The organism is Pseudoalteromonas rubra (genome assembly GCF_000967655.1).
In the GTDB taxonomy this organism is placed as follows: Bacteria; Pseudomonadota; Gammaproteobacteria; order Enterobacterales; family Alteromonadaceae; genus Pseudoalteromonas; species Pseudoalteromonas rubra_A.
Genome location: NZ_JXYA01000010.1, coordinates 1 through 173,844, shown reverse-complemented (window position 1 = coordinate 173,844; position 173,844 = coordinate 1). Strand labels below are relative to the sequence as shown.

139 protein-coding genes, 1 tRNA gene and 2 pseudogenes are annotated in these 173,844 nt (G+C 47.5%); 94 read left to right on the top strand and 48 right to left on the bottom strand.

Translation table 11 applies throughout. The annotated features are described in order from the left end of the window. Positions 1–922 precede the first annotated feature (922 nt). The 6 genes from TW77_RS06190 (at position 923) to TW77_RS06170 (ending at position 6,594) form a co-directional block, all read left to right on the top strand. Positions 923–1,141 (top strand): M13-type metalloendopeptidase, encoded by a 219-nt coding sequence (locus tag TW77_RS06190; protein ID WP_046004082.1) that lies wholly within the window; start codon positions 923–925, stop codon positions 1,139–1,141. Between the two features lie 12 nt (positions 1,142–1,153). Next, positions 1,154–1,276: a hypothetical protein gene (locus TW77_RS25925; protein WP_275041927.1), complete on the top strand. Its 123-nt coding sequence runs from the start codon at positions 1,154–1,156 to the stop codon at positions 1,274–1,276. Positions 1,277–1,660: 384 nt separating this feature from the next. After that, entirely contained in the window at positions 1,661–2,074 is a 414-nt protein-coding gene (locus TW77_RS06185; RefSeq protein ID WP_046004081.1) for a VOC family protein, read from the top strand. Positions 2,075–2,158: 84 nt separating this feature from the next. Continuing rightward, the gene (locus tag TW77_RS24155; protein WP_052713065.1) at positions 2,159–3,532 is read left to right on the top strand and encodes a winged helix-turn-helix domain-containing protein; all 1,374 of its coding nucleotides are present in this window, start codon (positions 2,159–2,161) and stop codon (positions 3,530–3,532) included. A gap of 158 nt (positions 3,533–3,690) precedes the next feature. After that, positions 3,691–5,121 (top strand): S41 family peptidase, encoded by a 1,431-nt coding sequence (locus TW77_RS06175; protein ID WP_046004080.1) that lies wholly within the window; start codon positions 3,691–3,693, stop codon positions 5,119–5,121. Between the two features lie 243 nt (positions 5,122–5,364). Next, a complete protein-coding gene (locus tag TW77_RS06170) occupies positions 5,365–6,594 on the top strand; it encodes an MDR family MFS transporter (RefSeq protein WP_046004079.1) in 1,230 nt (409 codons plus the stop codon). 222 nt (positions 6,595–6,816) lie between these two features. On the opposite strand, the gene TW77_RS06165 is transcribed toward TW77_RS06170, so the two are convergent. The 4 genes from TW77_RS06165 to TW77_RS06150 form a co-directional block, all read right to left on the bottom strand. Further along, on the bottom strand, positions 6,817–6,999 hold the full coding sequence (locus TW77_RS06165) for a hypothetical protein (protein ID WP_046004078.1): 183 nt from the start codon (positions 6,997–6,999) through the stop codon (positions 6,817–6,819). Positions 7,000–7,421: 422 nt separating this feature from the next. After that, positions 7,422–7,970, bottom strand: coding sequence for a hypothetical protein (locus TW77_RS06160; protein ID WP_156158611.1), 549 nt, complete (start codon positions 7,968–7,970; stop codon positions 7,422–7,424). A gap of 8 nt (positions 7,971–7,978) precedes the next feature. Beyond that, positions 7,979–9,481, bottom strand: a complete 1,503-nt coding sequence (locus TW77_RS06155) for a condensation domain-containing protein (protein WP_156158610.1) — start codon at positions 9,479–9,481, stop codon at positions 7,979–7,981. A gap of 41 nt (positions 9,482–9,522) precedes the next feature. Then, positions 9,523–11,442, bottom strand: a complete 1,920-nt coding sequence (locus tag TW77_RS06150; RefSeq protein WP_046004075.1) for an AMP-binding protein — start codon at positions 11,440–11,442, stop codon at positions 9,523–9,525. Between the two features lie 321 nt (positions 11,443–11,763). Here TW77_RS06150 and TW77_RS06145 point away from each other — a divergent pair, with 321 nt between their 5' ends. The 4 genes from TW77_RS06145 to TW77_RS06130 all read left to right on the top strand — a co-directional run bounded on the left by TW77_RS06145 (position 11,764) and on the right by TW77_RS06130 (position 18,606). Beyond that, positions 11,764–12,789 (top strand): fibrinogen-like YCDxxxxGGGW domain-containing protein, encoded by a 1,026-nt coding sequence (locus TW77_RS06145; RefSeq protein WP_046004074.1) that lies wholly within the window; start codon positions 11,764–11,766, stop codon positions 12,787–12,789. Between the two features lie 245 nt (positions 12,790–13,034). Then, positions 13,035–14,204 carry a PQQ-binding-like beta-propeller repeat protein gene (locus tag TW77_RS06140; RefSeq protein WP_052713064.1) on the top strand — a complete coding sequence of 390 codons (1,170 nt, stop codon included), beginning with the start codon at positions 13,035–13,037 and terminating at the stop codon, positions 14,202–14,204. A gap of 163 nt (positions 14,205–14,367) precedes the next feature. Then, a complete protein-coding gene (locus tag TW77_RS06135) occupies positions 14,368–18,129 on the top strand; it encodes an ATP-binding protein (protein ID WP_046004073.1) in 3,762 nt (1,253 codons plus the stop codon). A 96-nt stretch (positions 18,130–18,225) separates the two neighbouring features. Further along, positions 18,226–18,606, top strand: a complete 381-nt coding sequence (locus TW77_RS06130; protein WP_046004072.1) for a DUF4440 domain-containing protein — start codon at positions 18,226–18,228, stop codon at positions 18,604–18,606. A 39-nt stretch (positions 18,607–18,645) separates the two neighbouring features. On the opposite strand, the gene TW77_RS06125 is transcribed toward TW77_RS06130, so the two are convergent. Further along, positions 18,646–19,830: a cellulase family glycosylhydrolase gene (locus tag TW77_RS06125; protein WP_046004071.1), complete on the bottom strand. Its 1,185-nt coding sequence runs from the start codon at positions 19,828–19,830 to the stop codon at positions 18,646–18,648. A gap of 310 nt (positions 19,831–20,140) precedes the next feature. On the opposite strand from TW77_RS06125, the gene TW77_RS06120 reads away from it, so the two are divergent. The 3 genes from TW77_RS06120 (at position 20,141) to TW77_RS06110 (ending at position 23,310) form a co-directional block, all read left to right on the top strand. Continuing rightward, positions 20,141–20,782, top strand: coding sequence for a glutathione S-transferase family protein (locus tag TW77_RS06120; protein WP_046004070.1), 642 nt, complete (start codon positions 20,141–20,143; stop codon positions 20,780–20,782). 382 nt (positions 20,783–21,164) lie between these two features. Continuing rightward, a complete protein-coding gene (gene glf, locus TW77_RS06115; RefSeq protein ID WP_046004069.1) occupies positions 21,165–22,283 on the top strand; it encodes a UDP-galactopyranose mutase in 1,119 nt (372 codons plus the stop codon). Positions 22,284–22,287: 4 nt separating this feature from the next. Next, positions 22,288–23,310 (top strand): hypothetical protein, encoded by a 1,023-nt coding sequence (locus TW77_RS06110; protein WP_046004068.1) that lies wholly within the window; start codon positions 22,288–22,290, stop codon positions 23,308–23,310. Positions 23,311–23,559: 249 nt separating this feature from the next. On the opposite strand, the gene TW77_RS06105 is transcribed toward TW77_RS06110, so the two are convergent. Further along, positions 23,560–23,967: a hypothetical protein gene (locus tag TW77_RS06105; RefSeq protein ID WP_046004067.1), complete on the bottom strand. Its 408-nt coding sequence runs from the start codon at positions 23,965–23,967 to the stop codon at positions 23,560–23,562. Positions 23,968–24,446: 479 nt separating this feature from the next. On the opposite strand from TW77_RS06105, the gene TW77_RS06100 reads away from it, so the two are divergent. The 21 genes from TW77_RS06100 (at position 24,447) to TW77_RS06000 (ending at position 50,414) form a co-directional block, all read left to right on the top strand. Further along, positions 24,447–25,196: a substrate-binding periplasmic protein gene (locus tag TW77_RS06100; protein WP_082078850.1), complete on the top strand. Its 750-nt coding sequence runs from the start codon at positions 24,447–24,449 to the stop codon at positions 25,194–25,196. A gap of 469 nt (positions 25,197–25,665) precedes the next feature. Beyond that, the gene (locus TW77_RS06095; protein ID WP_046004066.1) at positions 25,666–27,306 is read left to right on the top strand and encodes a trypsin-like serine protease; all 1,641 of its coding nucleotides are present in this window, start codon (positions 25,666–25,668) and stop codon (positions 27,304–27,306) included. Between the two features lie 58 nt (positions 27,307–27,364). Beyond that, positions 27,365–28,579, top strand: coding sequence for a hypothetical protein (locus TW77_RS06090; RefSeq protein WP_046004065.1), 1,215 nt, complete (start codon positions 27,365–27,367; stop codon positions 28,577–28,579). 65 nt (positions 28,580–28,644) lie between these two features. After that, the gene (locus tag TW77_RS06085) at positions 28,645–29,655 is read left to right on the top strand and encodes a tetratricopeptide repeat protein (protein ID WP_052713063.1); all 1,011 of its coding nucleotides are present in this window, start codon (positions 28,645–28,647) and stop codon (positions 29,653–29,655) included. A 1,522-nt stretch (positions 29,656–31,177) separates the two neighbouring features. Continuing rightward, positions 31,178–32,125: an ABC transporter ATP-binding protein gene (locus TW77_RS06075; protein ID WP_162197948.1), complete on the top strand. Its 948-nt coding sequence runs from the start codon at positions 31,178–31,180 to the stop codon at positions 32,123–32,125. Then, a complete protein-coding gene (locus tag TW77_RS06070) occupies positions 32,122–33,213 on the top strand; it encodes an ABC transporter permease (protein WP_046004062.1) in 1,092 nt (363 codons plus the stop codon). The genes TW77_RS06075 and TW77_RS06070 overlap by 4 nt, the downstream gene beginning before the upstream one ends. 23 nt (positions 33,214–33,236) lie before the next feature. Next, positions 33,237–34,160, top strand: coding sequence for a thiopeptide-type bacteriocin biosynthesis protein (locus tag TW77_RS06065; RefSeq protein ID WP_046004061.1), 924 nt, complete (start codon positions 33,237–33,239; stop codon positions 34,158–34,160). Between the two features lies 1 nt (position 34,161). Next, positions 34,162–35,502, top strand: coding sequence for a YcaO-like family protein (locus TW77_RS06060; RefSeq protein WP_052713062.1), 1,341 nt, complete (start codon positions 34,162–34,164; stop codon positions 35,500–35,502). Positions 35,503–35,508: 6 nt separating this feature from the next. Beyond that, complete coding sequence (locus tag TW77_RS06055; protein WP_046004060.1) at positions 35,509–36,135, top strand: TOMM precursor leader peptide-binding protein; 627 nt, start codon at positions 35,509–35,511, stop codon at positions 36,133–36,135. After that, positions 36,132–38,525, top strand: coding sequence for a nitroreductase family protein (locus TW77_RS06050; RefSeq protein WP_046004059.1), 2,394 nt, complete (start codon positions 36,132–36,134; stop codon positions 38,523–38,525). Before TW77_RS06055 ends, TW77_RS06050 begins: the two co-directional genes overlap by 4 nt. Beyond that, a complete protein-coding gene (locus tag TW77_RS06045) occupies positions 38,518–39,552 on the top strand; it encodes a hypothetical protein (RefSeq protein WP_156158609.1) in 1,035 nt (344 codons plus the stop codon). The genes TW77_RS06050 and TW77_RS06045 overlap by 8 nt, the downstream gene beginning before the upstream one ends. A gap of 7 nt (positions 39,553–39,559) precedes the next feature. After that, positions 39,560–42,124 (top strand): lantibiotic dehydratase, encoded by a 2,565-nt coding sequence (locus TW77_RS06040; RefSeq protein WP_046004057.1) that lies wholly within the window; start codon positions 39,560–39,562, stop codon positions 42,122–42,124. Then, a complete protein-coding gene (locus tag TW77_RS06035) occupies positions 42,117–42,857 on the top strand; it encodes an ABC transporter ATP-binding protein (protein WP_240479460.1) in 741 nt (246 codons plus the stop codon). The genes TW77_RS06040 and TW77_RS06035 overlap by 8 nt, the downstream gene beginning before the upstream one ends. Next, on the top strand, positions 42,766–44,016 hold the full coding sequence (locus TW77_RS06030; RefSeq protein WP_082078849.1) for an ABC transporter permease: 1,251 nt from the start codon (positions 42,766–42,768) through the stop codon (positions 44,014–44,016). Before TW77_RS06035 ends, TW77_RS06030 begins: the two co-directional genes overlap by 92 nt. A gap of 5 nt (positions 44,017–44,021) precedes the next feature. Beyond that, the gene (locus tag TW77_RS06025) at positions 44,022–45,215 is read left to right on the top strand and encodes an ABC transporter permease (protein WP_046004055.1); all 1,194 of its coding nucleotides are present in this window, start codon (positions 44,022–44,024) and stop codon (positions 45,213–45,215) included. Between the two features lie 2 nt (positions 45,216–45,217). Continuing rightward, positions 45,218–46,480: a YcaO-like family protein gene (locus TW77_RS06020; RefSeq protein WP_046004054.1), complete on the top strand. Its 1,263-nt coding sequence runs from the start codon at positions 45,218–45,220 to the stop codon at positions 46,478–46,480. Positions 46,481–46,521: 41 nt separating this feature from the next. Next, on the top strand, positions 46,522–47,814 hold the full coding sequence (locus TW77_RS24150) for a TfuA-like protein (RefSeq protein ID WP_162197947.1): 1,293 nt from the start codon (positions 46,522–46,524) through the stop codon (positions 47,812–47,814). After that, positions 47,811–48,881 (top strand): efflux RND transporter periplasmic adaptor subunit, encoded by a 1,071-nt coding sequence (locus TW77_RS06010; RefSeq protein WP_046004053.1) that lies wholly within the window; start codon positions 47,811–47,813, stop codon positions 48,879–48,881. Before TW77_RS24150 ends, TW77_RS06010 begins: the two co-directional genes overlap by 4 nt. 16 nt (positions 48,882–48,897) lie before the next feature. Next, positions 48,898–49,056 carry a hypothetical protein gene (locus TW77_RS25575; protein WP_164488159.1) on the top strand — a complete coding sequence of 53 codons (159 nt, stop codon included), beginning with the start codon at positions 48,898–48,900 and terminating at the stop codon, positions 49,054–49,056. Positions 49,057–49,072: 16 nt separating this feature from the next. Next, complete coding sequence (locus tag TW77_RS06005; RefSeq protein WP_052713060.1) at positions 49,073–49,456, top strand: transposase; 384 nt, start codon at positions 49,073–49,075, stop codon at positions 49,454–49,456. A gap of 34 nt (positions 49,457–49,490) precedes the next feature. Then, entirely contained in the window at positions 49,491–50,414 is a 924-nt protein-coding gene (locus TW77_RS06000) for a glycosyltransferase (protein ID WP_052713059.1), read from the top strand. 5 nt (positions 50,415–50,419) lie between these two features. On the opposite strand, the gene TW77_RS05995 is transcribed toward TW77_RS06000, so the two are convergent. From TW77_RS05995 to TW77_RS05965, 8 genes and pseudogenes are all read right to left on the bottom strand, one after another. Then, positions 50,420–50,821, bottom strand: a complete 402-nt coding sequence (locus TW77_RS05995) for a hypothetical protein (protein WP_046004052.1) — start codon at positions 50,819–50,821, stop codon at positions 50,420–50,422. Next, complete coding sequence (locus TW77_RS05990; protein WP_156158608.1) at positions 50,818–52,470, bottom strand: hypothetical protein; 1,653 nt, start codon at positions 52,468–52,470, stop codon at positions 50,818–50,820. Before TW77_RS05990 ends, TW77_RS05995 begins: the two co-directional genes overlap by 4 nt. Positions 52,471–52,477: 7 nt before the next feature. Beyond that, the gene (locus TW77_RS05985; RefSeq protein WP_046004050.1) at positions 52,478–53,416 is read right to left on the bottom strand and encodes a cupin-like domain-containing protein; all 939 of its coding nucleotides are present in this window, start codon (positions 53,414–53,416) and stop codon (positions 52,478–52,480) included. Next, positions 53,413–54,552 carry a HesA/MoeB/ThiF family protein gene (locus tag TW77_RS05980; protein WP_046004049.1) on the bottom strand — a complete coding sequence of 380 codons (1,140 nt, stop codon included), beginning with the start codon at positions 54,550–54,552 and terminating at the stop codon, positions 53,413–53,415. Before TW77_RS05980 ends, TW77_RS05985 begins: the two co-directional genes overlap by 4 nt. 21 nt (positions 54,553–54,573) lie before the next feature. Beyond that, positions 54,574–54,864 carry a MoaD/ThiS family protein gene (locus TW77_RS05975; RefSeq protein ID WP_046004048.1) on the bottom strand — a complete coding sequence of 97 codons (291 nt, stop codon included), beginning with the start codon at positions 54,862–54,864 and terminating at the stop codon, positions 54,574–54,576. Positions 54,865–54,933: 69 nt separating this feature from the next. Further along, entirely contained in the window at positions 54,934–55,113 is a 180-nt protein-coding gene (locus tag TW77_RS25085) for a hypothetical protein (RefSeq protein ID WP_156158607.1), read from the bottom strand. A gap of 429 nt (positions 55,114–55,542) precedes the next feature. Then, a pseudogene (locus tag TW77_RS25730) lies at positions 55,543–55,811 on the bottom strand (IS4 family transposase); the annotation flags it as partial. A gap of 1,004 nt (positions 55,812–56,815) precedes the next feature. After that, positions 56,816–57,736 carry a LysR family transcriptional regulator gene (locus TW77_RS05965; protein WP_046004046.1) on the bottom strand — a complete coding sequence of 307 codons (921 nt, stop codon included), beginning with the start codon at positions 57,734–57,736 and terminating at the stop codon, positions 56,816–56,818. Positions 57,737–57,879: 143 nt separating this feature from the next. Here TW77_RS05965 and TW77_RS05960 point away from each other — a divergent pair, with 143 nt between their 5' ends. The 3 genes from TW77_RS05960 to TW77_RS05950 all read left to right on the top strand — a co-directional run bounded on the left by TW77_RS05960 (position 57,880) and on the right by TW77_RS05950 (position 59,035). After that, positions 57,880–58,404, top strand: a complete 525-nt coding sequence (locus tag TW77_RS05960; protein WP_046004045.1) for an NADPH-dependent FMN reductase — start codon at positions 57,880–57,882, stop codon at positions 58,402–58,404. Positions 58,405–58,565: 161 nt separating this feature from the next. Beyond that, positions 58,566–58,641: transfer RNA gene (locus tag TW77_RS05955), tRNA-Ala, on the top strand. Between the two features lie 79 nt (positions 58,642–58,720). Beyond that, positions 58,721–59,035, top strand: coding sequence for a cupin domain-containing protein (locus tag TW77_RS05950; RefSeq protein ID WP_046004044.1), 315 nt, complete (start codon positions 58,721–58,723; stop codon positions 59,033–59,035). Here TW77_RS05950 and TW77_RS24145 read toward each other — a convergent pair. Continuing rightward, positions 59,015–61,408, bottom strand: a complete 2,394-nt coding sequence (locus tag TW77_RS24145; protein ID WP_052713058.1) for an ATP-binding protein — start codon at positions 61,406–61,408, stop codon at positions 59,015–59,017. The genes TW77_RS05950 and TW77_RS24145 overlap by 21 nt on opposite strands. A 269-nt stretch (positions 61,409–61,677) precedes the next feature. Between TW77_RS24145 and TW77_RS05940 the strand changes: the two genes are divergently transcribed. Both TW77_RS05940 and TW77_RS05935 read left to right on the top strand, forming a co-directional pair. Then, positions 61,678–62,571 (top strand): cytochrome-c peroxidase, encoded by an 894-nt coding sequence (locus TW77_RS05940; RefSeq protein ID WP_240479459.1) that lies wholly within the window; start codon positions 61,678–61,680, stop codon positions 62,569–62,571. Continuing rightward, on the top strand, positions 62,568–65,381 hold the full coding sequence (locus TW77_RS05935; protein WP_052713057.1) for an EAL domain-containing protein: 2,814 nt from the start codon (positions 62,568–62,570) through the stop codon (positions 65,379–65,381). Before TW77_RS05940 ends, TW77_RS05935 begins: the two co-directional genes overlap by 4 nt. An 11-nt stretch (positions 65,382–65,392) precedes the next feature. Here TW77_RS05935 and TW77_RS05930 read toward each other — a convergent pair whose 3' ends face one another. Beyond that, on the bottom strand, positions 65,393–65,842 hold the full coding sequence (locus tag TW77_RS05930) for a DUF3293 domain-containing protein (protein ID WP_046004042.1): 450 nt from the start codon (positions 65,840–65,842) through the stop codon (positions 65,393–65,395). Positions 65,843–65,922: 80 nt separating this feature from the next. Between TW77_RS05930 and TW77_RS05925 the strand changes: the two genes are divergently transcribed. The 7 genes from TW77_RS05925 to TW77_RS05895 all read left to right on the top strand — a co-directional run bounded on the left by TW77_RS05925 (position 65,923) and on the right by TW77_RS05895 (position 72,298). Beyond that, the gene (locus tag TW77_RS05925) at positions 65,923–67,044 is read left to right on the top strand and encodes a type 1 glutamine amidotransferase domain-containing protein (RefSeq protein ID WP_240479458.1); all 1,122 of its coding nucleotides are present in this window, start codon (positions 65,923–65,925) and stop codon (positions 67,042–67,044) included. A gap of 447 nt (positions 67,045–67,491) precedes the next feature. Continuing rightward, positions 67,492–67,824 (top strand): winged helix-turn-helix domain-containing protein, encoded by a 333-nt coding sequence (locus TW77_RS05920; protein ID WP_162197945.1) that lies wholly within the window; start codon positions 67,492–67,494, stop codon positions 67,822–67,824. Between the two features lie 520 nt (positions 67,825–68,344). Then, positions 68,345–68,764 (top strand): hypothetical protein, encoded by a 420-nt coding sequence (locus tag TW77_RS05915; RefSeq protein WP_046004040.1) that lies wholly within the window; start codon positions 68,345–68,347, stop codon positions 68,762–68,764. 72 nt (positions 68,765–68,836) lie between these two features. After that, positions 68,837–69,532, top strand: coding sequence for a response regulator transcription factor (locus TW77_RS05910; RefSeq protein WP_082078847.1), 696 nt, complete (start codon positions 68,837–68,839; stop codon positions 69,530–69,532). A gap of 7 nt (positions 69,533–69,539) precedes the next feature. After that, positions 69,540–70,808 carry a sensor histidine kinase gene (locus tag TW77_RS05905; RefSeq protein ID WP_046004038.1) on the top strand — a complete coding sequence of 423 codons (1,269 nt, stop codon included), beginning with the start codon at positions 69,540–69,542 and terminating at the stop codon, positions 70,806–70,808. Between the two features lie 749 nt (positions 70,809–71,557). Then, a complete protein-coding gene (locus tag TW77_RS05900) occupies positions 71,558–71,872 on the top strand; it encodes a DUF6693 family protein (protein WP_046004037.1) in 315 nt (104 codons plus the stop codon). Positions 71,873–71,977: 105 nt separating this feature from the next. Further along, positions 71,978–72,298: a DUF2834 domain-containing protein gene (locus tag TW77_RS05895; RefSeq protein WP_046004036.1), complete on the top strand. Its 321-nt coding sequence runs from the start codon at positions 71,978–71,980 to the stop codon at positions 72,296–72,298. Positions 72,299–72,422: 124 nt separating this feature from the next. Here the strand turns inward: TW77_RS05895 and TW77_RS05890 are convergent, their stop codons facing one another. Both TW77_RS05890 and TW77_RS05885 read right to left on the bottom strand, forming a co-directional pair. Further along, positions 72,423–73,778 (bottom strand): hypothetical protein, encoded by a 1,356-nt coding sequence (locus tag TW77_RS05890; protein ID WP_046004035.1) that lies wholly within the window; start codon positions 73,776–73,778, stop codon positions 72,423–72,425. A gap of 55 nt (positions 73,779–73,833) precedes the next feature. Then, on the bottom strand, positions 73,834–74,307 hold the full coding sequence (locus TW77_RS05885; protein WP_046004034.1) for a hypothetical protein: 474 nt from the start codon (positions 74,305–74,307) through the stop codon (positions 73,834–73,836). Between the two features lie 429 nt (positions 74,308–74,736). Between TW77_RS05885 and TW77_RS05880 the strand changes: the two genes are divergently transcribed. Beyond that, positions 74,737–75,003, top strand: coding sequence for a hypothetical protein (locus TW77_RS05880; protein WP_156158605.1), 267 nt, complete (start codon positions 74,737–74,739; stop codon positions 75,001–75,003). Between the two features lie 139 nt (positions 75,004–75,142). On the opposite strand, the gene TW77_RS05875 is transcribed toward TW77_RS05880, so the two are convergent. Continuing rightward, positions 75,143–76,615 (bottom strand): serine hydrolase domain-containing protein, encoded by a 1,473-nt coding sequence (locus TW77_RS05875; protein WP_052713056.1) that lies wholly within the window; start codon positions 76,613–76,615, stop codon positions 75,143–75,145. Positions 76,616–76,775: 160 nt separating this feature from the next. Here TW77_RS05875 and TW77_RS05870 point away from each other — a divergent pair, with 160 nt between their 5' ends. From TW77_RS05870 to TW77_RS05850, 5 genes are all read left to right on the top strand, one after another. Next, complete coding sequence (locus tag TW77_RS05870) at positions 76,776–78,881, top strand: winged helix-turn-helix domain-containing protein (protein WP_046004032.1); 2,106 nt, start codon at positions 76,776–76,778, stop codon at positions 78,879–78,881. Positions 78,882–79,269: 388 nt separating this feature from the next. Beyond that, positions 79,270–79,629 (top strand): hypothetical protein, encoded by a 360-nt coding sequence (locus tag TW77_RS05865; protein WP_046004031.1) that lies wholly within the window; start codon positions 79,270–79,272, stop codon positions 79,627–79,629. 22 nt (positions 79,630–79,651) lie between these two features. Continuing rightward, positions 79,652–80,026 (top strand): hypothetical protein, encoded by a 375-nt coding sequence (locus tag TW77_RS05860; protein WP_046004030.1) that lies wholly within the window; start codon positions 79,652–79,654, stop codon positions 80,024–80,026. A 469-nt stretch (positions 80,027–80,495) separates the two neighbouring features. Then, positions 80,496–81,080, top strand: a complete 585-nt coding sequence (locus tag TW77_RS05855; RefSeq protein WP_046004029.1) for a hypothetical protein — start codon at positions 80,496–80,498, stop codon at positions 81,078–81,080. A 231-nt stretch (positions 81,081–81,311) separates the two neighbouring features. Then, positions 81,312–81,599, top strand: a complete 288-nt coding sequence (locus tag TW77_RS05850) for a hypothetical protein (protein ID WP_156158604.1) — start codon at positions 81,312–81,314, stop codon at positions 81,597–81,599. A 28-nt stretch (positions 81,600–81,627) separates the two neighbouring features. Here TW77_RS05850 and TW77_RS05845 read toward each other — a convergent pair. Further along, positions 81,628–82,584: pseudogene (locus tag TW77_RS05845) on the bottom strand (IS110 family transposase). A gap of 358 nt (positions 82,585–82,942) precedes the next feature. On the opposite strand from TW77_RS05845, the gene TW77_RS05840 reads away from it, so the two are divergent. Next, positions 82,943–83,302 (top strand): hypothetical protein, encoded by a 360-nt coding sequence (locus tag TW77_RS05840; RefSeq protein ID WP_046004027.1) that lies wholly within the window; start codon positions 82,943–82,945, stop codon positions 83,300–83,302. 290 nt (positions 83,303–83,592) lie between these two features. On the opposite strand, the gene TW77_RS05835 is transcribed toward TW77_RS05840, so the two are convergent. Together TW77_RS05835 and TW77_RS05830 are read right to left on the bottom strand one after the other, a co-directional pair. Beyond that, positions 83,593–84,327 (bottom strand): zinc-dependent metalloprotease family protein, encoded by a 735-nt coding sequence (locus TW77_RS05835; protein ID WP_046004026.1) that lies wholly within the window; start codon positions 84,325–84,327, stop codon positions 83,593–83,595. 11 nt (positions 84,328–84,338) lie between these two features. After that, on the bottom strand, positions 84,339–84,842 hold the full coding sequence (locus tag TW77_RS05830) for a hypothetical protein (protein ID WP_052713055.1): 504 nt from the start codon (positions 84,840–84,842) through the stop codon (positions 84,339–84,341). A 778-nt stretch (positions 84,843–85,620) separates the two neighbouring features. On the opposite strand from TW77_RS05830, the gene TW77_RS05825 reads away from it, so the two are divergent. Beyond that, entirely contained in the window at positions 85,621–86,151 is a 531-nt protein-coding gene (locus TW77_RS05825) for a hypothetical protein (RefSeq protein ID WP_156158603.1), read from the top strand. Between the two features lie 85 nt (positions 86,152–86,236). Here TW77_RS05825 and TW77_RS05820 read toward each other — a convergent pair whose 3' ends face one another. The 9 genes from TW77_RS05820 to TW77_RS05780 form a co-directional block, all read right to left on the bottom strand. Then, the gene (locus tag TW77_RS05820; protein WP_046004024.1) at positions 86,237–88,765 is read right to left on the bottom strand and encodes a TonB-dependent receptor plug domain-containing protein; all 2,529 of its coding nucleotides are present in this window, start codon (positions 88,763–88,765) and stop codon (positions 86,237–86,239) included. Between the two features lie 188 nt (positions 88,766–88,953). Then, positions 88,954–90,021 (bottom strand): hypothetical protein, encoded by a 1,068-nt coding sequence (locus TW77_RS05815; protein WP_046004023.1) that lies wholly within the window; start codon positions 90,019–90,021, stop codon positions 88,954–88,956. 60 nt (positions 90,022–90,081) lie between these two features. After that, a complete protein-coding gene (locus TW77_RS05810) occupies positions 90,082–91,560 on the bottom strand; it encodes a hypothetical protein (protein ID WP_046004022.1) in 1,479 nt (492 codons plus the stop codon). Positions 91,561–91,571: 11 nt separating this feature from the next. Further along, a complete protein-coding gene (locus TW77_RS05805) occupies positions 91,572–92,444 on the bottom strand; it encodes a GEVED domain-containing protein (protein WP_052713054.1) in 873 nt (290 codons plus the stop codon). Positions 92,445–92,454: 10 nt separating this feature from the next. Beyond that, the gene (locus TW77_RS05800) at positions 92,455–93,702 is read right to left on the bottom strand and encodes a hypothetical protein (RefSeq protein WP_046004021.1); all 1,248 of its coding nucleotides are present in this window, start codon (positions 93,700–93,702) and stop codon (positions 92,455–92,457) included. A gap of 55 nt (positions 93,703–93,757) precedes the next feature. Continuing rightward, positions 93,758–95,785, bottom strand: coding sequence for a Hint domain-containing protein (locus tag TW77_RS05795; RefSeq protein ID WP_046004020.1), 2,028 nt, complete (start codon positions 95,783–95,785; stop codon positions 93,758–93,760). A gap of 80 nt (positions 95,786–95,865) precedes the next feature. Next, positions 95,866–99,231, bottom strand: coding sequence for a M4 family metallopeptidase (locus tag TW77_RS05790; RefSeq protein ID WP_046004019.1), 3,366 nt, complete (start codon positions 99,229–99,231; stop codon positions 95,866–95,868). A 379-nt stretch (positions 99,232–99,610) separates the two neighbouring features. Continuing rightward, the gene (locus TW77_RS05785) at positions 99,611–102,238 is read right to left on the bottom strand and encodes a M4 family metallopeptidase (protein WP_046004018.1); all 2,628 of its coding nucleotides are present in this window, start codon (positions 102,236–102,238) and stop codon (positions 99,611–99,613) included. A gap of 365 nt (positions 102,239–102,603) precedes the next feature. Continuing rightward, a complete protein-coding gene (locus TW77_RS05780) occupies positions 102,604–103,236 on the bottom strand; it encodes an arylesterase (protein WP_046004017.1) in 633 nt (210 codons plus the stop codon). On the opposite strand from TW77_RS05780, the gene TW77_RS05775 reads away from it, so the two are divergent. After that, positions 103,235–103,954, top strand: a complete 720-nt coding sequence (locus TW77_RS05775; protein WP_046004016.1) for an ABC transporter ATP-binding protein — start codon at positions 103,235–103,237, stop codon at positions 103,952–103,954. The two genes, TW77_RS05780 and TW77_RS05775, sit on opposite strands and share 2 nt — an antisense overlap. Further along, positions 103,944–106,445, top strand: coding sequence for an ABC transporter permease (locus TW77_RS05770; RefSeq protein ID WP_046004015.1), 2,502 nt, complete (start codon positions 103,944–103,946; stop codon positions 106,443–106,445). Before TW77_RS05775 ends, TW77_RS05770 begins: the two co-directional genes overlap by 11 nt. Before the next feature lie 64 nt (positions 106,446–106,509). Here the strand turns inward: TW77_RS05770 and TW77_RS05765 are convergent, their stop codons facing one another. Together TW77_RS05765 and TW77_RS05760 are read right to left on the bottom strand one after the other, a co-directional pair. Next, the gene (locus TW77_RS05765; RefSeq protein ID WP_046004014.1) at positions 106,510–107,298 is read right to left on the bottom strand and encodes a penicillin-binding transpeptidase domain-containing protein; all 789 of its coding nucleotides are present in this window, start codon (positions 107,296–107,298) and stop codon (positions 106,510–106,512) included. Positions 107,299–107,374: 76 nt separating this feature from the next. Further along, positions 107,375–108,241: an AraC family transcriptional regulator gene (locus tag TW77_RS05760; RefSeq protein ID WP_046004013.1), complete on the bottom strand. Its 867-nt coding sequence runs from the start codon at positions 108,239–108,241 to the stop codon at positions 107,375–107,377. Between the two features lie 375 nt (positions 108,242–108,616). Here TW77_RS05760 and TW77_RS05755 point away from each other — a divergent pair, with 375 nt between their 5' ends. The 4 genes from TW77_RS05755 to TW77_RS05740 all read left to right on the top strand — a co-directional run bounded on the left by TW77_RS05755 (position 108,617) and on the right by TW77_RS05740 (position 116,855). Then, positions 108,617–111,589: a TonB-dependent receptor gene (locus tag TW77_RS05755; RefSeq protein WP_046004012.1), complete on the top strand. Its 2,973-nt coding sequence runs from the start codon at positions 108,617–108,619 to the stop codon at positions 111,587–111,589. A 567-nt stretch (positions 111,590–112,156) separates the two neighbouring features. Beyond that, positions 112,157–113,419, top strand: coding sequence for an MFS transporter (locus TW77_RS05750; RefSeq protein ID WP_046004011.1), 1,263 nt, complete (start codon positions 112,157–112,159; stop codon positions 113,417–113,419). After that, complete coding sequence (locus tag TW77_RS05745; RefSeq protein ID WP_046004010.1) at positions 113,416–114,291, top strand: ROK family protein; 876 nt, start codon at positions 113,416–113,418, stop codon at positions 114,289–114,291. Before TW77_RS05750 ends, TW77_RS05745 begins: the two co-directional genes overlap by 4 nt. Next, complete coding sequence (locus TW77_RS05740) at positions 114,288–116,855, top strand: family 20 glycosylhydrolase (RefSeq protein WP_046004009.1); 2,568 nt, start codon at positions 114,288–114,290, stop codon at positions 116,853–116,855. Before TW77_RS05745 ends, TW77_RS05740 begins: the two co-directional genes overlap by 4 nt. Before the next feature lie 42 nt (positions 116,856–116,897). Here the strand turns inward: TW77_RS05740 and TW77_RS05735 are convergent, their stop codons facing one another. After that, positions 116,898–118,637: an amidohydrolase gene (locus TW77_RS05735; RefSeq protein ID WP_046004008.1), complete on the bottom strand. Its 1,740-nt coding sequence runs from the start codon at positions 118,635–118,637 to the stop codon at positions 116,898–116,900. Between the two features lie 71 nt (positions 118,638–118,708). Between TW77_RS05735 and TW77_RS05730 the strand changes: the two genes are divergently transcribed. The 5 genes from TW77_RS05730 to TW77_RS05710 all read left to right on the top strand — a co-directional run bounded on the left by TW77_RS05730 (position 118,709) and on the right by TW77_RS05710 (position 128,093). Beyond that, positions 118,709–119,386: a response regulator transcription factor gene (locus TW77_RS05730; protein ID WP_046004007.1), complete on the top strand. Its 678-nt coding sequence runs from the start codon at positions 118,709–118,711 to the stop codon at positions 119,384–119,386. Next, complete coding sequence (locus TW77_RS05725; protein ID WP_046004006.1) at positions 119,386–120,570, top strand: sensor histidine kinase; 1,185 nt, start codon at positions 119,386–119,388, stop codon at positions 120,568–120,570. Before TW77_RS05730 ends, TW77_RS05725 begins: the two co-directional genes overlap by 1 nt. A 266-nt stretch (positions 120,571–120,836) precedes the next feature. Then, positions 120,837–124,997: a response regulator gene (locus TW77_RS05720; RefSeq protein WP_052713053.1), complete on the top strand. Its 4,161-nt coding sequence runs from the start codon at positions 120,837–120,839 to the stop codon at positions 124,995–124,997. After that, on the top strand, positions 124,975–125,859 hold the full coding sequence (locus tag TW77_RS05715; protein WP_052713052.1) for a CheR family methyltransferase: 885 nt from the start codon (positions 124,975–124,977) through the stop codon (positions 125,857–125,859). Before TW77_RS05720 ends, TW77_RS05715 begins: the two co-directional genes overlap by 23 nt. A gap of 101 nt (positions 125,860–125,960) precedes the next feature. After that, positions 125,961–128,093, top strand: coding sequence for an EAL domain-containing protein (locus TW77_RS05710; RefSeq protein WP_046004005.1), 2,133 nt, complete (start codon positions 125,961–125,963; stop codon positions 128,091–128,093). On the opposite strand, the gene TW77_RS05705 is transcribed toward TW77_RS05710, so the two are convergent. Next, complete coding sequence (locus TW77_RS05705) at positions 128,045–128,878, bottom strand: hypothetical protein (RefSeq protein ID WP_052713051.1); 834 nt, start codon at positions 128,876–128,878, stop codon at positions 128,045–128,047. The two genes, TW77_RS05710 and TW77_RS05705, sit on opposite strands and share 49 nt — an antisense overlap. Positions 128,879–128,983: 105 nt before the next feature. Here TW77_RS05705 and TW77_RS05700 point away from each other — a divergent pair, with 105 nt between their 5' ends. Both TW77_RS05700 and TW77_RS05695 read left to right on the top strand, forming a co-directional pair. Further along, the gene (locus tag TW77_RS05700; RefSeq protein WP_046004004.1) at positions 128,984–129,907 is read left to right on the top strand and encodes a hypothetical protein; all 924 of its coding nucleotides are present in this window, start codon (positions 128,984–128,986) and stop codon (positions 129,905–129,907) included. Positions 129,908–130,069: 162 nt separating this feature from the next. Beyond that, on the top strand, positions 130,070–132,097 hold the full coding sequence (locus TW77_RS05695; protein ID WP_046004003.1) for a methyl-accepting chemotaxis protein: 2,028 nt from the start codon (positions 130,070–130,072) through the stop codon (positions 132,095–132,097). 11 nt (positions 132,098–132,108) lie between these two features. Here TW77_RS05695 and TW77_RS05690 read toward each other — a convergent pair whose 3' ends face one another. Next, positions 132,109–132,390 carry a SelT/SelW/SelH family protein gene (locus TW77_RS05690; protein ID WP_046004002.1) on the bottom strand — a complete coding sequence of 94 codons (282 nt, stop codon included), beginning with the start codon at positions 132,388–132,390 and terminating at the stop codon, positions 132,109–132,111. Next, positions 132,383–133,303 carry a transcriptional activator NhaR gene (nhaR, locus tag TW77_RS05685; protein ID WP_046004001.1) on the bottom strand — a complete coding sequence of 307 codons (921 nt, stop codon included), beginning with the start codon at positions 133,301–133,303 and terminating at the stop codon, positions 132,383–132,385. Before nhaR ends, TW77_RS05690 begins: the two co-directional genes overlap by 8 nt. Positions 133,304–133,441: 138 nt before the next feature. On the opposite strand from nhaR, the gene TW77_RS05680 reads away from it, so the two are divergent. The 5 genes from TW77_RS05680 to arfB all read left to right on the top strand — a co-directional run bounded on the left by TW77_RS05680 (position 133,442) and on the right by arfB (position 138,492). Then, the gene (locus TW77_RS05680; RefSeq protein ID WP_046004000.1) at positions 133,442–133,744 is read left to right on the top strand and encodes a hypothetical protein; all 303 of its coding nucleotides are present in this window, start codon (positions 133,442–133,444) and stop codon (positions 133,742–133,744) included. Positions 133,745–134,115: 371 nt separating this feature from the next. Continuing rightward, on the top strand, positions 134,116–135,384 hold the full coding sequence (locus tag TW77_RS05675) for an efflux RND transporter periplasmic adaptor subunit (protein ID WP_046003999.1): 1,269 nt from the start codon (positions 134,116–134,118) through the stop codon (positions 135,382–135,384). A gap of 88 nt (positions 135,385–135,472) precedes the next feature. Continuing rightward, positions 135,473–136,801, top strand: a complete 1,329-nt coding sequence (locus TW77_RS05670) for an ABC transporter permease (RefSeq protein WP_046003998.1) — start codon at positions 135,473–135,475, stop codon at positions 136,799–136,801. Positions 136,802–136,810: 9 nt separating this feature from the next. After that, the gene (locus TW77_RS05665) at positions 136,811–138,022 is read left to right on the top strand and encodes an FtsX-like permease family protein (protein ID WP_046003997.1); all 1,212 of its coding nucleotides are present in this window, start codon (positions 136,811–136,813) and stop codon (positions 138,020–138,022) included. Between the two features lie 56 nt (positions 138,023–138,078). Continuing rightward, on the top strand, positions 138,079–138,492 hold the full coding sequence (gene arfB, locus TW77_RS05660) for an alternative ribosome rescue aminoacyl-tRNA hydrolase ArfB (RefSeq protein WP_046003996.1): 414 nt from the start codon (positions 138,079–138,081) through the stop codon (positions 138,490–138,492). Here the strand turns inward: arfB and TW77_RS05655 are convergent. The 4 genes from TW77_RS05655 to TW77_RS24140 are packed head-to-tail and all read right to left on the bottom strand — an operon-like array spanning position 138,489 to position 141,812. Next, entirely contained in the window at positions 138,489–139,754 is a 1,266-nt protein-coding gene (locus TW77_RS05655) for an ATP-binding protein (protein WP_046003995.1), read from the bottom strand. The genes arfB and TW77_RS05655 overlap by 4 nt on opposite strands. Positions 139,755–139,760: 6 nt before the next feature. Next, complete coding sequence (locus TW77_RS05650) at positions 139,761–140,450, bottom strand: response regulator (RefSeq protein WP_046003994.1); 690 nt, start codon at positions 140,448–140,450, stop codon at positions 139,761–139,763. Beyond that, positions 140,450–140,848 (bottom strand): DUF3019 domain-containing protein, encoded by a 399-nt coding sequence (locus TW77_RS05645; protein ID WP_046003993.1) that lies wholly within the window; start codon positions 140,846–140,848, stop codon positions 140,450–140,452. The genes TW77_RS05650 and TW77_RS05645 overlap by 1 nt, the downstream gene beginning before the upstream one ends. Continuing rightward, on the bottom strand, positions 140,838–141,812 hold the full coding sequence (locus TW77_RS24140; RefSeq protein WP_052713050.1) for a MipA/OmpV family protein: 975 nt from the start codon (positions 141,810–141,812) through the stop codon (positions 140,838–140,840). The genes TW77_RS05645 and TW77_RS24140 overlap by 11 nt, the downstream gene beginning before the upstream one ends. A 158-nt stretch (positions 141,813–141,970) precedes the next feature. On the opposite strand from TW77_RS24140, the gene TW77_RS05635 reads away from it, so the two are divergent. Continuing rightward, the gene (locus tag TW77_RS05635) at positions 141,971–144,055 is read left to right on the top strand and encodes a beta-propeller domain-containing protein (protein ID WP_052713049.1); all 2,085 of its coding nucleotides are present in this window, start codon (positions 141,971–141,973) and stop codon (positions 144,053–144,055) included. A gap of 56 nt (positions 144,056–144,111) precedes the next feature. Here the strand turns inward: TW77_RS05635 and TW77_RS05630 are convergent, their stop codons facing one another. From TW77_RS05630 to TW77_RS05615, 4 genes are all read right to left on the bottom strand, one after another. Then, entirely contained in the window at positions 144,112–144,633 is a 522-nt protein-coding gene (locus TW77_RS05630) for a GNAT family N-acetyltransferase (protein ID WP_046003992.1), read from the bottom strand. A 25-nt stretch (positions 144,634–144,658) separates the two neighbouring features. Continuing rightward, positions 144,659–145,390 carry a 5-oxoprolinase subunit PxpA gene (locus TW77_RS05625; protein ID WP_046003991.1) on the bottom strand — a complete coding sequence of 244 codons (732 nt, stop codon included), beginning with the start codon at positions 145,388–145,390 and terminating at the stop codon, positions 144,659–144,661. Between the two features lie 85 nt (positions 145,391–145,475). Then, entirely contained in the window at positions 145,476–146,273 is a 798-nt protein-coding gene (locus tag TW77_RS05620; protein WP_046003990.1) for a D-glutamate cyclase family protein, read from the bottom strand. A 65-nt stretch (positions 146,274–146,338) separates the two neighbouring features. After that, on the bottom strand, positions 146,339–148,123 hold the full coding sequence (locus TW77_RS05615) for a glycoside hydrolase family 3 protein (protein WP_046003989.1): 1,785 nt from the start codon (positions 148,121–148,123) through the stop codon (positions 146,339–146,341). A 172-nt stretch (positions 148,124–148,295) separates the two neighbouring features. On the opposite strand from TW77_RS05615, the gene TW77_RS05610 reads away from it, so the two are divergent. Further along, positions 148,296–148,646, top strand: a complete 351-nt coding sequence (locus TW77_RS05610) for a VOC family protein (RefSeq protein WP_046003988.1) — start codon at positions 148,296–148,298, stop codon at positions 148,644–148,646. A 3-nt stretch (positions 148,647–148,649) separates the two neighbouring features. Here the strand turns inward: TW77_RS05610 and TW77_RS05605 are convergent, their stop codons facing one another. Then, on the bottom strand, positions 148,650–149,381 hold the full coding sequence (locus tag TW77_RS05605; protein ID WP_046003987.1) for an MBL fold metallo-hydrolase: 732 nt from the start codon (positions 149,379–149,381) through the stop codon (positions 148,650–148,652). Next, positions 149,378–149,983 (bottom strand): hypothetical protein, encoded by a 606-nt coding sequence (locus tag TW77_RS05600; protein ID WP_046003986.1) that lies wholly within the window; start codon positions 149,981–149,983, stop codon positions 149,378–149,380. Before TW77_RS05600 ends, TW77_RS05605 begins: the two co-directional genes overlap by 4 nt. Positions 149,984–150,201: 218 nt before the next feature. Here TW77_RS05600 and TW77_RS05595 point away from each other — a divergent pair, with 218 nt between their 5' ends. The 12 genes from TW77_RS05595 (at position 150,202) to TW77_RS05540 (ending at position 161,856) form a co-directional block, all read left to right on the top strand. Continuing rightward, on the top strand, positions 150,202–152,442 hold the full coding sequence (locus TW77_RS05595) for a putative bifunctional diguanylate cyclase/phosphodiesterase (protein WP_052713048.1): 2,241 nt from the start codon (positions 150,202–150,204) through the stop codon (positions 152,440–152,442). 84 nt (positions 152,443–152,526) lie between these two features. Further along, on the top strand, positions 152,527–153,201 hold the full coding sequence (locus tag TW77_RS05590) for a thermostable hemolysin (RefSeq protein WP_052713047.1): 675 nt from the start codon (positions 152,527–152,529) through the stop codon (positions 153,199–153,201). Further along, positions 153,194–154,684, top strand: coding sequence for an AMP-binding protein (locus tag TW77_RS05585; RefSeq protein WP_046003985.1), 1,491 nt, complete (start codon positions 153,194–153,196; stop codon positions 154,682–154,684). The genes TW77_RS05590 and TW77_RS05585 overlap by 8 nt, the downstream gene beginning before the upstream one ends. Beyond that, on the top strand, positions 154,681–155,361 hold the full coding sequence (locus TW77_RS05580; RefSeq protein WP_046003984.1) for a TenA family transcriptional regulator: 681 nt from the start codon (positions 154,681–154,683) through the stop codon (positions 155,359–155,361). The genes TW77_RS05585 and TW77_RS05580 overlap by 4 nt, the downstream gene beginning before the upstream one ends. Beyond that, complete coding sequence (locus TW77_RS05575; protein WP_046003983.1) at positions 155,361–156,164, top strand: SDR family oxidoreductase; 804 nt, start codon at positions 155,361–155,363, stop codon at positions 156,162–156,164. The genes TW77_RS05580 and TW77_RS05575 overlap by 1 nt, the downstream gene beginning before the upstream one ends. Before the next feature lie 8 nt (positions 156,165–156,172). Continuing rightward, entirely contained in the window at positions 156,173–156,826 is a 654-nt protein-coding gene (locus tag TW77_RS05570; RefSeq protein ID WP_046003982.1) for a tetratricopeptide repeat protein, read from the top strand. After that, positions 156,823–157,479, top strand: coding sequence for a response regulator (locus TW77_RS05565; RefSeq protein WP_046003981.1), 657 nt, complete (start codon positions 156,823–156,825; stop codon positions 157,477–157,479). Before TW77_RS05570 ends, TW77_RS05565 begins: the two co-directional genes overlap by 4 nt. A gap of 6 nt (positions 157,480–157,485) precedes the next feature. Beyond that, entirely contained in the window at positions 157,486–158,796 is a 1,311-nt protein-coding gene (locus TW77_RS05560; RefSeq protein ID WP_046003980.1) for an ATP-binding protein, read from the top strand. Beyond that, positions 158,786–159,124: a cupredoxin domain-containing protein gene (locus tag TW77_RS05555; RefSeq protein ID WP_046003979.1), complete on the top strand. Its 339-nt coding sequence runs from the start codon at positions 158,786–158,788 to the stop codon at positions 159,122–159,124. The genes TW77_RS05560 and TW77_RS05555 overlap by 11 nt, the downstream gene beginning before the upstream one ends. Next, a complete protein-coding gene (locus TW77_RS05550; RefSeq protein WP_046003978.1) occupies positions 159,114–159,842 on the top strand; it encodes a hypothetical protein in 729 nt (242 codons plus the stop codon). Before TW77_RS05555 ends, TW77_RS05550 begins: the two co-directional genes overlap by 11 nt. Before the next feature lie 46 nt (positions 159,843–159,888). After that, positions 159,889–160,551, top strand: a complete 663-nt coding sequence (locus TW77_RS05545; protein WP_046003977.1) for a hypothetical protein — start codon at positions 159,889–159,891, stop codon at positions 160,549–160,551. Between the two features lie 78 nt (positions 160,552–160,629). Next, the gene (locus TW77_RS05540; RefSeq protein WP_046003976.1) at positions 160,630–161,856 is read left to right on the top strand and encodes a GAF domain-containing sensor histidine kinase; all 1,227 of its coding nucleotides are present in this window, start codon (positions 160,630–160,632) and stop codon (positions 161,854–161,856) included. Positions 161,857–161,877: 21 nt separating this feature from the next. On the opposite strand, the gene TW77_RS05535 is transcribed toward TW77_RS05540, so the two are convergent. Then, positions 161,878–162,552, bottom strand: a complete 675-nt coding sequence (locus TW77_RS05535; protein ID WP_046003975.1) for a hypothetical protein — start codon at positions 162,550–162,552, stop codon at positions 161,878–161,880. 468 nt (positions 162,553–163,020) lie between these two features. Between TW77_RS05535 and TW77_RS05530 the strand changes: the two genes are divergently transcribed. The 8 genes from TW77_RS05530 to TW77_RS05495 form a co-directional block, all read left to right on the top strand. Beyond that, the gene (locus TW77_RS05530; protein ID WP_010380108.1) at positions 163,021–163,230 is read left to right on the top strand and encodes a cold-shock protein; all 210 of its coding nucleotides are present in this window, start codon (positions 163,021–163,023) and stop codon (positions 163,228–163,230) included. 132 nt (positions 163,231–163,362) lie between these two features. Then, positions 163,363–163,866, top strand: a complete 504-nt coding sequence (locus tag TW77_RS05525) for a DUF4240 domain-containing protein (RefSeq protein WP_046003974.1) — start codon at positions 163,363–163,365, stop codon at positions 163,864–163,866. Between the two features lie 578 nt (positions 163,867–164,444). Continuing rightward, on the top strand, positions 164,445–167,276 hold the full coding sequence (locus tag TW77_RS05520) for a M4 family metallopeptidase (protein ID WP_046003973.1): 2,832 nt from the start codon (positions 164,445–164,447) through the stop codon (positions 167,274–167,276). 90 nt (positions 167,277–167,366) lie between these two features. Further along, positions 167,367–169,319 carry a Hint domain-containing protein gene (locus TW77_RS05515; RefSeq protein WP_046003972.1) on the top strand — a complete coding sequence of 651 codons (1,953 nt, stop codon included), beginning with the start codon at positions 167,367–167,369 and terminating at the stop codon, positions 169,317–169,319. A 51-nt stretch (positions 169,320–169,370) separates the two neighbouring features. Then, positions 169,371–170,615, top strand: a complete 1,245-nt coding sequence (locus tag TW77_RS05510) for a hypothetical protein (RefSeq protein ID WP_046003971.1) — start codon at positions 169,371–169,373, stop codon at positions 170,613–170,615. A 9-nt stretch (positions 170,616–170,624) separates the two neighbouring features. Continuing rightward, entirely contained in the window at positions 170,625–171,494 is an 870-nt protein-coding gene (locus tag TW77_RS05505; protein ID WP_046003970.1) for a GEVED domain-containing protein, read from the top strand. A 10-nt stretch (positions 171,495–171,504) separates the two neighbouring features. After that, complete coding sequence (locus TW77_RS05500; RefSeq protein ID WP_046003969.1) at positions 171,505–172,983, top strand: hypothetical protein; 1,479 nt, start codon at positions 171,505–171,507, stop codon at positions 172,981–172,983. 242 nt (positions 172,984–173,225) lie between these two features. Beyond that, positions 173,226–173,844 (top strand): PKD domain-containing protein (locus TW77_RS05495; protein WP_046003968.1); only part of this gene is annotated, 619 nt, incomplete at its 3' end.

The following is a 173,844-nucleotide window of genomic DNA, read 5'->3' as shown; positions in this document are numbered from 1 at the left end:
CGGGCGCGTGGATTGAAACGAGTCGTCTCTACATGGATTGCGTGCGGTTGGTCGTCGCGTCCTGCACGGGCGCGTGGATTGAAACTGGTGGCTGGCACTGGACGACATTGAGGCCGGGGTCGCGTTCTGCACGGGCGCGTGGATTGAAACCCTGGAGTGGATCTGTTTGTGCAATGCTTCGGGTCGTCGCGTCCTGCACGGGCGCTTGGATTGAAACCGTTTCTTTAGAGTTGTTTTTAAGAGTGTCTTTTGTCGCGTCCTTCACGGGCACATGGATTGAAATATGTTTGTCGCTTTGTGTTACCGCGCATTTGATACGGATAAAAAGTGAGGTTTGTGGGTTAAACCATGAGAGTTCGGGTTAGGTATCTGATGAAGGGAGAGACTTTGTGCACACGTCATACCTGTATCATCGAGCAAAATGCGTAGGCAGTCACAGACGTCTTTGGTGAATAGGTTTATAGTGCAAAGCAGGGGTCGTAACACATTAAGATCTCACGGCCAGGGCACTTAAAAAGCAGGGAAGGGGAACCGAGTTCAGATTAGACAGAGCATCAGGCTGCGCATCGCGGCACAGCCTAGTATTCATATCAGGATCATTCAGACAGGTCTTTTTTGAGTGTGTATAAGGTGTAAGAAAAGACCCCCATTCCAATAGCAACAAGAATCAAACCAATAATTTGAACTGTACTCATAATTACCTCCTTAACAGGTCAAGCGATACCGACAAGCGTCGATAACCTTGTACTCATAATTGCAAAAAGGAACCAAAAAGGCAAGCTGGCTCCTTATTTGGAGGGACTGTGCGGGCGCGTGGATTGAAATACATCAGCTGAAATGATGCCGGGCATTTCATCCATGAAGCATCGCTCCTTCGGTCATCTCGATAATTGCTCCTGCATTGTTCTACTTCCCCGAATCCATGTGGGCCCATGACCTCACCTCAGCAAGCTGCGAAACGGTGTTTCGGTCTTGCTTCGCCCTTCACGGGCGCCTGAGCAACGCTTTTTTTATTGGCTTTGCGCAAAACTGGCGGACTAAAAAGCACGAAGCGGCGTTACGTCAGCGCTTGGTGACGGATGTGCATGCTCCGGAAGCGTTCCGTGCCAATGGCCCGCTGTCTAACTTTACGCCTTTCTAAGAGGCGTTTGTTGTGAAAGAAGGCGATAAGCTTTACCGGCCGCCGAGTGAGCGAGTAAAGATCTGGCAGTCTATTGATTCAAAGCATCAACCTGAAGCAACAGCCGCTGGTAAGGGTCTGGGGTTGTTGTTTTAACGAGTTTTAGCAAGCCCCAAAAAGCTGGCCATATTGGCTTAGCCTGCCTGCAAGCCCCCGTCATAGTGTTCACTAAATAACGCCCCGCACAAAATCACTTTCTGCAACTTTATCTGTTTATTTTCGCTGTTTGGCAGCGCCGTTTTCTTTGCGCTGAGCAAGACTGCACCCTGAGTAATATGTGCCAGCAGAAAATCATGGCAATCCGATCTGCAAAAACTTTAAAAAAACGCTTTACCTCAACTTAACTTAAGGTTTTATCTTGGCTGCACATTAAAAAAGGAGTCAGATTATGCAAACGTTTATGCTCACCAAAGCGTCTTTTACCGCGCAGTTACTGCGTACATTTAACACCACAATGCAGAATAAATAAGGAGCCGTATTATGTATCTGGAACATGTAAATTTAGTCGTTGACGACATCGAACAGGCACTCAATTTTTACCGGGCAGCTTTTCCACACTGGCATGTACGCAGCGAGGGCAGCGGCAGCTGGCACGGTAAGGCCAGAAACTGGCTGCATTTTGGCGATGATTACCACTATATTGCCTTTAGCGATCATGGTGAGGGCAGCAACCGTGAACTCACGGGTCATTCGGTGGGGCTGGCGCATTTTGCTTATGTGGTGCACTCGGTGGATGCGGTTATAGCGCGGCTCAACCAGGCCGGGTATCCGGTGGATAAAGACGGGGCGGAGCATCCGCACCGTAAAAATGTTTACTTTATCGATCCGGCCGGATTTGAGGTGGAATTCGTTGAATATCTGAGTGATATACCCGCTGAGCGCAACAGCGATTAGTCGAACGATAAATCGGTACGAGACTTTACAAAAAATTTACCTTATCATCGGTAGTCAGAAAGGGTTCTATCAGAGGCTGCCGGGATGGCGACGGTCAATATCATTCCCAAACCAGATTGGGTGCTTAATCATCAGCATCAGCAGTTGCATAGCAGTCAGCGGGTGATCTCGCTGGATGACAAGCAGTATGCACTGCTGACTTTGCTCATGACACATGCCAGCCAGGATGTGACAAAAGAGCAGATCTTCAATGCTTTATGGCCGGGCCGCGTGGTCAGTGAAGACGCCATTTATGTCACGGTGAATGGCTTACGCAAGTTATTGGGCGACAGCGTTAAGCAACCCAGGTACATTAAAACGGTGTCGGGTGTGGGTTATCGCTGGGTGGGTCCGCAAATCGGTGAGGATAAGCCACTGCTGCCGCGTTATCTGATACTCTCGGCGGCGCTGTGCTTACTTGGCGTGGTGTTGCTGGGTAGCCAGTTTAGTGCCTCCTCAGCGCCCAAGCCTATGTCGCCCGAACAGGCCGAAAACTTCAAAAAAGCCCGCTACCTGCTCAATAACGACCCCACTGCCATTGCGCAAAGTATTGCCCTGTTACAACCGCTGACGTTAACCCGCTCAGATCTGACAGAGCCACAAGTGTGGCTGGCGGATGCCTATTTGCGCCAGCTACTCGCCGATCCACAGCGTAATGCACGTAATCGCAACCGTGCTCATGCGTTGCTGACATCGGTTCTGGCCAAAATCCCGGAGCATGTACAGGCAAATCTGCTGATGGCACAGCTGATCATGCTCATCGACTTCGACCTTCACTCTGCCGGGCAGTATTTCAAAGCGGCGTTGCCCAGCGCGCAAGGGCATCACTGGTATGGTCAGTATTTGCTGGCACGGGGCGATTTTCAGGGGGCGCTTGAGCACATTGAGCAGTACCGTTTGTTAGAGCCCAATGGCTATTCCAGCGAGAGTGTGGCCTGGGTATACACTATGAGCCAGCGCCATGAAGCGGCGTTGAATGCATTGCTTAAATTGCAGCCCTACAGCGACAGCAACCGCTTTTATCATACCTGTTTGCGCACGGTCTACGAGCAGCTGGGTGAATACGATAAGGCATTTGCCGAGATGATATGGGTGATGCGGGATGCCGGTTACAGCCCGCAATTAATCGCGCAGGCTGAGTCGGCATTTAATCGCGCTGGCTTACCCGGCGTTTACCGCTGGCTGTTGCACGAAGATCCATTACGCGCAGAGATTGGTCATTACACCCCGCCCATGTCACTGGCGCGTTATGCCGTGATGGCCGGTGAGCGCGAGCTTGCTGTCACCTATCTGAACCAGGCGTTTGAGGCGCGTCAGCAGGCTATGCTATGGGCCGCGGTTGACCCGGTTTTTACCCCTTTGCATGACTATTCGCCCTATCAGAGTCTGATGCGGCAGCTACATTTGTCCGACAAATAGTGTCCTGGCTTGTGGCTGTCCGCGGACTGTCCGCTGTCCGTCCGTCAGGCAAGACTTAATCTACTATTCTTTTGATTTTTATGGGTTTATTTTCTGGCATGTAACGTGCAAATGTCAGTAAGTACAAAAACGATAACCATAAAATAAAGGAGTCAGGCATGTTTAACCAGTCCGCGAGCAAGTCAGTTCAGGAACCCAAACAAGCAACTAAAAGTATCACTGCGTTGGCCAGACGCAAATTAAACAGCGTACTGACCGGGGCTGTGCTCCTGATGACAGGGGCTCAGACTGCTGTGGCCGAGCAGACGTTGGGCCATTTCTCTGAGCGATACAGTGCTGAGCAAATTCAGGCGGATTTCGAACAATGGACGCACTGGGTGCACACCACGCACCCGGACCTTACGCACAGCATTGATGATATTGATGCATTCTATGCGCGCATCGACACCTTACGTGACACACTCAATAACCCTATGACGGGTGAGCAAGTCTGGCGTGAGTTTGCCAGCCTGAACGCTATGATGGCCGACGGCCACCTGAGCATAGATGATGGTTCGAACGCGCAGTGGCGACAATGGGTGGCGCAGGGCGCTAGGTTATTTCCGTTTGAAGTGGCTCTGGATGAGCAAGGGCTGCGCGTGGTCAGTGAACTAGGCGGCGTGCCGTCTGTTCACGACGGTAAGTACATTACACAGATCAACGAGGTGCCGGCCGCAGAGGTCGTTGCAACTTTACTCAAGCGGATAGAGGGCGATAATTATGCCTTTCGCAGCGCTTTACTGGCCCGCCGTTTCGCCATGACTTACCGGCTAATGTTCGGTGCAACTGACACATTTACGCTTACACTTGGCAGCGGCCAGACAGCGCAGGTAAAGGCGCTCAACACGGCGCCTAAAAGTATCAAACAACGCACGTTTGAAGACAACTTTAACCTGAAACTGCTCGATAATCAGCAGGCACTGCTCACTATTAAACAGTTTGGCTGGAATGAGCCTGAGGCCTATTTTCAGTTTATGGCCGAAGTATTCGAACGACTGAATAAAGCAAAGGTTCAGCACCTGCTGATCGACATTTCTGATAATACCGGCGGCGATGACGTGTACTGGAAACAGGGTATTTTGAAATACATTGCTACTGCGCCTTATCGCCATGGCTCGACTTATCAGGTGCGAATTTTGGGAAAATACCGTGACCCGGGCGAGGTGGTGGGCTCCGTCTTATCGGGAGAGCTGACTAAAATGACGCAGCCCGAAACAGACTCTGCCAAACTGTACAAAGGCAAGGTGAGTGTATTAACCGGGCCGCTGACTTACTCATCATCTGTGCTGTTTGCCAACACTGTTCAGGACTATGGCTTTGCAACTCTGGTGGGCACACCAACAGGCGGGCGCAGCTCGCAAAGCGGTGGGATCCAGTTTCTGACCCTCAAGCATACCGGCATACGTGCCATTGCTCCGCGTTTTATTCTGCACCGTCCGTCTGGTAAGCAGCAAATGACCCCGGTGCAGCCCGACCTGGTTGTCACTCAGCAGGGTCTGAGTAAAACGGAATTTGTGACCAAAGCACTGAGCGTAACCTACTCTCTGTAAGGGCAGGTTCTTTAAGGGCACGCTCTTTAAGGCTATTCCCTATGAAGGTAACAGCCGGTCTCGATTGACTCCCAACCTGTGCGGCTTCAACGGCCGCATTTTTCACCTTAAGCGCCAAGCCTTTTTTATTATTTGCACAATCTTGCGCAATAATATGAACAAACAGCGTGCGTTAAGCTTGACCTAAACTTAACTTGAGGAATTAGTCTGGCCACCACAAAAACAACGATAATAGGGATAAGTATGGATATAAGTAGTTTACCAGTGCAGCTTTCGCGCTTTACGCCGCTGGTCTGGGTGATGTTGATCGGCAATTTCTTTGTGCGCGCCAGTTACTATATGGTTTGGCCCTTTCTGGCTGTGATGTTGTACGAAAGTTATGGGCTCAGTGCCACTGAGGTCGGGCTGCTGTTAACCGGCTCGGCTACGCTGGCGGTGTTTTTGGGGTTTTATACCGGCAATCTGGCAGACAGGTTTGGTCGCACCCGAATGCTTTATGTCGCGGTGCTGGTGGGGGTGGTGTCTTTTGCCATGCTGGCGCTGGCCAATGCGTTATGGCTGTTTGCGGTTGCGGTATTTTTGGCCTGTATGCCACGTACCCTGTGGGAAGCACCCAGCAAAGCTTTGCTCACCGAAGAGCTGGCCAATCCCAAAGATCGCGAGCTGGCGCTGCACCTGTTGTACTTTCTGGTCAATGTGGGGGCGGCTCTGGGGCCACTTTATGGTTTATGGGCCGGGCTCAATGGTGAGCAGTTTAGCTTTATTTACACCGCCGTGTCTTACCTTGGCTTACTGGTGGCCCTGCTTTACTTCAGGCCCAGACGCGACGGCGCAACACCTGCTACACAGTCGGCGCCAAAATTTTCGCAGTGGCTGAAGATCCTCAATAAAGACCGGACTTTTCTGGTGGTGCTGGTGGCAACGACGCTGGTGTATTTTGTCTATGCCCAGTGCGATACCAGTCTGGTGCAGTACCTTACCCGCGCTGACGTTCCTGAGCTTGCCTGGTTGATTTCAGCGGTGATCATTACCAATTCCACGGTAATTATTGTCTGCCAGTTTCCGCTGCTGCATTTGATGCGTAACTGGTCTATTGAGCACAGGCTGTATCTGGGTGGCGCTATTCTGGCGGTGTCGCAAGTGATGATGGCTTTAAATGATGTTCACAATACCTGGGGCTGGATAGTAGCCATGATTGTACTGAGCCTGAGCGAAGCGATTATGTTCAGCAATATCAATGTGTATATCGACCGGCTGGCGCCCGACAACCTGAAGGCCAGCTATTTTGGCGCTGCGGGATTATGTTCTCTGGGCTATGCGTTTGCGCCCATTTTAGGCGGCCTGGTGCTGGATTTATCAACCGGTGTGATCTTGTTTGTACTGACAACCCTCACCTCTTTTGTGGCCCTGGTGTTTTATAAGATTGCCCAGCTACAGTTAAAAGGCGCGCCCCGTGCGGTGTCTGAAGTGTGAATAGACTGAGTGGTTACAGTGTGTGGCCACTTTGCTAAGTTTTTAGGAGACTTGGTTTAATAAATGAGGGCTTGGTGGCAACACAGGCTCAATGGATCCTGAATTAGGGAAAGATACAAAACGTGGCGATTAGATGAAGAAAAGCGGCGTCGAACTGATTAAACTGTAAACTCGATGACCGCTTTTTGTGTACTTTTTAAATGCAATTGCTGTGCAAAGTGATTAGGCGTCTACGCAACCAGTACCCGTACAGCCAAAGTTGTCAGTGTGACCATTACAGTATTTTTGCCAATCAGTGACTTCAATTTCAAAGCCACCAGCCACATTTGGCGTCTGTAATACAGGCAAGCGGTTAGAGTTTTTAGATAAGGTTTTGATATGGTTTTTATTCAGTTTTAGTTTCATTGTGATAAATCCTTTAGACTTTCATGATTTTGTGATTTCAGGTAGCAATTAATGCCAGCCATCATAAACAGGAGGCTTGTTACTTGTGTAAAACAAACAACACATCAACAATTTTAGTACATTGAGATAAAGGCATTGCCTTATTCGTCAGATTTGGTTCCATAATCTCACTCTGTATGAGTAATAATGCACACAAGAACTGTTAACAGCTGTCTCAAATCAAGGTATTACTTGTTGTAATATTTTGTCAATGTTAATTTAACATGCGCCGGCGTTGATTTTGTTAACTTTCATTTAATTATTCCCGGAGCGGGTTGTCAAATTGGGCGCAGATACGCTTGCCGGTAATCGAGCTTTAAATCAGTCTGACAGACAAGTGTCCGCCTAAATTGGCTTACTTATCTGGCAGACCTCGTCAACAATTACGCCTCGTAACACCTCAGTTCGCCGCCAGGTTTTGTGATGCTTAGCAGCTCTGAAAAGCGGGTTACCATGGCCGCTATCATCGCATCAGACAACGCGCCTGCCACGTAATGCCAGTGCATCACCAGGTCCTCACCGGATTGCACCGCCACAATATTGAGCGGCACCCGGCGTGAGACCCCCATATTTTTTATCACATCTTCCTGATCGCCGTGGTCTTCGGGTTGCAACTCAAAACCATCAAAGTCGAGCGCCAGTAGCTGATTACTGTTGGTGATGTAATTGAGCTTGAAGTAAGGCAGATACTCACTCAGTGCGGGGTCGGCAATAACCTGAGTGAACTCAGGCACGCATTCATTGTAGATTTTGGCCACTCCTGAGGCGACCGAGGCACTGAAATCGAGGGCGTCGTCGGGCTTAACCAGCAGCGGCGCGACTTTATACAGTGGTCCTATCATGTCGCGGGTTTCGCGAGAAGTACGGCCGGTAAAGGTGACTGCCATCAGGATCTCAGGGGTCATCAGGTGCGGCGAGAAAACCTCACACAAAGCGCCTATCAGTGACTGGATCTGGCTGACGCCGTTTTGGCTGGCAGCGTGTGCGAAAAAGCCAGGTAATGTGCAGTTTTGAGTGTGATATAGCGAGGGTGTCCAGAGTGCACCGTTGAGGTGTTTAAACTTAGGGTAAGGGGAATGGTGTTTAAACTCGGCCTGATAGTCGCTGACAATTTGCTGACCCTCAGCGCAGGAGAAGAAGCGTTGCTCTTCCAGGCATAGTCAAAAAAGTCCACCGACTCGGTATCGGGTTGGTTGTCAGCTTGCTGATCATAATAACGCTTTAGCTCGCCGATGATATTAATGTTGGAAACTGCATCGGTGATGATGTGATGAATATTCAACAGCAGATACTGTTGTTTGTTCCCTAAGGTAAGTAGTTGCGCATGAATAAGCTCGCCCTGCTCGAGGGCAAAGCGATGACTTTTTTGCTGACTACACAGCAGTTCCAGCGCTTCATGTGCGGCTTCGTGCGCCAGGTGGCTGAGATCAAGGTGCTCAAATGGGTTAACCACGTCGGCGTCATTGCTGCAACACCACAGTGTGTCGTCGCGCATTTCAAAGCGGCTGTTAAACAGGCCTGTATTGGACACCAGCCGGGCAAAGGCCTGACGCATTCGCTCGGGGCACACCGAGCCATGTACTGCAAAGCACTGAAACATATTGTACAAATTGCCCTGCTGCCACTGACGAAAAATATTACTTTGCGTGAATGTGGCAGGCGCATGCTTTTTACCCAGTTTTTTGACTTTCTGACTCGCTATAACGGTCGCAGGCGCGCTGGTCTGAGCCGTTCTAATATGGGCAGAAATGGCCGCGACGCTGGGGTGGGCAATAAAGTCGTCGGTATTCAGTTGCAGGCCAAAGGTTTCAGACAAGTGAGTCATATAAATAATGATACTCAGTGAGTCCATGCCACAGGTGCGCAAGTCCTCATCCAGAGTGTGCGGATGAACTCCGCATTTTTGCGCCAGTACCGCCAGCACCTGTTGTTCTATTTCGCTTGCAGGGTTGGCATGCTCTGCCTGCGTTGGGGCGCAAGTTTGCTGCATGTGCTCAAACTTGACCAGCAGCGCTTTGGTGTCGACTTTGCCGTTGGCGGTTCTGGGAAAGCACTCAAGGGGTACCAGGGTATCCGGAACCAGCCAGTTTGGTGCGTTGTCGAGCAGTGTTTGTCGAATGCTCAGGGCGGCCGCATCGTTGCGCTGACCAGATAAGGTGACAAACGCCAGCAAGCGCATCACGCCATGGCTGCGATAGGTTGTTGCACAGGCCTCTGCCACATCGTCGATGGCCATCAACAGTTTCTCAACGGTATTCAGATTCACAAACCGGCCGCGTACTTTAACCGAGTCATCCTCGCGGCCGCTGAACAACAGTCTGCCTCCGGGTAAGGTGATAACCCGGTCGCGGCTGTTGAAAAACAGGGCTGAGTTGGCTGGTACTGGCAAGTGAACAAAACGCTCGGCGCTGAGTTGCGGCGCCTGGATATACTCCAGTGCCACACTGGGCCCGCCGATATACAAGACTCCCTGGCTGTCACTATTCAGCTCCGCATTTTGTTGTATCGCCAGCCTGACATTGCAAATGGGTCGGCCAAATCATGGAGGCTGTGCTGGGTGACCACGTGTGTTTCGGCAGGCCCGTACTGATTGATTAACGTAGCACCTGAGCGGTTTAAAAAGGCACGCACCTGCTCGCTCATCACCATTTGCTCGCCGGATACAATGACCTGCTCCAGTGTGTCAAATGTGTGGGTACTAAAGCTGGCCTGCGCCGCCAGAATATGCAGCAGGCTGGGGGTAACTATCAGCCTGGAAATGTGATTGCTGGCAACATTGTCGAGAATATTAGCCGCTTCTTTGCGTACATTTGACGTGGTGAGGTGCAAAGTGCCCCCACAACATAGTGTGGTGAGTAAGGTCTGGATAGCCACATCAAACCCAAGCGCTGTGGTGTTCAGTACCTGAGTCGGTGCAGATAAATTAGGGTCCAGACGATGGTGCAAACACAGGTTCGCCAGGGTGCGTTGTGCCAGCATAATGCCTTTGGGCACGCCCGTTGTGCCGGAGCTGAACACCAGGTAGGCCAGTGAATCGAGGCATACCCCGTGGCTTTGTTCCTGCTCTGGCGCGCTGACGGGTGCATCAACGACAGACTCAATGGTCGCAACGTTAAACTGCCACTGTGGTGTGGTGGGTGTCTCTTCAACTGCGCCGTTTTTAGTTGCGTTAAACTGCAAGGTCTGCTGCGCGCCCAGATGCAATGCGTTTTCCAGCAATGTGGCAAGTTGTTGTAAATGCGTTGGGGCAATAAAGGTTGGGTTAGCACTGAGCATGACTTCCATGTTGCTATGCTCATTGTGCACCAGGTTCACAGAAATCGGGTGACTGTGATCCGATTGCACCAGCATTTCACTGCCAAGGTCGACGCCGTCAATATCCATCAAAGCGCCAGGGTTGAGGTAGTTGATCATCACATCGTATACCAAGGTGCGGGCGCTGGCCGACACCGCCGCGCATTGATTTATCTCACCAATGGGCACCTGACTTTTACGGAACAGTTGATTGAAGTCCCACTGCAGCGTCTTGATAGACTCGATAAAGGTTTGCCCGGCAGGTTTCACTATCTGTGGCAGCACTTTGGATGACATACCATAGTTGTGCTGATTGCGGCGCTGATTATTCAGCGCATATCCCACCACTACGGATTGGTTAAAATGATGCTGGTAAAACTTACCCAGCAGGTGAGCAATGTAAACATGAAAACCCACATTGTGCTGCTGACATAAACTGTGCAGTGCCTGTATCTGTGTGCTGGGCACCGAAAAGTGGGCGCTGAGGGTTTGCGTGCCGGCTTGAGCGGGCGGGATATAGTCAAACATAAAGTCGGGTAAGTCTTGCAGGTATGTTTGCCAAAATGCCAGGTGTCGGGCTGTGTGTTTGTGCGTATTGTGATAGCGCATTTGTGCCAGCTCGGTGGTTATCTCTTTGACCGACAAAGGTAACATGGCCAGTGCCTTACAAAACAGCCGGTACAGGCTGAGTCCGTCGAGCAAAATATGATGCGCAATGAGTACCACAAAGTAACCACCCTGTAAGGCAGGCCGCAGTGCAATGCGCACCAGGGCACCGTGCTCTAATTCAAATGGGCGCTGCTTAAACTGCTCGGCAAATGTCCGGGCCTGTGCCTTATCCGCAAGCGCCTGGGTCATATCCAAGTCCAGCTCGCTTTCACCGCACAGGTGGTTAAATACTAAGGTGATCTGCTTGATCAAGTCTTGTGGGCAGAAATCACCTTGCAGGTGAAACAAGCCTCCAATGTGGTATTTCAGCGTGTCGGGGTTCAGTACGCTGTCGGTGGCAATTTGTAGTTGCTCGTGAACCAGCTCATCGCAGCCCAGCTGCGAAATAACGCGAGATTTAAACGCGCTCAGGGCGCGTTGTTTGGTTGTTAAGTCATTCATTTCAATATTCCTTCTGTGGCGGTGCCCGTTTAGTGACTGCCTTCAGATCTTAGTCTTCTGGTCTGATGTGTCGTGAAACGGTGCCAAAATGTAGCCAAAGCGACTGTTCGCCTTGCTTGTTTTAAAGCTAGAAAGAAAATGCGCAAAGAATGTGAAGCGGTATAAATAAATTCATATTAATTTATTTTACCGACATAAAGCAGCTTTGGTGGCACTGTTGATTGAGTATGCTGAAGCAAGTTGATTGTTTAAGTCGAATAAGCTGGGTATGATTATTTCAAGCATAATGCTTTGTAATATAAAATAAAAAAGGAATAAAATATGGAAATACTAAGTACCAAGCTAGTTGCCACTGCGGCACTTGCATCGGTGTTCACAGCTCAAGCGGGTAGCATTATTGGTGATAATTCGAAACTTGAATTTGACCGTGTGCTAGATGGCCAGCTCATTGAGCTCGAAACTGAAGACTATGTTTTTGCGGGTAAGCTGAGTCACTTCATAGCTGAAAAATCTTCGTATGTTGTATCCGGCAATGTTTCGACCCAGGAAAAACTGATCCACTGGACTGCTACAGATAAAGTAACGAGTGAGATCCGCTACTTCACCGGGGCTTTAGTCAGTGACAAACAATACGCGGGAGTATGGTTCTCGAATACAGGCGAAAAAGGCGATTGGCAGCTTAAATCGAGCACACCGGGTTTGTATGCGTCCTGTAATGAAATCCTTAAAGCCGGAGTCAGCAATGGCGATGGTGTTTATGACATACTCAGCGGTGGCGAAACGATTTCTGTTTATTGTGATATGACGAACGATGGGGGTGGTTGGACCTTACTAGGTGCCTATGCCAAAAACACGCCGGGAGGCAAAGCACATATTTCTGAATATGCTCCCGGGCCGGGCACAGAAGCGGTAGATCCACAGTCTACCTGGTTGTTCCAGGGCGATCTGGGGCCATTTTTTGATGTAAGAGAACAAGTTGCCTGTAGCAGTGCTGGCTGTGCCGAAGGTAAAAGCGCTTATGGTACAAGCATGACAACTTTGGAGCTTGAAAATATCCGCTATTCATGGGGCTATGAAGACAGAGCGAGCTACATGCCAACTTATAGTGATGTGCCGGCTTGCAGACGCAGCTACGTCTCCGATGAGGTAGTCGAAGGATGTATGGGGCTCGACAAGCTAACCAGTGCAACCACGAAAACGGTTGTGGGCTGGCAAACTGATATTCATGGCACGATAGACTGTTGGGTAGCCCGTGGTAACTATGCCTCGAGCGCGCTCGGTTCGGCACGTTGCTTCCATCGCGGTGGTCCAGATGGTAGTCGCTGGGCGCTGCTCTGGATGAGATAAACCACTAAACATCGATATTTACCTCAGCAGGCACATCCTGGCAGGTTTGCTGAGGTTTCAACCTTACAAATTGCATCAGTTGTGCGCGCTCAATTCTATTTAAATCTCTTTTGCATGTCGTCAATTATTAAAAATAAGTAGTTTAATGAGTACTTTAAGGATCTTTAAGAAGGTTTCAGAGTGCTTTCAGGACTTTTTTAGGTGTTGTGCGCCAGGGTGATGGCAAATCACATAAGGAGAACACCATGAACGCAATAAATACACTGCAACAACTTGGACTGGCCAGTTTGCTGGTTGCCGGGCTTAGCCATGATGTCGCCCAGACGGCAATGGCTGCCAGTGGCGATTATCTGTTTAGTTATCAGGTTAAAGGAGAAAACTGGGGAGGCATTACGCTGCGCGACCACACCGCGTATTTTGGCAGTGACGATGGCCACCTGTACGCACTGAATGTTGAACAGCCCAAGCTGGCCTGGTCGTATAAAACCGCCGGCCTGGTGCGCTCCAGACCGACGATAAAACAGCATCAGATCTTTTTTAGCAGCGATGATGGCTATCTGTATGCGCTAAACCGCTGGCAGGGCAAGTTGCTATGGCGCACCAGTTTAAACGATGCCGATGTACAACGCATTCTGCCCGCCAATCACGCGCCGTGGGAGTTTGATTACACTAAATCCAGTGCTCTGGTTCAGGGTAATAAAGTATTTATTGGCAGCGGCGACGGTCATCTTTATGCCCTTGCCAGAACCTCCGGTGAAGTGCTGTGGCGCTTTAAAACCGAGGGGAAAATTCGCGCCACTCCCGCGCACCATCAGGGGCTTGTCTTTATCAGCAGCTGGGACGGCTCTGTCTATGCACTCAACAAACACACCGGCGCCTTAGTGTGGCAATACGAGACACAAGGCGCGCTGACGTCCAGCCCATTGATAGTAGACGATGTGCTAGTGATTGGCTCTCGTGACACCCACTTGTATGGTCTTGATCCGCAAAGTGGTGCGCTACTCTGGAAGCAGGCTTATCCGGGCGGCTCCTGGGTGGAGTCGTCGGCAACAGCGGCCGCAGATGGTGAGCATTTTTACATCGGCAGTTCAGATTCCAATTTACTCAATAAATTTCATGCCCGCAGCGGTGAGCTTACCTGGCAATTCGAAACCGGCGGCTGGAGCTGGGGTCAGCCAGTTGTTAAAAATGGCACTGTGTACATTGGCGCAACGGGCCATGATGAACCAGGCTGGTTTGAAACGCAGCGAGGCTTTTTTGCTGTAGATGGTCAGACTGGTCAGCAGCAGTGGCAGTATCAACCAAAAATGATCGATGGCTTTGTACACGGTGGTGTATATGGTGCACCGGCGGTGGGGTATGGCAAAGTGATTGTGCCAGACCTGGATGGTTATATTCATGTTTTTGAAGAGTAAAGAACGATAATAACAAGTGATCTAGAGCCCTGAATACTGATCTCAGGGCTTTTTCATACACACAAAATTGGCGTCAGATTTAGCCAGGCCGGGCGGGCGATGTTTTGCGCTAGGGCATATAGCAGACTACGCTTTGTGGGTTATCGACTGAAGAGTTCAGCTAATGAAAAGGCTTTTTTTCATTGGTGTGGTGATGTTATTTCTGACAGGGGGCGTCGGGTTTGCAGGTGCCTCGCCAGATCACGAGTACACCGCTTTGTTTGAAAAAGGGCAACGCCACTTCAAAAAGCTAGACACCAAAAAATGGCCTCTGTGGGGGGTCTACCAGATAGCACAGGATGAACGCGGCTTGATCTGGTTTGCCACAGACATGGGCATATACCGGTACGACGGACACACCTTTAAACCATTCAATCTGGATGTTGATGATCAGACGAGTATTGCCAGTAATCTGGTCAATGACTTCTGGATGGACAGCCAGTCGCGATTGTGGTTATCACACACCTCAGAAGGGATCAGCGTCTTCAATACGTTAACTGAATCTGCTGTTCGTATTAATGCCGAGAGTGCGCCGCCGAACGGTCTTACTGGCAATGGTGTGGTTGCTATTGAGGGGAATAATCAGGGCATCGTTGCGGTGTCTAGTACATCCGGACTGGACCTGATCTTTGAAGATAGTCAGGGGTTTAGTGTACACGCCGTTACCCTACAAAGTGAGTGCGGAGCAGAGTTTAGTGCTCAATACATACACACGCTGCACTGGCAAAATGCACAAACGCTGTGGGTTGGGGGTGATTTTGGTTTGTGTGAACTAACCACCGCAGGCAAGGCAAAGGCATATCAAGTACGGCAAATTGCAGCGCTTGCTGATCTGCCCGTCAGATCACTGACTTCAGATGAAGGAATGCTCTGGGTTGGCACGGCATCCGCGGGGATGTACCGTCTGAATACAGCAGAGGATACAGTAACTCAAATTTCAGATAGTGTATCTGAGGCCCCAGTGGAGGTTGAAGATTGGTTGCAGGTGTCTGACCAGGAAATATGGGCTGTTGCACTGCGCGTGGGCATTTTGGTGATAGACGCACAATCATTGCAGGTCAAAAGCATTATTCACGCAGAAGCGGGATTTGCTCATTCCCTGGCGTCCACTAATCCAAAGTCATTGTTTCGTGATGCCGCTGGCGTAACCTGGATATCGACTTGGGGAGATGGTGTGTTTACGCTTGATCCTGTACATACTGCGATCAGAAGGTTGGTTGCGGGTTCATCTCTTAGTAAAACGTTTAATACCAATAATATTCGTGCCATTGCGGCATTGAATGATGATTATCTGGCATTTGGCACAGTGGGCACAGGTATCACCCTGTATTCCTGGCAGGATAATGACTTTGTCTCCCTTAAAACCGCTACTGAGCTTGATACGGCCACCGTTTATACAATTCGCACTGGGCCTGGCGGACAGCTGTGGGCTGCCACAAATGTCGGGGTGTTTGTGATTGACTCGACGACACACAATGCAACTAAAATGCCCTGGCAATTTTCTGGCAGCGCCGTCAGACGCATTGCGTTTTCGACAGATGAGGCCTTTTTGAGTACCTCAGACCATTTGTTTCGCGTCAATCTGGGCGATTTTTCACTAGAAAAAATTGAGGCAATTAGCAATGAGGCCGCCTCATACAAAACATTTTCAAATGTGTTACTTACAGACTCGGAGGGTAATTTGTGGATTGCGTCGCGCGCGGGTTTGTACTTGCTGCGTAAAGGAGAGCAGGCCTTGCTAGCGGTTAATGAGGAAGCACAGACGGCGAGTGGGATTGGTAAAGCCGCGACCTTTGGGGTGGCCATTCACCCAAATGGTAAGTTAATCGTAACCAACGAGTTATTACAGGGTTTTTATTATTTGGACACCCAAACCTGGCCTGTTCAGGCCGAGCAGCTGCCGTCTGAGCGTGCAGATGTGCGAGCGGGCGCCAATATCTGGGTTGACCAGCAGCAGCGTATCTGGAACGACAGCAGCATTTATTATCCTGAGCTGTCTCGCTGGGACAATATCAATTCTGCCTTGGGATTTTATGCGCTGTGCTATGGCGAAGGCGGGCATCTGGTCTACCAAACCCTGTTGCTGATAGGCTGCCCGGATGGGGTGATCATGTTTGATACACAGCGGTGGACTCCGTGGATATTTCGCCCCAACATTGCCATTACTAGTGCTGAAGTGGATGGAGAGGCACGCATTATCAGTGAAACACAGTTAGACCTGCCGCCTGCTTCTAAAAACTTCACGATACAGTTCAGCGCATTGGATTATAAACAAACCGAAGAATTGAAGTACCAGCATCAACTGCGGGGGTTTGATGAGCAGTGGCAGGATACCAAAGAGCGTCGCGCGACCTACACCAATTTACCGCCCGGGGAGTATCAATTACTGGTCAAAAGTACCAATGCACTTGGGAACTGGGGAGAGGTAAAAAAACTTCTTCAAGTCAGACAGTTACCCGCCTGGTATCAGACTCATGCATTCTACCTTGGGTGCGTGTTGCTGTTGATGTCAGGGATCTGGGGTATCGTCAGATTCAGAGTGCGTCGTTTACAACAGCAGACACACCTGCTGAACAGACTAGTGAAAGACAAAACCCGCAGACTGGAACAATTGGCGGAGATAGGCAAAGAGCTCACCACATCTCTGGACCTAGACGAGGTAATGAACATGATGCATGAAAAAGTGACCAGTTTGCTGCATTGTGATGTTTTTTTAATAGCCGTGGTTGATCATGAACTGGACGAGCTGCGAGTTGCTGGCTGCTTTGAAGATGGTGTGCGTCAGGCAAGCTTTTCCTATCCGTTAGACGACTTGTCGCGTCCGGCCTGTTGGTGTGTGACACATAAAAAAGAGATATGTGTGCCCAGTCAGGACGCGCTTCAAGCGTTGTTGGGTCAGTCTCTCAAGCCCCCGGTGTTTGGCAGCCCGACCGAATCTATTATTTATATGCCACTTTGGCTGCAAGATGAGGTGATAGGCTGTCTCAGTGTACAAAGTCATCGTACAAAAGCGTTTCGTAGTGTTGATCTGCAAACGCTTGCGACCATTGCAAGCTATGCAGCTGTAGCGCTCGAAAATGCACAGGCACATGCCGATTTGATCAATGCGCAGGAGCGGCTGATAGAGTCAGAAAAGCTCGCCTCATTAACTCATGTGGTTACTGGTGTGGCGCACGAGATTAACACGCCGCTGGGGATTGCTTTAACCGCGATAACCGGACTGGGCGCGGGCGCGAACAGTATTTTGCAGAAACTGGAAGAAAATAAGATCAGAAAGTGTGACATCAGTGACTTTGCGCAGCTAAGTCTTGAGACAGAGTCACTGACACAAAGCTCACTGGAGCGCTGTTCGCGCCTGGTCCAGGACTTTAAAAAGTTGTCGGCAGAGCAAAGCGTATCGGAACCCAGAGAGATCCAGCTTAAGACATATCTACAAGAGCTGATGCAGGCATTTGAGTTCACTCTGGCGCAAAACAGTATTGCTGTTGAAGTCTTTGGAGATGACCCAAAACTGATGACTGACCCTGGGGTCATCAGCCAGATTATCGGCTGCTTAATCAATAATGTGGTTGCCCATGCCTTTGAGTATCAGTCGGACATACCCGAAGCACTGGACAAGCGTGTTGACATCCAGGTGAGCGCACAAAAAAGCCTAGCGACCATTATGTTTAAAGATAATGGCGTGGGTATCGACGAAGACATTAAAAAACAGATCTTTATTCCCTTTTACACCACTAAACGCGGCAGCGGAAACACTGGTCTGGGACTCAATGTCGTATACAACCTGACTAAATCCGCTTTAGGGGGAGAGCTTACGGTTGAATCAGAAGACAACATGGGCACGGCTTTTTTGATCACCATTCCGATGCGCGAGGCATCGGATTAATACGTTGTCCGATTTTTTGTTTGTTCAACCTTAACACGCAGCTTCAATGTCGGCCGGACGTTTGTGTATGACTGAATGAGGTTTATAGTGATAAAAATGGATATTTTGATAGCACAAGAAACTGAGCTACATCAGTATGAGACCCGGCAAAATCGTGATGCCATTAAGCGCCTGTTACATGCCGACTTTTCGGAAGTTGGTATGTCGGGCACCAGTTATACCTTTGAGTCCATTGTCACCATGATGAGCGAGGAATTGACTACGCACCTGCGTGTGCACGCGCAGAATTACAGCTGTGACAAGCTGGCACCGGATGTATACCTGTTGCGCTATCAATGCGCGTTGGTTGGCCAACAGGGAGAAGCCTGCGAGTTTGCAAAGCGCTGCTCCATTTGGGTGTTGGCGCAGGGCCGGTGGCAGCTTAAATATCATCAGGGCACGGCCTGCGCGCCCTTTGAATTGATAGTTGGATCTTGATAAAACGCTGCCTGTTAACTCACGGGCAGCACTATGCGACTATCTGCCTTCGCTGATCCAGCCTTTGACCCAGACTCCGGCTTCTTTAAGCTGACTGTCGACAAAATTCTGTGTGTTGCAGGTGCCACGTTGCCACACTGCACCGCTGCGAAAATCGTCGGAATAGTTCCAGTTGGTCCAGCTGATCTTTTTGCGTTTCATCAGGTCAATGTATTTTTGTGAACTGATGCGATCGTTCGGACCGTCGCCATCGTAATTTTGCGTGCCCCACTCACTGACAAACACGGGCAGTACATCAGAGGCCTGATCGAGTACCGAGCGGTGATAGTCTGTGTGTGATGCTGCATAAAAGTGGAAGGTATACATGATGTTGTCGAACGGGACAGGGTCGTTTAGCACTTCCTGGACGCTGCCGCCGGTCGATGCGCCGAAGGTGGACCAGCCATGGGTGCCTATCAGAATTAACGCGTCGGGCTGAATGGTGCGGATCACCGGGATGATTTGCTCGCTGTAGTGGCGCACTTCAGGCCAGCTGACATTATTGGGCTCATTGGCAATGTCATAAATCACGTTATTGCGGTTTTTGTTGGCAGTGACTATGTCGGTAAAGAACTGCCTGGCAAGCTCCAGGTTATAGTTCGGGTCACCCGGGTTGAGCTGATGCCAGTCTACCAGCACATATAAACCACGCTGACTGGCCATGTCGATCAGGGTGTTCATCTGTTGGGTAAAGCCCGCCGGATCGGTCTCAAAGCCACCTTCTTGCACGTACATGCTAAGACGAATAATATCGGCCTGCCAATCCTGGGCCAGCACATCCAGCGAGGCATCGGTTAAACATTTGTTTAGTCCATACCATTGCAGGCCATGGCTGCTCATGCCGCGCAGCTGGATTTTTTCTTGCTGCTCACTGCACAGCCCGGTGCCGCAGACGCTGAGTTTGCCATAGCGTTCAACCGGAGTAGGCTGGTTACCAGTGTCGCAGCGGCCAAGGTATTGCCAGGCTGAGCTGCTGCCAGGCTCCGAGCGGGTCCACCAGTTGGCGCGATAAAGCTTGCCCTGATGCTGCATTTTGTCATTGGTATTGGCATGGCTGGGATTGCCCTGCCAGTCTGTTTGTGTCCAGTCCGGGTAGGTGTTAACGCCCTGGCAGCTTGCCGCATAGGCCTGGCTGAATCCCAATCCGGCGGTCAGTGCAATGGCAACTAAGTGCTTGTTATTCATATTCGGTCTCCTTTACATGTGTTGGGTCCTGTGACGCGCCAAGCTCAATGAGTGCGCTCAAAACGTCACCGGACCCTATCCAACATAATGGAAAAACCGCACGCCAGGCTTAGACTTTAGTCTAATTCTGATCGTTAAGTATTGTTATTGGATGGAATTGTGTCATCGGCTGCTTTTCGCAAGGGTCCGTTGTGATGACAAGCGCTGCAGTTTTTGTCAGCCAAGCGGTTTTCTGATATTAGTATATGGACCGTGGTAGGAGCAATCGAGGTTTCTACTCTCTGATTAATAACAAAAACAAGGAACTGTCGTGAAACTGTATGGTCGCACTACGTCATTTAATGTCCAGAAAGCACTCTGGTTACTCGAAGAACTAAAGGTAAATTACACACATGTTGAGCTGGGCGGACGTTTTGGCGGCCTGGGTGATCCTGCTTTTACTCAGTTTAACCCAATGAAAAAGGTGCCGGTACTTGTTGATCAAGACAAGGCTGTGTGGGAATCCCATGCCATTTTGCGCTATCTCGCGGCCAGTTATGGCGATGAGCAGTGGTATCCTGCGTGTCCTTACCAACGCTCACTCTATGAGCGCTGGATGGACTGGTCGCAATGTGTGTTTCAGCCTGCTTTTATGGCCTCGTTTTGGGGTTACTACAGGATGCCTGCGGAAAAACGCGATATGGTTGCCGTGCAGCAGGCGCTCGATACCTGTACTGGTTGTATCAATAGCCTTGAGGCGCAGCTAAAAGGTACCGAGTATCTGGCTGGCAATACGCTGAGTCTGGCTGATATTACCGTGGGCGCTGTGCTTTACAGACTCACCTCACAAGGGTTAACCGTTGAGTTACCCCAGCGGGTCGGCCTTTGGTACGAAAAATTGAAGCAACGCCCCGGTTATCAGCGGTGGATCATGAGTGATTTTAGCGAATTAAAAGCGCGCGAATCTTACTAATAAAGGCAGCGACCTGGTATGTTATACCTTGGGCATCCTGATGGCTGCGGGTTTGGATAAGCTGATAGCAGGTTGCCAAAAACAGCGCCCACAACCGGCAAATTAGGTTAATTCTGTATTCTTATAACCTTTTACACAGGCTTGCTCTGTATTGAGGCAGCGCGTTTTTGATCTGGTTTCGTCTGTTTATTCATCAATTCAATAACAAAATTTTACGTGTTTTGTCTTGCTAATTCGAGGTTGTTTTGGCGGTGGAAAAATTCCTGCTAATTTAGGGACTATTTTGTCTTTTCCTCGGCGATGAATAATCATTTCTTCACTTTTTCTGATATAGTTTTGCCCTTACGATAGAGCCATGAACGATTCAAAAAGGCAAAATTTAATGAATGAAGCTCAATACGATTATCTGATTGTGGGTGCAGGCCTGTTTGGTGCTGTATTTGCCAGAGAAGCAACCGATCAGGGCAAGAAAGTCCTGGTGATAGATAAGCGCGACCACACTGGTGGTAATATCTACTGTGAACAGGTAGAAGGGATCAACGTACATAAGTACGGTGCGCATATTTTTCATACCAGCAACCAGCAGGTGTGGGATTACGTAAATCGTTACGTGTCATTCAATCACTATGTCAACTCGCCAGTTGCCAGACACGAAGACAAGCTTTATAACCTGCCTTTTAACATGAATACTTTTTATCAGCTGTGGGGCGTGACTACGCCAAAAGAGGCAAAAGAGAAAATTGCTGAAGCCCGCGCGCCGTATGCTGACTTAACACCACAAAACCTCGAAGAGCAGGCATTGTATCTGGGTGGTCGCGACCTGTACGAAAAGCTCATCAAAGGCTATACCGAAAAGCAATGGGGCCGTCCGGCCACTGAGATCCCGGCATTTATCATCAAGCGACTGCCGTTCAGGTTCACCTTTGATAACAACTACTTTAACGACCGTTATCAGGGGATCCCAATTGGTGGTTACAATGCCCTGACAGATGCCCTGTTTGAAGGCGTCGAAGTCAGAACCGGCGTGAACTACTTTGAAGATGCTGAAAACCTCAACAAGCTTGCCGACAAAGTACTTTATACCGGTAAAATTGATGAGTTCTTTGACTGTCAGTTTGGCAAGCTTGAATATCGTAGCCTGCATTTTGAAACGCAAGTGCTGGATGAGGAAAACTATCAGGGCAATGCAGTGGTGAATTACACCGAGCGGGGTGTGCCTTATACGCGTATTCTGGAGCACAAGCATTTTGAATTTGGTACCCAGGAAAAAACCGTGGTAACCAAAGAATATCCCCATGAGTTCAGTAAAGACAACGAGCCGTATTACCCCATTAACGACGAAACCAATAATGCGTTGTTAGCGCGTTATCAGGAGCTGGCAAAAACAGCCCCGTATGCCGATAAGTTCATTTTTGGCGGTCGTCTTGCCGACTATAAATACTATGATATGGACGACACCATTGAAGCGGCACTGGCATTAACCAGCAAGGAATTGGCATAACATCATGAGTCGTAAAGTTTATATCGCAAGAAACTACCGCTCTAAGTTTGATGCAGCCGGTAAGGCAAAGATGGACTGCGAGACCATTTTGCAAAACAACGGCTGGAAAAACATTGGCTTTAAGCAAACCTGGATAGCAAACTCAATTTTGGGTACGTTGATTAGTGCATTGGGTGTGAGCTGGGCGTTGCTGAGGTTGAAATCGGGCAGCACCGTGTGTTTGCAGTATCCGTTCAATAAGTTTTATGGCTACTGCCTGTGGGGCGCAAAGCTCAAAAACAGCAAAGTACTGACGTTAGTGCACGATGTGCGCAGTCTGAAAGGCAAATACGGCCATTCGGAAAAAGAGATCACCATGCTCAATAAATCGGATCAGCTGATTGTGCACAATGACAAGATGCGTGCCTGGTTTGAAGAGCAGAACATTCAGGCTGAAATCACTAATATTGAAGTGTTCGATTACCTGCACACAGATAACCCCAATGCCAAGCGCACACCGACTGATTACGATCAAATCCGTATTGTGTTTGCCGGTAACATGGGTCCATTTGTATATGAGCTGGATGCACTGGAGCGCGGCAACTTTAAGTTTGACCTGTATGGTGTTGGTTATGATGAGAAGAAAGTTAAAAACATCAACAATACCATGCTGGACTACAAAGGCTGTTTCCCGTCGGATCAAGTGATCGACCACATTGACGGTGACTTTGGCCTGGTCTGGTATGGCAACACTCTGGATACCTGTGATGGTGTAACCGGTCAGTATCTTAAGTACAACAACCCCCATAAACTGTCTTTGTATTTGTTGTGTGACATGCCGATCATCATCTGGGACAAAGCGGCAATGGCCGACTTTGTTGAAGAGCAGGGAATTGGTTTTAAGGTCAGCTCATTGCGTGATATTAAAACCCGTCTGGCAGAGCTCACGCCTGAGCAAATCGATCAGATGAAGCAGAATGTTCAGAGAGTAAAAACCGATGTGCAGTCGGGACAGTACCTGAGCCGTGCTCTGGAGCGATTGGTATAAAAGTTTACTGCGTGGGCCGGCCTGCGCAGTAACTCCCCGCATATTAAAAGTCGGCTTAAGCGACTTTCTTTGCGTTCATCATATCTCTTCTACGTACTTCTACTGGTGAGCGGAGTTTATCAACTGGATTGGTCAGTTGGTTTGCCAACAAAAAAAGGCCGCACGTCGGCGGCCAGAGGTCAGTATTGCACCCTCGCTGTCCTTGCGAGCATGCAGACTGAAAGCGTAACGCTGTTGATTTGGTTTATATTAATACACGGTCACATACTTAACGTTGACTGCCCCTTCGTGAAATAACTGATTGAACTGGTGATAATCAATGTCGATTTTGACCAGGGCATAGTCGGTTTCCAGTGAGTAATCGCCTCCCACTGAACGTGAATACGTGCATTCTGCCTGCGCGTAAAGGTACACAGGCGACGCGGGTTGTACAAAGTAGTTGATCACATGCTGGTTGCATGACTGGAACTGATATCCAGCTTCCAGCAATTGACCTTTTATCTCCTGATATTGACGGCCATATTCAATGACCTCATTGACGCTGCTGTACCCGGCGCGCTCAGGTACCTGCTCGGCTGAAGCCGCCGCCGGTGTGGCATTGGCAAGTGCTGATGTGCTGGCGAGTGAGAGTAAAGAAACAAGTAACGCATTTTTCATAATTAAACTTCCTTTTTGCTATAAAACGCTGTGACCGGGCGCAAAAAATCAAGGGAAACCCTTCGCCTTCAGCCACAGCAGACGACAATGGCACAGTGTTTGATGCCGTGCCCTTTAACTCATGGTGGTACATTATCATGAAACTTATGTTTCGATAAATAGACGAAATAAAGAAAGTTTTATTTATTTAAATTTATTTTTGTGCAAAATCCATTCAATTTAACATGGTTTATTGACTTTTATAGATTGTAAGTGAGTGCTTGCTATTAACGCCTGACTTTAATATGAATATTTTCATTGGCTGGTTCTTTTTTCTTATTCGGATAACTTGAATATCCGATGTTCGGGTAACAATTTATTTATAATCCTTTGCCTAAGCGCGTTGCTTAACTAAGCTTAAGATCTGTCCCGCTGCAAAGTGCAAACCATGAGTCAAGATACCTGGCAAACTAAACAGGCGTTAAACCGGAATAGCGGTAATGCGTAGCCTGAAACGATGCTTTTTGTTGCTGTGTGTTTTTCTGACCGCAGGCGCTGAGGCTGCGCGTTATTCCGTGCTGGTGTATCACGGGGCAAACCCACCTTATAACTATCTGGAGGGCTCAGAGCAGGCTGGCATTTTTAAGGACATTTTTATTCGCCTTGGTGAATTGACGGGGCATGAATTTGAGTTTGTACCACTATCTGTTGCTCGTGGCCACAAATCGTTTGAATCTGGTGAGGTTGATATTGAACCGGGCGTGAACTCCAGCTGGCGGCAAAGCTCCAGAGTGCCGGGTATTTACAGCATTGATTATGCCTTTTCTCGCGAGGTTGTTCTGGGTCGCAAAGACGCGCGGGCCTATCAGCAACCCGAAGCCTTTTATGGCAAAGTGATGGGGCGTGTACGTGGCTACCGTTATGGGCCGTTTGAGCGCCACTTTGGCACCGGGAAAATAGCCGTCTACGATAACATTTCGGAGCGGGAGCTACTGGTGCAATTGGCACACACCCGTCTGGATTACATCATGATTGGTGATGTCACCGCTGCATACTATATTGCGACAAACCCTGCTTACCGCGGCTTTAAGGAAGTATACGAGATCAGCAAGTTGCCGGTGTCTATGCGTATTCAGCCCAGCAATACTCAGCTTAAGCAGGAAATTGACCTGGCGCTCAAGCATATGCTGGAGCAAGGTGAAATCGCCCGGATTTACCTTAAATATGGCATTGAAATGCTGCCCTTTTGAGTTTCACCTGCTTGCTAATCAAAAGATCTGCCAATCCGGGCGATAAAAGTCAGTATGGGTATCTGAGATCGCTGCCCACTTTACGATGTGGTTAGCCAAGCGCACGCCAAATCAACTCCTCACCTTAAAAGCAGGCGCATTTTCAGCAAGCTTGTGGTGCAGGTTTGGTGATTTGTTTATGTCAGTATTATGTCTTTTATCTCGATTTGATTGATTTAAGTCTTTGTTATTTAAACCGTTCCAATCTAGAGTTGGCTCTTTTTCAGAAATTCTTGTGAAATAAATTTCATCAATTGCTGTAAAAAAATTGTTACGGTTAAGTGTTTAAAATACCAACTAATGATGGCGTTCTGACTAAGTTTTTCACTGGTCGTGCCAGTTGTTTTTTTCATCATGCCCATTGATCTTTGTGTGTATCTCAGATTATTTCTAGATTGCTTTTTGAGCAATAACCATACAAGGATACAACATGAAAATTACACTTTTGGCTGCGGCTGTCCTGTCACTGTCAGCAACTGCCGTCTCTGCGAATACATTGCAACCGGGCTCAACCGATATCACTCCAAGTGTTGTGGGTGGGATTGAAACTCCAGCTTATTCAAGACCATACCAGGTCGCTTTGCTAATGAACGGGCGTCAGGGTTGTGGCGGTACTTTATTGAGTGAAAACTGGGTGCTGACGGCTGCTCACTGTCTTGATAATGCCTCTACGGCCAGCCTGACGGTGCGCGTCGGCGCTCACTCTATTAGCCGTGGCGACGGTGATACGTTGCGCGTATCTCAGATTATCATGCACGAAAATTGGCGTGGTGCGAACGGGATCCGCTCGGGCTATGATATCGCCGTGCTGCGTCTAGCAACACCGGCTGCGAGCAAGTATACCCCGGCAAAACTCCCGACTCAGTCGATTGCGGACCAATACGCGGGCATTGGCGACTATCCAACCGTGTCTGGCTGGGGCCTGACCTCTAACCGTGGCCGCCCGAGTGATGTGCTGCGCGAAGCCCAGTTACCGGTGATCTCTAATGCCAGTTGTAGCAGCCAGCTGAATTTCAATATTCCGGGCTCTGTGATCTGTGGCGGTGGCGAAGGTGGTCGTTCAGCCTGTAACGGCGACAGCGGCGGACCTTATGCGGTGCGTGTTGGTAACGATTTCTACAGTATCGGTACCGTGAGTTGGGGGATTGCCTGTTCAGGTGCGACCGCATTTACCCGCACGACTAGTTATCTGGACTGGATCGAGCGTAAAACGGGCCTGAAACCGGGTGATCCGGATAACCCGACAGATGAAAAACCAGTTGCGGATTTCAGCTCATCGGTATCGGGTTTGACCGTAAGCTTTGCCAATCGGGCAACGGATGACAATGGCATTACCGCGTACGACTGGAACTTTGGTGATGGTAATCGCTCCAGTGCCGCAGACCCACGCCATACCTATGCAGCGGATGGCAGCTACAATGTGACGCTCACAGTAACCGATACCGCACAACAAACGGCAACCGTATCAAAAGTGGTCTCAATTGGCGAGCCGCCAGTGTGCGATGTAGAAGCCTGGAACAGCACAACGTCATACGCATTAGGCGACAAAGTATCTTATCAGGGCAGCATTTACGAAGCCATCTGGTGGTCTTCAGGTGCACAGCCGGATGTCTATCCCAGTGTCTGGAAGAAACTGGATAACTGCGATGGTTCAGGCGACCCAGCCCCCGTTGCGAATTTTACTGTGGCTCAGTCAGGTCTGACCGTCACCCTGAATAACACCAGCACAGACAATGGTCAGATTGTATCCAGCCAGTGGCAGTTTGGTGATGGCCAGAGCGCCTCAGGGTCCTCTGTAACGCATACTTACCGTGCAGCAGGCAGCTATACTATTCGCCTGACGGTAGCAGACGACCAGGGGCAAAGTAGCACAGTATCTAAAACGGTGACTGTGGGCGGTGATGACAACTGTCAGGGTATTCCAGGCTGGGATGCAAGTGCCGTTTACAATACCGGCGACCGTGTGGCCAAAGGTGGTGTGGTGTACGAAGCACAGTGGTGGGTGCAGGGTGAAGACCCGGCTCAATCTGGTCCTTGGGGTCCGTGGAAAACTGTAGGCGCCTGTAACTAGTCGCTTTTTTGCTCAGTCCCGGGTAATCTATCAGAAATTGAACGGTAAACAGAAGATCATGGGACTGAGTCATCAGGCACACAGTGAACTACGCAGACTGGGTGAGCGGGTTAAAAAAGTGCTCACGGCAATTATGCGGGCAATGCCCGCCCAGGCACAGACCATAGGCGGATTTGCCCGCCATATTGGTTGTCATCGCTCAACCAGTCAGCGTTTATTTAATGCATACAAAGCTAAATCTGGCGAGCAGGTGCTTTATCATTTACCCGGGCAACAGGCACTCAATGCCTTGGGTGAGCAACTGAGAGGGCATGTGCCGCACGACCTGGTCGCGCAATGGGGTCAGGTGAGTGAGCGTTTCGAATCTACCATGCCTCAGTACGCCAGAAGCCATGCGCAGCTAAAACGGCTGTTGACGTCTCGTGAAGAGGATAAGGTGACTACCCAGGACCAAAACCTGCCAGGGCAGGATAAACGGGCACAGCTGTATTACGCGGCAAAGTCTTTGCTTGGTACGAGCATGGATGAGATCTTCTGTGCTTATGTGTTAACCCGTGAAAGGGGCCGTGAGGGGTTTTTGCAGGAAGTAGCGATGATCAGCAAGTCGCAGATCAAGCGTGAAACCGGTGCCGCGCCTTTCGTGCAGTTTTACACCCATCCCCATAATGATGATTTCATCGCACCTTTGCACATTAACGCCAACAGTCGGGTAGAGGCACAGCGCTTTAGTATTGGTATTGCTGAGGAGCTATCAACGCCCGGTCTGTACCAGGCGTTTGCTAGTTATTCCCCCGGCAACAGCGGGTTGGTGTTTGATCCCATAGCGGGCAATGAGTACTTTGACGCGACCTTTATTTTTAACAACCCGGATGAGCTGGTAGACCCGCTCAGTCACGCCAGCAAGTGCAGCTCCACCAGTATTTCAATCAAAAATCCGGCCAAGAAATTGCGCCTGCTGGTATTGATAGAGCAACAGCTGGACCGCCACAGTTGCGTTAATGTTGGCTGTTACCATGGCAACCAGAAAGTCGAGGAAGGCAAGCTCAGCGTAGAGGACATGTGGACCGAGCGTTTGCCTGAGTTTCCTGAACTACGCTTGATTGACTTAAAAGCCGGTGCCCAGGCATTGCAATGGGATAAAGTACAGCAGCAAAAGCTCGATTACCTGTTTCGTTACGCCGAGCTGGACCCGGCTAACTACCGCTGCTATCTGATGGAAGTAGACTATCCCATCTGGTCGAGCACCTACCGCATTTACTTCGAGCATCAGTGAGCCACTTTGAACATTTGCAGCGTGCATTCTATAGTTTCAGGAGGTAGGTAAAAGCGAGTCGGGTGATGTTACGAGCGATTGTTGGGTTGTGGATGTTGCTGATACCCGTAATTACCTGGGCGCAAACGCCAGGCGCGGTGGTCGACACCCTGCAGGAAGCCGAAGATTACTTAACGGTGGACCCTGCAACCACGCTGAGGCTACTGGAGCAAGTTGAACAACTAGACAGACTGCCCACACCCTTATTCCTGCGCTGGCACTTTATTCGCTTGCGTGCCGCAGTGCCAACCCACCAAATGGAAACAATGGAGCACTCACTGGAAGCGATATATTCGCACCATACTCATCCCTATTTTATCGAAAAAATTCCCACCGCCATGAGTGCTCTGGGGATTTGGTTACGCCGCCACGATTTCCTGAATGATGCCAGGCTCAGCCTAGAGTGCGCTTATAAGTATGCGCAGTCTGATCAGCAAAGACTGACCCTGACCAACAGCCAGGCGCTGGTTTCGCGCCAGCTTGGTGATTATGAACAAGCCAGAACTTTGTATGACAGAGCGATTAACATCGCCGATAAGGCCGGGATCACCTCTAAAAATGGCATTATTGCTAATAATTTGGGGATCATTGAACTGGAACTTGGCAAAGTGGCTGAGGCAGAAGCGCAGTTTCGTAAAGCGCTGGCGAACTATCAGGAAATAGACAAACGCTCCGGACAGATCTCCGCTGGCGTGAATTTACTGTTTGCTTTTATTATTCAAAAGCAGCTGCTGAACTATCAGCGGTTATACGGACCGACCGCCAGGCTAACTGAGTCATTTCCCAACGAGACCAAGCAGGCTATGTTGTTATGGGTCAATGCCCGTTTTATGCAGCTGGAAGGGCATCCGGTGAGTCAGCAAAGTAAAAGTGCTCTGAAACTGGCCTACGCACAACTTCAGGATGACAATGTGCGCCGCCTGGTATTTCAGCACCTGGCAACGCCCCTGGGCGTAGACGTTCAGTTACCTAAGCCGGTGGTAGTCAGGCCTTTCGAGCGTAACTGGTATCAGGTGGTCAAAGCCTGTGACTGGTAAGTATATCGCTGCCATTACTCGGTAAATTTGTCCCCGGGACCATAGGCAGATGTGGTGGGAGTCTGATCATGGGGGAATGGTGCTGGCTTTTTCCTCCTATTTTTGACATGGTATCTATATTGTGCACGACAATATCACCACTATTGGGAGAATGCAGTTCAATAAGTTGGGAAAACAATCGATTCTATCGTTTTTTCCGGTGATTATTTGGGTCAATTATACTTAAAAAATTCAGCAGATTTGATCTGCTGAATTTTGATATTAATAAGTGGTAACTTAGCCGCCAGGGCTTGTAATAGAACCCATTGTAAATAAGCAGCTTGCAGTTGCCAGACAACCACCAGCTGTGGATGCGATACTGAGACTACTGCCGGTTGAGGCACAGTCAGAAGCATGCAGAACTAAAGCTTCCTACGCAGATCGTCCCGGTGGCTTTTCGTTTTAGTATAAACTTTTAGGTTATCAAACGGCTTACTCTGCACTTGTCAAAGTTGATTACGAAAAATGTAAAACTAATACCAATTTCACTTAATACCTGGTCTATTTGAAGGAGCAAATAGGACGCTAACAGCGTTAAAAATTTCTCATTTAGAACTTTATACCTTAGACATAGGTTCACAAATTTTTGCCTCGCCTAACTGAGCTTATTTTCGGTTAATGGTCGTTAACGAAGTATGTTCTCACCCTGCCCTTGATACATAGTGTCGCCCCCGATTATGTAGATTGCGGCTGATAAGGTTCATTTTTTGTATGCGTGCAGCGAATCATCCCTAGAGGCCAACATGCCAGGACAGTAAACTGTCGATATCGCACTGTGGCTGAGCTTATTCGTTTAAGCTATGCATCACATAGTCGAATGAGGTGTGGCCGTTTGCTCTGGCTGTCTCTATCACGCTCGTTTCTCTCAGCACCACTTGTGGCGAAGCTAAAGAGCCTGTTCTTTCGGCCTATGACGAACGGTTTGATGGCTTGTATGGGTGGCTCCAATACTTGTACATGCTTTTAGGTATTTGAAAAATAAGTTATGAAGACCATGAGCAGAATCTGGCGAGCTCACAGCTAATCTTCCGGCAGTCATGGTGGCAACTTTTTGAACAGCACTGTGAGCTTAACACCACTCTTTTCAATTCAATCGAGCACCAGCCAAATCCAGAAAACAAGGAAGTCGGGTCCATTTTGAGCTCAAACAGTAGTAAGACAAAGTTATCGGTTAGATGCACTATTAATATTATTAAAGTTCAGCTGCTTTGTGCATTTAAGATAAATAGAGTTTAAGCACTAAAATTTACTTTCAGAGTGATGGAACTAGCTGCTAGCCGATGTTATTAAAGCTTTTATTTAATTTTCCAAAATCGACATTCACAAAATGTGAATGTATGGTTTCTTGTTTTTGCAATTGTTTGCATTGTGTATCTTGAATATATTTAGTGTGAATTCGGCTTTATTTTATGGTTAAGTTCGTACTCATGGCTAATGGACCTTCTTTGGTCACAATCAAAATGAGCACACAAAAAGAATGATCTTGCACGATAATAACTATGTTATTCACGCGAAGAATGTAAGGAAGCAATATGGTCATGGGGCGAGCTCCATAGATGCATTGCTTGGTGTAGATTTGTCTGTTGAATACGGTCAAGTGGTTTCAATACTTGGGCCAAACGGTGCAGGAAAAACCACGCTCATTGAAATCATTGAAGGCTTGCGAAAGTCTGACTCAGGTTCAATAAGCATTCTCGGGCAAGATATTGCTGATCTGAAAGCGGTCAAGCATTTGCGTGAACGTATTGGCATATCTCCTCAACATTCAGTACTTCCTCCACTACTAACCATTGAAGAGTTGCTAACCCAACAAGCTACATTTTATGACAAACCACAAAATATAGATTACCTCATCACTCGGCTTGGCTTGGATGACAAACGTCACTTTCGGATCGGTAATTTATCTGGAGGGCAGCAACAACGAGTTACTGTGGCGCTCGCACTAATAGGTGATCCAGATTTAATTTTTCTTGATGAGCCGACTTCACAGCTCGACCCTCAAGCCAAAAGGGCTGTATGGGAGTTGCTTGATGAACAAAGAAAACACAAATGTATTTCAATATTAATGACCACACACCAAATGGAAGAAGCTCAACAATGTAGTGACAGGGTTGTTATTCTCGATGGCGGCAGGGTGCTCGCCGATGATAAGCCTTCAGGTCTAATAGCAAAATATACACCGTCGAGTGTATTGGAGTTTGTGACAAATATGGATGCAGATTTACACTTCTTGCCAGGGGAAACTCAAAAAGTAAATCACATCGACAATACACAAAAAGTGCGACTAATTACGGATGATCCAAATGACTACATATTGAAGCTGGTTGAAATGAGCAAGAAAGACTTTTTTTTAATCAGGGATTTGAGGGTTCAAAACCAGTCACTTGAAGATGTGTTTATTCAAATTACCGGGAGGGAAATGCGCTCATGATTAAATTAAACCGTGTTTTTGCGCTTTTTAAAACCCAGTCTGTCGAGTTTAAAAGGGACTTTGGGTCAATATTCTTTAGCTTTATATTTCCTCTTTTTTTTGTTGTTATATTAATTTTTTCAAACTTATTGGAGCCGAACTTTAGCTTTAAAGTTGGGGTGATAAATAATACTACAGGTGTTGATGCTAGAGTACTTCATGATGCTTTGTCAAAACGGTTTATCGATGTGGTTCAGGTGAAGCAAGAGGATGTGGAATCGGCTCTGGAAAATGCCAAGTTAAATGTTGTTTTTGTATTTTCGGGTGAGGCTGGGCACATTCAATCCGAAGTCATTGTTAAAGAAGCCTATCAAACCTATGCGGAAATGCTGATAAGAATAGTTCTTCAAGAGCTAAACAATCCTCAAGGTGCCAACGCTATTGGAAACAACTATTCGATGCAGCCGTATGAGAGCAAGGTTGATGGTGAGTTTAATTTTATGTTTCCTGGCATGTTAGCGATGGCTCTGCTCCAGTTGGGGCTATTTGCAACTGCTACTCCGGTATTGAAAGCGCGCGAGAAAGGGGTATTTAGATATATGCTAACAAGTCCACTACGAGTGGCAGAGCTGTTGACGAGCCAAATTTTATTCAGGCTGTTAATTGCTGTACTACAGATCACTGTCATTGTGTCATGCGGTTATTATTTTTTAAATATTACAGCATCATCGCTGTTCTATGTGATCCTAGTATCTCTATTGGGCGCGCTTATGCTCATTAGCATGGGGTACTTTTTGGCTGGGTTAATGCGCAGTCAAGAGTCAGGTATGGCACTAATTATGATAGCCAACTTTTCTATGTTATTTGCTGGCAACATTTTTATGGACGCAAGTAGCGATGATTTTCTGTATTACGTTTCTCACATATTCCCCGTGAGTTATTTGGCCGATACTTATCGCCAAATTATCGTTGGTAGTGAAGGTGTTTGGCCAATTTATATCAATATATCCATGATGGTAATCTTTCTGTTTTCTTTTGTATTTCTGGGGGTTAGGTACTTCAAATTTGATATGGACAGTGAAATGTCTGGCATGCTAAAGGGAAAGTAGAGTTTAAAGAAGGGTAATAATTCATGAATGAAATTATAAATAAAAATAAAGTAAATTGGGTTTATGTAAAACTGTATGTTGGTAAGAATATTGACAGGCTTGATCAGCTAATCGTTAAAGTGTCGCGGTGTGTTGAGCAATTTGAAGATGTCGATCAATGGTTTTTTATTCGATATGTTGATGATCAAGGCGTGCACCTGCGATTACGTCTTCGCTCAAAAATTCGAGATCTGGAGCAGTTTAAAAACGAGATACAACAAGTGTGCGCGCCACTTGTAAACGCGCTTCATGAACTTCTTCCGAGCACTTACTACCCAATGGTTAAACCTGAGGGTTTTGAGGACAGCGCTGTCATGGGGCAGGAGTTATTTGGTCACAAAGATGTGCAAATAATCTTTGATGAATATGAGCCCGAATATGACAAATATGGTGGCTCTGCTGGTATTAAAGCTGCTGAGGTATTATTCCAGCTATCATCAGAACTGGCGAAGGATATATTAGCCGATGAAATTCAGGGCTTCTATTCTAGAAAAGACTTAGTACCTTTGTTGATGCATGAATGCTGTGAAGTGTTCATTCCACAAGAGAAAAGGCAAGAGTTCTGGAAAGAGTATGCGTTTTATTGGCTTGGCGGAAACACCCCTGCTGCCGAAGACTGGCGAGAAAAATTTATCGAGAAATGGCAGCAACTTCGTGAAGCCAATGTAGAGTTGCTGACGAGCCAACTCGACCCTCGCAAGCAGAGCTACATTGACAGGTGGCGTGCTGGATTGCGAGAGGCTGCCAAGCGCTATCACGATATTGGAGATATCGCTGATTTTAGTGAAGAAGTGCTGTGCTTTAATTTTGCACATTTGATGAACAATCGGTTGGGTATTGCTTCTTTAGAGGAGTCATATATGGCGACATTGCTTGAGTGTAAAGTAGATCAAGCAGAGGTAGCTTAGTATGAACATAGGTCATAATCTCGATGAAAAATACTTAAGAAAAAAGTACTCGGTCGCTAAGTTGCTTGCACCAACAGGGGGAATTCTTTCTGGAATAACACGCTTGTGTGGGGAGCATACGGCACCTGATTTTGAAATTGCTGTGTCGAATATAGACAATATGACGCACACGTTTTCTCATATAACTCAACCTGACGGTATGGATGCACTCAATGAACCTATGGGTGGTGCAGGCGCTGATGTTGACGTAGAGTTAGCATGGATACGTGCAGCAATGGAAGGCGCCGAGCGTTATGCAAATATGGCATATCACGAGTCAGATTTTATTATCGCGGCTGCCAATGACCTACCCAACGCAATGGATCTAGACACTGTTCCGAGGTGTTCTGAGACTGAATATGCGAATCCATATTGCCCTTACCGTCCTGCAGACAAAAGTTTGCCAATTCGATGGAGCCGTGCTTTTTCTTTGACTGAGAAAAGAGAAATGTTCGTACCATCTGTGATGGCTCATTTATATCTAAAGCCAGGTGTATCTGAAGCGTTTTGGCAAGAAATCTCAACTGGATGTGCTGCGCACTATTCACTAGAAAAAGCTTTGGTTTCTGCTATTTGTGAAGTGATTGAGCGCGATGCCATTGCCATGACATGGCTTGCGAAGTTGCCGTTGCCACAAATTGAAATCACTCAGCCATGTCCACCCGAACTCGACAAAAACCTTCAAATATTGGCCAAGGGTCGAGTCAGGCAGACATTCTATGATGCAACAACGGACCTTGGGATCCCGATAGTATATTCGATTCAAACGCTTGAAGAACATCCTACCGTTGCACAGTATGTGAACTGTGCTGTGAGTTTTAATGCCGCCGAATGCTGTGCCAAAACTATTCGTGAAGCCGCGCCAGCCAGAGCTGTTTTGTGTCACGTAGACGATACCCCCGCTGATACGGAAGATTTCCGCTCGCTCTACGATGGTGCGGCCCACTTGGGGAATCCAAATTATCGTGATGAGTTTGAATTTTTACTCAATACACCCAACCGCACTACGCTTGACGCGATGAAAATCGAAGCGCCTGAAGACGACAAAGGGCAGCTCAACTTTTTGCTAGACAGAATCAAGTCACACGATATGGACGTGTTTGCAGTCGATCTGACAACTCAAGAGCAAAGAGCGCTGGGCATCTGGGTTGTGCGCGTCATTATTCCACAGTTGATGCCCATGAGTACGGTTCAGCGAGGGCGCTTTTTAGGTCATAAACGACTCTATGAGTACCCAGAAAAAGCGGGCTTTGGCTCTTTGAGTGAAGCTGATATTAATCCAACTCCACAACCGTTTGCGTAAAAAATCATGAAATTATTTATAGCTGGAAGTTTCGGCCGGGACGTCGCTACTCGTTTGAGCAAGTTCGTTGATATTAAAGTGTTCTCTATAACGGAAGCAACCGACAAAGCGGTGCTATCAGACATACTCATGGATGAAACTTTTGTGGGTTCTGTGACCCATCGTCCATACACACCTGAACTTCTCAATATCAACACTTTGGCATTTGAGCGCGGGTTTAATTGGTTGCCAATTGAAAACCACGGACAACGGATGACCTTTGGACCTCTCGTAAAACCTCATGAAGGCCCATGTTACGCATGTTATCAAAAGCGTTTGTGGACACATCACAAAGCGCCACAAAGAGAGCAAGTGGTCTCTGCTTATTATCAAGCCAATGCTGAATATGGGGTGCCCGGACATTTGCCATCCATGACAGAGCTTGCCGTTCAAGCTATGTTGGCTGGTTTGCAGTGTTCTACAGAAAACGCAGGGGAGTTCAAGGTGTTTGATGTGGTAAGTGGTTCGATACTGGAGTCTCAAGTGATAGGAGTACATGGTTGTCCTATCTGTGGTGAAGATACTAATGAGCAGGGGGCAGGATCTCGTTTTACTTCTCACTTAGTTCCTGCTTTAGGAGAGATATTGGAATGAACGTACCACTTACATTAACAGCAAAAGAGATTGGCACTACCTTTGAAGTCGACTCAGAATTGGCGTTACCACGTTATCCAAAATTTATAAATGAGATTCAAGTCATTCCTTATGGCGCGACGAGTTTATTGTTTGAAGGTGGGCATGGCACACAGGTTTTGGGAGGAAGAGCTGCGCGTAGCTTGATACCAAGAATTATTCCTTTGTTGGATGGTCGCACCACTATTGCTGAGCTTGAGCAAAAGCTGACAGGTTTACCAAGGGGGGCAATTCCAAATATTGTCGCTTTACTGTACAGCCGAGGTTTGTTGGAAGATGGTGTAGGCTGGGACAACGAGGTCGCAGAAATCCCTGGAACGAGCGCATTTTTTGGGCGGTACACAGATGTAACACGAGTAAACAAGAACCGGTGTGATGCGTTAAAAAGGCTACAAAGCAGCACTGTTTTAGTGTGTTGTCCAACATCGTTGCAGAGTACCTTTGAAGCCGCTTTTGAAGGCTCAGGCCTGGGTTCGGTTAATTTTGTTGATCTGCAAGAGCCCATATACGCGCCTGCAAACTTATTGCTTGCTTGTTTTGATGAAACTGTTGGAGCAGAGAATATAGCTGATTTTATGCAGCAGGCGTGGGACCACAAAATGCCTACACTACACGCACGCTTTGCAGCAGGTAACGTGGAAATGGGACCATTTTTTATTCCTAATAAATCGGCGAGTTATGAAGACTTTCGCGCTATACACCCCATGTCACAAGGTGGGGCTGGATATAGCTCTGGTTTTTGGGCTGCAAGTATTGCACATCAAGCGCTACTAATCTTGTCCAGAGTTGGGCGGACTAATTTTTATAACCGCTGCCATTATTATGAATATGACAATAATGAGCGGTATTACAAAGAAATTGCGATTGCGCGTATGCCCGGTGTTGGCAGTGGAGAGTTGGCCAAGGTATGCGCTACGCAGATGACAAAACAAATTTGGCGTCAGCACAGCTCAGCAAATGATATGCCAACCAGCGATCTGTTGAGTCCAAGAGACTATCAGATGCACTACGCCCCTGCCAATATCAATATCGCAAAATCTCAGCCTGAACCGTATTGGGGGGCTACACCTTATGCCTTACCTGAGCCTAGCTTGGCTGCCATTGAACCGAGTTGGCAAAACTATGGTGTGGATAAGAGCAGCTTAGATAAGCAAGCTGTTGCGACTTTGCTTGGGTATACATTCGGGTATCAACATTTTGACAATGGTGAAGCTCGGCGCATCGTTCCCTCAGCAGGTGGCTTAGGATCTAATGAAGCTTTTATACTTGTCAATCAGGTAGATGGATTGGACACTGGGGTGTATCACTACTTTGCGTCAGAGCACCGTCTGGACCGAATCGGAGCGGTCAATCGAGAAGTTGTTGCTGGCGCATTGGGAGTGGACATATACGATTTGCCACCACTGGTTTTGGTTACGGTTGGACACCTGAATAAAGTAAGACAAAAGTATGGTGATTTTGGTTTCAGATTTATTAATCTGGATACTGGCTTTACTCAAGTCACCCTATTTGAACTATTGTCGCAATTAAACCTACCGTTTGCCTTGCTAGAAGATACCCGTGACATTGCATTGGCAAATGCATTGTCTTTGCCTGTTATAGCGGCGAGAAATGCGATTACTTCTGTGGTTGCTATTGGGGTGGCTGAGAAGCATAAGTATATGCACCCGTGTCATGTTAATCGAGCTATGGATAGCCTACTTGAAGGTGCTGCAAACTCAGGGTTAGATAGCTATGAGTTAGAAGCGCGTTATCGTGCCCAACGGGATAAAGCGTTAATTGTCAAACAAGCAACACCAACTTACCTTCACGACTTATTGTTAACCAGGCGTTCTGTTAGGGTTTTTGCTAATCGAACGGTCCCGCTCGAGTTGGTTGCTGATGTAGCACACCAGGTTGATAAGGAGCTGCAATTTTATCAGCAAAAGGGGGCACTAGAAGCGCAAGTTGATATTTATGCAGCACTTAAAACCGAGAGTGGCTCAGGAGAGTACACCCTATACCGCTACAACTCAAAGAATAGCCACATTGAATTGCTTGAGGAGCACATTGCTCAACCAAAGCTCAAAGCTGGGATCTTGCAAAACAATTTGGCTAGTGCACCAGTTGTGTATTTCTTTACTGGTCGCTTCCATGATGCTGTTCAGGCGTATAAGCACAGAGGTTACCGTACCTTGATCCAACATGCTGCTGCTGCGAGTGCAAAAACACTGCTATATTCGCAAAGTTTCGGCTTAGTTGGCTGCCCTTGGGGTGGGTTGTGTGAAGATGGTGTAGGTCATCTGTTGGGGATAGACAGATATACCGAAATGCCCTTGTTTGGCACGTCAATGGGTTATGCTCATGACTGAAGCATCAGCAATACTAAAGGACGAACGGGCACAGAATCATTACCGATTCAAACCTTCGGTGGCATGTGTTGAACGGGAAAAAGTGATGGTGTTGGTGTCAACCGATAAAGGGGCATCGGTACGGGTAAGTGCGGTAGCGAAACAGTTGTTACCCATTTTGTATCGAGGTGCCAACTTTTCGGAGCTGTCGGAGCACTTGCGTAAGTTACATCCTACAGCCAGAGACATTGATGCAAAGCTGCATGTGTTTTTAACTCAATTGAGCAATGCCGGGCTTTTAGAAAATAGTGAAAAGAAAAGTCGGGTCAATATCAACTCACCAAAAATACGTTTATTGGACCTAGACCCTGGAGCAAAATTGATAGCCGAGGGGATAAAATCAGTACCTCGCGTATTTTCGTGGTTTATGTTGGCCGCTTTGCTTGGTCTATCTTGTTTGGTTTTGTTGTGGATGATTGTGACAGGACAGCTCCCAGCAATGACTTCATTGGTGGATAGGTTTCATATCGCGGGGGTAGCCATTTTTGTACTGCTCGTTGTGCCGCTTCATGAATTTAGCCACGCCATTGCTACACGTCTGGCTGGTATCAAAGCCGGCTATCTCGGTGTTGTGGTACACAATGGTTTTGTACCCGGTCCCTACATAGAAACACCTGAAATTTACCAGCTAAAAAGTAAGATCTCGCGATTTTGGATCCCAGCCGCAGGCCCCATTATTGACTTTTTGGCTGTCGGCTTTAGCGGCGCCATGATTTTGTGGGGCCCTCAGGATCCAGTCGTCCAAGACATTTTCGTGACCTTGTTTTTTATCTCTTTGATGTTTGTTTACTTTGATACAAACCCGATAACCCCGAGTGATGGGTCACATATGCTCGAGGCGCTCTTTGATGATGAGTTGGCGCGTGTATCAGCATTGTCATTTAAACGCGCAACCTTGTCAGCACATAAAACGGTGGCAGCTTATCGTGTAATCGCCTCTATGCATTTACAGCTTGCAGTCTTCCTCTTGTATCTTTGGTGGAGCTAACGACGCTATGAATCAAAATATAAATATTGAGAAACTACATACTTCCCATCAGGACTTGGCGGGGATTGATGTGGCTGAGTTTGCTTTGCTAAGAATGGCAACCATTCCTTTTTGTGCGCTTAAAAAGCTACAGATATCTGGTCTAGAGACTCAGTTAGACCGTGTACTCAGTGCACAGAAGACAATGGAAGTAGAAGCGAAGATACTGTCGGATAAATTGCATGAACTAGTTTCTACTATTCCAGAAGATGAAAAGGTAATGCGCAGAACCGTCATTAATTTGCGCCGGGATATACACAACCAACGCACTACAAAAGTGAAACGCGAGCAGGTCGAATCACTGAGTACGTTGTTAGGTGCAAATATTTGGGCCAAGCTGCAGGGGTGGTTCGATGCACAAATGGAAGTTAAGCTCATTCCAGAATATGAGCGGCAGTTGCAATCACAACTCCAAACAAGTGTACGGCCGGCTCTTCGCGAGGCCTTAAAATATAAAGAGTTTAATCGTGCTCTAGCTTTCGCAAGTAGTGGTGTGGCGAGAGAAGCGCTTAGTGAGAAGAAACTCCCCAAAACGTCCCGGCCAAATAATTTAGAGCGTTCTTTGCTGGGATATTTAAACCGTTCAGCTGCAAAAACAAGCCCTTTCTCTAGCTTTATGGCGTTGGCGACACTTCCCATAGATTTAACTGTAGAGGGGACACCAATTTACGGAGAAAAGCGCAAATTTGACAGCCACATCACGTATAACCGAGGTGCTGTAGCACGTTATTTTCGCACCGATATTGTTAATAACTTGGCCAATCACTACCTAACCTTGAGGGTAAATCCCACTTTGCAAGACAGCATAGGTGGGCGTATGCAATCACTGTGTGACAGAGAAGTTGTGTTGTTGGGTCGGCCGTGGTTAGAGCAAAGGCTTGCTCAGTTTAGGTTAAATGGGCAAGTTGTATCTGTGTTGAAAGAGCATGCTCAAGAAGACACATTCGATGGCTGGCTCCAGGCATTTGTGCAGGTTGGTATTGAAGAAAAGGCAGCTAAAGACTTGCTTCAAAAACTATTTGAACGAGACATATTGCAAGTGCAGCACATCATTGATGCCTATACTTTAGAGCCGCTTAAACATCTTTTAAGTCATTGGTCTTCATCAACACAGGCGAATTACGGAAAAGCTGTGCCGGCTCTAGAGGCGCTGATAGAGCAGTTGTCGCGATTGAAAGTTGCTAGTGCAAAAGAGCGCCTAACAATATTTGAAACAATTTCCGAGCTTGATCAGGCGTTGCTGGTTGAGATCAGTCCAAATCACGAACTAGACCGTTTACAAAACTTAGTACTGGAAGATTGTTGGTTCGATGGAGTGAAAGGTACGTTAGGCAGTAACTTGCTAAGCGGATTAGCCGATCTAAACCAGTTTCTAAAAGAACAGATAATAGTGTCGCCATACTATGACCGAATGTGTAAGCATTTTATCGAGCGCTTTGGCGTTGATGGGGTGTGTCATGATGTAGTCGGGTTTTTGTTAGCTGTTGGTGATAAATTAATAGATATTCCTGAGTTTGGGAATAAGTTTGAGGTGCCGGAAGCTCGCAAGCCTTTGCCTCATGCCAGGCTGCCCGTGACAGCGCAAATACAAGTCGCTAAATGTAAGCAAACTAACCAGGCAAAACTTATTGTAAATAGAGTCTTTGAGGGCGCAGGCTGGTTGGCAGCGCGGTTCACTGCAGGCAACCATGCCGGTCAAGTTGAACTCACTTCGAAGCTTCGCGATTGGCTCGATACGCTCAACCCAGATGGCGAGCCTGTAGATTGCGTACTTAGTGGTCATTGCAATGATCTACAGGCGCACGCCCGTTTAACTGAACGGGTACTGCAATGGCCAGGTGAGTCATTACAGTTACCAGCTGAACAAATCATAGATGTGGCTGATATTAGCATGTCGTATGATGAACAAACGCAAGCTTTACAGTTATTTGATAATACCAAAAAACGCATAAATTTAGTGTACTTGGGCGCAACATACCCATCACCGATTTGGGGGATCCGTTATGCCCTTTCTATTTTGACTCAGCCCTATTTGTTACATAGACCGGACTTTAGACCACCAACGCTGGATAAAGAGCAAGCGACTCACTATGAACCAAGAATGGAACAAGGAGACTTGGTTTTGAGAAGAGCGACTTGGTGGATATCAGCTGATTATATTAAGGAGCATTGGTTTGCTCAGGATAGCCTGTTTGAACGCATCTTAAATGTCAAAAAAGACAGAGAGAGATTGCGTTTGCCTCGTTACGTTTTTGCGCAGCGGTATGTGCCACCAGAGCGCACAGGCTTGGTGCCATCTGACGCATTGGACCCGTCTCGGAAACCGATTTGGATCGACTTGGGATGCCCTTTTTGGCTGAACATGTTGACTCGTTTAGTAGAAAAATCAGATTGGTTGTCATTTACGGAGCCGTTTCCAAATGATGAGGAGTTATGGCTGGAAGTCGATGGTGAACAACACGTGTCAGAGCTTCAATTGGAAATGATTTTGAATACCACTGACTTTGAGCAGAAGGAAAAGGGAAATGTATAAAGGTCAAGCAATAGCGAACGATATTGACGTGCCAACAGAGCTCGGAGCTGAGTCACCTTTAAGCCAAGAAATGGTTAACCTTGTAGCTGTTAGTAAGGACTACAAAAAAGGTAAATTGACAGTGCCTGTGCTGAGAAATTTGGACCTTACAATTTATCAGGGAGAGTTTTTAGCACTGATGGGAGCATCCGGCTCAGGAAAAAGTACCTTACTTAACTTGATTGGCAGTATTGACAGGCCCTCGGCTGGGTCAATAGTCGTTGACGGACAAAATATTACTAAAAAGTCGCAAAGCGAGTTGGCGTATTGGCGCAACCATACAGTGTCATTTATTTTTCAGTTTTACAATTTAATCCCTGTTTTGTCTGCTTGGGATAATATTGCACTCCCTTTACGTTTGCAAAAGCTCTCCAGTTCGCAAATCAAAAGGCGTGTAGACAATGCTTTGGCACTTGTGGATCTTGCGCAGCGGGCGAATCACAAGCCAAATGAATTATCTGGTGGGCAACAGCAAAGAGTTGCGATAGCACGTGCAATAGTAACGGACCCACAGTTGTTGCTATGTGATGAACCGACCGGTGATCTTGATAGAGAAAATGCAAATAAAGTGATGGCGATACTTTCTATGTTGAACAAGGAATATGGAAAAACCATCGTTATGGCTACCCACGATGCAAGTTGTGCTGAAATTGCACATCGTACGATCACCTTCAATAAACCAGATTTTAATTGATATGGCCTACTTCAATATATTGTTAAATAGTCTTTGGGGAAACAAAGTCCGATTGCTATACACCTCAGGCTCAATCGTTGTGGCATTCGTATTATTTGGCTTACTGTTGCCACTTGATCGGGTGTTTAGTTCACGAGTGATATTTGCTGATGCAGATAGGCTTGTGGTGACTAATAAAACCTCAATTATGCGTCCTTTACCTGTAGCATATCAAAGCGAGATAGAAGAAATTTCCGGTACTTTGCTTGTTGGTCATTTCACTTTATTTGGGGCTTTTTATCAAACACCCGAACAGGGGATAGCTGCATTGGCCACAGATCCAGAACGATTTAATGAGATGGTTGATGAAGTCGAGTTTGTTGACAAACAGGCTTATCAGAACTGGCTCAACAACCCGACTGGTGTAGCAGTCGGTCGCCAACTCGCTGAGCGATTTAATTGGTCGCAGGGAGATATTATTCCGTTATTTTCTAATTTTTACCAACGAAATGATGGTAGTAGAGTTTGGACTTTTACAATATCGGCAATATATGACGGAGTTGGAAAAGACGCAAATACAAACTCGTTGATAATCAACTACGAATACTTTGACAGGGCAAGAAATTCACGCCAAGGCACAGTGGGTTGGTATGCGGTAAGAATTGCGGATGCCAAAGAAGCGGAACAATATGCAACCAGGCTAGATGAGCACTTTAAAAATCGTCCGGCTCCAACTAAAACAACGACAGAAAAAATGTTCGCGCAGAGTTTCTTACAGCAAGTGGGGAATTTTGGACAGATGATAAGTATTGCACTTATCTTGGTTTTTTGGACTGTTATTTTAGTGACTGCAAATGCCATGGCCCAGTCGGTAAGGCAGCAGTATTACTCATACGGGGTACTCAAAGCGATTGGTTTTAGTAACGCGGCGGTATTTAAGTTAGTCGTGTTGGAAGGTGCGTGTTTGGTCCTGGCATCTGGGGGAGTGGGTCTTGGGCTTGCTTTTATGATAATTCACGTCGTTTCAGGTAGTACAAACCAAATGCTGTCTTATATGTCAATGAATGCAATGGACGTCACGTGGGGAGCTTTACTCATGCTTGTCATTGCAATCATCACAAGTGTGCTCCCTGCGTCGTCTGCATCTCGTTGTGCTATCGGTCAAGCCATGAAGGAATAGTGAATATGGGCTTAAAAATACATCATGTCGTTCAACTATTGCTTTTTTCTGTCAAGAGTTTACGTAATCGCTGGTGGCCGACATTGAATGCTGTCATTGGCATCGCGGCTGTCGTTGGAACGATGGCGACGATCTTGGCGATAGCAACAGGGTATCGAGCCTCAATGAATATGAATGGGTCATCTGAGAACATTTTGATAATGTCATCAGGTGCACAATCAGAATTGGAAAGTAATCTCAGTATAGAAACGCAACTGCAAGTTAAGACACACGACTTTGCCGAAAAAAGTGCCGAGGGGCTACCTTTAAGTGCCTCGGAATCCTATTCAATAGTGACATTCGAGCAACAAGGTCAGAGTAACAATATCGCACTGCGTGGCGTTGAATCAGCTTCGTATTTGCTCAGACCTGAATGGCACTTATTGAAAGGGCGGTTGCCAACACAGGGGCGTCGTGAAGTGATCGTTGGGCAAAATTTGTCGCAGCGGTTTCCTGATCTGCAAATTGGTTATGCTATCAGCATTGATTCGAGGGATTGGCTGATTGTCGGTATCTTTGGATCTGAAGGGAGTGTGTCAGAATCAGAGATTTGGGCTGATAGAGTTTATTTGCAAGGGGTACAAGGAAATAGTCAAGCTGTGCAGATCATCTACGCCAGACCTAAAGCAGACATCCAGTTGAAAACACTTGAAACGAACTTAAATGAGAGTGCTTTAGTGGATGTTAAAGTGCTTCTAGAAGCTGACTACTACGCGAGGCAAGCTAAGCAGATGAGTACTTTTGTTGAAGTGCTGGCATTTGGGATTGGCTTATTGATGGCGGTTGCAGCTATGTTTGCTGCGATGAATTCAAGTCATGCCGCAATTGCTAGTAGACGTAAGGAGTTTGCGACTTTTATCGTACTGGGAGTGTCACAATCTGCGGTGTTACATGCGCTTTTGATTGAAGCCATAGTCATTGGCGTGCTCGGTGCGCTGCTTGGATTTTCTGTCGCGTATGTTATTTACGATGGACACACCGCATCAACATTATTCTATTCTCAAAATTTTACTCAGGTGGTGTTTAACTTTGAGTTAGATGAAGGTGTCTTTTTATTCGCTTTGCTAGTGGCCGTATGTACGAGCTTCTTAGGGGGTCTTGCTCCTGCGCTCAATAACGCAAGGTCCACAGTATCAAGTGCATTATCAGATCGGGTCTAACTATGCTATCTATATTCGGACAATCGTTAGAAGTGGGTAAGGGTTATGTAGATGGTACTCATCGAACATGTAGCCCTGAAGAAACCTATGAAAAAATCGCCCCTGTACTTCAACAGGTAGGTATTACTAGGCTTGCAAATGTCACCGGGTTAGACCGCTTAGGTTTGCCAACGTATGTCGCGATTCGACCCAACTCAAAATCACTGAGCACAGCGCAAGGTAAGGGAGATACACCGATAGCAGCAAAGGTATCGGCAGCGATGGAGGCAATTGAATCATGGCATGGAGAAGCGGTTGACGGCCCATTAAAGTATGCGTCATATGAAGATCTTCGACTAACGGAGCGTTGTGTTAATCCAAACCATTTGCCCATAAGAGCGGATGCAATATTTGAAGTGGACAAGCCTATTTTATGGTACCAATCTGAAGATCTAATTATGCAAGAACCTGTATGGGCTCCATTTGAGCTAATTCACAATAACTTTGTGGAACCCGAACAGTATCAGAGCTGCTTTTTAAAGGGAACCAACGGGTTGGCTTCTGGTAACCATATCGCAGAAGCGATATTGCATGGCATGTATGAGGTCATAGAACGTGATGCCTTGACGATGTGGGAACTTGCGGGTGAGCAGCGGCAAGCGCTTGATATGATTGAACTCTCCCAAGTGCCTTATCCCGATGTTCAAAGCTTGTTGGAACGTTTGCAGGCCAATGGTGTTATTGCTGCGCTATGGCATGTTACCAGTGATATCGGGATCCCTACGTTTACATGTCAGCTCATCGATGACCCCGGTTCAGCTTTAAATCGAGCGGTCCCTTCGGCATCGGGTCATGGCTGTCACTTAGACATTGAAATAGCTATGAAAAGGGCTATCAACGAGGCAATTCAGTCAAGAGTAACACTTATTTCCGGTAGTCGAGATGATATGTTTCCCGTCGACTATGAGGCACATAGTGATATTCAACAGCAACAAAGAACAGTGAAACGATGGCGTGAAAACGCGCATAAGCTGAGTTTCGAAAAAATTCAGGTCATATTTAAAGACACTTCGGTTTCGGATAACTTTGCCACTGATATTAAACGTGTTTGTGAGTTGCTGCAGGCACGAGGTATCGATCAGGTTGTTGTCGCCAATCTCAGCAAAGCGCAGTTTGACTTAGCGGTTGTGAAGGTATTGATTCCAAAACTTGAGCCGATTCGGACGGGCTTGTATCGAGCTAATACTCGAGCAAAGCTGAAATTTGGACTCGGAGGTGATGCATGAGAACAACGGTTTTTGTGGGCCCAAGCTTAGGAATTGAACATGTGTCCACAATCACGTCTGCGCCCAACTGGCGTGTAGATGTTCGACCACCATGCAAAATAGGGGATGTGTTTAATAGCGTTGAAGCGGGTGCAGAGGTGATCATAATGATCGATGGTTACTTTGAACATACGCCGGCCGTTTGGCACAAGGAAGTACTATATGCACTAGAAAGGGGTGTAACTGTTTTCGGTGCCAGCAGTATGGGGGCGCTCAGAGCATGTGAACTGGCGGCATTTGGGATGATAGGGGTTGGCGCCATTTATCAACAGTATGCCACTGGGGTGCTTGAAGATGACGATGAAGTGGCTGTATCGCACTTGGATGCCAGCTCAGGTTATCAATGTGTGTCAGATGCAATGGTCAGTATCAGATATGGTATAGATTTGGCGATTGATGCGCAGGTCCTAGAGGCGCAGTTTGGTAAACAGCTTATTGCTCGGTGTAAATCTCAGTATTATCCATTGCGAAATTGGGAATCTGTCTTTGCAGACGCGATAGAGCTGGGCTTGGAGAATGAGCAACTTTATGCTTTTAAAGATTTTATACATAACAACGATACAGATTTGAAAGCAATTGATGCCCGCGAGGTGCTGCATAAAGCGTATGACTATATCACCTCAAGTGAAAAACTCCCGGTGAATAATGTGCGGCTCAATCGGACCGTTTTTTGGCATCACTTAGAAAGTGTCGCGAAAAAAGCTCAGCCTTTGTGTGGTCATGAGGTAACAGAAAAGCGACTCTTAGACCACATCAAAATTACCAACAATGATGTGCGCCAAGTTGCATTGATATGGGCGCTGGTCAATGTCGTGTTTGAAAAACTGCCATTGCAGAAAATGTCGGACCAACAAGCTTTTGAACAGTTCAGATACCGGCATGGGTTAACAACCGCGCAGGCAGTCAAGCAGTTCCTGTCAGACAAAAGTCTCTCTCAACAAGAGTGCTTAGCCTTAGCACATCGTGAGGCTAAAGTACGGCAAGTAGCGCGATTCTATAGAACGGAAATGGATGCCAGCCTTATTGAAGCAACTAAGTATTGTGGCCAATTTAATGAGCTTATGACGCTATGTAGCAGCAAATGGGAATCTCTAAAATCTAAAGGTTTGAGTGAGCCAGAGGTCAGCGATGTTGATGATATTGATGCCGTATTTAGCTGGCTTCGAGCGCATTTGGGTATGAGTGAATTTGTGAGCGCGCCACAGCTTATTGAGGAACTGGGTTTTGAGTCTCAAGCCGGTTTTGTAAGAGAGATGCTAGCGCATTACCTCAGTTGTCAGGAGTTCTCCGTATGATAGGTGATTCATTTAGCAACCAGGATAAACGGCTTTTAGATGACATTTTATCGAATACGGACATTGAGACAAAGCCAAAAAGTGCAAATCGATTTGTTTGGGGAGCATGTATAGCGCTGACAGTTGGGGCCGGAAGCTACTTATTACTTAGTGGTGAAGAGTACGAGACGGGCAAAGAAAACACACAACTGAACAGTGTTCAAACACCAGCAGGTGAAAAAACTTTGGTCAATCAAGCGCAGAGTTTAAATTCAACAACTTCCGGTGTGTATACGGATTCTGTGCTTCAGGCGTCGGGTTTTGTAGAAGCCAAATATATTGCTACCTTGTCTTCCGATATTACTGGACGCTTAACTCAACTTTATGTGTCCGAGGGAGATCTAGTTGAAAAGGGAGACCTAATAGCGCAACTCGATGCTCGAATTATGCATGCTCAATATGGTGTTTCTGAGCAGAACATAGCCTTGGCAAAGTCCAGATTAAAAACTATTTCAGTGCAAAGAGAGGAAGCGAAATACAAACTGGATAGGTTGGAAGCATTGTTGATTAATAAAAACGCGAGTCAAGGAGATGTTGCGCTTGCTCGTTATAACTTCGCGACGATTGATGCTCAGTATCACAATCTTTCAGAAGAAATAGAGGTTGCAAGGTTATCTCTTGAAGTCGAGCGACAGAGATTGAACAGCACTAAAATCTACGCTCCCTTCACGGGCACTGTATCTCAAATTAATGCAAACATTGGAGAAGTCGTTTCACCTATTTCCGGAGGTGGTGGATTTACAAGAACAGGGATCTGCACCTTAGTTGACCTCAAATCTATAGAAGGGGTGGTGAATATAAATGAACGAGATTTGCACAAAGTGCATGCCGGGCAGTCCATTCGATTTAAAATACAGGCTCATGAAGGTCGTGAGTACCGCGGTGAAGTACTCAATATTAATCCTATTGTGGACCGGAATATTGGTGCTATTGCAGTAAGACTAAAGTTGTATTCAGATCAGGAAATGTTGTTTATGCCTGGAATGCGTATTGACGTAGAGTTTTTGAAAGAAAGTGAAAAGAGGTAACTAAGGAGCTATAGATATGTCTACAAATGATAAGAAAAAATCAGGTTTTTCTACTGCAGGTTTTGCAATTGGGATTGCCATTGGTGCTTCCCTGTATGCTGCAACGGGTCAATTTGGAGTGGCAACAGGCGTTGGTGTTGGCGTTGGGGTCGCTTTAGGTATTGCAATGCGATAATAAAAGTAGGTTTTCTATGAATAAAGTGAACGTGAAACTATCTGAACAAGAATGGCTGTCAATCCGTGATTTATTGCCAGGTAAAGAGTCAGATCCTGGGCGCACTGCAAAAAGCAATAGAGGCTTCGTAGAAGCCGTTTTGTGGGTAAAAAAAAATAATGCGAAATGGAGTAAGCTCCCCCCTGAAGTTGGTAACTACAAGTCAATCCACAAAAGGTATAAGCGTTGGCAGGAAAAAGGAGTATGGCAACTTATTTTCAAAAAGCTTGGTCAGGATATTGATACTGGCTTGCCTGTTTATAGCAGCTTCGAACCAAATTTACATGCGCAGCCGTGTAAGTTTGATATCACGGTAAAGTGCAGTGAGAGTATTTCCAAAGTTTTTGAAGGTGCACATTGAGCCTAGACCAACTTTTTGATTTAGGGAGATATTAATGTATAGAAACCGCCGGTTAGTGAAGCGACAAGTGATGCCTAGCATCTCTGTTGTGATCCCAACATACAATTGTTGGCCTCTACTCGAGCAGACTTTGCAATCGTTAACTCAGCAGAGCCTGGAAAAGTATGACTTTGAAGTGATCGTCGTTGATGATGGTTCCAAAGATAGCACCGAACAATGTATTTCTTCATTCAGCGAACGCCTGAACTTGTCATATTTTTATCAAGATGATTTGGGATACAGAGTTGCTAAAGCCAGAAATATGGGTATTACACATGCTACAGGCTCTGTGGTGTTGTGTTTGGATGCAGGTATGTGGGCGCATGATGACTTACTTAAGCAGCATATAGAGCTTCACAAAGGTGGTGGGGATGAATTGGTTGTACTGGGTCTATCCTATGGTGTAAATGAGTTTTGCGATGCTAATTTTGCGCTGTTACAACAAGTGTTCGATACACACAAAGACACAACCAGTCTGTTTGATGCTTTGTTTCATATTAAAGCGCTTTATGATTGTCGTTATACGGTGGTTAGTGAGTTTACAGAATCTGGGGTGGATATCGTCGATCCATGGGTACTGTGTTGGTCTGGTCACATCTCATGTAAAAAGACGAGGTTACAAAAAATTAATGGGTTTGATCCGTGGTTTAATTCCTGGGGAGGAGAGGATGTAGAGCTCGGTATTCGATTGGCGAAAGCGGGTTGCAAATTTCACTATTTGACGAAACAACTTGCCATCCACCTTCCTCACCCTAAGGAACCAGCACAAAAAAGAGCAACGGCTATCAAGAACATTGAGTATATTTGTAGTAAACATCCTCAAGATAGATATCAAATGCTTCAACACGCTGGTTGGCGTGACATAATTGCATTGCAAACCAAGCGGTTTGAGTCACGAAGTGTGTCGGAACTAGTTTAGGTCAGTTAACGTTTCTTAGTTTTCTTGAGCACTACTGAACCGACCCCTTTCTTGACGTAAGCATACTTGTTTACGCCTTTAAGCAGTTGACGTAATCCTGGCCAGCAACTTTTCCTCCATTGGGGTAATATGCATACATCGACTATCCAAGTTATGTATCCTTCACGCCATTCATACGGCTGTAATGGATATGGCCCATTCAATTGAAGCAACTGCAGTGTTTCATAGTCTATATGGGCAAAGAGAACGTAGCCAACAGCTTCACCATAGTCATTCTTGATTAAATGAAACTGTTGAGTCTTTGCAGCAGTACATATGTTATTCATTAGCGTTTGATTCAAGCTATTTCGAACTTGAGTCGCAAGAAATGTAAGAATACCGATATCCTTGAAAAGTTGTTCGTTCACAATAACTCCAATTTTTGGCAAAGCGTTTTGTAGTAATCGGCTAAGTCAAAACCTATCGCTGATAACTTGAGTGATTGTTCTAAAATAGGAAGGTCACTCAATGAATCGCTGCTTGCCCTGTCTACTCCTTGAGATTGCATTGAATAGCGTTGGCTGCGAATATCGTATATTATTTCCAGTTCGTAAGTTTTGATAATAATTACCTTGCCATTGTTCGTTTCGCTAAATGCCCATTGTGAAACAGATAAATACTCTTCGATAACGCTTGTAAAGTCTAAGGTTCGGTTGATAGTAAATTTTACAGCACCTCTAAAAAATATGGTTGCTAAATACAAGTACCTAAATCCTTTTATAAATGACCACGTCAGAAACGCCTTATAAGAAATGTGTTGCTGATATTTGGATTGATAAGTTGCGACACTCACTTGATGGAAATGTGCTGCCAAGTCACTATCGCCAAAATAGGCATCACATAATTCATCAAGTTGTTTATGGACTTCATGAGTGTTTAAAGGGTTGGCGAAAATCAACTTGTCTGCACGGGCAATTCTTTGCATGAGCCATATGGTCAGAAACTGCTCACTTTTTGAGATTGATGGGTTTTTTAGGTGAACAGTGGGAAGTCCAAACGCTTTTTTGGTGTAGAAGTGTAAAAAGTGGCTCATATGAACTTCTATTGCAGTTAAATAGGGTTCACCTGAAAAATGTGGGTCGATAAATTTATTGATGTGATAAACGATGTCTTTAACAGCTTCAGAAATGACAAGGTGTTCTTGTGAAAATGGCAATTGATACGGGCATAACTGATGATCTGCATTTAAAGGTACGAAGCTGGCGGTTGACAAGTCAAGCCAGCGGCCATCGAGGCCGATATTGGAAGGTGTACTCGAACCATGTGCTATTTGCATTATCTTTGCAAAGGCGAACTGTTGGCAGTTGTTTTTAATCACTGTTTCAAGTAGTTGATGTATCGCTTGATGCTGAGAGTCTGTATTTTTAAATTGACCGTATATCCTGGCAAGTCTGATTCTTTCAGTGGTTAAGGTGCGCTTTGCAGGCTCACTCATGGCAAAGTCTTGAGCTGCCATAAAGTGCCCAAGCCTGGCAATTGGTTCTCTCACCAGTAAGGCTGCTTGAGCTAGCTGTGCCGTGTGTTCATTTTCGGAGATTAAGATAGGCGTACTGATCACAGCATGCACAGCGGCAACACCCTTAGGCATAATTTGTTTAAGAAAATTACTATAAATAAGTTCTTCAACAGCTTCACTTAAGAGCAACCCTCCATGGGCATGAGAAAAATCGCTACTGATACCGACTAGTAGATTTCTGCCAGTTCCTTTTACTTGAAGGCCCATTAGGTTCCCACAACGTCCACCACCTCCATTGGATGAAACACCGCGGCCGCCATACCGCTCTGCAAGTAGGGTTTGGCTGCACGTCAGATCAAAATAGGAGGCCTTCAGAACCTTGGGGCTGGGGATGGCGTATGAAAAGTGTTGTGTAATTGTGTTCTCAGACCATTCACTTTGCCCATCTTTGAGCGAGAGTGGTATCTTTGCACTATGCCACAGACAAGAGGTATTCTTGATCTTAAAAGCGTAAAAAGGAACAAAGTTTTCTGTTAGGCTAAGTCTATATTGCTGCTTCATAATCAACCTATCGCGGGGGGAGTGCTTGATTCCAGTCCCATAGATTTTGCAAATTGCTTTGCGAAAGGGTACTTCGCTCAATAGAGTTAAATGATTCATTTAGCTTGCTGCGCTTAATGCTCAACTCAGTGTCTTGTTCAAATCTATTGTAGATAGCTGAAAGAATTTGCCTTTTCAATAGAGCGCTATACTTAATTTCGTCTACAGGCGTAGCAACTGCAATGTTTAAATCACCAATGTTTTGAATCTCATGAAACCAAAAAGCTGGCCAATAAATGAAATCACCTGCTTCCAAGACAACTTTATATATTTCAATATTCGGATGCTCAGTTTGCAACTGCGATACAGGTATATTGGCTGCAGAAAGGTTGGTTGAGTCTGTGATAGGCGGTAAAGGCACCAAATTTGAGTATTTTGGTGAAACTAAATAGATGGTTTTACTTCCTCTTATTTGAGTCAATACTTTCCCTTCGCCTCCCCAGTCATAATGTAGTTTTGTGGCGTTGAGGTGGCTACCAATAATGATTTGCTGATAGATATAGTCGTCTTCATATAGGAAATCAAAATGGGGGAAATCCTCTTTAAGTCTGGTTAGCTGGGGATTAACAATTGCTCCAACCTTGTGCTTGTTTGACCAAAAATTCCCAGACTCTGCGCGATTAAACATATAGCAATTGTAATTTTTTGTTTTATTATCAAGCAAGTCTAGAAACTCTCGCAATGACAAGCTTTCTGGTTTTGTTTTGTCGTAGTCGTTTGGGCAATTCAAGTATCTGTTGGGCAATACCTGAGCATGGCCATACTTAGACTTCAAATACAATGAATCCCACTTGGCCACAGCTGGAAAGTTAATTGCGCCACCTTTAACTAACACCGGTTGATTGTTTTTATATTTGGTTACGAAATCATAGCGGCTAAGTGATTCTACAGTTGATACGCAGTTCATATTTTGTCCCAACGATCTTTTTCTGTGAGGTTCAAAATGCCGCCTTTTAGGCTATAGTATTTTTGACTATCTAATGTATTCATTTTCATTGCAGCGAAAAGGCTGTTTTTTCCAAACAGACAACAAAAAACAACGGGTGTTTTTATTTTTTTGAAAGAGCGATTGCTAAGGCTTAGCTCTGAATATGGAATATGGTAGTCAGCTTGAAATTCAACATCACCCAATTCATTTTCTTCCCGAATATCGACTACCGTAAATGGTTCATCATTAGCAAATTTATTGCGTAAAGTTTGATAGGTCCAAACATGCGCTGGTGACTGATCATCCTGGTCAATTTGATGTAATGAGAGGTACAGGCTAACTTTCTGTCGTATTGACTGATTTTGGTTACATATTTTGCAGTGTGGATCTCTTGCAAATGAGAGCTTATTAAATTCAAAATTACTCAAGTTAAAGTGAACAAGTTCGCCATTGAGCGGCTTTTGAGACGCTGTTATGAGCTTGATGGCTTCATTTGCCTGCAATGCACCAAATGTATTTGATAACGTGTTTAGCACACCAGCTTCAGCGCAGTTGGGCGCAAGTTCCGCAGGAGGAGGCTCTGGAAACAAGCAGCGAAGGCAAGGACCTCCGTTTAATACGTAATTTGATAGCTGACCCTCATGATTAAAGATGGCAGCACTAACATTGGGCTTTTTGAGCAAAACACATGTGTCATTTATCAGGTAACGAGTCTCAAAATTGTCACATGCATCAATGATAATTTCATACTGCGAAAACAGCCGTCTTGCGTTGAGTATGGTTAGTTTCTCATCATATGGAGTTGCATTGACGTAAGGGTTAACTTTACGTATATATTCGCATAGAGCTTGTGATTTTGAGCGTCCTATATCGTTGTCTGTAAATGCGGTTTGTCGGTGTAGGTTCGAAATTTCAACTGTATCATCATCCACGATACCAATATTACCCGTACCAGCTGCTGCAAGACTAATCGCCACAGGGTTGCCTAGGCCGCCTGCGCCAACAATCAATACTCTCGCTTTTTTTAAACGAGTTTGAGCTACAATGCTCATATCGGGTAGGCGTAACTGCCGTGCGTATCTTTTTAGTTCGTCATCATCGATGTTTACTGACATAAAAGTTCCTAATTGCTAACCCTAACCCCCGGCGATTGGCGACAAAATCATGACAATATCACCTTGCTTAATCTTAGTTTCCATTCCATCTAGCTGACGGGAGTTTACACCATTTATACTGAACGATATATAAGGTCTGAAAGTGTTGTCTTCAGATTTTATTGCGTCATTTAATTTGGGGTTTGTTAAAACTGTTTTATTTAATACTTCATTTAAACTCCCAGGCTCGCCTGTGGTTAATTCGTTTAAGCCATTGTTCAATTTAATGAAGTTGCTCGGTATTTTTACTGTGATTTTTTTTTTGCTTTCCATAAAATTCCTCAAAAATTGAATGGTCTTTAAGACCACTCAATTTTAATTTGTTAGGGCAGATGCAGTCGATTAACCACCAGTACTTACAACACTACCCATACTGCCGAATGAACCAGTACAAGTACAGCAGCTAGCAGAACTCGCTGAACTCATACAATCAGAAAGTAGTTGAACCTGCTCTGGGAGTTCTTCAGCGAAAAGATCAAGAGTGTCTTGGTTTGTTTCGATATCAAAAACATGATTAATCATGATTTATTCCTTTTGTTTATATTTAAAAGTGTTGTTTTGCTATAATTAGCGATGTAGATGTTAGCTATGCAGAGTGGAAAAGCAAAGGTTTTTCATTGTTTTTTTATGAATGTCTGTTAATTGTTTTTATAATCTATTTGGCGTTTTTTTTTAGACTTTTAAATGTCGATTTTCTTGAAGGTTTTATAATATTTTCAACATTCACAGTCATACAGCTTACTTAGCCATCGGGGTTTTTCAAATTACTCTTTGTTGAAACGGCAGCAGGATTGACATGCATACTCACCCAGATATTTTAAATTGGCTATAAGTCTAGCCCTGCTTATTTGTTATCAAAAATAGCTGCCAATTAATTCACCAAGCTGTAGATCCAAAGGAGCCCCACAAATAGCCTTTATATTTCAATTGCATCACTGACATCTAAGTTTTTCCTGCTTTATCTATCACAGCACCCAGCAACATGCTGAACCAGTGAACCAGCAACAACAGTATATCCAGGCGATTGATTTTGTTTGTTCTGTGCAAGTCTGAGCCAAGCCCAAACCGAAACACTTTTTTGATCTCGAAATCCGTTTCTATCTGCATTCTCATACTATACGGCTTGATCACTTTTTCTGGAAAATTGTGCCTTTTAGAGAGTGAAGACACCAGTAGCCAAGGCTCTTTGTACTTTCTTTTTTATCTCTTTTCAGCAGCTTATTTTTCAATTTTCAATTTTCAATTTGCTGTAGCACCTGCGGTTGTTCTATTGCCGTTTGCAATGTGATTTGATTGGGGGTGGGTTACTTTTACAGTTACTTTAACGAACACCCTTTTGCAATCATTATTAGTAGTTCATTCGTTTGTGCAGCAAAAGCACTCATTACAACTTAGCGTTTTCGACCGGACAATGTGTATTCTTGTAAATAGCATTGTGAATTTCGTATTACTTCCTGCAACCTTTAAAGGTGTTTTCAACGAGGTGTTTGAATACGAATTTGTTTGGTTAACAAGAGATTGAGGGTATAAGGGTTAGATCACAGCGCTGTGTTTTGATACAGTTTTGTGATCTTATATTTTTTACTAAACGTGCTTGCATTTTAAAGTGCTTCAGATTTCAAACTTTTTTCGTGTTATAGCGCTTAGTGTTGCTCGAATAATATTGGCCACAAAAACCCAAAAGGTAAGTTTAATAAGTGTTCAATCACAGATCTTTAGAAGTGTTAAAGTTCTTTAGTTGCTTTTCAACCTTATTAATTCTACTTACTGAGTACATGCCAAAAACGAACCCTGCCATACCAAATGACATGCCTAGGATGCCAAAAATATAACTTATGCCTTCCATACTATATTCCTTTATAAGTACATTAATTATAAATTTTAAAGCTCTTTATAGTAAATGCGCGGTAATTACAAAATTGAAGTCTTACTTTTCTCAGATTAACCCAAAAAAGCATTGCTACCTTAGGTATATCTTTAACTAAAAATCAGATGTTAACATAACATAATTTACATTGATTGAAATGCATTTCAATGTGTAAACGCAGTTCTGCCTGACTATCTCTCAGGGTAAGCTTGGCTTTGTTGCTGTCTATACTGTGTGCTGTTGCGGCGCCGATCTGACTCAGGACGCAAATTGCATCAGGCAGGTTGCGTAATTGATGGCAACTATGTGGTTTGTTTGCCAGGATGAAAATCACCCTGGCGACAGGGCACGACAGGTTCAAAATACCGGTCGCGATTCGAGAATGTGCTCAAAATGCTCCGTCAACAGATCAATAAAGTGCCGTACTTTGGGTGAGAGGTGGCGGCGGCTGGGATACACCACATACACATTCACATCGGGCTGCGGGTAGTCGGGAAACAGAGTGACGAGCTGCTGCTGTGCGATTAAGCTGTCGACATAAAAGGCGGGCAGACGCGCAATGCCTATTCCGTCGCGTGCCATGGCGGTTTGCATATGACCATTGTTACATAAGATCCTTTGCCTTACGTCCACATGAAATGCGTTACCCTGTTTATCTTTAAACTCCCAGCGGTCGGGGGTTTTGAGGTTGCTATAACAAATGCTGTGGTGTTTTTGTAACTCCTTGGGGTGATGTGGCTGCCCAAACCGGCTGAGATAATCCGGGCTGGCAACAATATAGGTCTTGCATCGATAGACCCGTTTACAGATCAGGCTGGATTCCTCCAGCTGAGGCGTTGCCCGTACCGCCAGATCATAGCCATCGCCAATCACATCAACGGCTTTGTCTTCAAGATCCCATTCAAGCGAGACATTAGGATAACGATTCAGATACTCGGCCAAAACAGGTTGCAAGTAATCCGTGCTGAATGCCACCGGACAGGTGATTTTCAGCGTGCCGCGCGGGATATCATCGGCCACATTCAGCTGTTGAGCGGCTGCCTGCGCATCCTGGATAAGCCGGGTACAGTTTTGGTAATACGATTCACCCTCGGGCGTCAAAGCCAGGGTGCGGGTGGTGCGATTTAACAGCCGGACACCCAGCCGCTCCTCAAGCCGGGCAATCACTTTGCTGATATGAGAAGGCGAGTGACCCAGCTTCTGGGCTGCGGCAATAAAGCTCTGGCTCTCGACCACTTCAGTGAAGATCTCTATGCCTTCAAAAAGATTGTTATTCATATGGAAATAGTAACTTTACTTTTGCTCTATTAATCATTATTAAAACCTAATATACACTGGTTGTCATCAGCTTGAGGCAAACACAGCGTGAAGTGTGGCGTCAGGTGAATCTAAATTCAGACTTATTGTGAGAGGGTAACACCATGAAAGTTTTAGTATTTGCAGCCAGTAACAGTCGCCAGTCAATCAACCAACAGTTAGCCAGTTATGCAGCTTCGTTGATCCCTAATGCCGAAGTTGAAGTGCTTGACCTGAATGACTACGAAATGCCGATTTACAGCATTGAGCGCGAGACCCAGAGCGGCATTCCGGATCAGGCCCAGCGCTTTTTTGCCAAAATTGGTGCCGCCGATGCAATCGTTGTGTCTTTCGCCGAGCACAATGGCAGTTATTCCGCCGCTTACAAGAACTTGTTTGACTGGACGTCGCGCATAGATAAACAGGTTTACCAGAATACGCCGATGCTGATGATGGCAACATCGCCGGGCCCGGGTGGCGCACAGAGCGTGCTGGCATCGGCGGTGGGATCGGCTCCTTTCTTTGCCGCAGACGTTAAAGCTAGTCTGTCGGTGCCTAGCTTTTTCGATAACTTCGACTCAGAAGCAGGCGAGCTGACAAATACCGAGCTTAAACAACAGCTTGAAGCCGCATTACAACTCCTGCACTAAGCAACCCCTGGGCGCATTTGCAGCAGCACAACCAAACAGGGCGATAGTAAATATCGCCCTGTTTGGCTGAAAATTAATCTAACAGCCTAATTACTTTAAAAAAGTTACATTTGGGGGTTTTCAAAGGCAGAAAAATCTTCTAGTATCTTTGTCGTCGATTTGGGGCTATAGCTCAGCTGGGAGAGCGCTTGCATGGCATGCAAGAGGTCGGCGGTTCGATCCCGCCTAGCTCCACCAAATCTCTCTTCCCTTTCAATTCATTCTCTTTTTAGTTCGCCTAAGTTACGATATGTTTTTTAAAATACACCGGTGAGCAATGAATAACCTGTTTTCTGATATTCCCGCAGACCTCAGCAACGAAGTCTTCCAGACATTACTGTCTCATGAGCAGCTCAAAATAGAGCGCATTGTATCCAAAGGACATACCTCGCCACCTCAGGGTTGGTACGATCAGGATGAGCATGAGTGGGTTCTGGTACTGCAAGGTGCAGGTGAATTAACCTTTGAAGATGGCCGGGTTGAGCGCCTGAGCGCCGGAGATCACCTCAACATTCCCGCGCACTGTAAGCATAAAGTTAGCTGGACCGATCCTGAGCAGGAAACTATCTGGTTAGCCATTTTTTACCGCTAGCCATTTATCGAGCACGGTTTTGAGTTGCTCCAGCGCGATGGGCTTACTGATGTAGTCGTCCATACCGGCGGCAAAGCAGGCTTCAATGTCTTTGATCAGTACGTTGGCGGTCAGTGCAATAATGGTCAGCTGCAGGTGCTGCGGCATTTTGCGGATCGCTTTGGTGGCCTCTATGCCATCCATATTGGGCATGTGCATGTCCATCAGAACCAGATCATAATGTTCTTTTTCCAGCTGTTGCAGCGCCTGCTGGCCATCGGTGACTATGGTGACACTCAGGCCCAGTTTTTCCAAAATGGCTTTGGTGACAATCTGGTTGACCGCATTGTCTTCTGCGAGCAAAACATGGCCATGAAGTGCGCCCAGTGTTATCTGATCGCTGTCTTCGGAATAGATCAGGCAACACGGCGAAACAGGCCAGTTAAAGTCAAATTGTGTGCCTTCTCCTTGTTGTGACTGGCAGTTGAGGTGGCCGCCGCACAGCTCAATGATCTGCTGACAAATACTCAGGCCCAGCCCGGAGCCACCGTATCGCCGGGTAGTACTTTCGTCTTCCTGATAAAAGGGATTAAAGATATGCGGGAGCTTATCTTTTGCAATGCCAATGCCGCTGTCAGCAACAGTAAACTTGAGCATTACCTGCTCCATATTGCCAATATTTTCGACTTCCAGCCGGATATAGCCTTCGTGGGTGAACTTGATGGCATTATTGAGCAGGTTCAGTAGTACTTGTTGCAGACGGTGTTTATCGGTTACCACCTCTTTGGGCACAGTGTCACCGATCACCAATTGAAAACGCAGCCGCTTTTCGATGACCTTTTCGCTAAACAGCTGTTCCAGATGGTGCAATACAGCGTACAGATCAAAGGGTTCAAAATACAGCGACACCTCGCCCTGATCTAACTTAGAAATGTCGAGAATGTCGTTGATAAGCGTCAGCAGGCTCTGCCCAGATTCATTGGCAACCCGGATAAGCGTAGCCTGCTCTTCGTTGAAGTTGTTTTGTTGGTTCAGCAACTGCAAAGTGCCCAAAATGCCATTCATTGGCGTGCGTATTTCATGACTCATATTGGCCAGAAAACGGCTTTTGGCATTGGCGGCTTCTTCCGCGGCCAGCTTCGCCAGCTCCAAAGCTTCAGTGCGCTCATCGACCCGTTGTTCCAGTTCGGATTCGCGCTGGAACACTTTATCGCGCATTTGGGCAAAGGCACGGCCGAGATTGGCCAGCTCGTCTTTACCCCGGGTAGATAACGACACATTAAAGTTGCCCTGGGTTAGTGCCTGTGCGGCCTTGGTAAGCTTCGCAATGGGCTGATAAATACTGTTGGAAAAACGCCAGGCAACCAGTAATGAAATCGCCACGGCAAACCCCAGAATGATAAGCAGCTGCTGACGTAACGCGTACACAGGGGCAAACACCACATGCTCAGGCAAAGTTAAGGCAATGCTGTAGCCTGCGGATTTTACCGGGGCATAAAAAATGTACGACTTAGGACGGGCAGGGGTTTGCGCTAACTTAGCGTAGCCGTTAAACCCGGCGATCATTTTCAGGCCGATTTCTTGTAGTTGTGGATCAGCCTCTTCAGTGACCTTTAAACGAATGGCAATTCTCTCACCAATGTCATTAACCACAAACTGCCCTTGCTCGCGTTTGAGCTGAATGATTTTGTCCGGCTGCCAGTGGTACATGTAAATGCCTTCCTGGGAAACCAGCATAAATCGGGCATTGTCGTAAAATTGATGTACAACCTGTTTAGACACCGCCTGCACCAGCCGGTCTATTTCACGCCAGGGAACACTGCCACCAAGTAAACCGGCCACCTTACCATCGTTTGCCAGTATGGTAGCGGCCACCACAATTTGTTTGACGCCCGTGGTGTAGGAGATCATGGGTTCAGATACATACACTTCGGCTTTTTGATTGACATTGCGGCCAATGGTTTGTTGCCAGTAGTCGCGCCGTGTAATGGTTCTTTTACGCGAGTCGGGGGCTTTGTCGTCAAATGTTCTGAGCATGTTTTGAAAAGGGTTGCCGCCTTCGGTGTTATGAAAGCTGCCGTCGGGCCGGCCAAGTATGAACTTCTCGTAGGTTTGCTGATGGGCGGCTTTTTCACTGTGTAAAATGGGCGCGATTTGCTCAAAGTTCATGGTTTTTAAGGTGGGCTGACGTGCCAACGTGGCCACTTCGCTTTTGCGCTTGGCAAAGTAACGGTCAAAGATGGCTGCGGCGTTATACACTTTGGCCTGGGCAGCCGAGATACTCAGGCGTTTTGCCTGCTCGGTGCTGTGCAGCATTGCCAGCAAAAAAATCACCAGCATTGGGGCCAGCGCAGTTAAACCCAGGATCACCATCAGGCGTGTTTTTAATTGCATAAACTAAAGTAAAAAAGCTTCTTATCTCACAAGTTTAGACAAAATTTTAAGTTGCACCTCTCGTTATCAGAATTTATTGTCGGCGGAGTTAAATAAGGTGCGATTAACTGGCCGAAGCTGAGCGCTATGCGTTTTAGATAGCGGTTTCTTTATTCCAAATCAAATCAGCCGACACTTGCAATTGCTACATTAGTAAGGTGTTTAGCCCCTGTGAGTGGTACTAAAGCGTGATACTGAGATTTCTGATTTGGGCATTACTAAGCAGTTCAGTGTGTATAGCAGCCGAACCCATTTTACCTTTACATAGTGTCGCAACGGATGAGCGTAAAGTGGCTCTGGGGCGGCAGCTGTTTTTTGACACCCGACTGTCGCGCTCTAACGAAGTGAGCTGCGCATCTTGTCATCAGCTGGCAACCCATGGCGCCGATAAGGTGCCGCGCTCAAAGGGCGTAGCCGGACGGCTTGGCGATGTAAGGGCACCCACAGTGTACAACTCAGTATTCAATATTCGTCAGGCCTGGGATGGCAAGGCGATAGATTTAAAAGCGCAGGTCACGCTGCCCGTAGAAAACCCCAAGGAATTTGCAACAACCTGGCCTGAGCTAATCGCCACACTCAACGAGGATAAGTCATTTGTCAGCGCGTTTGAGCAGGTATACAAGGGCGGCCTGTCGAGTGATGCCATCAGCGACGCCATTGCCCATTATGAGCGCAGTCTGATCACCCTGAATGCGCCGTTTGATTTGTGGTTGCAAGGTAAAGGGCCTTTGTCTGAGCAGGCTCAGGAAGGCTATCATTTGTTTAAGTATTATGGGTGTATCAATTGCCATCAGGGTAAAAATGTGGGCGGTAATATGTTTGCTAAAATGGGCACGTTTGGTGACTATTTTGGCGATCGCGGCACCCCAATCGAGCCCGCAGATTATGGCAGGTACAACGTCACAAAGCGTGAAGCCGATAAGTTTACCTTTAAGGTACCGGGTTTACGTCTGGCAGCCAGACAGGCTTATTTTTTTCATGATGGTAGTGAGCAAAGCCTCGAAGGCGCCATTGATACTATGGCCCGCTATCAGCTTGGTCGCTCGCTCAGTAAGGCAGAGCTTGCAGCCATTGCGGCCTTTCTCGAAAGTCTGGTTGGGCATCATCAGGAAATGACGCCATGAAGCGTAACGTAAAGATCAACTTGCCGGTGATAGGCCAGTGCTTGTTAGTCGTGGTGCTGACGGCATTAATGGTGTACTTCTTCCGTGCGCATATTGCCACCGGCGAGCGTCAGCACGAGCAGGTGTCGCATTTGTTTGATGCCAAATCCATCGATGCCAAATTAGATAAGTTTGCGCTTGAACTCAGTGTGGGCAGCTTGCGCCATTTTGACGAACTACAGCAGCTAGACAGGACATTGCAGCAGCTGGTACAGAGGCAGCAAACGCGCCAGGCAGGCATTGAGTATCTGGCATATCTGAGGTTGCTCAGGCATAAAATGGTGCTTATGGAGCAATTAAAAACCCAGGCGGTAGGGATGCGAAATGGCCTGACCTACCTGCCGGTGGTGCTTGATGAAATGGTTGCGTCTAATCACCCTCAGGCACTGCTTGGCAGCACCATACTGGCAAGCCTGGTCACCTCTGGACAGTCGCTGGATGAACTGCTGCTGGATACCCGGATCCGCACTTTGGCACAGGCGACGGTAACCGAACCTGAGCACGCACTGCTTAGCCGTCGCTTCGTCAATCATATTCAGGTTGCAGTCGATTACTATCGTCAGGTGCGGGCAACCCGTCAGGAGTATCTGGCCATTAACAGCAAAGAAGCCTTTGCCCGGCTGTATCGGGCACAAATGGATTTGCACGGCGCTCAGTTGCGCCAAACCCGGACGCTGAGCGAGCAGTTATTTGGCCTGGCGGTGGTTTTGCTGCTGATGCTGTTGTTTATTTTGCAGCGTTTAAACAAGGCAAAAAACCGTGCACTGCAGGCCAGCCAGTTGCTGCATGACGCCATTGAGCGGCTGCAGGAAGGGTTTGCACTTTACGACAGCGAAGGCACCCTGATGCTGACCAACCAGTGCTGGCTTCGCCACTATGGCGTAGCATGTCGCACTCAGTTTCCGCAAACGCTGAATGAGTGGCAACTGCGCCATGCTGAGTTTGTGCATGAGCAAAGTGATACGCCACAACGATTGCAAAAAACGGCGCACGGGCGCTGGCTGCAGATCCGTCACGCCCGCACCGAAGACGGCGGATATGTTTATATCAGCGTGGATGTCACTGAGTTTAAAGAAGTTGAAGCTGAGCTGAAGACCGCAGCGGCGGTGTATCAGGCGACCCAGGAAGGGATCATGACCACCAACGCCAACCTTGAAATAACGGCGGTCAATCCGGCCTTTACCCGCATAACCGGCTATCCGGAGCAGGAAGTATTAGGCAAAAAACCGAACCTGCTCAGCTCGGGGCGTCATGATAAACGTTTTTATGAACATATGTGGCATACGCTTGAAACCAAAGGAGAGTGGGCCGCCGAGATCTGGAACCGGCGTAAAGATGGCACCATTTATCCCGAGTGGCTGGCCATCAGTGCGGTTGAGGATGAACAGGGACAGGTCCAGCAATACATTGCGGTGCTTTCCGATATGACGGAGCGCAAAGAGCAGGAGGCCAAAATTGCTTATCAGGCCATGTATGATGCATTAACCGGGCTGCCAAACCGACGCCTGTTACTGGACAGGATCTGCCAGGATCTGAAACAAATTGAACGCCAGCCACACCTGAGTGCTTTGCTGTTTATTGACCTGGACAGGTTTAAACGGATTAACGATACGATGGGGCATGACGCCGGCGATAACTTGCTGCTGGAAGTCGCCAACCGGCTTAACCATTTGGTACGACGCACAGACACCCTGGCCCGCTTTGGGGGCGATGAATTTGTGTTGCTGCTGAGTCAGATAAGTGAAGTGGAAGACGCCGCAAAAGTTGCAGAAAAGATCCTCACATCACTGGCTCAGCCATTTAACATTAATGGCTTTGAGGTGATCAGCGGTGCCAGCATTGGTATTGCCATCATGCCTGATGATGCCAACGAGCAGCAGGAGATCCTGCGCCGGGCCGACCTTGCCATGTACAAGGCCAAAGAAAGTGGCCGTAATCAGTATCACTATTTTGCGCCATCCATGCAGCAGCAGGTTAACCGTCGTGTTGAGCTGGAGCAATTGCTGCGCAAAGCCATTGCAAACAACGAGCTGGCAGTATTCTACCAGCCCATTATTGAGCTTCAAACGGGCCAGTTGTATGGCTTTGAGGCCCTGACCCGCTGGCCGCATCATGACCAGTTTATTGCGCCTGATGAGTTTATTCCGGTTGCCGAAGAAAGCGGCCTGATCTCTGAGCTGGGCGAGTGGATGCTGATGCGCTCCACCTCAGACATTGCTGCGTTAAACACTAAACTGGGCCTGGATTGTTGTTTGTCGGCCAATATTTCCAGCCAGCAGTATCGGCTTGGGTTTAATGCCACAACTTTGCGTCATATTCTGCGCCAGACCGGGTTTAAGCCGGCTAATCTGGCACTTGAGATCACCGAGAGCATTTTACTGGATGACGACCAGGCGATCCTGGCCTGGCTTGAGGGGCTCAGGGCAACAGGCGCTCACCTGTCGATAGACGATTTTGGTACAGGGTACTCTTCGTTAAGTTATTTGCGCCGCTTCCCCATCAACACCATTAAAATTGATAAGAGCTTTATTCACGAGTTTGCACATGCCCCGGACTCACAAAACCTGGTACGCGCGATATTATCCATGGCCGCCAGCCTGGGGCTGTCGGTGATTGCCGAAGGGGTTGAACATGTGGCTCAGCTCGAAGGCTTAAAAGCCATGGAATGCGACCTGGTACAGGGTTATGTGTATGCCAAACCTATGTCACTGGAAGAGTTGGAGATCTGGTGCAGCGAGTTTGCTCAGGAGCACACTCAGAGCCTGGCCTAGTGGCGCCAGGCTCAGCGACTCACAATCGCGTGATTGTGGTTAGGTAGCGCATCATAGGTTAGACGGGCTCTGAAGGATGTGCCAAGTTGCACACGCTGTTGAGGGTTATACGTGTTACACAACCAGACTTGTTTATCATCCACAAAATAGTAGGCCTTCTGGGCGCACAAAGCAGCCAGGCGCGCGGCGGTGCGCTCGGAACAGAGTATCAGGACACTGAATTCACGATAATCCAGACTGGCATTGGCCCCCCACATGGCATGCATCTGATAGCCCCTGCGCTTGATTGCCTGGTACATCAGGTGCTGGAAACGGCGGTTTTTGGCCTGCGTTTGTTTTGCGCCGTTGGGGTTCCACAAGCTGATAATTGCGCCGTAAAGTGTTGCTGGCAGCGCTCCGTAAGGCCGAAACCAAACCTGCTGATATTGCTGCCAAAGCGCGTTGTCGATTTGATGGTGCATCAATGTTGATGAGTGACTAATTTCACGGTGGCTTCACAGTAGCAGGGATACGCTGAGTCTGTCCAAACAAAGGAGACTCAATGATGAAAAGACCACTGATAGTTACATCTTTATGGTCGCTGGTAAGCGCAGGTGCTATTAATTCGGCCATTGCCGCAGACGAGCCACATGTACTCATGGTGTTAAGTAGTTATGGTAAGCAGGTTGATGGCAAAACCACTCAGCCTGGTTTTGAATTTGATGAGCTGAGTAAAGCCTACCAGGTATTCAGTAACAATGGCATTCAGGTCACGCTGGCCTCGCCGGCGGGTGGCCAGCCACTGGCTGATGAGTACAACAAGGATAAGTCCTACAACCAGGCGTTTCTAAACGACCAGCAGGCGATGAGCGCGCTGTCTGATACCGTTAAGCTTGCCAGTCTTAATGGGCAATCATTCGACGGGGTATTCATTGTGGGGGGCAAAGGACCCATGTTTGACTTGCACCAGGATAACGAGTTGCAGCGCCTGATCCGGGAAATTTATGAGCAGCAGGGCGTGGTTGGTGCCGTGTGCCACGGCCCGGCGGCACTGGTTGACGTGAAACTGAGCAACGGCGACTACCTGGTCGATGGCCGAAGAGTAAATGGCTTTACCAATCTCGAAGAAACCGCGTTTGGTAAAAAATGGCGTCCACAGTTTGAGTTTTTACTGGAGGATAAGCTCAAGGAGCGTGGCGGTTTATTTGAGCAAGATGGCTTAATGCTCAACCAGGTCACCATTGACGGTCGCCTGATCACCGGCCAGAATCCCTTTTCAACCGCAGATACGGCGGTTGCTATGGTGCGTGCCTTGGGTATAGAGGAGGTCAGTGAGCCCGTTTATAAGGACGATCAAAGCGTAAAACTGGCCGAGCTGCTATTTAGAGACAAAGCGGCCGCTGTGGCACAATTCAACAAGTCGCCAGACACTTATGATGTCCAGATGCTGGCCATGCTGGGAGTGTATCAAGCCAAGTTTGCTACCACTCAATTGCAGCTGCACCATGCCATAGAGCTGATGACCTTTGTACAGTCGCAGTTTAACCATCCTATGATTGAGCTGACGATTGCTAAGGCCCATGTTCGGCAAAATAATCAGGCTGAGGCAAAATCCAGCCTATTACGCGCTCAAAAGGCCTACCCCGACAATGCCAAAATTAAGGCCATGCTTGCCACGCTGTAACGCGTTATTCAGTGAAGTATATTGCGGTAACTGGGGTGAGGTTTGCCCCAACCGCAATAATTATGAAATTTACTAATAGCTGAATGAGTGGTTGTTTTATGTCCATTGTAACCAATAACGGTATAAAAGGTGGGGAATAATTTGCCCAGAGCAATCTGATACCCTCAGATGTATCATTTTTGTTTTATATTTGTGTTCTAGTTGTTCAATGTGAATAATTCCTTGCACTCAAGCACGGACAACTCAATAATTTTTCTATTAACAAAAGTCATGTGCTTTCATCGCAAATCGGATTTCAAAAACCCCAGTCAGACGCTACACTAAATGTGCTTGATAACTCAAAACGTCAAAGGAAGTGTGTCTATCATTATGAAGTTAAATGATAAATATGATGCTGACTTTAGCCGTGCAGTATTTGGGCCCTATGAGCTTCACAAAAGGAAAAGGTTGTTAACATATTGTGGTGAAAGCGTGCGCCTTGAGCCTCTTATCTATGACTTATTAGAATATTTTATCTGTCATAGAGATAGGGTGATTGGCCGGGATGAATTGTGCCGGGAGATCTGGCAACAAGAGTATGTCGACAACAATGCTATAAATCGGGCTGTGTCCGAGTTAAGGCGCTGTGTTTCCAAACACAAACTTGGGGTTGACGTGATCAGAACGCATTACCGCAAGGGCTACAGTTTTAACCTGATGGTTGAACTGGATCCCAGACCAAACCCGTTCCGTTGGATAGCTAAGTGGTTTCATCAGGCTGTGCCATGCAAAGGACAGTGATCAATCAAAAAAACTGGCTTTTTAACCAAAAGCCCGCTGGGCAGGCGTCGCTCAGCCAGTCGTGCTTAATATCAATTTCACTTAATACTTGTTCAATTTGAAGGAGCAAATATGACGCTAACGGCGTTAAAAATTTCTCATTTAGAGCAACTAAATGTCCAAATTTTTGCCTAGTTATCGACCCTATTTTCTTGCCTCAAAATAGAACACTTAATTAAGCAAATTGATATGATCTCTTCGTATTTTGTCCTGGTTTAGTGCTTCTCAGCACCTAATCTAGTTTTATACCCGTGCTGGTGGGCCAATTTCTATAATTTGCCTGCCTACGTCACAATCCGCATATTATTTTGAGGCCGTAACCGCTTTTTATGTTTACAAAAGCCAATATTCGCTTGATTTGTTGTAAAGCAAAATGGATGAGCAAGGCGAGGTTTTTTACCCACATAACAATCGCGATTTTTACGAAATAAGCAGGGCATGATAAACTGGCGACCAATAAAAGGACTAACCAGGAGATATGATGGCGCCGCCACTTCAACAACTGACCAGCTGGTTTTGTACGCTGCCTCAGGGCCAAAGACAGGTGCTGACCGAGACACTCAGTAGCGTGTTTACTGAGCTCAATGCGGTGCCTGCCTTAAGCAAAGAACAATCGCTGCTGACACTACTGGACAGCCAACCACCAACAAGCAAAATCATTGCCCTAATTCTTAATCTGCGTACGCAAATCGAACATACCATGACGATGCAGGCCGACACACTGCCAAAGTTAACTGCCGCCGAAGATCTGCTGTTTTATAGTCGCGCACAGGATAGCTGTTCCCTTAGGAAAATAGCCGATGAGCAATGGCACTGGCAGCAGTCACGTGACTCCTGGCTGCAATTAAAACACGCGTATTTATCGTTAGATTATGTTCGCCGCTGGTTGCACACCCACTGAAGTGTATTTCACATTGTTTTCACGAACCTTGCACTAGTCTATAGTCACTTGTTTATTAGTATGGTGGCCGGGATGGCACAAATAAAAGTACTGCTCATTGAAGATAATCAGGATCTGAGCCGTAACATCGGCGAATATTTTGAATCACAGGGTGCTGTGGTGGACTTTGCACACACTGGAGAGCTGGGAGCGAAACTGGCGCTGGAACAATTTTACGATTGTGTGGTCCTAGATGTGATGCTACCCAAAATGGATGGATTGGCTGTCTGTCGGCAATTACGTACAGATGCCAATCGCCATATTCCCATCATCATGCTGACAGCCCGCGATACACTGGACGACAAGCTCAGCGGTTTTTCTCTTGGTGCAGACGATTACCTGACTAAACCATTTGCGCTCGAAGAGCTGTGGGTGCGTTGCAATGCCCTGGCCAGAAGGCACCTGCTTAACAGTGAGCACACACTACGCTTGGGGGAGGGGGAACAGGCTCTGTCGCTTAATAGTCAGACTCAGCAAGTTGAGCGTGCCGAAACCCCCGTTACGTTACAACCAATCCCGTTTAAAATTCTGCGCTTGCTGATGGAGCACCACCCAAGGGCGCTCAGTCGCAGTGAGTTGTGTGACCGTATTTGGGGTGATGAACCGACCGATTCCGATGCACTGCGCTCCCACATCTATCAACTTCGTAAGGCCATTGATAAGCCGTTTGTCAGTCCGATCATCAAAACCATTCATGGCATCGGTTTTGCGCTTGATATAGAAGGATAAGCGACCTGTGAAAGCCACTCAGTTACGCAATCGGATCCTGGTTTTTTTTGTGGGGATTGCGCTGTTCATTAGCGCCTTGTTTGGTGCAGCGAGCTTTTTGTTTGCTTATAGCATTGAAGACCGCTTTTTTATCGCTTTGCTGAACGATGAAGCTCAAACTATTGCCACGCAACTTGCAGCAGGCGAGCAAGCCAAATCCAGGCTGGCGTTCATTCAGTATTATCCCAAGCTAACGGACTTGCCAAAGGCTGTACAGGACGTGCTTGCGCAAGAGCCAAACCGTATTGAATTTAGCGGCGAAGGCGAGGCCCATTATCACCTTAAGAAAATACCAAACGGTTACTTAGTGGCCGAGGTGAGCGAGCAGCTGGTGGTGCGCAAGATTAAAGGCGGTATGCTGACATTTATACTGATCTTGTTTGGTGGTGTGCTGGTTGTGGCGCTGGTGCTGGCTTTTGTCTCTTTAATGATGGCAAAACGCCTGGTTAAGCCTTTGGATACTTTAGTTAAAATAGTAGAAGATGCGCCGGTTGAGCGGTTGCCACAGAATTTTTCGGGGCAATTTGTCAATGATGAAATTGGCGCATTTGCTAAAACGCTGGAGCAGGCACTGGCAAGAATACGACGTTTTATCAATCGAGAGCAGGCATTTACCCGCGACGTTTCTCATGAATTAAGAACGCCCGTTGCGATAACACAAAGCTCGCTCACTTTACTTAAACAAACACCGCTGGATGACAAACAAGCCGAGCTGGTGGGCCGGATAGCAGATGCCCAGCATCAAATCACGCAAAGCCTTGAGGTGCTGCTGGCTTTGGCCAGAGAAGAAACCTTAACCACAGCACAGACCCGCGTGCTGCCGGTGGTGGAGCTGGTGATCTTAAATCAGGCTGAGAAAATCGCCGATAAAGACATTGATGTAGAGGTGGAAGTCGCAACCTCCGTCACGCTGCCCATTGCACCGAGTGCCCTGCAACTACTACTAAATAACCTGGTCGGTAACGCATTTACCCATATCCACAGTGGGGTGGTGACTATCAGCGCCAGCACACAAACCCTTATGGTTGCGGATACGGGGCAGGGGATTGCGAAGCAGCAGCTAAAGACCCTGTTTGAGCCAGGGGCAAAAGGCCCCGACAGCAAAGGAATGGGCATGGGCCTGTCTATGGTTAAGCGCTTGTGTGAAAAACTGGATATTGAACTGAGTGTTTCCAGCTCAGAAGCGGGTAGTGTGTTTTGTTTGAAGTTTCCTGACGGGGATAGCCAGGTTAACTAATCGCTGAGTCATTATTTACTCACAAGATTGGAGTGGTTCGACATGTAAGGCTGATAGTTTCTATCTTCATCCCGGACGCTTGCGAGCCGGGATCTACTTAAACACCACCCAGACGTGCCTTGTTTCGAACAAATCTGACGAACAACGCCACCAATTCACAAACAACCCCTTCACGTCCAAACAACCCGGTCATCCCGGACGCTTGCGAGCCGGGATCTACTTAAACACCACCCAGAAGTGCCTTGTTTCGAACAAATCTGACGAACAACGCCACCAATTCACACAAACCACTCCACCAAATCACACAAACCACTCCGTCATCCGGGAAATGTAGTCAAAAGGTATTATCCTGCGTTATTTTTCACATGCGCTACCAAAAGGATTTATAAGACTACGCCACTATGGTTGTCTGGCAAATGGATATAGCGGTGCGACCATCTTGTCAATGCAATGTGTAAGGGAGAGATAGTCATGCTGTTCCTAAATCAAGACCCCTTGCTAAACAGGAAAAAAGAGGGTCTAATGATACGCATAGATAACGTTGTTCAGGCAGGGAATGAGTCACGTTGTAACGGATTAAGTCACAAACGATTCAAAACAAAAGTTACTCATCAAAAACCAATCCCCTTAGTATAAATCACACCAGCCGGATACGGCGTACAGGCAAAGGCCCAGATCAACAGGAGATTATGTGTAATGTTCAAGCATAAATACTGAAGTGTTTGGCAAAAATAGAAAAAGGAGTAAAAATGAGAATTCAGGCAGATGTAGGGACATTAGATATTCTAGGTCATTTAATACTTTGGTTTATTTTAATATTAATAACATTTGGTATTGGTGCTTTCTTTTTCCCGTACTCATTCTCTAAATTTATAATTAATCGTTCAAAAGTCATTGATGACAACGGAAACCCAAGGCAAATGGTATGCTATACTGATATCTTTGGAAATATAGGCCATGTAATCTTATGGATTATCATATCCATAATTACTCTTGGGTTAGGTTACGCTTTTTATTTTTACAAAGTCTGGAACTACTCTTTAAATAATACAACCATTGAGTGATTTTCAATCTAAAAAGCACTTTAACTAAATGACAAAAAACAGCAGGCTTGCGCTTCTTCGCCGCTAACTTCAGCCTGCTATTTTGCGCCAGTCAAGGGTGACTAAATGGTAAGGTTTTATCTGGTTCTGGCCGTGCTAGGAATTTTGCTACCTTATGGCGCGCTTGTTCCTTGGGTAGCAACCAATGGCCTGGATATTGGTCTTTTTTTTAGTGAAGCGGCGGCAAACCCAATTAGTGTATTTGCTTGGCTTGATGTTTTGGTTGCGGCGATTGCTTTATTAGGTTTTATCTTAGTGGATGGCGAAAGGCACAAAGTGAAGCACCGGTATTTTGCTGTGTTGGGGACTTTGTTCGTCGGCGTATCGTTTGGGCTGCCACTGTATCTATACCTTAAAGAAAGGCAGTCATTTCAGTCACAGCCTTAGCAACTAGACTTAGCACCTGGTACGTCCGAAACACGCAGACACTCAGTGATATCAGCTTCACTTATCGATTTTTAGCCCACCTTTGAGCTTATTCGCCAAAAAACGCCCGCCAAAAGTCACTAAATTACTTGTCAAAAAACCATTCAAACCAGGCTGACTTCTGAGTATCTGGGTCATTTCTCAGCTGATATAAGGCATCAAATTGAGCGAGGTCCAGCTCAGCCGGTGGCGCAAAGCCGGGGCTGTCTTGCGCTAACGTTACACCATTTTTACGGCCTTTTTCAGTGACCTCACAGACTCCGTTTTTGCATGAGACATCCGGCTCGGGGAGTGAAATGCGTTCTTCAGAGTGGGAGATAACATAGCGCTCGCTGGTGCTATTTGCTTCAGTGAAAGTTTTAAACTGCGCGGGCGAGTCACTGGCAGGCATACCCGCCGTTACTTCTGCCATGTGTGCCAGAAATTGGTAGCTACCCCGGTGAGAGAGCGCGCCTAGACCGGGCTGCGTGATAAAAGACACAAAGCCTTTGTCCAGGGCACTGTCAGACAAGGCACCACTGTTCGTCAGGCGACCTATTGTGGCTTGATCTTTTTGTGTAAATCCGACTGTCAGCTTTTGGCCGTCGGCATTAAAATGCCCTTCATTGAAATTACCCAGTAACTTGCCGTCGTCATGCCGCCTGTAGTTGCCAAGATCACTGGCGAGTTTTTTAATGTAGGTAAAGTCTATGTCATTTTGATCCGCATATTGATACATGTCAGCCAGTACATCCCTGTCTTGCTGGGTCAAAAATTCATAATTGCTGCGCTCTAAGTTGTTTAAAGACATACCTTGTGCGCCGTTTTGTACTTTAGGTTCATTGCCGCCAAACAAGTCTGCTACCATAAGCGCATAGTATTGCTCAGATTCACTACCCTTTGCTTGCGCAGACAGGCTCATATCTTGTACTGCAGACTCAAAGTGTGACTGTGCTTGCGATATGTAATTATCGGGGAGCATCGCTTTAGCGAGATCTGAAAACGCCTGGTAATGTGTGTCTAACGCAGTTTCAAAAGATGCCGCGGCATTATCATCTTTGAGTGAATGTCGCTTCAACTCGGACAGCGCGCGTTGATCAAGCGCATGCCATTGTTCATAAGCGGCAACCTTTTCTGCCTCTGAAAAGGTATTACTGGGGTCCATAGCGATGGTCTCCAGCTGAGATTTGGACAGTTGCTCAAACTCGAACTTAGCCGAGCCAATCGCTGTTTGTTCGTTCTGAGCTTGCCACGTTGACACACTTTTGTTCTGAGTAAAGGGTTGTTGAGTCAAACGGGCGGCGTCAATGGCTTGCTGTGCTTCTTTAAGTCTCACTGCCAGTGAAGAAACTGACACCTGTGTACTTTGTGTGCTGCTCTGGCTGGTAGTCGTATTCGAGCGATGTGAGTTAGCAGGTGAGGCTTGCGTTTTTGCGTGCCATCGGGTGTCTGATATATCCATATTTACTGTCCCAAAAATGAGATAACCCCTTATTAAATAAGGGGCTAAATTTGACTTAGTTGGCCGAATAGTGGAATGTCACACTTTCCTTTCTGTTCGGCTCAAGGTAATGGAAACTACCTGTTGCATCTACACGATGCACGATTGATGCTGTAATACCCGCTTTGAATTCAAAGCCATTAAATGCGGTCACATGACCTGAAGAATTTGGCTGTATCTCAACACACTTAATAGGGTTATTGGTATACGCTCGATAGTAGCACAACTCAGCCGTTTCGGTGGTCGACTCTGAGAAATTTGCAGAGACGTAGCTGATACCTGTGATTGTCCCTGTTTTGTCTCTATATGGAATATCTCTTAAATCCATGTTCAATACATAAAATAACTCACTGGAAAGTCCACCAGCAGAGCTTAATACCAGCATTCTATTAGGTTGTCTTTCTTTGGTGATATTATAATCGGTAGCGAATGATTGGCCACTCATTACCAGGGTAGATAAAAGTAGAGCAGAAGCAGACATTTTATTCATTTAAACAACTCCTTATTGAATGTCTATTTATGGTATTTTCTATTACCGATCGCAATGCTATTAGATTTTAATATTTGTGTCAATGTGTTGTTTTTATTGATTATTTTGCAATTTTAAAGTCTTGGGTTGTGCGTTTTAATGCCTGTTAAAGGGAGGTTGTAAACGACTGAAAGCGATTTTAAATGAAACCATTGAGTGAAGATTAGCAAAATAAGCTAAAGCAAGCAGACACCCAGCACTACCAGTGCGCGCAAGGATTACTGAAACACCCGTATATTTCTTTTGGGAACTGTGGTGTTGTTATTCGGTTAGTCTTTTTACAAAGTAAATCGGGCAAGACAGTTTAAGCAGTTCCTTGTCTGGCCATCAACTTGATTTGAATTATATATCTGGGGGGGACTCAGATTACAGCTTTATAAGTGAGTAATAATGGAAATAATGATCGTCGCTTCACTACTTCTGACGTACAAAATAACGGAAGTGGTATGTGTGCTAAAAAAGTTCACATCTAAGAAATCGTTTTTTGTTGGCAGTGTGACCACCTTTTTAGTGTTCAACCTAGTAAGCTATTTAGTGCTTAGCAATCGGGAGTATGATGAACCTTATCTCGAAGTCATTGTGTTTTTGATTTCTATTGCAAGCGCGGTCATGGTTGGCATCAAGTGTTATGTGGCTGCGAGTGAAAATGACTACTAAGGTCCAAGGCCAACGAGGTGCCTGTGCTGTATGGAGCGTCATGGGGTAGTTCATATCGGTATGGGGCTGCAAACATTCCCCACACCCGAGCTTGCAAAGCTTTCGTCTAAGCACAGCTTCGCATCTAGTTAGCTTGGCACTATAAATGCTCAATTAGATAATTGGCAACGGTCAGTACAGGCGTCGTGGCGTCATCCTGGTTAGCGAGAATAATCAGCACTAAGTCCTTTTCCAGAAAAACCCTAAATTCTGCACTGACCCCAATGAATGCGCCGCTGTGTCCTATGACTTTGCCGTTTTTACCCTCCCAGATACCAAATCCATAACCATAGCGAGCTGAATTGAATTCAGGCTTTGCGCTGTAGGCCAATTCGCTATAATGACTCGACAGTAACTTGTGGCTGGTCAATGTCTTGGAGAAAGCATAAAGGTCTTTAATGGTGGAATAGCTACCGCCTGCTGAGTTTCCTTTAATTGCATGAATAAACCAGTTAGATTGCATGGAGTTTAATTTGTCGGAGTAGAAATATCCCATTGCCATATTTGGCGTTACGCCATCAACATCATAGTTACCCGTGTTAGGCATCCCAGCTTTGTCGAATATGTGCTCTTTTACATAAGTATCGTAAGACTCCTGAGTTATGGACTCTATGACTAATCCTAATAAAATCATCCCCTCATTACTGTACCTGAAGCGTGTGCCGGGTTCGGCTGTAAGCGGCAGGTACTTTAAAAAAGGTAAATGATCGCTCAGATTGCGTAAATCATTAGGATGGGTTTTCGGATAGCTCGGATAACCCAGCCCTGAAGTATGGCTGAGCAGATGTGCAATGGTGACCTTTTCAAATGCGCCTTTGCCAAAGTAATCCCTGTTAAGGTATTTCACCACCGGATCCTGCAATGATAGCTTTCCCGCTTCAACGAGCTGTAGCACACTGACTCCGGTGAACATTTTGCTAATACTCCCCAGGTTAAACTTAGTTTGGAGATTATTAGGCACGCTAAAGCGTCGCTCAGCGAGCCCTTTTGCGCTTTGATATAACACGCCCTCACTGTCTGCCAATAGGACAGTACCCGAGAAAGCTCCGTTGTTTGCTATTTTATTGATATATTCACTCAGTTTTTCTGCTAACTCAGCTTTGGTTAAGCGCTGGTTATTGCTCAAAATGCTTGGCTGTTGTGGGGTTAGGTAAAGCCCGGTTACTTTATGCGGTTTCTCAGTCGAGAGGTTTGCGGTGACTGTGTAAATCAGCTCTGTACTTTTTGAGAGCATGTTGCCCCTTACTGTTGAGCGCTCTGGGTCTTGCGGCAGAGTTTTATGAACTTGCATTGACTGATGACGGTGTTTAACAGACTTAAGCCAGCCAATGTACCTTTGTCTTCCTTCTCCTCCCCATCTATTCAGTGCGTCTGAATGAAAATACAAATCGACGTAGTGTTCTATGGCCTCTGATTTAGGGCTTTGCAACATTTCAATCAATGCTTGCAAGTGTGCAGGTTTGTCAAAACTCTGCTCTTCATTTGCCAATAAATTTGCACTCGTTAGCATTAAAAAGGTGAGAATACCCATTAAAGCAAACCTGGATGAATGCACTAATCGCTCACTGTTCATTATTACCTGCCTTTGTTTTGTCGTTAGAATCGATAGATAAATCGTGCTAATTTAGCGTTTCACGAGCAATGTGCCTGTGCATTGTACTTTTGGCGATGCACAAAGCATTAAGGTTTCGTACGGATTTGATTAAGAAAAAATAAGTAAGGAATACAGTATTTTGAACTTGAACGGCCCAAGCCAATCAGAGCTGAATGACAATCTCGATGAGTCTGATAAAGCGCAGTTTTGGCTTAATGAAACGCGGGTGTCACCTTACACCGGAGAGCTGTTCCAGGGTCAGTTGGTGTCGCGTCTTGAACCAAAAGTAATGGATGTACTCGTCATGTTGGCGAACAATGCAAACGCGGTGTTAAGCCCACAGACAATTTTTTCGCATGTATGGCCTCGCTCTATCTATAGCCCGGTTTCGATCCGAAGGGCCATTAGTCAAATCAGAATTGCACTGAATGACCATGATAAAACAGTACTAAAGACTCACCCCAAAAGAGGGTATGCATTGTATGCTGACGTACGTCATGTTGCCGAGCGAGGTTCACTCTCATCAGAGCAACAGACACTCTCTTCAACTTTGCAGCAACCCAGGCGCGAAAAAGGACATCTAAAAACAATGGTGCTCACCGTTAGCTCGGTTGCACTGATATGTATTTGGTTGTTTTCAGTCATGCTTCAAAGTTCGGCTTCGAATCCACCTGAAGTTGAAAATATTCAGCCTTTAACGGCAAGCCCGCAAAATGAGTATTACAGCCGGTTTACGCCAGACAGCAAAGCAATCGTGTATTTAAAAGCGAACGCTGACGACCCAAATGCCACTGAGATTTGGCTCACTGCCGCTGATCGTTCTCATAGCCAAAAAATATGGGAGCACAATGCAGATATCCGTTATTTTTCCTGGGCTGAAGCCAACCCTGCATCAGCTGGATATCGTCTGGTGTATGCAGTTCAGCAGCCTGACCACTTGCAGTTTGAGAGTGTGTTGTTTGACAGTCATTTTCAGGTGGAATCCCGTCAGATTCATTTTGACCTGGCCGGGAAAATTGGTATCAGCACGTTCGTGACATTGGGCCAGAATGTATACTTCCTGGCAAAGCATGAAGCAGTCAACCGCATCTATCTTGGTGATTTAAACACTGGGAAAACAGAGGTTTTGCTCAGTCCCACTGAGCAGTTTAACCCTTATCGTATTGCACTATCAGCTGATAAAAACTCACTCACTGTGCTGGGTTTTGATCGGCAGCGGCACTCAATCATTAAAAGGTTCAGCCTGACGGATGGGAAAAGTGAGGTGATTGCAGATCTTGGGCCTAATTGGTACTTCATTAACTATGTTGAAGCGCTAAATGGCTACTTACTGAGTGATGGCAAACATCTGCAATTTCTGGATGAAAGCAATCAGCTTAAAGATATTGCGTTTGAAAATTACGATTTTCTGCATTTTCCAAGTGTTTCACCCAATGGTAAATTACTCACTTTTACACAGACAAAACTGCAGGGTGACGCCTATATTCATTGGTATGAACAGGGCGAAGCGCAGCGCCTTAGCAATTCGAATCGTCATACGTGGCTAGTCAGTCTTTCTCCGTCAGGCAAATATGTAACATTTGTCTCAAACCGCAATGGGTATGCGCAAATATTTGTTAAAGCGCTGACTGACGGACGTGAATGGTTAGTCTATGCAAATCAACAGCAACACCTTGCTTTATCCCAGCCAGTATGGAATGAAAATGAAACTAAGCTCGCGTTTGCACGAAACGGGTTATTGACCACGGTTGAGTGGCAGCAAAATAATCACCAAGCAGTTAATGAAACTCAGATTGTTGGCACTCCGACTCAGTGGCTGGACCAAGGGTCGCGTATTTTATTTGAACGCAAGAGCGCGGATGAAACTCTGTGGTTTGAGTATGCAGAGGGTCACGACCCCATACATAAGCGCACACTGAAAAAAGGGAGGCTCGTGGTGACCAACGCCGGGCACTTTGTGGTGACTAAACGCGGGGTACAAAGAGGAAATGGACAAACCATTTTTGCTGCACCAGAGCATCAACGGATCGTCGCGCACAAATGGCATAAAAATGCGCTGTGGCTGCTCATAGAACATAGCGCGTCTGTGTATCACCTAAGGCAAATATCAACAGAGGGTAAAACCTCGCAGTTGATACGTACTCTTCCTGCCCCTGATGGCATTGTGTCGGACTTTAATGAAGCTGGGGTTGTTTATTCAGATCTTGAAGCAGACAAGGATATTGTGACACTGGAGCTGCGTTAGCCTGGCTGGCGGTAAAGTAAAACAGGGGCACCGACACTTATGCCAAATAGACAGGCTTTGTCTGCCCAGCACGGGGGTTACTTGTTATTCGGTTCGTTTTTGATGAAATAAATTAAGTAAACCAGAGCTGGCAGTTCCTTGTGTGGTCACCATATTGATTTGAGTCATAAATATCAGGGGGTTACTCAGATAATGGTTTTATCAGTGCGTAATAATGGCGATAATGTCGCCGCTTCACTGCTTCTTACATACCAAATAACGGAAGTGGTATGTGTGCTGAATAAGTTCACATCTAGTAAAAATACCCGGTGAAGTAACCGGCTGCAGGTTTTGGTGATGAGTTCGCCAATCTGGCATTGTAATAAATTGAAATTTTAGGGATCCACAAATGAAGTACCTGGCTGTCCCCTTACTGCTAATAAGTCTGGGGACACAGTCCCAAGAGAGCGAAGCCGAAGTCTTAGACAAGTATGTCGAAATCCAACAACATAGCTTCCTGGCTGCACATCTCGATGATAAGTGTAAGTTCTTGAGCTCCTCGGATCGTCTGCTGCTAGATCAGGCCATTAAAGCTTTGGGGGATGAGATTACGCTTCATCCACTTAATAAGGTTAAGTCACTGGGCAACCCGTTTCTCTCTGCGACGATGAAAGAACGTGCTGAGTTATATCATTGCGACGAAGGTGTCGAGACATACGTGCAAAGTAAAATTGATATCGCAAAAATCATTTTAAAACACTATCAATAACTGCAAGGAAAAAAGGACCTTAATGAAAAAGTTACTATTGGCAGCTGCTGCCTTAACATCTGCTGCAAGTTTTGCAGGCTCAGCAGATATGGAGCGGGCTTTCTTTGATAAAATTGTGGAAATGCAACAACATAACCGTCTTAGTATCCATTTGGATGAAAAATGTAAGTACTTAAAACCAAATGTACGCAATGAGCTCGAAGTGGCGTCTAAGAAAGCTGGACAACTCATCCTTGCACACCCAATGAACAATATGGGGAGTGGGGCCAACACATTTGTCGATGTTAAAATGCATGAGCGTTCTCAAGAAATACCGTGTAATAACAAAGCTAAAGCTCAGGTCGAAGATACTCTCAGGATTGCACGACAGTTTATGGTCATTATGAATCAGTCGTAACCAACAAAGTTACGCACGCTTGGCACTAAAGCTCGCTTTGCTTGGAGACTATTCATGAATCAGTCTTAACTTGAACTGTCAGATCTGATTTTTAGGGTTGAATCTGATCTGACAGTGAGTAGGAGCTTTGTGCCAGAAGCGGACCTAAAAGCGTAACTCGTTTCTGCCCCAAGATGAGTTAAAGTAAATGCCCTAAGTGCGGCCTAGAGCGAAGAAAGGGAGTCGGTAGCGAACAAAACTATGTAAGCCTTTTTACAAAGTGCCTGATTTTGTCCTATAACATTATTACTCGCCGCTTTGGGTAAAGTGACAAGCTGGAATTTGCTGTCGTGTTATCTGCCTGTTTATATTAGCAATTATTGGTGGAATTCTGAAGGTATGTAATATGCGCCGCTTTGGTGTGTTATAAACTACCATAGTGGTGCAGAATAAGTTGTTAGGGCTCAGAGAGAAAGTGAAGGAAATTGAAATGACTTTAAAAGCTGCAAAAGCAGAGCTCAGATCTGCCAAAAGAGCTATTGAAAACATGAAGTCCGCCGACAATTTCGAGATATTCGAAGAAGAGTGGCGAAGCTTTCTCAATAGTCTAGAGAAAGTTTGGAACAAGGCGGAGCGTGGTTGCCAACATTGTCGGAATACTTTTCAACCATGGCAAGGTCAATTTTCTAAAGATCGCCGTAAAGACCAATTACTAAAGTATCTTAAGCAAGCTCGTGATGCAGACAACCACTCAATACAAGAGGTGACTGAAGTTAAACCTGGTCACCGCACTATGAATTTCGTTAACCCAAATGGTGGTCATATTAAAGATATGCGCATTGTAAACGGACAGGTGGTTCACTACGAGGGAGATCCGATGATAGTAGCAGATCACCCGCCAACAGTTGTTGCTTTAAAAATTAAAAACTCGGGTAATTGGTATAATCCACCAAGAGAACATATGGGAGTAGCACTCAAATCGACTCATCCCGTTGAAATAGCAGAGTTAGGATTAACTTACTACCAATCGTTCTTGGATAAAGCGGAAGAAAAATTCTTTAAAACAAAGCCCTAACAAATTGCTTAACAAAGACTCCTAACGCTTGGCGATCTCAGTCTCAATATGGTTTCCTTGTTTAAGGCACAATATTAAAGTTAAGCGGAATGGCGTTATCGCTTGTTAGCAAGGCGTTAGGCTATCGGATTAAGCTGTAAATTTCGCTACATAAATATAAAAAAAATTAAATTTGCATATTTTTTCTTATGTGTTTTAATGATCTTCAGCATCTATCAAGAGGATTTTGAAATGGCTTTACAGAAAAGATATAAAATTGCGTTGGAAACTAAGCTTGATCAACTGTGGCATCAAGGGTTCTGCATCATAGATAGGTGGGAACTAGCATCGTGGTTCAACAAAGAAAGAATCACGAATGTTGTCTGGCGAGAAATTTTAGAAAATTGGCAAGAGATTTATGATTTAGAACCAAATGAATGTCCACTAGAAGTTATTAAATGTGATAGTACAACAACACCTCAAACATTCGTAATTATTCAAGCAAAACGACGTAAGACTATGAACTCTATGGCAGAATAAGCCTAACAAGAGACTATGGCGTCAATAACTAAATTTCAGCAATTGGCGCTTCCCACATTGTTCGGTCTCTGAGCATCGAGTTCAAGGTAACGACCATCTTTCTAACACAGGCAATTAAGGCCACTTTTTTCGGTTTTCCTGATGTGACCAGCTTTTGATATTGCGCTTTGAAAACAGGGTTGGATTGGATGGCTGACATCATAGCCATATATAAAACAGTCCTAACCTAGTGGCGGCCACCTTGTATTTTTCGCATCCCTTTGAAGCGGCCGCTTTCGCGATTAACTGGCGCGACACCAACCAATGCAGAGGCTTGTTTGTTGGTCATGTAACCGAGTTCAGGCAAGTTGCTGATGATAGAGGCAGCGGCGATTTTCCCGATCCCTTTCATACTTTGTAATAGAGAGTTCTTTGCCTGATATTCAGGGCATGATTCGATCAGTTTGATGATTTTATTTTCAATTTTTTGGATCTGATTTTTGAAGGCGGTTAGGATCGGTTTTATTGTCATCGCCAGTTCTTTGTGCAAATTATGTAGCCTGTTTTTCTCCATGGTCTGCATGACAAGCAGTTGGTTTCTTCTTGCGACCAAATCGCTCATAAGCCGCATAGATTCGGGCTTTAGCTTAGATAGAGGCGGCTTGATTGCTGCGCCGTAGTGTGCAATCAGCTTGGCGTCTAGTTTATCGGTTTTGGCTCGTTGGCCAATTGCACCGGCGAAGCGTTTCACATGAATGGGGTTGGCAATAACAAACGGTAAACTTGCTTTGGAGCATGCAAGAATGAATGGCATCTCGAGCCTGCCAGTGGCCTCAATAACGATACGTTCAGGTTTGTATGGCTTTATCTTTTGAATCGCGTTACGGATCCCTTGCTCGTCATTTTTGACAGTGAAGTGAATATCTAAAGGTCGTATATAAATATCGAGCTGAAACTTGCCGGTATCGACACCAATGTTGATGCTTTGATTTGTTTTGGTATTCATATAAGCTAACTCATGCTTGCAAAATGCGGGCTCGAGGCCCGGTAGACTATTCGAGTGTGGTGCTTGGGGTCTTTTACTGCGTTCATTCTTGTTACCGGTCTCTCAATAGAGGAGCCAACATTCAATCGAACTACTGTAAAAGAAGGCTTTAGTTGCAGCTAAAGCCTGGGTCTCACTTTACCCTAAATCGGTAAGATAAATAAATTTGATGGGTCTATTATCCATACAAACAGTTCAAGAGGGATTCAGCACGCGTGGCATTTTTGGCATGCGGTGATTTCGGTGTTGAAGTGCCATGCAGTAACATCGGTATTGCGTGCTTCACCCCTTAACTGGGCGTATGTATTTGGAGAAAAATATGGATTTTCTCGTAGGTGTAGACCTTCAGGATTCATTTGTTTTGGGTTGGCACTACAATGATCAAACTCTTGAAATTGAACTAGAGTTTAGCATCTGGCCGGAGTCTAAATATTATGAAGCTCCACAAATAGGTGAGCATACTTGCTATCGTTTGGGATCTCTTCTTTTTGAGGGTGTGTTAAGTATTAGTGGGCTCTTGAATCAAAATGATATACAGCCGACCATAGACCTTGACGGTTCAAAAGACTACGGAAACATCGACTACTTTGAAAAGAATCAATCATATTTCAAGGTGGTAGGTGGCTTTGGGAGCATAGAATTTGAAAGCTCAGGTGTTCATTTTAAACTACGTACATAACAAGCTACTTAAAAGGACGCATTCGTCCTAACTCATTTCTGTCCAGAAACGAGCTGAACGATCATCCGACTTTCGCTCGTAGCGGTTTGTTAGGTGAAGTCCAACTCTATTCATCGAAACTGTCAGCTCAGATTTGAGTTAGTACATAGTACAAACTTTCCCACTCCCAGTTTTTTTACTGTGCATGTGCCGTACTCTTAGCCCCAATGCTTCGTTTTACCGGACTAAACAAAAAGAGCGCTCGTCGAGCGCTCTTTATTCATTCACCTGACAATTGCTCAGGCTGTTTGTTATTTCATATTTGCAATGTCGTCTTTGGTTGCATTCACTGTTTTCCAGGCATATGACTCGCCTTCAACACCGAAAGGATAGCCGTTTGCTGTCCAGTTCGGGTTTGAGAAGTAGTCGTATTGTGTTGCGCTACCAAAGACATGCGGGTAGGCCATGATACTGGTGAATACATTATAAACACCATGTCCCATGCCATCGGTGTATACGCCACCAGAGGTGTCCCCTTGTCTGCGCGCGTGTGTTAAGCCCTGGTTGTGGCCTAGCTCATGTACAAAGGTGGTTGCGCCGCAATCTACCGCAGTAATAGAGTACATTTTGTCAACCTGAGACGGATACAGATTACCGTTGCTGCCCTGACCAACCCAGGCAATACCACAGCTGATCAGGTTACTGCCCGTAGCTGAGCCAACACCCAGTAATGCCACCATGTCGGCACTATTTGCATCACGATATTGCGCGATGGATGTGCTGTTTGTCAGTGCATTTAGCCAGTCTTCATCAGCTGTGACCTGTGCACTGCCAATAGAGTCAGAAGCGACCAGGTTCAGTCTCAAGTTGATTTCGTTTTGGCTGTACACCTGATTAGAAAACGAGATCAGCTGGTTGATTTTTGTCTGGATATTGGATGTTTTAGCTGCAGCTTCATCACTGTACAAAATGGCAATATCTATGGTGTTTGCCTGAGCTAATCCAGAGGCTAAGGTGAGCGCCGTCGCTAAAATTGCTTTTTTCATATTGATTTTCCTTACTTCTTACTTGTTGTTTGAGTGTTGATGGGCGGGGTAAAGAGATCTTTTGCCCCTTCAGCAGGTGCACGCGCCTGAGGCGTGTGTTCTACATGATTCTTATAAAGGTCGCGTTTGGCGGCAATCCAGCCATGCTTGCCGTGGGATTCAAAAACATAATTACCAGAGGGGACAGTGAATTGTCCGTAAATGGCGTCACTTCCGACTGTCATCACTGAATTATGAAAGCGGTTATTAGAGCCGGTAACTGTCGCAAAAACGCTTTTATCGCCATTGGGAAAGACATCCACCTGGGTGACCTCTGCGCGGTGCATTTCGGTGGTCTGAGGGATAGTCAGGTCAAAGGTATCGCCCACTTCCAGTTGCTGCATGGCGGCAAGGTTAAACTCAACATAGGCCTCTTCACTAATATCCCTTGCCAGCACGCCCGCTTCTGTTAACACAGCTCTCGCGTCATCAGAGATTGATGCGATTTCCCCAATATCCAGCGGCAATCGCTCCATGTTCTGCGTTATTTCTGTTGTTGTGTTTGAGGTAATTACTGTTTGTTGCTTGGGTGAACCGGAAACAACAACAGGCGCCGCTTATTCTACGCTTTTATGCACTATTAGTGCATCTTCTTGCACTGATGGGGGTTGTGCAATTTCTGAGTCAGATCCGGAAAAAAGCCAATATGATATAAATATACCTATTAAAATAAGTGAAAATGTCAGTTTCTTCATTTTTTATTCTTCGGTTGGCTGGAAGGGAGGTGAATATAATTAAAGTTAACAAATGTGTCAAACAGGTTTCAAAGTGATGTTTTTATGGTTATTTTGTTATAGTATAACGAATAAAAGTTGTTAATAATAAATAAGTATTAGTTAAAAAATCAGTGCAAAAAGTGGCAGCCGAAGAGCAAAAAAAGCAATAAAAATGAGTTGATTACATCAAGTACTAAAGTCTATGTTTTTGTATTTATTGCTTTTAATGCTCATTTAGTGAAGTAGCTTGTTCCCCTGGGTGTTATCTGTAGCGAATTTTTAAGCCGTTTACAGCTGTCTACGCTTGAGCGTCGTTATTAAAAAGAGCAAATATTTACTCTCATGTGAGATATTAATGGGGTTTATAAATAAACTCATGGGAATATATTATTCGTTTTTATTATATCGGTGTTTAATTAAATTCTCCTCAACTGCTGACTGGGCGCAACGGAGCATCGCCCAAGAGCGATCCCTGCGCCTGATAATTTATTACCAGATTGGTAATGCATTCAGATATCAAAATGGTAACTGGCAGCCCGTGACCGGCTGCTGGGGCGCGACGGATGTCAGTTCATTCACGGTAGATCATGTTTACTGCGTCAACGGGGATGGCACTTTAAAGAAATTCAATAACGCCACAGAAAACTTCGAAGGCAGTTATCGAATTGACAATGAAATCATTACCAAAATTGATGTTGCACTGGGGGGAGAAATTTGGGCAATCACTGAAAGTGATAAGCTGTTTAAGTTTAACGGGGTAAGCTGGGAGCAGCAACCACTGGCCTGTGGCAAGCTGTGCACACTTAAAGATATCGCGGTGGGAAGTGGCCAGGTTTACCTGGTTGCCAGTGTCTATGGTAGTAATGATGGCCCGCAAAGTGTGTACACGCTGAACAACGGTGAGCTGGTTAAGTTCGGTGCTTTTTATAATATTGATGTAGACAGAGAAGGCGTGATCTGGGTCATTTCAAACTACACGCGTACCTTGTTTTACAAGCGCCCGGGTATGAGAGAGTTTGCAGAAGATGCGCAAATGAGCCAGAGGGTTACCTCTAATATTGGTGGGTGATCAGTCCACCTTTGCAAAACATGTGCTTGCACGTTAAGGATAAAAAAAGAGAGGGGTGACTCTGGTTAGTCACCCCCAATTGTGGTTAAAAGCTGAAGCTCACCTTAGCGTAGTATGTCATACCGTCAAAGCCATAGGGCAAAGCGCGCAGCGGGTAGCGCATAGCACCATTGGTAATGAAGTTGAGTACTTCATCATCGCCCAGTTCATCCGGCGTTTCATCAAACAGGTTATCAATACCGGCAGACAGGTTAATGTTGTCGGTCAGCTGATAACCCATATTTACGTCAACCAGAACGGCAGATTCAACCACACTGGTTTGTTGCCAGCTGTTGGTGGGCGACAGGAAGTCTGGCAGTACAATGTGTCCACCTGCAAAGTAACTGACCTCGGTTTTACCGAAGTAGTTAAAGCGTAGCAGCGCATTCCAGTCGTCTTGCTGATAATCAAAGGTCAGCGTTGCCCTTTCTCTTGGCTGACCATGAGTCAGGAATGAGCGTCTTTGTTGATCCAGAACGATGCCCTCAGGGATCCCCTCAGGTGCGTTAACCTTATCAATTTCTGTCTTATTTTTATTGGCGGCAAAGGTAATGTCCAGTTCACCACTGGCAACGGCCGTCGAATAAGACGCGATGAAATCCACCCCACGGGTAGTTGAATCCAGCGAGTTGGAGAAAAAGTTACCCTGTACCGCGCCGGTGGCGGTCAGCGCAGTGTTAGCCGCCGGGAAAGCATCTAGCTCATCGCTGTTGACGCCAATGAAGCTGCCCAGGTTGATCCGGTCGTAAATCTTGATCTGATAGAAGTCCAACGTAACAGAGAGGTCGCTGCTAACATCCCAGGCCAGACCCAGGTTGTAGTTGTCAGAGGATTCCAGCTTCAGGCCATCTACCCCCAGTGCTGCCGGAAATGGTGAACCAGCGGTTGCGGTATAAGAGGTTGCCAGCGAGCCATCGCCACCCAGTGTGGTGGTGAAGGCAGTGTAACCAGACTGCTGTAAGGACGGCGCCCGAAAACCCGTCGAAGCCGCCGCACGCACTGCCAGATCTTCGCTCAGTTCATAGCGGGTTGCCAGCTTCCAGATAGTGTCATCGTTTGAGTCAGAGACATCTTCGTAGCGTAGCGCCGCGCTTACCAGCCAGTCTTCACTGAGCAGCGTTTCAGCTTCTACATATAAAGCATGGCTGGAGCGCTCCGCTTTGTTGGCTGCATCCGGTCTGAGCCCCTGATAAGCCTGAAAACCACAGTCGGCAAAAATTTCCGCATCAATCACAGACGGGAAAGAGCGGTTGGAGTTAGATAAACCACAGGCATAAGAGGCCACTTCACCTGGGACTATCTGATAATTTTCCTTACGGTATTCGGCCCCCACAGACAGATAAATCGGCTCGCCACCGTCTATATCAATAATGCCGCTGATATCCAGGTTGGTCGTCCACTGATCGAATCTGAACCCCCCTGAGTAGCCGCCTCTGGGTCCGGCATTGCTGGCAATGTCCTGGGCCGATGCGTTGGGGTTATTCGCCAGGTATTCAGCAGCATAAGAGGCATTAATGGTATTGGATGACGAATAGTCGTACTGGTTTTCGCCGTACACACTGGATACATCGAACGCCCAGTCTGGGTTGATATCGCCTTTGAGGCCGATTGCAAAGGACAGGTCTTCAGCTTCGTTATCTATCCTGGGTAAAAAGCCATCGGGGTATACCTGAGGGATGTTTCGCTCCGCACGGTTAAAATCCCGATAAAAGCCATTGCCCAGTGCCGTTCGGTTCGAAAAACCCGCGAATGAATAGAGCTCTTTGTCACCGACCGGTAGCGCAGCGTTATAAAACACCGACATAAATTCGCTCTCTGAGTTACCCTGACGCCAGCGTACCTCATCAGATAGGCTACCCGGGGCAATGGTCGAGGAGCCACCGGTATCACGCTCGGCCCGGTTGGTGCCGTCAGCATCGCGATATTCCACAGAGACGTTAATAAAGCCGCCCTGCGTGCCCAAATCAAAACCTCGGTTCAGGCCCAGAGAATAGGTATCACCGTCGCCCTCGCCAGTCGACCCTGCCTGCACAAAACCGGTGGTGACGCCGGTGCTGTCGTTCAAAGAAAGGTTAATAACGCCCGCTATGGCGTCTGAGCCATAACGCGCCGCGGCACCGTCTCTGAGGATCTCAACATTTTTCAGCGCCATCATAGGAATGGAGTTCATATCTGTGCCGGCTGCGCCAGCTCCTACTGTGCCTGACAGGCCAAATATGGCCTGAGTATGACGGCGTTTACCGTTGATCAGCACCAGCGTTTGGTCTGGCTGCAGCCCTCGCAATGTTGCCGGGCGGAACAGATCAGAGCCATCCGAAACCTGAGTTCGGCTAAAGTTAAACGAAGGGGCGATGGATTGCAGGCTCTGGCCTAATTCAGTAAAGCCACCTTTGTTGAGCTGATCTGTATCTAGTATGTCTATCGGAGAAGTCGACTCGGTTGCAGTCCGGTTGGATACCTTAGAGCCCAGTACCGAGATCGTTTCTATGTTTTGTTCGTTAGATTGTTCTGCCATCGCGGCGGAGCACGCAAAGAGTGCCAGTGCAACTGGCGAAAGTTTAATAGTCGTTGTCATCACTTCTACTACTCTGTTGATGTTATGTCATTATTTTTTGTTTATTGAGCAGACGTTGACATAAATCAAATTTGAGTGCAATCGGATTGGACCAAAGTAGAACATGAATTTTATTCAATTAGAGGTGTAAAACTCACCAAAATGGCATAAAAAAACCAGTCATTTCGGTGAGAAAAATACATGCCTGTTTACGACCCACACTGACTTAACCAGGGCGACGTCAGGCAGGTTTGGCGTAGCGTTTCGGCATCACTGAGGGCAATCTGAGCGGCTTCATATTGAGCCTCCAGTGCCGGTTTTTCAGCTTCACTTGCCACCGCTAAGAACGCTTTGGCACGCTCTAAGTGTCTGACCGCTTCACCGTACTGATGCTCAGCCCAACGCCAGGTTGGTTCATACAGGGTATTACTCATCACAGATGCCCAGTCAGCGGCACCATAGTGGCCTGAATCCTGAAAGCTCTTGACCACAAAGCTGCGAGGCACTTTGCCTAAGTCGGCCAAATCCAGCATCAGGCCATTGGGGTCGAAACTATACGCCACGAGCTTTTCCAGTGTTTGCAGGCAGGGGGTAATGTTACCTCCACGGCAATAGGTGGGTTGCTCGCTGAGCTGTTGCTGCAGTTTGGCTGGTAATGGCCCATTTGAGTTAACATCGACGCTGAATACCGCATTTTCGGCATACTTTTCGATTTCTTTGACCTTAGTGATGGTCTTTTTGAAAAACAGTAAACGTATCTTTATTTTGATCACAAAGCGTTTGTAATCTTCTTCGGTTTTGAAGTGCAGCCGGGTGTTGACAAACAGATCGCGACCATAGTTGACCTGATAGACAAAGTGGCTGCCGCAGTCTTTGAGATCCACGCCCGCTTTTACCTGGCGGTCTTCCAAAGTGCTATAGCCTTCATCAAACTTAAGATGAAGCTGCGATGTGAGTGTACGCTGATCGGTGGCATTACGATGTGTCATAGAAGTCGATACACTGCCGGCGATAATAAACAGATTAACACCGCCATGTACCTCTCCGAATGTACGGCGTTTGATCAAGGTCTCGTCAACGCGCTGGAAATAATCCAGGCTGCCGCTGAGTTCATTATGTAATACCGGTGTGCCTTGCAGGCATGCATTATTGAGCTGATGCATGTTTGGGTCAAAAGCCCGGCCCAGGTCATTGGCACCGACTTTTTCACTGTAATAGATTTGGCTATGTGCTGCGAAAGTGCACCCCAGAGCCAGTAAAGGTAAAAACTTTTTCATATCCGCTCCCTGAAAAGAAATCGCAATGTGCGCAGGCACATTGCGATTAATTATGGCAGGTTATTGCGCAAACGCTGTACCGTAAGTGGTCAGAGCGCCTTCACATAAACGCCAGTTCAGGATCCCACGGGCCGGGGCTGTGACGTCGATGAAAGTCGGGGCCCAGCGCATGTTTCTGAAGCGGGCGCTTTGCTCCTCAGTAACGATACCGGCACGCACGGCTTCTTGCCTTGCCAGTTCGCACTGTTTCCAGTCCTGCTGATCATTACTTGGCAGTTGCAAGTCAGTCACATTGTAGGTGGCCGGGCAGTTTTTACCGCGCTGCACACAGGCACTCTTCATTTCCTGAACCTTGTTTTCACACGCGTAACCAAACGGGTTGTCGCGGCAAAACTGGGCAGCATTAAAGAAGAACCAGGCATTGTCATAGGCCAGATCTTTGATCTGCTCTACAGCCAGGCGTTGTGACACGGGCAAGTAGGCATAGTAGCTGTTGAGCAGCTTGTCGGCACGTTGCTCATCCAAAATAGCCTGCTTGAAATCATCTTCAAGTTCACTGATCAGCCATTTTGTTGCATTTCTGACTATCTGATACTCAGGCACTAAGGCGCGCAGCGCCAGTGAGGAGTTCTCGTAACGCGTAGTGTAGTAACGCACCACATTGTAGTCGCTCAGTGAGTTGAGCTGCGAGTTGAAACCAGACTTGGCATACTTCACGGCTTCATAGAACATATCAAAGCATGGCTCTGGGTTGTCCAGTGAACAGGTGATGATGTTGTTTGGGATAATGGTTAGCAGCTGCTTAGGATCGCCCCCTTGCTGGATGGCGCGTACCGTGATCTTCACTGACGATTTGGTTTCGTCCTTCAGGTATCTCAGCTGACCGCCCACGTTGAATACACCCCCATATAAATCAACATCCAGATAACCGCCGATGTCAGATTTGTCTTGGTTGCTTCCGTAATCGATCTTAAGGTTGACCAGTACGTTTGCGCCGTATTCAACACCGGTTACAAACTCATCGCCAACCAAGGTTTGCAGTTTGGTCTGATGATTGTTGGCAACATCACTGCCCACTTGAGACAGGGTGTAGCCCTGGTTTTGATCTTTAGGTAAGAACAGGCGCTTTTTCGGCGTGCTCGAGGCGCTAAAGGTGTATGAGCTGGAGTAAGTGCTGGAAGCCATTTCTTTGGCCAAAGAAGCACCGGCCGATACTCTTACTACCGGGAAGTTGACGTCGACATCCACACTACCATTTAAGGTATTAAGCATGTCGTCATAGCTCATATCAATGCCGGTTTTAAACTTGAGTTCGGTATTACCAAAGGTCTCATCAATGACACCTGCGACAGGCTGTACATTAAGAAAGCGTTTCTTTTGGCTGTCATACGCTGTACCCATGGCCACATGATCGTTGATCAGGCCCGAGATCACAGAGCCTGACAAGTTGGCGCTTGAAATGTTCGCCTCTTTTTCTTGCGCAGCAAGGCTTTGTCCTGTCATTGCCAGTGCAAAAACAGATAAATAAATAGGTTTCATATCATCTTTCCTTAACGAACCGTTACAAGGTAGTCTTCGACTTCACCATATTGAATACGGGAGCAAGCGTTGTCTGAGCCACCACCTGCATCGGTTGCAATGCGCATCAATGTCGTGCCCTCGGGAACATCTGCCGGAATGTCCATGGTAAACTTGAATACCCCATCTGATGCAGATTTGTAGACCATTTCACTGTTATCCAGCTGACCATTGTGATCCCAGTCAACCCAGACTCGTGCAACGACGTACGAAGGAAAATCAGGTTCCAGATTGCCCGGCGTGATAGAGACCTTGACGCTTCGGTTTGCAGGCAAGGTAACCACTTTACCTGATACCATAGTGTGTGCTTTGGTGCCTGATTGATGCTCGAAGTCTTCAATGGTGACTTTGGAGATCCATTCCCATTCATTATCAAGGCTGGCATTGTCACAGTAGCTATGTGACAGCACCGTCGTTTTCAGTGCCACAGGCTGATACTCTGGCGGCATAAGTGTACATGCCTGATTATCACTGGTGCCTGCAACCCAATCATACGGATTGCTGAAATCTTCATTCGCAAAGGTCACATACTGTGCTTTGCCCGCAGCGATTTTATCTGCCGACAGCCACAGCTCTTTGAGCTGGCGTAGTTTTTCTTCTTTGCTGACAATGTCGCGGGTATCAAACATTTGCTCCCACAGTTCAACGAGTAACCCGTCGTAGCATTTTTGCATCCAGGCGAATCTGCCCTGAGCCTCTGTCACCGTGAGCATGTCGCCAAGCTCGCTATAACGGGCGGCTTGCAATTGGGCATCGCTGAGATCCTGTGCCTGTGCTGTGGCACCCAGCAAGGGTAAAGCCAGGGCGGCAGACACAATCGATGTGCTTATAGAAAACTTTTTCATAATGGTATCCTTACTTTAATACGTCGCTGATAGCGCTGTAGTCGCGATAGTAAGCTAAGTTACCCGACTCGTAGTCGAGGCAGTAATTGCCTTCAGGATTGCGCTCACAGTAGTCGACCATATCTGCAAACAAGTTGGCATTGGCGCGACTGGATGTTTCTATTTCTTGCAGTTGATTCAGCTGCTCTGCGTTAAACTGTGCAGCATAGTAGCGCTGAAGATTTTTCGCCCTGCGGTAAGTGAGTCGCTCTTCAATCCAGCGGGAGGTCAGCTCTTTAATAACGAGCTTGGTCAGATAGTTGACCTGGGTATAGCCCGCGTCCGGGATTAACTGCTGCAAACCCGCGCCAGAATCCAGATATTTTGTGACATAGCTGTCAGTGATGTTGTAATCATCCAGAGAGTTAAACTGGTTGATGTAATCTGATTTCAAGTAGTTCACAGCGGCTTCGAACAGGTTGAAGCAAGGCTCCGGGTTCAGCAGCGTGCAACGCATAATGCCATTTGGGATGATGTTCAACAGCCGGTTTGGATCGCCACCGCTCTGATAGCCGCTGATGGAAATCTTAACGGACTGTCTTTTCTCTTCATCAATCTTTTGTAGCTGGCCATCAACCTTGACCTTACCTATCCAGTCAACACTGAGGTAGCCACCGATCTGTCGTTTGTCTTGCTCATTGCGATAATCAATTTTCATGTTGATCACGACGTTGGAGCCATAGGCAAAACCCTGCACAAAGCCATCACCCAGGTTTGCTGCTTTGTTACCCGGATAAGCTTGCGCCAGCTCAATGGCTGCCTGTGTTGGCTGGTAGCCTTGGTCTGAACTTGGCATTAAGATGCGAGACTTAGGTTTGACTGACGAATACACGGTATAGGTACCTGTGTAACGGTCTGCGCTGATATCTTTGGCATAGTTTGCGCCCGCATCAACGCGCACAGCCGGGAATTTAAAGCCGGCATCGACCTTACCGTCGATAAGTTTGAGCGCCTGTTCATATCTGAGATCAACGCCGACGCGAAAGTCGATATTGGTATTGCCCAGATGCTCAACGGCCATGCCTTGTACAGACTGAATGCCCAGTAAGACATCGCCTTTACTTTGATGTGCGGTACCAAGCGGCACCAAATCTATGCTTTTTGCCTCTGCTGAAAGCGAGGCTAATTCGCTGAGTTTCTCTGGCGTTTTGGTTGCCTGCGCGAAGGCCTGGGATGTCGATAGTGCCAGCGCAAGGCAAATGAATTGATTTTTATTCATTGTATTCACTCCGTGAAGAGGCCCCCTATAGAGGCCTCACTGGTTTGTTTCCTGCTTACTGAATGCTGTTTAGGTAATCTTTGTGCCAAGCTTCAGGAATTCGATTCAGGACGTCTTGTGTTGTTTCCACTTCATCCTCAAATTCATTGTCACTTTGCATTGCCAGATCGCCCACCTGCAGGCCATTTGCAAACATTGAGAAAGTCTCACCGGTAATGTGCTTTGGATCGTCCGAGGTACGAGCCAGTTTGAGGTTGTAAACATTGTCCTCGTATTTCACTTGCTCTATTTTGGTGACCAGCTCCAGGCCATTGGTGGTGTGAATACGGTCACCTTGCTGAACCTTGTTGGCCCAAGCCGAGACGCCAGATTGAGTGACCACAGGGTGTGATTCAGTGAGCAGCAGCTCTTTGCCTGAATCTGTGGTGATCTTGATCATAGGTAAGGCTTCAACACCAATTGATACGTCTTTAATTTCAAGCGGCATGTGTGAGTTAGGTGCAAATTGACTTGCGCCAAGTACCAAGTCGCCAACCTGTAACTGCTCGATTGGCAATTGCTTGCCATTAGCCAGCATGATCATTGAGCCTTTTGCCAGGCAGCTGTAAACCATCTGCATAGGCGGGTGATCAATATCGGTCCAGGTTTGTTCTTCAGGCATGTCTGTGCTGCCCACAACGTAGGTAAAATTACGCAGACGTTTTCTGCCACGCATTTCTTGCTCAACTTCAACCGACAGGTTCATGATCCAGTGTGCATCGGCATAACGGCCGTAGAGAGTTGCATCGCCAAATACCCCTTTTGAGCGTGGGATATTCCATGAGATTCGGGTGTAGTCGTAGACGTTGTCACCGACTTGCTTTTGCATATATTTCAGTGAAATGTGATCAGAGAAAAGGTGCTCTGAGCCCTGGTATCCGCCTAACTTAGACGCACCACCGCCTTCTTTCGTTTGAATGAAAATTTCGGTGCCATGGTACAGGCCCATCGGTTGGGTGCCAGCAGGCTTGATGGCATAGCTTGGGTTACCATTGGCGTCATAAGTGACGTCTTTGGTGCTCCAGTCAGGGCGATAGATTTTGGTCACTTTACCCATGACATCACGAAAACCAGAAAACGGTACAAGTACCTTTAACTGATCATTAGGCGTGCCGTGAGGGTAGACGGCGTCGTAGTCACAGTCAGCGTATTTGCGGTTCAGGCAGATTTTGATCCGATCCAGTGTTGAGTCTGCGTTGATCTCTTTTAAATCAACCGGGTTGGTGACGGCACTTTCCAGGATCGCACCTTGCTGGATCGTCGGCATAGATGACGAAGGAAGTGCTTCAGTCCATGCTTGCGTTGACGCGGTGGCGTGTTTTAGGTTTTGGCTGGCTGAAAGCGCGCTCTGATAGCCCAATTCAGCCAGCAGAGTTTCTTTAGAATATTCAACAACGGTGTTTTTGTCTTCTGCAACTTCATTGCCATTTTCATCGATATACACCACAGTCACCCAGGCATCAGCGAAAATTTGCTCTGCGGCGAGCAGTCTTGGCATGATATCGCTGAGCTTACCAAGCGACGCTATATCCATACGCTTTTTGGAAATCCCTTCACCATAGTACTCAGCAAATCGAGGAATGGTGATGTCCTGACCATTTTCGTCAATCAGCGCAATGTCGATAAAGGTATAAGTGGTTGATGCCACTTCACTGTTAATGGCTGAGATCATCACATACTCAGTGCCAGACGCGTCCTTAACGGCTCTCAACCCCATGTGTTTGAAAAACGAACATACTTTATCAGCGTTACAATTTGCGCTGATACTATTGTTCAGGCTGCTAAGTTGCTCTGTCTGAGCTGCTTTGAGCCCAAATTTCTTTGCCTGCTCGCGTTTTTCCAGCAGGTTGAACAAATGCGGGCGATTGCTTTTATTAAGACCATGCTTGCTCAGTCGTTGTTGTACTTTTTCTGCACTACTCAATGTCTGAAATTCTAAAGCAGACTTAGGTAAAGCGGTGCTATTTGCGGACAAAGGGCTCGCGACACTGGCAAGAGAAGCCCCTCCCAGAGCAGCGATAACTGCTAGGCTAACAAGTTTCATAAAGTTTCCTTTTTGAGTGGTTTTACGAGGTAGCTCGTAGGCAAAGTGACCTTTGCCTACATTACTGCGAGCGGTTTTAGTTAATAGCGGGTGACATTGATTTTCAGATCTTCAATTTCACCATAATTAAATCTGTTACAGGCGTCTGATTTATAGTCACTGACTGGCGCTTCTTCTAACTTGGCACGTAATACAAACCACTTTGACCAGTCCCAGGTGCTGACATTTGGAAGGGTAAGTGATTTTGTAGCGCTGATCCGGCAATATTCTGAACCGGAAACCGTTGTGCACTGGCTGTTGTCTATCCAGTAGTTATAGTTCGGGTCATTGTCTAACCCGGATTCAGATGGGGCGAACTCATTGTTGCCGTCTGCATCCAGCCAAATGGTAAAGCGCACATCGCGGTTGCCATTTTGCAGTAAGTTTTCGGCAGTTGTGCGCGGCATTAAGTTGGTCATAATTTCAGCACTCAGATAGGTTCTTCTTTTGATATCTGTATTGCTGAGCTTAGTCAGGCTGTAACCGTCACGGTTGAACCCTGTGGCTGAAGGTACGTTGGCAATCAGTGTTGAGTAATTGAACAGTTTCATGTCGTCAATATAGATAACATCGGCATTAGCGCCATCACTGATTTTGGCTGGACACGCGTCTACGGGATCCAGTGAGATGCGAGTTTGCTTGGTATCACTCTCACTCTGATCGGCATACTGTATTTGCAGTGATACATCAAACTGACCGCCGTTGGTGGGGTAGTCAATTATCCCGGGATCTTTTGCGGTACTGGTACGATTATCAAACCCGAATTGCCAATAGAATTGCGGACTTTTAGCGTCATTGACCTGAGAGGTGTTAGTGAATTTGACCCGGTTGCCATCAAGATACTGGATCTCAAAATCAGAGAGCAGTGGCAGATTCTTAGAATCGACGTCCAACATGACGTCAACGACCTGACCATGGTCTACTACACCACATGCGTTCAGGAAAGAGTAGTCGGTGTCGTTGCTGACAATGGCAATGCGCAGTAGGCCAAGCCCGGTGCTGGTGGCTTGATCAAGTGTGAAGTTAACACTATTACCTGCGATGTTCTGATTAGAAATCAACGCTTCATTGCTTTCCATTAGCCCGTTTTTGTTGGCGTCAAAGAACACAGAAATCAGTTTGCCACTGAGATCTTGTGCAAAGCTCAGCGTGTGCGTACGCGATTTGGCAATAGGAAGTGGAGTGTCAAGTTGAGCTTTATATCCGGCATTGAGTCCTGAGAAGGTGGTATTGCTGATGGAGATAGCGCTGGTGTGTAATACCGCATTATTCATGTAAGGCTCACAACGCAATGCCGCCGGGCGACTATAGAAGTGATTGTAGGCCGACTGAGTTGCGATGTCCCCGTTTTGCTCTGTGGTGGCTATTTTGATGGCGAATCGGATCAAGGTATCTTCAGCAACCTGGTTGCTGCGCTCTAGATAGGGGTAGATAGGTTTATTGCTACCTCGGTACCAACTGTCAGTCTGACCATCTCCCCAGTTTACGTATATGCTGCTGATGGTGTTATGGTCAATATGGCTAATATCATAACTGGCCTGGTTGTAGTTAAGCCATACATCGGCGTCCAGGGTGGACAGTCCAATGCCGGTTGAAATGCCGACTCCAGCCAGGCTGTTTGAGATGTCCGACTCTATCTCGTTCTGAGATTTATTGCCAACCTGAAGGTGGGCGGACTGATCGACCAGACAAAAGCCGAATTCATTTAAAGACATGCCCGAGAATACGCAGCCCGATGTGTTGGCGCGTAAAAATAATCGATAAGCTTGTTGAATCGTCCAGCCCTGCGTTTTAACCAGTTCATAAAACGCTTTTCTCAGCACGCCTCCGTTGTCATGTCCGGTTTTGGCGGTGGTAAAATCTTTGACGTGATCTATGCTTCTGCCATCCCAGGAAGGTAATTCAAAGAAACGTGCCGCTCTATCTTGTGGGAATACATCCCAGCCATACCACCACTTGCGGTTTTTAGTGTACAACCCGGGTTGCTCGGTAAATTGATCGGCGAATGCCTGAGACTGGGTGTAAGCGCCAGATGCGGTATGCTGATAATAGTCGAGTATTGCAATCGCAGAGATATCGGATAGCCCTTCGTTAATTGCACTGTCGACGCCTTCTCTTCCCAGCCCTGAGTTCCACTCGGTAATAGCATGGGCGATTTCATGAGCCGCTATACTCATACCGGTCAGAGCAAAATACTCATATCCGCCATTGCCTGAGCCATAGTTAACAAATTCACCATCCCAGGAAGCGGAATTAGTACCAAAAATGGTGTTTCTGTTTACTTTCTGGGAAAGTGATTTCATGCAGTAACCGTTGTTGTCACAGTCAAGGCTTTGTTGTGGGTATAAATCCTTTAGCTGTGTGTGGAAGTACTGCATAACCAGACCGGCATTAAAGTGGGCCTCGTTTGCCGGGCTATAGCTGTAGTAGGCGTCAAATGTCTGGTCAATCTCGCGTTTAACAAAGTTTTCGTTATTCGTCTGACAGACATAAGAAACCGGCGTTGTTTCAGAAACCGCTGCATCGTACGTCACCACATAAGGGTTATCTAAAATACAGTTGTTGTTTTCTTTTTTAACAATGAATGGGTAGCCATTAAATTCAGAAAAAATAGCGTGTTGGCTAAGCTCTTCAAATCTGAGCTCGGCACCTTTAGGCGCAATTTCATCAAACTGGTAATTGGTACAGTTTTGCATACTGTCAGGACTGGGGGAGTAACATATTGCGCCCAGCTTATCGTTCCCACCTATGCCTCCACCTGCTACGTAACCTGCGTTTTTCAGCGACTGCTGAGAAAAAGCAAATGACATGTTGTGGGATTGGGAGATGAGTGACAGGTCGTTTGCGTGTAGCTGTATTTTCTCTTTTTTATCTTTGAATGTTGCCAGTACTTCAATGACCGGAATTAACGTATCGCTTTTTAAAATAAATGCTTTTTCAAAATGATATTTGGCAACACCACTTAGCGTTGGCAGCGCTTCAATATGCTGGCTTAGCTGACTCGGTGTCATAGTATGATACTGGGCCTGCTCCTGAAGTGCCGCTCCTGTGATCAGGTTACCCATCGCCTGGCGGATTTCTCCTTGGTTGTCGCGCACAATCACCAGGTTACTTGATAGTACCGGGTAATTTCCGACATAAGCTCGATAGTGTTCATAGACAGTGGGCGCATTCGTTCTTTTTGTTAATTTATAGTGAACTTTGTGTGCCTTGTTTTCTGTAGTTAGCCTGTCTGCTTCAAGTGTTGACGCTGTAAGTGGTTCAGCGTGATTTTCTGAAATAACCTGCTTCAGGTCACCCCACAAGAATTGCTTGTTATGCAGTGATTGAGATTTGATGTCAGCGAGTGCACTGGAAATGGGCAGCGCAGCAACACCTAAACCAAATAAGTACCCCAAATGTTTCATGCAGTTTGTCCTTAATGAGTGTCAATAGATGGCCTTATATGGCCTTAATTAGTAGGAAAACTCTAATACTAGTATCGATAATATATGAATTAAATTAATTGTTGCAAATGTTTATTTTATGTTCTCTTTATGTTTATTTTGGGTTTGTTTTGAAGTGTGCAATAGTTCAGGGGGGAGCGCCTTCCCATGTCATTGTTTTTGTTTCTACAGCGTAAGAAGTGGTTAATTGTGAATTGCGAACCCTGAAATAAAAAATTCCTGATTTTGTAATCTTTATAGTGCGATAATTCTGTTAAAGACAGTGGCGCAGGGGAGAGCCTGATCTACTGTTGCAGCAATGCGTAGATCAAGCTCTTGATTTCAAAGTCAGAGAAGGGGGTTATCGCTGCGTTGGATTTTCTGCATTACCAGGTTGATTGTTAAAGCCAAAGTGCCCGCTGTTATTTGGCTGCCTGGCCTGATCAGCGGGGCTGTTATTGGTGAATTTCACGCGATTTTCGTCCAGTACTTGGTAGGTGAAATCGGCAATGATAGGTAGGTCAGGCGAGTCTGCGTCGATTATTACATCAATGACCTGGCCATCATCAACAACCCCACAGCTGTCGAGAAAAGAATAGTCAACATCTGCAATCGCAATCCGCATCAGCGCAATGCTGGAGGGCGTGCTGTTGTTGAGCTCAAAAGACGCAGTATTGCCAGAGATAGTCACGTCGTTGAGTAAATGTTCAGTGTAAGCAAACTCGCCATTTTTATTCATATCATATAACACCGTTAACTTTTTCCCGCTTAAGTCTTTATCGAACGTCAGGCTGTAAAGGCGGTTTTTGGCTAACGGAATACGGGTGTCAACGGCTGAGGTGTAGTCGTTCGATATAGAAGGTATCTCATGATTAGCTATCTTCAGACTACTTGTGTGTACTTTAGGTGCATTCAAATAGGGTGGACAGTTAACATTGGCTGGGCGGCTGAAAAAGTGGCGGTAAGCCGAGCGCGTTTCTCCCCCTGTTAGCGTGACATTGATAGCGGCTCTGGCCATTGTATCGGCGGGAAGCTTATGTATCTTTTGCAAAAAAGGGTAAACAGGCTGGTTGTCGCTGTTGCGCCAAACACTCGTTGTACCATCGCCCCACTGTGCACTGATCTGTTCAATCGTATCGGCAGTTAAGTGGCTGATGTCATAACTTAGCTCATCATAGCTGACCTGAGTATTGGCTTCGAGGGTGGATAGATTAGTGTCTGCGACTATCCCGACACCCAGCAGGACATCAACGACATCTTCTTTGCGTTGTGAGGCGCTCTTGTCTGCGATCTCAATGTGTTCGCTCTGCTGGGCTACGCAATAGCCAAATTCATCCATACTCATGTTGGGAAACATGCAGCCTGAAGTATTTGCGCGTAACAAGACTTTAAACGCGTCTTGAATTGACCATTGTTTCGTTTTTACCAGCTCATAAAATGCTTTGCGTAACACACCGCCATTGGCATGTTCTGTTTTGGCCAGTGAAAAGTCGGCAATATGGTCAATACTGGTGCCATCCCAGGAAGGCAGCTCATAGAAACGCGCGCCGTTATCCTGATAAATGGCGTCCCAGCCAAACCACCATTTGCGGTTTTGACTGTATTGTCCGGCTTGGTCCTGAAATTGCTTAATAAAGGCCTCTGTTTGAGTATATGCACCGCTTGCGTTGCGTTCAAAATAATCCATGACTGCGATAGCCACCAGATCTGAAAAACCTTCATTGATCGCGCCATCAATGCCATCAGAACCAATCCCGGCGTTCCAGCTGTTAATGGCATGGCCGATTTCATGTGCCGCAATGCTCAGGGTTGCGAGCGAATAAAAATTGTAGCCATCACCGGAGCCATAGTTGACGTATTCGCCATCCCAGAATGCTCTGTTGGTACCATAAATCGTATTGCTATGGACCTTTTGCTTGAGCGGCTTTATACAGTACCCGCTGCTGTCACACGCTGAGGATTGTGATGGATACAGCTCGGCAAACTGTTGATGAAAAAATTGCATGACCAGTCCGGCATTAAAGTGCGCCTCGCTGGCATGACTGTAGGTAAACCAGGTGCTAAAGTTTTGAGTAACCGCCGCAGAGTCGAAGTTTTCATTGTTCGCACCGCAAGCGTAAGAAACTGTTTGGGTGTGGTCCCTGGCATCAAAAGTGCTCAGGTAGGGGTTTTCCAGCCGACAGGTATTCCCATCTTTGTTTACGACAAGCGGAAAACCGCTAAATTGAGCAAAAATAGCATTCGGATCTGTGTCTGAAAAATGTAACCGAGCACCCATCGGGGCGTATTCATCATAACGATATTCAGTACATGCCTGCATGCTGTCTGGCTGTGGCGAGTAGCAGATGGCACCCAGTTTTTCGTTACCGCCTATTGCGCCGCCTGCCACGTAATTGTTCGTGAGCGTTGGTGAGAAAAAAGAAACAGAAGACTGGCGTTGCATTAGGTCACCAGTGGCATTATCCAGCACCAATTGTTCCCGGTGACCTTCATGGTTTAACTGTAACACAGTGACACTCAACAGCTTACCTTGATTAAGGACATAAGCCTGGGCTGAATTTTCAATTTGTGGTTGCTTCCCTTCATACAGCGCTGAGATATGTACAACAAGGTCCTGCTGAAGTGTCGCCGCGTTGTTCGCCAGCTCTATATGACCTCTCAGTAATTTCCCCATGCTCTGTACGATGTCGCCTTTGGCGTTGCGTGCAATCACCAGAGTGCTGTCCAGTACCGGTTTACCCTGAAAATAGGCGCTATAGTGTTCGTATTGTGGCTGTTCACCGACCACTTTTTCCAGTCGATAAATAAGCCCAGAGTTTGAATGTCGCGCTGAATCTGTCGTTTCCTGAATGCTTACTGAGTTTGCTGTTGGCAATTGCTCCCACAGGTGCTGTTGATTCAGAAGCGGATGGGATTCGATGGTGGCTGAGGCCTGCGTACAGCTCAGCAGCAGTGAACCCGCGCCAAGTAAAGTGCCAAGGCATTTCATACAATGATCCTTATCTATTACAGTACTATTTAGATTAAAGAGTTTTAGCTCTTAATCGATGGCTCATGATAGTCATTTTCATTGAGTGTTTTAAAGTCTTGTTTTTAATTGGTTTTGTTCTTGTTGTACAGTTTGTTTTAAGTATGCAATAAGCGCGTGGAAGGTGTCTTCCCAAGTTAATGTTTTTGCTATTTCAGTGGCAAAGTCACGCCGTGAGCATTAAGTAAAATGAAAGAAATATTTGCTAAGCTAGATTGTCTTTAAAGTGTCGTAATTTGGATAAAGTCAGTGATGGCACAGAGGCTTGACCTACTTTTTTGCTATAACGCAGATCAAGCTCATCATTTTCAAGGCAGAAAAAGCGATTATTGTGCGGTGTGTGCAAGCCACCTGGCGATGCGCTCATACATAAAGTCGCGGATTACGGGCTGCGCTTTGGCATTGGGGTGCAGGTTGTCGTTTTGCATCAGGCTGCGATCTGCCGCGACGGGCAGCATAAAGTAATCCATCAGGTAAGCCTCAGTCTGCTCTGCGACCAGCGGATAGCTGTCGGCAAACAAAGTGCTGTAGCGTTTGCCATAGTTGGGTGGGATCTGGATCTGCATTAGCGCGACTTTGGCACCACTGGCCTGGCTTTTTTCGACCAGCTCGCGTAAATGTTTGCGGATCAGCTTAGGCGGAAACCCGCGCAGGCCATCGTTGGCGCCCAGCTCTATGAGTACATGGCTGGGCTGGTGGCTTTCAAGTTGCTTATCGATAGTCAGCAGCGCGTTATCTGTGGTTTGTCCCGAGACACTGGTATTGACCAGAGTGATCGCTTTTTGCTCTGTCTCGTATTTATTTTGTAACAAATTAACCCAGGACGGTGCTTGTTTGAGACCATAACCGGCGCTTAAGCTATCACCAATGATCATAATTTTGGTATCGTTGGCGCTTGCTTTTAATACGAAAAGTGTGCCGAAGATCAATACCACCAGTTGTAGGAAAAATCGCATCATGTCAGTGCTTTCTCAGTTAAATATTATTCATGTTAAGGAGTTGGGTAAAACCGTCAGTACCTTTGAGGGTGACCTCACTATCCTTAGCGATATCAATTTTTCTGTCAAGTCAGGGGAGTCGGTGGCTGTGGTTGGCACTTCTGGCTCGGGCAAATCAACCTTACTCAGCTTGCTGGCAGGGCTCGACATTGCCAGCAAGGGGGAAGTCTATCTCGATGGAGAAGCGCTTCATCAGCTCAATGAAGAGCAACGCGCACGCCTCAGAGCTGAAAAAGTCGGCTTCGTGTTTCAGTCATTTATGCTGGTACAAAGCCTGACTGCACTGGAAAATGTGATGCTACCTGCGGAACTGGCGGGTGAAAAAAATGCCAAAGAGCAGGCCCAGGCACTGCTAGAAAAAGTCGGGTTGGCACATCGGGTAGGGCATTATCCCTCACAGCTTTCCGGTGGCGAACAGCAACGTGTGGCTATTGCGCGTGCATTTATTGGTACGCCAAAAATCCTCTTTGCCGATGAGCCTTCGGCCAATCTGGACTCTAAAAATGGTCATTTAATTGAAAGCTTGTTGTTTGATCTGAACAAGCAACATGGCACCACGCTCATTCTGGTCACCCATGATGAGGACCTGGCGAAACAGTGTGACCGCATTATTCACATTGAGGGCGGTCAGCTGGCAAAGATCCGTGACGGAGAAGGAGTAGCGGTACATGTGGGCTAAACTGGCGCTGAGGTTATTTTTTCGCGAGCTGCGTCGAGGTGAGCTGACCATCATTTTTGCAGCCATCTCACTGGCGGTACTGACGGTATTTAGTTTAAGTTCAGTGACCGAGCGGATCCGACTCAATATCGAACAAAAGTCTGCGGACTTCATTGCGGCAGATCGCCGCCTGTCCAGTAACCATGAACTGGATGAAAACTATCTTAAAGTGGCGCAGGACTTTGGTCTCAGAACGGCGCAAAACATCTACTTCGACTCTATGTTATTCGCAGGCGATGAGCTGGTTTTAGGGTCAATCAAAGCGGTCAGCAACAGCCATCCGTTGCGCGGTAAAATCACCCTTAAAGACGCACTTGAGGGGGAGCAATACGAGGTTGCAGCTGCGCCCGCTCAGGGGGAAGCCTGGCTCAGTGAGGGACTGTTTTATACTTTGGGCCTCAAAGTTGGTGATCAGGTTGAAATTGGTGCTGGCATGTTCAGTGTGACTAAAGTACTGGTGCAAGAGCCCGATGCCGCGTTTTTCTCTCTGGCTGGTAACAAACGTGTGTTGTTAAACATTGCCGATATTCCTGCAACTCAAGCCGTGCAGCCCGGCAGTGACGTGTTTTACCGGCTGCTGTTTGCAGGGGATGAGCAGCTGCTCAAAGACTATTACGTGTGGCTAAAGCCTCAGCTGAGAGAAAACCAAAGCTGGCAGGGGATCAAAGACCGCCAGTCTCCCTTGGGAGAAAACCTGGAGCGCTCGGAGCGGTTCTTACTATTGGCTGGTTTGTTTGGCATTATGCTGGCTGCTGTGGCTATGGCTGTGTCTGCAAAACGCTATTGTGAACGTCAGTACGACCCGGTCGCCATGATGAAAACCCTGGGCGGCAGTCGTCGCACTATCAAACGCATTTTCCTGATGCACCTGTCGCTTGTGACGGTCAGCTCCTTGTTGATTGGCCTGGCGATTGGTTATGGGCTTCAGGAAGTCGCCGTTGATTATCTCACCCAGTTTGTCGCCAATGAGTTGCCCGCGGCCGGGCCCAGACCCTGGTTGCTGTCGATTGCCATTGGTGTTGTATGCGCTCTGATGTTCTCACTCAAGCCTTTGCTGGACTTGTTTGATATCCCACCTTTGCGGGTACTCAGAAGAAGCCTGGGTGACAAACTGGCCGTAAGCCGGGTGCATATGGCGCTGTCGGTGGGTACCATTTTTATGCTGATGTGGCTATTCAGTGGCGACATCAAGACCACGCTGCTGCTGTTCGCAGGTACCGCAACATTAATGGGCGTGCTGTTTGGGTTATCCCGGGTGTTTTTCAGCGCTGGGCGTAAGCTGGGTCTGAGCCCGGGTAACAGCTGGTCGCTGGCGATTGCAACTTTGCAAAAGCGGGCCAACGCTAATGCCGTTCAGCTGATCAGCTTTGCGCTTGCCATCAAGCTGATGTTGTTTTTGTTTGTACTTAAAAACGACATGATCTCTGACTGGCAAATGCAGGTACCTGAGGATGCGCCCAATGCGTTTTTGATCAACATTGGCGAGCGTGATGTTGACCAGTTCAAACAATTTTTTGCTGAGCAGAACATTCACCACGAAGCGTTTTATCCGGTTTTCCGGGGGCGGGTCAATGCCCTGAACGGAGAGGCGTTTGCACGTCGGGTATCCAGACAGGAAGGTGAAGAGCAACAAGAGGATGCCCGCAGTGGCGTTGGCCGTGAGCTCAATCTGACCTGGACAGACACTTTGCCAGATGGCAACGAAATTCTTGAAGGGCAATGGTTTGAACAAACGGATGAATTACAGGTGTCGGTGTTTGAGGGCACGGCCGAGCGGGTTGGCATTGAGCTGGGCGACACCCTGACCTTTTTGGTCAATACTCAGACTTTCGAAGCGAAAGTAACCAGTATTCGCAGTGTGGACTGGGGCACACTCAAGCCTAACTTCGTGATGATCTTTAACTCTGCGATGGCACAGCGTCTGCCAGTGACCTATTTTACGGCAGCCAAACTGGAAGACAGTCATGTTCGCCCTATCAGCCGTAAGTTACTGCAGTACCCGACTGTCAGTATGATAGACATAAAGAACAACATTGCTCAGGTGCAATCGATGATAGCTCAGGTGTCGCTGGCAATTGGCTTTGTGCTGTCCATTGTACTTATCAGTGGGGCGCTAGTGCTGATTTCTCAGGTACAGGCGAGTCTGGCAGAGCGCATGCAGGAAGTGGTGATCCTGCGTACTCTGGGGGCAAGGGGAAGGTTGATTAAACTGGCAACCCTGTATGAGTTTTTGTTGCTGGGGGCGCTGGCCGGATTTGTGGCGGCTTTGGTCAGCGATGTCACCCTGTTTATTATCCAGCAGCAGTTGTTTGGTGTTGATGGGCGGTTACATCCGTATGTCTGGCTGCTGGGCCCGGCTTCGGGTGCTGCGTTTGTGGCCTTTATTGGCTACTTTATGGTGGCCCATACCATGCGACAAAATACTCAGGGATTATTGCGCAAGGTAGCCTGATAACCACGATTGATGCATCGCGGCTTGTGCTGTTACCGGCACAAGCCGCTTATATTTTTAATCTTTAGATAATGCCCATCTTATTTAACGTTGCTTTGGCGATTTCTACCCGGGTTGTAACGACTTCTTTAAAGTTTTTGGCATCCATGTTGAAAGCAAAATAATGACGACCCTGTTGGTTTTCGACCATGCCAACATACCAGCCTACGTACTTACCTTTGGCTACCGGGCCCGTGCCCGTTTTAGCATATAGCTTGCTGTTGGCCGTTTGTTCTTGTAAAAAAATCTTGCTGAATGCCTGATAAGTAGCAGGTTTTAACTTGAAAGCTTGTGCCTGCAAACGGCGTAAAAACTCAACCTGTTCAACGGCACTGATTTTTATGCTGCTGTTTAGCCAGAATTTGTCGTGTGGCCCGCTGATATCCCGATTACCATAGTTAAAGTCATCCAGGTACTTTTGCATGGTGGGTTTATCCAGCAGATTGGTCCAGGTTTGATACAGCGGCAAAGCGGAATATTTAAACGCGGCCTGTGGCGTGATTGAATCGGCGCGCCAGGCGTCAAACCACCAACTTTTTGCCGGGTAGGTCTGCAAGTCTATCTGATAACCCTGCCCGGGTTTGATGGTGTCGGTATCCAGCAGGATCAGGGTATTGGGAATTTTGTAGGTAGAGAATGGGGTGTACGCTTGCTGTGCTCTGGGCTGATTAATAAATTGCCATTGTTGCGTGTGCTCGCTGTAAACCGCCATGGTACAGGCTTGTCCATCCTGACAGGCCGGTTGTGTTGCGGGCGTGGAAAGAACACTGGCAGCAAGCAAAGGGGTTAACGAAAGAGAGGTCATCAGTGGCATGGGTTTGTCCTTAGTTATTATCGTTAGGTCGTGCCTATCATATGAACGCCCCCTTACTTTAACCTGAATTGTGATTTTAGATCAGGGCTTTTTGTTGCACCCGGGCGCGAAACTGGCTGGGCGTACACTGTTTGATAGCCAGGAACCGACGATTAAAATTAGACAGGTTATTGAAGCCACACTGATCGCTTATCACTGTGATGGGGGCCTTGGTTTTGAGTAGCAATTTACAGGCTTTGGCTATTCTGAGCTGGTTGATAAACTCAGTGACTGTGCATTCTGTACGCTTTTTAAAGAAGCGATGAAAGTGGTTGGTACTCATGTGAGCTTGCCTGGCGAGCAGCTCTGCGCTGAGTGACTCAGTGTAATTATCGTAGATATAGTTGATCACGTGATCAAACTTATCCTTTGCGGGGTCCAGCTGTTTCGCGTAGCTAAACTCCATGGAAGAAAGTGTCTGGTAAGGACTGTTCGCCATCAGGTTGAGCAGCTGGAACAATAAAATATAGCGCTCCAGCGGTGTGGCACTTTCCATCTTCTTGAATAGTTTTTCGCTTTTTTTGGCTGTTTTGTGATTAAAGCTGAGTCCACAGCGGGCATGCTCCAACAAGGTATGAAGGCCCTGTAATTCGGGGTTTTGTTGTAGCTGTTGTTGCAGCCACTGCGCGGGGATCTGTGCCACATGCACTAAGTGCTTACTGCCATCTGAGTTATCGCGAGACTGCCAGGTATGGGGGAGCTCCGGACCAAGTAGCACGAGGTCGTAATCACCATAAGAAGCAATGTAGTCGCCAATATGACACATACCCTGACTATTGAGTGTCAGGCAAATTTCATACTCGGGGTGATAGTGCCAGTTAAAGGGAATTTCTTCGAGCTGGTAAAGCCAGTATCGCCATGAACAATTTTGCGATGGAATGATTTTTTCACACATTGCTTTCATTGATCGCTCCTTAACGTTAGTCAGCTGATGGCTTGTTGCACGTTTTTTGTGCCAAATTGGTTCTGTTTTGCTATCTTCGCGCCTTCATTTATTAACAGTGATGTATTTCACGTATCTTGTAATATTATTCTATCCATTATGCTTAAAAAGGTACAAGTTATTAACATTATCAGCGGGAAAGTGTGCATAATGCCTGGGTAAAGCTGGTCATTAGGTTATGCACCTCAAAATGACAGCGCTGTTATCTGATAGATTTGTACCGATATGAGTTTGAAAATGCAAACTTATAAGTTACAAGCCTGTTCAAATAGGGAAAGTGCCTGATGATTATTTCACCAGGTGACCATCTTAATAATGCAGAATAAGAGGAAGAAGATGAAACACAGCAATGCAGCATTCAGATTGTCTCGCATTTCATTTGCGGTGACTGCCGCGGTGATCTCGAGCACCGCCTTTATTGCGCCGGTTCAGGCTGAGCAAGAAGAGTCAGTCGAAGTCATCGAAGTTCGGGGGATCCGAGCTTCGACTGAAAAGAGTCTTAACACTAAGCGCTTTGCGGATGGTGTTGTTGACTCTATCACCGCAGAAGACATAGGTAAGCTGCCGGACGTGACGATTGCGGATTCACTACAACGGGTTCCGGGTATCCAAATTCGCCGCAGTGCTGGTGAAGGTTCGACAATTAACGTACGGGGTATGCCTCAGGTAACCACGCTCCTTAATGGCGAGCAATTTCTCAGTGCGGGCTCCCTGACGACGGTTCAGCCAGACTTTACTGATATTCCATCGAGTCTGGTGGGGGCTATGGACGTGATGAAGTCGCCTACGCCGACTACGCTGGCCGGTGGTGTATCTGGAACGGTGGATCTGAAAACTCGTAAACCTTTTGATTTAGAGGAAGGGTTCAGCGGGGCGGCATTGATAGAAGCATCTCGCGGTTCTTATTCGAAAGAAACTGACCCCAAAACGATGATAGCGGCTGGCTATAACGCCGAGCGATTTGCCGTTTTGGCAACATTGACCAAAGATGAAGTAAATCTGGCTAACTATACTTACGGTTCTACGAATCATGGCTGGGGCTATGCACCTCAGGAAGCAGCTGGTTGTTGGTATTGCCCGGATGGCGACATCAATGGTGATGGTGATACTAATGACGCTGAGTTCACCTATGTTGGTTATGGCATGGTGAATCGCTTTACTGAACGTGATCGTACCGGTGGTAGTCTGAGTTTTCAGGCACAGCTGAACGATAACTTCGAACTGAGTGCGGATGTTTTTTATACCAAAATGGATGACGCCGATCGCCAGCGTGGCTTGATGGCTGATAACGCCTGGGGTGGTCACTGGGACTGGCAGGAGCAGCATGATGCAACCGAAAGAGGTAAAACGGCTGACGGTTACAATCTATACACTGCTCAGGATATAACGCTACATGCACCACGAGTGGTGGCGCACTCAGAAAGCCACACCAATGAGCGTGAATCGACCAACTATAACTTTGAGCTGACCTACAAAGGCGATGGCAACTTTTCGGGCAAAATGCGCCTGATCACGGCCGATGCGGAACGTATGCACACAGAAAACGTTGCCCAGGGCTATATGACCAGTGGTCTGGCACACAACCTTCGCCGCAATGAAGGCAATGGTCCGATTGCCGTAAACCCAGGCGGTTATGGTCCGGGTACGGTACCAGTCAGGCTGAATTACCAGGGTGACCATCCGGTGTTACTGCCACCCAGTGAATTACAAGGTGAAGTATTTGGCTCAAATATAAATCGCTATTCTGTGGTGTCGACTTATTCTGAGAACAACTTTAATGAAGACGCCAGCCTGGATATTTTTCGCCTGGACGGGGAATATATATTCGAAGATATGGGGCCACTGACAAAAATGAGCTTTGGTGCTCGCTTAGGTAACCGTGATGTCACACGTGAGCAGTATGTTTTGCTTGCACCCTTTAGTAACCCGGTGGGTGAGGGCAGTGTAGATGTGATGTGGAAAGATCAGGGCCTGGCCGCATTTGATACCGATGGCAGTGGTGGTGTACCCAGTGCTTCTGACGGTGATCTGACCATGGGCTATGACACTCCTTATACGTTCGATAAATTGCCTGATGGGTGGGTCCAGCAGGTATCTGACTTTGGTCCGGTGAATGGAGGAAGTTATTACTTTATCGACCCGCGCCAGCTTGACGACCCATTCGCGTTCCAGGATCAGCTTTATCCGGGCAACAAAAAAGGCGGCGTTCCGGGCAGTACTTATGAGGTTGAAGAAGAAACACAAACTCTCTACTGGCGTGGCGACTTCTCCAGCGATTTGTACACTGCAAATGTCGGTTTCCAGTACATCAAGACTGATCTTGAGATACTGCAAAATGTCGTTGGTGACTCAATTTGTGTAGGCTGCCCAGGTTCTGTTGCTGCGGACGGTGGAGACATTAATACCAACAAGTCGTTCAACGACTTTCTGCCTTCACTCAACCTGGCGGTTAACTTGAGCGATGACCTGATCTTCCGCTCAGCCTGGGGTAAGACCATGACGCGTCTGGACTTAGGTGCGATTGCGGGGGGTTTGCAGGTGAGCCGCTCACGTGCTGGTGATGACCTGGCTGCTCGGGAAGGTATTTCTCCGGATCTGTTGATTGCAACCAACGCATCCATGCAGGGCAACCCTGAACTGGAGCCATGGCGCGCATCCAATGTCGATCTGGCGCTGGAATGGTACTTTTCTCCTAGCGCATTGGTGAGTCTGGGCGTTTTCAAGATTAAGCTAGACTCATTTATTGAAACCAGCACCTGGAAAATGCCGCTGGCTGATGCAGATGGCGTGGTACGTCGCGAGGTCAACGTAACTGGTCAGGTTAATGGCCAGGGTGGCACGATTGAAGGGGCTGAATTTACGTATCAGCAGGCATTTGACTTCCTGCCAGGGTTCTGGAGCGGATTTGGTGCGGCATTTAACTACACCTATTCAGACAGTGAAAGTGGCCGGGTAGATTTTTACGGAGATGCTCTGCCGTTGGAAGACAACTCAAAAGAGTCTGGTAATGCTGTGCTTTGGTATGAAAAAGATGGCTTCCAGTTCCGCTTAGCTGCAAACCACCGTTCTAAGCGTCTGGCTCAGGTTACGACCACAGGCGGCATGGGTGATACGGCTATCTGGACCGAACCGACCACTTATCTTGATGTTTCAGCCAGCTATGATGTCACGGATTACCTGACCGTGTATATGTCGGGCAGTAACCTGACAGAAGAATACGAATCCAACTATGCACAGTGGAAGGACAACCGTATTTCACAGAACGTTTATGAGCGCCGTCTGACACTGGGTGTCCGCGGCCGCTGGTAATTCTCCCTCAGGCCTGAGTATGTGGTTCAGGCCTTTTTCTCCCGAGCATCAGCGTCAAAGATAAGCCAAAACACCTGATGTTTTCTCATGCTACTTCAGTATTCAATCCGAGTATTGTTACTCACTCTGGCTGTGTGAATGAAGGCACAGCAATCGCGAGCTTAATTCATCTGTGAGATGTCGGTTTATGATGCAATTTCCTCACTGATAAAAGCAGATTAATAAGAATTTATTAACTTTTTCATATGGCAAGTTGAATAATATTTTAGTCTTATCTGCAATGATACAAAGCAAACACCGATTGTCGGGTGGGAGGACTAAGCTTACTGATAGTTATCCGGTTTTTGTTGCAATAAGCGCTTCTTCAGCTAACTAGAAAAGTATTAGCAATTGTTAGAAATGTGCCGCTAAAGCGCTGACAATGGCGGCAAACTAGTCTTACCAACGAGTTAAGGCGGTGGCTATCCCTAACAGGATCCCCTTGGATCATTGAGTTTGTCTGCCCACAAACTGGCTCCAATTACGCCACCGCCTTTTTATCTCTCAGTCGATAACAAGGTAAGACACATGAAACCTAACTTCCTCGTGGTTGCCCTGGTGCTGGTAACCTTCTTTATGGTGTCCTTTTTCACCAATATCCTCGGTCCATTGTTTCCTGAGCTGATCACTAGTTTTGATATTGGTTTGACTCTGGCGGGCTTGTTTCCTTTTGCTTTTTTCATCGCTTATGGGGTGATGTCTATTCCCGCCGGGCTACTGGTACAGCGCTTTGGTGAAAAACGGGTGATGCTTGGGGCGTTTACGCTTGCGGGGCTGGGGGCGTTACTTTTTGCTCTGGCACCGGTATTAATAGTGGCCATGCTGGCGCTGTTTTTGATTGGAACGGCCATGGCCATGTTACAGGTTGCCATTAACCCGTTACTGCGGCGCAGCGGTGGCAGCGCTCACTTTGCTGCGTTCTCCGTGCTTGCTCAGTTATTGTTTGGTGCGGCAGCCAGTTTGTCGCCCTGGGTCTATGTAACGCTGGCTGGCCTGGTACAGGCGCAGCCCGCTGAATTTAGCTGGATCCCTGCCAACATGCCCTGGTTGAGTATGTACTGGCTGTTTGCACTTTTGAGTGTGCTAATGCTTTTCTGGATTGGCCTGAGTCAGTTCTCCAATGTACAGCGACAGGAGGAGGAAACACTAAGCTGGCAGGCCTGTGTGGGCTATTTTCGGCATCCCACGGTGATCCGCTTCTTTTTTGCCATCGTCGCCTACGTGGCACTGGAGCAGGGCATTGCCAATTCTATCGCGGTGTTTTTGCAAAATTATCATCAAATCGAACCACAGCATAGTGCCCAGGTTATTAGCCAATTCTGGATGATGCTCACGCTCGGGTGTGTGCTGGGACTGCTGTTGCTTAAATTGTTCGATGCCAAACAGGTGCTGATGGTATTTTGTCTGGGGGCCGCACTGAGCCTGATTGCGGCGCTGACTGGCAGCGTCGAGATTGCCCTGCTGGCTTTCCCTTTATCCGGGTTTTTCTTATCTGTGATGTGGTCAGTGCTATTTTCACTGGCACTCAACTCTGTGCCCAGTGGCCATGGTGCAATATCCGGGGTGTTGTGTACCGGTATTGTTGGTGGCGCATTGGCCTCTCCCGCAATAGGTCTTCTCACGCAGTTGAGCGGTTCATTGCAGCTGGCCTGTCTGGCGCTGCTTTTACCACTTGGCTACATCGCCTGGATAGCCTGGTGGGCGCAACCGCTGGTGCGCAATCATACCATACGTCCGTTTTGGCAAAAGCAAGTTCAACGCGAAGAAACACAGGAAGCTGCAGGACGATGAGTACAATAGTGTGTGTTGATCTGGGGGGCACCAAAGCACAGGTTGCCCGTGTTGATGAACAAGGGGTCTACGACGCGCGTCGTTACAGCGTACCAGCTTCGGCGGCCAAGACCCAGGTTGATGAGTTTATCCGGGGCATCATTGCGCAGCAGCTGAGTGCAAGCTGTCGTGGTATCGCCATCGGCGTGCCCGGTATGGTGGATCTGCGCAGCGGCACTGTGCTGGAGACGGTCAATATTCCGGCCTGGCAGGATGTCCCTCTGGCTGCACAATTAAATGGCTATTTTTCTTTGCCTGTAGTTGTTAACAACGATGTTAACTGTTTTACTATGGGTGAATATTGTTATGGTCAGCATTACCTGCCAGGCGCACCGCATTACGAACCTGTGCCTAACCTGCTGGGGGTTTGTCTGGGGACCGGGTTAGGCGCCGGGCTGATTTTTGAGGGTCGCCTGTACAGTGGCAGGCATTGTGCAGCGGGTGAGTTTGGCAGCTTTCCTTATCGTGATGGTATTTTGGAGCGCTACACCAGTGGGCAGTTTTTTTTGGATCGAGGCACCAATGGGGCCGAGCAGGCTGCGCTGGCATTACGCGGAGACAGTTATGCGCAATCCCTGTTTGATGAGTTTGGCTGTCATCTGGGGTATGCCCTGGCACAAACTCTGTTGGCCTTTGACCCCGATAAAATTGTGCTAGGGGGATCGGTCAGTAAGTCCTATGACTTGTTCAAAAGGACGATGTGGAAAAGTCTTGCCAGGCAAACTCATCCGGCATTATTTAAACGGCTTGAGATAGAAGTGGGTAAGCTGGAATATGCTGCGCTGCGCGGCGCTTATCAGTTGTTCCGGCAACAGTTTTCGGAGGGAATATGAAGAAGTTTGTTTGCTGGCTTTTGGCACTAATGGGTGCTCAAGCGGCACATGCGTTAACACAGAGCGAGTTAAATGAGGTGGCCGATAACCTGGAGATCCGTTATCACCTGATTGACTCCATGCCAAAGCCGTGTCCGGCACCTGCCAAGCAGTGCTATTTGTCTGAACTGCGTTTGCGCTCACCTATGCCTTATGACGGTGCTGACTGGGCCATTTATTTCAGCCAGCTGATGCCTATTTATCAGGTCGACAGTGAGCTGTTCAAAATAGAGCACCTTAATGGTGACTTGCACCGACTGACCCCAACGGAGCAGTTTGGTGGCTTTTCTGCTGATGATGAATATACCATTCGTTTTTATACCAAAAACTCACAGATCACCCGCTCGGAGTTTATGCCTAACTATATACTGGCCGATCAGGCGCAGCGTCTGCTCCCCAGAGTCATTGCCAGTACACGCACGGTGCGCGATGAACAAACACAACTTGAGCAACAGCCTTATCTGGCCCCATTCGAGTCATACCATCAGCTACGCGTGAGCGAGAAAGATCACACTCCCTGGATGGGAACGGCTTATCTGGCCCGGCATCAGTCAGAGCCGGTATTCAGCCATGCCCCTGAAGGCGTGATCCCAACACCTAGATCATTCAAAGTGGTGTCTCAGGGGCGGATCAACCTGGATAAAGGCGTGCATTTTGAGCTAACGGGCCTCAATCTGGCCGACATTGAAATGGCTGCCAGGCGCCTTGCACAGCTGGGAGTACAACAAACCCAAAAGGGATTGCCAGTTAGCGTTACGGTGGACCCTTCATTGCCGATTGAAGCGCAGGGATATCTGTTTAACAGCTCCACCAATCGTATTGCTATTCAGGCGTCGGATGCTGCCGGTGCCTTCTACGGTGTACAAACACTGGCGGGTTTGATGGACCTTAAAACCCGCAGTATTCCTAGTGTCGCCATGGCGGATGCGCCCCGTTATACCTTTCGAGGGCTGCATATCGACAGTGCCCGCAACTTCCGCTCCAAGCAGTTTATACTGGATACCATAGCGCAAATGGGCGCATATAAATTGAATAAACTGCATCTGCATCTGGCCGATGATGAAGGCTGGCGTCTTGCCATCGCAGGCCTGCCAGAGCTGACTAAAATTGGTGGGCTGCGTTGTCTGGACCTCAGTGAAACGCGCTGTGTGTTGCCGCAACTGGGTGCCGGGACGGGCACTGGGGCACCACGCAACGGGCACTATTCACAGCAGGATTACAGTGATATTTTGCGTTTTGCCAAAGCGCACCATATCGAAGTGATCCCGTCACTGGATATGCCGGGACATTCCCGTGCTGCCATCATTGCTATGGAGGCGCGTTATCGGGCTTTAATGGCGAAAGGTAAAAAAGAGGCGGCCAATGAATATCGCTTGGTAGAAGAAGCAGACAAAACCCGCTATTCCTCTATCCAGCACTACCATGACAACACCTTAAATGTTTGTCTGCCCGCTACCTATCGTTTTGTTAGTAAGGTGCTAAATGAGTTACAACGTATGCATGAACGTGCAGGCGTACCATTAAAAACGTATCACATAGGGGCTGACGAAACCGCTGGTGCCTGGCTGGATTCTCCTGCCTGTCAGGCGCTGAATAAGAAGCAAACCATTACGTCGATGAACGGTTATTTCATCGAGCAAGTAGCGGCCATGGTGGCAGAAAAAGGCATCACAGTGGCCGGCTGGAGTGATGGCCTGAGCGACGTAAACTCGCAGAAAATGCCCAAACAGGTGCAAACCAATGTCTGGAGTACACTCAGTGAGCAAGGGCACAAAGTGGCGCACCAGCAGGCCAACCTGGGCTGGGAAGTGGTATTGTCATTGCCGGATGTGACTTACTTTGATTTTCCGTATCAGTCTCATCCACAGGAGCGCGGTAATCACTGGGCCAGTCGGGCGTTAGATACCCGCAAAGTGTTTGAGTTTATGCCCGATAATTTGCCAGTCCATGCGGAGTTCTGGCGCGATGTGCTGCATCACAACTACAGTGCGGATGATAAAGACTCCAGCCTGAAGCCGGGCGTTGGTTATACCGGTATGCAGGGGCACCTGTGGAGCGAAATGATCCGGGATGACGTGCAGGCCGAATACATGTTGTATCCGCGTTTGCTGGCACTGGCAGAACGCGCCTGGCATAAGCCAGACTGGGCCGTACCGTATCAGGCCGGCAGGATTTACAACGATAAAAGCGGCTACTTCAGTGCTCAAAGCCAGCAGCTGCGTGAGCAGGACTGGCAACGATTTGTCGCTTTGCTGGGCTACCGTGAACTACCCAAATTAACCCGTCAGGGGCGCTTTTTTCGTATCCCGACTGTGGCCGCAAGCCGTCGCGAGGATGGCACACTAAAGTTGTTTAGTGAGATCCCCGGGTTTGAATTAGAAGCACACATCAACGGGCGTTGGGTTAGTTATCATCCCAAGCTGGATTTTGACTCGGTGGATGCGGTGCGCGCTGCATTGCCTGATAACACACGTGCCGGGCGCGCTTTGCCTATACCTGCCCCGGTTGAGCAAGATAGCCAGTAATTTACCAGATACCTCAGGGGGCCAAGCCGGCCCCTGCCTGGTTTAACGCTGGTAAACAACCTCGCCATCAAGCAGTGTCATCACCACTTGGGCGCCTCGGATCTCACTGGCACTGGCTTCAAATAAGTCGCGGTCAATCACTACCAGATCCGCCAGTTTACCCACTTCAATACTGCCAACGCGCTGCTCCTGGCGCATCGCATAGGCGCTGTTAAGGGTATAGGCCTCAATGGCTTGTGCCAGCGAAATAGCCTGTGGTTGCCGCGACACTGCGTTACTTAATCCGATAAACGGATTAAACGGGCTGACATTCCAGTCACTTGAGAGCGTGAGCGTGGCCTTGTTATCCGTCAGGCTGCGAATAGGGACCAGATCTTGGGCACGTTCACTACCAATCAGGGGAATGGTTTCCGGCCAGTGGCTCGGAGCGGTGAAGTCTCCGGCGACCTGAGCGTCGGCAATAACCCCCAGTTTGGCAAAGCGTGGCAGATCGAACGGGTCAACAACCTCCAGATGGGTGATACGGTGACGGGCCTGGCCATTGGAGGCATTTTCAATGGCATTCAGGGCTTCGTGAATACCGCGGTCGCCAATGCCATGGATATTAAAGTCAAAGCCTGTTGGTTCCAGCGCCTTAAGGTACTTCTCGAGCCGTGCCTGGGTAAAGTAATTCAGCCCGCGGTTGCCATCCAGCTCCAACCAGTTTTCCAGGTAGGGTTCATGCATCGCAGCAGTGGTATTGACCAAAATACCATCCATATAAAACTTGACCTGGTTCACCTGTAATAGCTCGGCAGGGTTGTTTTGATACAGAGACTTGAGCTTAGCCAGCTGGGTGTTGTCGTTCATGTGGGGATAAGCCCACAGACCCAGACTAACTCGCAATGTCAGTTTGTCTTCATTTGCAACCCGTTGCCAGGTTTCCAGGTGGCCTCGTTGCCAGTAAGTACGGGCGTCACTGATGGAGGTGATCCCGGCTTTGTTCAACTCGGGCATAGTATATTCAATCAGGCCAAGGTAATCGCTCTGAGCGGCGTCGGGCAGAGACTGCATCGCCAGTTCCATCACCTGATTTCCGGCATTGTCGTACAAAATGCCATTGAGCTTACCTTGCTTATCGCGACCCAGCACACCGCCGATCGGATCGATACTGTTGGCCGACAAACCCGCTAATGCGAGTGCTTTGCTATTGACCCACATCGAATGAGAGGTTTGCTCCATGATGATCACTGGCCTGTCTGGTACTGCCTCATCCAGCACCGCCAGTGGTGAGTCTGCCATCTCCAGCAGCGTCGATATTTCATGGCCGTAGCCAATTAGCCAGGTGGCTGTGGGGTGTTGGCTGGCAGCATAAGCCACTTCGTCTATGTATTCTCCCGCAGTAGCCAAGGCTGGTACGGTAAACTGGGTGGCCTCGGAGGCAGATTCAAGCGGGTGCATGTGTACATCGTGAAACCCGGGCAGCATCATCTTACCTTGCAGGTTAATGTGCTGGGTTGTTTCGCCAATATAGTCCTGGGCTTCTTCATTGCTACCGACCAGAATAATCTTATTGTCTTTAACTACCACGGCTTGAGCCCAGGGTTGCTCAGCGTTTACCGTATAAATGCGGCCGTGGGTAAATACCAAAGTGGCACTTTGCGCTGCACTGGGCTGCTGCATACTGGATGCCGGGGTGGTTGGATTGGTACTTTGGCTGCTGGTTTGATTGTCAGAGTTACAGCCACTGAGGGCTAAACCGGCTATCAGAAAACTGCTGGTGATCATCTTTGTTGCTCGCATTGTTGACTCCTCGTTGATGCCGATACACTATCAATAGCATGGTAACCACAAGGTAACAGTATAGAGGTTAAATGCTGATCTTATTGGTGGAAGACGACGCGGTGTTAGCCGCCCAGACGATAGACTTTCTCAATGCAGAGGGCATTGAAGTCGATTATGCCGCAACTTTGGGTCGTGCTAAAGAGATTGCGGCGCAAACCGCCAGCTTTGACAAGTATGATGCGATTATTTTGGATATGAGCTTGCCCGATGGCAACGCGCTGAGTTTGCTGCAGCAATCGCTGGCCGGGTTTGACGCCCCTGTATTGTTTTGTACTGCGGCAACGGATCTTGACGATAAACTTGCCGCGTTTGCGGCCGGTGCCCTGGATTATATCACTAAGCCCTTTGCGCTGCCTGAGCTGGCCGTAAGGGTCAAGCTGTTGGCGGGTAAAGTGTCTAAGTGCAACCAGGTGTTTGAACTGGGTAGCCTGCATGTGGACTTTTCGGCAAAAATTGTCAGACGGGGTAACCGCACTATCGTGTTATCCCCTCAGCAATGGCAGCTGCTTACCCTGTTGGCTGAGCAGGCACCGACGCCGGTTAGTAAGGCTCAGATCCTGCGCCACATCTGGCCCGACAGTGAGGTGAACAACAACATGTATAAGTCTTTGTTAACCAGGCTTCGGCATAATCTGAGCCGCGATAATGAGCCCTCTGTGATACAAACACTTAAGGGGCAGGGCGTGGCATTGCGAGAATCCAGTTGATGAGACAAAAAACGCTCAGAGGGTATTTAGCCAGGCGGCTATTTTTGTTGTTTGGGGTGTTTTCTCTGATCTGGATCTGGGTGGCCAGCCAGGTGTATCACTACGCCTGGGATGGGACATCAGACTATTACCTTTATCAGGACCTTGAGGTGGCGCTCTCGGGCCAGTTGAGCTTACCTTATCAGGATAGCACTAAGCTGATGGGCAACTGGCAAGATCTGCCCGCAGACTATCGGCGTGTTTTTAACCACAACGGGCTTGGGCCAGACGAGCAAGCCCGTGAAGTTACTCAGTTGCTGATGCTGGGCGATGATTACGTGTATATCTTGCGCTATGCCGAGGCACCTTATGAGCCACTTTATATTGTGCATCGTATTGCACAGCAAGATTCCCCCAGCCTGCTGGCGGTGTTTATTGCCTTGACCCTGGCTTTGTTTGTGCTCGGTGCACTGAGCTGGTGGCCTGCTCACCGGCGTATTGTGCGAGAGTCCGAGCGCCTGACAGCCAGTTTAGGGGCGCCAGAAAACTCGCCGGGCGCAGAGTTTGGGGAGTTTTCTTCTCAGTCTATCCTGGCTGCGACCGATGCGTATGCGCAGCATTATACGCAGCAGCAGGAGCGCTTGTATTCCGCTTTTTTAAGTCATGAGCTCAATACCCCGCTGGCACAAATCCAAAATACGCTTGCCCGCTTTGAGCAGCTGGATGAGCTGCCGTTGGATGCACTCCCCCTGCTGGCGCAACTGGAGCAATCGGGTCAGGATCTTAGGTCGCTGAGCGAGGCTATTTTGTTATTGTGCCGAGCCGATCAGGCGCGTCTGAATGTGGCTGATCTGCGGGAGTGCCTGACAAGCTGGCAACACACTTGGCAGCGGCAGGGGTTGGTTATTGAGTTGAACTTACCTGCTCAGCCGGTCAACCAACCAGTGCAGTTGCGCCTGCTGACGCTGCTCCTGGAGCAGCTGGCCAAAAGCGCGCTGCAACATGGTGAGGGAGCACTTACTGTCACGCTGAGCGATAAAGAAATGACCTTCACCAATCGTGTGTGTGCTAAGCAAGTGCACCATGGTCAGGGGCTGGGTACCCGGATCATTGAGCGCGTGTGTGCGTGCTTTGGCTGGCGTGCGCAGCGTAATGCTGGCCCGCTATTTACACAAACCATTCACTTTCATAATCATAGTGATTGAACCAACACCTGTGTTTTAACGGAGTTGGTGCTATTTGGTGCAGAACCTATCAAACTGGCTTTTCGTATTACCTGGTTGCACCCGAGCAGCATTGGCTCAGAGCTGAGTTCATGGCTTTATTTGAGTGGTTTAAAACTGAATTTGCAACATCGCCAGCGGAGGTGGATTTTTAGTCAAATTTTTACCCACATTGATGGGACGTGACTATACTCTGAGTGATTATTTCCAGAATAAATGGACAGGCTTTCTATCAGAGTGAAGGAATAATGGAGTTAAATACGTTAAGCACGCGCATCAGCGCAGGGTTTGTACTGGCTTTTTTGATCCCCGCTGCAATTGTCATTGCGGCGCTTTTTCAGTTAGCTGAGCTGGAGCAAAGTAGCACTCAGTTTAGTACCAATGAGCTGGCCAGTGTTAAGCATATGCAGGCACTGAGATCTAACTTCGAGGACTCTAAACTCGAGCTGAAATCCTGGATGGCTGGGGGCGGTCAGCAACACTTGCAAGGCCGGCGTGAGGCATGGCAAAACATAGACGAGTCTCTCTTTAAGATAAAACGTCTGTCTTTATCAGCCTTGAGCCGGGATCAGGTCGTCAGGCTTGAAGCAAAGCTGGCCGAAGCCAGGCTTGTTCAGCAGCAAATAGAAGCCGTGGCGCAAACCGAAGAAAACTTTCCTGGGCTACAGATTCTCTTTAATCAGGCAATGCCCAGAGCTGAGCGGATCCAAAATGCGGTAACGCTTTTGATAGAGCGCGAAGAAGAGCTCTCAGCCGGAGAGCAACGCAAGCAACTTCTTAAGCACCTGGCTGACTTTAGGGCCAGCTTTGCCAGTGCAATGAGCGCTGCAAAGGCATTTTTACTCAGCAACCAGGAGTCTTATTTCAGAGATTTTGAGGAACACCACTCATGGCATGAAGATGCCTGGCTCAATGTTCAGCAGCAACAGGGATTGCTGGATGAGCAACAAATGATGCAATTTCAGAAAATTACGCGCTTACGTGTCGAGTACTGGGGGCTGGTACGAGACATGTTTGAGTTCAGGCGCAGTGCCAACTGGGATCAGGCAGAAAGTATCTGGCAGGAGCAGTTAGGCCCGCTAACGCGTGCACTCAAAAACCAGTTGATTGAAATAGAGATAGCACAGCAACGGCTTGCCGATAACAGCCTGATGTCTAACCAACAGAGCTTAGCTGAGTTATCTTTATTCTCTGCCATTGCACTCCTACTTGCTGCAATGATAACCGTGTTCATCGCGTATCTAATAAATAGGCAGATAGGCCAATCAGTTAGCCAGTCAATAGAGGTGGCAGAGCAAGTTGCGGATGGCGACTTTAGTACCAATGTTCAGCTTCAGGGCAGTATTGAAATTGTTAGGCTTTCACAATCTCTGTCACGCATGACAGAGACACTGAGGGCAATTACACATCATGTCAAGCTAATCGAAAACGGCGACTATCAGGCAGACTTTAAACCGAAGGGGGAGCGGGATCAGCTTGGCCAAGCGCTTAACTCAATGACCAGAAAGTTAAGAGAGAATAAACTGGAGGTCGAGTCGCAGAGCTGGCTAAAGGCTGGCTTATCCGAGCTGTCGGACTTGTTGGCTGGCGCTCGAACCGTTGCTGAGATCTATCAGGTTTCGGTGGATTTTTGTACCAAACATATTCAGGCAGAGGTCGGCGCTCTGTATGCTCATCAAGGAGACCGTTTTGCCCTTGTCAGTAGCTATGCCTATAAACATCGCAACTCAGCCAGTGCGGAGTTTTGTGCCGGTGAAGGTTTGGCAGGTCAGGCAGTGTTAGAAGGTAAGCTGATGTGCTTTTCCGATTTACCTGCTGAGCATATTCCACTTGAGGTTGAATCTGGGCTTGGTCACTCAGTGGCTAAGTATATCGTCGCGGTACCTTTGGTCGACAGGTTACAAAGCGAATCTGTTCTGGCGGTATTGTTACTTGGAAACACCAAGCCTTTTAGAGCTATAGACATAGAATGGCTCGAGCAAAGTGCGGATAAACTGGCTCAAGCCATTGCATCAGCGCTGTCACGGGGCAGGTTGCAGGAGCTGCTGGATGAGTCGCAACAGCAGGCAGAGGAGCTTGAGTCTCAGCAGCAGGATTTAAAAGCGGCCAACGAAGAGCTGGAGCAGCAAACGCAGGAGCTTAAACGATCGGAGGAAGAGTTAAGAGAGCAAAGAAGCCAGCTTACTCAAACCAATACTCAGCTCACTGAGCGTACAGATACGTTACAAAAGCAAAAAGTCGAAATTGAAAACGCCCGTATTGAGCTGCAACATCGCGCAGAACAATTAGCGGTCTCGAGCAAATATAAGTCAGAGTTTTTGGCCAATATGTCGCACGAGCTAAGAACACCGCTGAATAGCTTGCTGTTATTGTCGCAGTCTTTGGCTCGCAACGCCGATGGTAATTTAACGGAAGATCAGCTTGAAGATATTGAGGTCATTTACAATGGTGGCCAGTCCTTACTCACGCTCATTAATGAAATTCTGGACTTGTCGAAAGTTGAAGCTGGCAAACTTAAGCTGATCTCAGATCGGGTAAATTTACACGGCTTTGTAGCGCGGCTGAAGAAACAGTTTGATCCGATCGCACAAGAGAAGAGCCTTGAGTTTAAAGTCACGATTTCCCCGTTGGCACCTCAAGATATAGAAACAGACGAACTCAGGTTGGAGCAAGTTCTGCGCAACTTACTCTCGAATGCCTTTAAGTTTACGGATCAAGGCTACGTAGAATTATGTATCGAGCCGGTTGACGGGAGCGTTAAGTTTAACAACTCGGCGCTGAGCGCGGAGAGTTGTTTAGGCTTTGTGGTGAAAGATACAGGGATTGGTATAGCGCAAGACAAACAACAGGCGATTTTTGAAGCCTTCCAGCAAGCCGACGGGTCAACCAGTCGGGCTTTTGGTGGGACCGGCCTTGGGTTGACGATATCGCGAGAGTTTAGCCACTTGCTGGGCGGAGAAATTCAGCTGACCAGTGAGCTGGATAAAGGCAGTGCCTTTGCTTTGTATATTCCGCGTGACAAACAGCCGGAAAACGAGGAGCAGGACGAGCCACAACCAGACGTACACACAACAAACCAGGCGATTCAGCAAAGCGACTTTGTCAAAGTGCATGACGATGCTTTACTGACCGAGCAGCAGTCAACAGTTGCAGCACTTAGCAATGCAATGGTCACCACAGACGCGGCGTCAGACTTGGCTACCGAGCAAAATAGTACGGTTCTGATTGTGGAGGATGACAGCCAGTTTGCCAGCATTTTATCTGATATTGCCCGCAAACATCAGTTTGACCCGATTGTGTGCTCTCGGGCCGAGCAGGCATTAAACATGATACAGCAAGCGCAGCCAAGTGCGGTGATACTGGATATTGGGCTGCCGGATATGGACGGCATGACTCTGCTGGACACCTTGAAGTCGGAGCCTAAAACACGCCAGGTCCCGGTTCATATTGTGTCAGGCAAAAACAAAGACCCGAAAGCACTACAAAAAGGGGCTATCGACTTTTTAACTAAGCCCGTGTCTTTGGAGCAGATGGAGCAGGTTTTTGCTAAGTTTGAGGTCTTGCTGCAAAAGCACATTAAGCATTTACTATTGGTAGAAGATGACACCCATGCCTGTAAAGTGATTAAACAGGTTTTACAGCAAAAGGGGTTAGTGTTGCATATTGCCAACGATGGCGCCGCAGCCATGCAGCTTCTGAAACAACATCAGATAGACTGCTGTATTGTTGATTTGAATCTGCCGGACATATCGGGCTTTGAATTGCTTGAAAGAATGGACGCAGAGGCGAGCCTGGCGTTACCGCCGATCATTGTTTATACCGCGCAAGAGCTAAGCCGGGATGAATATCACCAATTGCTGCGCTTCACTGACAAAATTGTACTGAAAACTGACCATGCGCCTGTGCGCTTGCAGGATGAAGTAGAGCTCTTTTTACATTCAGTGGAGCAGCGCTTACCACCTAGCGTAGTCGCTTCCAAGCACGACGATATGAGTAGTCAACCCGTTGACCTGTCTGGCTTTCATGTGCTTTTGGTTGATGATGATTTGCGCAATACCTATGCTTTATCCAAGTTGCTGAAGGAGCAAGGGCTTGCCGTCACTATGGCTGATAACGGTCAGCTGGCGCTTGAAAAGCTTCAGCAGAATGAGCAATTTGATCTGGTGCTGATGGACATCATGATGCCTGTGATGGATGGGTTTGAAGCAATGAAACATATTCGAGCAGACATTTCACAAAACCTGCCAATTATCGCCCTGACTGCAAAGGCGATGAGTGAAGATAAGCAAAAATGTCTAGAGGCTGGAGCCAGTGACTACCTTGCCAAACCCGTTGATATCAATGTATTGATCTCTATGATGAAAATCTGGTTATACGAAACGCAAAATGCAAGCGACAGACTCCATTGACATGGCATCATTATCGGACCGTGAAACCAAGCTCACAGCTGAACAGGCGCTGGAAGTAGACATTTTACTGGATGTTTTGTATCAGCGCAGCGGCTATGATTTCTCTCAGTATGCCCGCAGTACACTGGTCAGGCGTTTGCAAAATTGTTTGCTCATGGAAGATTTGCCGCACTTTTCGTACCTGATCCCCAAAGTACTGTACGAAAAAGGATACATGCACAAACTGTTGCAGGAACTGTCGGTTAGCGTCACCGAGTTTTTTCGTGATCCGGCCTTTTTTCAGTCTCTGGAGCAGCATGTGCTGCCGGTTTTAAAGACCTTTCCTTACTTTAAAATTTGGCATGCCGGGTGCGCCACTGGTGAAGAAGTATATTCTCTTGCGATGCTGTTAAAGGCACATGGCTTATATGACCGGGCTAAGATTTATGCAACCGACTTTAATGACCGTATTTTAGATAAAGCCAAAGCAGGTATTTTTACAGAAGACACGATGCGCCAGGGAGAGTTGAATTACAACCAGCTGGCAATATCACAGGGCACCCCGTTTCATGAGCATTTCTCAACGCAATATCATAGCAGTAAAGTCCGTATGGAGCTGGCCAGGAACATAGTGTTTGCCAATCATAATTTGGTTTGCGATGGAGTATTTGGCGAGATGCAGCTGATACTTTGCCGTAATGTGATGATTTACTTTGATAATGCTTTAAAAAAGCGGGTGATCGATTTATTTGACCAAAGCCTGCATCACAGTGGCTTTTTGGGGCTGGGGCGGCTTGAGAACCTTGATTATCTGGATACCAGTGCACGATGGCATTTGCTGGATAACGCAGCAACGCTTTATCGTAAAGTGCCCGGCATTTAGCTAGGACTAAAGGCTTATAATAATTTGTATGATCTACTCTAGGCGCTGCTATTTTTGTACTAAGCTTGTAGGAGCTGGACAGAAACAAACCAGGATGATTTATGGGAGCGATAAAGCAAAGTGCGGTGCAAGAAGACGACCGCACCAAGCCGACGATTTTGATCGTTGATGACAGGCCAGAAAACCACCGGGTAGTGAGAAAAATCCTCGGGGATATGCGCGCCAATTTCCACTCTGCTGAGTCGGGGCATGAAGTGTTATCACTGGTTTTGCGCCACAAGTATGCAGTGATTTTACTGGATGTGATGATGCCCGGTATTGATGGCTTTGAAACAGCCTCGTTGCTGCGTATGAATGACGAAACCAAGCATACACCCATTATATTTATTACCGCAGCAGATCACACCGAAGCGCTGGAATTTAAAGGCTATGAAGTCGGTGCTGTCGATTATTTGTTTAAACCCATCAACGCACATACGCTGTACAGTAAGGTGCAAGTTTTTCTGGAATTGGAACAGCAAAGAACGAAGTTGTTACAATCTTTTCAGGATATTCAGGAGCTTGAAAACAAAAATCGGCTTTTGCTCAAATCTATTGGTGAAGGCATTTTAGGTGTCGATACCCAAGGGTGTATCACTTACACCAACCCCGCAACCGAGAAAATTCTTGGCCTGAACGAAAACACCTTAGTTGGCGCAAATGTGGCTGAGTTCATTTGTCTGTCAACGTCGAATGCGGGTAATGCCAGCTGGGAAAACTGCAGGATCTTCGAGCACTGTGCAAAGGGTTATACCTATCGCGATTCTTATGGGTTGTTTAAAGACAATGATAAACGCATGTTTCCGGCGGAGTTTATAGCTACCCCTATCTATGAAAATAACACTTTATTTGGCGTCGTCATTGCTTTTCAGGATATCAGTCAGAAGCGCAGTATCGAGGAGCAACTGAACCGCTTATCTCAGTTTGATACTTTAACGGGCCTGGTTAATCGCAGCACCTTTGAGAAGCATTTGCAGCAAGCCATCAAGCGCAGCCTAAGGCATAATCGGGAGTTTTCGTTGTTGCACCTTGACCTCGATCACTTCAAGCAGGTTAACGACCAGTTCGGTCATGAGGTGGGTGATATTTTACTTCAGGAGGTGGGTCACAGGATCGTAAAAACGGTCAGCGACGGTGACATTGTTGCCCGCATAGGCGGCGATGAGTTTGTGATATTGCTCGAGAACTTTATCGAGCAACATGTTAGGAATGAGGCGGCGCTTGCCGAACATTTATTAAGCCATTTGTCGGGTGCTTATCTCATTCGCGGTCACGAGATTTTTATTGGGCCCAGTATTGGCATCGCGCGCTTCCCGGGCGCTGGTGAGGATAGCGTAAGCGTATTAAGAGCGGTAGAGCTGGCGATGTATCGGGCAAAAAAGCAGGGCGGGCAGAATTTTCAGTTTTTCACCGAAGAGCTGCACTTGCAGGCGCTGGCATCGCTGGAGCTGGAGCAAAAACTCCGTGTGGCTATAGAGCAAGAAGAGTTTGCCCTGTTTTATCAGCCGCAGTGGGACATCAATAATAACCGGGTTAATAAGGTTGAAGCGCTGTTGCGCTGGTTTCCCGCTGATGGTAGCAGCCTGGGTCCTGGCGTGTTTATACCTAAGCTGGAAGAAATGGGCTTGATCAATAAAGTCGGGGAGTGGGTGGTTGAGCAGGCGTGTCGGCAGGCCAAAAAATGGCGAGCGGAATATGCCAACCCACCTTGTATTGCGGTCAATCTGTCAATGGAACAATTACGCCGGGAAGAGTTGCCCGAAATGGTGTTTTACCTGTTGCAAAAGTATCAACTACCAGCCGATGCCATAGAAGTTGAGGTGACGGAGGGCATGATGATGCAAAACCCGCAGCAGGCAATTGAAATTCTTAATGCTTTTCAGCGGCTGGGGATTGCCGTGGCGATTGACGATTTTGGTACGGGCTATTCGTCGTTTAGTTATCTGGTTCATCTGCCGATCAACACATTAAAAATTGACCGGGAGTTTATCCGTAAACTGGGGGAAGATGAAAAATGTGAGATGGTGGTGCGGGCAATTATTAGTCTTGCACATAATATGCATTTGAAAGTGGTGGCAGAAGGGGTCGAAACAGAGCAGCAACTGACGTTTCTGCTTGAACAAAAATGTGACTACATTCAGGGCTATTATTTTGCAAAACCAGCCTCTGCGGCACAGGTGCGGCTCGAGCCGTGATCCCGGTTAAGGGCACCTGTGGGTAAATGGATCACGATGGCTTGTGAGGTAATGTAAAACACCCAGTTGATTGCTCTGATCTGTGGGTAGTAGCCCAGGCCCTCATTGCCAAAGATCCAAAATTGCCCGATGAGCGCATCTGCAACCGTGGCTAGTATCATTGCGCTTGCCATAAGGTATCGGGACCTCGCTGGCAGACTTGTATTGACCAGTAAGCACAAGCCCAGCAGTGCGGCTTGTGCAATAAATACGGCATAGATGCCAGTCATCAGGGAGACGTACCAACCACTGTCGGGGATATGCATGTTTAAATAGCTGAGTAACCCCAGCGCCGCTGTGATCAGCATAGCAATAACAAAATAGCGAGTTTGGTGAGCTGAATAGTCCAGCAGGCGCCAGCAAGCGATAAACATCAGGGCATAGCCGGGCATAAAAAACCACACTGAGTCTGCCAGGTAGTCATGTTTCACTACCTCGCCATGTTGAAAGTAGCTCTGTGTCAGGTTGAAATTAATCACGTCGCCTGTCAGGCAAAGGAGTATGGAAAAAACCATCAGATTGGCAAGACGCTGGCCTGGGTGTCCATCTTGATACTGGTTGACGGAGTGTCTTATCATTAGGCTGTTGATGAATAAGATAATCAGAGTCATCGCTTCGAAGCTGAGCACCCAGGCGCGGGTTACGCCTTCCACAGACCAAACACCGAGTAGGGTCAACAGCAAGTCGAGCATCGCACAGGCGATGATAAAAACGCTGATTTTGACTGTATTCCAGCGGGGTTTCATCCATAGTCCTTGTTAATTACCAAAGCTGAAGGTACAACTTTTAACAGGAACCCCGATGCAAAAGCAATGCTTTTTGTGTAGATTGCCAGGGTTGAGAGGAAAATTATGTCACAAATAAAAACCACATTATCTTTGACTTTTTCGGTCTGTGCCCTGGGTATCGCTATCTACAGTCAAATTGCCCAGCCACCCGCGCTGGCCACTGGGCCTGATTATGCTGAGTCATCTGCGCTTCAGTCGACTCAAAATGGCTCTCATGCTGTTAGTCAAATGGGCGAAAGTGGCCCAAAGCAGGCTGAAATTCAGCAGTTAACAGAACAAATTCACTATCTTCAGGAGCGCATACTTGAGCTTGAAAACCGCGCGTATTCAACGCCTATGTCGTCTCAGTCCTTTGAAGAATCTGTGTTGGCAATTTTGGAAGAAAAAGAGCAACAAGAACGGGCCGCGCACAGAGAAAGCAACCCTGTTTATGGGTTTTATGAAGACTTACCCGACGACTATGAGATGCGCCTGAAAACCGATCCGGAATATGCGGATAAACTCAGCAGGCAGTTACAACAAACGGTGTTGAATGAGAGCTTACCTGTGATTGACCGTCTGTCGGCTATGGGCCAGTTGCAGATGAATATGTATGTACTCAATCGCACCCAAATGGACACCATGAGTTACGATACGGTAGACGCTGTTATAAAAATCAGTCGCGGTCAGTACGAGGATAAGTTACGTGTTCAGGCGTTGGATGTGGTGGCGCAAACGCCTGTGGTAGATGCGCGGATCGCGCGTTCATTGCTGGATATTGTAGAAAAGGAAAGCAACGACTATATGCGAGCAACGGCGGCGGAAGGTTTGATGTCGCAATATTATCAAGCCAATGATGAGCAATATCCGGGTCTTAAACGTCAACTGGCGAATGATATTCTGAAGCTCTACAACAATGATGTTGATAATCAGGTGTATAACCTGATGCAGCGGATGATAGGGGATGAAGAGCTGTTAGAGCAGATCCGCAAAGATGCCAATAAATAACTGGGTGCCGTTAACGGCCCCTTTTCTGCCCCGAAAATCTGCAAATTTGTTTCTAAATACCTTAAATTAGACTATTTTTGTGTTATACATATTAGCAAATAACACTAATAATTAGTGCTGTCGTCGAGTTGGGTTTAGGCGGCAGCAAAGGAAGGTATAGCCATGTTGCCGTTGCGGCTTTCCATTAAACATAAAATTACCCTGGGCTTTGGTGGGATCGGCATGTTGCTGGTCATTGCCTGCGCCCTTGCTTACTGGGCACTGTTGGAAATCCAACGCGCGAACCATAAAGTGACAGACACCGCCCAGCCAATCTTGCATGCCGCCGAGCAATTTCAGCAACAACAGCTCAGGATCAGCAATTGGATCTCTAAGGCATACAGTGCAGACGACGAAGCCAGTGTACGACAAATCCAGCAGGCGTTTAATCAGGCAGAATCCCGTGCTCAGCAGCTGCTGGCAGAACTAGAGAATCGCGCAGCAGAGAACCCGGGGTTAATGCAGCCGCTCCAGCAAGTCGCTCAGGTCCGCACATCGTTACGGGCAGATTCTGAGGCTTTGTTTACGGCACGCCTCGAACAGTTTCAGGCCGTTACCAGTATTCAACAAGGGATCAACGCCTTCTTCGAATACAGAAATGCAGCTGGCGGAGCTATGTTGGATATCGAGCTAATTGAAACCCCAGATAATCGACTGAGAGATGAGGTAGCAGGGACTGGGATCCGAATTGATGATCTACTGTTTACGTTGGAAAATAATGTCCAATCTCTTGCGCAGGTGGGACCAGATAAACTGGCCACTCACCGCGAAGATGTGGGCTTTATTGTCGATAACATCAGTGACAACCTAACCTACCTGAAGCGCCAGTCGGCTGGCTTGCCAATGGCTCCCCTGTTGCAGCAATTTGAACCTGCCTGGGCTAACATAACGCGTCAGCTTAAAACGCCCGGCACTTTGTATCAAGCTTTGGCGCGTCGTCATGCTGGGCAGAAAACGGCCATGCAGAGCTATCAAAGTGCAGAGCAGGCTTTTGCGGCATTGTTTACGCAAATAGACACCATTCAAAATCAGGCTCAGAGCCAGTTTGACCTGTATCAGCAAGAGTCTGATCAGCTCATCGAACGAGCGCAAAGTGCCGCGCTGATGCTGGTTCTGATATTTGCCGCTCTGGCGGTTGGGATTGCCATTTCCACCAGCCGTGCCATGCTCAACCCATTGGCAGCCGTCAACAAAATGCTCAGACATATCGCCAGTGGTGATTTTTCGAGACAAATTGTTAAACGCCAGGATGATGAGTTTGGCACGCTGACAGACAACATTAATCAGGTAAAGCAAAACCTCAGCAGCCTGCTGGAAGAAATAGATACACAAGTACACGACCTAAAAAGTCTGGCTGGCTCGTCGCTGGAGCGCAGTCAGACTCTTACTCGCCGGGCAACGGGGCAGGTAGAGCGCACCGACAACGCCCTGCGTATTGCATCCACCATCGCCAGTAGTGCAGTTGATGTGTCGGAGCAGTCCCAACATGGTGTGTCCGGGCTGAAGCATGCGCAGCAGCTGAACCAGGAAACGGCGCACAGTGTTATGCAAAATAAACAGAAAATCATGTCGCTGAGCGGCACCATGGCGGAGTCTGTGGGGGCAATGGAAGGGCTCAGATCGCACAGTGAGCGGATTGGCAAAATACTCGATACCATTGTGGCTATTGCGGAGCAGACCAATCTGTTGGCGCTAAACGCGGCCATTGAGGCTGCCAGAGCGGGTGAGCAAGGTCGTGGCTTTGCGGTGGTGGCTGACGAGGTTCGGCAACTGGCAATTCGCACCCAAAATGCCACCCAGGAGATCAATAAGATGATTGCGGCTTTACAAGCTGATACTCATGCAACGGCAACCCTGATCCAGAATGGCGAACAGGATGTACGGGAATGTGCTGAGCAAAGCGAAGAGTTAGCGAATAATATGGCCCAGGTGAGTGAAGCCATAGAGCAGGCTGCCGCGTTAAGTAAGCGGGTGCTCGATGCGGCAAATCACCAGGCATCGCACAGTGAAAGTATTGCCGACTTAATGAAAGAGGTGCAGGAAACAGCCGCCCGCAACTCACAGGAAATGGGCTTTATGGCCAAAGACAGTGAGTCACTGAGCGGGTTTGCAGCGCGCCTGACCCAGCTAATTGAACGCTTTAAGCTCTAGGCGCCAGTTGGCTAGTGGCCATTGTCAATGTGGCCGAGGGAGCGCCCTGGGTCTAGTTGGTCACGTACCCGGCGTTTCAATATCTTAGCTTCCGGGAAGCCACCATCGCGCTCTCGGCACCAGATCAGGGTGTCGTTATAATAAATCTTAAACACCCCTTTACTGGCAGGTGCCAGCGCCACTTCTGCTAATTCATCCGCAAAGGTAGACAGCAGCTCCTGCGCCAGCCAGCCACTGCGCAGCAACCACTGGCACAGAACACAATACTGGATCGTTATTCTGGGTTTACTCATATTGGTTCCCTGTTGTGTCATCTATGCTACGAGCATGCTGCACAAATTCCGAGTAAATGGAGTCCTTGATCAACCTGTCGGGGGTGAAGGCGTAATAATTCTGATAGACGTTTTCGATGGCTCCGATAAAGTTCACATCATAATGACGCTCGATTTCCTCACGTACAGACAAAGGCGCAGGGAATACGCCAAACCCTTGTTGCCCAAGCGCTTTCATCAAAGCGCTGTCGTCCACGTGACCCGCAACGGAGATCTCGATTTTGAGCTCATTGAGCCAATATTGAATGGCACTGGTCACCGGACTATTCTTGGCCGGCAGTATGATGGGCGTATCGGCCAGCGCCGCCGGGAAATTATCACAGGTCAGGGACTGATCTTGTTTGTTGCCGTAAAAGCCAATCTGGCTCTTGCCAATTTCGTGACAGAAAAGCTTAAACGGGGTATCACTGTCCAGAGGTTTATCCGCTAATACCAGATCCAGCTTATGGGTTGCCATTTGTGCCAGGAGCTCGGCTTGCTGGCCATCGATACAGTGCAGGTTTGAGATGCGCTCGTTATCTATCAAAGGAGCCAGCCATTTTGATACCAGAGATTTTGGCAGGGCATCAGAAATACCCACCTTGAGGGTACGGTTGATTGAGGCCAGGTCGCCTTTAGTGGTTTCGAGCCACTCCTCTGCAATGGCAAACATATCATCGGCATACTGCTGCGTAAGTTGTCCGTATTCCGTTAGCCTGAGCCCTCTGCCTTCCCTTAAAAACAAAGGTTTACCAAGGCGCTGCTCCAGACTGGTGATCTGCGCACTGATGGTCTGTGGTGTCAGGTGTAGTATTTTGCTCGCTGCGGCGATGCTGCCGTGACGGCTTACCTGCCAGAAGTAGTACAGGTGATTATAATTTATGTTCGTTATCATTCGTAATATTCGAGGTTTTGCTAAGAATTTATCAGCTTTTTTCTTTTTAAATACATTAGTAGATTAGCCTCATCGACGCAACAATATAAGTTCAATTTCCAGTAATTAACTGGCTTTGTACAAGAGGTTGATAGCATTATGAAACTAAACTTCAGAGCAACGGGCAAGCGCATTGCAGAGGCGACCAAGTCGCAACTCTCAAAGTTGGCCACCAACAAATTTATGCGTTATGCGGCCCACATTCGCAAAGTGCGCATTGATGTGGATGAGCAAGCGTGTCAGCGTCATGGCGTTTTGACTATCTGTAAAGTGGAAGTGTTATTGCCGGGATTACCCAGTGTGTCTGTTCGGGCCAAAGGCAAGAATATGATGCAGGTGATTAAACGTGCATTGCGTGACAGTGAGTTACTGCTTGCGCGTCAGTTTAACAGGGCAGCGTAGCGACTCCCCAAGCGCTGTTGCAAGCCTTTTCGACAAGTAGATAAATTATTCGACCAAACAAAGCGAAATAGGAGGTGGCGTCCAGGTTAGAATATGATTATGCAGTATTTACAGTTATTCCCAAGCACTTGCGGCGGCATGGAGGCCGCGCTTTACTCTTGCTTCCCTTCTTTTATTCCTTTATCTGTTCACTCACACATCTAGTTATGTGGCTCAATAATTAGCCTGCTAAGGTAAACAATGTACCCAAATCCAATTTGGAACCGATTAAAGTATTAATAAAATGTTTATTGATGGTGACATTTAGATTGAATTTTGCTATTTTCAGGCACTGGTATTGATCAACATTTTTATATTCAAGGACGTAGTGCATGCAGTATATCGATGATACCAGCGCTCAGGACAGCCAGCTAGAGAAAAAACACAACTACAAACTGTACTTCCTGATCATCGCTGGTCTATTTATTTCATTATATTTTGTTGTTCCTCAGCTACTTGCATGGGCAAGTGGTGAAAGTGCGGTCAGAATGGATAACATTCATGTCGCCGAAGTGCGCCGTGGTGAATTTATTCGGGATATTTCTGTTCAGGGTCGCGTAATTGCGTCACGCCGGCCAACCCTCTATAGCCCAGCAGAAGGTACGGTGACTTACCTGGTTACAGCAGGCGATTCGGTAGAGATTAACCAGCCGCTGGCTCAGATTGACAGCCCTGAGCTGAAAAGCTTGTTGGCACAGGAGCAGGCAGAGCTTACACGTCTAAAAACGCAACTTGAACGAGAAAAAATTCAGGCAAAGAAGCAGGACCTGGCGCAGGAAAACTACCTGGGTCAAGCGATAGTCGCGTTGAACGCGGCTAAACGCGAAATGCGCCGAAATGAAGAAGGTAAGAAAAACCAGGTCGTGAGCGACATAGACTATCAAAAAGCCAAAGATGAGCTGGAAAACGCACAGCGTGAGCATCGTCTGGCGGTCAAAGAGGTCGCATTACTAAAAGAGAGCCAGAAATTCGAGATCCAGACAAGGGCAATCGAATTTCAGGCACAACAGGTGCTGGTTGATGAATTACAACGCCGAGTGGCGTCACTGGAGATCCGCTCTCCGGTTAACGGTATTGTCGGTAACCTGAGTGTTGATCAAAAAAACACGGTAGCTAAGAACCAACCGTTGCTCAGCGTCGTTGACTTGTCGCACTACGAGGTTGAGGTCAATATTCCTGAAAACTATGCCGATGACCTGGCGTTAGGCATGCCAGCTCAAATTACTTTAAATGGCCGCGCCTATGAAGGCGAACTGACCGCCATTTCTCCGGAGATAGTGCGTGGTCAGGTGGAAGGTAAAATCCGCTTTAAGGAAACAGACATCACTGGACTGAGACAAAATCAGCGCCTGACCAGCCGTATTGTGCTGGAAGAAAAGTCGGGCGTTACTTATCTGCCCCGAGGCCAGTTTGTTGACGCATATAGCGGTAAATATGCTTATGTTCTGGATGAAGGCAGTGCAGTGAAAAAACCGATCAGCCTGGGGTCGAAAAGTCTGGGCCAGGTAGAGGTGCTTTCCGGGCTGGCAGTTGGTGATACAGTGATTATATCGGATACCCGGATGTTCAACAGTGCAGAGCGTGTGCGAGTTGTTCAGTAATTAAATCAATGCGATAGCACGATCTTAAGGTTGATCGTGCTGACCCGGCGCCATTTCCGGGAAATAACAAGGTGGAGGAAGCAAGCTGATGAGATATTATTTCAAACTGGCCTGGATAAGCTTCAAACAAACTCCATTATTAAGTTCCTTAATTGTGGTCACAATAGCGGTGGGTATCGCAGCCACCATGACCACTTACACCATCAATTACATGATGAATCAGGAACCAGTCCCCGGCAAAGCCGACTCGTTGTTCTTAGTCCAACTTAACAGCTGGGGCCCACAAAAAGCCTATTATAGCCAGGGCGATGAAGAGCGGGTGCCGCCTTATCTGACCTTTCAGGACATGCAAAACTTGTGGCGCGCGAACCGTGCCGAGTCCCACATTCCTGTTAGCGGTTATCGCGACCAACTGAAGCTGCCGACTCAGCCAGACTCTGAGGCAAAAACGGCGCTGGTGCGTTCCACCAGTCGCGACTTCTTTAGCGCTTTTAATGCACCCATCAAATTTGGTAGTGCCTGGTCTGAGGATGCTGATCTGCAAGGAGAGCGGGTGGCGGTGATCAGTGCAGACACGAATCAGCGACGGTTCAATGGTGAGAACTCCGTGGGCCAACACATTACACTGGGGGCACTGGAGTATCGCATAATTGGGGTCATGGATAACTGGCCTATCTTGCCTCGTTTTTATGGCGAGGCTATGCATGCATTTCGCAAACCCAGAGACGTCTTTATCCCGTTTGAGACCCAAGTACGTAACGCCCTGTGGTCGTCAAATTTGCAGCCATTTGAATGCTGGCAAGACCCACAAGACAGCTCGTTTGAAGCCCTGCTAGCTTCTGAGTGTGTTTGGGTTTACTTTTGGGTTGAATTAAAGGATGCCAGCCAGCGCCGTGCTTACGAGGAATTCCTCTATACCTATGTCCAGGAGCAACGCGCGCTGGGGCGGTTTCAGCGCAAAATTCTCAACAAGCTGAGCACTCCAGGTGAGTATCTTGCCGATCGCGAAGCTATTTCTGATGATAACCTGGTGGCACTGGGCTTATCACTGTGCTTTTTATTGTTGTGCTTACTGAACAGCACCAATCTGATGATGGCTAAGTTTCATGGTAAGGCCAGCGAAATTGGTTTGCGCCGTGCGGTCGGTGCAAGTAAGCAGCAGGTATTTGTTCAGTTTAGTGTAGAAACTGTGTTGATGGGCCTGTTTGGTGGGGTGCTAGGCCTGTTGCTTGCTCAGCTGGGGCTGACTTTATGTAGCCGGGTTTATCAGCATCTGAGCAGTGATTTAATGCACATGGATATGTATATCCTGGTTATGACGCCTTTGGTGGCGGTTTCCGTTAGTGTGCTTTTTGGGCTGCTTCCCGTTTTTCGTGCCAGCCGGATAGAGCCTGCCAGTCAGCTTAACGGTGTGTAAGGGGCCATTATGCGAGACTTGTTACCCATTCTCAAGACGTTAAATCACAGCCGCACTGCGCCTGTGTTGTTTATCCTGCAAATCGCCGTGACCTTTATGATTTTGGTCAATGCAGCCTATCTGGCGGTTGAAAAGCAAAGCTTGTTATCCCGCCCCAGTGGTCTGGATGAGCAGAACACGTTTTACGTCCTCACTAATTTACCGGGTGATACACAAGCCAGAGCGTCGCAAATTGAACAAGATTTGCAGGCATTAAAGGGGTTGTCCGGGGTTGAGACTGCCTCTGTTACCTCCGGGGTGCCACTGAGCGGTTGGGGCAGCTTCCTGGAAGTGGCAACCCAGGCGGAGGGGGATTACGATACCTTCAGTGGCTACTACGGCGGTGATGCTGCACTGCTGGAAACCATGGGGCTGGAGCTGGTCGCTGGTGAAAGGTTTGCCCAGACACCGCAATATGCCGAAACAGACGGGTTTCGAGTGGCGACCGAGATCATCATTACACAAGCCCTTGCTCAATCACTGTATCCTGATGACTGGCGCCAGGTCGTGGGTAAAACAATTTATATCGACAAGCGCCCTCAGCAAGTTCGAGGCGTGGTCAAAACATTGCAGGCTGCGTGGAGCTTTTGGGTGGTTGTTGAGCACAGTGTGCTGGCGCCTGTGATAGAGACCAGTGAATATGTGTATTATCTGGTGCGTCATGTTCCGGGTCAGCAAGCCCAGGCAACGGCCAATACTTTGGATTATCTGATGCGTTTGCATGGACGCAAAATCGAAGAATTCATGTCGTTTGAACAAGTCAAAGCGCAAAGTTATCAGGCTGAGTATGCCGCGAGCATGACCTTATTGTGGGTAGTTGCTTGCCTGTCTTTGGTTACGGCTTTGGGCATATTTGGCCAGGCACGTTTTGCGGTGATCCGGCGACGTCGGCAAATTGGGATCCGTCGTGCACTTGGCGCACAGCAAGGGCAGATAGTGGGCTACTTTATGCTTGAAAATGCGCTACTAACCGCAGTTGGCGTTGGAGTAGGCTGTATTGCGGCCATCTTACTGAATGTGCAATTTAGCAACTGGTTTGAGTTGGCCACCGTGCCTGTGGACTTTTTTGTCATTGGTGGTGTGTGTATGGTGCTGTTAGGGCAGGTTGCTACCCTGGCACCAGCGTGTCGGGCTGCCAGAGTGTCTCCGGCGATTGCAAGTCGTCTGGGTGAGGCCAGATAGACGAATGCACGTGCAACTTGTTATGATAGCACTGAGAAAGGCAAACCGTAGTCACTATGTTAAAGCTATCAAACAATGTCGAATTAGCGGCATGGGAAATTGAACTGTCGGCGATCCGTTCGCAAGGGGCGGGTGGTCAGAATGTCAACAAGGTGGCTTCTGCCATTCATCTTAGGTTTGATATCCAACGCTCTACTTTACCCTCATTTTATAAAGAACGTTTGCTGGCGCTGCAAGACAGTCGTATCAGCAAAGAGGGCGTGATTGTGATTAAAGCACAGAGCTTTCGCACTCAGGAACAAAACCGTGAAGATGCGTTGGCCCGGTTGAAAGCCTTGATCCTCAGTGCAATAAAAGTAGAAAAAGCGCGCCGGGCAACCAAGCCCACTCGCAGCTCACAGCGCAAACGTCTCGACAGCAAAAATAAACGAGCTCAGACTAAAGCAATGCGTGGTGCCGTTAAGTTTTAACCGTGCTTACTCTGCGACACAAGCGGCAGCTGCACAGTAAAGCAGGCTCCGCCCAGCTCAGAGTCGTTAATCTCGCAACTGGTATTGTGCCAGGAGAGAATTTTGCTGACGATAGCCAGACCTAAACCAAATCCACCGGTTTCTTTATTGCGGCTTTTATCCAGTCTGGAAAACGGCTGAAACACTTGCTCCCGTTTTGACTCTGGAATGCCGGGACCATCGTCTTCTACTGTAAACACCGCCATGTTCTGCCGCTGCTCGAGGCTGATGCGAATGGTGCTTTGGCCATATTTGTCGGCGTTTTGCAGTAGGTTTTGAATGACGCGGGTTAACTGATGAGGGTCGCACATAACCAAGGTATCGTTGATGGTGTTGGTGATCAGCTGTTTGTCGGTTGTGCGTGTCAGTTTTTCAAGCTGGTCCAGTATCAGAGGAGCCAGATTGCATTGCTGCATATGCAACTGCTGATTGGCAAACTCAAGTCGGGCATAGCTGAGCATCTCATCAATCAGCACCTCCATTTCCGTCACGTCCTCTTCCATAGCGGCTACCTGTTCAGGCGCTTTGGGTGCCAACATAGCCAGTGCAAATTTCAAACGTGCGAGCGGTGTTCTTAGCTCGTGGGAGACAGCATTCACCAGCTGTTTTTGGTTGCTCATCAGACTGGCTGTTTTTAGTGCCATGCGTTCAATTTGCTGCGTCAATGTGTAAATGGCTGAAAAGCGAGATCGGCTTGTTGTCAGGTCAAGTGACCCGGAAGCCAGCTTCTCGGACGTGCGTTTCAATTGGACCAGATCAATCCAGAGCGGTCTCAACCAGATGACCAGTAACAATGCCAGCACTGAGTAGGAAAGAAACTTGATGGTGTATTGTTTTAATTCGGCAGATTGTGCTGGTGCAAACGGACCAAGCTGGGCAACAGACATCCCATTGTTGGTCATAAATAGCAGCAGCGCATTCCCCGTATCATCAAAAGAGGTGATGATCTCGCCTTGTCTGAGCGCGGTCAGTTGCTCGGGCAGCCAGGCAACATCTTCATAAGGAAATACGGTCAATTGTGTTTGCGTACTGAGGAACGATTCGAACTCGTCTTCTTTAATGTAGCTGAGTGCTTGTTTATATTGCCCGGCAACCAAAGTGGCGTGTCGCAGGTCATCGGGTGCTTGGTCAACCCAGTTGCGCCAGATTGCCTCGCTGCCTAAATTAATGGCAATAATACTGGCGAACACCACAATATAAAGGCTAACAAGCAATCGCAGCATAATGCCTCAGTCCCAGGCGGATTTTGAGCATAAATACCCTTTCCCCCAAACCGTGATCAGTCTGTAGGGTTGTTCAAGGTTGTCATTGAGTTTTTTACGCAATCGTGAGATCCGTACATCGACGCTACGATCCAGCCCATCATAGGGTCGGCCAACAACCTGGTTATAAATATGTTCGCGGCTGAGCGTATCGCCTGCGTGTCTGGCAAGCTCCCACAGTAGATCAAATTCATAACTCGTCAGATCAATTTCCTGTTCGCTCAGATAGGTCTTGCGGGCCGCTTTATCTATCCGTAATTGTCCCAGTGTCAGTTGATCTGTGCTGTCAGTTTGTTTGCCTTGACGACGCAAAAGTGCATTTAGCCTGGCAAGTAACACATAAGGCTCTACAGGCTTGATGACATAGTCATCAGCACCAATTTCCAGACCTCTGACATGATCAAAGTCACTGTCTTTGGCTGTCAAAAACAGCACCGGCCCCTGGTAGTCGGGTCTAATTCGGCGGCAAATTTCAAAGCCATCCAGGTTTGGCAGCATAATGTCCAGGATCACCACATCAGGTTGCTCTTGGACGATTTTCTCCGGTGCCAGTGCGCCATCATGGATCACAGTCACAGCGTAATTGTTACTTTGTAAAAACTGTCCTGTCAGCTGAGCCAGCCTCTCATCATCTTCTACTAATATGACTTTGATCATTAGAATAAACTCCAATCTGTTTTAAGTTTCCTGCGATACTTAGTGCTGACGACAGCATTGACTTTAATGGTTTTTTTAGCAAGTGTGTTTTTGTGTGGATCTTTGAGGCTAAATTCCATATTTTGTGCAAGCTTGACGGCTAGTTTTACGCTTCCTTGCTGGCTGTTTTTCCAACAATGCAGCTGAGTATCTGACTGGTATAGGCAAAGGTTTTCTGATTCGCTGTGATGCCAGTTCACTCGGATGGTCATCTGACAGGTTTGTCCTTGTGTTTTTACCATACAAACCTGAGGTTTTATCTCAAACAGGGGTGGCGGCTCAGATTTAGCCTGCACTGTCTGCGAGCACCACATCAGTGCCCCTATAGACAAGCTATGCAGAGCAAGGTTAAAACGCATACAAGCCTCCGATGAAGACTGAGGTTGTGTAGCCTTCGTCGACAATTGGGCTGTTTGCTATGCTTGAACCGAGCCATTGATGCTTTGCCGTGAATTTAAATTGCCAGCTTTCGCTTAACCTGTGATTATAAGCTATGCCCACATAAGGGTTAAAAGTACTATCTACCTGGTAGCGATAATGTGTAAGTTCAGTATCTCTTTGTGTAATCCCATAGTAATAGCTCCCCAGTTTCGCGTCTTTGTAATCGACTCCGAGCTTTAACTGCAGCTGGGCATATTTAGGCGTACCAAATGGTAATTTATAGCTGTATTCTAATGAGCTGTGAAAGCCCTTATAGATGCCACGTACATCATGCAGTAACCGCACCCTCAACTTGTGTTGTTCAGAGATATACCAGTGTGCCAGTATACCGCTGTCGATAGCCCATTTACGCTTGGCCAGGTCATCAAAGGTTAAAGAAGGCGGCTGTATCTCTTTCGGTTCTAGATCTAACTCTGTAACCGGCACTTGTACACTAACGTCATTGGGTAAGTTGACGTTATCATCTCCACTGACTTCACCTGACGTGGGCACCTCTATTTGTGGTAAGTTGACTCGTTCATTGAGATCCGGGGATAGCGTGTTGGCGCGCAGCACTGTGCCTGGTCGGGAGCGGCTAAAGAAAGCTTGCTCTGAGTTAAGCTCAGCAATCCAGCTTACATCAAATGCCTGGTGGTCATAGAATGTGTAACCAATCGCGGTATTATCGAGAAAAAAGCGATCGCCGTAGTAGCGCACATATGGCAACACAATCAATGGAGAATGATCGCCATCTTTCAAGGGGTTGGTTGCGACACCGGCGCCCAATGCCACGGAAAACTCCCATTGTGACACCTCAATGCAATTCTCCGGTTGGGAGTCACAGTTGGCCATTGCCATACTGCTAAACAACACTGAGCCAATCACACCCGACAGACGTTTCACTTTACCCACTCCCTATTTTAAACATGTGTACTTTACCAATAAAATTACCAATTACCAGAAAGAGTTACATTAAATAACATTTCCACTGGCTGGAATAACAGCAAGGCTTTGGTATTTGAGTAAAGTTAGATACATACTTAACCCCAAGGAGACAACCAATGTTATATTCTACCCAGCTGAAGCTAGGTGTAGCGGCGCTTACTTTATCTTTACTCGGTGCATGTGGCTCAGGGAGTGATACGAATACTTCCTCTCAGGACCCGGGTAATGGAGGATCGCAAACACCGTCCGACAAAGTACCTGATTTAACCACGGGTGAGGCAAGCGCGAAAAAACTGCGTAAGGCAAGTGCCGCGGATTTTGCAACTTATCTCAAGAATGGCATTTACCTGGCACAAGGAGCGACCACTCCTCAGGATAGTGGCGATCAGGTGAGTACGCCGGAGGCCGATGGAGCCACGCCAGCGTATTCAACCACCAATGTGCAGGAGCAAGCGGTGGATGAAAGTGACAGAGTGAAATACGACGGTGCGCACTTATATATTGCTAATACCGTTGATTTTCAGGCCGCACAGGGGGAGCACAAGCAGTCTGTTCGCATCTTGAAGCGTGAAGAAAATGGCGCACTTGGACCATTAACCACTTTAATCACCAGTTCAGATTTTTACGCAAAACAGCAATTGTATCTGCAGGAGAATAACCTGGCTGCCGTGCTCAGCAATGACCGGGGTGGGTTTATGGTGGAGCCCTTACTAACGGCTGAGATAGCCGTAGATGCAACATCTATACCTTTCTTAGGTTCCCAGGACTTTGCGCTGACCCTGGTTGATGTCAAAGACCCTTCACAGGCTCAAGTCACCCATCAGTTTCGCTTTGATGGCGAGCTGGTTGATTCACGGGTCATCGGTAACTCGCTTTATTTGATCAGCGAATTCTCTGCCAGTTTTACGGGGTTTGAACAAGAGGGTGAGGATCTGGATGTCATTAATTACCAAAAAATAACTGAGACAGATATCACTGAACTGCTGCCTAAAGTGACCAACATTAAAGCCGGCACCGAGCGCTTATTGGTCGACCCGGCGACTTGCTATATGCCAGACAATGCATCCAATTTGCATGGATATCATCACATTACATCTGTGACTCGCGTGTCACTCAACGACCCCGATTCATTGACCACGACCTGTATCGCGAGTAGAACCGAAGGGATCTACATGTCAGAGAATAATGTCTATCTTTATGGATATTATTATGATTCTGAGGAAGCCTCGTTTGATGACGCAACTCAGACAGTGATCCACCAGTTTAATTTGGGAGAACAGGCGGTCAGCTACACTGTGTCTGGCAAAGTGGCCGGTCACTTGGGGCGCAGCAATCACAACTTAAGGTTCAGTGAGCATGCTGGGGTATTGCGTGTGGTGACGACCCGCTTTACCGAGGCAAACGGTATGTTGCACAGGCTTTACCTGCTGGAAAAGCAAGATGAAAGCCTGGCGGTGGTTGCTCAGTTACCCAATCAGACGCGCACCACGCCAATCGGAAAAGTTTCTGACAATGGGCTGGTAGAAGAGGATATCTATGCGGTGCGCTTTTTTGCTGATAAAGCCTATATTGTCACGTTTCGCCAGATAGACCCTTTGTATGTGCTGGATCTCAGTGACAAGAGCGACCCTAAGATCGCCGGTGCACTGGAGATCCCCGGTTATTCTGCGTATCTCCACCCTGTGTCTGAACAGTTACTCATAGGTATTGGTCAGAACGTGCAAAACTGGTTTCTCGACGGGCCTTTGGATAACGAGGATGACTTTGGCGCCAAAGTCAGTTTGTTCGATGTCAGTGATATGAGTGCGCCTTCACTGGTTGATGAAAAAGTGTTTAGTGGCGGGTTCAGTCCGGTTGAGTTTGACTATCACGCATTTAGCTACATCAAACACAGCGATGAGGTGTTCAGGATGACGCTGCCCGTGGAAAGCTGGCTGACTGAGAATGACAGTGAAAGCTCCGTGAGCTGGTACAGGCGCAATGAGCTGGCCGCATTTGAAGTACATACAGGCGAAACGCCCAAGTTACTGTATATCGGCAGTAGTACGGCTGAGCAGCAACCAGACGCCGACACATCGCAATATTTCTGGGCTGGCGACGACAGAGGTATTTTGCATGATGAACATATTTACTATGTGCACGGTAACTTTGTCTGGTCAAGCTTGTGGCAATCGCCACAGGATACCAGCGGGCCTTTCTAAGAAGCGCTTTTAACGGCCACGCAGCTGGCATTGAATGCTGGCTGCGTTACCACTGCTTAGTGGGGAGTGATTAAGCCAAGCTTTTGATCATGGCACCACTGTTCACCGATCCGGTAGTTATCCCTGAGCGTGCCCTCATGCTCAAATCCAAGCCTGGTTAGCAAGTTGAAAGAGGCCTCGTTACCCTCTGTTACGGTGGCTGTCAGCTTGTGGTAACCACACTGATTAAACGCAAAATCAATCACTGCGCGGGTTGATTCTTTGGCGTATCCTTTACCCTGATGCTCAGGGGTGAGCATAAAACCAAGCTCCGCTTGTTGGTAAGGCAACCAGCTCGACAAAAAACCATGCAAACCGACAGGCTCACCGGTGTCTTTTTCTTCAATAAGCAAAGTCAGCCACGCCTTGCTCTCTTTATGCCAGTCGATAAGGCGGCCGTCAAATTGCTCACGGATATGGCTTTGCTCAGAGAGGTCGCTGATAAAACGCATCACCTGAGGGTACAGGTGGAGGCGGAGAAAAAATGGCCAGTCCTGTTGGGTGAGCGGCCTGAGGCGCAGCCGGGAGGTTTCAATCATAGTTTATTCCTTTTGATACCAAGTGCTATTGGGTTTTGAGTAAGGTTTTAATGGCAACAATTTGCTTAATGCTGTCCATGTTGTCGCCATGGACACAGAGCGTATCTGCTTTTAGTGGCAAAGCCTGACCACTGGCCGTGGTGACTGTACCGTGCGCCAACAATTGCTTTACCTGTGCCAGTACACTGGCTTCGTTGTGAACGGCATTTGGCAGGCTTCGCGCACTGAGTTGCCCTTCGTCTGTATACAGTCTGTCTGCAAAGGCTTCAAACAGTAACTCGACCCCGAACTGTGATGCAAGGCGTGCATGCTCTGCTTGCTGGGCCGTTGCCAGCAACATGAGTTTTAGCGGAGCCGGATAGTCAGACAGGGTTTTGAGCACCTGAAGGAGGATTGCTTCATCACGCATCATGTCGTTATACAGTGCGCCGTGGGGTTTTACATAACTCAGCGCCATACCCTGTACCCGAGCCATGCCATCCAGTGCGGCAATTTGGTAATGCAGGGTGTTTCTAAGTTCGGTGTCGCTCAAGGCCATGGAGCGACGTCCAAATCCTTGCAGGTCGGGGTAACCGGGATGTGCACCGATGCCGACTTCATGTGCTTTGGCTAGTGAGAGTGTGGTTGCCATAACGGTGGGGTCGCCGGCATGAAAGCCACAGGCAATGTTAGCCAGGTCAATATGGGGCATCACCTGGCTGTCCAGGCCCATTTTCCAGGCACCAAAGCTCTCCCCCAGGTCACAATTTAACAGCATAGACTGCTCTTCTGTTGGATTTTTTCAGACCTTAACACGGATTGAAGCGCAAGGGTTAGAACGACACGTTTAAAGAAAGCAGGTCTCAGTCAATCACCAGACTGAGATCAGCCTTGTCTGTGACCAACAAATGCTGTGGGCTATTGATAATACACAACTCAGGCGCAGCCCGGGTGATGGCCAGGTGAGCCGTTAAACTGGTCGTCCAGAACACCGGGAGTTTAGGCGCAGCAAAGGCAATAGGCTCACCAAAGTTTGGCTTGCCGAGGTTTTTTATCCCTATCTCGCCCGGCTCGCCGAAATGGACCGGGATACCGTGTGGCACCCGGCTTACCGAACCTGCCTGAATGGCTTTGATTAACTCCTGTTTTTGCATTGGGCGCATGCAAACCACTTTATTGCCACCAAACGGACCTACCGGATTACTTTCGAGGTGACTGATATACATAGGTAGTGAGTGTGTGGGATTAGCCAGCGGACTTGGAATACCAAAGGAGTTGAGCACGGTATCAAAGGCCAGATAACTGGCCAGCGCAAAGATAACAAAGTCGTCACGCCATAAATGGGTGATATCAGACACTTCTTCCGTGAGCTGGCCGTGTTTGAGAATGCGGTAACGGGGCACATCTGTGCGTATATCGATATTCTGGCCCAGTTGATCCAGGTGATAGCTCCCCGGCGCAATGCTGGTGGCAAGCAAAGGACAGCAGTCTGCGTTGTGTTGACAATAAGTCTGAAATTCAAATGCATTGGCCTCGGGCAGGATTAAAATATCACACTGGGCAAAGCCGGGTACAAAGCCGTTGGTGGGGCCGGAATAATCTCCGGCCCGGATCATGGCGCGAATGGCATTGGGAGCAGTGAGTGATGCCTTTGGGTCCATACATGTCCTCATCAGGTAACAGGTGGATTCAACAACACCTCACTCAATATTATAGGCCGGTGGTGCTATTCTGCTTGTTTGTTTACGCTGACAGGCAGTTTACCTTTGGCCTTTTCCTGGCCCATAATGACTTTGGCAAGTGCGGTGTAGGCAGGCCCACTGACTTCCTGCGTCGTTTCAACATCAACATTATAGGCATAGCTTGCCAGCACCGCCTGGCTGTAGGGGGCAAACCGGGTTGTTTCATAAGGGGCGCGCAAACTAATAAACAGGGTAGATTTTTGTTGCGATTGAGCAAAGCTCAGCAGCTCCTCCAGGGCATCTGGCTGGGCACGGGCCGCCAATGAGAATTGTGCCAGCGTTGCAACATCCTCCATACCGCCAATTTCTACCGCGCTTTGTGCAGGCGTCGCGTGACCGGCAATGATCCAGTCCGCTTTTGTTATGTCAGCTCTGGCCTGCGCGGGGTTAAACCCTTGCAAGCTCGACAGCGTGATGGTGAGCGGGTGAGCAGTGTGAGCCTGCAGAGCTTGCTTAAGTGCTGTGGCTTTTTGTTTGTCTGGCATGATCAGGTGAATGCGCTGATTGGCGTGAATTGCCAGTGGCAGCAGGTTATCATTTTTCACCTCTGTGATGGCTGCCAGCGCCAGCTCAGCTTCCAGCTTGCGGTGTTGAGGGTTACCCAACACAGATTGCGCAATCGGTGCAGACAGGTGACGCTTAGGCGGCAAAAAGCGGGCCTTGAGTGCCTGTATTCTCTGCGCTGATTTTCGCAGCTCGGAGATATCAAGCTGGCTTGAGGCTTGCTGGTACAGCTTCGCCATAAACGCTCTGAATGCCTGGATGTCCTGCGTGCTGCGAACAGCGAAGGGCATCAGAGCAATGTCTACGCCTGCCGCAAAGGTTTCAATGACGGCCTGCTCGGGCTCAAAAAAGTCGCTGATCCCGGCCATATCCAGCGCATCTGTGATGGTGACACCCTGATATTCCAGCTCACCTCTGAGTAAGTCGTGCATAATTTTGCGCGACATTGTGGCCGGGCGAAGCATTTTTTCGCCGTGTTTGTTGACTATCTGGGTCTCGTCCAGTGCAGGATACTGGATGTGTGCGGTCATTATCATGCCCGGCGTTTGTTGTTTGATGATGGTGGCAAAGGGCGCGATGTCTTGCTGGTGGATTTGGCTCAGAGCATGGCTTACGCGTGGTAAACCGGTGTGACTGTCAACATTGGTATCGCCGTGGCCTGGAAAGTGCTTTATGGCAGAGATCACTCCCTGTTGCTCGAACGCTTTGACTTGCGCAGCGCCCAGTTTGGCAACCATATGCGGATCTTCACCAAAAGAGCGGACATTAATAACCGGGTTATCCGGGTTGGCATTAACATCAACGGTGGGCGCAAAATTAACATTGATCCCAAGTACCGCCAGTTCTTTGCCTATGACCGACGCAACCTGATGCGCATAGTGTGTGCCATGTTCGGCATAGCTGGCGCCAATACTCATATTACCGGTAAAGGATGTGGCTTCTGAGCGATTAATTCTGGCAACCCGGCCACCTTCCTGATCAATGGCAATAAAGGGCGGTTGCGCCGTTGCGCTATGCAATTGTTCAGTTAGTGTCACAATTTGTTCAACGTCCTGAACGTTTTCAGCAAATAAAATCACACCGCCAATCTGGTATTCATGTAGCAGCGCTTTTAATTCCGGCGGCAGAGTCGTCATGGGCGTGCGGCACTGAGCGCCTTTGCCTTGCTGACAAAAGTATCGTAAATCGAGCATCAGCTTTTGCCCTATCAGGGCGCGTAAATCAGCAGCAGGCTGAGCATTGATACTCGGTGTTGTGAGGGTCATGAGCAAACCTATTAACGTGAAGCGAAACAAGGTATTCATTATAAATATGCTATTTTTTCTGGCACTCTATCATGCCACAGCGCTAAGATGGAGCCAATTCAGTTCAAACGGTTGTCGGATATAGCAAGAGCCGGTGAACGTCTGTTGAATATAAAAAATAAAAGGAAAGACTATGACACACCACACTCTGAACTATGTTGAATTTGCCGCAGCGGATTTAGCGGCGACACAAACTTTCTTTGAATCTGTGTTTGGCTGGCAGTTTCAGTCATATGGCCCCGAATATGTGGCGTTCAGCGAATCAGGCCTGGAAGGCGGCTTTTTTCTGAGCGATGTGGCGGCCAGTCAGGCACAAGGTGCGCCATTGCTGGTCCTATACAGCGATGACCTGGAGCAAACACAGCAGGCCATAGAGCAGGCCGGTGCCACCATTAACAAAGCAATATTTAGCTTTCCCGGTGGCAGACGGTTCCATTTTATTGAGCCCAGCGGCAATGAACTGGCGGTATGGAGCGATAAATGAGCCTCAGGTAGCAATACCAACATCCAGCTTTGCAAACCACTCCAGGAACTCAGCCACGGCTTCGCCTTTGAATAAGCGGCCGTGCTGAGGCGCCATAATCTCTATGTTGAGCTCTTTCACCCGCGCAATCCAGTTGGCTTTGGCCCGATTAGATGGCATCCAGCGGCGATGGAAATACTCCATATGCTTGATATGTGAGCCAAAGTCCTCGACAAATATTGGCGCACCGGCTTTTTCCAGTGCCGCACCCACGTCGCCACTCATCAGTATCTTTGCCTGTGGATCATACACATGAAAGTTGCCAGACGAGTGCAGATAATGGGCGGGCACAAGTTTCAGGCTGGTATCATTGAGCCGGATTTCGCCGCCTTCATCTTTGATCCCTTGGTACTTAATGTTGCTCATACCAAAATGACGAATAAACCCTTCCCATAACCAGGGGGCGTGCAGTGTGGCGCCGGGTAAGGCCTTATCCCACAGCCCAAGTGAAGAAATAATATCCGGGTCCTGATGTGAGGCGAACAGGGTGGTGAGTTCTTGCAGGTCGATATGCTGCAATATAGCTGCCAGCATAGGTGAAAAAAGCTCAGTACCGCCGGGGTCGAGCAGCACGGCCTGTCCTTTGCCCTTGACCAGATATTGGTTGGTATCAATGATTTTCTCCGGCTTGCCTTCGTCGCGGCCGAACATAAGCCAGCTGTGACTGGCAGCCTGGTATAATGGTGTTGCTTTCAATGCAAGGTGCCTCTCAGAGTATGGATTTCGTTTAGGTTGACGGTGACTGATTGCTTAATGGTTTTGGCCGCGCTGGCAATAAAATCAGAGACCGATTGCAAGCTGTCACTGAACTCACCGGCATTGGATGCCTCGACCCGGCTTGTGACCGCAATGTATTCGGCACTGCGCATTTGCTTGTTTATTTCTTCAAAAAAGCTTTCCAGCTCCAGCAGGGCAATTTCCAGCTTTTTGGTCTGCTGTTGCCTATCCAGTTTGGCCTTATGCTGCAAGGTTATCAGTTGCGGAGTAGATACTAAGGTGGCGGCTTTGCCGACGTGCATATCGAACTGGGTACTTCTGACCGCTTCAAGGGCGATTTTGAACAACTGATTGGATAAAGCGGAGATATGGGTTGTGGTTTTGATGGTTTGCTCTGAAAACTCATCAATGAAATTAGTTATGGGCTTAAAGCCTGACGCAGAATCCCCGGCCCGAAGTGCAACAACACGGGCATTTTTAGCGGTTAATGAGAGGTTTTTCGCTTCGGCCAGGATTGCATCAAGGTTAGCGATAATGCGCGCAACGCGAATGAAGCTGTCTACGATATTTTTGTCGCTCAATGCGAAACTCCACTGTCAACGGGCTGCTTTCAAGACACTAGAATAAAATTCGCCGAAATTCCAGAAATCGGCATAATTGCAGGCGCATGGCAAATAACCCTACAACCTTAAACTCTTTCATTAACAAAGGCTTCAAAAGTACTACTCTGCATTACCAAAGTAACGGGATAACGACTAAGCTTGTCAGGTGCGACATGAAAAAATGACCGGGAGTGTGAGTGAAACCCTCTGCGTTGCAATCAATCGTTTGTCTGTGTTTTTCTGTCATTGGGTGGCAGGGTAGTGCAGCAACTCAATCGCCTGCTAGTTTTCTGGCCAACCCTATGGTGTTTGCGCTGGTCACAGGGGGCGTGTTCGCGTTGATGGCTGGCCTGGTCGTGTGGGGGTTAAATCGCAAACAAGGCGTTATCCGCAGCAATAAACATCACGAGGCACATCATTTTTACCTGGAGGCGTTTCAGGCAAGTGACGGGTATCAGTTTGTGTTTAGCTCAGATGCCAGTTTAGTGAGTATGAGTGATGGCCTGACCAAAGCATTGAACAAGAGCCACACCGAACTGTTCGCTTATAACCTGCATGAATTACTTGAGCCAGATAGTTGGGCAAGACTTGCGGCGTGGTTGGAGCAACCAAAAGCAGGTCAGGTGGTTAAATTGACGCTGGTCAGTGCGCTTAGCGAGCGTGTGACGGGGTTATTTGAACTGCAAAGTTCTGACCATCGCAATTTGCACCTTGCCCGCTATTTACCGCTGTCTCCCCATTTAGGTCAGGCAGACACCGACAGTGAGCTTTTGGCAGTTACATTGAGTTCGATTGGTGATGGCGTTATCTGTTGCGATGTCGATAGCCGGGTGATCTTTATGAACCCGGTTGCTGAAGCCGTATTAGCGCTGCTTACAGAAGAAGTGAAAGGGCAGCCCATCAGCGAAGTGATGCCTTTATACCATGAAGGTAGCGATCGGCCCATAGAAGATCAGATGGCGGTGTGCATGCGCAGCCAGCAAACGGTTAGTTTGCCGGATTCAACTTGCTTTCGAAATCATCTCGGACTGGAGTTTGCAATTGATGACTCCTGCTCGCCGGTTTATAACAATGCGGGAAAAGTGATAGGCGCTGTAATGATTTTTCAGGATGTGACCGAATCCCGCGCACTCAAGCGCAAAATGAACCACCTGGCCCACCACGATGCCTTGACTGGCCTGCCAAATCGGCTGTTGCTGCAGGATAGGCTGATCCAGGCCTGTAAACGGGCACTGCGCAACCGCCACCAGTTTGCGGTGGTGTTTATGGACCTCAATAAATTCAAAAAAATCAATGATTCACTGGGGCATGACTTTGGCGACTTACTACTCAAACAAATAGCGCTGCGGCTCACGGACGCCATTCGTGCCTGTGATACCGTGTCCCGGATGGGGGGCGATGAGTTTGTGCTGTTGCTCGATGCCATTGAAGACAAACGGCATGTTGGCAGCGTTATTAAGAAAGTACTCGACAGGGTGTGCGGACAGTATGAGATCAAAGGTGTTGAAGTGCAGGCGACACTAAGTGCCGGTGTGGCTTTGTATCCAGATGATGGCGATAACGCTGAAGTATTAATGAAGCGAGCGGACAGCGCGATGTATCGGGCAAAAAAATCTGGCAAAGGCGGCATGCAGTTCTACTGTGCACAACTGGATGACGAGGTCGAACAGAATCAGGCGCTGGAACAGGCAATTTTAGAAGCCATATCGCAGGACCAGTTTGTACCGCACTTTCAGCCCATTGTGAACGCAACGGATGGGCGCATTGTTAAGCTCGAAATGTTGGCGCGCTGGCATAAAGAGGATGATTTAGTTGAAGCCAGTCGCTTTATTGCTGAAATAAGTGATGTAAAAGCGCTGATGTCTTTGCAGGTTAAGTTGTGGGAGCAAGCATTAAGCCATTTTGCCAGGTGGCAATCGCAACACCCAAAACTCAGGTTAAGCTTGAATCTGGCGGTTAAGACGCTGCAGCAAGAAGAAGCACTGAGCGCACTAACACACAGTATATCCGGGCACGGGCTGCAGCCTCAGCATATCGAACTTGAAGTGACTGAAAAACAGCTATCGGTATTGGGCGGCGAGTTAAACTCGGTGGTTGATGCCTGGCGCGAGGCAGGATTTACTCTGGCGATCGATGATTTTGATGCCAGTCATACCAGTATCGGGCAGCTTCATGCATTCAACTTTGACGGCTTAAAGCTGGACCCCGGACTTCTGAATGGGCTGACCGAAGAGGAGGTCGCGGGTGTGGTGAGTTCGGTGCTTACCCTGGCCAACAACCTTGGTGTTGTTTGCTGTGCAGAGGGCGTAGAAGCGCCTGAACAGGCAAGGTTACTTACCAAAATGGGGTGTCCTTTATTGCAAGGCTACCATCTTGGCGAGCCACTCAGTGCGAAAGAAATTGAAATACACCTGGCGCGCCACCTCGAGTCACAATAGCGAATATGCTGCATTTTAAAACCTTAAGGTTGTCTTAATATTCCAGTTCTACTCTGCACCTAAGTTAACAATACGGAGCAGCGTATGACCGCCCTCGTTCAAACACAAGGAACCGCGATTTCTCCCCGGCAGTTGAGTTGGGCAGATAATCACTCTGAATTACGCGCCATGCTGGAAAATGACATTCGCAGCGGCTTTCGCAGAGCATTTGATGCTGAGATCAAGCATTTTTACCCGTTACTGAGTGCGCTGAAGCTGAGGTGCGGCCAGTGTTGCCTCGGATTGCGACTGGCTGGCAAGCACGAGCTGTTTGTTGAACAGTACCTGCAACAAAATATTGAGCAGGCTATCGTGGCACATCAAGCTGGCGCTCATCTATCAGACCAGTATGGGCGCTTTGAAATCGCTGAGCTGGGCAATCTGGTATCGACGCATCGCAAAGCCAGCTTATTGCATTTTGTAATCGTGACGCAGGCACTGACCGCTTACGGCATTCGATATCTGACCTTTTCGGCAACCAGCCAGGTCAGGGCGCTGTTGTCTTTACTGCAGGTGCCGGTCTACATTCTCGCGGACGCTGCTAATAATATTGAAGATGCCGCAGATTACGGGTCTTATTACCAGCGACAACCTAAGGTCTGTGTGGTTGACTTGTTGGATGCGACTCAGCTGATCCGCGCAACGGCATTGTTCAGACGCTATGCACAGGACTATCGCAGTGAGACAGAATACTTGCTGGAGGGACTGCGTTATGCGTGAACTGCTCAGTCGTATATCACATAAGCTGCACGAGGTTGTCTTAGCAAACGAACAGACTCGCTGGACCAAGCACGCATTTCAACAGCAATGTGATGCGCTGGCAGCGCTTATGAGTGAGCTTGACGGAGCCTGTATTGCTTTTCAAATGGATAATTCGCCAGCCTGGATTGCCGTTGACCTGGTACTGTCGGAGTGCAACAAAGTTGCGTTGCCCTTACCTTTGTTTTTTACCCCGGCTCAGTGTGAGCATGCATTGAGTGAGTCAGGCGCAAGCTGGTTATTCAGCGACACGGAGCGTGCGGATGATACACCGTTTAGAACCATCACCGTATGTGAGTGCACACTCTATGTTTACAGGATAAATAGTAAAGCGACGCACTACTTTGCTGGTACGCGTAAGATCACTTTTACATCGGGCTCCACGGGGTTACCCAAAGGTGTGTGCTTGTCGCAAACCACTATGATGCAGGTGGCCCTGAGTCTCGGTCAGCGTTTGAGCCTCGATAAGCCAAGGCACCTGTGCCTATTACCTCTGGCCGTGTTGCTTGAAAACGTCGCGGGTGTGTATGCCCCATTACTGAGTGATGGCCAGGTCATTTTGCCTTCTTTGAATAGCCTTGGTTATCAGGGCAGTCAGTTACATGCCCCCGACAAACTATTGGCCTGTATCAGTCAATTCGAGCCGAATACGCTGATCCTGGTCCCCGAACTTTTACAGCTGCTAGTGCATGCCTGCACGCAGGGGTGGCAAGCCCCGAAGAGTTTGCGCTTTATCGCTGTCGGTGGCGCCCGAGTTGATAGCCATTTGCTCGCTCAGGCCATTGCGTTCGGGCTGCCGGTTTTTCAGGGCTATGGGCTGTCGGAAGCCGGCTCTGTGGTGGCGCTGAACAATGTTGGCGGACAGCTCACAGGTGTCGGAGAGGTGTTGCCGCACCTGGAGTACAAAATTGAACAAGGACAGCTTTATCTCAAAGGCCCACTCTTTTTGGGCTATCTCAACGGACCTGAACACAGCCCCGACAGTTGGCTGGCAACCGAAGACTTAGCCAGTCAAGACGGGCGTGTATTGGTCATTAATGGACGGCTTAAAAACCAGCTGATCCTGAGTAACGGGCGAAATGTGTCACCAGAGTGGCCCGAATCCATGCTGCTAGCCCAACCTGGAGTATTGCAGGCCGTCGTTTTTGGCGATGCCAGGGCACATCTGGTTGCATTGATCTATGCCGCTTCGCAGCTCAGTGACAATCAACTGAGTCAGTTGATCTCCCAGACCAATGACCAGTTACCGGACTACGCCAGAGTTGCATCCTGGCATCGACTGACTCAACCCTTGTCGGCAGAAGCCGAGTTAATGACATCAAACGGTCGGCCCAGGCGTGATGCCATTGCCCGCCACTATCAAACTGAATTAAACGCGCTCTACTGCATACGTACAGAGACGCAGGCTTTGCAGCCGCAGACACTATTGGAGAAAAGCATATGAATAATTTCTATCAGGCACTACAAGACGCGACTCAGACTGAGCGTGAATATCTTTTAAGTGCACCAATTTTCAAAGCTGTCTTTGAAGAGGAGATCTGTATTGAGCAGTATGTGGGGTTTTTAACCCAGGCTTATCATCATGTGAAGCACACCGTGCCGCTATTGATGGCATGTGGTAGCCAGTTAAACGAGGAAAAAGAATGGCTGCGTGAAGCCATTGCGCATTACATTGAAGAAGAGCTGGGACACCAGGAGTGGATCCTCAATGACATTGCTGCATGTGGGTTCGACAAAGAAGCAGTGCGACGCAGTCAGCCCGGTTTTGCGACCGAAATGATGGTTAGTTATGCCTATGACGCCATTCAACGTGTTTCTCCTTTGAGCTTCTTTGGCATGGTGAATGTGCTGGAAGGGACTTCTATTATGCTGGCAGACAAAGCGGCTACAGCCATACGTACTAAGCTGGGATTGCCTAAAAATGCCTTCAGCTATCTGACATCACACGGAGCACTCGACCTGGAGCATATAGACTTCTTTGCCGGGTTAATGAATCGCATTGAAGACCCACAAGAGCAGCAGATCATCATTCATGGTGCCAGACGCTTTTATCGTCTTTATGGTGCCATATTTCATGAGATAGACACGCAGCTGGGGTTATTCACTCGGGAGGCAAGCTAATGAGCAAGCAAAAACTAGCGGTGCTGACAGGCGCCACCGGCGGGCTTGGGCGAGTGTTTGCACATCGATTGCTTCAGGATGGTTGGCGTTTACTTTTAGTAGCCCGGGATCGGTCGGTGCTACAGACTATGGTCACGCAGTTTGGGCCTGAACATCAGGCTATAGCAGTGGATTTAAGTGATGATAAAGCACCTGCTCAGATCGCGCATCAGGCTGCGATGATGGGAGGTGCCAGTCTGCTGGTCAATAATGCCGGGATTAATCGAATGGTGGCCTTTGCTGAGATGGCGCAGGATGAGCTCACTCAGATGTTACAAGTGAACCTGGCGTCACCAGCCTGCCTTACGCATGCCTTGTTAAATCAGCTTGAATCCAATCGGGGCACAGTTGTGAATATAGGTTCCGCGCTCGGCGCCATCGGGTTTCCATATCAAAGCGCTTATTGTGCCAGTAAGTTTGGCTTACGAGGTTTCAGCGAAGCGTTAGCACGTGAGTTCAGTGGCAAAGTGGCAGTGAAATATCTTGCCCCGCGCGCTGCGGACACCGCCATCAATGATGAGTCGATTCGTCAGCTGAATCAGAAGCTGGGCAATCAAATGGATTGTCCTCAGGTTGTTGCCGATGAATTTATGGCCTTACTAAAGAGCAAAGCCATGCGTAAGGGGGTTGGCTACCCGGAAAAGTTTTTCGCCAGGCTAAACGGCCTGCTGCCCGAGCTAGTGGATGGCAACATCATTAAGCAGTGCGCCACGATTCGGGCTCATTTTGCCGCGCAGTGTGCAAAATTTTCTTCATCTTCGTAGGAGTCAATATGAAATCAGTATATATCGCATTAAGTGTGTCGGTTGGTCTTGCATTTAGTGCCACCTGCCAGGCTGCATTGAAAGATGATATTGCATCGTTGCAACAGTCCTGGGCCAAAGTAAATTATGAGCTGAAGGACGATGCGCAGGAAAAAGCTTTTCAGGCACTAGTAAAGGACAGTCAGAGCGTAGTGGAGCACTATCCAGATAGTGCTGAGAGTCATATCTGGCATGGCATTATCAAGTCCAGTTACGCGGGCGCTAAAGGCGGACTGGGTGCGCTGGGGCTGGCGAAGGAAGCCAAAGTCGAGTTTGAACGCGCAATTGAAATTGATAAAGAAGCACTGAATGGTTCGGCTTTAACCAGTCTGGGCACCTTGTATAGTCAGGTCCCGGGCTGGCCAATCGGATTTGGAAGCGATAAAAAAGCACGAACTCTGTTTGAACAGTCGCTGGCTATTAACCCTTATGGGCTTGATATCAATTACTTTTACGCGCAATTTCTATATGATGAGCGCGAATACGGCAAGGCTCTGATACACTTAAAGCAGGCACAAGCTGCACCCAAGCGTCCAGGCCGCGAAAAAGCGGATCAATATCGCCAGGCTGAGGTCACAGAGCTGTTAGCTCGGATTGAGAAAAAGCTTAAACGTAAAAAATGAGATTATTATTAGTAGAAGATGATGCCCTGCTTGCACAGGGCCTCATCCAGTCATTAAAAAAAGAAGGTTATGCGGTTGAGCATGCTGATACTTGTGCCAGTGCACTGGGAGCCATCGAGGCAATGACCCCTGAGTTAGTGGTGTTGGATTTGGGGCTGCCCGATGGGGATGGATTGACTGTGCTCAAAGCGCTTAAACAGCAAAGGGCGCAGGTCGGTGTACTCATCCTGACTGCACGCGATGAACTGGATGATAAAATCATCGGATTGGATCACGGTGCCGATGATTATCTGGCAAAACCATTTGAGCCGCTTGAGTTGTTCGCCCGTTTGCGGGTCGTGGCACGGCGTTTTGGCAAGCAGCAAGATAGCCGCCTGAATGTTGAACCGGTTACTTTGGATCTCGCCAGCCACCAGGTGGAATTTGAACAAAACACGTTACAGTTGCCGCGAAAAGAATATATGTTGCTCAAGGCTCTGATGGAGAACAAAGGGCGTGTCTTGTCGAAGAGTCAGCTTGAAGACAAGCTGTATCATTGGGGAGAAGAACTGGGTTCCAATGCCATTGAAGTGCATATCCATCACTTGCGTAAAAAGTTACCTACAGGGTTTATCAAAACTCTGCGTGGTATTGGATATGTGGTAGGTAGTTGATTGTCGATGCATCCTGCCCTGCGCCCTGTTTCAATTAATCGAAAATTGACACTGATCCTGGTCTCATGCTTGGTACTGTCGACCTTCTGGGCCTTGCTGAATGGGTATCAGGCCAGTATGGCCAAGGCAGAGCAACAGCTTGATGAACAGCTCAGGGAAATGTCAGGGTTGCTAATGAAAACACAGCTAACACACACTATTGCGACTCATGACTTGTACTTTCAGATTTGGCAAGATGGTGTTTTGGTTGCGGCCAGCGAACGACTCAGCACTACGGCAGCACAAGTAGATTTATCTCCCGGCTGGAAAACGCAAAATATTGCCGCAATGCGGCTGCGCACCTATACCGACAAACACGATACCCGTTTGGTGTTGGTGGCAGAACCAGTCAATAAACGCTTTGCACTCGCTGAAAGTCTGGTGTTATCGGCCATGCTACCTTTGGTGATCATCATGCCTTTGCTTGCGGCATTCATAGCCTGGTATATTTACCGCGCACTGCGCCCGCTAACTCAGCTGAGTGCAGAGTTAAAGGTACGCCGGGCGGACGATTTTACCGCATTAACAACGCATAGCCAGGATCGGGAAGTTGCCCCCGTTATTACCATGATGAATGCGTTGTTTGCCAAAGTAGAAGCGGCCTACCTGCGTGAGCGCTACTTTGCCTCAGATGCGGCACATGAATTAAAAACCCCTATTGCTGCGCTGAAAATTCATTTGCATAACCTCAAATCTAGCCCTTCTAAAAGCAGTATTCAGGGCATAGAGCACAGTGCCGACCAACTTAATCACATTGTCGAGCAAATGCTGACACTGGCCCGAACTGAGCCGCAAGTTTGGCGCAAGCAGTTTGAAGTGCTGGATATTGAGGTGGTGACCCAACAGCTGGTGGCAGATATGTACAGCAGGATTGCAGATAAAGATCTACAGATAAGCCTACACTGTGAGCCTTCTTCAGTAATGGGATGTCAGTTTACGCTTACAACCCTGCTGGGCAACCTGTTGAGTAATGCCATAAAATATACACCTGCACATGGTGAGATCCGTATTGACATCACGCGTGATGCAACACAAGTCTTGTGGCAAGTACAAGACTCTGGCCCAGGAATGACGCAAACTCAGATAGAACGTGTGTTTGATCGATTTTATCGGGTTGGTGGCGACTCCCACCCCAGTGGAGAAAAAGGGGCCGGGCTGGGTATGGCGATAGCTCGGCAGATCTGTGATATTTATGCTGCCAGACTAACCTTATCGCGCGCCGAGTTGGGAGGGTTGCGGGTATGTGTCGCATTCAAAGGAGTGCAGGATGAGTCGTAATCGTCTGGCGTTGGCTTTGTGTCTGGCCTGTGCACCCGCGATAGCGCTGGAAACGCGCAGCATTGTGCTGAAAAACCATTTGTTTAGTCCTCAGTCGATAGTCGTTCCTGCAAGACAAAAAATCCGTTTGGTGATTGAAAATCAAGACCCTGCTGCGGAAGAGTTTGATAGCTTTGATCTGAATCGCGAGAAGGTATTATTCCCGGGGCGAAAAAGCGTCATTTATATCGGCCCACTCGAACCCGGAGAGTACAGTTTTTTTGGCGAGTTTTCTCCCAACACAGCGCGAGGTGTAGTGATTGCCAGGGAGGAATTACATGCTCCTTAATTCGGTTGTGATCACACTTAACCAGTGCTTACCGGTTGCGGTTGTATGCGTATTGCTATGTGCAACAGGTAAAACCGTGTTAACCATAAAACAGGCCGTGCTGGGTATTACGCTGGGGGCTTTGGGCTGCATTGCGCTACTGCAGATGGCTGCGGATATCTCCGCCTGGTGGGATTACCGGGGGCTGGAGCTGGTCCAGATAATTCTCCTGATGGCATTGTTTGTTGGTTTATCTGGTCATTACATTCAGGGGAGTGATAAGGCCCGGGTGCTTAGCCTGATGGCGGCACTGACCTTATATCTGAGTAACTTTTTTACTTACTTTAGCGGCTACTGGCAGGCTGACGCGGCATTTTCGATGGCGTTGGGAGCTGGTCTCGGTCTTAGTATTTGTGCCAGCTTTGCTATATTGCTCTATTTTTCATTGCTCTGGGCGACGAGGAATGCCATGGCTTTAGTGAGTATGTTTGTCGCGTTGCACAGTGCCAGCAAACTGGTTTTTGCAAGCGACTTGGCCGCACAAATCGACGTTATGCCTGCGTATCCCGCGCTTTTTGATCTACGCAACTGGGTGAGTGAGGACAGTGTCGGCGGTCGGATCCTGAAGGCCTTGTTCGGCTACGAAGCAACACCGGGTATATGGTCTGTTCTGGCGCTGGCAGTAGGCACAGGAATTTTTTGGATTGCGAACAATTGGAGGCGCGGGCGTGAGGCATAACTTAGTCTTGAATACAGTGTTGACAGGGCGCCTTGCCTGGTTACTTATGATGCCATCTGTTGCGATGGCCGATGGCATGGTGGTCGACAAAGTTTACCACCCCTACGTGCTGCCTTTGGAGCGTGAAGTGGAGTGGCGATTACTATCCAGACAAAGTGATCAAGGGAATATTCTGGCTCAGCGACTGGGGTTGGGGTGGAGCCTTACTGAAACCATGACCATTGAGGGCTATGCCATTGGTGAGCGCGACCAGGATGATAACTTTGATATGGCAGCCTATGAAGCCGAGGTACGCTGGCAGTTGGTCGAACAAGGTCGCTACTGGGCTGACTGGGGCTTGCTATTTGAATATGAAAAACGCCACAAAGAGTCTGCTTATGAAGCAACAGTTGGTCTGTTGTTTGAGAAAGAGTTTGGCCGCAATAGCTTGACGCTGAACGCCTTTATCGTCAGAGAATGGGGAGAAATGATCAGCAACGAATGGGAGTCTGAATTTCGTGCCCAGTATCGCTATCGCTGGATGAGTGCTTTTCAGCCCGCGATTGAAGTGTACACAGGAGAAGACTTTGTGGGAGTAGGTCCTGCGGTGATAGGATTGCATCGGTTTCAGGGTCAGAAACAGCTGAAATGGGAAGTAGGCTTTGTGACTGAATTAAGTCAGGTAAGCAAAGATCACAGCGTGCGATTGGCTCTGGAGTTTGAATTTTAAATTGGTGCGTTCAGGCTATACTCAAAGAGCAAGCCTGTAAGGTATGTTGCCAACAGAGGGCTTGTCAGGAGCAGGCACGTGAACACCAACACTTTATCAGACGAACTTGTTACACAATGGAATGAACTACTCACTCGGGTGGCGGAGTTACTGGAGGTGCCTGTGGCCTTGATCATGAAACTCAATGGTGCCCACCTGAGTGTGTTTAATAAAAGCCTCAACAGTCAAAACCCCTACGAGATTGGCGACAGTGAATGTTGGGATCAGTCCGGGCTGTATTGTGAAACCGTGATCAAAACCCAACAAGCGCTGTTTGTTCCCAACGCACTGAAAGACCCGCTCTGGGATCATAATCCGGATATTAAACTGGGCATGATTGCCTACCTTGGCCTGCCTATTAAAAATGTCGACGACTCTGTGTTTGGCACTGTGTGTGTGCTCGATGACAAAGAAAATACCTTTGACAGCAAAACCAGGGCCATGCTTAGCTCACTGAAACACTTGTTTGAGTTACAACTGAGAATGCTGGCAGAGCAAAAGGAGCAGGACCACAAAGAAGCATTTAAAGAGCAGACTTTAATGACCATGGGGCTGGCTCATGAACTGAATACGCCGCTGGGTGTGAGTGTAACTTCTGCCTCTATGCTGGTTGAGTCGGCCAGTCGGCTTTTGCGTGCACTGGATGAGGGACCTGATGGCATGGAAGAGGCTCGTAAACAGGCGGGTTGTATTGGTCAGGCGGCAGCCCTGCTGTCGCGCAATCTTTATCAGATGGACGACAAAATTGACCGGCTTAAACAGTCTATTGTGCAGTGCCACAACGGGGTTTCAACGGTGTGCCGTATTTCAGACGTTTTTAATTCGCTGGCAGAGGTATGGGCGCCGTCTTTAGCCCAGAAGAAGGTAGCGCTTAAAATCCATACTGATCCAAGTGCAGATGTTTTACTCCACCTGAAACCCGCAAGTTTAATTGAAGCACTTAACCACCTGATCACCAATGCCATTGAACACGCATTTGATGGCGTTGAACAGCCGACCATCAGAATTGCTGCTAAGGTAAAAAATCAGGAACTCAAGCTTAGAGTGAGTGACAATGGTGCGGGTGTAAACCTAATACATCCGGAAGATATTTTTGCACCCTTTTACTCAACTAAAAAGCAAGTTGCGGGGTCGGGGCTTGGTCTGGCACATGTTAAACGCATTGCTCTGAATGACTTAGCTGGCACTGTGTATGTTAGCCACTATGAAAATGGTTTGAGTATAGTACTGCGTTTTCCCGTATCCGGGCCAATCGCGCAACCGTAAGCGGATAGCCTAAGAGACTTATCAGAGTCCTTTTTGTGCCTTGACCGTTGCGATAGACAGTGACAGTTGTGCAGCCATTGATGCATGCTTTTTGTGCAGCACGTGATAGGCTTTAGAGCTAAATAAGTGATGCACATTCAAATGCGCGAGCGAGTCGGGCAGCGGCCATTGAGTTGAGACGACAAAAATAGCGTAGTCGAAGCGGTTTACATTTAGCAGCTCAGGTAACTTACCTAAATTGTTGATCTGATAAAAGTGATTTCGCTGCGCCTGCGGGTACTTAGTGAGCAGCACGCGCTTGGACTGGTCGGTCGCGACTATGGTACTGGGTGTTGCCACCAGCACAGAGTTGTCGCAAGGCACATTCGCCACACACAAAAGCACGAACTCGACTTCCGTTAATGCCGGACCCACAGAAATAACATCCTTGAAGGGGGCGAATATCTCTTGTGCCAGAATAACGTCGCCATCGGTATGCTCTGCGGTAATTTCGTGTAACACCCGGTGCGCGGGCATCGCGATAAAGTTCGCTTCGATGCCTGCCTGAGCGTACGCAGCCTGAACTAATGGCAAGGCCTGATCGCGGACGCTGGGATGTTGCAGATAAGATATGGTTAATGGGGCTGCACTCAGCGGCGCACTGAGAGCGCACAATACAACAGCCTGGGTCAATCGCAGAAAAATATCTTTTAGCATAAAAAGCGCCTTAGTGGATCTGCGCCGAATTATACCCAGTTTAGTTGCAAAGCATAGTCTCCAAAGGTGTTATATCCGGTTAAATTAACCACAATTTACCCTCGATCATAATCCTGCTAAATAGACAAATTAAAAAAGGTACACCCTTGCCAGCTCTGCCTTGAAAGCGACTTGTTAGTGTCATTAAGAATTAACAAATATGATTAAAAATTAGTTGACTTAGAGGGGCAGCCCGATAAGATGAACGTAGACAGAATTTGGGTCAGTGTTTATAAATCTCCATTACGTTGTTGTATAAGTTTTTGCTTGTAGTAGTACCGTCCTGAAGTTTTATCACCGGCAAAATTTAGGTCTATGCGCCCACATGGGCATAGGTTTGCCAGTTTTTTGTATAGAAGGATCCTTTGCATCAGGGCAGAGGTTAGCTTTTAAGGATTGGCATCATTTTAATATTCAGGATTTACTATTATGTCTAATACTTTAACAGGTACCGTAAAGTGGTTTAACGAATCAAAAGGCTTTGGTTTCATCGCTCAGGAAAATGGCCCAGATGTATTCGCACACTTCAGTGCAATCAAAGGTGACGGCTTCCGTACACTAGCTGAAGGCGAGCGCGTTGAGTTTAAACTGACTCAAGGCCAGAAAGGTCCTCAGGCAGAAGAAATCGTTAAGCTATAATTGGCGGTTTTTGCTTAAGAGAAAAAGCAAGCTAAGGCTTGCTTTTTTTGTGTCTGTAACCCGGCACAACATACCTTTCACTTAGCTGGCTGTGGTAAGATCGCATCATTATCCCCTGATGTGTTTTACTCCATGGACCTGACTCAATTTTGGCAGCTCATTGCCATCGACAACCAAACCAAAGATAAAGCGGCGCAATTAAAAACCAGGCTAGAAGCACTGCCTGACAACGAACTGGCCGAGTTTGATAGCCACTACAGCAAGCAACTCAGACGTTTATGGCACTGGGATCTTTGGGGTGCAGCTTATGTTACTTGCGGCTGTAACAGTGAGTATGACTTTCTGGATTTCTGCAACTGGTTGCTGACCCAGGGCGAAGCCGTGGTAGAGCAGGTGCTGGGTGAGCCAGATACCCTGGCAAGTATTGAAGACATGCCGCTGCGCGACAACCTGCCTTATCCGTATTGCGACGAGCTGGACCTGACAGCAGGGCTGCTCTACGAGCAAAAAACGGAGCAGGAGCTGCCCTATCACAACACAGTGAACTATGCGCCACAGGGCAAACAGTTTAAAAATAAACCCAAAATGTTAAAGCAAACCTACCCACAGTTATTTGCTAAGTACTGGCAAGGGTAATTTACCCCAGGCTTAAAGAGTCTGGCACTGTTTTTGTGGTTACGAGTCCGTTGTACGTAATGTGTAAAGCGCCGGTACAAGCGGATTATTAACTGCACGCCGGCCGCTGTGATTGAAAGCGCACATAACTAAATGCGCTTTTTTGCAACCTCGCATAGGTCGTTGCTTGTATCACAGTGTTGAAAAAGTAAATAGACTTTCAGAAAAACCATGAAGACTCTTTTTAACCTATTGAAATATAGGTCAAATTACTACCTCTTTAATTTCTAATGTTTAAATATCAGAGATAATCCCATTTATATACAAAAAGTACCGTATCACATGGTCCTTTTGTATTATTCCTGCCTGCATCCTCCCATAGTGTTGAGAGTTCAGAAGTGAACATGAAAATTTAACAGGTTGTTTGTTTTTTGTTTTATTTTTAACGTTTGTCCATTACGCTTTTATTACGCAATACGTTAGGTTTGTATCTTTGTTCGAAAGTGGCTCTAGCTGCCAATTGTTAGCGCCGAACTAAGTGTCAAACTTAAAAGGAAACTGTCTTATTTGTAAACAATATGTATTCAGGGAGAGAGTGAATGCCGATAAAAAAAGCCTCTTTGGCGGCCTTTCTGTGCGGTGTTAGTTGTTTGAGCAATGCTGCGACACAGTGGGTAGACACACATTCATTATTAAACCAACAGCACCTGTGGCATGAAGTTGAGAACCAGCTTAAGAAACAGGCTCGAGCCAAGGCCGCTGAAGTGAGTGGGGCACTTAGTGATAACGGAATACGTTATCAGCGGGTGAAAACCATAGGGAATACCAAGCGCTTCGAACATTACCAAGTTTATTATCGTGGTATACCAGTCATCGGTGGTCAATTTGTACTATTCAGAGACAGCACCGGTAAAGTCTTGCAGGGTCTGGGTGCAACTTTAAGAGCGCAAGAGCTTCCTGATGCCACTGATGGACGTTATTTCAGTTTGCCCTCGGCTGACATAGAGCAACGGCTGGCGGCAGGCTCAGACTTAACGTCCGAGACCAAGTTGCAAGATCTCAGGCGTGCGTATTTGACTTGGCAAGGCCGTTTAATGGGCGTGTTTCAGGTTACCGCCACTTCGAAGGAGGGCATACGTACTCTTACCATCGATGCGGATACCCTGAATGTCCTTAAGTCTGAGCAAGGCATTATGCACTCTTCCCGTGCAGAGCAGGGCGCAGAGCAGCTTTCTGATGGTGGGCAATACGTTGCAGCTGGTGGCATAGGCGGCAACGAGAAAATGGGGGCAATATGTTATTCACCGCAGCCTTCGACAATGGAGGCTTGCCTCAGATATCAATATGATGAAACGACCAGCCCTTCAACGGAACTTCTTTTTAATGATGTCAGCGATACTGCTCGCCCGCTCATTTTTGCCGACTTTGATGGCTATCCATTTGTCGTCAGAAAAGAAGGAGGGCGCTGCTTTTTAGAAAACCCGTATGTGCAGACAATTGACTATTACTCTCACCACACAGACCCCTTTATGTACGGTTGTGATGGCTATTATGAGTACTTTAATGGTGACGACGTCGGCACTGACTATTATGACTATTTTAGCTATGGGCCTTTGAGTGACGCTCATTTTTACGGTGGGCTCACCATGCAGTTTTTTCATAAACAGCTGAATGAACTGTTTCCAAACCAAGTGTCCGATTGCCCTATTGATGGCTACTGTCTACAAACACTCAAACAAAGAGTTAGAAACAATACCTTTGGCATGAATCAGGCTTACTGGGACGGAGCCTATGTAAACTATGGAACAGGATACTATGGTGTCAGCCATTATTCGCTTACTACTTCAAGTATTGTTGCTTATGAGGCTGCATATGCAATGACACACTGGAATAGTCAGCTGGAAAGTTGGGGGGAAGCTGGCGCTTTTTATCAAGCGTTTTCTGATATTTCTAGTATTGCTGTGCTGGATTACTTACAGCATAGCGTGTCTGGCAGCTTTAGCACCTCAGAGCCATTTTTATCGCAAATACTCGATGGCACTGGGCGCCCCCAAGACGATAAAAAGTGGTGGCTCGGCTGGGATGTAAGAGTACAAGATGTCGGAGAGCGTTATTTTTCGCTGCCATCACTTGATGGTAGTAGTATCGACCATTTGAGTGCTTATAGTGCCAATATGTCGCGCTATGAAGTAGGTGGCCTTTTTAGAAAAGCTTTCTATGAACTAGTAAAAACTTATGGTTGGACTATTGAAGAAGCATTTAAACTATTTTTAAACGCTAATATTTCATGTTTGCCTGCCAACGCGAGTCTAGATGATGCAGCTACTTGCCTGATGCTGGTGGCTGATTCAAGCAATGTGGGCATGCTAGTAGAGGAGGCACGCAAGGATGTAGATGGCGCGTTACACCTAGTTGGGTTGGTTGCGCAAACATCTGAAATTTCAAGCCTACCTGTTGCTGCTATGCCGCAGTATGACGAGTTCATGTATTTGATTGAGACGCTACCAATCAGTGAAATAGAGCGTATCTCTGTTGATTGGGGTAATGGGGTCACTGAAGGCTGGTCTCGTAATTCCGGTAGCGCGATTTATCCGTTTTTACAAAGGGCGCATGGTATTGAGCCCGATTTACTGACGCGTTTTAAGATCAATGTAGTCAAAACAGACGGTGAGGAGTTGCTTGCTTATCGTGATTATTATTCGCGCGCTCTGGGCGTGGCTTGCCCACCGTGGTTCGGAGAAGAAAATACAGGCCTGATGAGCCACGTGTTGATTAATGGTCACAATTTACAATTACTGCCACAGAACTATCAAGAGATATTAGACCAGCCCTTAAACTTATATCTTAAACAGCGAAACACTATTGAACTCGGTGCCTATTCTGCTGGACAAGAAGTCACGGTATTACTGGATACCAACCGCAATGGCGCTTATGAAGAGCAAGAAGTCTATCTAGTCGAAGAGATAACGGATACTGGGCTGGTCTCTTTTTCTTTGCCTGAAGGCTTCCTCCCGGGCAAAATAATGATGCGTGTGGTTGTCGGCTCCAGATATGGTTTTTTCTTTTCATGTGGAGAAGTAGATGAAGGCCAAGTTTTCGATGTAAATGTTGACTTCTCAGGCGCTGACGAGTGGTTACGCTCTGATTTTAACTTTGAAATTCAAAGCGGTAATAAAGTTAAATTCACTAAAAGCCTTTTGCCAGACAGCGCGCAACCCTCAGAAAAATTTGAACAACCGGTGAATGTAAATAGCTCAACGTATATCCCTTTCTCTGGCGCCATTTTGTATCCTGTGGGTTTTCAGACTTGCTTAGAATTGGTATTTGAAAAAAATTATCAACGCAACACATATAGTGAATTATCAAATTTATTTGCCTGCCAAACAAAAAAAGACATACCTCAAATATACAGCGTGCTCCATCCGACTTAATTGAACAAATTGTTGTAGGGTTTCGCCGGCACGTCGCTGGTGAGACCTGAGCACTTGCTCAAATAACTCTCCATATTAAGGGAATAAAATATGAAACCTCTGTATTTATCCATTGCTCTGGCACTGGGGACGGTATCCGTCATGCCTGATACTTTTGCTGGCTCATTAAAAGCAGCCAGTGGTGTAGCTTATCAGCAAGACATGCAGATTAAAAATGAGCGTTTAAAAGCACGACTGGCACAGCATGGCCTGAGCAAGAAAAACCGGCCTCAGTTATTTTCGCTAATTGAGCAAAGGCTGGAGCAAGACACGCTGGTAACAGAAAATCCGAGCCCCAGCTCACTACAAAACTGCTTGAGCGGCAGACCTGAGCTGTGCACTTTCTTTAAACATATGGGCATTGAAGTCGCCACGAGTAATGCAAATGGCGAGTCCTATGTTGTGTTATCTGCGTTAAACAGTAAAACGGTGTCGACCGATTACACATTGATAGATCTGCATTTAACCAATGAGAAAGGTGAGCAGCTTACTAAACTGGCATACAATGAATATTTTGGCGACGGGCAGGAGGCTAAACGCAAATCAGTATACTCCTACGCGAAAGTACAAGATATTCTGTATAAGCTTGCTGGCTCAGAGCGTATTTTTGCCGATGGTTGGGTAACCACAGTATATAAGGGGGCCGACAATAAGCAAATTGTTGAAGACCGAAATATTATGGTGGAGTATTCGAAGGATACTTTGCTGGCAAAGTTAGGCTATTTTGCTTTGCTGAGATCAGGCGCGTCTGGTACTGAGGGCGTCTCACTAATTCCTCTGGCGGGGCGAAATGGTTTTCAAACAGCCATTAAAAAGCCCATTGACAACCGCTCTGAAGGCGGTGCGGATGTGCCTGATGGTAAGATCATAATTTGTCTCAATCGAAATTATGGTGATTGTGATTATGAAAATATTTACGAACCAGACACACCAAACAGTGAAACTAAATTAAAGGTCCCGTTTCAAGGGAGCTTTAACGTGATGGGTAAGGTGACGCGCATCTACCTGCCGGATTTTACGACACTGGAAGTTCAGGAGGAAAACGGTGTAATAACCCTAGTCGAGAGCCCGGTAACGAATAAGCCTGCGTTCATGAATCACGGAACAAACATCTTTATCCAGACAAAAGAAGGGGGCGGTGCCGTAGCAATCGGTGATGCTGATTATCAGGATATCAGCGACCTCTTCGCAAAGAAATTAAACCTGCGCTACGACAAGTGGAAGGGGATGGATCGGACAATCATATCCTGGGATATTCCGCAAGATGAGGGGGTGTTTGGAGACGCCACATTATTTGGCAGATACCAGGATACCCACTGGATAATGCATTTTGCGCTGGATAGTGTGCCACGTCCTGGCAGACCGCCACGAACGTCTTCTTTTGTCATTGGCTCTACAGACATGGACAGTGGCTGGGGTGATACAGACCGCCCTCAGATGCAAATTGTCTACAGTTGTCTGGCTGAAGGCTCCTTAATAACTTTACCAAATGGTAAGCAGCTTCCTATTGAGCGGCTTGAAGTGGGCGATCAGGTGCTGGGTGCCAGTGAGTTTGCACCTGCTAATCATCTTGCACTGACGATAGAAGATATTTCCGTGGGTGTTGAAACTATTCCTATGGTCCAGCTCAAAACTAAGTCGGGTAAAACACTGTTATTGACTGAGTCTCACCCTGTTGTGATGCAATCAGGCAATGCTGTGTGGGCGAGCAAGGTCGAGCAAGGGGCGCAGATCTTAACCGAAAACGGGCTCGAAATGATCACTCATATAGAGGAGGTTGAGTTTACCGATAAAGTATATAACCTCCGCCTGGGGCGCAGTAAAGATGATCCGAATTATCAGCCCGGAGAGTCTTTCAGTATGTTTGCCAATGGCTTGCAAGTGGGTGATCTGGCAATGCAAAGCGAGCATGAGTTTAGCAATAAAGTAGAAACGACAGAAGATGTGCTAAATCGTCTGCCGCAGGCATGGCACCAGGATTATCTGAACAGCCTTAAGCAATAGTCATGGATTGACAAACCAAGGCCCGAAAGGGCCTTTCATGGAGATATGATAATGAAAATACGTAATGTGGTTTCGTTTATGTTGTTATTGGGAGCTTTGCTTTTAGTAAAGGCACATGCTCACACTATGGCTGTCCATGAAGTAGAAGCGCGAACGACCATTGGTCAGGGGACAGATCTTGTCCCGCTTGGCACAGCTTACCAAAGCAAAGGCAAGATATTTTTGGGGCTGCAATCTGTACTTGGGAAGCAAGTTGAACACTTGGGAAATTCGCATATTGATTTCAGAGTCGGTGTTGATCTTAGCTATCAGCAAGCCCTGAAACTGGTCGATGGCAAGGTCGATGCTGGTTTCGAATTACCAGCAGTGCGAGTTGATGCGGGTGCGAACTATGCCAAAGATATCAGTGCAGACAGGTATACGGGTACATACACTGTCTATTCCTCTGTAAAACCCAAATCCAGAATGTTGGTTCCTCACAATGATACAGGCTATCAGCCGACATTGGCGGCACAGGAGTTGGCAACAGCATATCCGGGTAACAAAGCGAGCAATCTGGGGGACGGTTTTGTCCAGGGGTTTGCCTATGGCTCGAATGTTGTTATTAACATGAAAATTGAGTACAGGAATGAAACGGACAAACGCACCATAGGCGGGTATCTGAGCGTCGACTGGATAGGCAGCGTTAAAGTTGACGGCGAACTTCAAAAGATAAGTGAAGAAAAGCGAAACTCAGTGAATATCACGATAAGTGGCATGCAAAGTGGGGGAGATCCTAACAGGCTGCTGCAGGTCATACCTAATGGCATCATGCACTGCACACTACTTAACCCTGAGCCCTGTTTTAACTTGTTTGAAGCGGCGGTCAATTATCTAAAAACGGACTATATAAACCAGTTCGATTCATTGACGGATTACAACATTAGTGAAGTGTATACCGCACGTTATTTGGACTCTGGCGCGGGCCTCCAGCAGCTTATCCCGGACAGTGGTTATACGCCAGTTAATTACCTGACTCGCCTAATCATCAAAGAGCTGACTGCGCGCTGGATAGAGGAGCGTCTGGTGTATCGTCGCGCCAAAAATCTGCAACGTTACTATGCAGCCCAGTTTTCTGCAGAGCAACTCATTCAGTTACAGGATATTGAAAGCAAAAGCCGTGCTAACGCGAACTTGTTCGCCGATCTGGTCGACTATTGCGAGCGCAATCCGGAAGGCAATTACTGTATTAACTATGAGGCCGACAATCTCGTGTATGTGCGCGATTATAGTGCCATCAGTGACGTTCTCAGATAAGGATATCTCATGAATTTACTCAGATTTTTATTAGTCTTACTGGTATTAATGATGGCTTTTGGTATTCAGGCCGTCGCTTCGGTATCAGAGCAAAGCAACGATAAACACCAACAAGCCAGATACAGTGAATTAGGTGATTTACTTACGGTTGAACAGGCTCAAGGCCGATTTGCCTGGCTACGCAAATGTTATGATGATGTGCTGGTTGAGCTATGGGAGCGGATGCATGCATCGTCTGATATTGTCGATAAGGAAGAAAAGCTTAGACAGCTCAAAGCCTTATGGCTTTCCGATACAGCGTTGGCTGCAGGCAAAGCTCAGTACCTGACTTTTGCAAACACTGATTTTACCAACCCTTACCAGTGGTATGCGGGCACTAGTGCGCATGAAGCATGTTCAATTATGCCTGTGGAGTATGAACCCGTCGCGCTTAAAACTACCGTGTTACCCAGGTCTTATTGTGAGAATCGTAGCTATGAGCATGAATGGGAGTGGATCTCAGAAGTCACAGTGGATGACTCCACGCATCAATCAGAAAAGCATGATCATAGCCTGATTTCGGGCAAAGTGTTTGTGCTGCGAGCTAATCAGGCATCGAAAGTTACGATTAAGCCGGGCAATAAAGAGCCGGAATTTCCGTCCTATGTTGCAGCGCGTGTTTGGATTGACTGGGATCACAATGGTCAGTTTGAGTCCTCTGAAATGGTGTATCGCTCAGCGTCATCGGGTGTTTTCAAATTCTTACTGAACGTACCGGCAACAGTACCCGAAGGTTTGACGTTAATGCGCGTAGCGACGGACGCCGGAGGTGGGTCAAATGATGCGTGTACCCGTATTCATTACGGCGAAGTAGAAGATTACTTGGTCACTGTTCGTTAAGGAAGATGATATGAATCCAATTTACTCTACACTATTGATGGTGAAGCTCGCTCTGGTAAGTGGATATGCACAAAGTGCAGATACTCAGATGAGCAGCGGCAATTTGGCAGGCTCGGTTGTTTCAGGGCTGATTAATGACCATATCGAAGTCGGAACGGCTTACGATAGCCAGAAGAAGCGCTTTTTAAATGTACAACCAGTAAGCGGTGTTATTGATGAAAGCTTTGGCAATACGGAGCTGCAGTTCAAAACGGGTATCGACATGGGCTACGATGACATGTTGAGTATTCTCAATGGCAGCGTGGATATCGATGTGAACTTTCCAGTGGTGCGCGTCTCTGCCGGGGCTTCGCTTGCAAAGGAAATGGCATCCAGCACTTATTCAAGCTCCTATACTTTTAGTGCGTCCAGCACTCCGAAAAAGCGTCTGCTATTGCCCGTAAATCAAAACACGGGATATACCTTGTCACGAGTTGGCGACAATATTGCCAACAATCATCAGACTCAGTTGCAAGCTTTAGTGGGCGATGAGTTTGTGACGGGGATCGAGTATGGTGCAAACGTACTGGTTAATCTAAAGATTGATTATGGTAGTAACAAAGACAAGTCAGACATAGGTGGTTATCTGGATGTGGACTTGTATGGTGGTGTATTCAATGTAGGTGGGCAGCTTAAGTATTTGCAGAATGACACAAAGTCATCGGTCAAAATAACGGTAAGGGCGGTACAGCAAGGTGGCGACCCAAAGCAGCTGCTGACAGTCATACCTAATAATATCATTACTTGCTCTTTGGATAACCCAACGCCTTGCTTTGATATGTTTTATGAGGCGGTTAAGTACGCAAAAACAGGCTTTAATAGCCAGCTTTCGTCGCTGAGTGATTACAATGTAGTGCGTTACTATACGACGCGTTACGACAAATCCTCTCTGGCGCTGCGCGCATTGGTACCCGACTATCAGATAGTCAGAAATGCGACTAAATGGCTGATCACTGAACTTGAGGATGACTTTAAACAAGCTATTTTGGACGAGCAAAGAGCTGCCAACCTGCTCAATAGCTATTATGCCTATCTTCCCGAGGCGCAGCGCCTGGCTGTGGAACGCATCAAAACGCTTGCCTACGATAATGCCTGGTTCTCTTTCACTGCCGCACAGTTTTGCCGTGATAATCCCTTCGGATATGCCTGTGAAAATAAGGTGCAGGAAATGAAAAACGCGTGTGTTCAGCGAGGAAAGTCCTGTCCTGCCAGCTACGATATAACGGATTTGCAATTGCCATCGAGTGATGGCCAGGATTGGAAACAATGTGAGTTAGCCCGCCAGGAGGCCGTTCGCTCAGGGGTTGTTTCACAGGCACACAGCGTTCTGTTTCGTAACCTAAGATGGGCACCGACTTTTATCGACGCAAGCGCTCCTGTACGTGGAATATTAAACTGGCGATTGTGCGAGGCTGCATTAAGTACTTATGGTGTGGTATTTCAGCAGTAGGACTGACGCGTATGTCTGATTGCAGGCATACGCTCTATTGTAAAATTACTGTCTGGCACCGAACAATTACCTAATACAAGCGAGTACATTTACGCATTTTAAGTAGTACTATTAGACGGATTAGTTAGCGGACTGTATTTTGTTTTTTAACGTTTGTGTTACAATCAAGACCGTCATACGTTGGCTGCACTTGATAAGCCTGGGTGTCACGTATGATTTAATATCACTATCAGGGAGTGACTATGTACAAAGTAATAACCAGTCTTTTATTCATACTGACTTGCACTGTGTCTGCCAATGATGCGCAGTACTTTTGGCGATTTGGTGACGGTTCTGTTTCTCATGAGGCAGAACCTGAACACGAGTACGCACAACCTGGCATTTATACCGTAACCCGAGAAGTATATCTGGGTGGAAAACTGCTGGAGTCTTCTGAAAAGCAAGTTGATCTTATTTCTCCAAAAATTGTCGGACTGATTATCTTACAGCCTGATGAAGTGATTCAGGGGCAGAACGTCGAATTTCTGGCAAACCTGACATCCAGCGAGCCGCTTGATTTGCACTACCAATGGTACGTTGCTGGTGAACCTGTCAGTGTAGAAGATGACAACGGCAAATTTACAACACAATTTGCAGAACCAGGTGATGTTGAATTGTCGGTCGATGCGCTGTGGCAACAAACCGTGGTGTCGAGTACCAGCACTCAGTTGAAAGTCATCGAAGCTGATGACGACGGTGATAAGCCGGACGATGGTGATGACAACCCAGGTGATGGTGATGACAACCCAGGTGACGGTGATGACAACCCAGGTGACGGTGATGACAACCCTGGTGATGGTGATGACAACCCAGGTGATGGTG

Coding starts and splice junctions, on each gene's coding strand:
- TW77_RS05665 (WP_046003997.1), top strand. CDS start 136,811: ATGCGAGACTTGTTACCCATTCTCAAGACGTTAAATCACAGCCGCACT.
- TW77_RS05860 (WP_046004030.1), top strand. CDS start 79,652: ATGAAAAAGTTACTATTGGCAGCTGCTGCCTTAACATCTGCTGCAAGT.
- TW77_RS05505 (WP_046003970.1), top strand. CDS start 170,625: ATGAATTTACTCAGATTTTTATTAGTCTTACTGGTATTAATGATGGCT.
- TW77_RS05735 (WP_046004008.1), bottom strand. CDS start 118,637: ATGCGAGCAACAAAGATGATCACCAGCAGTTTTCTGATAGCCGGTTTA.
- TW77_RS05620 (WP_046003990.1), bottom strand. CDS start 146,273: ATGGACCCAAAGGCATCACTCACTGCTCCCAATGCCATTCGCGCCATG.
- TW77_RS06090 (WP_046004065.1), top strand. CDS start 27,365: ATGGGACTGAGTCATCAGGCACACAGTGAACTACGCAGACTGGGTGAG.
- TW77_RS05570 (WP_046003982.1), top strand. CDS start 156,173: ATGAAATCAGTATATATCGCATTAAGTGTGTCGGTTGGTCTTGCATTT.
- TW77_RS06055 (WP_046004060.1), top strand. CDS start 35,509: ATGAAATTATTTATAGCTGGAAGTTTCGGCCGGGACGTCGCTACTCGT.
- TW77_RS05580 (WP_046003984.1), top strand. CDS start 154,681: ATGAATAATTTCTATCAGGCACTACAAGACGCGACTCAGACTGAGCGT.
- TW77_RS05725 (WP_046004006.1), top strand. CDS start 119,386: ATGAGACAAAAAACGCTCAGAGGGTATTTAGCCAGGCGGCTATTTTTG.
- TW77_RS05510 (WP_046003971.1), top strand. CDS start 169,371: ATGAAAATACGTAATGTGGTTTCGTTTATGTTGTTATTGGGAGCTTTG.
- TW77_RS05960 (WP_046004045.1), top strand. CDS start 57,880: ATGAAAGTTTTAGTATTTGCAGCCAGTAACAGTCGCCAGTCAATCAAC.
- TW77_RS05925 (WP_240479458.1), top strand. CDS start 65,923: ATGATGAAAAGACCACTGATAGTTACATCTTTATGGTCGCTGGTAAGC.
- TW77_RS06040 (WP_046004057.1), top strand. CDS start 39,560: ATGAATCAAAATATAAATATTGAGAAACTACATACTTCCCATCAGGAC.
- TW77_RS24145 (WP_052713058.1), bottom strand. CDS start 61,408: ATGCAATTAAAAACACGCCTGATGGTGATCCTGGGTTTAACTGCGCTG.
- TW77_RS06025 (WP_046004055.1), top strand. CDS start 44,022: ATGGGCTTAAAAATACATCATGTCGTTCAACTATTGCTTTTTTCTGTC.
- TW77_RS05560 (WP_046003980.1), top strand. CDS start 157,486: ATGCATCCTGCCCTGCGCCCTGTTTCAATTAATCGAAAATTGACACTG.
- TW77_RS05885 (WP_046004034.1), bottom strand. CDS start 74,307: ATGAATAAAATGTCTGCTTCTGCTCTACTTTTATCTACCCTGGTAATG.
- TW77_RS05610 (WP_046003988.1), top strand. CDS start 148,296: ATGACACACCACACTCTGAACTATGTTGAATTTGCCGCAGCGGATTTA.
- TW77_RS05980 (WP_046004049.1), bottom strand. CDS start 54,552: ATGTCAGTAAACATCGATGATGACGAACTAAAAAGATACGCACGGCAG.
- TW77_RS05765 (WP_046004014.1), bottom strand. CDS start 107,298: ATGCCACTGATGACCTCTCTTTCGTTAACCCCTTTGCTTGCTGCCAGT.
- TW77_RS05820 (WP_046004024.1), bottom strand. CDS start 88,765: ATGACAACGACTATTAAACTTTCGCCAGTTGCACTGGCACTCTTTGCG.
- TW77_RS06020 (WP_046004054.1), top strand. CDS start 45,218: ATGCTATCTATATTCGGACAATCGTTAGAAGTGGGTAAGGGTTATGTA.
- TW77_RS05890 (WP_046004035.1), bottom strand. CDS start 73,778: ATGGATATATCAGACACCCGATGGCACGCAAAAACGCAAGCCTCACCT.
- TW77_RS06165 (WP_046004078.1), bottom strand. CDS start 6,999: ATGAAACTAAAACTGAATAAAAACCATATCAAAACCTTATCTAAAAAC.
- TW77_RS05635 (WP_052713049.1), top strand. CDS start 141,971: ATGTTATATTCTACCCAGCTGAAGCTAGGTGTAGCGGCGCTTACTTTA.
- TW77_RS05785 (WP_046004018.1), bottom strand. CDS start 102,238: ATGAAATGCCTTGGCACTTTACTTGGCGCGGGTTCACTGCTGCTGAGC.
- arfB (WP_046003996.1), top strand. CDS start 138,079: ATGTTAAAGCTATCAAACAATGTCGAATTAGCGGCATGGGAAATTGAA.
- TW77_RS05935 (WP_052713057.1), top strand. CDS start 62,568: ATGAAGCGTAACGTAAAGATCAACTTGCCGGTGATAGGCCAGTGCTTG.
- TW77_RS05810 (WP_046004022.1), bottom strand. CDS start 91,560: ATGAAACCTATTTATTTATCTGTTTTTGCACTGGCAATGACAGGACAA.
- TW77_RS05835 (WP_046004026.1), bottom strand. CDS start 84,327: ATGAAAAAAGCAATTTTAGCGACGGCGCTCACCTTAGCCTCTGGATTA.
- TW77_RS06130 (WP_046004072.1), top strand. CDS start 18,226: ATGGATATTTTGATAGCACAAGAAACTGAGCTACATCAGTATGAGACC.
- TW77_RS06105 (WP_046004067.1), bottom strand. CDS start 23,967: ATGAAAAATGCGTTACTTGTTTCTTTACTCTCACTCGCCAGCACATCA.
- TW77_RS05985 (WP_046004050.1), bottom strand. CDS start 53,416: ATGAACTGCGTATCAACTGTAGAATCACTTAGCCGCTATGATTTCGTA.
- TW77_RS05855 (WP_046004029.1), top strand. CDS start 80,496: ATGACTTTAAAAGCTGCAAAAGCAGAGCTCAGATCTGCCAAAAGAGCT.
- TW77_RS05705 (WP_052713051.1), bottom strand. CDS start 128,878: ATGAAACCCCGCTGGAATACAGTCAAAATCAGCGTTTTTATCATCGCC.
- nhaR (WP_046004001.1), bottom strand. CDS start 133,303: ATGATAACGAACATAAATTATAATCACCTGTACTACTTCTGGCAGGTA.
- TW77_RS05800 (WP_046004021.1), bottom strand. CDS start 93,702: ATGAATAAAAATCAATTCATTTGCCTTGCGCTGGCACTATCGACATCC.
- TW77_RS05780 (WP_046004017.1), bottom strand. CDS start 103,236: ATGATGCGATTTTTCCTACAACTGGTGGTATTGATCTTCGGCACACTT.
- TW77_RS06125 (WP_046004071.1), bottom strand. CDS start 19,830: ATGAATAACAAGCACTTAGTTGCCATTGCACTGACCGCCGGATTGGGA.
- TW77_RS06135 (WP_046004073.1), top strand. CDS start 14,368: ATGAAAAGGCTTTTTTTCATTGGTGTGGTGATGTTATTTCTGACAGGG.
- TW77_RS05880 (WP_156158605.1), top strand. CDS start 74,737: ATGGAAATAATGATCGTCGCTTCACTACTTCTGACGTACAAAATAACG.
- TW77_RS05590 (WP_052713047.1), top strand. CDS start 152,527: ATGACCGCCCTCGTTCAAACACAAGGAACCGCGATTTCTCCCCGGCAG.
- TW77_RS06070 (WP_046004062.1), top strand. CDS start 32,122: ATGATTAAATTAAACCGTGTTTTTGCGCTTTTTAAAACCCAGTCTGTC.
- TW77_RS05875 (WP_052713056.1), bottom strand. CDS start 76,615: ATGAACAGTGAGCGATTAGTGCATTCATCCAGGTTTGCTTTAATGGGT.
- TW77_RS05710 (WP_046004005.1), top strand. CDS start 125,961: ATGGGAGCGATAAAGCAAAGTGCGGTGCAAGAAGACGACCGCACCAAG.
- TW77_RS05915 (WP_046004040.1), top strand. CDS start 68,345: ATGGCGCCGCCACTTCAACAACTGACCAGCTGGTTTTGTACGCTGCCT.
- TW77_RS05555 (WP_046003979.1), top strand. CDS start 158,786: ATGAGTCGTAATCGTCTGGCGTTGGCTTTGTGTCTGGCCTGTGCACCC.
- TW77_RS05745 (WP_046004010.1), top strand. CDS start 113,416: ATGAGTACAATAGTGTGTGTTGATCTGGGGGGCACCAAAGCACAGGTT.
- TW77_RS06060 (WP_052713062.1), top strand. CDS start 34,162: ATGAACATAGGTCATAATCTCGATGAAAAATACTTAAGAAAAAAGTAC.
- TW77_RS05730 (WP_046004007.1), top strand. CDS start 118,709: ATGCTGATCTTATTGGTGGAAGACGACGCGGTGTTAGCCGCCCAGACG.
- TW77_RS05575 (WP_046003983.1), top strand. CDS start 155,361: ATGAGCAAGCAAAAACTAGCGGTGCTGACAGGCGCCACCGGCGGGCTT.
- TW77_RS05775 (WP_046004016.1), top strand. CDS start 103,235: ATGTCAGTGCTTTCTCAGTTAAATATTATTCATGTTAAGGAGTTGGGT.
- glf (WP_046004069.1), top strand. CDS start 21,165: ATGAATGAAGCTCAATACGATTATCTGATTGTGGGTGCAGGCCTGTTT.
- TW77_RS05795 (WP_046004020.1), bottom strand. CDS start 95,785: ATGAAACTTGTTAGCCTAGCAGTTATCGCTGCTCTGGGAGGGGCTTCT.
- TW77_RS05545 (WP_046003977.1), top strand. CDS start 159,889: ATGATGCCATCTGTTGCGATGGCCGATGGCATGGTGGTCGACAAAGTT.
- TW77_RS06065 (WP_046004061.1), top strand. CDS start 33,237: ATGAATGAAATTATAAATAAAAATAAAGTAAATTGGGTTTATGTAAAA.
- TW77_RS05690 (WP_046004002.1), bottom strand. CDS start 132,390: ATGAGTAAACCCAGAATAACGATCCAGTATTGTGTTCTGTGCCAGTGG.
- TW77_RS05950 (WP_046004044.1), top strand. CDS start 58,721: ATGAATAACCTGTTTTCTGATATTCCCGCAGACCTCAGCAACGAAGTC.
- TW77_RS05760 (WP_046004013.1), bottom strand. CDS start 108,241: ATGAAAGCAATGTGTGAAAAAATCATTCCATCGCAAAATTGTTCATGG.
- TW77_RS06145 (WP_046004074.1), top strand. CDS start 11,764: ATGGAAATACTAAGTACCAAGCTAGTTGCCACTGCGGCACTTGCATCG.
- TW77_RS06095 (WP_046004066.1), top strand. CDS start 25,666: ATGAAAATTACACTTTTGGCTGCGGCTGTCCTGTCACTGTCAGCAACT.
- TW77_RS05720 (WP_052713053.1), top strand. CDS start 120,837: ATGGAGTTAAATACGTTAAGCACGCGCATCAGCGCAGGGTTTGTACTG.
- TW77_RS05700 (WP_046004004.1), top strand. CDS start 128,984: ATGTCACAAATAAAAACCACATTATCTTTGACTTTTTCGGTCTGTGCC.
- TW77_RS06170 (WP_046004079.1), top strand. CDS start 5,365: ATGGATATAAGTAGTTTACCAGTGCAGCTTTCGCGCTTTACGCCGCTG.
- TW77_RS05565 (WP_046003981.1), top strand. CDS start 156,823: ATGAGATTATTATTAGTAGAAGATGATGCCCTGCTTGCACAGGGCCTC.
- TW77_RS05770 (WP_046004015.1), top strand. CDS start 103,944: ATGTGGGCTAAACTGGCGCTGAGGTTATTTTTTCGCGAGCTGCGTCGA.
- TW77_RS05865 (WP_046004031.1), top strand. CDS start 79,270: ATGAAGTACCTGGCTGTCCCCTTACTGCTAATAAGTCTGGGGACACAG.
- TW77_RS05645 (WP_046003993.1), bottom strand. CDS start 140,848: ATGCGTTTTAACCTTGCTCTGCATAGCTTGTCTATAGGGGCACTGATG.
- TW77_RS05790 (WP_046004019.1), bottom strand. CDS start 99,231: ATGAAACATTTGGGGTACTTATTTGGTTTAGGTGTTGCTGCGCTGCCC.
- TW77_RS05900 (WP_046004037.1), top strand. CDS start 71,558: ATGAGAATTCAGGCAGATGTAGGGACATTAGATATTCTAGGTCATTTA.
- TW77_RS05530 (WP_010380108.1), top strand. CDS start 163,021: ATGTCTAATACTTTAACAGGTACCGTAAAGTGGTTTAACGAATCAAAA.
- TW77_RS05815 (WP_046004023.1), bottom strand. CDS start 90,021: ATGAAAAAGTTTTTACCTTTACTGGCTCTGGGGTGCACTTTCGCAGCA.
- TW77_RS05655 (WP_046003995.1), bottom strand. CDS start 139,754: ATGCTGCGATTGCTTGTTAGCCTTTATATTGTGGTGTTCGCCAGTATT.
- TW77_RS05515 (WP_046003972.1), top strand. CDS start 167,367: ATGAAACCTCTGTATTTATCCATTGCTCTGGCACTGGGGACGGTATCC.
- TW77_RS05670 (WP_046003998.1), top strand. CDS start 135,473: ATGAGATATTATTTCAAACTGGCCTGGATAAGCTTCAAACAAACTCCA.
- TW77_RS05675 (WP_046003999.1), top strand. CDS start 134,116: ATGCAGTATATCGATGATACCAGCGCTCAGGACAGCCAGCTAGAGAAA.
- TW77_RS05550 (WP_046003978.1), top strand. CDS start 159,114: ATGCTCCTTAATTCGGTTGTGATCACACTTAACCAGTGCTTACCGGTT.
- TW77_RS05840 (WP_046004027.1), top strand. CDS start 82,943: ATGGATTTTCTCGTAGGTGTAGACCTTCAGGATTCATTTGTTTTGGGT.
- TW77_RS06100 (WP_082078850.1), top strand. CDS start 24,447: ATGCGTAGCCTGAAACGATGCTTTTTGTTGCTGTGTGTTTTTCTGACC.
- TW77_RS05990 (WP_156158608.1), bottom strand. CDS start 52,470: ATGAAGCAGCAATATAGACTTAGCCTAACAGAAAACTTTGTTCCTTTT.
- TW77_RS06010 (WP_046004053.1), top strand. CDS start 47,811: ATGATAGGTGATTCATTTAGCAACCAGGATAAACGGCTTTTAGATGAC.
- TW77_RS05850 (WP_156158604.1), top strand. CDS start 81,312: ATGGCTTTACAGAAAAGATATAAAATTGCGTTGGAAACTAAGCTTGAT.
- TW77_RS05895 (WP_046004036.1), top strand. CDS start 71,978: ATGGTAAGGTTTTATCTGGTTCTGGCCGTGCTAGGAATTTTGCTACCT.
- TW77_RS05520 (WP_046003973.1), top strand. CDS start 164,445: ATGCCGATAAAAAAAGCCTCTTTGGCGGCCTTTCTGTGCGGTGTTAGT.
- TW77_RS06000 (WP_052713059.1), top strand. CDS start 49,491: ATGTATAGAAACCGCCGGTTAGTGAAGCGACAAGTGATGCCTAGCATC.
- TW77_RS06110 (WP_046004068.1), top strand. CDS start 22,288: ATGAGTCGTAAAGTTTATATCGCAAGAAACTACCGCTCTAAGTTTGAT.
- TW77_RS24155 (WP_052713065.1), top strand. CDS start 2,159: ATGGCGACGGTCAATATCATTCCCAAACCAGATTGGGTGCTTAATCAT.
- TW77_RS05630 (WP_046003992.1), bottom strand. CDS start 144,633: ATGATTGAAACCTCCCGGCTGCGCCTCAGGCCGCTCACCCAACAGGAC.
- TW77_RS05830 (WP_052713055.1), bottom strand. CDS start 84,842: ATGGAGCGATTGCCGCTGGATATTGGGGAAATCGCATCAATCTCTGAT.
- TW77_RS06185 (WP_046004081.1), top strand. CDS start 1,661: ATGTATCTGGAACATGTAAATTTAGTCGTTGACGACATCGAACAGGCA.
- TW77_RS05625 (WP_046003991.1), bottom strand. CDS start 145,390: ATGCTGTTAAATTGTGACCTGGGGGAGAGCTTTGGTGCCTGGAAAATG.
- TW77_RS05750 (WP_046004011.1), top strand. CDS start 112,157: ATGAAACCTAACTTCCTCGTGGTTGCCCTGGTGCTGGTAACCTTCTTT.
- TW77_RS06140 (WP_052713064.1), top strand. CDS start 13,035: ATGAACGCAATAAATACACTGCAACAACTTGGACTGGCCAGTTTGCTG.
- TW77_RS06030 (WP_082078849.1), top strand. CDS start 42,766: ATGGAAAAACCATCGTTATGGCTACCCACGATGCAAGTTGTGCTGAAA.
- TW77_RS06190 (WP_046004082.1), top strand. CDS start 923: ATGTGGGCCCATGACCTCACCTCAGCAAGCTGCGAAACGGTGTTTCGG.
- TW77_RS05975 (WP_046004048.1), bottom strand. CDS start 54,864: ATGGAAAGCAAAAAAAAAATCACAGTAAAAATACCGAGCAACTTCATT.
- TW77_RS05695 (WP_046004003.1), top strand. CDS start 130,070: ATGTTGCCGTTGCGGCTTTCCATTAAACATAAAATTACCCTGGGCTTT.
- TW77_RS06035 (WP_240479460.1), top strand. CDS start 42,117: ATGTATAAAGGTCAAGCAATAGCGAACGATATTGACGTGCCAACAGAG.
- TW77_RS05755 (WP_046004012.1), top strand. CDS start 108,617: ATGAAACACAGCAATGCAGCATTCAGATTGTCTCGCATTTCATTTGCG.
- TW77_RS05910 (WP_082078847.1), top strand. CDS start 68,837: ATGGCACAAATAAAAGTACTGCTCATTGAAGATAATCAGGATCTGAGC.
- TW77_RS06085 (WP_052713063.1), top strand. CDS start 28,645: ATGTTACGAGCGATTGTTGGGTTGTGGATGTTGCTGATACCCGTAATT.
- TW77_RS05740 (WP_046004009.1), top strand. CDS start 114,288: ATGAAGAAGTTTGTTTGCTGGCTTTTGGCACTAATGGGTGCTCAAGCG.
- TW77_RS25575 (WP_164488159.1), top strand. CDS start 48,898: ATGTCTACAAATGATAAGAAAAAATCAGGTTTTTCTACTGCAGGTTTT.
- TW77_RS05965 (WP_046004046.1), bottom strand. CDS start 57,736: ATGAATAACAATCTTTTTGAAGGCATAGAGATCTTCACTGAAGTGGTC.
- TW77_RS06175 (WP_046004080.1), top strand. CDS start 3,691: ATGTTTAACCAGTCCGCGAGCAAGTCAGTTCAGGAACCCAAACAAGCA.
- TW77_RS05500 (WP_046003969.1), top strand. CDS start 171,505: ATGAATCCAATTTACTCTACACTATTGATGGTGAAGCTCGCTCTGGTA.
- TW77_RS06050 (WP_046004059.1), top strand. CDS start 36,132: ATGAACGTACCACTTACATTAACAGCAAAAGAGATTGGCACTACCTTT.
- TW77_RS05525 (WP_046003974.1), top strand. CDS start 163,363: ATGGACCTGACTCAATTTTGGCAGCTCATTGCCATCGACAACCAAACC.
- TW77_RS25085 (WP_156158607.1), bottom strand. CDS start 55,113: ATGATTAATCATGTTTTTGATATCGAAACAAACCAAGACACTCTTGAT.
- TW77_RS06005 (WP_052713060.1), top strand. CDS start 49,073: ATGAATAAAGTGAACGTGAAACTATCTGAACAAGAATGGCTGTCAATC.
- TW77_RS05715 (WP_052713052.1), top strand. CDS start 124,975: ATGCAAGCGACAGACTCCATTGACATGGCATCATTATCGGACCGTGAA.
- TW77_RS05615 (WP_046003989.1), bottom strand. CDS start 148,123: ATGACCCTCACAACACCGAGTATCAATGCTCAGCCTGCTGCTGATTTA.
- TW77_RS06045 (WP_156158609.1), top strand. CDS start 38,518: ATGACTGAAGCATCAGCAATACTAAAGGACGAACGGGCACAGAATCAT.
- TW77_RS05650 (WP_046003994.1), bottom strand. CDS start 140,450: ATGATCAAAGTCATATTAGTAGAAGATGATGAGAGGCTGGCTCAGCTG.
- TW77_RS06150 (WP_046004075.1), bottom strand. CDS start 11,442: ATGAATGACTTAACAACCAAACAACGCGCCCTGAGCGCGTTTAAATCT.
- TW77_RS05585 (WP_046003985.1), top strand. CDS start 153,194: ATGCGTGAACTGCTCAGTCGTATATCACATAAGCTGCACGAGGTTGTC.
- TW77_RS05930 (WP_046004042.1), bottom strand. CDS start 65,842: ATGCACCATCAAATCGACAACGCGCTTTGGCAGCAATATCAGCAGGTT.
- TW77_RS05680 (WP_046004000.1), top strand. CDS start 133,442: ATGAAACTAAACTTCAGAGCAACGGGCAAGCGCATTGCAGAGGCGACC.
- TW77_RS05805 (WP_052713054.1), bottom strand. CDS start 92,444: ATGAAAAAGTTTTCTATAAGCACATCGATTGTGTCTGCCGCCCTGGCT.
- TW77_RS05535 (WP_046003975.1), bottom strand. CDS start 162,552: ATGCTAAAAGATATTTTTCTGCGATTGACCCAGGCTGTTGTATTGTGC.